Here is a 226,908-nt window from a genome sequence, read left to right as displayed (position 1 = left end):
GCCGACGCCGTCGGCACCCCTCAGCTGGCCCGCCTGCTCCCCCCTGGCCCGTACACCGCGTGGGCACGATCCGTGCTGAGCCCGTTGACCCCGGACCAACGCCACCTGCTCCTGGTCCGGCTCCGCACCGGCAGCGCCCCCCGCGCCGCCACCGCGCTCGGGCTCTCGCCCGGCACCGTCCGCACCCGGCTCCGCGGCGTGGCCGCCCTGCTGGGCGCGGACCTCGACGACATCACCGTGCAGGCGCATCTGTTGCTGGCGCTCCGCGCGCCCACGCGGGGCGACGGCCAGGGGGAGGGCGAGGGCCGTCCGGAGAGCGACCGCCCGGCCCGGCCGGAGACGCTGCCCGGCGGGATCCTGGACACCGAAGCGGCCCGCACCTGGGCCGTCGGCCTGGTCGGGGGGCTCGAACCCCACCTGCGGATCGCGCTCGCCTGCTGGCTGCGCCACCACGCCAGAACCGCCCCCGCCGCGACCGAACTGCACGTCCACCGCACCACTTTGACGACCTGGCTCACCCGGTGCGCCGAGCGCCTCGGGCAGAACCTCACCGATGCCGCCGTCCGGGCCGAACTGCACCTGGCCCTGGAAGCCACCGCGAAGGACGGGGACGACCCGCGGGCTCTGCCCCGGCGGGGCGGCCGCACCTATCGCCGCCTGTGAGCACCGGCGCGGTGCGGGAGTGGCCGAAAACTCCACCTTGACCCGCTCATGACATAGCTCCATCCTGTGCCCGTCGCACAGCTCCACCCCCCACCCCGACGGACTCAGGAGACTGCCAGCATGCGACTCGCCAACACACGGAAATCCCGCTCGGCGAAGGCCAGAACGAAGACCGGCGCGACCAGGACGAAGGCCAGGCGGAACGCCACCCTCGCCGTCCTGCTCGCCCTCGGCCTCGCCGCCCCGGCGTCCGCCGTGGCCACCGCCGAGCCCGCCGCCCGGAAGACGGTCGTCGCGACGGCCGAGCGGCCGGTCCAGTACGAGATCACCGGGCGCACCACCCCGGCCGTCCGCACCGAGATCCTCCGCGCGGGCGTCACCATCGACGAGGTCCACGACCACGGCATCGTGATCAGCGCCAGCACCGCCCAGGCCAAGCAGCTCCGGGCCAAAGGCCACCTCCTGGAGGCGCTGCCCGCACCGGACGCCCATGCCCACGGCGAGGAAGGCGTCGGCGCGCTCGACTTCCCGCCGGCCGACTCCCGCTACCACAACTACGCCGAGATGACGGCGGCCATCGACGCCCGAATCGCCGCCAACCCCTCGATCATGAGCAAGCGCGTCATCGGCAAGACCTACCAGGGCCGCGACATCGTCGCGATCAAGATCAGCGACAACGTGGCCACCGACGAGGCCGAGCCCGAGGTCCTGTTCACCGCCCACCAGCACGCCCGCGAGCACCTGACCGTCGAGATGTCGCTCTACCTGCTCCGCGAGTTCGCGGCGGGGTACGGGAGCGACTCCCGGATCACCCAGGCGGTCAACGGCCGCGAGCTGTGGATCATCCCGGACATGAACCCGGACGGCGGCGAGTACGACATCGCCTCCGGCTCGTACCGCAGCTGGCGCAAGAACCGGCAGCCCAACTCCGGCTCCACCGCCGTGGGCACCGACCTCAACCGCAACTGGGCCTTCAAGTGGGGCTGCTGCGGCGGCTCCTCCTCCAGCCCGTCCTCGGACACCTACCGGGGCCGGGCCGCCGAGTCCGCGCCCGAGACGAAGGTCGTGGCGGACTTCGTACGCAGCCGGGTGCTCGGCGGGAAGCAGCAGATCACGGCGGCCATCGACTTCCACACGTACAGCGAGCTGGTGCTCTGGCCGTTCGGCTACACGTACAACGACACGGCCCCCGGCATGACGGCCGACGACCGCAACGCGTTCGCGGCGGTGGGCCAGAAGATGGCGGCGAGCAACGGGTACACGGCCGAGCAGTCCAGTGACCTCTACATCACGGACGGCTCGATCGACGACTGGCTGTGGGGCTCGCAGAAGATCTTCGGCTACACCTTCGAGATGTTCCCGCGCTCGGCCTCGGGCGGCGGCTTCTACCCGCCCGACGAGGTCATCGAGCGTGAGACCTCCCGCAACCGGGACGCGGTGCTCCAACTGATCGAGAACGCGGACTGCATGTACCGGTCGATCGGCAAGGAGGCGCAGTACTGCTAGTGACGAGGATGCTCGTCACGGCCTGAACCTGCTCCGGTGCGGAACCCCGCTCGGGCCCGCACCGGAGTTTCAGGCCACGTCGTGCACGCTGTGTTCGCCGAGATCCGGGGCGTGCCGGGCGACCGTACGGTAGTCGAGGTCGTCATGGAGAACCGTCAGGCCGTGATGGGCCGCCGTGGCGGCGATGACGAGATCCACGGCGGAAGCGCTCCGGTGCTGCCCGGCGCGTGCCATGCGGTGCTGGACCGAGGTGATCCAGCGCCCGGCGCTCTTCGGTACGGAGACGTCCGGGTAGAGGTCGGTGAACATCTCGACGATCTCGTCGTACTCGCGTGCGTCGCGGGCGCCGTACAGGAACTCCGCTCGCTGCGGATAGCAGGAGGCGACCGTTCCGGCCTCGATCGCATCGGACCACGCCGACTGCAGGGTGGTGTCGGAGAGCAGCCGTACGAGGCCCGAGGTGTCGAGCAGGTAGATCACTGACCGTCCTTCTCCGCCCGGTGCCGCCGCTCGGCGTCCTCGACCGCGCCCCAGTTGCGTGCACGCTCGAAGTGGCGGCTGATCCGCGCCCCGCGCTCCTGCTGCTCGGCGTAGAAGCGGAGGGCGAGGTTGACGGTCTCCCTCTTCGTCCGGGCCTTGGAGAGAGCCATCGCCCGCTCCAGAGCTTCATCGTCTATGTCGATCTGGGTCACCGACATGTCCGGCCGCCCTTCGTGTGGGTCATGTACAAAGAATTGTATGCCACCAACATTCCTCGCGCGAGCTGAACCAGCGCTCGGCGACGGCCTTGCCGACCGCCCCGGCCTCGGGGGAATCGTGTGTCGTCCGCGTTCCTGACCCGGGGCGGCTTCCGGCCTTAGGGTGCCGCTATGTGCGGAATCGTGGGTTATGTCGGTGGTCAGTCGGCGCAGGACGTCGTCGTCGCGGGACTCAAGCGCCTCGAATACCGGGGCTACGACTCGGCGGGTGTCGCCGTGCTCGCGGACGGCGGGCTCGCCGCCGCGAAGAAGGCGGGCAAGCTCGTCAATCTGGAGAAGGAGCTGGGGGCCCGGCCGCTGCCGGCCGGGCGGACCGGGATCGGGCATACGCGGTGGGCCACGCACGGGGCGCCCAACGACGTGAACGCCCACCCCCACCTGGACAACGCGGGCCGGGTCGCCGTCGTCCACAACGGGATCATCGAGAACTTCGCGGCCCTGCGGCGCGAGCTGACCGGGCGCGGGCACGCCCTGGGGTCGGAGACGGACACCGAGGTCGTCGCGCATCTGCTGGCCGAGGCGTTCTCGGCGGGCGGGGACCTTGCGGACGCCATGCGGCAGGTGTGCCGGCGGCTGGAGGGGGCCTTCACCCTGGTCGCCGTCCACGCGGACCAGCCGGAAGTGGTGGTCGGCGCCCGGCGCAACTCGCCGCTCGTGGTGGGGGTCGGGCAGGACGAGTGGTTCCTGGCCTCCGATGTCGCCGCCTTCATCGCGCACACCCGGTCCGCCATCGAGCTCGGCCAGGACCAGGTCGTCGAGCTGAGCCGCGAGGGCGTCACCGTCACCGGGTTCGACGGGGACCTCGCCGAGGTGCGCGAGTACCACGTCGACTGGGACGCCTCCGCCGCCGAGAAGGGCGGCTACGCCTCCTTCATGCTCAAGGAGATCGCCGACCAGCCCCAGGCCGTCGCCGACACCCTCCTCGGCCGGATCGACGGCGAGGGGTCACTGAGCCTCGACGAGGTGCGCATCCCCGACGCCGAACTCCGCGAGGTCGACAAGGTCGTCATCGTCGCCTGCGGGACCGCCTTCCACGCCGGGATGATCGCCAAGTACGCCATCGAGCACTGGACCCGGCTGCCCTGCGAGACCGAGCTGGCCAGCGAGTTCCGCTACCGCGACCCGATCCTCGACCAGCGCACCCTCGTCGTCGCCATCTCCCAGTCCGGCGAGACCATGGACACCCTGATGGCGCTCCGGCACGCCCGCGAGCAGGGCGCGAAGGTGCTCGCCATCTGCAACACCAACGGCTCGACGATTCCCCGTGAGTCCGACGCCGTCCTCTACACCCATGCCGGGCCCGAGGTCGCCGTCGCCTCCACCAAGGCCTTCCTCACCCAGCTCGTCGCCTGCTATCTCGTCGCCCTGTACCTGGGCCAGTTGCGGGGCACCAAGTGGGGCGACGAGATCCGTACGGTGGTGCGCCAGCTCTCCGCGATCTCCGGCGAGGTCGAACGCGTACTGGAGACCATGGAGCCCGTCCGCGCGCTGGCCCGCTCCCTCGCCCACCACGACACCGTCCTCTTCCTCGGGCGCCACGTCGGCTACCCGGTCGCCCTCGAAGGCGCGCTCAAGCTCAAGGAACTCGCCTACATGCACGCGGAGGGGTTCGCGGCCGGGGAGCTGAAGCACGGGCCCATCGCGCTCATCGAGGAGGGCCTTCCCGTCGTCGTCATCGTGCCCTCGCCGCGCGGGCGTTCCGTCCTCCACGACAAGATCGTCTCCAACATCCAGGAGATCCGGGCCCGGGGCGCGCGCACCATCGTCGTCGCCGAGGAGGGGGACGAGGCCGTCGTCCCGTACGCCGACCACCTCATCACCGTCCCCGCAACGCCTACGCTGCTTCAGCCGCTGGTCGCCACGGTGCCGCTCCAGGTCTTCGCCTGCGAGCTGGCGACGGCCCGTGGCAACGAAGTGGACCAGCCGCGCAATCTGGCGAAGTCCGTGACCGTGGAGTGAGCCGGGGCGCGCGCCCCGGGTGATGAACCGATGGGGATGGCGAGGGTGGGTTCGTGATCATTGGGGTCGGGATCGATGTGGCCGAGATCGAGCGGTTCGGCGCCGCGCTGGAGCGTACGCCCCAGTTGGCCGACCGGCTCTTCGTCGAGAGTGAGCTGACGCTGCCGAGCGGCGAGCGACGCGGCATCGCCTCGCTCGCCGCCCGGTTCGCCGCGAAGGAGGCCCTGGCCAAGGCCCTCGGCGCACCGGGCGGGCTGCTCTGGAGCGACGCGGAGGTCTGGGTCGAGGAGAGCGGGCAGCCCCGGCTGCGGGTGAGCGGCACGGTGGCCGCCCGCGCGGCCGAACTGGGCGTGCGCGGCTGGCACGTCTCGCTCAGCCATGACGCGGGGGTGGCGTCGGCGGTCGTGATCGCGGAGGGGTGAACCGCTTCCGGTCGTGAGTGATCGCGGAGGGGTGAGGGCCGCACAGCGCGTGGGCCTGCGGGGGTGGCGTCAGCCGTCGTGATCGCGGAGGGTGGGCCGTATGCGACGTGCCTACAGCGTGGAGACCGTACGGGCCGCCGAGGCCGCCCTCATGAAGCGGGTGCCCGAAGGCGCCCTGATGCAGCGCGCCGCCGCCGGCCTCGCCGCCGCCTGCGGGGATCTGCTGCGGCGCACCGGCCGGGTGTACGGGTCCCGGGTCCTGCTCCTGGTCGGCAGCGGCGACAACGGGGGCGACGCCCTGTACGCGGGCGCACGCCTCGCCCGGCGGGGCGCCGGAGTGCGCGCCCTCCTCGTCTCGCCCGACCGGGCGCACGCCGGCGGCCTCGCCGCGTTCCTGGCCGCCGGGGGGCAGGTCGCCGACGGGCCGGACGGGCTGGGGAGCCTCGACCTCGTCGTGGACGGCATCACCGGGATCGGCGGGATCGGCGGCCTGCGCGAGGACGCCGTAGCCCTGCTGCGGGCGGTGACCCGGAAGCACGGTCGTACCCCCGTCATCGCCGTTGACCTGCCCAGCGGGGTCGAGGCCGACAGTGGTGAGGTGCACGGGGAGGCCGTCCGCGCCGACGCGACCGTCACCTTCGGCACGTACAAGCCGGGCCACCTGATCGACCCGGCCGCCGAACACGCGGGCGCCCTGCGGCTGGTGGACATCGGGCTCGGTCCTGAGCTGCCGGAGCCGCCGGATCTGGAGGCGCTCCAGTACGCGGACGTGGCGGCGCTGCTGCCGGTCCCGGGGGCCGAGAGCGACAAGTACAGCCGGGGCGTCGTCGGCGTCGTCGCCGGGTCCGAGCGCTACCCGGGCGCGGCGGTCCTCGCGGTCTCGGGCGCCCTGCACGGCGGGGCCGGGGCCGTCCGGTACGTCGGGCCCGGCGCGGACGCGGTCATCGCCCGCTTCCCGGAGACGCTGGTGCACGCCGGGCCGCCGTCGAAGGCCGGACGCGTGCAGGCCTGGGTGATCGGGCCGGGGCTCGGGGACGGGCGGTGGGCGGAGGAGGCCGTCGCCGACGTGCTCGGCGCCGACGTCCCCGTACTGGTCGACGCGGACGGGCTGCGGCTGCTGGAACCCGAGACCGTACGCACCCGGACCGCCGCCACCGTCCTGACCCCGCACGCCGGGGAGGCCGCCGCCCTGCTCGGCGTGGCGCGCGAGGAGGTGGAGGCCGGGCGGCTCGCCGCCGTACGGGAGCTGGCCGCCCGCTACCGCGCCACCGTCCTCCTCAAGGGCTCCACGACCCTGGTCGCGGAGGCCCGCGACACCCCCGTACGGGTCAACCCGACCGGGACCGGCTGGCTCGCCACGGCGGGCAGCGGCGATGTGCTCTCCGGGCTGACCGGGTCGCTGCTCGCGGCCGGACTCGCCCCGCGCGACGCCGCGTCCGTCGGCGCCTACCTGCACGGACTCGCCGCCCGGCACGGCTCCGACGGCGCCCCGGTCTCCGCCCAGGACGTCGCGCACGGCATCCCGGCGGCCTGGCGCGACGTGCGGGCGGGGTGAGGCGCGGCGAAGGTGGAAGCCCCGAAGGCCCCCGAGGCCCCGGCGAAAGGGCGGTTCAGGCCATGGACGACCTCGTACGCGTACGCAGGGTCTACGACCCGCCCGAGGACGGCGACGGCACCCGCGTCCTCGTCGACCGGCTCTGGCCGCGCGGCGTCTCCAAGGAGCGCGCCGCGATCGACGTGTGGCTGAAGGACATCACCCCGTCGGACGAGCTGCGCTCCTGGTACCACCAGGACCGCTCCGGCGCCCGCCACGACACCTTCGTCGACCGCTACCGCACCGAACTGGACGACCCGGCCCACACCGAGGCCGTCGACCGGCTGGCGGGAATCGTGCGCGCGGGCGGTCCCGTCACGCTGATCACCGCCGTGAAGGACGTCGCCGACAGCCATGTGCCCGTCCTGGTCGACCACCTCCAGCATGTGATGAAACGTACATAGGTGTGGATACCGGCGTGCACTGCCGGGGAGGTGGCGGGCGCCTCTGAGAGACTGGGCGCGATGAACGAGACAGCGTCCCTGAGAGCCCGTGCCGAGATCGACCTCGCCGCGCTGCGCGCCAATGTGCGCGCCCTGCGCGAGCGGGCGTCCGGTGCACAGCTCATGGCCGTGGTGAAGTCCGACGGGTACGGGCACGGCGCCGTGCCCTGCGCCCGGGCCGCCCGCGAGGCCGGGGCCACCTGGCTCGGCACCGCGACCCCGCACGAGGCGCTCGCCCTGCGGGCCGCCGGGCTCGACGGCCGGATCATGTGCTGGCTCTGGACGCCGGGCGGGCCCTGGCGCGAGGCCATCGAGGCCGACATCGACGTGTCGGTCAGCGCGCTGTGGGCGCTGCGAGAGGTCGTCGCGGCCGCCACCTCCGCCGACCGCCCGGCCCGCGTCCAGCTCAAGGCCGACACCGGCCTCGGCCGTAACGGCTGCCAGCCCGCCGACTGGCCCGAACTCGTCGCCGAGGCCCGCGCCGCCGAGCGGACCGGCACCATCCGGATCACCGGCCTCTGGTCCCACTTCGCCTGCGCCGACGAGCCCGGCCACCCGGCCAACGCCGCCCAGCTCGCCGCCTTCCGGGACATGGTCGCGTACGCCGAGAAGGAGGGCGTCGACCCCGAGGTGCGCCATCTGGCCAACTCCCCGGCCACGCTGACCCTCCCCGAGGCCCACTTCGACCTCGTACGGACCGGCATCGCGATGTACGGCGTCTCGCCCGCCCCCGAGCTGGGCACCCCCGCCGAGCTGGGGCTCCGCCCGGTGATGACGCTCGCCGCCGCCGTCGCCCTGGTCAAGGACGTCCCGGCCGGGCACGGCGTCAGCTACGGCCACCACTACGCCACCCCCGCCGAGACCACGCTCGGCCTCATCCCCGTCGGGTACGCGGACGGCATCCCGCGCCACGCGTCGGGGCGCGGACCCGTCCTGGTCGGCGGCACGGTCCGTACGGCGGCGGGCCGCGTCGCCATGGACCAGTTCGTCGTCGACCTCGGCGGCGACCGGCCCGAAGCGGGCGCGGAGGCCGTGCTGTTCGGACCGGGCGACCGGGGCGAGCCGAGCGTCGAGGACTGGGCGTTGGCCGCCGACACGATCGGGTACGAGATCGTCACCCGGATCGGCAGCCGGGTACCGAGGGTGTACGTGAACGGGACGGCAGAACCGAGCGGGGGCACGGGACCGTGAGCGAGAGCAGCGTGGGGGCGGCGGCGGGAGAGGTCATGGCGGTGGCCGCCGCGACGGCACCCGGATGGCGCCGGGCGGGCGTCGCCGGGGCCGCGATAGGAGTGCTCGCCGCCGGTGCGGCGGCCGGGGTCGCCGTGGAGCGGCTCACCGTCGGGCGCGGGATGCGCAAGAAGGCCCGCCTCGCGCTGGACGCGACCGGGCCCTACGGCTCGCTGCGCGGGACGCCGGGCCGGGCCGTCGCCGACGACGGGACCGAGCTGTACTACGAGGTCGACGAGGTCGAGCCCGCGCAGCCGGAAGACGGGACCGGCTCCGAAGGCAACCGCCGCCGCCGGCTCTTCGGGCGCAAGGCACCCGCCCCCGTCACCGTCGTCTTCAGCCACGGCTACTGCCTCGGCCAGGACTCCTGGCACTTCCAGCGCGCCGCCCTGCGCGGCCTCGTCCGCGCCGTCTACTGGGACCAGCGCAGCCACGGCCGCTCCGAGCGCGGGCGCGCCCAGGCGGACGGCGTGGCCGTCGGCATCGACCAGCTGGGCCGCGACCTCAAGGCCGTCATCGACGCGGCGGCCCCCGAGGGTCGGATCGTGCTCGTCGGCCACTCCATGGGCGGCATGACGATGATGGCGCTGGCCGACCAGTACCCGGCCCTGATCCGCGACCGGGTCGCCGCCGTGGCGTTCGTCGGCACCTCCAGCGGCAAGCTCGGCGAGGTCAACTTCGGGCTGCCGGTGGCGGGCGTACGCGCGGTGCGCCGGGTGCTGCCGGGGGTGCTGCGGGCGCTGGGGACGCAGGCGGAGCTGGTGGAGAAGGGGCGGCGGGCCACCGCCGACCTCTTCGCCGGGCTGATCAAGCGGTACTCGTTCAGCTCGCGGGACGTGGACCCGGCGGTCGCCCGGTTCGCGGAGCGGCTGATCGAGTCGACCCCGATCGACGTGGTCGCCGAGTTCTACCCGGCCTTCACCGAGCACGACAAGAGCGGCGCGCTGCCCGCCTTCCGGGACGTGCCCGTGCTGATCCTGGCCGGCGAGAAGGACCTGGTCACCCCCAGCTCGCACAGCGAGGCCATCGCGGACGTCCTGCCGGAGGCCGAGCTGATCCTGGTGCCGGACGCCGGGCACCTGGTGATGCTGGAGCACCCCGAGACGGTCACCGACCGGCTGGCCGACCTGCTGGTACGCGGCGGGGCGGTGGCTGCCGCTAACGTTGGCGAGCATGGAAGCACCGCACAGCAGCCCGGCCGCTGAGACCGTTCCGGGCGCCCCCACGGACCTCCCCGAGGCCGTCACCGTGACCGTCACCGTCGAGTCGCCCGAGCAGATGCAGGACCTCGGCCGCCGCCTCGCCCGCGTCCTGGCCCCCGGCGACCTGGTCATGCTCACGGGCGAGCTGGGCGCCGGGAAGACGACGCTCACCCGGGGACTCGGCGAGGGCCTCGGCGTGCGCGGCGCGGTCACCTCGCCCACCTTCGTCATCGCCCGCGTCCACCCCTCCCTGGTGGAAGGGCCGGCCCTGGTCCACGTCGACGCGTACCGCCTGGGCGGCGGGCTCGACGAGATGGAGGACCTGGACCTCGATGTGTCGCTGCCGGAGTCGGTGGTGGTCGTGGAGTGGGGCGACGGCAAGGTGGAGGAGCTCTCCGAGGACCGGCTGCGCGTGCTCATCGACCGCGCGACCGGCGACACGGACGACGAGCGGCGCGAGGTGACCCTGGTGGGCATCGGGGACCGCTGGAAGGGGCTGCGCGAGGACCTGGTGCAGCCGGGGAGTGACGCGGAGGTCGCCTTCCCGACGGGCTGTCGGTAAATTGTTGCGCACGGGACCGTGGTCGTGGTCACATGGGTACGAGACCGGGTTAGGTCTACCTAACCACGACCTCCACCGGAGCCCCCAGGAGGCATCCATGCCGACGCCCGAGCGTGCGGAGCAGCCGCGGCAGCAGCCGACGCCGTCCGCCCTGTCCATGAAGGACCTGCTGGCCGCGAGCGCGGCGGCCACCGCGGTCTCCACCCCACCGAGCGATCCGGACGCGGCCGACGGGGGCGAGGACGGGGACGGGGAGAGCACGCCGGACCGGGCTGTCCGCCGCCGGGCCGCATAGGAACGCGCCGCGCCCCACGGGCTACGGGACGACGACCACCTTGGCGCCGACCGTCGCGAAGGTCCACATCGCGTTGCCGTCCGCCCGCTTCATCCGTACGCCGCCGGTCTTCGACTGCGGGTCCGGGGCCTGCATCGACCCGTCCTGCGCCGCGCTGAAGCCCACCGCGACCTCGCCGACGTTGGCGAAGCGCACCACGTGCTCGATCGGGATGCCGTCCGAGCCCTGGACCGTGCCCGAGCGCGAGGTGACCTGGTAGACGCCCGGCGGCGGGCTCACGGGGCTCGGCATCACCGTGAACGTACGGAGCGCCTTCCCGTTGCCGTCGACCAGCCACACCCGCCGGTCCTTCAGCGCGTAGACGACGCGCTCACCGGTGTCCGAGTCGGCCGGGACCGCGAGGGCGTCCTTCGTGGGCTTCGGCTTCGCGGTGGGCTGAGCGGGGGCGGAGGCCGAGGCCTTCGGGGTGGCCGAGGAGGAGGACGCCACCGAATCGGGAGCGTTCGCCGATGCCTGGTAGGCGAGGACGGCGACCGCGACGACCGCCGCCGCAGTGAGCCCGGCCACCATTCCCGAGCTTCCCCTTGACACCGTGAACTCCCCTTTCGGCGGCCGTCCGCCGCATGTCGTACAAACGTTGCCGTACAAGCGTTGTCGTACAAGCGTTTACGTCGTACCCGTGGATACCCGGTGACGGTAGCAGCAGCGGACGGGCAGGCCGGGACGCCGTACGGACGCCGTACCGCCGTCGGCGGAGCCGTAGGCTGTTTGCGTGCTCTTGCTCGCCATGGATACCGCCACGCCCGCCGTCACCGTCGCCCTGCACGACGGTGCGTCCGTCATCGCCTCCTCCGGCCAGGTCGACGCCCGCAGGCACGGTGAACTGCTGCTGCCCGCCGTCGACCGGGTCCTCGCCGAGGCCGGGGTGAAACTCGACGCCGTGACGGGCGTGGTCGTGGGCGTCGGCCCCGGCCCCTACACCGGGCTGCGGGTCGGCCTGGTCACCGCCGCCACCTTCGGCTCCGCTCTCGCCGTCCCGGTACACGGGATCTGCACGCTGGACGGACTGGCGTACGCCGCCGGGCAGGAAGGCGGCCTGGAAGGGCCCTTCGCCGTGGCGACGGACGCGCGCCGCAAGGAGGTGTACTGGGCGCGGTACGAGGACGCCCGCACCCGTACGGGTGACCCCGCCGTCGACCGGCCCGCCGACATCGCCGAGGCACTCGCCGGGCTCCCCGTGGTCGGCCAGGGCGCGGTGCTCTACCCGGAGGCCTTCCCGGACGCGCGCGGTCCCGAGCACGTGGCCGCCGGGGCGCTCGCCGGGCTCGCCGCCGAACGGCTCGCCGCCGGGCAGGAGCTGCTGGAGCCCCAGCCGCTCTATCTGCGCCGGCCCGACGCGCAGGTCCCGAAGAACTACAAGGTGGTCACCCCGAAGTGAGCGCCGCCACCGCCGCCGTACTGCGCGAGATGCGCTGGTGGGACATTGCCCCGGTGCTGGAGCTCGAACACGCGCTGTTCCCGGACGACGCCTGGTCGCCCGGCATGTTCTGGTCCGAGCTGGCGCACGCCCGCGGCCCCGGCGCCACCCGCCACTACGTCGTCGCCGAGGACCCGGCCACCGGCAGGATCACCGGCTACGCCGGGCTCGCCGCCCTCGGCGACCTCTCCGACGTCCAGACCATCGCGGTCAGCCGCGAGGCCTGGGGCACCGGCCTCGGCTCCGAACTCCTCGCCGACCTGCTGAAGGCCGCGACCGCCTTCGAGTGCGCCACCGTGCTCCTCGAAGTCCGGGTCGACAACCTGCGGGCGCAGAAGCTGTACGAGCGCTTCGGCTTCGAGCCGATCGGCTTCCGGCGCGGCTACTACCAGCCGGGGAACATCGACGCGCTCGTCATGCGCCTCACCATGCACGAACACGTAGCGGAAAACGCACAAGAGACCGGGACTGAATGATGGCTGCCGACGAACCCCTCGTACTCGGCATCGAGACCTCCTGCGACGAGACCGGCGTCGGCATCGTGCGCGGGACGACCCTGCTCGCGGACGCCGTCGCCTCCAGTGTCGACACCCACGCCCGCTTCGGCGGCGTCGTCCCGGAGATCGCCTCCCGCGCCCACCTGGAGGCGATGGTCCCCACCATCGAGCGCGCCCTCAAGGAGGCCGGGGTCAGCGCCCGCGACCTCGACGGGATCGCCGTCACCTCCGGCCCCGGGCTCGCGGGTGCGCTGCTGGTCGGCGTCTCGGCCGCGAAGGCGTACGCGTACGCCCTGGACAAGCCGCTCTACGGGGTCAACCACCTCGCCTCGCACATCTGCGTGGACCAGCTGGAGCACGGCCCGCTGCCCGAGCCGACCATGGCGCTCCTGGTCAGCGGCGGCCACTCCTCGCTCCTGCTGGCCCCCGACATCACCAGCGACGTCCGCCCCCTCGGTGCGACCATCGACGACGCGGCGGGCGAGGCGTTCGACAAGATCGCCCGGGTGCTGAACCTCGGCTTCCCCGGCGGCCCGGTCATCGACCGCTTCGCGAAGGAGGGCGACCCGAAGTCCATCGCCTTCCCGCGCGGTCTGACGGGCCCGCGCGACGCCCCGTACGACTTCTCCTTCTCCGGCCTGAAGACCTCGGTCGCCCGCTGGATCGAGGCGAAGCGCGCGGCGGGCGAGGAGGTGCCGGTACGGGATGTGGCGGCGTCCTTCCAGGAGGCCGTGGTGGACGTGCTCACGCGAAAGGCGGTGCGCGCCTGCAAGGACGAGGGCGTCGACCACCTGATGATCGGCGGCGGGGTGGCGGCCAACTCCCGGCTCCGCGCGCTGGCGCAGGAGCGGTGCGAGCGGGCCGGAATCCGGCTGCGGGTGCCGCGCCCGAAGCTCTGCACGGACAACGGCGCGATGGTCGCGGCGCTCGGCGCGGAGATGGTCGCCCGCAACCGGCGCCCCTCCGACCTGGAGCTGTCGGCGGACTCGTCGCTGCCGGTGACGGAGCCGCACGTACCGGGGAAGCACCAGCACGCGCACGATCACGACCACGTGCACGAGATCAGCAAGGACAACCTGTACTCATGAGCGCCGCGACCATCGTCCTGATGTGGGAGGCGCGCGCCGTGGAGGGCCGCGGCGGCGAGCTCCTGGAGTGGGCCCGCGCCCGGGCCGCCGAGCTGTCGCGCGAGCCGGCCCGCCGCGAACTGCTGCACGCCCCGCAGGACCGGGTGCTGGTCATGACGTGGTGGGAGGAGGCGTCGTACGCCGACGACCTCCCCGAACTCCCCGAGCCCGACGCCGCCCTGATCACCCGGCCGGTGCACCGGTGGCGGTTCGAGGCGGTGGGGTGAGCAGCCAGGTCATGGGGTTCCCCGGCTGATCAGCCCCTCCACGATCGCGTCCAGCTCGGCGGCGGTCTCGTAGTCGGCGGCGTACTCCCGCCAGTGCTCCTTCACCTCGGTGAGCCGGGGCAGCTCCAGCGCGTCCTTCTCCGTGATCATCTCCGGGAAGAACTCCCGGCGGGATGGCTGCTCCGCCCGGCGGGCCGCCGCCCTGCGGAAGACCAGGTCGCCGTAGACGTAACTCCAGATCGTCCGGTACGCCCGCACCGAGCGGGCGGGGGAGAGGCCGCAGGCCAGGGCGCAGTCGATGATCTCCTCGACCATCCACAGCGCGTTGCGGTCGGTCAGCTCGCCCAGCGCCAGGATGTCCAGCACCCAGGGGATGCGGCCGATGATGTCGTGCATGTGCACGGCCACCGCCACCAGCCGCTCGCGCGGGTCCTCCGGCAGCTCGGGGCGCGGGAAGGCGGCCGCGGTGCCGGAGAGGGTGAGCATCAGCAGCTCGTCCTTGTCCTGCACGTAGTGGTAGAGCGCCATCGGCGTGGAGCCCAGCTCCTTCGCCACCCGTCGCATGGACAGCGCGTCCACGCCCTCCTCCTCGACGATGCGGCGCGCGGTGGAGACCATCACGTCGGGGTCCAGCCTGCGGGGGCGGCCCACGGGTTTCTTCTTCTGCTCGGTCTTCCGGCTCTGCTTCTCGGTCTTCTCGCTGCCTGGCACCCGGGCATTCTCCCCTTTCGGGTCCTCCTGCGTACCGGCGGGTTTATTTTCTATACGTGTATGGTAATTCTCCGGTCGAGGGTGGCGAAGGGGAGGGCGCGGCATGGACGGCACGGTGGCAAGCGGGTCGGAGGCGGCGAGGGACGCCGGGGCGCGGCACGCGCGGTGGCTGCTGGTGGTGGCGCTCACCGTGCAGTTCCTCGTGTCGCTGGACATGTCCGTGGTGAACGTCGCCCTGCCCGACATCCGCAGCGACCTCGGCTTCGGCCGGGACGGGCTCCTCTGGGTCGTCAACGCGTACGCCCTCGCCTTCGGCGGGCTCCTCCTGCTCGGCGGCCGGCTCGCCGACCTGGCCGGGCCCCGCCGCGTCCTCACGGCGGGCCTGGTCCTCTTCGGCCTCGCCAGCCTGGCCGGCGGCCTCGCCTGGTCGCCCGGGTCGCTGGTCGCGGCGCGGGCCGTCCAGGGCGTCGGCGCCGCCGCCCTCGCCCCGGTGGCGTTCGCCCTGATCACCCTCGCCTTCCCGGCCGGGCCCGCCCGCTCCCGTGCCCTCGGGCTCTGGGGCATGGCGGGTGCGGCGGGCGGCGCGGTCGGGGTGCTGGCGGGCGGCGTGCTCACCGACGCGGCGGGCTGGCGGGCCGTGATGCTCGTCAACGTGCCGATCGTCGCCTTCGCCCTGGCCGCCGCCGCGCGCACCGGACCGGTCGGCGGGCAGCGGCGGACCGGCGCCCGGCTGGACCTCGCCGGGGCGCTCCTGGCCACGGCCGGGACGACGCTGCTGGTCCTCGGGCTCGTGCGGGCCTCGGACGACGGCTGGTCCTCGGCCGTCACACTGTCCACCCTCGGCGCGGCGGTGCTCCTGCTGACCGCCTTCGTCGCCGTCGAACTCCGTACGGCGTCGCCCCTGCTCCGCCCCGGACTGCTGCGCGGGCGGCCGGTGCTCACGGCCAACCTGTTCTGCCTGCTGCTGGCTTCCGCCCAGTTCGGCGCGTTCTACTTCGTCTCGCTCTACATGCAGCTGGTCCTCGGGTACGGGCCGACCGCCGCCGGATTCGCGTTCCTGCCGTTCTGCGTGGGCGTCGTCGCGGGCGCGATCCTGGCCACCCGCGCGGTCGCGGTGCTCGGCATCCGGCGGCTGATGACCGTGGGCGGCGCGCTGGCGGCGCTCGGGATGGGCTGGTTCGCGGCCACCGCCACGGTCGACGGCTCCTTCCTCGCCTCGATCCTCGGCCCGTCGCTGCTCTGCTCCCTCGGCATCGGCCTCTGCTTCGTCCCGCTCGGCACGGCCGCCACCACCGACGTGGTGCCCGGTGAGACGGGCATGGCCTCCGGGCTGCTCAACAGCTCCCGCCAGGTCGGCGGTTCGCTCGGCCTCGCGGTCCTGGTCACCGTCGCCGCCCGGGTCACGGGCGGCGGCACCGGGGCGAGGGACCTCTCCGCCGGGTACGCGGCCGCCTTCTGGGTCGCGGCCGGGCTCCTGGCGGCCGCGGCTCTGGCGGCGTACGTCCTGCTGCCGGGGGAGGGCCGGGCGGCGGGCGGTCCGGTGGCCGGCGGGCCGGTCGCGGCGGAGCATGAGGAGGACGCCGCCGGCCGATGAGTCCGGGCGCCCGGGGCGGTCTACCTTCCACGAGGCCCGCCCCGAACACGGGGCGGCCGGACGAGGAGACGACCATCATGCAGAAGATCACCCCCTGTCTCTGGTACGACGGCCAGGCGAAGGAGGCGGCCGAGCACTACATCGCGGTCTTCGGCGGCGACTCCCGCATCCTGGACATCAGCTACTACGGCGAAGAGGCCCCCGGCGAGACGGGCTCCGTCCTCACGGTCAGCTTCCGGCTCGCGGGCCAGGAGTACATGGGCCTCAACGGCGGACCGCAGTTCCCCTTCACCGAGGCGATCTCGCTCTCCGTGGACTGCGCCGACCAGGCCGAGGTCGACCGGCTCTGGACCGCGCTCTCCGAGGGCGGCGAGGAGGGGCAGTGCGGCTGGCTCAAGGACCGGTACGGCGTCTCCTGGCAGATCGTCCCGAACGAGCTGCCGAAGCTGCTGGCCGTCCCGGACCCGGCGAAGGCGGAGCGCACGATGAAGGCGATGCTCGGGATGCGGAAGCTGGACATCCGGGCGCTGCGGGACGCCTGAGCTGCCGGGCGCGCTCGTGGCCGCCTCGGCGGTCGGTAGTGTCTGGTCCATGTCATCCCGCCCCACCCTGCCCCCGCCCCCGCCGCCCGCGGAGATCCGGACCTGGCCGGACCGCGAGGCGATGCTCGCCGACCGGGCGTTCATCCTGGACGCGCTGGTCCGGATGCACCTGGGGCCGGCGCGGCTCGGCGTGCTGGTGATGTGGGCCGGGCTCGCCGCCTTCGGCTGGCTGCTGGTGGGGTCCGGACTCGTCATGTTCGAGCAGGCGTCGGCGGACTTCTTCAGCGGGATCGCCGGAATCGTGTCCCTCCTCCTCGGCGCGGGCGCGCTGATACCGGCGGTCGTCCTCGTCTCCTTCCACCTCGCCCGGGACCGGGAGGTCCGCGCGCTGCTCGTGGAGTGGGGTGCGCTGGACCGGGACCCGGAGCGCGACCGGGAGCTGCGGCTGCCCGGGATGAGCCTCGTCTGGCTGCTGCTGTCGTTCGTCCTGGCGGCGGGCGGGCTCGCGCTGTGTGTGATCGGCCCGGCGAGCGCCCGGCCCGGGGATGACACGTACGGCATGGTCGCCCTGATCATGGGCCTCGGCATGGTCGCCTGGCTCACCGGACTCATCGGCGCCGTCAAGGCGTTGGCGCACCGCCGCTGGGTGCTGCGCGTCCTGGCGGCGCCCGCCCCGCTCGACGTTCCTGCCCACCGCTGACACCGTACGTTCCGACCCAGGCCCAGGCCCGCCGCTGACACCGTACGTCCCGCCCCGCCGCTGACGCCGTGCGTTCCGGCCCGCCGGCTCACCCCAGCGGGTGGCCGATCAGCATCGTCGGGGCCCCGGCCACCCGGGTCAGGAACACCGTCGCCGAGTTCGGACCGCTCAGCTTCATCCGGCGGCGCAGCTCCTCCGGTTCGACCGCCGAGCCGCGCTTCTTGACGGTCAGGACGCCCACCTGACGCTCCCGCAGCAGCGCCTTCAGCTTCTTCATGTTGAACGGCAGCTGATCGGTGATCTCGTACCCGGAGACGTACGGCGAGGAGTACGGCACATCGCTCGTGACGTACGCGATCGTCTCGTCCACCAGCCGCCCGCCGCACCGCTCCACGATGTCGGCGACCAGGTGCGCCCGGATCACCGCGCCGTCCGGCTCGTACAGATAGCGCCCGACCGGGCCCACCGGCGGGGCGGGCAACGGGGCCGGGGCGGTGAGGGTGGCCCCGGACGGCAGCAGGGTGGCCCGGAACGCGCCGGGCGCGAAGCCTTCCCCGAACCAGAGCACCGCCTCCTTCACATCGCCGCCGTCCGAGATCCACTCGGCCTCCGCCTCCGGGCCGATCGCCTCGTGCGGGACGCCGGGCGCGATCTTCAGCGCCGCGCGGGGGGCCGTCAGCGCGGCGGCCGTCGCCCAGGACAGCGGCGGTGAGTACGCCTCCGGGTCGAAGATCCTGCCCCGGCCGCCGCGCCGGGCGGGGTCCACGAAGACGGCGTCGTACGGAGAGGTGTCGATCTCCGTGACGTCGGTGCACCGCACCTCGATCAGGTCCGCGAGCCCCAGGGCTTCCGCGTTGGCGCGGGCCACCTCGGCGGTGAGCGGGTCGCGGTCCACGGCGAGTACGGCGATCCCGGCGCGGGCGAGCGCGATGGCGTCGCCGCCGATGCCGCAGCACAGGTCCGCCACGCTGCGCACGCCGAGCGCGGCGAACCGGGCGGCGCGGTGGGTGGCGACCGAGGTGCGGGTGGCCTGCTCGACCCCGTTGGGCGTGAAGTACATCCGGTAGGCGTCCCCGGCCCCGAACTTCGCCACCGCCCGCTGCCGCAGCCGGGCCTGGCCGAGCGCCGCCGACACCAGCTCCGCCGGGTGCGCGCGGCGCAGCCGGGTCGCCGTCGCCAACTCCTGGGCGGGGTCGTGGTCGCGCAGCTCGGCCAGCAGGTGCTCGCCCTCGGGGGTGCGCAGGGCGGCGAAGGCGGCGCGGGCGGGGTCGTCGGCCGGGGAGGCCGAGGGGGTCGATGCGTTCACCCGGTCCATTGTGGCCGGTCGGGGCCGCCCCCTGTCCGCCGGTCGGGCGACGGGCCGGGGGCCCTCGCGGTGTCGGGGCGGGCGGCGGCCGGGTGGCTGGCAGGATGCGGCGCCATGCAGCTAGTACGACAAAAAGGAAAATCACCCATGAAGCGGCACCGGCCGGTCTCCGTCGTGCTGGCGGCCCTCCTGGCCGCCACGGTCACCTCCGCCTGCGCGTCGGAGACGGCCGGCGGTGGCACGGGGGCCCCGGGCGGCCCGGCGAAGCCCGCCGCCGGGCAGCCGAACGAGGCCGCCCCGCAGGCCGGGCCCGCCCGCGCCCTGGACACGTACGCCGAGGCGCTCAAGCGGAAACAGGCCGCACGGGCCGTCGCCGCGAAGAAGTGGGGGCTGGCCAGGACCCCGCTCGCCGCCCCCGAACCGCCGAAGGTGAAGCCGCGCATCACCACCCGTAAGGGGTTCGAGGTCCGGGACGACGAGGGGCTGCCGCCCGTCTTCACCACCGTCCCCACCAAGGAGAAGATCGTCTTCCTCACCATGGACGACGGGGCGGAGAAGGACCCCGCGCTGCTGCGGATGATGACCGAACTGGACATCCCCTACAGCGCCTTCCTGAGCGACTACGTCATCAACGACGACTACGGCTACTTCAGGAAGATGCAGCAGCGCGGGGTGGTCATCAGCAACCACACGCTCAACCACCGCTATCTGCCCGGCCTCTCCTACGCCGAGCAGAAGCGGGAGATCTGCGGCCAGCAGGAGAAGATCCTCAAGCACTACGGGAAGCGGCCCACCCTCTTCCGCCCGCCCTACGGCAACTACAACCGCGACACCCTCGTCGTCGCCAAGACCTGCGGCATCACCGCCGTACCGCTGTGGTCCGCCGAGGCCTTCGCCGACCACATGGAGTGGCGCGAGTGGGACCGGGACCTGCACCCCGGCGACATCGTCCTCACCCACTTCCGGGGCAAGGGCGACTGGAAGGGCACGATGCCCGACATGATCCGCACGGTCATGAAGACCATCACGGACAAGGGGTACGCGGTGGCGAAGCTGGAGGACTACGTCTGACCCCTCCTGTCTGCCCCCGGTACGGCCCCGAATGCGCGCTCAGCCCCCGCTGCGCGCGCATTCGTCGCTGTCGCCCCCGCTGCGGCAGGGCGGGGAGTTCCAGGTGGGGGCGGGGGCCGGGGGTGCGTCGACGTCGGCCCGGGACACGGACGTCAGGGCCGACGTGCACAGGGCCACCGCCACGAGCACCTGGATACCGCCCGCCCAGTACCACCGGCCACGCAGCAGCACGGTGGCGAGGACGACGACCACGAGGGCCAGGGCGCCGAACGCGATGGTGGAGGCCCAGTCGGTCTCCGCTCCGGAGCCGGAGGCCGAGGGCACGCCGCTGTCGACGGGTGCGTGGGACCGTTCCAGGCCGCGCAGCGCCAGCCACAGCACCAGCATGGCGAGGACGGCCGCCTCGGAGATCGTGAGCAGCAGGCCCATGGCGAAATCGGCGCAGCCGCCGGGCCGCTCGTCCAAGGCCCGCTCCGCCGGTCCTCCGGGCAGGTCGCTCTCGGGATGCGTCATCTCCGTACCGTCGTACGGAACGCGAAGCTCCACCCCGGCGTTGTCCGGACGGTGATCCGATGGAGCCCCGACCGAGACGGCGCGCGGGTGGTGAATTGGCACTCCGCTTGACCGAGTGCTAATCGCGGTCATAGTCTCAGGTCTGGCACTCCCCCCTGGAGAGTGCCAGCACCACACTGTGCGACAGGGCAGGTCCGGCACCCGCGACGACGGATCGGTCTGGTCGCCGCCCACTGACTGCTAAACCCCGTGAGATCTCCGAAGGGGGAGACCGGATCGTGTCGACCACCAGCTCCAAGGTTGCGATCAAGCCGCTTGAGGACCGCATTGTGGTCCAGCCGCTCGACGCCGAGCAGACCACGGCTTCCGGCCTGGTCATTCCGGACACCGCGAAGGAGAAGCCCCAGGAGGGCGTCGTCCTCGCCGTGGGCCCGGGCCGCTTCGAGAACGGCGAGCGTCTTCCGCTCGACGTCAAGACCGGCGACGTCGTCCTGTACAGCAAGTACGGCGGCACCGAGGTGAAGTACAACGGCGAGGAGTACCTCGTCCTCTCGGCCCGCGACGTCCTCGCGATCGTCGAGAAGTAATTCACCCACGTTTGCCTGTGTTCTGCGCCCCTGGCCCCCTGCGAAATAACTAGCCGGGCGGCGAGGGGCGCAGTTCATTTTGAGAGGGAAGTACAGCCCATGGCGAAGATTCTGAAGTTCGACGAGGACGCCCGTCGCGCCCTTGAGCGCGGCGTCAACAAGCTTGCCGACACGGTCAAGGTGACGATCGGCCCCAAGGGCCGCAACGTCGTCATCGACAAGAAGTTCGGCGCACCCACCATCACCAACGACGGCGTCACCATCGCGCGCGAGGTCGAGCTCGACGACCCGTACGAGAACCTCGGTGCCCAGCTCGTCAAGGAGGTGGCGACCAAGACCAACGACGTAGCGGGTGACGGCACCACCACCGCGACCGTCCTGGCCCAGGCGCTCGTCCGCGAGGGTCTGCGCAACGTCGCCGCGGGCGCCTCCCCGGCCGCCCTGAAGAAGGGCATCGACGCCGCCGTCAAGGCCGTGTCCGAGGAGCTCCTCGCGACCGCGCGCCCGATCGACGACAAGTCCGACATCGCCGCCGTGGCCGCGCTCTCCGCGCAGGACACCCAGGTCGGCGAGCTCATCGCGGACGCGATGGACAAGGTCGGCAAGGACGGTGTCATCACCGTCGAGGAGTCCAACACCTTCGGTCTGGACCTGGAGTTCACCGAGGGCATGGCCTTCGACAAGGGCTACCTGTCCCCGTACATGGTGACCGACCAGGAGCGTATGGAGGCCGTCCTCGACGACCCGTACATCCTGATCCACCAGGGCAAGATCGGCTCCATCCAGGAGCTGCTCCCGCTGCTGGAGAAGGTCATCCAGTCCGGTGGCTCCAAGCCGCTCCTGATCATCGCCGAGGACGTCGAGGGCGAGGCGCTCTCCACCCTCGTCGTCAACAAGATCCGCGGCACCTTCAACGCCGTCGCGGTGAAGGCCCCGGGCTTCGGCGACCGCCGCAAGGCCATGCTCGGCGACATCGCCACCCTCACCGGTGCGACCGTCATCGCCGAGGAGGTCGGCCTCAAGCTCGACCAGGCCGGTCTGGACGTGCTGGGTACCGCCCGCCGCGTCACCGTCTCCAAGGACGACACGACCATCGTCGACGGCGGGGGCAACTCCGACGACGTCAAGGGCCGCGTCAACCAGATCAAGGCCGAGATCGAGTCCACGGACTCCGACTGGGACCGCGAGAAGCTCCAGGAGCGCCTCGCGAAGCTGGCCGGCGGCGTGTGCGTCATCCGCGTCGGTGCCGCCACCGAGGTGGAGCTCAAGGAGAAGAAGCACCGCCTCGAGGACGCCATCTCCGCCACCCGCGCCGCGGTCGAGGAGGGCATCGTCTCCGGCGGTGGCTCCGCTCTCGTCCACGCCGTGAAGGTCCTGGAGGGCAACCTCGGCAAGACCGGCGACGAGGCCACCGGTGTCGCGGTCGTCCGCCGCGCCGCCGTCGAGCCGCTGCGCTGGATCGCCGAGAACGCCGGCCTGGAGGGTTACGTCATCACCTCCAAGGTCTCCGAGCTCGACAAGGGCCAGGGCTTCAACGCCGCCACCGGCGAGTACGGCGACCTGGTCAAGGCCGGCGTCATCGACCCGGTCAAGGTCACCCGCTCCGCCCTGGAGAACGCCGCGTCCATCGCGTCGCTGCTGCTCACGACCGAGACCCTGGTCGTCGAGAAGCCGGCCGAGGAAGAGGCCGACGCCGGTCACGGCGGCCACGGCCACTCGCACTAGTACCTGCTTCTCTCGGTACGCCTTTCGGTACGCCTGAGGCCCGGTACCCCCGTCGCGGGGGCACCGGGCCTCGGTGCGTCCGCGGGCTACTGGGGCCCGTACTTGCGTCCCGTACGCGAGGTGACCCCGCCGAGCAGACCGCGCGGGGTCACCTTCACCAGCCCCATCAGCGCCTTGTAGCGCGGGTCCGGGATCGACACCGACTTCCCCCGGGCCAGGTCCGCCAGGGCCGAGGCCACCAGCTTGTCCGCGTCCAGCCACATCCAGCCGGGGATGTTGCCGGTGCCCATCCCGGCCCGCTCGTGGAACTCCGTACGGACGAAGCCCGGGCACAGCGCCATCAGCCGCACCCCCGACCCGGCCAGGTCCTTCGCCGCGCCCTGGGTGAACTGCACGACCCACGCCTTGGACGCCCCGTACGTACCGCGCGGTACGAACGCCGCGACCGACGCCACGTTGATCACCCCGCCCCGGCCGCGCTCCTTCATGCCCGCGGTGGCGGCCGAGGTCAGCCGCAGCACCGCCTCGCAGTGCACCTTCAGCATCGTCAGCTCGTCGGCCATGGGCACTTCCAGGTAGCGCCCCTTGTTGCCGAACCCGGCGTTGTTGACCAGCAGATCGACCGGGTGCGTGCGGTCCGCGAGCCGCTTCCCGACCGCCTCGATCCCGGCGTCCGTGGACAGGTCCGCCCGCAGCACCTCGGCCTCGATGCCGTGCCGGTCGTGCAGTTCGGTGGCCTGCTCGTGCAGCCGGGCGGTGTCCCGGGCCACCAGCACCAGGTTGTGCCCCTGGCCCGCGAGCCGCCGCGCGAAGGCCGCCCCGATACCTGCCGTCGCGCCCGTAATCAGTGCAGTCGTCATAGGCGGCACGTTAGTGCCCCGCGGGCCCGGGGAGTTCACCGCCCGCCGCCCCGTCACCGCCGCTCCGACGAGGCGGCGGGCGGTCAGGGCTTGGCGGCAGGGGCGAAGGACAGCATGCGGGCCTGGCGGTCGGTGTCGAGGCCGCTCACCCCCGACGACGTGACGACGACCCGGCCGTCCACATAGGCCAGCCGCCCGCCGCCCATCCTGGTCTCGGCCGCCGCGGCCGCCGCCGGGTGCTTCAGCAGCACCTTCTCCGTGCCCGCACCGCCCGGGCCCATGACGAAGGTCCGGCCGGGCCCGTCCGGCGACGCCGACTCGTAGACCAGCGCGGCCTTGCCCTTCTCCGCGCGCAGGGGATGCAGCGTACGGAGCGGGTCGTCGGACTTGATGCCCCAGACGAACTTCCCGGTGGCCAGGTCGTACACGCCGACCCTGTCGGTACCGCCCAGGACGACGTGGTCCGGGCCGGCCGCCGTGCCCCGGCAGGGCTGGATCTCACCGCCGGACCCGCTTCCGGCGCAGTGCTCGAACCCCTTCTCCCGCGGGTCGATGGTGGTGCGGAGCTTCCCCTTCGGGCCGAGGGCGACGACCCGCCAGTCGGACGTGGTGTCCTCGGCGTTCACGGTGGTGAAGACGACCGGGTCGACCGAGATCAGGCTGCCGAACTGCCGGCCGCGGGAGGTCCGGTGGCGCCACAGGACCTTGCCGGTGCGCGGGTCGATCTCGCGGAGCTGGCTGTAGTTCTTGCTCCGGTCCATGGAGATCGCGCAGTCGGAGCTCACCAGCAGCCGGGACCCGCCCGCCACGTCGTCCGGGTAGCACTTCCCCGGGTTCTCCCACGGGATGTCGTAGAGCTCGGTCCCGTCGGCGACCCGGTAGGCGGTGGCCTTCATGCTCCGGGCGATCGCGAACGTACCGCCGCTGATCGCGCTGTACACGATGAACGAGTTGTCCCCGGAGCCGGTCTCGGGGAGCTGCTTGTGCCAGCCCTGCTTGCCGGTCCTCAGGTCGATCATCTGCAACTGGTTGCACCGGTTCCCCCGCTCGTCGTCCGGCCGCTCCTGGCGGACGATCACGACCTTGCCGTCGGGGGCGGGGTTGGCCGGGGTCTCGCAGACGGCGGTGGGCAGCGGCACGCTCCAGAGTTCGGCACCGTCGGAGAGCCGATAGGCCGCGACCTTACGGTGCAGCGCCTGGACGACGGCGCCGTCGACGGTCCACAGGTCGTGGGCCCGGTGGTTCCCCTGGGGCAGATCCGTCCTGTCGTCGACGATCCACGCCGTCGCGTCCCCCGGCTTCCGCGCGGCGTCGATCTCCGCCGTCGTCGGGATCTTCTGCGGCTGCGGAGTGCGGGCCGCGGGGGCACCGGGCGGGGGCGCCGACGAGGCAGGGGCGGAAGAGGCCGGGCCGGGCGACTCCTTCGCCACCGGCCCGGCGGACCGGCCCCACGTCCCGTCGGTGACGGCGTACACCCCGCCCGCCGCGGCGACGAGCAGGAGCACGACGGCGACGGCGAGGACCGGCGCCCCGCCGAACCGCCGACGGCGCGGCGGCGGTGGCGGTCCGGGCGGCGGCGGCCCGGAGCCTTCCTGCGCGTACGGGTTGCCGGGCACGGGCTGCTGCGGCGGGCCCGGTGTGTACCAGGGCTGGGGCCGGTCGGTCACGAATCTTCCCCCTGAGACGTGCTGTGCTTGAGACGTGCTGCGACTGAGACGTGCCGCGTCCGGGACGTGCTGTGCCTGAGACGTGCCGCGTCCGACATGTGCCGCATCGCTCCGCCGACGGCCCGGCCGAGCGCGGTCACCAGTGGGGGACGCGCCCCACCTCGGCGCAGTTCCCCTCAACGGGGCGCCGCCGTACGGCCGATGGCCCCCGCCACGCGGCCCGGGCGGCGACCTCAGCCCTGGGCCGCCACGTACTCCCGCGCCTTGCGCAGCGCCTCGGGGTGCAGGGCCGACGCGGCGGCCAGCAGGGACGGCAGCAGGGTTCGCTCGGTCGTGACGGCCCGGAACTGCAGTGCCGCGGTGATCTCGTGGTCCGGGCGGTGCACGATCTCGACGGGGTCCCCGGCCCGGATCGTGCCCGGCTCGATCACCCGCAGATACGCGCCGGTCACCGCCTCCTGGGTGAACCGCCGCACCCACTTCTCCTCCTTGACGTGGTCGGCGAACGTCCGGCACGGGATACGTCCGGAGGTCACCTCCAGCAGCAATTCGGCCCCCACCCGCCAGCGCTCACCGATCAGCGCGCCGCTCACATCGACCCCGACGGTGGTCAGGTTCTCGCCGAACGAGCCGTTCGCCAGCTCCCGGCCGCCCAGCTGCCGCTCCCAGGCGTCCAGCTCCTCCCGCGCGAAGGCGTACACGGCCTGGTCGCTGCCGCCGTGGTGGCGCAGATCGCAGACCGCGTCCCCGACGAGCCCGCTGCCGCCCGTCCCCTTGGGCCCGGGGTCCGAGACCCGCACGCTCCCCTCGAACGGCCGCTTGTCGATCCCGCTGAGACCGCCGGGGCCACCGGCGGAGGGGAGAGGGGTGGGGCGGCCGACATTCACGCTCAGCAATCTCATACGGTCACGCTAATGGCTCAACCCTCAAAGGGTCACGCCATTAATTCGCCTCTCACCCAAGAAGCTCTTATGGTGGGGGGCGTGATCGAAGCACGCCACCTCCGCGTCCTCCGCGCCGTCGCCACCACCGGCTCGTTCTCCGCCGCCGCCCGCGAACTCGGCTGCACCCAGCCCGCGGTGAGCCAGCAGATGAAGGCCCTGGAGTCCTCCGCAGGCACCACCCTGCTGATCCGCACCGGCCGCGAGATGCGCCTCACCCAGGCGGGCGAGGCGCTGGTACGGCACGCCTCCGGCATCCTCGCGGGGCTGACCGCGGCGGAGGAGGAGGTCGCCGCCATCGCCGGACTGCGGGCCGGCCGGGTCCGGCTCGTCTCCTTCCCCAGCGGCAGCTCCACCCTGGTCCCCGGCGCGCTGGCGGCCCTGCGGGCCGAGCATCCGGGGACCAGGGTCTCGCTGGTCGAGGCCGAACCGCCGCGCTCGGTCGACCTGTTGCGCGACGGCGACTGCGACATCGCGCTGGCCTTCCGGTACGGCACGACCGGCGGCGAATGGGACGACCTGGTGGTCCGGCCGCTGCTCACCGACCGGCTGATCGGCCTGGTCCCGGACGGGCACCGGCTGGCGGACGCGGAGAGCGTCTCCATCGGTGAGCTGGCGGACGAGTCGTGGATCGCGGGCTGCCCGCGCTGCCGCCGCCAGTTGGTGGAGGTCTGCGAGGCGTCCGGCTTCACGCCCCGGATCGACTTCGCCACCGACGACTACCCGGCGGTGATGGGCCTGGTGGGGGCCGGGCTCGGGGTGGCGGTGCTGCCCGAGCTGGCGGTGGAGTCGGTACGCCCCAAGGGGGCCCGGACCGTGGCGGTGGAGCCCGCGATCGAGCGGGAGATCGTGGCGCTCACGCTGCCGGACCTGGCCCGGGTCCCGGCGGTCGCGGCCACCCTGGACCAGCTGTCCCTGGCGGCCGCGCGCTGAGGGGCGTGCTGTCGGGGGACCTGCTGAGGGGTGGAACTGAGGAAACGTTTCTGCGTTCGACTGGAGCGGTCGGGTGTCAGGTCGGGCGGGAGCCCGTCGTGGCCGTGGTGACGCCTGAGGGCGCCGCGGTGATCAGTCTGGTTCTGGCCCGGCCCATGAGCTCTTCGCGCTCGTCCTCGGTCAGGCCGCCCCACACTCCGTAGGGCTCCCGTACGGCCAGGGCGTGGGCCGCGCACTCGGCGCGTACCGGGCACCGCATGCACACCTCCTTCGCGGAGGTCTCACGAGCGCTGCGGGCGGCGCCGCGCTCACCTTCGGGATGGAAGAACAGGGAACTGTCGACGCCTCGGCAGGCGGCGAGCAGCTGCCAGTCCCACAGGTCTGCGTTGGGTCCGGGAAGGCGGGAGAAATCTGCCATTGCTTGTCCCCTCGAAGCCGTGCTGCGTCGGAAGCGGCATCCTGGACCGCCGGTGAACCGGCGATCCGTGATCGGCGATCGTCTCTTCGGTGACCTGAGTCTCGACCGTACATCTGCGGTGCTAGTAGATGTAAATATGACTGTTTGCGAATCTAGCCACAGACACCCTTAAAAGGGAAGAAATCTCGCCAAATAGGGCAAGCCGGAGAGTGAAGATTCGGTTGACGGGTGAATCACCCGCGTCGCTCTCCTCCGTACACGGGCCCTCACGTAGAGTGCCGAACCCGAAGGTCCGACCCGTAACTCTTTCGAGTGACCATCGTTAAGAGGGCGGATGCGGTTGACGGAGAACGAGCTCGGGCACATGTCCGAAGGGGTCAACCGCACAGGTGACGACTTGTATCAGCCTGGAGGCTCAAGGTGACGCGCATCAGCTGCGGAGGACGGTCATGACATCCGTGCTCGTCTGCGACGATTCCCCGCTTGCCCGAGAAGCGCTCCGTCGCGCGGTGGCCACCGTGCCCGGTGTCGAGCGCGTGACCACGGCGGCCAACGGCGAGGAAGTCCTCCGCCGCTGGGGGGCCGACCGTTCGGATCTGATTCTGATGGACGTACGCATGCCCGGTCTGGGGGGTGTGGAGACGGTCCGGCGGCTGCTCTCCGCCGACCCCGGCGCCCGGATCATCATGCTGACCGTCGCCGAGGACCTGGACGGGGTCGCGCTCGCGGTCGCCGCCGGTGCCCGCGGCTATCTGCACAAGGACGCATCGCGCGCCGAGCTGCGGGCCACCGTCACCCAGGCGCTGGCCGACCCGACGTGGCGGCTGGCCCCGCGCCGGCTGCGGTCCGCCGAGATGGGGGCGGCCCCCACGCTCACCGCGCGCGAGATCCAGGTGCTCGAAGGCATGAGCCACGGCCGTTCCAACGCGGAGATCGGCCGTGAGCTGTTCCTCTCCGAGGACACGGTCAAGACCCACGCCAGGCGGCTGTTCAAGAAGCTCGGGGCCTCGGACCGTGCCCATGCGGTCGCCCTGGGATTCCGCTGGGGGCTGGTCCGCTGACGCCCGGCCCGGACCGCCCCCGTCCGCAGTCCGGCGGACGGGGTGACGGGACGGGTCACCAGCGGTACGACCCCGGATCCGGGCGCCCGCCGGCGGCGCCGTGTGACGCTTCCCGGCCGATGACGCATCCTTGAGTCGTGGAGTTCCTCAGGAACAGTAGGAACGATTCGGTCGAGCGGAAGGGGAGGGCGCAGGACATGACATCCGGCGCACCCGCTCATAACGCTTCGGTGCACAACTCGGGACGCGATGGAGCGGACCGTACGGCATCAGGGCACCATGGTCCGATGCGCGACGACGAGACCACGGCGATCGGTGCCCTCGTGCACCGGGCCGTCGACGGCGACGCGCAGGCCACCCACGATCTGCTGGCCCACGTCCACCCCCTCGCCCTGCGCTACTGCCGCTCCCGGCTGAACCGGCTGCCCGGTGACGCTCGCCACTTCGTGGAGGACCTCGCGCAGGAGGTCTGCGTCGCCGTCCTGATGGCGCTGCCGCGCTACAAGGACACCGGCAGGCCCTTCGAGGCCTTCGTCTTCGCCATCGCCGGCCACAAGGTCGCCGACCTCCAGCGCGCCGCGATGCGCCACCCCGGGTCGACCGCCGTGCCCTCCGACGAGATGCCCGAGCGGCCCGACGACTCCCTCGGCCCGGAGGAGCGCGCCCTGCTCAGCAGCGACGCCGCCTGGGCCAAGAAGCTCCTCGCCAACCTCCCGGAGAGCCAGCGCGAGCTGCTGGTCCTGCGGGTCGCGGTCGGGCTGACCGCCGAGGAGACCGGGCGGATGCTCGGGATGTCCCCGGGCGCGGTCCGGGTCGCCCAGCACCGCGCGCTCAGCCGGCTGCGGGCGCTGGCGGAGCAGTAGGTCACCTCCCGCACGGCGGCCCGTAGGAAGCTACAGAACGCCCAACTGATCTTGATCGTGGAATGAGACACCCGTAGAGCCCGTTAGCATGGACATCCGCACCGATCAAGACCATTTGGGGAAGGTGTCATGACTGCAAACGTCGACGGAGTGCCTGAGAAGTTCGCGACGCTCGGGCTGACATACGACGACGTGCTGCTGCTGCCGGGCGCGTCAGAGGTCCTGCCCAACGCGGTCGACACCTCGTCCCTCATCTCGCGGAACGTACGGGTGAACATCCCCCTGCTGTCGGCCGCCATGGACAAGGTGACCGAGTCCCGGATGGCCATCGCGATGGCCCGTCAGGGCGGCGTCGGCGTGCTGCACCGCAACCTCTCGATCGAGGACCAGGTCAACCAGGTCGACCTGGTCAAGCGGTCCGAGTCCGGGATGGTCACTGACCCGATCACCGTGCACCCCGACGCCACCCTCGGCGAGGCGGACGCGCTCTGTGCCAAGTTCCGCATCAGCGGCGTGCCGGTCACCGACGCCGCGGGCAAGCTGCTCGGCATCGTGACCAACCGCGACATGGCCTTCGAGTCGGACCGCTCGCGCCAGGTGCGCGAGGTCATGACGCCGATGCCGCTCGTCACCGGCAAGGTCGGCATCTCCGGCGTGGAGGCCATGGAGCTGCTGCGCCGCCACAAGATCGAGAAGCTGCCGCTGGTCGACGACGCAGGGATCCTCAAGGGCCTCATCACGGTCAAGGACTTCAAGAAGGCCGAGCAGTACCCGAACGCCGCCAAGGACGCCGAAGGCCGTCTGCTGGTCGGCGCGGCCGTCGGTGCCAGCCCCGAGGCGCTGGACCGCGCCCAGGCGCTCGCCTCCGCCGGGGTCGACTTCCTGATCGTCGACACCTCGCACGGCCACAACAGCAACGCCCTCGACTGGATGGCGAAGATCAAGTCGAGCGTCGGTATCGACGTCATCGGCGGTAACGTCGCCACCCGCGACGGCGCCCAGGCGCTCATCGACGCCGGTGTCGACGGCGTGAAGGTCGGCGTCGGACCCGGCTCCATCTGTACGACCCGCGTGGTCGCCGGTATCGGCGTCCCGCAGGTCACCGCGATCTACGAGGCCGCGCTCGCCGCCCGCGCCGCGGGCGTCCCGGTCATCGGCGACGGCGGCCTCCAGTACAGCGGCGACATCGGTAAGGCGCTCGCCGCCGGCGCCGACAGCGTGATGCTGGGCAGCCTGCTCGCCGGGTGCGAGGAGTCCCCGGGTGAGCTGATGTTCATCAACGGCAAGCAGTTCAAGTCGTACCGCGGCATGGGCTCGCTGGGCGCCATGCAGTCCCGCGGCCAGGGCCGGTCCTACTCCAAGGACCGCTACTTCCAGGCCGAGGTCTCCTCGGACGACAAGCTCGTCCCCGAGGGCATCGAGGGCCAGGTGCCCTACCGGGGCCCGCTGGCCAACGTCCTCCACCAGCTCGTCGGGGGCCTGCGCCAGACCATGGGCTACGTCGGCGCGGAGTCCGTCGACCAGATGGAGAGCAAGGGCCGCTTCGTCCGGATCACCTCGGCGGGCCTCAAGGAGAGCCACCCGCACGACATCCAGATGACGGTGGAAGCACCGAACTACAGCCGGAAGTAACACAGCGGCGCGTGGCTGAGGGGCGGACCGGAGTTCCCGGTACCGCCCCTCAGACACGTGTCGGGGATACTGGTCAGCGCAGACGTAGAGGGAAAGGCCACACATCGTGACTGAGATCGAGATCGGGCGCGGCAAGCGCGGCCGCCGGGCTTACGCATTCGACGACATCGCTGTCGTACCGAGCCGCCGCACCCGGGACCCGAAGGAGGTCTCGATCGCCTGGCAGATCGACGCCTACCGCTTCGAGCTGCCGTTCCTGGCGGCCCCCATGGACTCCGTGGTCTCCCCGCAGCACGCCATCCGCATCGGTGAGCTCGGCGGGCTGGGCGTCCTCAACCTGGAAGGGCTGTGGACCCGGCACGCCGACCCGCAGCCGCTGCTGGACGAGATCGCCGAGATGCCGGTCGAGACCGCGACCCGCCGGCTCCAGGAGATCTACTCCGCCCCCATCCAGGAAGAGCTGATCGGGCAGCGCATCAAGGAGGTGCGCGACTCCGGTGTCGTCACCGCCGCCGCGCTCTCCCCGCAGCGCACCGCCCAGTTCTCCAAGGCCGTCGTCGACGCCGGGGTGGACATCTTCGTCATCCGCGGTACGACGGTCTCCGCCGAGCACGTCTCGGGCGCGGCCGAGCCGCTCAACCTGAAGCAGTTCATCTACGAGCTGGACGTCCCGGTCATCGTCGGCGGCTGCGCCACGTACACCGCCGCCCTGCACCTGATGCGCACCGGCGCGGCCGGTGTCCTCGTCGGCTTCGGCGGCGGCGCCGCGCACACCACGCGCAACGTCTTCGGCATCCAGGTCCCGATGGCCACCGCCGTCGCGGACGTGGCCGGGGCCCGCCGCGACTACATGGACGAGTCCGGCGGCCGGTACGTGCACGTCATCGCGGACGGCGGCGTCGGCTGGTCGGGCGACCTGCCGAAGGCCATCGCCTGCGGTGCGGACGCCGTGATGATGGGCTCCCCGCTGGCCCGCGCGACGGACGCGCCGGGCCGTGGCCGCCACTGGGGCATGGAGGCCGTCCACGAGGACGTGCCGCGCGGCAAGCTGGTCGACCTCGGCCCGGTCGGGACGACCGAGGAGGTCCTCACCGGCCCCTCGCACACCCCGGACGGCTCGATGAACATCTTCGGCGCCCTGCGCCGCGCGATGGCCACCACCGGCTACAGCGACCTCAAGGAGTTCCAGCGCGTCGAGGTGACGGTGGCGGACTCGCAGCACCGCCGCTGACCCGCCCGCCCGTACGTGCGACGGGGAAGGGCCCGGACCGTTTCGACGGTCCGGGCCCTTCCCGTGTTCGTACGAGGTGTCGGTCGAGGTGTCAGTTCGCCTTCTTGGCGCCGCCGATCGCGGCGATCGCGCCGAGGGCGATGAAGAGGTAGCGCATGAAGTCGGCGTCTTCCTTCCAGACCCGGGTCACGGTGTCGAAGTGGTCGAGGAACACCTCGGAGAACGAGACCTGGGCGGCGTCCGCCATCACCATCGCGTAGCCGATGAGCTGGCCGAAGTAGACGGCGCCGACCGAGAAGACGGCCGCCGCGGCGATGGTCACCGGGTTGGCGCCGCCGAGCTTGGCCGCCGCGAAGCCGACCAGGAAGCCGACGCCGACCGCCGCGTAACCGAACTCGCGCTCGATCGACCCCAGGAGTACGCCGTACAGGACGGACGCGACGACCGCCGCGCCGAAGGCGACCAGCACACCGATGGCGAGGCCGTTGCGCACCGGGGAAGCCGGGGGAGCCGGGGCGAAGGGGGCGCCGCCGCCGAACGGGGCGGGCTGACCCTGCGGGTTCCCGAAGGGGTTCCCGGTGGAGGCGGGGGGCTGGTCGCCGTAGGGGTTGCCGGTGGGTGCCGGGGGCTGGTCGCCGTACGGGTTGCCTGTCGGGGCGGCGGGGGCGGAGGCGCCCGGTCCGGCCGCGTACGGATTGCCGTCTGCGGGCTGGCCGCCGTACGGCTGCTGGGGCTGGTTCGGCGGCTGCACGGGCTGGCTCACGGTGGCTCTCCCCTGGGGCGAAATGCGCAGCTGCGGTTCTTGACGCGAACACGTGTGCGCTCTGTGACGCCGCACGGTAGCAGTACGCACCCAAATTGGTCACTAGCTATCCGGTGGCCGATATGCACCCGTGTTGATGGCCGGTTACGCGCCGTCAGAGCCGGTGCGCCGCCCCCGCCGGAGTCGCGCCCCGGGTGTCCAGGAGGAGCTGGGCCTTCACTGCGAGCCCCTGGAGGTCGTACGTGCGGTGCTGCTGGAGCAGTACGGTCAGGTCGGCCGCCGCTGCCGCCTCGTACAGCGAGTCGGCGCGCGGGACGGGGAGTTCGCGCACCCGCCAGTCCAGGACGTGCGGGTCGTGGTAGCCGATCTGGGCGCCCATGTCCATCAGCCGGGTGGCGATCTCGCGGGCGGGCGCGGCCTCCTGGTCGGCGCTGTCCGGCTTGTAGGTGACGCCGAGCAGCAGGACGCGGGCGCCCCGGACGGACTTGCCGTGCTCGTTCAGCAGGGTGGCGCAGCGCTGGATGACGTAGCTGGGCATCCGGTCGTTGATCTCCTGCGCCAGCGAGACCATCCGCAGCGGGTGGCCGGGCGTGCGGCTGCTGTACGGGAGGCAGCCCGGGTCCACCGGGACGCCGTGGCCGCCGACGCCGGGGCCGGGGCGGAAGGGCTGGAAGCCGAAGGGCTTGGTCTCGGCGCACCGGATGACGTCCCACAGGTCCACGCCCAGGTCGTGGCAGGCCACCGCCATCTCGTTGACCAGCGCGATGTTGACGTGCCGGAAGTTGGTCTCCAGCACCTTCGTCATCTCGGCCTCGCGCGGCCCCCGGGCCCGTACGACCTTGTCGGTGAGGCGTCCGTAGAAGGCGGCGGCCGACTCGGTGCAGGCGGAGGTGAGGCCGCCGATGACCTTGGGGGTGGAGGCGTAGGTGTGGGTGCGGTTGCCGGGGTCGAGGCGGCTGGGGGAGCAGGCGAGGTGGAAGTCGCGTCCGGCGGTGAGCCCGGAGCCCTCTTCGAGCAGGGGGCGCAGGAAGTTCTCGGTGGTGCCGGGCGGGACGGCGGACTCCAGCACCACGGTGGTGTGCGGGCGCAGCCGGGCGGCCAGGGCGCGGGCGGCGTCGCCGAGGGCGGTGAGGTCGACCGTGCGGTCGGGGCCGAGGGGGGTGGGGGAGCAGATCACGGCGGTACGGACCCGGCCCAGTTCGGCGGCGCTGGTGGTGGGGCGGAAGCCGCCGGAGAGCATGCGGCGGATCTCGGACGCGGTGAGGGAGCCCTCGACGGGGGTGCGGCCCGCGCGCAGCTCGGCGCAGGGGCGTGGGTCGGTGTCGTAGCCGACGGTGTCGATCCCGGCGGCCACAGCGGCCTGCACGAGGGGGAGGCCGAGGTGGCCGAGTCCGATGACGGCGAGGTCTGCGGGCATGTCGAAGGCCGCCTTCCCTAAGGCCGGAGAGCTGAAAGCGCAACTGCTGTGGACAGTGCAATGTCAGACTAGGCGTAAATATGACCTATATGTCGCATTGCGTGACGCCTGTCGTCCGGGTGTTGTCCACAGGCGGTGGCTGAAGTCGGGGAGCGCGGACAGAATCGAGGGGTGGACACGGGCGGCCGGCCCCTCGGCCGGGTGGCACTCCCGTGTCCGACCACCCCGATCCACCGGGAGGCAGCAGTGAGGACAGCGACACTGGGACCCGCCGAGCGCACCGCCGCGCTCGCCGCCATGGCCGAGCGCGAACTGGACGTGCTGGTCGTGGGGGCGGGCGTCGTCGGCGCGGGCACGGCGCTGGACGCCGCCACCAGAGGACTCTCGACCGGCCTGGTCGAGGCGCGCGACTGGGCGTCCGGCACATCCAGCAGGTCGAGCAAGCTGATCCACGGCGGGCTGCGCTATCTGGAGATGCTGGACTTCGCCCTGGTGCGCGAGGCGCTGAAGGAGCGCGGGCTGCTGCTGGAGCGGCTCGCACCGCACCTGGTGAAGCCGGTGCCCTTCCTCTACCCGTTGCAGCACAAGGGGTGGGAGCGGTTCTACGCGGGCTCCGGCGTCGCGCTCTACGACGCGATGTCGGTCTCCTCGGGACACGGCCGGGGCCTCCCCGTCCACCGCCACCTCACCCGCAAGCACGCCCTGCGCGTCGCCCCCGCGCTGAAGAAGGACGCCCTGGTCGGCGCGTTGCAGTATTACGACGCCCAGATGGACGACGCCCGCTTCGTCACCGAGCTCGTCCGCACCGCCGCCTCCTACGGCGCCCAGGTCGCCAACCGCGCCCGGGTCATCGGCTTCCTCCGCGAGGGCGAGCGGGTGGTCGGCGCGCTCGTGCAGGACGTCGAGGGTGGCAAGGAGTACGAGGTCCGGGCCAAGCAGGTCGTCAACGCGACCGGCGTGTGGACCGACGACACCCAGGGGCTCATCAACGAGCGCGGACAGTTCCACGTCCGGGCCTCCAAGGGCATCCACCTCGTCGTCCCCAAGGACCGCATCCACTCCTCCACCGGCCTCATCCTCCGTACCGAGAAGTCCGTCCTCTTCGTGATCCCCTGGGGCCGGCACTGGATCATCGGCACCACGGACACCGACTGGGACCTGGACAAGGCCCACCCGGCCGCCTCCAGCGCCGATATCGACTACCTGCTCGAACACGTGAACTCCGTCCTCAACACCCCGCTGACCAGGGACGACGTCCAAGGTGTCTACGCCGGGCTGCGCCCGCTGCTGGCCGGTGAGTCGGACGCCACCAGCAAGCTGTCGCGCGAGCACACCGTCGCCCACCCCGCCCCCGGCCTCGTCGTCGTGGCGGGCGGCAAGTACACGACGTACCGGGTCATGGCCAAGGACGCGGTGGACGAGGCGGTGCACGGACTCGACCAGCGGGTCGCCGCCTGCGTCACCGAGGACACCCCGCTGCTCGGCGCCGAGGGATACAAGGCCCTGTGGAACGCGCGGGCCCGGATCGCCGACCGGACCGGCCTCCATGTCGTCCGGGTGGAGCATCTGCTCAACCGGTACGGCTCAATGACGGAAGAAATTCTGGAACTGATCCTGGCCGACCCCACCCTGGGTGAACCGCTGCCCGCCGCCGACGACTATCTCCGCGCCGAGATCGTCTACGCGGCCTCCCACGAGGGCGCCCGGCACCTGGACGACGTCCTGACCCGGCGCACCCGGATCTCCATCGAGACCTTCGACCGGGGCACCCTCAGCGCCCGCCTCTGCGCGGAGCTGATGGCTCCGGTGCTGGGCTGGGACGAAGGCCAGATCGACCGGGAGGTCGAGCACTACGAGAAGCGGGTGGAGGCCGAGCGCGAGTCGCAGCGGCAGCCCGACGACCTCACCGCGGACGCGGCCCGGCTCGGCGCGCCGGACATCGTGCCGATCTAGGGGTGCTCGGCCGATCAGGCCGGATCAGGGAGCGCGTCCAGGCCGCGTTCACCCGGGCGGCCACCGCCCTTCACGTCCGGGCCAGTTGAGGGGGAGGAGCCCGGTCCCGCGGCGGTGGCCGCCCGGTCGGCGCTGGACGGGGAGGCCCGGTTGGTAGGAGGCTGTGGGATATTCCCTCTCCGGCTCGTATCGCGGCGGACCCCGGACCCGGCACCAGGACCGGTCCCGGGGTGAGGGACAATGAACGCTCTGCCAGGGCGGGTTGATCGCAGAGGGGACGCATGTCGGAGGCGGAGCAGGCGCGGGAGCCCCAAGGGGACAAGAACGGTCGTCTCCTCGCGGGGCGCTACCGGCTCGGGGGAGTGCTCGGCCGGGGCGGCATGGGTACGGTCTGGCGCGCCGACGACGAGACCCTCGGCCGCACGGTGGCGGTGAAGGAACTGCGGTTCCCGGGCGCCATCGACGAGGACGAGAAGCGCCGGCTGATCACGCGCACGCTGCGTGAGGCCAAGGCGATCGCACGGATCCGCAACAACGGCGCGGTGACCGTCTACGACGTGGTCGACGAGGACGACCGCCCGTGGATCGTGATGGAGTTGATCGAGGGCAAGTCGCTCGCCGAAGCGATCCGCGAGGACGGCACCCTGACGCCGAGGCGGGCCGCCGAGGTCGGGCTTGCCATCCTCGACGTGCTGCGCTCGGCGCACCGCGAGGGCATCCTGCACCGCGACGTGAAGCCGTCCAACGTGCTGATCGCCGAGGACGGCCGGGTCGTGCTCACCGACTTCGGCATCGCCCAGGTGGAGGGCGACCCCTCGGTCACCTCCACCGGCATGCTCGTCGGCGCCCCCTCGTACATCTCGCCGGAGCGCGCCCGCGGCCACAAGCCCGGACCGCCCGCCGACCTGTGGTCGCTCGGCGGACTGCTGTACGCGAGCGTCGAGGGCTGCCCGCCGTACGACAAGGGCTCCGCCATCGCCACCCTGACGGCCGTGATGACCGAGCCGCTCGACCCGCCGAAGAACGCGGGCCCGCTGACCGAGGTCATCTACGGGCTCCTCGCCCGCGACCCCGACCAGCGGCTCGACGACCGCGGGGCCCGGGCGCTGCTCAACAAGGTGATCAACGCTCCTGAGGTTCCGCCCGCCGACTCCACGCAGGTCATGGCCTTGCCGGTGGTCCCGGCCGACGCCGAACCGGGCGCGGGCCGGCTCACGAAGGCGGCGAAGACCGCCAAGCCGCCGAAGCAGCCCACCGGTGGGTCGAGCGAGTCCGGCTCCGGTGAGGGCGCGCGCGACCGGCTGCGCGGAGCGCTGCGTTCCGTACGCGGCGCGAAGGCGGCGTCCGGTATCGCGGCGGGCGCGGTCGGTGCGGCGGCGGCCTCGGCGTCCCCGGCCTCCGCCGCTCAAGCCCCTGCTTCCCAGGCCTCTCAGGCCTCCGCATCTCAGGCCGCCACCGGCTCGCCGGTCGCTCCGCCCAAGCCCGCCACGCCTCCCGGCACCCCGGGCGGCAAGGCCGCGAAGGCCTCCGGCCCGGCGGTCACCACCGCTCTGGCCACCAGCTCCGGGTCGTCGGCGACGCCGGCGGGTTCCGGGGCCGCGTCCGGCGCGGCCGTACCCCCGCAGCGCCCCCCGACCTCACCGGCCACCACCGCCCGCGCCTCGATCACCGACGTCGTGCCGCGCCGCACGCTCGCGATCATCGCGGGCGTCGTGGTGCTGGCGATCCTCGGCACCGTCCTCGCGCTCACCCTGGGCGACGGCGACGACAAGGCCAACGCCGGTAACGGCAAGGGCGACACCACCGCCTCCGCCGGAGCCGCGGCGGGCGGGTCCGACGGCGAGGGCGACAGCAAGGGCGGGGATTCCGAGGGCGGCCAGAAGGAGGGGCAGGGCACCGAGGACGGCAAGGTGCCCGACGACCCGTCCGGCGATCCGGCGGGGGACGACCCGAAGACGGACGACCCCGGTGCGGACGACCCGGAGACCGGCGACCCGGCCGACGGAGGCCTGCCCGCCGGGTACAAGAAGGTCGCCGACGACCGCTTCCACTTCACCATGGGGATGCCGGACACCTTCCGGCGGACGGCCATAGCGGGCTCCAACTCCGGCGGCATCTACAACGCCGAGCGCGGCGCCTTCCCCCGGGTCCAGGTCGACTTCAACGGCTCGCCCAAGGACGACGCGGCCGCCGCCTGGAGCGGGGCCGTCGCCGGCACCAGGCTCCTCAGCGACAACTACAAGCACATCAGCATAAAAAAGGTCGAGTACAACGGGTATCCGACCGTCGCCGACTGGACGTTCGAGCGCAGCCACAACGGCGTCCGGGTCCGGGTGCTCAACCGCGGCTTCAAGGTCGACGCCCGGCGCGGCTACTCGATCATGATCAGCTGCAAGGTCGACGAGTGGGACGGCGACGCGTGCCGCACGCTGCGCGAGACGGCGTACGCCACCTTCACGCCCACGAAGTGAGCGTCGGCGAGCCGCGCGGGACGTATTGGGCGGGCCGGGTTGGTGCGACCCGGCCCGTCGGCGCGCGTTGCCACGTATCGTAAGACGACGGAGACCGTACGCAGCCGGAACAGTGGGTCAATTGCCCGCCGAATGACCATAATTGACTGAACTGACTGATTCGTACGGAACAGATGGCCGGGGGAACAGCGCGCTCTGGGGAGGCGTCGTGGACGACTACGCGGGTCGGGTGCTTGCCGACCGCTACCGCCTTCCGCTGCCCCCGTCCGACGGGTACGAACTGGTCGAGACCCGGGCGTTCGACACATACAGCGGTCAGGAAGTCCTGGTCCGCCAGGTGCCGTTGCCGGAGATCGTGGACGCCGAGGTGCTCGACGCCGACGGCCGGGCGCCGGTCGGCGGGCGCACCACCGGGCGGGCGGTGCGCCGCAGTACGGACCCCGCGGTCCGGCGGGCGATCGAGGCCGCGCAGGCCGCCGCCCAGGTGCCCGACCACCCCCGGCTCGACCAGGTCTTCGACGTGTTCGCCGAGGCCGGTTCGCTCTGGATAGTCAGCGAGCTCGTCGCGGCCCGCCCGCTCGCCGCCCTCCTCGCCGAACGCCCGCTGAACCCCTACCGGGCCGCCGAGATCGGCTCCGACGTCCTCACCGCCCTGCGGGTGCTCCACGCGCACGGCTGGACCCATCGCAACATCACCGCCCGCACGGTGCTGGTCTGTGACGACGGCCGTGTGATGCTCACCGGCCTCGCGGCGGGCGCCGCCGAGGAGGCGCTCTGCGGGTACGCCCCCGAGCCGCTGCCCGACGACGAGCCGGCGTACGAGGCGTCCGGGGCCCATCAAGCTGCCGGGTCCTACGAGGCGCCCGGATCCTACGAGGCGCCCGGGATCGGCGGGGCCGACGACACGCTCGGGATACCGGTCGTCGAGGCGGTCGACGCCGACGAGCCCGGTGAGCTGCCGGGCACGCGGCCTGGTGCGCGGCCCGGCACGCCGGAGGGCCGTGGCGCCTACTCGCTGCCGCCGGCCGAGGCGTACGACAGCCAGGAGCTCCCGCTCGTACCGCCGTATGTGCGGGCCCAGCCGCCGCAGGACGACGCCTACCGCCCGGACCGGGGCGACGGGCAGGCCCCCAAGGCGCCCGAGGCCCCCGGGACTCCGGAGGCGTACGGCACCCCCGGTGGCCAGGAGCTCGTGCCGCGTCCCGCCACGCCCGCCGTGCCCTACACCCCCGCCCCCCGGCCCCCCGCCGAGCCCGGGGCCGCGAGCGCCGCCCAGCTGCGGGCCGCCCGCGCCGGGGCGATCGCCGCCTACCGGGCCGGTGCGCGCGCCGCCGCCCGGGTCACCGAGGACCGTCAGCAGGCGGCCGGGAGCGCCCCGGCGAACCTCTCCAAGGAGGCGCCCGGCACGGACGAGGACGCCACCGGCATCCTCCCCCCGCCGCGCCCCGAGCCCGACGCCTTCGAACCGGACACCTTCGAGCCGGGCCCCGACGCCCACGGCCCCGACGCCACCGAGCCCGGCCCCGCCTCCGCCGGACTCCCCGGCCCCCGCCTCACCGGCCCCTGGGGCAGCCCGCCCGAGGACCCCTACGACGACGATGACGACGAGGACGATGAGGAGGGCCCCCGCCCGCCCCGCCGCGTCCACCTCGCCGGCACCTGGGACGACGGCCCCGGCGCCGGGCGCTCCGTCCCCGCGGGCGGCTCCGGCGCGGACGCGCTGCGCGCCGACTCCCGCCGCCCCGGCCAGGCGGCCATCGCCCCCGCCACCCGCCTCCCCGCCGAGCGGACCCCCTCCACCACCTGGGAGGAGGCCGTCGCGGGCAGCCGTAGGACCGCCGTCTACCGGGGCCCCGCCACCCCGCTCGCCGCCGAGCGCGCCCGGCAGGCCCGCATCGCGGTCGTCGGACCCGTCACCGAGCGGTGGGCGCCGGAGCAGGCCGGTCCCGTCCACGACAACTGGCAGCTCGCCCCGCCCATCGGCCCCTCCACCGACCTGTGGGCGCTCGGCGCCCTGCTCTACCGCGCGGTCCAGGGCCACGCCCCCTACCCCGAGGAGAGCGCGGCCGAGCTGGTGCAGATGGTCTGCGCCGAGCCGCCCGCCTTCGCCGAGGAGTGCGGCGCGCTGCGGCCCGTCGTCGAGTCGCTGCTGCGCCAGGACCCCACCGAGCGGCCGGACTTCGAGGAGCTGCGCGGCTGGCTGCGCTCGCTCGTGCGGTCCGCCCCCGAGCCCGAGGCGGGCGCCGACGTCGTCCCGCTGCCCGCGCCCGACGCCACCCGGCTCCCCGTCGTACGCCGCCGGGGCGAGCTGGTCCGCAGGCGCCGGGGCCGGTTCGGCGGAGGTTCCGCGCACGGCCGCCACCGGCAGGGCAGGCGGCAGCGGCAGCAGTTGGAGAAGCAGCGTCCCGCCGAACGCCACGACCTGCGGCAGCCACCGCCGCGCCACGAGTCCCTGCTGCCCCCCGAGCCCGCCGGCCACCACCCCGTCGACGCCTGGGAGCCCCGCCCGTCCCGCGCCCCGCGCGAGCCCAAGGGCCCCCGGGTGCTGCGCGAGCCCGCCCGACCGCGCGACGGGCGCTCCCCGCGCCACCTCGGCCGGCTGCTGCTGATCCTGATCCTGCTGCTGATGGCCGCGGCCATCACGTACGCCTTCATGTTCATGCCGAAGCAGGAGCAGGGGACCCAGCAGGGCGCGCCCGGGCGGTCCACGGGCTCCGCCGCACCACCGCCCCCCGCCGCCTCCGGCTCGCCCGCGCCCTCCGAGGGGGCGAGCACCGACCCCGGCTCCCAGCAGCCGCAGACCAGCCGTTCCGCCGTCGCGCTCCCCTCCGGTTACGTGCTCCGCAAGGACGCGGAGGGCTTCGAGGTCGGCGTACCGAAGGACTGGCAGCGCAGCCCCGCCAACACGGACCGTCAGATCCGGTACAGCAGCGACGGGTTCACGCTCCTCGTCGTGCCCGGCCGGGACACCGTGAAGGCGGCGGGCGGCGACCCGCTGGACTACCAGCGCGTCAAGCAGCTCGAACTCCAGCCGTTCCGGGAGTCCAGCTGGGCCACCTCCTCCGGGCTGCGCCGGGTCGACGTGGGCCGTCAGGCCATGGCCGAGGGGCAGTTCACCTGGCAGGAGAGCGGCGGCCGCGAGGTCTACGTCCGCAATCTCGCCATGATCGTCGACGGCCGCTATCACATCGTCCAGGTCATCGGCCCGGAGGACGAGCGCGACAAGGTCACCGAGATCTACCAGCAGGCCATCGCCTCCTACCGGGTGAACGCCTGACCACCTGACCGACCGATCGCCTGACCGCACGTCACCGGGGGCCGGACGGCACGGCCGTTGTCCGGTGCCGACAACCATCACAGTGCGGTCTCGTGGGCGATCCCCCGTTCCGCCCCGCCGCCCGTGCTCCGTAATCTGGCAAGCTGAGGAACGGGGGCGGGTACACACGTGGATCGATCACAGGGCACGGCTGCGGGACTGGTGCTGGCGGGGCGTTACCGGCTGGGCGAGGTGCTGGGCCGCGGCGGCATGGGCAAGGTCTGGCGCGCCCATGACGAGGTGCTGCACCGCACGGTTGCCGTCAAGGAGCTGACCGCCGGGCTGTACGTCGCCGAGGCCGACCGGCTCGTGCTGCACGCCCGCACCCAGAAGGAGGCGCGCGCCGCTGCCCGCATCACCCACCCCGGCGTCGTCACCGTCCACGATGTGATCGAGTACGACAAGCGCCCCTGGATCGTCATGCAGTACGTCGACGGGCCCTCGCTCGCCGACGAGGCCAAGGAGAAGGGCGACATCGCGCCGCGCGAGGCGGCCAGGATCGGCCTCCACGTCCTGAGCGCGCTGCGCGCCGCCCACAGTGCCGGGGTGCTGCACCGCGACGTCAAGCCCGGCAACGTCCTGCTGGCCCGGAGCGGACAGGTGCTCCTCACCGACTTCGGGATCGCCGCGATCGAGGGCGACTCCACGATCACGCGGACCGGTGAACTGGTCGGTTCCATCGACTATCTGGCGCCCGAACGGGTACGCGGCGGCGACCCCGGCCCCGCCTCCGACCTCTGGTCCCTGGGCGCGACCCTGTACACCGCGGTGGAGGGCCGCTCGCCGTTCCGCCGTACGTCCCCGATCTCCACCATGCAGGCCGTCGTCACCGAGGAACCGCCGCCGCCCGTCAACGCCGGTCCCCTCGGCCCCGTCATCACCGCGCTGCTCCGCAAGGACCCGGCCGACCGGCCCACGGCCGCCGAGACCGAGCAGATGCTGCTGGATGCCATGGAGGGCCGGGAGCCGCGTTCGGCGCAGGCGCATGTGCCGACCCAACGGGTGCCGGAGGAGGACCGGTTCGCGTACGCCGGCCCGGACGGCTCCACGGCCCGGCTGCCCGGACCGGTCCCCTCCACGCCGACCCCGACCGCCCCCGTCGCGGGCCACCCCTCCGCTCCCGTCACCCGGCGCGCCGGCTCCCGGCGGTGGCGCACGGTGCTCGTCGTGGTCGTCGCGGCGGCGGTTCTCGGCGGCGCGGGCGGGCTGGCCGCGATGAAGTACGGGCAGGGCGCGTCGGCCGACGGCCGTACGACCACGGCCCCCACCGCGCCCCGGACCACCCCGCCGCCCACCGCCACCGACCCGGGCCCCGCGCCGGAGATACCCGACGGCTGGCGCCGGGTCGACGACCCGGCGGGCTTCAGCCTCGTCGTACCGAAGGACTGGACGCGCGAGGTGAACGAGGGGCAGATCGACTACACCCCGGACGGCGGGGCCCACCGCATCCGGATCAGCGTCGACCCGGACCCGGACTTCGACCATCCGTATCTGCACATGCAGAACATGGAGGAGCAGCTGGCGGACCGGCTGCCCGGCTACCAGCGGATCAGGCTGGAGAAGAACATCTTCCGCGACCGGCCCAGCTCCCTCTGGGAGTTCACCTGGCACGAGACCCAGGACCACGCGGGACCCCGGCACGGGATCGACCAGATGTACTACGGCGGGTCCGGCGGCCCGGAGTACGCCCTGTATCTGACCGCCCCGCAGGAGAGCTGGGAGACCAGCCGCGAGAAGTTCGACATCATGCTGCGCAGCTGGCGGGCGCCGGGCGCGCAGAGCTGAGCGACGCGGCGCGACGGAACTCCCGTACGCGCGGGGCTGAGAATTCATGATCCCGGAGCGCGGCGGGCGGACCGCGGGTGCCCGGTCCGCCGGAACGCCCCTGATCAGCGGTTATGACGCCAGCGATCACTGGCTTGGTCGTGCCGGCGGTCCCGAGCGGGTGGCGGGTCCTGTGAAAAACTGTTACCGACGGGTACCCAAAGGGTGCGGCTGGACATACTCTCGGCCTCATGACGGACTCGCAGGCCCCTGACGCCCCTCTCGGTACGAACCCCGTCGCGGTCGCCCCCGCCGGCGTGCGCACGGCCGCCGATGTGGTCACCCCCGAGGTGATCGCCCAGCTGACCCGCGGCGTCGTCGGATCGGGCCGCACGGCCAACCACACGCCGTTCACCGGGGAGAAGCTGGCCGACCTGCCCGAGTCCACCCCCGAGGACGTCGCCACCGCCTTCGACCGGGCCCGCGCCGCCCAGCCCGCCTGGGCCGCCACCCCCGTACGGCAGCGGGCCGCGATCCTGCTGCGCTTCCACGACCTGGTCCTCAGCCGCCAGTCCGAGGTCCTCGACCTCATCCAGCTGGAGACCGGCAAGGCCCGCCTGCACGCCCACGAGGAGGTGCAGGCCGTCGCCGTCGCCGCCCGCCACTACGGGCGCAAGGCCGTCGCCTACCTCAAGCCGCGCCGCCACACCGGGGTCGTCCCGACCCTCACCAAGGTCACCGAACTGCGCCAGCCGCGCGGGGTCATCGGCCAGATCGCCCCGTGGAACTACCCCTTCGAGCTGTCCGTGGGCGACGCGCTGCCCGCGTTCGTCTCCGGCAACGCCGTCGTGATGAAGCCCGACACGGAGACCGCGCTCACCGCCCTGTGGGCCCGTGACCTGCTCATCGAGGCCGGACTGCCCGCCGAGGTCTTCCAGATCGTGCTGGGCGAGGGACCCGTCGTCGGCCCCGAGGTCGTCAGCCGCGCCGACTACGTCTCCTTCACCGGCTCCACCCGCACCGGCCGCGAGGTCGCGATCGGCGCCGCCTCCCGGCTGGTCGGCGTATCGCTGGAGCTCGGCGGCAAGAACGCCATGCTCGTCCTGAAGGACGCCGACGTGGAGAAGGCCGCCGCGGGCGCCGTCCGCGCCTGCTTCTCCTCCGCCGGACAGCTCTGCATCTCCATCGAGCGGCTGTACGTCCACGAGTCCATCGCCGACGACTTCGTGGAGCGGTTCGCCACCCGGACCAAGGCCATGCGGCTCGGCACCTCCCTCGCGTACGGCGCCGACATGGGCTCCCTCGTCGGGGAACGCCAGCTGGAGACGGTCACCCGGCATGTCGCCGAGGCCGTCGAGAAGGGCGCCACGCTCGTCGCGGGCGGGGTCGCGCGCCCCGACATCGGCCCGCTCTTCTACGAGCCGACCATCCTGGACGGCGTCGAGGCGCCGATGGCCGTCTGCACCGAGGAGACCTTCGGCCCGGTCGTCGCCGTCTACCGGTTCAGCGACGAGGACGAGGTCATCGCGGAGGCCAACGCCACCCCGTACGGCCTCAACTCCAGCGTCTGGACCACCGACTCCAAGCGCGGCCACGAGGTCGCCGCCCGGCTGCGGACCGGCACCGTCAACATCAACGAGGGGTACGCCCCCGCCTACGGCAGTGTCCAGTCCCCGATGGGCGGCATGAAGGATTCCGGCCTCGGCCGGCGGCACGGCTCCGAGGGCATCCTCAAGTACACCGAGGCCCAGACCGTCGCCCAGCAGCGGCTGATCCCGCTCGCGCCCGCCTTCGGCATGGACGACGAGAAGTACGCCGCGTTCATGACCCGCAGCCTCAAGGCGATGAAGGCGTTCCGGCTGCGCTGAGCGCCCGCTGAGACGTCGTAACCCTGCCCTTTTCGTACCGAGGAGCGCCATGTCCCAGGACAGCCCTGCCCAGAAACAGCCCGTGAGCCATGTCCCGGCCGAGGACGACGCCGCGTACGACTACGACGTCCTGATCGTCGGCTCGGGCTTCGGGGGCGCGGTCTCGGCGCTCCGGCTGACGGAGAAGGGCTACCGCGTCGGCGTCCTGGAGGCGGGCCGCCGCTTCACCCCCGGCACGCTCCCCAAGACCTCCTGGGACCTCAAGAACTACCTCTGGGCCCCGGCGCTCGGCCTCTTCGGCATCCAGCGCGTCCACCTGCTCGGCAACGTCATGGTGCTCGCGGGCGCCGGGGTCGGCGGCGGCTCGCTCAACTACGCCAACACGCTGTACGTGCCGCCCGCCCCGTTCTTCCAGGACCGCCAGTGGGCATCGATCACCGACTGGCAGGACGAGCTCAAGCCGTACTACGACCAGGCCCGCCGGATGCTCGGGGTCCGCCTCAACCCGACCATGACCCCCTCCGACATCCACCTCAAGGCCGCCGCCGAGGCGATGGGCGTCGGCGACACCTTCCACCTGGCCCCGGTCGGCGTCTTCTTCGGCGACGGCAAGGACGCCGACGGCACGGCCAAGGCCAAGCCCGGCGACACCGTCCCCGACCCGTACTTCGGCGGCGCCGGACCCGCCCGCAAGGCCTGCACCGAGTGCGGCGAGTGCATGACGGGGTGCCGCCACGGCGCGAAGAACACCCTCAACGAGAACTACCTCCACCTCGCCGAGAAGGCGGGAGCGGTCATCCACCCGATGACCTCCGTCGTCGCCGTCACCGACGACCCCGAGGGCGGCTACCGGGTCCTCACCGTCCCCACCGACCGCCGCCGCAAGGCGAAGCCCACCAGGCTGCGGGCCCGCAAGGTGGTCGTCGCGGCGGGCACGTACGGCACCCAGACCCTGCTCCACACCATGAAGGACAAGGGCCTGCTGCCCCGGCTCTCCGCCAAGCTCGGCGAGCTGACCCGGACCAACTCCGAGGCGCTGGTGGGCTCCCAGACCAGCGACCGCCGTTACCGCAAGAAGCACGGCATCGCGAAGGCCGACTTCTCCCAGGGCGTCGCGATCACCTCCTCGATCCACCCGGACGGCAACACCCACATCGAGCCGGTGCGGTACGGCAAGGGCTCCAACGCCATGGGCGCGATGTCGATCCTCCAGGTCCCCTACGGCGGCCGCCGGGTGCGGGGCTGGCTCGCCAACATGGTCAAGCACCCCACCCTCGCCGTCCGTTCGCTCTCCAACCACCACTGGTCCGAGCGCACGATCATCGGGCTCGTCATGCAGTCGCTGGACAACTCCCTGACGACGTACCGGAAACCGGGCGGCATCGGCAAAGGCCTGCTCACCGCCCGCCAGGGCCACGGCGCGCCCAACCCGACCCAGATCCCGGAGGCCACCCGCAGCGCCACGCTCCTCGCCGAGGAGATCAACGGCTTCGCCGGGTCCAACGTCGGCGAGCTGATGGGCACCCCGCTCACCGCCCACTTCCTCGGCGGCTGCCCGATCGGCGCGAGCGCGGAGGAGGGCGTCATCGACCCGTACCACCGCCTGTACGGCCACCCCGGCATCAGCGTCGTCGACGGCTCGGCGGTCTCCGCCAACCTGGGCGTCAACCCCTCGCTGACCATCACCGCCCAGGCGGAGCGCGCGATGTCCTTCTGGCCCAACAAGGGCGAGGCGGACCCGCGCCCGGAGCAGGACGCGGCCTACGAGCGGCTCACCCCGGTCGAACCGCTCGCGCCCGCCGTGCCGAAGGAGGCGTTCGGCGCGCTGAAGCTGCCGTTCCTGGGGATTCCGGTGGTGCCGCCGAAGGGGACGGCTGAGGCCGGGGCGGGCATCGAGGGCGTGGGGAACACACCCGTACCCAATCCGTGATCTTTCTCCGGGCAACTCTTCGGGGAGCTGCGCGGTCGAACCCGTACTGCCTCACAGCAGTCACACAGCGCCCCCCACGTACCAGAGGTCCCCGATGACACGCTTCTCCCCGAGAGCCGCGCTGTGCCGCGCCGCGGGCTCTCTCGCCGCCGCAGGTCTGCTGGCCGCGGCCTCGCTCGCGGGCGCGGCCGCCCCGGCGCAGGCCGCGGGCCTCCCGGTGCTCGCCATCGGCGGCCCCGCCGAGACCGCGCTGCACCCGTACCCGGAGAGCGGCGAGCCGCTCCACGCCACGCTCGGGATCACCCTCGACAACCCGGGCGCGGACGAGGGGGACGACGACTACGAGACGGAGTTCACCGTCACCTTCGACCTCAGCGGCATCGCGGATGTCGCCCATGTGGCGGTGGAGGACACCTCGGACTGCGAGGTCACCGGTACGAAGGCGGTCTGCACGGACCAGGGCATCTGGCCCGGCCTCCGCGGCATCGACGACCTCCTGCTCACCGCCGCCGAGGGCAGCGAGGAAGGCGACAGCGGCACGATCAGGGTGACCGGACAGTCGAAGGGCGCGACCTTCACCCCGTTCACCACCCGGGTCACCGTCGGCGGCGCCGACCTGGTCATGGAAGAGCTCCCCTTCAAGGAGCGGACGAACCCGGGCGACCGGCAGAAGGCCCCGATCACCTTCGCCAACCGGGGCACCCGCGCCGCCGACGGCGTCCTCCTCGGCCTGGTGTACTCCCGCGGCCTCGACATCCCCGAGCGCTACTCCAACTGCGAGTACACCGAGGGCGGCCCGGGCTCCCGGGGCCCCGGCTGGACCACCGCCCTCTGCTCGGTCGAGGGCTCCTTCGAGGCGGGCGCGACGTACACCCTGGCGACCCCGCTGACCATCGAGGTCACCGACCGCGCCTACTACGACATGTTCGTCTACAGCATCCGCGAGAACAGCGCCGCCCAGCGCACCGCACAGCGCGCGGGCGCCCCCTTCGAGCGCGGCACCGGCGCCGTCCTGAAGGCGGTCCCGGTGAAGGACCCCGCGAAGGGCGCGACCGCCCGGGGCGGGGACCTCAACCCCTGGGACAACTTCCACGAGGCGGACTTCCGTACGGAGAACACGGCCGACTTCGTCGCGTACGGCGACAAGGTGGCCGGGGCCGAGGGCACCACCGTGACGGCGGACATCGGCTTCCGCAACGAGGGCCCGGCCTGGGTCGGCTACGTCCGCTCCGGTGAGCCCGTCGCCACCCTGGACTTCACCGTCCCGCCGGGCACGACCGTCACGGCGAAGCCGGACCGCTGCCGCGCGGTGACCGCGGGCGGCGGATACCGCGAGGACCAGAAGAGCCCCGCACCGCGCTACGTCTGCGACACGTCCATGAGCGTGCTGGACGGCGGCGGCCTGGACCTGCCGTTCGAGTTGCGGATCGACAGGAGCTCGGTCGGCGCGGAGGGCGCGGTCACCGTCCGCGGCCCCTGGCTCCAGAACCCGAAGCTGCCGTTCGACCCGGAGCCGGCCAACAACACCGCGTACCTGATCGTGAACGGTGAGGGCGAGGGCGCCGACTCCGGCGGCACGACGGGCGGCACCGACGGCGGCTCCGGCGAACCGTCCACCCCGCCGACCTCGGCCCCGGCCCCGGACTCGTCGGAGAGCCCGTCCGGCACCACCGGACCCTCGGAGTCCGCCTCGTCCGCCACGTCGGACGGAGGCTCGGCGGGCACGACGGGCGGCGGGGGCGGCCTCGCCGCGACGGGATCGGCCGTCCTGATCGCCTCGGGCACGGCGGCCGCAGCGCTGGCGGCGGGCCTGCTGCTGTTCATGGCCGCCCGGCGACGGGCTGCGGCGCGGCACGCCTGACGGAGGGCGGAGGGGGACCTGACCTGGGCGGCCGGAGGGAGATCCGGCCGGGGGCGGAGGAGGGGAACAGGGCCTCCGCCCGGTACGTTCCGATGCGGCCGATCCGGGCGTCCCCGGGATCGGCCGCACATGGGGTGACCGGGCTGCTGTCCCCTGCGGACCGGTCACTGGCGCCGGGATGTGGTCCCACGACGTACCTGCGGTACGTCACACGTCCCGGCGGAGCCACGCGTGGTTTTCTACCGATGCCGCCCCTGGTTGGCACGGACACCGGGACCAACGAAGGCACGCCGGTCCCGGTCACGCGCCGTACGGGTGAGACGGGCACCGAACGCAGATACGGTCCTGCGGCCGCCGTCCCGTGGGTCACACCCGGCCGCGGCACAGCTCCAGCAGGGTCATCGCCAGAGCGGTACCCGGCTTGCCCAGCGCGTCCCTGTAGTGGCCGAGCACGGCCGTCTCGCGGGAGAGGTTGACCCGCCGGCCGCCGGAGGTGATCCGGGCCTCCTGGATGACCGCCGAGACGGCCATCCGTTCCTGGACGAGGCCGATGATCCGGTCGTCGAGGGTGTCGATGCGCTCCCGGGCGCCGCCGATCAGGGCGGCGGCCTCGTCGGTGCGGGCCCCGGTCTGCTCGGCGGGGGTGGTGGCGGTGCTTCCGGCGGGGCTGGTGGTGGTGCTGCTCATGGTGGTGACTCCTGGTGGGGTGGCGGCCACCCCGGGGCAACGGGCCCGGATACGCAGAACGCCCCGGGCCTGATGGCCCGGGGCGCCTGGAACGTTGCTTGTCAGTAGCTCAAGCAGCACGACCATGGCAGCCGGCGGGCCGGATGCCATAGGTAAAGACGAAGGTCGTGTGCTGACGCATGGGGCACAGTATGGCCCCGGCCCGGCGGGCCCGGCAAAACGGGGCCCGGATCGTGAGACGTGGGCCCGCGTGACCGACCCGGCGGAGGGTTCACGTACGGCCGGTAGAATCGGAAGAACCGACCCCCTTCACCACCGCCGGAAGGCCGCCCCGTGCCAGCAGCACCCCCCGCCGCCCCCGACACCACGGCCGACGTGGTCCTCGTTGTCGACTTCGGCGCGCAGTACGCCCAGCTCATCGCCCGCCGCGTCCGTGAGGCCCGGGTCTACAGCGAGATCGTCCCGTCCACCATGCCGGTGGCGGAGATGCTGGCGAAGAACCCCCGCGCGATCATCCTCTCCGGCGGCCCGTCGTCGGTCTACGCGGAGGGCGCCCCCTCCCTGGACCGCTCGCTGTTCGAGGCCGGGGTCCCCGTCTTCGGCATGTGCTACGGCTTCCAGCTGATGGCGACGACGCTCGGCGGCACGGTCGACGACAACGGGGCGCGTGAGTACGGCCGCACCCCGCTGCACGTCACCAAGGCGGGCTCGACGCTCTTCGAGGGCACGCCCACCGAGCAGCCGGTGTGGATGTCGCACGGCGACGCCTGCTCGGCCGCGCCCGAGGGCTTCACCGTCACCGCCTCCACCGACGTGGTCCCGGTCGCCGCCTTCGAGAACGACGAGAAGAAGCTCTACGGGGTGCAGTACCACCCGGAGGTCATGCACTCCACCCACGGCCAGCAGGTCCTGGAGCACTTCCTCTACCGCGGCGCGGGCATCGAGCCGAACTGGACCACCACCAACGTGGTCGAGGAGCAGATCGCCGCGATCCGCGAGCAGGTCGGCGACAAGCGCGCCATCTGCGGCCTCTCCGGCGGCGTGGACTCCGCGGTCGCGGCCGCGCTCGTCCAGAAGGCCATCGGCTCCCAGCTCACCTGCGTGTACGTCGACCACGGCCTGATGCGCAAGGGCGAGACCGAGCAGGTCGAGAAGGACTTCGTCGCCGCGACCGGCGCGAAGCTGAAGGTGGTCGACGCGGAGAAGCGCTTCCTCGACGCCCTGGCCGGGGTCTCCGACCCGGAGCAGAAGCGGAAGATCATCGGCCGCGAGTTCATCCGCGTCTTCGAGCAGGCCCAGCTGGAGATCCTCCAGGAGGAGGGCCCCGAAGTCGCCTTCCTGGTCCAGGGCACGCTCTACCCGGACGTGGTGGAGTCCGGAGGCGGCACCGGCACCGCCAACATCAAGTCCCACCACAACGTGGGCGGCCTCCCCGACGACATCGAGTTCCAGCTCGTCGAGCCGCTGCGCCAGCTGTTCAAGGACGAGGTCCGGATGGTCGGCCACGAGCTCGGCCTCCCCGAGGAGATCGTCCAGCGCCAGCCGTTCCCCGGCCCCGGCCTCGGCATCCGCATCGTCGGCGAGGTCACCAAGGACCGCCTGGACCTGCTCCGAGAGGCCGACGCCATCGCCCGCGAGGAGCTGACGGCGGCCGGCCTGGACCGCGACATCTGGCAGTGCCCGGTGGTCCTCCTCGCCGACGTCCGCTCGGTCGGCGTCCAGGGTGACGGCCGCACCTACGGCCACCCGATCGTGCTGCGCCCGGTCTCCTCCGAGGACGCCATGACGGCGGACTGGTCGCGCCTGCCGTACGAGACGCTGGCGAAGATCTCCACCCGCATCACCAACGAGGTCGCCGACGTCAACCGCGTCGTCCTCGACGTGACGAGCAAGCCGCCGGGGACGATCGAGTGGGAGTGACCTTCCCGCTCCTGGCCAGCCTGTAGGACATCTCCTGGTCAACGCCGATGCCGTCGCTCATTCGTCTGGGCGGCGGCATTGTCGTTCCCGGCGGCGCCAGCCCGCAGAGGCCGATCATGTCCCCATGGCGACCTCGTACGAGTCGGCCGAGCCCGGCAGCTACCCGGTTCCCCCACCTGACGGGTGGGTCGCCGAGGACCTCGACCGGCTGCGCGGACTTCCTCGGCACACCGAGCTAATCGACGGCGTGCTGGTCTTCCGTAGCCCGCAGCGGAGGTTCCACGCGCGCACCCTGTGGCTGCTGGAGAACTCACTCCTGAAGCAGGCACCGGACGATCTCGACGTGTTCCGTGAGTTCAGCGTCATCCTGGACCGCCGCAACCGGCCCGAGCCGGATGTCGTGGTCGTCCCGCTCGCAGCAGATCCCGGGCTCGACGGGACTTTCCTGAGGGCCGAGGACGTCGTCCTCGCCGTAGAGGTCGTCTCCCCCGACTCCGAGACCAGGGACCGCGAGACCAGGCCCCGTAAGTACGCCGCCGCCAGCATCGTGCACTTCTGGCGCGTAGAGCAGGGCCCCGACGGCCTCCCCGTCGTGTATGTCTACGAGCTGGACCCCGCACTGAAGGCGTACACGCCCACCGGTATCCACCACAACGCCCTGAAACTCGACGTCCCGTTCCCGCTCACGATCGACCTCACCGCGATCAACCAGCGCCGCCCGTAGTCCGTCCCACCCCTTCCCCCTCACCCCCACCCGCCGGTAACTTCCGATCCCGTACGCCCCCGGGAAAGTGAGGAGCCGCCATGTCCGAGCCGCCCGCCGTGCCCGCCCCCGCGCCCATCCCCGTCGAGCAGCTGCACTTCGCGATGCCGCCCGTGCACGCGTCGCCGGACGAGGAGCGGACGTACCGCAGGCAGCGGCTCGCCGGAGCGCTGCGGCTGTTCGGGGAGCACGGGTACGAGGACGGGGTCTCCGGGCACATCACCGTGCGCGATCCGGAGCTGGCCGACTGCTACTGGGTCAACCCGTTCGGGGCGCCCTTCGCCGGTATCGCCCCGCAGGACCTCATCCTCGTCAACGGGGACGGGCAGGTGGTCCAGGGGCGCTTCCACGTCAACCAGGCCGCCTTCGCCGTGCACGCGGCCGTGCACCGGGCCCGGCCGGGGGCCGTCGCCGTCGCGCACACCCACTCCGTGCACGGGCGGGCGCTGGCCGCGCTGGGGGAGCTGATCGAGCCGATCACCCAGGAGGCCTGTGCTTTCTATGAAGACCATGCGTTGTACGACGCGTACACCGGGGTCGTCGTGGACGAGGAGGAGGGGCGGCGGATCGCCGAGGCCCTCGGGCCCCGCAAGGCCGTCATCCTGCGCAACCACGGGCTGCTGACCGTGGGGGACTCGGTCGACGCGGCCGCCTGGTGGTTCCTGACCATGGAGCGCGCTTGCCAGGTGCAGCTGCTCGCACGCGCCGCCGGGAAGCCCGTGCTGATCGACCACCGGGACGCCGTCACCACCCGTGAGCAGCTCGGCAGCGACCTGGTGGCGTGGATCAACTACCAGCCCCTGTGGCAGCGGATCGCTCGAACGTTCTGACGGTATGCGTTCGTGTCCGACCCGATGCGGGGGGCGCCCGTCCCGTACGGCACAATTCGCTGGTATCGCAGGTGAGTTGGCTGTACCGGGGTGGGAAAGGGTGTAAATCTCCGTGGCGTTGGACGAGGCAAGGGTGAGCGGCACGCACGGCGGAGGCTGTACGTGCGGCGACTGCCCGCACGGAGCACGCGAGGGGCACCGGCGCGCGGTCGCCGCATTCCTCGCCAAGCGGGACGAACTGGCCGCAGGAAACGGCCTGCCCGCCGGGGTCGCCCAGTCGCCCTCTGCGTCCCGGCAGTGGGTCTCCGACGAGCTGACCGAGTCCGCCCGCACCGTCGCCGAACGGGGCCGGGCCGCCGGGGACGTCTGGCTGCACCATGTGTGGCGGGGCACCCTGTTCGTCGTGTGGGGCGCGGTCGTCGCCCTGCTCGTCGGCGCGAGCCTCACCGCGATCGGGCCGGGCTGGACCACCGCCCGCACCGCCGCTCTGGTCGCCGCGGTCGTCACCGCCGCCCTGCTGACCGTCGCCGCCCGCTTCCACCGCGCCCGGGGCGGCCTCCTCGCCCCGCTGATCGGCGAGGACAACCGGCTCTCCACCTCCAGGGCCGTCGCCGCCGCGTGGGTGCTGCTCGCCGTCTTCGCCGTTCTCGTCCTCGCCCTCCAGCTGGCGGGCGCCTCGGACCCGGACGACCGGGATGCGCTGATCGAGGGGCTCGACCTGGTGCGGTCCGCCGGGGTGGTGGCCGTGCTCGCGCTGGTGTGCGCGGTCGCCGTCGTCGTACGCCGGGTCGTGACCGTACGGGTGCTGGGGCAGCGGCTCCAGAAGCTGCGCGCCGACCGGCCGCGCGCCGCCGATCTGCTCACCGACGACTCCGGGCGCGGCTCGTTCACCGATGTGCAGTACGTGCTGGTCAGCGCCGTCGCCGTACTGTTCGCCGGGGTCCGGCTGGCCCGCCGCCCCGAGCAGCTGCCCGACCTGCCGTGGGGGCTCGCCCTGCTGGTGGCCGTCTCGGCGGCGACGTACTTCGCCGGGAAGTACGCGGAGGGCGGCCGTCCGGTCGTGCTGTCCGTGGTACGGGCCCGGGAGGCCGGGGACCTGGACGCCCCGATCCGGACCGGCGACGACATCGAGATCCGGGGCGCGGGCTTCGTACCGCCCGGCGCCGGCAGCCCCGACCGGCTGGCCCGGCTCGTCGTACGGATCGGCACGGTCCACGTCCACGTACCGCTGATCCCGGTCGCCGGAGGCTTCGCCAACCCGACCGACACCGTGCTCACCGTGCCCGTCCCGGTCGAGGTCGAGCCCGGCACGGTGGACGTCCAGGTCGTCACCGCCGCCGGGGTGGAGACCAACCGCTGCTCGATCGACGTCACGGACTGACGGTCGTTCTCTTCGGTCGATTGCCCCGCAGCCCTGGTGAGCGGCGCCGTACAGGCGTACGTATGGTCAGGTGACAGGTCTTCGGGAAGCGGGGCAGTGGTGATGAACGGTTACGGCGGCGGTTCGTACGGGCTGAGCGAGCCGAAAGGGCTGCGTGAGCGGGCGGGGCAGTACGCCCTGCTGCCGCTGCGGCTCTTCCTCGGGGTCACCTTCGTCTACGCCGGGCTGGACAAGCTGACGGACAGCGCGTTCCTCTCCGCCACCGGCCCCGGCTCCATCGGCGAGTTGATGAACACGGTCCGCGACTCCTCCGCGGTCCCCGCCCTCGTCGACCTGGCGCTCAAGAGCCCCGAAGGATTCGGTTACGCCATCGCGATCGGCGAACTCCTCGTCGGCCTCGGCACCCTGGTCGGCCTCTGGGCCCGGTTCGCCGCGCTCGGCGGCGCGCTGATCTCGCTGAGCCTGTGGCTGACGGTGAGCTGGCAGTCGACCCCGTACTACTACGGCAACGACCTGCCCTACTTGATGGCGTGGCTGCCCTTGGTGCTCGCGGGCGCCTCCATGTTCTCCGTCGACGCCTTCCTCGCGTCCCGGCGGCGCCGCAGCATGTAAGCGGCCCAGGTGGCCGTGGCGGCCAGCCACAGGCCGCCGAGGAAGACCCCGAGGAAGAAGGTCCACGGCGCCTCCCAGTCTCCGGCCGCGTCACCCGCGTACCCCCCGGCGAGGACCAGCATCGTCAGGCCCGCCACCGCCCGTCCGGGCCGGAACTCATGACGCAGCACGGCTGACCTCCACCTGTCCGACTCCGACTTCCACTTCGAGCTCGATCGTCCCGGCCGGCTTGCTGCCCTGGGGCGGCGGAAGCGTACGCTGCGACGTCTGGTCGCTGTTGATGCGGACCTGGACCCGCTGCCCCTCCTCCAGCCGGATCTCCCCGAGACCGGCCTCGGCCCGGACCTTCACCGTCACGCCCGCCGGGACGACGACGGCCGCCCGGCCCGCCCCGACCTCCAGCCGGGTCCGCACGGTCTCGCCCGGCGGGACCACCACCCCGGACAGGTCCAGCCGGGCGTCCCCGCTGCCCAGCTCGTAACCCTGCTGTACGGCGGCGACCTCGGCCGGGCGCCACTCCTGGCGGGCCCAGTCCGTGCTGATCTCCTTCGGCAGCATCGTCGCGCCCGCCAGCAGCACGGCCGTGACCGTCGCCATCAGCACCGTGCCGAACCCGGTCCGCCCCAGCGCGGAGGAGACCAGCAGGCCGAGCCCGAAGACCGCGAGCGCGGCGACCAGGCCGATCTGCAACGCCGTACCCAGCGGCTGCTGCTCCCAGCTCAGCCCGGTCCCCAGACCGCCCGCCACCAGCGCGGTCAGGAAGACCAGGCCGCCGATCGAGCGCGGGCCCGGCGCGGCGGGCGCCGGGGCAGGCGGCCGGAACGGGGCGTCCGCGCTGGGACGCCCGGCCCGCACCGTCTCCGCCGCCGCGTCCGGGTCGGTGTCCGAGGGGCCCCAGAGATAGCCCGAGCCGACCGGACCCGTCGTCCCGTCCTTCACGATCGGGTCGCGCCACCACGACGGACCGCCCGGCGTCGGCGGCGCCTTCACCTCCGGCGGGGGCGCGCCGAGGCCGCCGGTGTGCGGGTGGGCGGGGGCGGCCGGGGTGCCCGGCGGGGCCGCCGGGTCCTCCGGGGCCGACGTCCTGCGGGACTGCGTCCACACCGAGCAGCCGACCACGGCCACCGTGAGCAGCGCCGCGAACGCCAGCATCCCCCGGTTGCCCAGCATCGACAGGAAGAGCCCGCAGCCGATCAGCGCCAGCAGCAGCGCCACCAGCGACGCCCCGTCGACCCGGCCCGACAGCAGCCGGCGCGCCTCGTTCTCCTCCTCGCCCTCCAGGGGCAGCAGGAGCCAGGCGAAGCCGTAGAAGATCAGGCCGATCCCGCCGGTCGCCGAGAGGACACCGAGCACGATCCGGAAGATCACCGGGTCCACGTCGCAGTACCGGCCGAGTCCGCCGCAGACCCCGGCCACCACCTTCTGCCGCGGGCTGCGCCGCAGCTGCGGTCTGGGCGCGTCGGGGGGCGCGACGCCGGGGGCGGCGTCCGAGGGAGCGGTCATACCTCCATGGTGACGGTCCGGACCGGCCGGCGGGAGCCGCACCGACCCTGGCCGGTCCCTGATTTTGCGCCGGGCCGTCCCGCAGGGGGCGGCAGGGGTTGCGGGGGTAGGGCTGGCCTCAGGGTCGATCAGGGGGACTACCCTGATGCCTCCCGCACCCGCCGCGTGTGACGATCGGGGTATGCCAGCCGCCACCGCCCGAGCCGCGCACAGCTCACTCGCCTCCGACCCGGAGGAGCCGCCGCTGCGCAAGCTGTACCGCAGCGCCGACGGGCGGATGCTGGGCGGCGTCGCGCGCGGGCTCGCCGGACACCTCGGGCTGCCGGTCGCCTGGGTCCGGTTCGTCTTCCTCGGGCTCTTCCTCAGCGACGGCCTGGGCGCCCTGCTGTACGCGGTGTTCTGGATCGTCGTCCCCCTCGGCGTCGGCGGAGTCGGCGGCGTCCACGCCCCGCGCTCGGTCTTCGAGACCGCGGCTGACGGCCGGCGCAAGCTCCGCAAACCGGACCCGGGCCAGGTCTTCGCGCTGGTCGCCCTGCTCATCGGGGCCGTCGTCTTCGTCGCCAACGTCGACATGGGCAGCGAGGCCGACCGCTACATCTGGCCGACGCTCCTCATCGGCGCGGGCTCCGTCCTCGTCTGGCGCCAGGCGGACAACGCGCGGCGCGCCCGCTGGATGGAGGTCGGCCGCCGCCGCCGGCTGCTGCAACTGGCCCGCGCGCTGGCCGGGGTGGCGCTGGTGGGCCTCGGGCTCGCCGTCTTCATGGTGGTGCGCGGCTCGGCCGCCCAGCTGGGCAACGTGCTGACCGCCGCCATCGCCGTCCTCACCGGCATCGCCCTGCTCGCGGGCCCCTACCTGGTCCGGATGGTCCAGGACCTCTCCGAGGAGCGCCTGATGCGCATCCGCGCCCAGGAGCGCGCCGAGGTCGCCGCCCACGTCCACGACTCCGTCCTGCACACCCTCACCCTGATCCAGCGGAACGCGGACGACGGCGGCGAGGTCAGACGCCTGGCCCGCGCCCAGGAGCGCGAGCTGCGGAACTGGCTCTACAACCCCGAGGGCACCGGCAAGGACGAGGACGACGAGCCGGAGACCCTCGCCGAGGCCGTGAAGCGGGCCGCCGCCGAGGTGGAGGACAAGCACGGCGTCCCCCTGGAGGTCGTGGTCGTCGGCGACTGCCCCCTCGACGACAAGCTGGGCGCCCAGATGCAGGCCGCGCGCGAGGCGATGGTCAACGCCGCCAAGTACGGTGGCGAGGGCGGTGCCGTGCAGGTCTTCGCCGAGGTCGAGGGCGCCACGGTCTTCGTCTCCGTGAAGGACCGGGGCCCGGGCTTCGACCTGGACGAGGTTCCCGCCGACCGCATGGGCGTACGAGAATCAATCATCGGCCGGATGCAGCGCAACGGCGGCACGGCCCGGCTGCGTTCGGTGCCCGGCGGGGGCACCGAGGTCGAGCTGGAGATGGAAAGGGCGAGCGAATGACCGAGAACACCGAAGCCACCGGGGGCCCGGAGCGACGGGTACGGGTCGTGCTCGTCGACGACCACCGGATGTTCCGCACCGGGGTGCAGGCCGAGATCGGCCGCACCGAGGAGACCGGCGTCGAAGTGGTCGGCGAGGCCGCCGACGTCGACCAGGCGGTCACCGTCATCACGGCGACCCGCCCCGAGGTCGTCCTCCTCGACGTCCATCTCCCGGGTGGCGGCGGCGTCGAGGTGCTGCGCCGCTGCGCCCCGCTGATGGGCACGGCCGACAACCCGGTCCGCTTCCTCGCGCTCTCCGTCTCGGACGCCGCCGAGGACGTCATCGGCGTGATCCGGGGCGGCGCCCGGGGCTATGTCACCAAGACGATCACCGGCACCGACCTGGTCGACTCCATCTTCCGGGTCCAGGAGGGCGACGCGGTCTTCTCCCCGCGCCTGGCCGGCTTCGTCCTCGACGCCTTCGCCTCCACGGACGCCCCGCCGGTCGACGAGGACATGGACCGCCTCACCCAGCGCGAGCGCGAGGTGCTGCGGCTGATCGCCCGGGGATACGCGTACAAGGAGATCGCGAAGCAGCTGTTCATCTCGGTGAAGACGGTCGAGTCCCATGTCTCGGCGGTGCTGCGCAAGCTCCAGCTCTCCAACCGGCACGAGCTGACGCGGTGGGCGACGGCGCGACGGCTGGTCTGAGCCGAGCCGGGCGGCCCTGTCTTCAGAGAGGTGCCCTGTCCTCAGAGAGGTGCCCTGTCCTCAGAGAGACAGCGAGATGTTGACCTTCTCGCCGATCCGGCGGTAGCCGATGGACGCGTAGATCCGTTCCACGTCGGCGTCGCCCGGCTCCAGCCAGACGGCCCGGCACCCCTGGTCCAGGGCCCGTTCGGTCAGCCAGGCGGAGAGCGCGGCGCCGACGCCCCGGCGGCGGAAGGGGGCGGCGACGGCGAGGCCGACCAGTTCGCTGAGGCCGTCGACCGGGACGGAGCAGCCGCCCGCCCCGGCCGGTGCGCCGTCCAGGACCGCCAGGGCGGCGACCCCGTCACCGGCCGCCGCCGAGCGCAGCCAGGTGGTCGTCCCCGGCTCGGGTTCGCCCGCGCCGCCGAAGCCGTGGTGCTGGATGCGGGCGGCGTCGATGAATTCCGCGTCGGTGGCGGGCACGGCGATGCGGAGGCCGTCGACCGGCTTCGGCGTACGGAGGCCCTCGCGGGCGCAGACGAGCAGCGGTGCCCGGTTCTCCACGGTGAACCCGGCGGCCAGCAGGGCCGGTTCGACGGCCGGGGCCCAGGCGGGCAGGAACTCCAGGCGCGGCAGCCGCTCCCGCTCCCGGAAGGCGTCGATGAGGGCCGCCACGTCGTGCACCGTGGGTTCCGCATCCCGGTCCGGGATCGCGTAGTTGGCGTATTTCAGCTCCCAGCCCGGGTTGTGCCGGACGGTGAACGGGCCCACCCGGTAGTGGGTGGACGAGCGCAGCGTGAGCGTACGGGCGTACTCCTGGACGGCGTTCGCCATCGACATACGGGACGTTCCTTCGGCGGGGGAGAGGTCGGCGCCGGGGACTATGCCACCCGGGTCGCTCCGGCGAAAGGCATCTGGCTGATGGGCGCGATCCGGACCGGGGCTCCGGGTCGCGGGGCGTGGATCATCTGGCCGCCGCCGATGTAGAGGCCGACGTGGCTGACGCCGGAGTAGAAGAAGACCAGGTCGCCGGGGGCCAGTTCGGAGCGGGAGACCCGCTGTCCGGCGTTGATCTGGGTGTAGGTGGTGCGCGGCAGGCTGACGCCCGCCGCCTTCCATGCCGCCTGGGTCAGCCCGGAGCAGTCGAAGGCGTTGGGGCCGGTCGCGCCCCAGACGTACGGCTTGCCGATGGCCCCGTGCGCGAAGGAGACGGCCCGGGCCGCCCGGGAGTTGGGGGCGGCGACCGAGGCGCGGGGGGCCGAGCGGTCGGCGTGGGCGCCCGTGACGGCCCGGTCGGGGCGGGCGGTGGAGCCGTCGGCCGAGGCCGCCGGTCCGCCGCCGTGGGCCGCGTCGGCGGCGCGCTCGTACGCGGCGCGCTCGGCGGCGGTGAGGGTGGCCAGGAGCGTCCGGGCGTCGGCCAGCTTCGTCCGGATCGCGGTGCGGTGCTTGTCCAGCTCGGCGCGGCGGGCGGCGAGCGCCTCGGTCTCCTGGTCGGCGCGGGCCTTGACCCGGGCGATGCCGGAGAGCTGGCGCCGGATGTTGCTGAGCAGGCTCGCCTGCCGGTCGCCCGCCCGGTCCAGGTGGGCGGCGCGCTCCAGGTAGCTGTCGGGGTCAGAGGAGAGCGCCAGCTGTAGGGCGGGGTCGAGGGTGCCGGTGCGGTATTGGGCGGTGGCCATCGAACCGAGCGTGTGGCGGGCGGTGTTGAGGCGGTCGGTACGGCGGGCCGCCTCGTCGGCCAGGGCGTCGACGGCCTTGGTGGCGGCCGCTTCCTTCTCCTTCGCCCCGTTGTACTTCTCGGTGGCGACCTCGGCGTCGTGGTAGAGCCGGTCGACCTTCGCCCGGACCTGGGCGGCGGTGGGAGCGGGCTCGGCGGGTGCGGCGCCGGCCCCGGTGGCCGAGGTGGCGGTGGCGGCCCCGGCGAGCGCCAGGGTGGCGGCGGTGCGGGCAGCAGGGCCGGTGAACGGGCGCTGCTTGGGTTTCCGGTGAGCGGATTTCCGGTGCGCGGCCACGGGGGCGGCATCCTTCCTGTCGGCTGCCCGCCGGGGGATACCGGCAGGTCCGGCAAGGACGCTATGCCGGGCGCACGGAAAAGGTTCGCCATGACAGCTATTGCCCGGATGTGACGTTTCAGCGCTGCCGAATGACCGGGAGGCGTCAAGTCGGAACTGATCATTCCGGCAGGTTCGGGCACGGGGCGCCCAGTTCCGGCGAAGGCGTCGAGGAAGGCTTGCCTCACTGCTGGGTAAAGTTTTGGCCATGGCTAGGCTCCGGAGCCATGGACGTACTCATCAATGTCTTCGTCGCCCTGCACATCATCGGCATCGCCTCCCTGCTGGGCGGCTTCCTGACCCAGATGAAGGCCATGGGCGCGGGCACCGCCCGCTTCGTTCCCGCCATGCTGCACGGCGCGCTGACCATGCTGGTCACGGGCGTCGCCCTGGTCGGGCTCAACCAGGCCGACGACCAGACCGTGAACAACATCAAGATCGGCGTGAAGCTGGCGCTCCTCGTCGTCATCCTCGCGCTCGTCTACGTCAAGCGGGACGAGGAGAGGGTCGAGAAGGGCGCGTTCGCGGCGGTCGGCGGCCTGACGGTCGCCAACATCTTCATCGCCACGCTCTGGACCTGAGACTCTCCCGCTCCGGACCTGAGACTCTCCCGGGGGCGGCCGCCGCTCAGGCGGCCACCCCCGCCCCCGGCACTACGCCGGACGCACGCTGCCGTAGATCGGCATGTAGTAGATCGACTCCTCGCGGACGTTCGCCCCCGGCTTCGGGGCGTGGATCATCATCCCGTCGCCCTTGTAGATGCCGACGTGGCTGATGTCGTCGTAGAAGAAGACCAGGTCCCCGGGCTGGAGGTCGGACGTGGCGACCCGCGTGCCCACCTTCACCTGGTCCCAGGTGGTCCGGGGCAGCGTCACCCCCGCCTCCCGCCAGGCCGCCTGCGTCAGCCCCGAGCAGTCGTACGAGGCCGGGCCCGAGGCCCCCCACACGTACGGCTTCCCGATCTGGGCGCGGGCGAAAGCCAGCACCTTCTCGGCCTTCGCGGCGTAGCTGCCGTCCGTCCCGGTCCCCGTACCCGTGCCCGTACCGGACCCCGGGCTCGTCCCCGTACCCGTACCGCTGCCGGAACCGGAGCCGCTGTCCCCGCCGGACTCCTTCGCGGCCTCCTCGCGGGCCTTCTTCTCCGCCTCCTCGCGCTCCTCGCGCTCCTTGGCCTCGGCGGCCTGGCGGCGGGCCAGCTTCTCCGCCTTCTCCTTGGCCTCGGCCTCCTTCTCGCGCTCCAGCTCCGCCAGCCGCGCCTTCTCCTCGGCGGTCAGCTTCGCGAGCAGGGACCGGGCCTCGGTGAGCTTGTTCTGCACCTTCTGCTTGCTGGAGCGCAGCGTGGTCTGCGTCTCGGTGAGCGACTCCAGGCTCTGCACGGCCTCCGCGCGCTTCTTCGACGCCGCCGCCTGCTGCGTACGGAAGTCGTCGACGGCCTTCTGCTGCCGCTCCGTGGACCGGCTCATCAGCCGGCTCTGGTCGAAGTACGCCTGCGGGTCGTCCGCCAGGAAGAAGGTGGCGGTCGGCGCGATGCCGCCGGTGCGGTACTGCTCGGCGGCGAAGGCGCCCAGCTCCCGGCGGGCCTCGTTGATCTTCTCGGTCCGCTTCGCCACGTCGGAGAGCAGCGTGTCGACCTTGGCGCGCTGGGCGGTGGAGGCGGCCTTCGCCCGGTTGTACTGCTGGGTCGCGCTGCCCGCCTGCCGGTACAGCTCGTCGACCTTCTTCTGGACGTCCTCGATGGCCGGCTTCGGCTCGACGGGGGCGGCGGTCGCGCTCTGCGTGGAGAGCAGCGTCACAGAAGCCAGCGCGGCCGTCGTGAACCCGACGGCGGGGGTGGTCGTGCGCACCTTCGTGCGCGGCTTGCGATGCGATGCCAAGACCGGCATCTCCTTCCGTGGACCGCCTACCGGGTTAGCTGTCGGGTTCGGACGGAACGGAAGGCTGTCCTACGGTCCGTTGTGCGAGGGTACGGACCGATTCACCCCGGTTGTGCGTGTGGGTCCCCGGTTCCGAACTGCCGGGAGGGCAGCACGGATTCGGCAGAGGTGACCGTGAGACGCGGTTCGTCTCAGGGAGATTACGGATCACCTGACCGAGCACGCTAGCCAACCGGTGGCACCGCTGGGAAGGAGGATGAGCGATATGCCCGATACATTTTCGTGACCTTTTCGGATCCCGGGCCCCGCCCCCCTTCCGACCGGGCGTTCCTTCACGGAACGTGGACGTCCGCTCTCCGTGCGTGCGGCTGGGAACGGTCCCTTCCGGGTCGCTTCCGGCCTTCGGCCGAACGTTGTCAGTGCGGCCGCCTAGACTCGGGAGGCGATGAGCAGCCTCTTTGACGACAGTTTCCTGACCGGCCTCCAGTCCACGGAGGACGGCCCGCCGCCGCCCCCCGAGGACCACGCACCCGAAGCGGTGCCGGAGGGGCTCTTCGAGGGCGTCTACGACGCGCCCCCGCCGCCCCGGGACGGGTATTACCGCGACGGTCACCCGCGCCCGGTGATCGACTCCGCCGCGCTGCTCGACGGGCTGAACACCGAGCAGCGCGCCGCCGTCGTGCACGCCGGGTCCCCGCTGCTCATCGTCGCCGGGGCCGGCTCGGGCAAGACCCGGGTGCTCACCCACCGCATCGCCCACCTGCTGGCCGAGCGCGGGGTGCACCCGGGACAGATCCTCGCGATCACCTTCACCAACAAGGCCGCGGGCGAGATGAAGGAGCGCGTCGAGCAGCTCGTCGGCCCGCGCGCCAACGCCATGTGGGTCATGACCTTCCACAGCGCGTGCGTCCGCATCCTGCGCCGCGAGTCGAAGAAGCTCGGCTTCACCTCGTCGTTCTCGATCTACGACGCCGCCGACTCCAAGCGCCTGATGGCCCTGGTCTGCCGCGATCTGGACCTGGACCCCAAGCGCTACCCGCCGAAGTCCTTCACCGCCAAGGTCTCCAACCTCAAGAACGAGCTCATCGACGAGGAGACCTTCGCCGGACAGGCCGCCGACGGGTTCGAGAAGACGCTGGCCCAGGCGTACGCGCTCTACCAGGCCCGTCTGCGCGAGGCCAACGCGCTGGACTTCGACGACATCATCATGACGACGGTCCACCTCCTCCAGGCCTTCCCGGACGTCGCCGAGCACTACCGCCGCCGCTTCCGCCACGTCCTCGTCGACGAGTACCAGGACACCAACCACGCCCAGTACACGCTGGTACGGGAGCTGGTCGGCCCGGCCGGGGAGAGTGACGCCCCCGCCGAGCTGTGCGTCGTCGGTGACGCGGACCAGTCGATCTACGCCTTCCGGGGCGCGACCATCCGCAACATCCTCCAGTTCGAGGAGGACTACCCGAGCGCGAAGACGATCCTTTTGGAGCAGAACTACCGCTCCACGCAGACGATCCTCTCCGCCGCCAACGCGGTCATCGAGCGCAACGAGAGCCGCCGCCCCAAGAACCTGTGGACCAACGCCGGCAGCGGCGCCCGTATCACCGGCTATGTGGCCGACACCGAGCACGACGAGGCGCAGTTCGTCGCCGACGAGATCGACCGGCTCACCGACAAGGGCGACGCGAAGGCGGGCGACGTCGCCGTCTTCTACCGGACCAACGCCCAGTCCCGTGTCTTCGAAGAGATCTTCATCCGCGTCGGCCTGCCCTACAAGGTCGTCGGCGGCGTGCGCTTCTACGAGCGCAAGGAGGTCCGGGACGTCCTGGCCTACCTCCGCGTCCTCGCCAACCCCGAGGACACCGTCCCGCTGCGCCGCATCCTCAACGTGCCCAAGCGCGGCATCGGCGACCGCGCCGAGGCCATGATCGACGCGCTGTCGATGCGCGAGAAGATCTCCTTCCCGCAGGCGCTGCGCCGCGTCGACGAGGCGTACGGCATGGCGGCCCGCTCCTCCAACGCCGTCAAGCGCTTCAACACGCTGATGGAGGAGCTCCGTACGATCGTCGAGTCCGGCGCCGGGCCCGCCGTCGTGCTGGAAGCGGTGCTGGAGCGTACGGGCTATCTCGCCGAGCTCCAGGCCTCCACGGACCCGCAGGACGAGACCCGTATCGAGAACCTCCAGGAACTCGCCGCCGTGGCCCTGGAGTTCGAGCAGGAGCGCGGGGAGGAGGAGGGCGCCGGCACGCTCGCGGAGTTCCTGGAGAAGGTCGCGCTCGTCGCCGACTCGGACCAGATCCCCGACGAGGACGAGGACGGCTCCGGCGTCATCACGCTGATGACCCTGCACACGGCGAAGGGCCTGGAGTTCCCGGTCGTCTTCCTCACCGGCATGGAGGACGGCGTCTTCCCGCACATGCGGGCCCTCGGCCAGACCAAGGAGCTGGAGGAGGAGCGCCGGCTGGCGTACGTCGGCATCACCCGTGCCCGCGAGCGGCTCTACCTGACCCGGGCGGCCATGCGCAGCGCCTGGGGCCAGCCCTCGTACAACCCGCCCTCGCGGTTCCTGGAGGAGATCCCGGAAGCGCACCTGGAGTGGAAGCGCAAGGGCCCGATGGCCGCCCCGGCCGGACCCACCTCGGGCATCACCTCCTCGCTCTCCTCCTCGCGCGCCCGCTCCGGCCCCTCGGGCTTCGCGACCCGGCGCACCACGGAGAAGCCCACGGTCACGCTGGTGGTCGGGGACCGGGTCACGCACGACCAGTTCGGGCTCGGCACGGTGACGGCCGTCGAGGGGTTCGGCGACCAGGCCAAGGCGACGGTGGACTTCGGCGACGAGCGCCCGAAGAAGCTGCTCCTGCGGTACGCGCCGGTCGAGAAGCTGTAGGGCGTACAGGGTTACGGGAGAGGGGCGGGACGGCTTCTGTTGCAGCCGTCCCGCCCCTCTCCCGTACGTTCTCCGTCAGGCGTTCTCCGTCAGGTCGGGTTGACGCCGTGGCTCCGCAGCCACACCAGCGGGTCGATCGACGCGCCGCCGCCGGGCCGGACCTCGAAGTGCAGGTGCGGGCCGGTGGAGTTGCCGGAGCTGCCCGCGTACGCGATGACGTCACCGGCCTTCACCGGGCCGGAGCGGATCTTGGTGCTGCTGAGGTGGCAGTACCAGGTCTCCGTACCGTCGGCCATGGTCACGATCGCCATGTTGCCGTAGGCGCTGTTGTACTGGGTCCGCACGGTGCCGTCGGTCGCGGCCATCACCGGGGAGCCGTATCCGACGGGGAAGTCGATGCCCGTGTGCACGGACATCCAGTTGACGCCCGCCTGGCCGTAGTAGGCGCTCAGCCCGTGCTGCTTGACCGGCATGACGAACTTGGGGCGCAGCGCCTCGCGGCGGGCGGCCTCCTCCTCGCGCTTCTTCTTCTCCTCGACCTGCCGCTGCTTGAGGTCGATGCGCTCCTGGGTGCGGCTCGCGCGCTGGCGGAAGTCGTCGCTGCCCTCGGAGAGCTGCTCCAGCTGGCTGTCGAGCTTGTTGTTCGCGGCGACCGGCTTGACCGTGCTCGGATCGGCGACGGCCAGCGAGGTGGTCTTCTCCGGCTTGTCCTCGTCGCTGATCCCGCTGACGGAGGCGGCCGCGATGCCCGCGACGCTCATCACGCAGGCGGAGGGGACGGCGACGGTGAGGAGAGCGGACCGCTTGGCGGGGCTGCGGCGGCGCGCCCGGCTGCGGGGGGCGGGGGGCCGGACCACGGCGAGCGGCAGAGCTTCGGCGGTGTCGCCGTCGCCGTCGCCGTCGCCGTCGCCGTCGTCGGGGGCGGCTTCGGGGGTGGCGGATTCCGGGGCGAGGCCGGTCGCGTGATCGGTTTCTTCGAGGACGGCGAACTCGGTGGTGCCGGACTCTTCTTCGGGCGTCCGCTGTTCGTACAGCTGATGCGAAGTCTGTTCGGGTTCGTACGCGGCGTCCTCGGGCGTGGCGCCGGAGTTCCAGGCGGTCGCGTCGTAGGCGCCGGTGTCGTACGAACCCGTGTCGTACGCGCTCATGTCGTACGTGCCGGTCGCGCCGGTGTCGTACGCCCCGGTGGTGAAGGCGGTGGTGTCGTACGTGCCGGTCCCGTCGGCGCCGACCGTCCCGTACGCGCCGGTGTCGTAGGTGGTGGTGTCGTACGTACCCGTGGCGTGCGTGCCGGTGGCGTGCGTTCCGGTCTCGTACGCGTCCGTGCCGTACGAGCCGTCGGTGACGTACGCGGTGCCCGTGCCGTACGTGGCGGTGGCGTAGGCGCCGGTGTCGTAGCCGTCCGTCTCGTAGCCGCCGGTGCCGTACGAGGTCGTGCCGTACGCCGCCGTGGTGAACCCGTCCTGGTCGGAGGGCTGCTGCTGCCAGACGGGCGTCGCGCCGGTGTCCCACTGCTGGTGGTCGGCGGTGTGGGCCGGGGCGGCGTACGCGTCGTACGTGACGGTCTGCTGCGCGCCCGTGTCCCAGGCGGAGGAGTCGTACTGGCCGCTGTGGGCACCATAAGAGGTGTCGTAACCGGAAGCCGCGTAATCCGTGGTCTCGGTACCGCCGGGAAGGGAACCGAAGAGCGGGTCGGTGTCGAAGCTGCCGGTCGATCGGGTGTCGTACCCGACGGGCCCGGCGTGGGGGTGCTGGTCGTTCACCAACTTCTCTCTCGCCTCGGCAGCAGGACTGTTCTGGATCCCGGTGAGGGGGGTCCCAGGGGGAAGCAGTGGCCGCGACTGTACCCGGCAGTATGTGAGGACGACAATCTTCGGCAGGTTTTGCGTCCTCAGGAAACGGGCAATCGGCCGTCTTTCGGTGGACGGCAGACAGATGCTTGGCTCTATGTTCGAGAGATGTTCTATTTTAAGCGACAGAAGACGTTCCGGTTGAGGGCGCTGTGCCCTCCCGGGCCTCCTGTGACTCCAGAGCCTCACGGACCGCGGCGGCGACCGCCGGGTGCACCGGCAGCGCGAGATGCCCGATTCCGGTGACGCGTACGTTGACGGCGTCGAGGTCGGGGTGGTCCACGCAGGCCGTCCCGACCGGGACCATCACCTGGTCCAGCTCGCTCCAGAAGCTGACGAACCGGGTCCGGCACCCGGGGGCGGGGAGGCGCAGCTCCTCGATCAGCGGGGAGCCGCCGCGCATCTGCCGCACGATGGGGTGAAGGCCGGCCCCGGGCGCGACGGCGGTGCCGCCGTGCGGGGTGCCGAGCGTGACGAGGGTGCGCACCCGGTGGTCGCCGCCCAGGCGTTGTACGTAATAGCGCGCGATCAGGCCGCCGAGGCTGTGGCCCACGATGTCGACCTCCCGCTGCCCGGTGCGGGCGCAGATCTCCTCCACGTGGCGTCCGAGCAGCTCGGCGGCGGTGCGCAGGTCGCGGGTGAGCGGCGAGTAGTTGAGGGACGCCAGGTGGCGGCGGCCGTGCCGGGCGAGCGCGCGGCGCAGCAGGACGAAGACGGAGCGGTTGTCGATGAACCCGTGCAGCAGGACGACGGGCCGTTCGGCGACGGGGGAGCCGGGCAGGGTGGGCGGGCCCGTCGGCAGGCCCGGGACGGGGCGTTCCGGGGTGCGGCGCTCCTGGGGGGCGCGCTCCTGGGTGAGGCCGAAGGGATAGGCGGCCAGATGGCCGGTGAGGACCACGAGCTCCAGCACGGTGGCGCCGAGCAGCGCGGTGGAGAGCCGGGGGCCCGGCAGCCGGGGGAGGCGGGGCAGTAGGGAGAGAATGGGGAGGACCTTCACGCCGACCTCCTGCACTGGCGCACCGGGAGGCGGCGACGGGCCGTACCACCGTGCCGTGCGGCTGGCGGCACGGTGGTACGGCGACCTCGATAGCGGCTCTCCCCGCGCCGGTCCCCGCGGCGGCCGGATTGCCGCGTTCTACGGGGGACGGCGCCTGGCGAACATGTCCCACGTGTGATTTCCCCCTCCCCGCCTGCCGCGAAACGGCGGCTTGCGGGATGCTGTGGATAACGTTCGTTCACATCCCCGGCCCTTCAGGCACGGGAGACCATGTGGAGGCAGTGATGGGTGTGACCGGTCCGATCCGTGTGGTGGTGGCCAAGCCGGGACTCGACGGCCATGACCGCGGGGCCAAGGTGATCGCGCGGGCGCTGCGGGACGCCGGTATGGAGGTCATCTATACGGGGCTCCACCAGACACCCGAACAGATCGTCGACACGGCGATCCAGGAGGACGCCGACGCCATCGGCCTCTCGATCCTCTCCGGGGCGCACAACACGCTGTTCGCGAAGGTGATCGAGCTGCTGAAGGAGCGGGAGGCGGAGGACATCAAGGTGTTCGGCGGCGGGATCATCCCGGAGGACGACATCGCCCCGCTGAAGCAGCTGGGCGTGGCGGAGCTCTTCACCCCGGGTGCGACGACGACCGAGATCGTCAGCTGGGTGAACGCGAACGTCCGCCAGCCCGCGCAGGCCTGACGCCCCCGGGCCCGGGGGTGCGGGTCGCGGCCGGGGGCGGGCGTCAGGTGCGGTCAGGTGAGCTCCGCCTCCATCGCGGCGCGCAGGCGCAGCGTGGAGACCAGGCGCTGGAACGCCTCCGACCAGTACCCCCCGGCCCCCGGCGACGCCCCCTCCTGCTCGTCCGGGGTGGCCGTGAGGACCTCCAGGCGGTCGGCCTCGGCCGGGTCGAGGCAGCGCTCGGCCAGGCCCATCACCCCGCTGAAGCTCCACGGGTAACTCCCGCCGTCCCGCGCGATGTCGAGTGCGTCGACCACGGCGCGCCCGAGCGGGCCCGACCACGGCACCGTGCAGACCCCGAGCAGCTGGAACGCCTCCGACAGCCCGTGCGCGGCGATGAACGCGGCCACCCAGTCGGCCCGTTCGGCCTCGGACAGCACCGCGAGGAGCTTGGACCGCTCGGCGATCGACGTGGGCCCGGGCGCGCCGGCCGGGGGCGCCGACGGCTCACCCAGCAGGGCCCGCGCCCACTCCGGGTGGCGCTGGCGCACCGCGGCCCGGCACCAGGCGGCGTGCAGCTCGCCCGCCCAGTCGTCGGCGACCGGCAGCGCCACGATCTCCGCCGCCGGGCGCCCGCCGAACCGCTCCTGCCAGACCCCGAGCGGCGTCGCCTCCACCAACTGCCCGAGCCACCAGGACCGCTCGCCCCGGCCCGTCGGCGGATCGGCCACCACCCCGTCGCGCCGCATCCCGGCGTCGCACTCGTGCGGTGCCTCCACGGCGATGGACGCGCCCGCCCCCGTACGGTCGGGGTTGACGCACGACGTCGCACGGGCCGCCATCCGCCCGGCGAACGCCGAGGCGGGCAGGGCGGAGAGCAGCTCGGCCGCCGTGGCGCGCACGTTGCGGCTGCGGTCGGCGAGCGCCTGCTCCAGGAACTCCTCGTCCTCCGCCCCGAGCCCGTTCCGCAGGGAGTCCAGGAACATCAGCCGGTCCTCGGCCCGCTCGGTGGACCAGGTGGTGGTGAGCAGGGCGAGCGCCGCGGCCGGATCCCGCGTCCGTACGGCATCGAGCAGCGCGACCCGCTCCGCGAACAGCCCCTCCTCCCACAGCCGGCCCACCGCCTCCGGATCGCCGGTGTCGGGGACGAGCGAGCCGCCCGCTCCACCGCGCAGGGCGAACTTCCACTCGGGGTTCAGCGCGGCCAGCCACAGGCCGAGCGGCCCGGCGAACGCGAGCGCCTGCGGGCGCAGGTCGGTGCGGGCCCGCGCGGCGTCCAGCAGCGGCGGCACCAGGTCGGCCGGGGCCCGGAACCCGCGCCGGTTGGCGGTGGCCAGCCACTGCGGGATGAGCTCGGTGAGGTCGGGCGCGGCTCCGCGCCGCCCGGAGGCGGCCGGCGCGGCCCGGTCGGCGAGCAGCTGGGCCAGCCGGTGCCGGGCCGCCTCGGGGAGCTGCGGGCGCGGGTCGTGCGGCGCGGGCGCGGGCCTGGCCCCCGGCACGGCGGGCAGCAGCCCGGCCCGCCGCCGCACGGTGTGCAGGGCGGCGGCGTCCAGCAGGGCGGCCGGGCCGTCGGCCGGCACCGGGCCCCCGGGAGCCGCCGGCGGGCGGCGGTCGGTGCCCAGCAGCGCCGAGGTGACCAGCTCCTCCCAGGGGAGGGCGGCGAGGGGGTGGACTGAGGCCGTGGTCGGGCCGGTGGTGGTGGGAGGCATCGGGTCCCCTTCGGTGGCGTTCAGGGCGTTCACGCGGTCGGCGGCGGAGATGGGTGATCGGTGAATGGGGGCGAGTGGGGGAGCGCGGTGGCCCGCACAGGTCAGATGAGCCGTACGGCCCCGTCGGCGACCTCCGCGGCCCCGGACCCGGAACCGTCCCCGAAACCGGAACTGTCCCCGCCCCCCGTACCTCCCGTGTCCCAGGCCGCGAACGGGTCGAAGCCGCGGTGGCCCAGCTCGCCGAAGACCGTGACCGGGCCGCCGCCGGAGAGCGCGACGAGCTTCCACAGCCCCGGACGGGACAGCGCCGCCGAGGAGAGGGGCAGCGCGGACGCGCCCTCCGCGTCGGCCAGTTGCCAGCCGCCCTCGGACGGCACGGGTATGACGTCCCGCAGGGTGACCGGCCAGGCGTCGAGCCAGGGATCGCCCCGCAGCGCCTCCCCGTACGCCGCGAGGGCGGCCGCGGTGGAGCCGCCCGGCGGCGGGGTGTCCGGCACCGGGGTGCCCGGCGCCGCGGCGGGCGGGGCGAACTGCCGCCCCAGATCGGCCCGGAGCCCGCCGCCCGGGTACGGCGTGAGCTCGGCGTCGATCGTGACGCCCACCGGCAGCGCGAGCTCCGGGGCGCGGCCCATCGCGCCGAAGGAGAGCAGCAGGGCCGTGCGGCCCGACTCCCTTCCGTACAGCCAGATCCGCCGGGTGGTGAGCCGGCCGTCCGGCGTGTCGTACTGCGCGAGGACCAGCCAGCGGTCGCGGACCGGCGGGCCCTCGGCGGACACGGGGAGCCCCACCCGCGTACGCACCGTGGCGGCCAGCGGGTCCGGCAGCCGCTCCCGGCCCAGCCAGGCCGTGTCCAGCAGATGGAGCAGGCCGCACTCCTCCAGCAGCCGCACCGGCCAGCCCGGCCCGGAACCGGGTATGGCCCCCAACTCCCGCACCCGGCCCGCCAGCCCGGGCGCCTGCGCGTCGACCATGCGGGCGGCGGTCTCCTCCCACAGGGCGTACCCCGCGCGATCGGCGGTGGCGAGCCCGCCCCGCAGCAGATCCGTCAGGCGCTGCTCCAGCTCCAGCGCCCCTGCGGTGACGCGCTCCGCCCGGCGCTCCGCCCGCTTCCTGGCGGCGGCGTCGCCGGCGGGTCCGGGGGCCGCCTCCCCGCTCGCGGCGGCCTCCTGCTTGGCCTGCTTGGCCTCCGCCCGCCCCCGGCGGGCCGTGAGCCACTGCGCGGCCCAGTCGGCCGGCTCACCCTGCGGGACCGACCCGTCGCCGGACGCCCGGAGCAGCAGCAGGCCCAGCGCGTGCTTGCAGGGGAACTTCCGGCTCGGACAACTGCACGTGTACGCGGGGCCCGTGGTGTCGACCACCGTCTGATACGGCTTGCTCCCGCTCCCCTTGCACAGCCCCCACACCGCCCCCGATCCGTCGAAGCCGGTGCCCGACCAGTGTCCGGCCGTGGCCAGCTTGTTCCCCGCCTTGCGTGATGCGTCGTCAGGAGCCAGGGACAACACCTGCTCCACCGTCCAGCGCGCCACCGATTCCGTGGCGGGCAAGGGTTCTCCCCCGTGAGATAGCAGCATGGGAACGACGGTAGGCGGCACCACTGACAATCCCCCTGACCTGCGATCAGAGCCCTGGTGGGAGCGGTCTGGAGGCCCGTTGTCAGTGGCATGGTGCACGGTGGGAACCACGTCAGGTCGACCGAATCTGTCGACGATCTGGAGGGGGATCCATGACCGTGCCCGAAACCACCGCCACGACTGCAACGACCATCGCCACGACCACCGCCGCCGTCGGCGAGGCGTCCGGTGCCGAGGCCCTGCGCCCGCACGCCGAGGACGCGTTCGCCGATGAGCTGAAGGCGCTCGCCGCCGCCGACGACCGCCCCAGGCCCGCCCGTTGGCGCCTGTCGCCCTGGGCCGTCGCGACCTATCTCCAGGGCGGGACACTGCCCGACGGCACGGTGATCACACCCAAGTACGTGGGCCCGCGCCGGCTGATCGAGGTGGCCGTGACCACCCTGGCCACCGACCGCGCGCTGCTCCTGCTCGGCGTCCCCGGGACCGCCAAGACCTGGGTGTCCGAGCATCTCGCCGCCGCCGTCAGCGGCGACTCCACCCTGCTCGTGCAGGGCACCGCGGGCACCCCGGAGGAAGCCGTCCGCTACGGGTGGAACTACGCCCAGCTGCTCGCCCACGGCCCCAGCCGCGACGCGCTGGTGCCCAGCCCGCTCATGCGGGCCATGTCGGACGGCATGACCGCCCGGGTCGAGGAGCTGACCCGCATCCCCGCCGATGTGCAGGACTCGCTCATCACGATCCTCTCCGAGAAGACCCTCCCCATCCCCGAGCTGGGACAGGAGGTCCAGGCCGTCCGCGGCTTCAACGTCATCGCCACGGCCAACGACCGCGACCGGGGTGTCAACGAGCTCTCCAGCGCGCTGCGCCGCCGGTTCAACACCGTCGTCCTGCCGCTGCCCGCGACGCCCGACGCCGAGGTCGACATCGTCTCCCGGCGCGTGGACCAGATCGGCCGCTCGCTGGACCTGCCCGCCGCCCCCGAGGGGCTCGCCGAGATCCGGCGCGTGGTGACGGTCTTCCGGGAGCTGCGCGACGGCGTCACCACCGACGGGCGCACCAAGCTCAAGTCGCCCTCGGGCACGCTCTCCACGGCCGAGGCGATCTCCGTCGTCACCAACGGCCTCGCTCTCGCCGCCCACTTCGGCGACGGCATCCTGCGCCCCGGCGATGTCGCCGCGGGCATCCTCGGCGCGGTCGTCCGGGACCCGGCCGCGGACCGCGTGGTCTGGCAGGAGTACCTGGAGACCGTGGTGCGCGAGCGGGACGGCTGGAAGGACTTCTACCGCGCCTGCCGTGAGGTCTCCGTATGAGCGGCCGGAACGCCACGGGGGCCGTCGCCGTCGCCGGGCCGCTGCTGCTGGGCGTGCGGCACCACGGCCCCGGTTCGGCCCGCGCGGTCCGCGCCGCGCTGGACGCCGCGCGGCCGGCCGCCGTGCTCATCGAGGGGCCGCCCGAGGGCGACGCACTGCTGCCGCTCGCCGCCGACCCGCAGATGCGCCCGCCCGTCGCGCTGCTCGCCCATGCCGTGGACGACCCGGGGCGGGCCGCGTTCTGGCCGCTGGCCGAGTTCTCGCCGGAGTGGGTGGCGATCCGCTGGGCGCTGGCCCACGACGTCCCGGTGCGTTTCATCGACCTCCCCGCCACCCACTCCCTCGCCCTGAAGGAGCCCCACGGAGACCGGCCGGGCGAGGAGACCGGACCCGCCGAGACTCCTGAGCTCCCTGAGCAGGAAGCCACCCCCCACGTCGACCCGATCCGCGTGCTCGCGGAGACCGCCGGATACGACGACCCCGAGCGCTGGTGGGAGGACGTCGTCGAGCACCGCTCACCAGCCGCCGACGCCACCGCCGACGCGCTCGCCCCGTTCACCGCGCTCGCGGAGGCCATGACGGCCCTGCGCGAGGCGTACGGGGACGGCGGCCACCCCCGGGACGCCGTGCGCGAGGCGTACATGCGGATCCAGCTGCGTACCGCCCGCAAGGAGTTCGGGGACGGCGTCGCCGTCGTCTGCGGCGCCTGGCACGTCCCCGCGCTCGCCGCCCGCACCACCCTCGCCGCCGACCGCGCCCTCCTCAAGGGGCTCCCCAAGGTCAAGGCCGAGATGACATGGGTGCCGTGGACCCACCGCAGGCTGGCCCGGCACAGCGGTTACGGTGCCGGGATCGACTCACCCGGCTGGTACGGGCACCTCTTCGGCGCCGCCGACCGGCCGATCGAGCGCTGGATGACGAAGGTCGCCGGGCTGCTCCGCGAGGAGGACCGGTTCGTCTCCACCGCCCATGTCATCGAGGCCGTCCGGCTCGCCGAGTCGCTCGCCGCGATGCGGGGCCGCCCGCTGGCGGGGCTGAGCGAGACCACCGACGCGGTACGGGCCGTGATGTGCGAGGGCTCCGACGTACCCCTCGCGCTCATCCAGGACCGCCTGGTGGTCGGCGAGACCCTCGGCGAGGTGCCCGACAGCGCCCCCGCCGTCCCGCTCCAACGCGACCTGACCCGCAGCCAGCGCACCCTGAGGCTCAAGCCGGAGGCGCTGGAGCGGGAGCTCGACCTCGACCTGCGCAAGGAGACCGACGCGGCCAGGAGCCGCCTCCTGCACCGGCTGCGCCTCCTCTCCATCGGCTGGGGCGAACCGGCCGAGGGCCGGGGCAGCACCGGCACCTTCCGGGAGAGCTGGCGGCTGCGCTGGGAGCCGGAGCTGCACGTCCGGGTCGCGGAGGCCGGGGTGTGGGGCACCACGGTCGCGACCGCCGCCACGGCGAAGGCCGAGTCCCAAGCCCTCGCGGCGACCGCGCTCTCCGAGGTCACCGCCCTCGCCGAGCACTGCCTGCTGGCCCGACTGCCCGAGGCGCTGCCCGTCGTCATGAAGGCGCTCGCCGACCGCGCCGCACTCGACGCGGACGTCGGCCACCTCGCCGACGCCCTCCCCGCCCTCGCCCGCTCACTCCGCTACGGGGACGTGCGCTCCACCGACACGGCCGCGCTCGCCGAGGTCGCCGCCGGGCTCGCCGAGCGGATCTGCGTCGGCCTGCCCCCGGCCTGCACCGGCCTCGACGCGGACGGGGCCGAGGCGCTGCGCCGCCAGGTCGACGGGGTGCACAGCGCGATCGGGCTCCTCGTCGCGGGCGCCACGCCCGCCGGAGCCGAAGCCACGCCCGCCGAAGGGCTCCGGGACCGCTGGGGCGCCGTCCTGCGCAAGCTGGCCGGCCGGGACACGGTCGCCGGGATCATCCGGGGCCGCGCCACCCGGCTCCTCCTCGACGAGGGGCGGCTGACCGAGGACGAGGCGGCCCTGCTGATGGGCCTGGCCCTCTCGCCCGGCACTCCGCCCACCGACGCGGCGGCCTGGATCGAGGGGTTCGTCGGCGGGGCGTCCGGCGGCGGCATGCTGCTGGTCCACGACGAGCGGCTGCTCTCCCTGGTCGACGCGTGGCTCACCGGCGTCCCCGCCGACACGTTCACCGACGTGCTGCCGCTCCTGCGCCGTACGTTCTCCGCCTACGAACCGGGCGTACGCCGCACCCTCGGCGAGCTGGTCCGGCGCGGCCCCGTCCCCGAGGGCGCCCGGAACGACGGCACGGACCACGCCTACCCGGGCTTCGGCCCCGGCCTCGACCAGGACCGGGCCGATGCGGTGGAGCCGGTACTGCACCTGCTCCTCGGCCGCACCCCCGTACTGGCGGAGGCGACCGCATGACCGCACACGCCACCCGGCACGCGGCACAGGACCACGCGACACAGGACCACGACCGAACGGGGAAGACGGTGGACACGGAGACAGAGCGCACGCACCCCTCGGCGCCTCCCGCCGACGGCGAGCGGATGCGGCGCTGGCGCATGGTGCTCGGCGCGGACAGCGCGGAGAGCACCGGCTGCACGCTCACCGGCCAGGACGCCGCGATGGACGGCGCACTGAACGCGCTGTACGGCGGGGGCGGCGGGAAGAAGCCCGGCGGCCGGGGTGGCGGCGGACGTTCGGCCGGGCTCGGCGCGTCCGCCCCTTCCGTGGCCCGCTGGCTCGGCGACATCCGTACGTACTTCCCCAGCTCCGTCGTCCAGGTCATGCAGCGCGACGCGATCGACCGGCTCGGCCTCTCCGCGCTGCTCCTGGAGCCCGAGATGCTGGAGGCCGTCGAGGCGGACGTCCATCTCGTCGGCACCCTGCTCTCCCTCAACAAGGCCATGCCCGAGACGACCAAGGAGACCGCGCGGGCCGTCGTCCGCAAGGTCGTCGACGACCTGGAGAAGCGGCTGGAGAGCCGCACCCGGGCCACCCTCACCGGGGCCCTGGACCGCTCGGCGCGGATCAGCCGGCCGCGCCACCGGGACATCGACTGGGACCGCACCATCCGGGCCAACCTGAAGAACTACCTGACCATCCCCGGTACGGACGGCGGCCCGGACACCGGCACGGTCGTCCCCGAGCGCCTCATCGGCTACGGCCGCGCCTCACAGTCGGTGAAGAAGGACGTCATCCTCTGCATCGACCAGTCCGGCTCGATGGCCGCCTCCGTCGTCTACGCCTCGGTCTTCGGCGCGGTCCTCGCCTCCATGCGCACCCTCGACACCCGTCTCGTCGTCTTCGACACGGCGGTCGTCGACCTCACCGACCAGCTCGACGACCCGGTCGACGTCCTCTTCGGCACCCAGCTCGGCGGCGGCACCGACATCAACCGGGCGCTCGCCTACTGCCAGTCGAAGATCATCCGCCCCGCGGACACCGTCGTCGTCCTCATCAGCGACCTCTACGAGGGCGGCATCCGCGACGAGATGCTCAAGCGGGTGGCGGCGATGAAGGCGTCCGGGGTGCAGTTCGTGACCCTGCTCGCCCTCTCCGACGAGGGCGCCCCCGCCTACGACCACGAGCACGCGGCAGCACTCGGCGCGCTGGGCGCCCCCGCGTTCGCCTGTACGCCGGACCTCTTCCCGGACATCATGGCCGCCGCGATCGAGAAGCGGCCCCTGCCCATACCGGACAAGGAGACCGGGTCGTAGACGCGGGAAGAGCCGGCCGTGTGACGCACCACGGGACACCCGCGGACACCCCGCAGGACACGCCCGTCCGGCACCCTCTGTGACCGTTATCACCGCTCAGGTGTGATCTGCGATTTAGGGTCACACGGAGTGCGGGGATAACCTGCCGGATGGACATGCCGCGTACTCGGACACCGTGTGCGCCTCCGTAGTGACAGAGCAGTCACGTTGCCCTTCGCGGCACTGCCCACGCAGAAGAACGAACCGCGATACCACTTAAAAGGGACGGACGCGCGTGGACCTGTTCGAGTACCAGGCGAGGGACCTCTTCGCCAAGCACGGTGTACCGGTGCTGGCCGGTGAAGTCATCGACACGCCTGAGGCAGCCCGCGAGGCGACCGAGAAGCTGGGCGGCAAGTCTGTCGTCAAGGCGCAGGTGAAGGTCGGCGGCCGCGGCAAGGCCGGTGGCGTCAAGCTCGCCGCCGACGCCGACGAGGCGGTCGCCCGGGCGACCGACATCCTCGGCATGGACATCAAGGGCCACACGGTCCACAAGGTGATGATCGCCGAGCTGTCGCCGGAGATCGAGGCGGAGTACTACGTCTCGTACCTCCTGGACCGCACCAACCGCACCTTCCTGGCCATGGCCTCGGTGCAGGGCGGCATGGACATCGAGGAGGTCGCGGAGAAGACCCCCGAGGCCCTCGCGAAGGTCCCGGTCGACTCCAACTCCGGTGTGGACATCGTCAAGGCCCGCGAGATCGTGGCCCAGGCGAAGTTCCCGGCCGAGGTGGCCGAGAAGGTCGCCGAGGTCCTGGTCACGCTGTGGGACACCTTCGTCGCCGAGGACGCGCTCCTCGTCGAGGTGAACCCGCTGGTGAAGACCAAGGACGGCCGCATCCTGGCGCTGGACGGCAAGGTCTCGCTCGACGAGAACGCCGACTTCCGCCAGCCGGGCCACGAGGCGCTGGAGGACAAGGCCGCAGCCAACCCGCTCGAGGCTGCCGCCAAGGCCAAGAACCTCAACTACGTCAAGCTCGACGGCGAGGTCGGCATCATCGGTAACGGTGCCGGTCTGGTCATGTCGACCCTGGACGTCGTCGCGTACGCCGGTGAGAACCACGGCAGCGTGAAGCCCGCCAACTTCCTCGACATCGGTGGCGGCGCCTCCGCAGAGGTCATGGCGAACGGCCTGGAGATCATCCTCGGCGACCCGGACGTCAAGTCCGTCTTCGTCAACGTCTTCGGTGGCATCACCGCGTGCGACGAGGTCGCCAACGGCATCGTGCAGGCGCTCGCGCTGCTCGAGTCCAAGGGCGAGAAGGTCGAGAAGCCGCTGGTCGTGCGTCTCGACGGCAACAACGCGGAGCTCGGTCGCAAGATCCTCTCCGACGCCAACCACCCGCTCGTGCAGCGTGTGGACACCATGGACGGCGCGGCCGACAAGGCCGCCGAGCTCGCCGCGGCTGCGAAGTAAGGACGAGGGACTCCACACCATGGCTATCTTCCTCACCAAGGACAGCAAGGTCATCGTCCAGGGGATGACCGGCGCCACGGGCATGAAGCACACCAAGCTCATGCTGGCCGACGGCACCAACATCGTCGGTGGCGTGAACCCGCGCAAGGCGGGCACGTCCGTCGACTTCGACGGCACCGAGGTACCGGTCTTCGGCTCCGTCGCCGAGGCGATCGAGAAGACGGGCGCCAACGTCTCCGTCCTCTTCGTCCCGCCGGCCTTCTCCAAGGCCGCCGTCGTCGAGGCGATCGACGCCGAGATCCCGCTCGCGGTCGTCATCACCGAGGGCATCGCCGTTCACGACTCCGCCGCCTTCTGGGCGTACGCGAACGAGAAGGGCAACAAGACCCGGATCATCGGCCCGAACTGCCCGGGTCTCATCACCCCCGGCCAGTCCAACGCCGGCATCATCCCGGGCGACATCACCAAGCCCGGCCGCATCGGTCTCGTGTCCAAGTCCGGCACGCTGACCTACCAGATGATGTACGAGCTCCGTGACATCGGCTTCTCCTCCGCCGTCGGCATCGGTGGCGACCCGGTCATCGGTACGACGCACATCGACGCCCTCGCGGCGTTCGAGGCGGACCCGGAGACCGACCTCATCGTGATGATCGGCGAGATCGGCGGCGACGCCGAGGAGCGTGCCGCCGACTTCATCGCGAAGAACGTCACGAAGCCGGTCGTCGGTTACGTCGCGGGCTTCACCGCCCCCGAGGGCAAGACCATGGGCCACGCGGGCGCCATCGTCTCCGGCTCCTCCGGCACCGCCCAGGCGAAGAAGGAGGCCCTCGAGGCCGCCGGCGTGAAGGTCGGCAAGACCCCGACCGAGACCGCCAAGCTGGCGCGCGAGATCCTCGGCGCCTGAGCCAGGCAGCCGCACCACGCGTGAACGGCGCGGGCCTGCACCCCCTTCTCGATCAGGGGTGCGGGCCCGCGCCGTTCGGCGTTTCCGCAGGTCGATCCGTAGGTCAAGGAATGCGTGGCACCAGCCGTTCCGGGCCGTGCGCCAGCTGCTCCTTCAGCGACTTCTGCAGCTTCAGGTCCTGCGGGGTCAGCTTCTGCGGACCACCGCGCGGCGGTACGCCCCCGACCCGTTCGGGGGGCGAGAGGGGCTGCTCGTAGTGCGTGGGCGCGGTGTGCAGGGTCAGGGCGGTCGCGCCGATGAGCAGGGCGGCGAAGGCGATGGCGGCCCTGGTCCAGAGCCGCGCCTTGTTCTCGCTGCCGGTGCGCACGTCGCGGGCGGGCGGCGGGGCCGGGACGTGTTCGGCGCGGGCGAGTCCGCCGAGCCGGTCGTGGAGCAGCTCGGACTGTTCGGCGGGCGAGGCGGCGGCCGCCAGTTCGGGCAGCCGCTCGGCGACGGCGGCCCGGGCCACCTCCAGCCGCCCCGCCGCCGCCGGAGTGGACGCCTCCGTCTCGGCGGCGGTCTCCGGCAGGTCCAGGCCGACCCCGTCGTAGAGGAGCAGGGTCCGCCGGTAGGCCGGGGGGAGTTCGAGCAGCGCCTCGAACAGGGCCCGCCGGGCCGGTTCGGAGGGCGGGGCGTCGGGGTGCCGGTGGACGCGGCGCAGCCGGTGCCAGGGGGACATCGCGTACTCGTACGCCGCCGCGCGCACCCAGCCGACCGGATCCCGGTCCACGGCCACCTCGGGCCAGCGGTGCCAGGCCAGTTGGAAGGCCCGCTCGACGGACTCCCGGGCCAGGCTGCGGCGGCCGGTCAGGAGGTAGGTCTGCCGTACGAGGCCGGGGGCGGCGTGGGCGTACAGCGCGTCGAACGCCTCGTCGGGGGAGAGCCGGGGGGTGGCGGGGTCGGGCTCCGGGGGAGGAGGAGGGCTCGTGGGGGCCGGTGGGGCCGGTGGGGGCGCGAGGGCCGCCTCGGGCGCTGGTGCCGCCTCAGGTTCATGCGTCGGCCCAGGCTCAGGTGCGGGGGCCATCTCGGGTGCGGGGGTCGCCTCGGCCTCGTGCACCACCTCAAGCACAGGTGCCACCTCGGGCCCTTTCACGGGAAGGGGCGCGGCAGGCGACTTCGGCTTCCGCTTCGGCCTCGGATCGGGCGCGATGAGCTTCGCGTACAGCGCCCGCTTGCGGCCGCGCGGGGTCGTGCGCCCCGTCTCCCAGGAGCGCACGGTGGCACGTGTCACGCCCACGGCCGCCGCCACCTGCTCCTCGCTCAGCGACTTCGCCTCGCGCAGTCTGCGGCGCTCCTTGGGGGAGGAGGGCAGCGGCGGTGCAGCGGCCTCGTCGGTGGTGCTCCGGGTCATGGACGACCCCCGGCAGCGCTGCACTGGGTGAAAAAGTACATAAACGTATATTGAGCGACACGGCGGCTCTTCGCGCGTTACGCGGGATAAGCGCGTGTCGTTGGGAGCATGGGCGGCGTGACCCAAATGACCGAACGCAGCCCGATGTTGCCGCCCGAACGGACCAGGACCCTCGCCCTGGCCTCCGCCTTTCTGCGAGGCGTGGCCGCCGCCGGGCTGGGTCTCGGTTCGCTGGCCGTGCTGGTGACGGTGCTCTGGATCAGCTCCCCGTACCCGGACAGCGGACCCGGCGGCGCACTGCGCGCGGCGGCCGCGGTCTGGCTCCTCGCGCACGGCGCCGAACTCGTCCGCCCCGACACCCTCAGCGGCATCCCGGCGCCGGTCGGCGTGGTCCCGCTGCTCCTGGTGGCGGGCCCCGTCTGGCTGGCGCACCGGGCGGCGCGCGATGCGGCGGAGCCGGAGGAGGGGCGGCGAAGGCCCTCGCAGGCCGGCGCGTTCTGTGCGGTGACCGCCGGATACCTGCTGGTCGCGGCGGGCGCGGCGGCCTATGCGCGGGACGGGTCGCTGCGCGTCGTGCCGGACACGCTGGCGTTCCCGGTGGCGCTGGTGGTGGCCGGTGCGGCGGCGGCCGGGGTGTGGACGGCGGCGGGGCGCCCGTTCGGGCCGCTGCCGTCCTGGTCGCCCCTGGTGCTCCAGGAGGCCGTCGCCCGGACCCTCTTCCGCGACCGGGCCGAGGCCGCGTGCCGGGCGGCGGCGGTGGGCGCGGCGGTGCTGATCGGCGGGGGTGCGCTGCTGGTGGCGGTGGCCCTGGGGCGGGACATGGCGGCGGCGCAGGAATCCTTCCTGGCACTTGCCGGGGACTGGTCGGGGCGCGTGGCGGTACTGCTGCTCGCCGTTTCGCTGGTGCCGAACGCCGCGCTGTGGGGCGCCGCGTACGGGCTCGGCCCCGGCTTCGCGCTCGGTACCGGCGCCACGGCCACCCCGCTGGGCCTCACCGGGACCCCGGCCGTGCCTCACTTCCCGCTGCTGGCGGCGGCCCCGGACCAGGGCCCGGCCACCCCGCTGAACTGGGCGGCCCTCGCCGTCCCGGCCGTCGCCGCGCTGGCGCTCGCCTGGTGCGTCGTACGCCGGGCGGCCCCCGCCGACGCCCCCCGGGCGCAGGCCTGGAGCCCGCGCGAGACGGTGCTGGTGACCGGGCTGGCCGCGCTGGGGTGCGGAGCGGGTACGGCGCTGCTCACGGCGGTGGCGGGCGGCCCGCTGGGGTCCGGGGCGCTCGCCGCGTTCGGGCCCGTGTGGTGGCTGGCGGGCCCGGCGGCGCTGGGGTGGATGGCGGGCATCGGTGTACCGGCGGCCCTGCTCCTGCGGCTGTGGCGGCTGCGCGAGCGGGGGTGGGCCTGGCGCAGGGACGCGGACGCGCCGGAGGGGACGGAGGACACCGGGGGAGCCGAGGACGCCGAGGACGTACGAGGAGGGACGGCCGGGAACGACGTGGACGCGGTGCCGGAGGCGCCGGAGGAAACCGGGAAGCCCCGCCGCTGGTGGGCGCCCTGGCGCACGGGCGAGCCCAGCGACAGCACCGTCCAGGAGAGCCCGGCCGGGGCGGCGGCCGGGGGCCCGGCCCCGCCAGGCGGTGCGCCCGAGGACGATCCGGGCTTCGAACCGTACGACTTCCTGCCGACGGACCCCTGGCACGAGAAAGAGACGAGGGAGGCCCGGTGGGCCTCCCTCAAGCGGGGCTCCGGCGGACTGATGGCCGACTTCCCCGCACGCATCCCGGCCGCCCTGCGCTCCGAGGAGACATCGGAGCAACCGGCGGACGCCAAGCCCGCCGAAGCCAAGCCCGCCGACGCCGACGGCCGGGGCGCTACTCCTTGACGCCGAAGAGCGGTTCCAGCGGCTTCGGCAGCTGGTCGTTGCAGGCCACCGCGCCGGTCTTGGTCAGGGCGTCGTTCACGCAGGTGTAGTAGTCGCGGTAGACGAGCTGCACCGTGTACGTCGTGATCACGATGATCAGGGCCAGCAGGGCGGTCACCAGACCGCTGATCGCCGCCGTGGTCTGCGGGCGCCCACCGCCCTGGGACGTGGTGGGCGCCGGAGAGGCACCCCCGTCACCGGCGGCCGGAGTCGCGGCCCCCGTGACAGCGCCGACCGTCGTCCGCTCCGTCGCGGCCGGGCTCTTGGGCTGGGCGCGCAGCGCGCTGACGGCCCAGTACACCGAGAGCGCGCCCAGCAGCAGGGCGATCTCCGTGAGGTCGAAGAGGGCGAAGAAGACGGACCAGATACCGCCGAGCAGCGCGTAGCGGGCGCGCCGCTGGATGGGGTCGGTCGGGTCCCAGCGCATTCCGCCGGGGCTGCCGTCGGGCCCGCCCTTACCGCCCGGGCCGTTGGAACCGGAGCGGCCGCCGAAGCCGCCGCCGCCCCGTCCGGGCTGCTTGTTGCTCCACTGGCTGCCCCACGACGAACGGCCGCCGGAGCCCTCGTCGTCGCCGCCGTTCGCCGGGCTGGAGCCCGAGGGGTGGCGCGGCTGCCACGGCTGGTCGGGGCGGCCGGCCGGCGGCGGGGCGAACGGATTGTCTTCGGCGGGCTTCGCCGGTGCGTCCGGCGAAGGGGAATCGGGGGAACCGGAGGCGGGCGAGGAGTCCGGCGACTCCGGGGCGGAGTCCGGCGAAGAGGACTGGCGCTCCCGCATCAGCAGAGCGGCCCGTGCGGGCGACGGGAGGCGGAAGGCGGTGCGACGGCGTCGGTCCGGCATGTGGTGAACGTCTTCCCCATCTCGTCATGTCCGTCCGAAGGACGGTTCGACCGCCCGGTGGACGGCTCGCTGTCCCCTGACGCTACCTCTCGGCCCGGCCCCCGTCCCGTGGGGGCCGCCCGGTGTGCCGGTATCGTTGCTGACGGTCGGCCCGTTCGTAGGGTTCCCCGTATCGGGCGAAGCGATTCTTTCGTACGACCCTACAAAGAGTTCGCCGCACCTGCGTCACCGCGCGGTCATCACGTGAGAAAGGGCCCCGACGTGGCCTCCCCGCCTCCCTCCGCCTCTCCCGCCCGGCTGGTCGTGCTGGTCTCCGGATCCGGCACCAACCTCCAGGCCCTGCTCGACGCCATCGGCGACGACCCGGCGGCTTACGGGGCGCAGGTCGTCGCGGTCGGCGCCGACCGTGACGGGACCGGCGGGGCGGAGCGGGCCGGGCGGGCCGGAATCCCCACGTTCGTGTGCAAGCTCAAGGACCACGCGACGCGTGCGGAGTGGGACGAGGCGCTCACCGCGGCCGTCGCCGAGCACCGCCCGGACCTCGTCGTCTCCGCCGGTTTCATGAAGATCGTGGGCCCCGCGTTCCTCGCCGCCTTCGGCGGCCGGACCGTCAACACCCATCCCGCCCTGCTGCCCAGCTTCCCCGGCGCCCACGGAGTGCGTGACGCACTCGCGTACGGCGTCAAGGTCACGGGCTGCACCGTCCACTTCGTCGACGACGGTGTCGACACCGGTCCGATCATCGCGCAGGGCGTGGTCGAGGTGACCGAGGAGGACACCCCGGAGGGCGAAGCCGCCCTCCATGAACGCATCAAGGAAGTCGAGCGCTCGCTGCTCGTCGAGGCCGTGGGGCGGATCGCCCGTGACGGCCATCGCATTGAGGGACGAAAGGTTCATCTCGGTCATGTCGGTGAATAAGCCCATCCGCCGCGCCCTGGTCAGTGTCTACGACAAGACGGGGCTCGAAGACCTCGCCCGCGGTCTGCACGAGGCGGGCGTCGAACTCGTCTCCACCGGCTCCACCGCCGGGAAGATCGCCGCCGCCGGAGTACCGGTCACCAAGGTCGAGGAGCTCACCGGCTTCCCCGAGTGCCTGGACGGCCGCGTCAAGACGCTCCACCCCCGCGTCCACGCCGGCATCCTCGCCGACCTCCGCCTGGACGCCCACCGCGAGCAGCTCGACGAGCTCGGCTTCGAGCCCTTCGACCTGGTGGTCGTGAACCTCTACCCGTTCAAGGAGACCGTCGCCTCGGGGGCCTCCGACGACGAGTGCGTGGAGCAGATCGACATCGGCGGCCCCTCCATGGTCCGCGCCGCCGCCAAGAACCACCCCTCCGTCGCCGTGGTCACCAGCCCGGAGCGGTACGCGGACGTCCTCGCGGCCGTCAAGGCGGGCGGCTTCGACCTCACCGCCCGCAAGCGGCTCGCCGCCGAGGCGTTCCAGCACACCGCCGCCTACGACGTGGCCGTGGCCTCCTGGTTCGTGGACGGCTACGCGCCCGCCGACGACTCGGGCCTCCCGGAGTTCCTGGGCGACGCCCTCACCCGTAAGAGCGTCCTGCGCTACGGCGAGAACCCGCACCAGCCCGCCGCCCTCTACACCTCGGGCACCGGCGGTCTGGCGGAGGCGGAGCAGCTGCACGGCAAGGAGATGTCGTACAACAACTACACGGACACCGACGCCGCGCGCCGGGCCGCGTACGACCACGACGAGCCGTGCGTCGCGATCATCAAGCACGCCAACCCGTGCGGCATCGCCATCGGTGACGACGTCGCCGAGGCGCACCGCAAGGCGCACGCCTGCGACCCGCTCTCGGCGTTCGGCGGCGTCATCGCCGTCAACCGCCCGGTGACGGTCGAGCTGGCCGAGCAGGTCGCGGAGATCTTCACCGAGGTCATCGTCGCCCCGGCCTACGAGGACGGCGCCGTCGAGGTGCTGGCCCGCAAGAAGAACATCCGCGTGCTGCGCGCCCCCGGGGCCCCGGCCACCACGGTCGAGGTCAAGAACATCGACGGCGGGGCGCTCCTCCAGGTCACCGACCGCCTCCAGGCCGAGGGCGACGACCCGGCCAACTGGACCCTCGCCACCGGCGACGCGCTCTCCGAGGCCGAGCTGAAGGAGCTGGCCTTCGCCTGGAAGGCGTCCCGGGCCGTCAAGTCCAACGCGATCCTGCTCGCCAAGGACGGCGCTTCGGTCGGCGTCGGCATGGGCCAGGTCAACCGCGTCGACTCCGCGAAGCTCGCCGTCGAGCGGGCGGGCGCCGAGCGGGCGGCCGGTGCGTACGCCGCGTCCGACGCCTTCTTCCCGTTCCCGGACGGGCTGGAGATCCTCACCGCCGCCGGCATCAAGGCGGTCGCCCAGCCCGGCGGCTCCGTCCGCGACGAGCTGGTGATCGAGGCCGCGAAGAAGGCGGGCGTCACGATGTACTTCACCGGGACGCGCCACTTCTTCCACTGACCGGCACGCGCACGCCCCGAGGCCGCACCCCCGCGCGGGGTGCGGCCTCGGGGCGTGTCCCGTATCCGGTATCCCGTATCCCCTGTCCCGTGTCCGTCGTACGGAATCGTTTCACCGCTCTGTTCTAATGAACGGCCGTATCCGATGAGCGGCCGTGTCCGAAGAACAGCAGGAAATCCCAGCGGGGGCAGTCACCGTGCTTGAGCTGAACAAGAGTGGAACGGACCTGGTGGAGGAGGCGGGACGGCTGCTGCCCACGCAGCGCACCGGTCCGGACCCCGCCACCGCCGAACGCGTACCCCTGCGGCCGTACCTGATCACCGGCGCCGTCCTGTGCGGGCTCTACTTCCTCTACTCCTACCTCCAGTACAGCCGGTTCGGCTCGCCCTCCTGGGACCTCGGGATCTTCGAGCAGGAGGTCCGGGCGTACGCGGACATCCGTGCCCCGATCGTCGACATCAAGGGCCCCGGCTATCTGATCCTCGGCGACCACTTCTCCCCGATCGTCGCGCTGCTGGCCCCCCTGTACTGGCTCTGGCCCTCCGCCGAGTCCCTGCTCTTCGCGCAGGCCGCGTTCTTCGCGCTGGGCGCGGTCATCGTCGGCCGCACCACGCAGCAGCTCCTCGGCGGCCGCTCGGGGCTCTGCGTCACCGTCGCGTACGGACTGTCCTGGGGCATCCAGGAGGCGGTGAAGTCCGACTTCCACGAGATCGCCTTCGCCGTCCCGCTGCTGGCCCTCGTCTGCCGCGCGCTGCTCCTGCGACGGTGGACGGCCGCGCTCCTCTGGTCGCTGCCGCTGGTCCTGGTCAAGGAGGACCTCGGCGCGACCGTCGCCGTCGTCGGCATCCTGCTCTTCGTGTACGGGCGCCGCCTCCAGGGCGCGCTGCTCGCCGCGTTCGGGGTGGCCGCCTTCGTGGTCACCCTCATGGTCCTCATCCCGGCGGCCAGCAGCGCGGGGACGTACGACTACTGGCAGAAGATCGACAAGAACGGCGAGCAGGACGTCTCGATGCTGGACTCGGTCCTCGGCGTCCTGAACTCCTCCACCAAGATCGAGATGCTGGTCTTCCTGGTCGGCATCACCGCGTTCATGGCGCTGCGCTCGCCGCTGACGCTGCTGATCGTCCCCACGCTCGGCTGGCGGCTGCTCTCCCAGGACAGCAACCACTGGGGCATGGTCTGGCACTACAGCGCCATCCTGATGCCGGTGCTCTTCCTGGCCATGGCCGACGGCGTCCGCCGCAGCCGCGCATCGGACCGCCCCTGGCTCGCCTCGTACGCGAAGACCGTCGTCCCCCTCTCCGTCGCGATCGCCGTGGCCCTGACCCAGCACCTGCCGCTGCGCGACCTGCTGCGCCCGGACTCCTACAGCACCGACGCCCGTACGGAAGCGGCCCGGGCGGCGCTGAAGGCCATCCCGGCCGGGACGCGGGTCGAGACCGACATCACGCTCATGGCCCACCTCACCTCCGACCGGACCGTCTACTGGATCGGCGGAGCCCCCGGCACCGCGCCGGACATCGTCGCCATCAACCTGGACTTCGGCTGGTCACGCCCGATCCAGGACCCGGTGGCGTACGCCGAGCAGCTCCACCCCGAGGCGCGCTACCGGCTCAAGCACCGGGGCGGCAGCTTCGTGGTGATGGAGCGTACGACGCCGGAGCCGGCGGAGATCCCGGGCGTACGGGAGGGCTGAGCCCGGTGCCGTACGCGCGAAGGCCGCACCCGGTGGACGGGTGCGGCCTTCGAAGCGAGCGCGGAGCGGCTCGGGTCACTTGGAGCGGATGACCACCGACGAGCAGACCTTGTCCGCGAACGTCTGCTTCTTCTCGTCCCACAGCGGCCACAGCCAGCCGATGTAGCAGGCGATGCTGTCCAGGAAGTGGGCCAGGCGGCGCACGAAGGCCATACCGAAGCCCAGCGGGCGGCCGTCGGCCTCGCGCAGCACGCGGATGCCCACGGCCTTCTTGCCGATCGTCTGGCCGGTGGTGCCCTCCTGGTACAGCTGCCAGAGGGTGAGGCCGATCATCACGAGGAAGCCGAGCAGGGCGAGTATGCCGCCCGCCGCGTCACCCATGGCGCCGCCGATGCCGACGAGGAGGAGGTACGGCGCGCCGATGATCAGGCCGTCGATGATCAGCCCGCCCGCCCGGAGGCCCCAGTGCGCCAGCTCCGGCATACCGCCGCCGTAGGGCTGGCCGGGCTGCTGCGGGTACCCCGTCTGCGGCGGGTACCCCGGCTGCTGCTGCGGATAGCCGTAGCCCTGCTGCGGGACGCCCTGCGGAGCCTGCTGCGGGTAGCCGTAGCCCGGCTGCCCCTGCGGCGGTCCCTGGGGAGGCTGGCCGGGCTGCTGCCCGTACGGGTTGTTGGGGTCGCCGAAGCTCATATTGGGGTGTTCCTTCAACAGACGTGTGGGGACGGATGGCCACACGGAGGAAGGACGACGTTCAGCGGCCCGCCCCCCGTACAACCGCGGCCTTCATCGTTATAAGCACGACCCGCGTTTGTCCAGCCCGGGGCCCCGGACGTTGTGCAAGTGCAATCTCGGTCAGAGGCGGGGCACAGGCAATTGGTATGCGGGCGGGGTCATCCGCGAGGATGGGTCCATGACTGCCCAGATTCTCGATGGCAAGGCCACCGCTGCCGCGATCAAATCCGATCTGACCGTCCGTGTGGCGGCCCTCAAGGCGCAGGGGATCACCCCCGGCCTCGGAACCCTGCTCGTCGGGGACGACCCGGGCAGCCGCTGGTACGTGAACGGCAAGCACCGCGACTGTGCCGAGGTCGGCATCGGCTCCATCCAGCGCGAACTCCCCGACACCGCCACCCAGGAGGAGATCGAGGACGTCGTACGGGAGCTCAACGCCGACCCGGAGTGCACGGGTTACATCGTCCAGCTGCCGCTGCCCAAGGGCATCGACACCAACCGGGTCCTGGAGCTGATGGACCCGGAGAAGGACGCCGACGGGCTGCACCCGATGAGCCTCGGCCGCCTCGTCCTCAACGAGACCGGCCCGCTGCCGTGCACCCCGCAGGGCGTCGTCCAGCTGCTCCGCGCGCACGGCGTGGAGATCAACGGGGCGCACGTGGTGGTCGTCGGACGCGGTGTCACCATCGGCCGGTCGATCCCGCTGCTGCTGACCCGTAAGTCGGAGAACGCCACGGTGACCCAGTGCCACACCGGCACCCGGGACCTCTCCTCGCACCTGCGCCAGGCCGACATCATCGTCGCCGCCGCCGGGGTGCAGCACCTGATCAAGCCCGAGGACGTCAAGCCGGGCGCGGCCGTGCTCGACGTCGGCGTCAGCCGGGACGAGAACGGCAAGATCGTCGGCGATGTGCACCCGGGGGTCCGCGAGGTGGCGGCCTGGGTCGCCCCGAACCCCGGCGGTGTGGGCCCGATGACCCGCGCCCAGCTGCTGGTCAACGTGGTCGAGGCGGCCGAGCGGACCGCGGCCGAGGCCGCCGACGCGGCTGCCGCGGGCTGACGGCCGGATCCGGAGGGAACCCCATGGGTGCTGGTACGAGTCCGGCCGACCCGGCCCCCGCGGGCCCGGCGGCCGAGGGGGCGCCCGCCGCGGCCGCGGCGGGCGGCACCGCGGAGCCCGCACGCGCGGAGCCGGACGGCGGCACCGCAGAGCCGGACAGTGGCACCGCGGAGCCGGACGGCGGCACCTCGGAACCCGCGCGCGCCGAAGCGGGCAGCGGCTCCACTGCGTCCGGCACCGCCGAGCCGGACAGCGCCTCCGCCGAGCCCGGGAGCCCGGAGCCGGACGGCAAGGCGTCGGCCCCCCGCAAGACCCGGCGGTTCCCGCTCTTCACGCGGGACACCGCCCGCCCCGAGGGCGGCGGCCGCGCCGCCTCGGGCGACGCGCCAGCCCCGGCCCGGCAGTGGCCGCTGCTCACCGTGCTCGGCACGGCGGGCGCCGGTCTGCTGATCGTCGCCCTGGACCCGTTCGCCGAGGCGTTCCGTATCGGCGCCATCCTGATCGGCGCGGCGCTGATCGCCGGAGCGGTGCTGCGCTGGGTGGTGCCGGCGGTCGGCATGCTCGCGGTGCGCTCCCGCTTCACCGACCTGGTGACGTACGGGCTGATGGGCACCCTGATCGTGCTGCTCGCGCTGGTCGCGCAGCCGAATCCGTGGCTGGACGTGCCGATCCTGGAGAACGCGGTCCGCTTCACGATCCGCTAGCGCGGCAGGACCCGGGCCGTCCGTCCCCACCCCCGAGGAGGGACGGACGGCACGGTCCCGTGCTCAAGCGTCATGGACACGGAAGGCCGCTACAAGGCTCGCCTGGGGCCTGTGGCACGGAAGTGACCATTCCGGCACGGTGTGATCGCCGCGCAACGATGGCAGACTGTCACGGCGCTACGGGCTGTCACGGCGCTACGGGCGAAGAGACGAAGACCGGACCGGTCCGGGGGACGCACCGGGGAGAACAGAAAAAGGGGGGCGCGATGCCTCATTGGAAGGCACTACCCGAGGAACTCGACCCGCACATAAGGGAGTTCGCGAGCCAGCTGAGCCTGATCGTGGAACGCAGCGGGCTGAACACCACCGCGCTGGCCGACCGCACCGGGTTCGACGAGACGTCCTGGGAGCGGTACTTGAGCGGCCGGAACCTCCCCCCGCGCCGCGCCGTCGTGGCCCTCGCCGATGCGACGGGCACCCCGCAGCACCACCTCACGGCCATGTGGGAGCTGGCCGAGCGTGTCCACAGCTTCGACGCGTACGGCTCCGACCCGTACCGCCCCGATCCGTACGGCTCCGGCCTCCACCGCCCCGACCCCCACGACTCCGATCCCCACCGCACCGACGGGCGCGCCCCCTTCGTCCCCTCCCGGCGCGGAACCGTCCCCCCGGTCCCGCAGCAGCGCCAGGGCGGACCGCAGGCGGACGCCCGGCGTGGCGGCGGTGTGTCCGGCCGGGCGGCCGGCGGCCGCAGCAATGCGATCACGCTCGCCGTCGGCGCGGCCGGAGCGGTCATCGTCATCGTCGGAGCGCTGATGCTCGCGCCCAGCGGCGACGAGCCCGCCAAGGCCGCCCCGCCGGCCCCGACGGCCGCCCCCACGAGCGAGGCCCCCACCGAGGAGCCCGCCCCCGAACCGCCCGCAGGCGTCGAGTGCCAGGGCGCCGACTGCGCCGGGCAGAACCCCGACGAGATGGGGTGCGGCGGCGACCACGCCCGTACGGTGTCCACCGCCCAGGTCGGCACCGCCCGCGTCGAGGTCCGGTACAGCGAGGTCTGCTCCGCCGCCTGGGCCCGCCTCACCGAGGCGGGGACCGGCGACACCGTGACGATCACCGGGGGCGCGGCGGCGGACGCGCAGAACGGCGCGGTCACGGTCACGGAGGCGTACACGCCGATGGTCGCGGTGCGGAAGGCGGCCGACGCGAAGGCCTGCGCGACGCTCACCGCGGGCACGAAGGGCTGCACCACGTAGCGGGCCTCCCGCATGCGGGGCGTGACCGGTTGTGCGCGGCGCCACAGGGGGCCGGGCGGTCCGCCCCGTCCGGGTCCGATAGCCTGGCCGCCGGATATCTCTTCACGTCAAGATTCGTCGGAAGATTTCGTCGGACGATTCATCGGGGCGCGAAGGGGTCTCCCGCACCAGGGTCCGGCACCAGGGGCCGGGACCCCCACCGCCAGCTGTCTAACGGAGACCGCCATGACCCGCACTCCCGTGAATGTCACCGTGACCGGCGCTGCCGGCCAGATCGGCTACGCGCTGCTCTTCCGCATCGCCTCCGGCCACCTGCTCGGCCCGGACGTGCCGGTCAACCTGCGCCTCCTGGAGATCCCGCAGGGCCTCAAGGCCGCCGAGGGCACCGCGATGGAGCTCGACGACTGCGCCTTCCCGCTGCTGCGCGGCATCGAGATCACCGACGACCCGAACGTCGGCTTCGCCGGTGCGAACGTGGCCCTGCTCGTCGGCGCCCGCCCGCGTACCAAGGGCATGGAGCGCGGCGACCTGCTCGCCGCCAACGGCGGCATCTTCAAGCCGCAGGGCAAGGCCATCAACGACAACGCCGCGGACGACATCAAGGTCCTCGTCGTCGGCAACCCGGCCAACACCAACGCGCTCATCGCGCAGGCCGCCGCCCCGGACGTACCGGCCGAGCGCTTCACCGCGATGACCCGCCTCGACCACAACCGCGCGATCTCGCAGCTGGCCGCCAAGACCGGCGCCGCCGTCTCCGACATCAAGAAGCTGACGATCTGGGGCAACCACTCGGCCACCCAGTACCCGGACATCTTCCACGCGGAGATCGCCGGCAAGAACGCCGCCGTGACCGTCAACGACGAGGTGTGGCTCGCCGACACCTTCATCCCGACCGTCGCCAAGCGCGGCGCCGCGATCATCGAGGCCCGTGGCGCGTCCTCCGCCGCCTCGGCCGCCAACGCCGCCATCGACCACGTGCACACCTGGGTCAACGGCACCGCCGACGGCGACTGGACCTCGATGGGCATCCCGTCGGACGGCTCCTACGGCGTCCCCGAGGGCATCATCTCCTCCTTCCCGGTCACCACGAAGGACGGCAAGTACGAGATCGTCCAGGGCCTGGACATCAACGAGTTCTCCCGCAAGCGCATCGACGCCTCCGTCCAGGAGCTCACCGAGGAGCGCGACGCGGTCCGCGAGCTCGGCCTCATCTGAGCCGCACCCGCACCCGCGGTACGTCGAGCGCCCCCGGCAGCATCCGCTGCCGGGGGCGCTCGCGCGTGGTCAGCTCTTGAAGTCGCCCGGCGTGTAGTGCCCGGGGGTCAGCCGGCCGGTGACGCCGAAGCGGTTCCAGGCGTTGATCACCGTGATGGCGGCGATCAGCTGGGCCAGCTCGTTCTCCTCGAAGTGCCCGGCCGCCTCCGCGTACACCTCGTCCGGGACGAACCCGTCGGTGAGCACCGTGACGGCCTCGGTCAGGGCGAGCGCCGCCAGCTCCTTCTCCGTGTAGAAGTGCCGCGACTCCCGCCAGGCGCTGAGCTGGACGATCCGCTCGACGGACTCGCCCGCCGCGAGCGCGTCCTTGCTGTGCATGTCCAGGCAGAACGCGCACTGGTTGAGCTGCGAGGCCCGGATCTTCACCAGCTCGACCAGGACGGGGTCCAGGCCCTTCCGGGCGGCGATGTCGAGCCGGATCATCGCCTTGTAGACGTCCGGGAGGAGCTGGGAGACGGAGATCCGGGGCGGCTCCTCGGGGGACAGGCCGGCCGGTGCGTGGTGGTGTTCGTGCGTCGAGGTCATGAGGACGACGCTACGGCCCCGATGGCACCCCGGTATGGTCCATTCCCATGACGGATTCCTGGGCCACTTTCGGCGCCGACCTGCACCTGGAACCGGTCGGCGGTACGGGGCTCCGGAGCGGGCTGATGGAGGCCCTGCGGGAGGCGGTGCGCAGCGGGCGGCTGGCCCCCGGCACCCGGCTGCCGTCCTCCCGGGCGCTCGCCGCCGACCTGGGCATCGCCCGCAACACGGTCGCCGACGCCTACGCCGAACTCGTCGCCGAGGGCTGGCTCACCGCCCGCCAGGGCTCGGGGACCCGGGTCGCGCAGCGGTCCGCGCCCCGCCGGGCGGACCCGGTGGCGGCCCGCACCCGGCCGGCCCGCCCGCGTACCGGCCACAGCCTGAAGGCGGGCTCCCCGGACGTGTCGTCCTTCCCGCGCACCGCCTGGCTCCGCGCCGCCCGCAAGGCGCTCACCGCCGCGCCCGACGAGGTGTTCGACTACGGCGACCCGCGCGGGCGCGTCGAACTGCGCACGGTGCTGGCCGAGTACCTGGCCCGCTCGCGCGGGGTCTACGCCGACCCGGAACGCATCGTGATCTGCTCCGGCTTCGTCCACGGGCTGATGCTGCTGGGCACGGTCCTGCGCGGCCGCCGGGTGCGGGAGCTCGCCGTCGAGTCGTACGGGCTCGACCTGCACCGCGACCTCATCACCTCCACCGGTCTCGCCACTCCCTGCCTGGAGCTGGACCACCTCGGCTCGCGGACCGGGGAGCTGGCCGCGATGCGCGGTACGGGGGCGGTCCTGCTCACCCCGGCGCACCAGTTCCCCACCGGCGTGCCCCTCCACCCGGACCGGCGCGCCGCCGCCGTCGACTGGGCCCGCTCCACCGGCGGGCTGGTCCTGGAGGACGACTACGACGGGGAGTTCCGGTACGACAGGCAACCTGTGGGCGCCCTCCAGGGCCTCGACCCCGAGCGGGTCGTCTATTTCGGCACCGCCTCCAAGTCGCTCGCCCCCGCCCTGCGCCTGGGCTGGATGGTGCTGCCCCGGGGCCTGGTGGCGGAGGTCCTGGCGGCGAAGGGCCCGTCGGACTGGATGTCCGGCACCCTCGACCAGCTGACGCTCGCGGAGTTCATCGCCTCGGGGGCGTACGACCGGCATGTGCGCTCCATGCGGCTGCGCTACCGGCGCCGCCGCGACCAGCTCGTCGCGGCGCTCGCCGAACGCGCGCCGGGCATCGAGGTCAGCGGCATCGCGGCCGGGCTGCACGCGGTCCTCGAACTCCCCCCGGGCACCGAGCGTTCGGTGGTCCAGGCGGCGGCCTTCCAGGGCCTGCGCCTTGAGGGCCTCGCCACCTACCGGCACCCCGACGCCCCGGCCGGCCGCGACGCGCTGGTGATCGGCTACGGCTCACCGTCGGAGAGCGCCTGGGCGGGCGCGCTGGACGCGCTGTGCCGGGTGCTGCCGTAACAGGTCCTACAGCTACAGCTACAGCTACAGCTACGGCGACAGCTGCTCCGGCTCGGGCTCCGGCGCCTCACCGAACCGGGCCAGCGCCAGCGACCCCGCCACCGCCACCACGAAGCCGGTGACGGCCAGCCACCCCAGCCCCGCCCGGGTCCCGTCGCCCAGCCAGACCACCCCCACCAGCGCCGGGCCCACCGTCTCCCCGAGCACCATCCCCGCCGTCGCCGTGGTCACCGACCCCTTCTGCAGCGCCGACGTCAGCAGCAGGAACGCCGCCGCCCCGCCCAGCAGCAGCCCGTACGCCGCCGGGTTCCGCACCAGCGCCCCCGGCGACACGTCGTCGACCAGCCGCACCGCCACCTCCACCACCCCGAAGCCGAACCCGGCCCCCAGGCCCAGCGCCAGCGACCGCGCCCGCGTCGGCAGCCGCCCGCCCACCGCGCCCAGCACCAGCACCCCCAGCGCGGCGGCGGGAACCGCCCACGGCAGCAACGAAGGGCCCGGCAGGTCGCCCTCCTGGCCCGAGGCCAGCCCCAGCATCCCGAGCCCGGCGCAGACCACCGCCACCGCCGCCCACTCCGTCGGGCTCAGCCGGACCGCCAGCAGCCGGGCCGCGACCACCGCCGTGACCGCGAGCGACGCGGCGAGCGCCGCCCCCACGGCGTAGATCGGCAGCGCGCGCAGGGCGACGATCTGGAGCACGAAGCCCAGGCCGTCCAGGGCGAGTCCGGCGACGTAACGCCACTGCCGCACCGCCCGCAGCAGCAGCGCGGGGTCCACGCCCGCACCGGAGCCGGGCCGGGTGGCGGCCCGTGCGGCGATCGCCTGGAGGACGGAGGCCGTCCCGTAGCAGAGGGCGGCACCGAGCGCGCAGATCATCCCCAGGAGCACAAAGGGAATGTACCGGGCGGCGGGCGACGGCCCCTCGCCTTCGGCTTCCGAACCGGCGCACCGTACAACTATTCTGACAAGCAGTACGGCGCACGACCAGCACGGCGCACGGGGGAGAACCGAACATGGCCAAGCGAAGGCTGAGGTCGAGCACGGTCGTGCTCGGCGGCATGGGGCTGCTCGCCCTGACGATCACATCCTGCGGATCGGAACCGGACCGGCGCTGCGCCGACCGGTCGACCCGCGAAACCCTGCCCAGTTACGAGTGCCGGGGCTCCAGCGGCGGCTCCGGCGGAAGCGGCGGCCGGGGCTCGTACTACTACGGCGGCTCCACCAGCAGTTACGACGGCAAGGTCCAGGGCGGCAGCTTCGACAAGTCGGCGGTCGACCGGGGCGGCTTCGGCTGCACCAGGTCGGGCGGGGGCTGAGCGCGGTGGAGCGCCGCACCATCGAGCCGCGCCCCGGCTGGCAGGAGACCGTCGAGTCCCAGGGGCTCGTCTATCCGCTCACCCGCTACCCCGACGGTTCGCTGCGCCCCTACTGGGACGAGAGCGCCTACTACGTCTTCTCGCTGCCCGAGGTGGAGGCGCTGGAGGAGACCGTGGAGGAGCTGCACACGATGTGCCTGGCCGCCGCCGCGCACATCGTGGAGCAGGATCGTTTCGCCGAGCTCGGCATCACCGATCCGCGCCTGGCCTCCCTGGTCGCCGAGTCCTGGCGCCGCCGGGACGAACTGCCCTCCCTGTACGGGCGGTTCGACCTGCGCTACGACGGCAGCGGTCCGGCGAAGATGCTGGAGTACAACGCCGACACCCCGACCTCCCTGGTGGAGGCGGCGAGCCCGCAGTGGTTCTGGATGGAGGAGCGGTTCCCCGGCGCCGACCAGTGGAACTCGCTGCACGAGCGGCTGGTCGACGCGTGGAAGCGGCAGGCGCGTCTGCTGCCGCCGGGCCCGCTGCACTTCGCGCACTCGGAGGGCGACGAGGCCGGCGAGGACCTGATGACGGTGGCGTACCTGCGCGAGACCGCTCAGCAGGCCGGGCTCGACACGGAGGCCCTGTCGGTGGAGGACATCGGCTGGGACCGGCTGAGCGGGCGGTTCGTCGACGACCGGCTCCGGTTCCTGCGCAGCTGCTTCAAGCTCTACCCCTGGGAGTGGCTGACCACGGACCGCTTCGGGCCGCAGGTGCTGGACACCCTCGACAACGGCGGCGGCTCCGGCACCACCTGCTGGATCGAGCCCGCCTGGAAGATGCTGCTCTCCAACAAGGCGCTGCTCGCGATCCTGTGGGAGCTGTACCCGGACCACCCGAACCTGCTCCCCGCCTATCTCGACGGCCCCCGCGAGCTGGCCGGGCCCGGCGGGGCGGGGTACGTCTCCAAGCCGCTGCTGGGCCGCGAGGGCGCCGGGGTCGACCTGCACGGGCCCGGCTCCCCGCCCGTCCTCCGCGAGGAGCCGTGCTGCTACCAGGAGCTGGCGCCGCTGCCCGACATCGACGGCAACCGGGTGGTGCTCGGGGCGTGGGTGGTTCAGGACGAGGCGGCGGGGCTCGGCATCCGGGAATCGGCGGGGCCGGTCACGGACGAGTACGCCCGCTTCCTGCCCCACGTCATCCTCTGAGACCTGTACGGGATGAGACCTGTACGGGATGAGACCTGTACGGGAGCGGCTCAGGCGCTGAGCACCGTCCGCAGCCGGTCCAGCCCCCAGTCCAGGTCCTCCTTGGAGATCACCAGCGGCGGCGCGATCCGGATCGTCGAGCCGTGGGTGTCCTTCACCAGCACCCGCTCCTCCATCAGCCGCTCCGAGATCTCCCGGCCGGTGCCGAGGGCGGGCGCGATGTCGACGCCCGCCCACAGCCCCCGGCCGCGTACGGTCTCCACCGCGCCGCCCCCGGCCAGCAGCCCCAGCTCCCGGTGCAGATGGTCGCCCAGCTCGGCGGCCCGCTCCTGGTACTCGCCGGTCCGCAGCATCGCGATCACCTCCAGCGCCACCGCGCACGCCAGCGGGTTCCCGCCGAAGGTGGAGCCGTGCTCGCCCGGCTTGAACACCCCGAGGATGCCCGCCGAGGAGACGACGGCCGACACCGGCACCACCCCGCCGCCGAGCGCCTTGCCCAGCACGTACATGTCCGGGACCACGCCCTCGTGCTCCAGCGCGAACGTCTTCCCGGTACGCCCCAGCCCCGACTGGATCTCGTCCGCGATGAAGAGCACGTTCCGCTCCCGCGTCAGCTCCCGCACCCCGGGCAGATAGCCGGCCCGCGGCACCAGCACGCCAGCCTCACCCTGGATCGGCTCGATCAGCACCGCCACGGTGTTCTCCGTCATCGCCTCCCGGAGCGCGGTGAGATCCCCGTACGGCACGATCTCGAACCCCGGGGTGTACGGGCCGTAGTCGGCCCTCGCCTCCGGGTCCGTGGAGAAGCTGATGATCGTCGTCGTGCGGCCGTGGAAGTTGTCCGAGGCCACGATGATCTTCGCCATCCCGTCCGGGACGCCCTTGACCCGGTAGCCCCACTTCCGGGCGGTCTTCACCGCCGTCTCCACCGCCTCCGCCCCGGTGTTCATCGGGAGCACCATCTCCATGCCGCACAGCGCGGCCAGCTCCGTACAGAAGTCGGCGAACCGGTCGTGGTGGAAGGCCCGGGAGGTCAGCGTCACCCGCTCCAGCTGGGCCCTGGCCGCGTCGATCAGCCGGCGGTTGCCGTGACCGAAGTTGAGCGCCGAGTACCCGGCGAGCAGATCGAGGTAGCGGCGCCCCTCGACATCGGTCATCCAGGCACCCTCCGCCGAGGCCACGACGACCGGCAACGGGTGGTAGTTGTGCGCGCTGTGCGCCTCGGCGGAGGCGATGGCGGTTTCCGTGGCAGACACGGGATCTCCGTTCGTCGTACGGCGTGGGCGGGGGTGGTGCCCACTTTGTATCGTCGGTCGCATCCGGCGCAGGGAAACCTGCACTCTCCGGCGCGCCCGCCCGCGCGCTTCTCCCGTGCCCACCCTCGCGCCCGCCCGCGTACGTCTCCCGTGCCCACCCTCGCGCCCGCCCGCGCGCGCTCCGGCGGCCGGAATGTGCGCTTCGTCTCAGGTCCGCGCTCCCGGGGCGTGAGCGGACCGGCACCCGAGCGGGTGCGCCCCCGCTGCGCCCCGCACCGGCTGCCGGGGATCGCCCCCGCACCTGAGACAATGGGCCCATGGCCTCTGATCGTTCCGCGCTCTCCACCGACCAGCCGCAGACGGGCCGCACCGGCGCGCCCGCCCGGCCCCGTGTGCTCTCCGGGATCCAGCCCACCGCCGGCTCGTTCCACCTCGGCAACTACCTGGGCGCGGTGCGCCAGTGGGTGGCGCTCCAGGAGACGCACGACGCCTTCTACATGGTCGTGGACCTGCACGCGATCACGGTGCCGCAGGACCCCGCCGAGCTGCGGGCCAACACCCGGCTCGCCGTGGCGCAGCTCCTCGCGGCCGGTCTGGACCCCGAGCGGTGCACGCTCTTCGTCCAGAGCCATGTGCCCGAGCACGCGCAGCTCGGCTGGGTGATGAACTGCCTCACCGGCTTCGGCGAGGCCTCCCGGATGACGCAGTTCAAGGACAAGTCCGCCAAGCAGGGCGCCGACCGCGCCACCGTCGGTCTCTTCACCTACCCCGTGCTCCAGGTCGCCGACATCCTCCTCTACCAGGCCAACCAGGTCCCGGTGGGCGAGGACCAGCGCCAGCACATCGAGCTGACCCGCGATCTCGCGGAGCGGTTCAACGGCCGGTTCGGACAGACGTTCACCATCCCCGCGCCGTACATCCTCAAGGAGACGGCGAAGATCTACGACCTCCAGGACCCGGCGGTCAAGATGAGCAAGTCGGCCTCCACGCCGAAGGGGCTCATCAACCTCCTCGACGACCCGAAGGCCACGGCCAAGAAGGTCAAGAGCGCGGTCACCGACACCGACACGGTGATCCGCTTCGACGAGGAGAAGAAGCCGGGCGTCAGCAACCTGCTCACGATCCTCTCCACCCTCTCCGGCAGCACGATCGAGGATCTGGAGGGGAAGTACGCGGGCAAGGGGTACGGGGCACTGAAGACCGACCTGGCCGAGGCCATGGTGGAATTCGTCACCCCCTTCCAGCTCCGCACCCAGGAATATCTGGACGACCCGGAGACGCTGGACTCCATCCTGGCCAAGGGAGCGGAGAAGGCCAGGGCCGTCGCCGCCGAGACCCTGGCGCAGACGTACGACCGGATGGGCTTCCTGCCCGCGAAGCACTGAGTCCAAGGACTCTGGCGAGATCACGGCCCCAGGGGCCACACTTGCGGCGGCAGGTCGCGGCGCAAGGCCGGAAACCGACCATCGACGATTGAGGAGAACGACGTGGGGACCGTAACGCTCGGCGTTTCGATCGCGGTCCCGGAGCCCTACGGCAGCCTGCTCCAGGAGCGGCGCGCCGGCTTCGGGGACCCTGCCGCGTACGGCATTCCCACCCATGTCACCCTCATGCCGCCGACCGAGGCGGAGGCGGCCGACCTGCCGGCGATCGAGGCGCACCTCGACAAGATCGCCACGGCCGGCCGCCCCTTCCCGATGCGGCTCTCCGGCACCGGCACATTCCGGCCGCTCTCGCCGGTGGTCTTCGTCCAGGTCGTGGAGGGCGCCTCGGCCTGCTCCTGGCTCCAGAAGCGGGTCCGGGACGCCTCGGGGCCGCTGGTGCGGGAGCTCCAGTTCCCGTACCACCCGCACGTCACCGTGGCGCACGGCATCTCCGAAGAGGCGATGGACCGGGCGTACGCGGAGCTCGCCGACTACGAGGCGGCCTGGACCTGCGGTTCCTTCGCCCTGTACGAACAGGGCGCGGACGCCGTCTGGCGCAAGCTCCGGGACTTCCCGTTCGGCTCCGGCGGAGGCACCCCCGCCGTCCCGGCCCAGGGCGGCTACTCGGTCGACGCGCCGTCCCTTCGCCCTTGACCCCTGCTGCCGGTCCGACCCCGTCTGCCGGTGATCACAGCGGCAGACGGCGGAACAGCGGGCGTGGCGCGTGCCGCAGCGCCGACATCACCACCCGCAGCGAACCGGGCACCCACACCGTCTCCGAGCGTCGCCGCAGCCCCGTCACGATCGCCCCGGCGACCGCCTCCGGGGTGGTGGAGAGCGGTTGCTCCGGCCGCCCGGCCAGGGCCCGGGTCCGTACGGGGCCGGGGCGCACGACCATCACCTGTACGCCGGTGCCCTGGAGCGCGTCCCCGAGCCCCTGGGCGAAGGTGTCGAGCCCTGCCTTGCTGGAGCCGTAGATGAAGTCGGCCCGCCGGGCGCGCTCCCCGGCGACCGAGGACAGCACCACCAGCGAACCGTGCCCCTGCGCCTGGAGTGCGCCCGCGCACACCAGCCCGGCGGAGACCGCCCCGGTGTAGTTGGTCTGGGCGACCCGGACGGCGGCCAGCGGTTCCTCCTCGTCGCGCGCCTGGTCCCCGGCGATCCCGAACGCCATCAGCACCACATCGATGTCGCCCTCCGCGAAGACCTTGCCCAGCACCTCCTCGTGCGCGCCGGGGTCCAGCGCGTCGAAGGCGACCGTACGGACGTCGGCGCCCCGGTCGCGCAGTTCGACGGCGGCCGCGTCCAGGGCGGGGGAGGGGCGGCCCGCCAGCCAGACCCGGCGGGTGCGCAGGGCGATCAGGCGGCGCGCGGTGGCGAGGGCGATCTCGGAGGTGCCGCCGAGGACGAGCAGGGACTGCGGGGCACCGAAGGCGTCCTTCACGGAACACTCCTGTTCAAGGGGTGGAGGCGAGGTGGGTACGTCACAGGGCGAGCCGGCGGGCCAGGTCCGAGCGGAACGCCCCCGTCGGGTCCAGCTCCGCCCGCAGCTCCCGGAACGCGCCGAGCCCCGGGTACATCGCGGCCGCCGTCTCCGGCCGCATCCGCGCGTCCTGCGCCAGGCAGACCCGGCCGCCGGCGGCCGCCACCTCGTCGTCGAGGCCGTCCAGGAAGCGGGCGAGGCCGGGCAGGGCGGCGGGCAGGTCGACGGCGAGCGTCCAGCCGGGCGCCGGGAACGACAGCAGGCCCGCGCCCGCGGCGCCGAACCGCTGGAGTTCGGCCCGGAACGCGGGGCAGCGCCGCGCCGAGATCCGCCGCACGACGCGGTGCAGCGTCTCCTCCTGCCCGTACCCGACGGTGAACCGGTAGCGCACGAGCCCGGCGCGGCCGTACAGCCGGTTCGCGTCGGGGAGCGCATCCGAGGCGTGGAAGAAGGCGGCGGTGGTGCGTAGCTCGCCGGTCCGGGCGCGGGGCGCACTCCGGTAGCGGACCTCGTTGAGGAGGGCGGTGGCGGTCCGGCCCAGCAGCCCTCCGGGGAGGAGCGGCCCGGTGGGGCGGCGGTCCGGCTCGACCGTGCGCGGGGCGCGCATCGTGCGCCGGGCGTGCGCCGGTAGTACGGAAGAGGGCGCGTGCTCCCCTCGGGTGAGGACCCCGCGTCCGGTCGCCCGGCCCCGGGCGAGCAGGTCGATCCAGGCGGAGGCGTACGGCGACCGATCACTCCCGGCCGCCGTGAAGCGGGCCAGCAGGTCGTCCAGGTCCGTGGCCCGCTCGGTGGAGACGGAGACCAGCGGGGTGGTCACGCGCTTCAGCCGGAGGGCGGCGGAGAGGATCACCCCGGTCAGCCCCAGGCCGCCGGTGGTCGCGTCGAAGAGGGCGGTGCCCGGCGTCACCGTACGCACCTCGCCGTCGGCGGTGAGGAGCTCGAGTGCGTCCACGTGCCGGGCGAGCGAACCGGCCCCCGGGTGGTCCTGGCCGTGCACGTCGGAGCCGATCGCGCCGCCCACCGTGATCCTGCCGGTCCCGGGCACGACCGGCAGGAACAGGCCGCGCGACAGCAGGATCCGCAGCAGCCGGTCCAGGGTCACCCCCGCGTCGCAGCGGACCGTCGCCGCCTCCTCGTCCAGGGCGCGGACCCGGTCCAGGCCGGTCATGTCGAGCACCGAGCCGCCCGCGTTCTGCGCCGCGTCACCGGGCGCCCGCCCGAGCCCCCGGGCCAGGGCGCCCCGGGGCCCGCGGCCGCGGACCACGGCAGCCGCCTCCTCGTACGTACGGGGGCGAAACCGTACGGCGGTGGTCGGGGCGGTGCGGCCCCAGCCGGTCAAGGACACCGTGTCGACGGACATGCCCGTGACCGTAGCCCCGGGCGTATCGTCCGGGAAAACCCATTCGTCACCTTTGTTACAGCACTCACCGGAATGGGTGATGGATCGCGTGTCACCAGGACGAGGGGTAGGCCTTCCGGACGCGTCCGGAAGAGTCCTCGGTGCGACCCGCAGGTTTTCCGGGCGCGGAAGGGTACGCGTACGTTCATGGACTGGCTCAAGAAACTCCCCGTCGTCGGGCCGCTCGTCTCCCGGCTGATGGAGACGCACGCCTGGCGCTCCTACGAGCGGCTGGAGAAGGTCCACTGGGCCAGGCTCGCCGCCGCGATCACCTTCATCAGCTTCCTGGCGCTCTTCCCGCTGATCGCGGTCGGCGCGGCGATCGCGGCCGCGCTGCTGAGCGACAAGCAGCTGGACACCATCAAGGACAAGCTCGCCGAGCAGGTGCCGGGCATCTCCGACCAGCTCGGCATCGACACCCTGGTCGCCAACGCGGGCACGGTCGGTCTGGTGGCCGGTGCGCTGCTGCTGTTCACGGGTGTCGGCTGGATCGGCTCGATGCGGGAGTGCCTGCGCGCGGTCTGGGAGCTGGACGACGTCCAGGAGGCCAACCCGGTCGTCGCCAAGCTCAAGGACGCCGTGCTGCTGGTCGGCCTCGGGGGCGCGGCGCTCGCCACCCTCGCGGTCTCCACCGTAGGGACGACGGCCGTCGGCTGGAGCGCCGACCGGCTCGGCATCTCCCACGGCGGCGTGGGCGGCATCCTGCTCCAGATCGCCGCCCTGGCGGTGGCGGTCCTCGCCGACTTCCTGCTGATCCTCTATCTGCTGTCGCTGCTGCCCGGGGTGGAGCCGCCCCGGCGCCGGCTCGTGGTCGCGGCCCTGATCGGCGCGGTCGGCTTCGAGCTGCTCAAGCTGCTGCTCGGCAGCTATATGAAGGGGGTCGCGGGCAAGAGCATGTACGGCGCGTTCGGCGTGCCGATCGCGCTGCTCCTGTGGATCAACTTCTCCGCCAAGCTGCTGCTGTTCTGCGCCTCGTGGACCGCGACCGGGTCCAAGGAGGAGGAGCTGGGCGAGGGCCGGGCGGAGGACGCGCCGGAGGCCGGGTCGGGGGAGGCCGCCGGCGCAGCGGCGCCGGGCGGCTCCACCCGCGCCTAGGACTTCTTCTCGGCCGGGCCGGTCGCTTCGGTCGCCTGGACCGAAGCCTTCGGCCCGGTGGGCTCAGCGGCTTCGGCGGGCTGGGCGGAGTCGGCGGCCTCGGCGGGCTTGCGGGGCCCTGCCGGCTCAGCGGGCTCCGTGGCCTCGGCCGGCGTGCCGGACTCGGTCGCATCGGCCGAGCCCGGTGCACGGCGGCTCAGCCCCGGCACCGGCCACCGCCGGTTCACCAGGAACACCGCGCACGCCAGGACCACCAGCACGCCGCCGATGACCGCCAGCGCGATCCCGGCCCCGCCGGAGCCCCGTGAGGCCGTTGCCGCGTGCGCGGCCTTCGCCTGGCCGCCCGAGCCCTGGTCCGCCCCGGCGGCCGGCTGGGCGCCCTTGCCACCGTTCGCGTTCCCGGTGTCCACCGACTTCGGCGGCACCAGTTGTCCGACCGGGGTCACCTTCCCGCTCGCGGCGAAGCCCCAGTCCAGGAGGTGGGCGGCCTCCTTGTAGACGGCGTGGCTCTCCTCCGCCGACGGGTTCATGACCGTGACCAGCAGCACCCGGCCGTTGCGCTCGGCGACACCGGTGAAGGTGTTGCCCGCGTGGGTCGTGTAGCCGTTCTTGACGCCCGCGATGCCCTTGTACGGGTCCACCCCGATGTCCCCGGTGATCAGCCGGTTGGTGTTCTGGATCTCGAAGCTCTCGCGCTTCCTCCCTTTCTTCTCACCGGGGAAGTCGGCGGACGCGGTCGCCGCGTACTCGCGGAAGTCCTTCTTCTGCATCCCGCTGCGGGCGATCAGCGTCAGGTCGTAGGCGCTGGAGACCTGGCCCGGCGCGTCGTACCCGTCCGGCGAGACGACCGTGGTGTCCAGCGCCTGGAGCTCCTCGGCGTGCTTCTGCATCGCCGTGACGGTCGCGGGGACCCCCCCGTACATCTCCGACAGCACGTGCACCGCGTCGTTGCCCGACCGCAGGAAGACGCCGAGCCACAGGTCGTGGACCGTGTACGTGTGGTCCTCCTTGATGCCCACCAGGCTGCTGCCCTCGCCGACCCCCGCCAGCTCGCTCTCCTTCACCCTGTGGGTCAGGGAGGTGGGCTGGAGCGCGGGCAGGACCGTGTCCGCGAACAGCATCTTCAGGGTGGAGGCGGGAGGCAGCCGCCAGTGCGCGTTGTGCGCGGCCAGGATGTCGCCGCTCTCCGCGTCCGCGACGACCCAGGAGCGGCCGGACAGCTTCTTCGGCAGCACCGGTGCGCCGGGACCCAGGTTGACCTGGGCACCCGTCTTGGCGAGCTGCTCCCCGCCCAGGCTCGACATCGTGCTCGGCGGCTTGGGCTGCTTGTCGTCCTTCTTGTCCTTGTCGGCCGCGAACGCGGGGGTGAGCGCAAGACCGGACAGCAGGGCGGCGGAGATGACCGTCAAAGCGATCTTTTTCAGAGCTGGCACGGTCGAAAACGTACAGGGCGAAGATGTGGATGAGGACCCGGACCGGCTGACCCGCCGGAGGGATGGCCGGGACTGCCCCTTTCGGACGCCACCCCGGACGAGGGGCCCGGAGGGCGGCGGCGATACTGGACCCATGAAGCTCAGCCGCCCCGTCTCCTGGTTCCTGCTCGTCTTCGGGGTGTGGAGCTGGTTCATCTGGATCTCTTTCGTCAAGAACCTGTGGCAGGACGGCAGTGGGCTCGCGTTCGACGACGCGGGTGAGCCGACCGGCTACTTCTGGGTGCACCTGCTGCTCGCCATCACGTCCTTGTCTCTGGGGACGGTGGTCGGCGCGATCGGGTTGCGTGGTGTCCGGGCTTTGCGCGACGAGCGCGCATGAGAACAGGAACGTAGGGAAGCGCGGATGGCAGCAGTGGTCTTCGTCCTGGTGGCGCTCGTGGTGCTGGCGCTGCTCGCGAGCGTGCACCGCTATGTGTGGCGCCGGTTCGTCGGTGACACGACGGCACCCGGCAGCACGTTGCGCACGGTGGGCACCGTCGCCGCCTTCGTGCTGCCCCTGCTGAGCCTCGGCGCCATGACCTCCGGCCGGATCGGCGCGCCCTTCTGGCTCCAGCAGGTGCTCGCCTGGCCGGGGTTCCTGTGGCTGGCCTGCCTGATGTACCTGACGCTGGCCCTGCTCGTGGGCGAGGTCGTCCGCCCGCTGCTGACCCGGGTGCTCGCCCGGCGCGACGCGGCCGCCGCGGCCCGTGCCACAGCCGGAACCGGAACCTCCGGAACGGCGGTGGACGGAACCCTCCCCGCGACCACGAGCGGAACCCGTCCCCGTACGGAGGAACTCGTCCCGGCGGGCCGGAGCTGCCCCTCCACCTCGGCCGACCCGGCCCCGGCGACCGCACCGGCCGCCGAACCGGAAGCGGAAGCGGTACGCGATACGGAACAGGCAGCACCAGCCGCACCGGCCGAAACGGAACCGGCGGAAGCAGACCCGGCCGCCCCCGCCTCCGCCACCGGCCTCGCCCACCCCTCCCGCCGCCTCTTCGTCTCCCGGGTCGTCGGCGGCGCCGCTGCCGCCGCCGGGCTCGCCACCGTCGGATACGGGACCGCCAACGTGCTGCGCGGGCCGAGCGTCAAGCGCATCACCGTGCCGCTCGCCAAGCTGCCCCGCGCCGCCCACGGCTTCCGGATCGCCGTCGTCAGCGACATCCACATCGGCCCGATCCTCGGCCGCGCCCACACCCGGCGCATCGTCGACACCATCAACTCCACCTCGCCCGACCTCGTCGCCGTCGTCGGTGACCTGGTCGACGGCTCCGTGGCCGACCTCGGCTCCGCCGCCGAACCGCTGGCCGGTCTGCGGGCCCGGCACGGCAGCTTCTTCGTCACCGGCAACCACGAGTACTTCTCCGGTGCGGAGGAGTGGGTGAACCACGTCCGCGAACTGGGGCTGATCCCGCTGGAGAACGCCCGGGTGGAGATGGGCGGGTTCGACCTCGCCGGGGTCAACGACATCGCGGGGGAGACCGAGGGCCAGGGCCCCGACTTCGTCCGCGCGCTCGGCGACCGGGACCGCGGCCGCGCCGCCGTCCTCCTCGCCCACCAGCCCGTCGTCATCCACGACGCCGTCGAGCACGGTGTCGACCTCCAGCTCTCCGGCCACACCCACGGCGGACAGCTCTGGCCGGGGAACTACCTCGCCGAGCTGGCCAACCCGACCGTCGCCGGGCTCGAACAGTACGGCGACACGCAGTTGTTCGTCTCGCGCGGTGCGGGCGCCTGGGGCCCGCCGGTCCGGGTCGGCGCCCCCGCCGACATCACCGTCGTCGAACTCGCCTCGCGCCAGGCCTGAAACGCACTCGGAAACCTGGCCCGAGGCCCGCCTCCCGCCTCTGCGGACGTTGCGGTTGCGATCATGCGATCTTCAACAAAACCGCACCGTAACGTCACCCTCAGCTACGGAAACCCGCAGGTCGGAGGCGGGAAACGGCCTTTTCGGACACGCTGCGTGGAACGTGTCCAACAAAAGGCTGTGAGCGCCCCATTTACTCTTCCAGATGTGAAAATCGTGTGATTGGGTAAGCGCGAACGTGCGGCAGTGTGCGTGTCTGAGCGCAACTGCCGTGGTGGGGCTGGTAAGGGAGAGCACGGCAATGCGGTCGGTCCGGGTACGGATTCTCGCGATTTTCGCGGTTTTGGTCATCGCAGGCGTCGGCGCCTGGCAACTGCTCCCGTCGGGGGAGGCGAAGGCCGACGCGATCACCGTCGGGACATCGGACGTCGTCTCCTCCCTGGACCCGGCCGGTGCGTACGACGCGGGCTCCTGGGCGATCTACAGCAACATCTACCAGTCGCTGATGACCTTCAAGCCCGGGGCCATCGTGCCGGAGCCGGACGCCGCGGAGAGCTGCGCGTTCGTCGGGCAGAAGCTCCAGACGTACCAGTGCAAGCTCCGGGACGACCTGGTCTTCTCCAACGGCCGGAAGATCACCGCCGAGGACGTCAAGTACTCCTTCGACCGGATCTTCACGATCAAGTCGGACGTCGGCCCCGCGGGTCTCTTCCCCACGCTCGACTCGGTGTCGACCGAGGGCCGCACGATCACGTTCAACCTCTCCGGCAAGGACGCGACCTTCCCGCAGAAGCTCGCCACCGGCGCCGCGGCGATCGTCGACCCGACCAAGTACCCCAAGGACGAACTCCGCAAGGGCAACCAGGTCGACGGCTCCGGACCGTACGTCCTCAAGTCGTACGAGCCGGACAACCGCGCCGAGCTGGTGCCGAACCTGAAGTACAAGGGTGCGCTCAAGAAGATCGGCGAAGCGGTCAACATCCGCTACTTCAAGGCGTCCGAGGACCTGGCGACCGCCTGGAACAACGGTGACGTGGACATCGCCCACCGCCAGCTGCCCGCCTCCAAGCTCGCCGAGCTGGACGAGGGCGACCCGGAGCTGCGGGTGACCGAGGCGGCCAGTGCCGAGATCCGCAACATCATCTTCAACACCCGGGAGAGCTCGCCGTTCGGCGAGAAGAAGGTCCGCCAGGCCGTCGCCGCGCTCCTGGACCGGGGCCCGCTGGTCAGCAAGGTCTACCAGGGCACGGTCGAGCCGCTGTACTCGCTGATCCCCACCGGCTACATCGGGCACAGCACCCCCTTCTTCGACGCCTACCCCACCTCCGACCCGGAGCGGGCCAAGAAGCTGCTGGCGGAGGCCGGCGTCGAGACCCCGGTCCCGGTCAACTTCGCCTACCGCGAGGGCGACATGTACACCAAGGAGACCGCCGAGCTCCGGCGCCAGCTCCAGAAGGACGGGCTGTTCAAGGTCTCGGTCAAGGCCGTGGAGTGGACGAAGTACCAGAAGGGCTACGCGGCCGGGGAGTACGACATGTACACCGTCGGCTGGTTCCCGGACTTCCCGGACCCCGACACCTTCAGCCAGCCGCTCGTCGGCACCGGCAACGTCCTGCACAGCGGCTACTCCAGCAAGAAGATGGACCGGCTGATCGCCGCCACGCAGCAGTTCAGCGACCGCGGCCGCACCTCCAACGACTTCAAGGAGATGCAGAAGCTGGTCGGCGAGGACGTGCCGCTGCTGCCGCTCTGGCAGAAGAAGGACTACGTCGTCGCCAAGACGGACGTCGCCGGCTCCCAGTACCTCTCCGACGGCACCGGCTTCTGGCGCCTGTGGGAACTCAGCTGGATCTGACGGGCGTCGTCCCGGCCTCCCCGGCCGGGACGTCGTCGGTCAGCCCGTCGGCCGGCCGGCCGGAGCCGCGGCCGGCCGGGGCTCGGTCCCGGCCGACGCACCCGGCATGAACTCCACCAGCAGCGCGTGAACCTGCCGTACGAGCGGTCGCAGCACGCGGAAGCGGGAGAGCCCGATCGCCCGTGCGGCGATCGGCGCGGTGCGCTCGACGAGCCGCCGGCTGCGCTCCGCGCCCGGGGAACGGTCGTACACCCAGAACAGCACCAGGCCCATCTGCATCAGCCAGAGCAACTCGGGCAGCAGCGGCGCCAGTTCGGGATCGCTCTTGGTGCTCGAACCGGCGAGGGTCTCCCGGTGGATGGAGATCGCCGCCGCCCGGGCCGCCACCGACTCGTCGGAGAACGGGGAGAGCGGGCTCTCCGGGTCGGCGGCGTTCTTGAAGAACTGGGCGGCGAACCGGTGGTACGGCTCCGCCACGTCCAGCCAGGTCAGCAGCACCCCCCGGATCCGGTCGGCCAGCTCCGCCTCGTCGGTGAGGACGGGCCGCACCGCCGCCGCGTGCTCACCGGCGATGCGGTCGTAGAAGCCCTGGACCAGGTGCTCCTTGGAGGAGAAGTAGTAGTAGGCGTTCCCGGTGGAGACGCCCGCCTCCTGCGCGATCGCCCGCATCGTCGTCTTGTCGTAGCCCCGCTCGGCGAAGAGCCGGAGCGCCGTCTCGAGAATCAGCGTGCGGGTCTGCTCGCTCTTCGCGGCCTTGCCGGACGATGCGGCCTTGGCTGCCTTGGCGGGCTTCGCGGCCCCGTTCTCCTGCACGTTCTTCTCTTCCTTCACCACGGCCCCCACACTATCGGGGAGCCCACTGACCACCCGGCGGTACGGGGCACGCCTGCTGCGGCCCGCACCGCGGAGCCGTGACCGACCGGTACTTCGCCGCGGCGAGCACGGTCCCCCGGGCGAAGGGCGCTCCGGCCGGGGTGGTCAGCCAGTGGGCCTTCGAGCGGTACTTCGCCAGCGCCCACAGGCAGACGATCCAGGCCGACGTCCCCTGGTAGACCTGCCCCAGGTCGCCCACCACGGTGATCTCCGCGTAGGTGGCGGCGGGGTCCAGCTCCGGGAACCGCCGCCGCGCCTCGGCCGATCCGGCCGGTACGAGGTCCAGCGGGACCAGCTGGCGCTGGCGGCCGAGCCAGTGCCGCAGGTGGGTGCAGAGCGGGCACTGCGCGTCGTAGAGCACGGTGAGCCGGCGGACGGGAGCGGCGGCGGTCACCGGGCTCACTGCCCCGGCGTCGGGGCGGGCGCGGCCCACGGGCCCGTGGGCCCCGGCTTGGTCCAGCCCTGCGGGGCGACGGGCGGGGTCTGCTCGCGCTCCAGCGCGCTGCGGCGGCGGATGCGGCTGAGCACGTACACATTGCCCAGGTGCATGACGCCGAGGACCAGCAGGACCACGCCGACCTTCACCGAGAGCGCCTCGAACAGCTCGCGGGCGTTCGCCACCCCGTCGGCGTTCTTCAGGTAGAGCGTGACGAACCCGAGGTTGACCAGGTAGAAGCCCACCACCAGCAGGTGGTTGACGGCTTCGGCGAGCTTCTCGTTCCCGTGCAGTACGTCGGCGAGGAAGACCCGCCCGTTACGGCTGAGGGTGCGGGCGACCCAGACGGTGAGCGCCACGCTGATCAGCAGGTAGAGGACGTACGCGACAACAGTGAGGTCCATGCCCCACCCTCCTTTGAACGCGTTCAAAACTGCTCTTGGGCATGACTGTAGACCCCTTCTTGAACATGTTCAAGAAGGGGTTCGCGAGTCAGGGATCGATCAGGGAGTGGTCAGCGCGTCCGCGATCTCCGCGCGCAGCGCCTCACCGTGCAGCGACGGCAGCTCCGCCAGCAGCTCGGCCCACTCCTCGGCAGCGCCGTCCACGCCCTCCCGGAAGCCCCGCTCGACCGGCCTCCGGGCGAGGAGCAGCCCCACCGCCGCGACCGGCCGCAGCAGCCACCGCCCGCGCACGCTCAGCACGACGGAGACCCGCCAGGTGCCGTCCTCGGCCGGGCGCGGGGTCACTGTCAGCCGGGCCTTGCCCAGCCGGTGCTTCGCCGTGCCGACGACCGGGGCGCGGGCGGCCGGCGGCGCCGAGGAGGGCCGGTCCAGCGCCGCCCACCAGGCGTGCAGGTCGGCCCTGGCGCGGCCCGAGAAGCGGTACAGCGAACCGCCCTGCGGGTTGTGCCCGTCGAGGGACACCTCCAGCGCCTTGGGCGTACGGGGCTCGCGCAGCCGCACCCCGACCCGCAGGGACATGCCCTCCTCCGCCACGCGGCTCTCCACCTCGACGGTGCGGGAGGGCCGCCACTCACGCAGGACGGCGGCTTCCGGGGCGGCTTCCGGGGCGTCCTCCCCGGCCTTTCCCTCGGGATCTTCCCCGTACCACGCCCCCGACTGCAGATGACGCCCCTTCAGCAGCCGGAGGCCGTGTATCGGGCGCCCGTCGGGCAGCAGGATCGCGCCGTCCTGCTCCCGGGAGGCGTCGAAGAGGTCCACCGCATGCCCGGCGGCCTCCTCGAACCAGTGGCGGTCCAGGGCGGCGACGGTGACCGTGTGCTCGAAACGTGCCATGACGCCGGCCCGGTGCTCAGGCGCTCATCGAGCGGGCCTGGTTGACCTGGCCCATCACGGCGGGGAAGGTGTGCGGGCCCGTCGCGGGGATCATCGTGCCGTGGTGGCGGCCGCCGCTGGTGACCGTGACCTGGATGAACCCGACGGTCCGCTTCTCCTTCATCAGCAGGAACAGCAGGCCGATCAGGCAGAACAGGGCGAAGACGATCGCCAGCACGATCGCGTGCGCCGGGATCTTCTCCTCGGTACGCGACATGTCGGTCGCCGTCCAGACCGCGCCCTTGAGCGGCATCGTCCCCGAAGGGGTGACGATCGCATCGCTCATGACCGTGATGTCACCGATCGACAGCACCGGGACCCCGCCCTGACCGGGCGCGGGCACGCCCTGCGGTACGGGGAGGTACTGGCCGGGCATCGTCGGCTGCCCCGGGTGCGGATACCCGTACCCGGGCCCTGGCTGGGTCGCCGACTCGGGCAGCGGCTGCGGGTAGCCGTACGCGGGCGCACCGCCCGGCGGCGGATATCCGTACGCCTGGCCCTCGGCGATCGTCGGCGGGTGGCCGGGGTGCTGCGGGTGGCCGGGCTGCTGCTGGGGAGGACCCCACTTGTAGGCGTCGCCAGGTGAAGGAGTCGGCTCGCTCATGGGGATCCCCGTTCTCTGCGTGTGTTCAGCTCCGCACGACCGTACCGCCCGTATCGCCCGGACGCAGCAACGGGCCCCGGCCGCCTCGGTCGTCACGACCGAGGCGGCCGGGGCCCGTGCAGGCCCTCGCTGGGATCAGAAGCGACGCGTGATGAGCGCGCGCTTCACCTCCTGGATCGCCTTGGTGACCTCGATGCCACGGGGGCAGGCGTCCGTGCAGTTGAACGTGGTGCGGCAGCGCCACACGCCGTCACGGTCGTTGAGGATCTCCAGCCGCTGCTCGCCGGCCTCGTCGCGCGAGTCGAAGATGAAGCGGTGCGCGTTGACGATCGCCGCGGGGCCGAAGTACTGGCCGTCGTTCCAGAACACCGGGCACGAGGACGTGCACGCGGCGCACAGGATGCACTTGGTGGTGTCGTCGAACCGCTCGCGGTCCTCGGGGGACTGCAGGCGCTCGCGGGTCGGCTCGTTCCCCTTGGTGATGAGGAAGGGCATGACGTCGTGGTACGCCTGGAAGAACGGGTCCATGTCGACCACGAGGTCCTTGAGGACCGTGAGGCCCTTGATGGCCTCCACCATGATCGGCTTCTCCGGGTTGATGTCCTTGATCAGCGTCTTGCAGGCGAGCCTGTTCTTGCCGTTGATCCGCATCGCGTCGGAACCGCAGATGCCGTGCGCGCAGGAACGGCGGAACGTCAGGGTTCCGTCGAGCTCCCACTTGATCTTGTGAAGGGCGTCGAGGACACGCTCCTTCGGGTCGATCTCGATCTGGAAGTCCTGCCACTGGACCTCGTCCGACACCTCGGGGTTGAAGCGGCGGATGCGGAACGTGGCCGTGATGAACGGGGAGTCGGCGAAGCCGGCTTCGGGCTTCGCGGTCCCGTCGGTCTTGTCCAGGGTGGGGGTAGCCATCAGTACTTACGCTCCATCGGCTGGTAGCGGGTCGTCACGACCGGCTTGTAGTCGAGCCGGATCGACTCGGCGCCGTCGGCGGCCACCTCGCGGTACGCCATGGTGTGGCGCATGAAGTTGACGTCGTCGCGGTTGGGGTAGTCCTCGCGGTAGTGACCGCCGCGGGACTCCTTGCGGGCGAGCGCGGAGACCGCCATGACCTCGGCCAGGTCGAGCAGGTTGCCCAGCTCGATGGCCTCCAGCAGGTCGGTGTTGAACCGCTTGCCCTTGTCCTGGATGGACACGTTCAGGTAGCGCTCGCGCAGCTCGGCGATCTTGGCGACCGCCGTCTTGATGGTCTGCTCGGTGCGGAACACCATCACGTTGGCGTCCATGCACTCCTGCAGCTCCGTGCGCAGTTCCGCGACCCGCTCGGTGCCGGTGGAGTTGCGCAGCCGCTCCACCTGGTCGGCGACGAGCTGGGCCGGGTTCTCGGGAAGCTCGACGAAGTCGTTCTTCACCGCGTACTCGGCGGCGGCGATGCCGGAGCGCTTGCCGAAGACGTTGATGTCGAGCAGCGAGTTGGTGCCGAGGCGGTTGGCGCCGTGCACCGAGACACAGGCGACCTCGCCGGCGGCGTACAGGCCCGGGACGACGGTGGTGTTGTCGGCCAGCACCTCGCCCTCGACGTTGGTCGGGATGCCGCCCATGGCGTAGTGCGCGGTCGGCTGGATCGGGATCGGGTCCGTGTAGGGCTCGATGCCGAGGTACGTCCGCGCGAACTCGGTGATGTCCGGGAGCTTGGCGTCCAGCTGCTCCGGCGGCAAGTGGGTGAGGTCCAGGTAGACGTGGTCGCCGGCGGGACCGCAGCCGCGGCCCTCACGGATCTCCGTGTAGATGGAGCGGGACACGACGTCACGGGACGCGAGGTCCTTCATGACGGGCGCGTACTTCTCCATGAAGCGCTCGCCGTCCTTGTTGCGGAGGATGCCGCCCTCACCACGGGCGCCCTCCGTCAGCAGGATGCCCATGCGCCAGATGCCCGTCGGGTGGAACTGGAAGAACTCCATGTCCTCCAGCGGCAGACCGCGCCGGTAGCAGGCGGCCTGGCCGTCACCGGTCAGGGTGTGCGCGTTCGACGTCACCTTGAAGAACTTGCCGGTGCCGCCGGAGGCGTAGATGACCGACTTCGCCTGGAAGACGTGGATCTCGCCGGTGGCCAGCTCGAACGCGACGACGCCGGCGGACTTCTTTACCCCGTCGACCTCGGTGATCAGCTGGTCCAGGACGTAGAACTCGTTGAAGAACTCCACGCCCTCCTTGACGCAGTTCTGGTACAGCGTCTGGAGGATCATGTGGCCGGTGCGGTCGCCGGAGTAGCAGGCGCGACGGACCGGGGCCTCACCATGGCTACGGGTGTGACCACCGAAGCGCCGCTGGTCGATCCTGCCCTCGGGCGTGCGGCCGAACGGCAGGCCCATCTTCTCCAGGTCGAGGACGGCGTCGATGGCCTCCTTCGCGAGGATCTCGGCGGCGTCCTGGTCGACCAGGTAGTCGCCGCCCTTGATCGTGTCGAAGGTGTGCCACTCCCAGTTGTCCTCCTCCACGTTGGCGAGCGCGGCGGCCATGCCGCCCTGCGCGGCGCCCGTGTGGGAGCGGGTGGGGTAGAGCTTCGTCAGCACGGCGGTACGGCTGCGCTTGGTCGACTCGATGGCCGCGCGCATGCCGGCGCCGCCGGCGCCGACGATGACGGTGTCGTACTTGTGGATCTGCATGGTTTTCCTCTGGTCCCTCTGTCCCGGCGCCTAGCGGATGTTCGGGTCGAAGGTGAAGATCACCAGCGTGCCCAGCAGGACGGTGAACACCGTGGCGGTGTACAGGAGCATCTTCAGCCAGAAGCGGGTGTTGTCCCGTTCGGCGTAGTCGTTGATGACCGTACGGAGGCCGTTGCCGCCGTGGAGCATGGCGAGCCACAGCATGATGAGGTCCCAGGCCTGCCAGAACGGCGAGGCCCAGCGGCCCGCCACGAAGGCGAAGCCGATCTTGGAGACGCCGCCGTCGAGCACCAGCTGGATCAGCAGGTGGCCGATGACGAGGACGACCAGGACGACACCCGAGAGGCGCATGAAGAGCCACGCGTACATCTCGAAGTTGCCGCGCGAAGCCTTGGACGTCTTGCTGGTGCGCTTGCGCGGGGGCTCGATCACCGGGGCCGGGTGGTCGACGTCGTACAGGCTCACGCCTTCGACGTCGCCGATCGCGGCTGCGGAAGAGGTCTCGCTGGACATGGGCCTCAGCTCCCGAACATTTCGCGTACGGCGTGGCCGAGGACGGGGTACAGGGCCCCGACCATCAGCACGATCCAGATGCCCACCACGGTCCAGAGCATCTGCTTCTGCAAGCGTGGGCCCTTGGCCCAGAAGTCCACGGCGATGATCCGGAGACCGTTGAGCGCGTGGAAGAGAATGGCGGCCACGAGGCCGTATTCGAGGAACGCGACAGGCCACGTCTTGTAGGTGGCCACGACTTCGTCGTAGGCCTCCGGAGAGACGCGGACGAGTGCGGTGTCCAGGACATGTACGAACAGGAAGAAGAAAATGAGGACACCGGTGACTCGATGAGCCACCCACGACCACATGCCTTCCCGGCCGCGGTACAGCGTTCCAGCCGGCACGGAAGAACCCTCCGGGAGCGGGGATTGGGGTCGGCCGGCTTGACTGTCGGTCTGACCCGGCCGGGTACGGTCCACCGGCCCCGGCCATCGTAGCGACGCTTTGTCGGTTCGTTCGCGCCGGGGCCTCTGGTGTGATCAAAGTGGCAATCAAACAGGCACGTACGGGCTAGAGCGGCCCTTCCCGGGCACGGTCGGCGGGCGCCCCCCCGGCGGGGCGCCGCCCCGGGTCACCAGCCCTCGGCCACCAGCTCGACCAGCCGGCTCCGGGCGAGTCGCCGCAGCTCGTCGGCGGTCACGGCCCGCTCCTCGTCCACCTCGTGCTCCATCCGGACCCGGATCCCGGCCAGGACCTGGTCCACGTGCTGCGAGGGCGGGAGGGCGTCCAGGCAGATCACGAAGGAATGGCCGAATCTGCTCTCGTACGCCGCGTGGGCGGCCCGCAGCGCCAGGTGCGCTGCGCGCGGCGCGGCGTGGTGCAGGCAGGGGGCGGGCTCGGCGGCGAGGGCCTCCGCGATGTCGCGGGGCGCCAGGTCGTACCCCGCCTCGTCGGAGGCGGCCAGCAGGGACGCCAGGTCGGGGAAGGGGCGGTGGGCGGCCATCCGGTGGGCCCAGCGGCGGCTGCCGCAGCACTCCAGGAGCGCGGCCTCGGCGGTGGTGAAGGGGGCCTCGTTGAACCGGGCGAGCCCGGCCGCCAGGTCGGCGGGGGGTACGCCGAAGCCACCGCCGACCTGCGGCGGGCGGCGGTGCTGCCCGGGTATGACGGAGGGCCCGGCCGGGGGCGTGGACTGCTTGGGCAGGCCGGCGGGGGACTCGCTGGACCTGGACAGCGTGGACTCCTCGAATCAACGACACCTGTGACCCTTGAAGAGGGGCAGAAGGGCAAGAAGGTTGCCCGGTGGGGGCGCAGGCGGGGTGAAGGTGGGGCGCGAGCGGGACGTTCGCGGGGTGGAAGTGAAGGGAGAGACGAATGTGCCGCAACGCTAGCGAGATCGGTCGGCGGCCGCCCGGGGGATCGGCCAAAAATCACCCGAACGGGAGAGTTTCGGAACGTTTGACAGCCGCCTGACCTGCGAGGCCCGGGGTTCTGTACGCTCCGCGATCATTCTCGATGGGCGGATCGTCAGCAAAAATGTCAACCTTTCAGCCTATTCACTCACCCCTGCCCCCTACCTGTCCCCTGGCCCCTATTCCGGAGGAATCTGACCGATGTCGCCCACGCGTGGTGCCCTCGTCACCGGCGCGGCTGTCACGGCCGCGGCCGCCGTCGTCCTCACCGTCGTCGTCTGGCCGGAGGGCTCCGGCAGCCATCCCTCCCGCGACGCGGCGTCCCCGTCCGGGACCTCCGCCACGGCGGCTGCCCCGTCGCCCTCCCGCAGCTACCCGCTCTCCAGCACGCCGAGCACGATCCCGGCGGTCCGCGAGCACACCGCCGAGCGCGGGCCCGGCTGGCAGCCGGGGAAGGGCAGCTCGATCGTCATAGCCAAGGGCAGCCAGGTGCTCGCCGACGAGGCCCAGCTGCTCGCCAAGGAGCTGAAGCTCCCGTACCGGGGAGCCGAGGCGCCCCGCGAGGGGGACGTCGAACTGGCGCTCGGAGCGAAGAGCCAGGGGCCGGCCGAGTCGTACACCCTCACCGTCCGCGACCGGAAGGTGAAGATCACCGGTCCCGACGAGTCGGGCGTGTTCTACGGCACCCGCACCCTCAAGCAGTCCCTCAAGGCCGACAAGACCTTCCCCGAGGGCGTCGTCAACGACCGGCCCGACCGCCCGCAGCGCGGACTCAACCTCGACATCGCGCGCAAGCACTACAGCGCGGAGTGGATCGAGGACCGCATACGCGAGATGGGCGACCTCAAGCTCAACCAGCTCGGCCTGCACTTCTCCGACGACCAGGCCTTCCGGATCGAGTCCGAGAGCCACCCCGAGGTCGTCTCGGACGAGGCCCTCACCCAGGACGAGGTCCGCCGCATCGTCGGCCTCGCCAACAGCCTGCACATCGAGGTCGTCCCCGAGATCGACTCGCCCGGACACCTCGGCGCGGTGCTGCGCGCCCACCCCGACCTCCAGCTCCGCAACACCCAGGGCCGGGAGTCGCGGGGGTCCATCGACATCTCCGAGCCGGGCGCGGCGAAGCTCATCGACGAGCTGCTGGACGAGTACACCGACCTGTTCCCCGGGAAGTACTGGCACCTGGGCGCCGACGAGTACCAGGCGCTGATGGTCAGCGATCCGGCCGCCTCCTACCCGCAGCTCCAGCGGGCCGCCGAGCAGAAGCACGGCTCGGGCGCCACCATCGAGGACCTCGCCACGGGCTGGCTGAACGACCGGGCGGCCGTGGTCGAGCCCAAGGGCCGCACCGCCAAGGCGTGGAACGACGGCCTCTTCCGCGACTCGAAGGTCAAGGCCGACAAGAACATCGAGATCGAGTACTGGACCGGCAAGGAGATCGGCGCCCGGCCCCCGCAGGAGTACCTCGCCGAGGGCTACAAGATGCTCAACCTCAACGACGAGTTCCTGTACTACGTGCTCGGCGAGCCGAACGAGTTCGTCTACCCGACCGGCAAGCGGATCTACGAGCAGTGGACCCCGATGGTCCTGCGCGGCACCGAGCCGGTGGCGCAGCGCTACTCGCCGCAGATCCTCGGCGGCCGGTTCGCCGTCTGGGGCGACCTGCCGAACGCGCAGACCACGCAGCAGGTCGCGGACGGCATCAGGATGCCGCTCGTCGCGACCTCGCAGAAGCTGTGGGACCCGCGGAAGCCCGAGCTGACCTGGGCACAGTTCCAGGAGCTGGCGACCCGGACGGGCAGCGCGGGCTGACGGCGTCCGGAGGCGGCCGGCGGACCGTAAGCCTTGGACGGCCTTTGGACAGCGGCACCGTCCACGGGCTACGGTCCGCCGACCGCGCGCTCCTGGGGAGGGACGTGAGAGGTCACCGACCACGACCACGCCCCGGGGGGAACGCCGCATGCTCTGCACCCGCTGCCGTATCAGAACGGCCGTCACCGACGACGGCCTCTGCACCTTCTGCTCGGGCACCCGGCCCCCGCTGCCCGAGGACATGAAGCCCCGGGCCACCGGCCCCGGCGGCTGGGGCGTCGGCGACTGGCCGCGCTCACCGGTCGGCCTGTCCTGGGCGGTGACCGCCCTGCTCGGTACGGTCATCGCCACCGACCTGGTCGCCATCGTCAGCGGACTCCACCTGCGCGGCGTGTGGAAGGACCTCGCCGCCGGCTTCACGGCAGGCCAGGGCGGCCGGGTCCGGTCGGCCGACCACCTCCACGACACCCTCACGGACGTCCAGTCGACCGTCTTCCTGGTCACCGGCATCCTCTTCATCCTCTGGTTCCACCGGACCCGCCGGAACGCCGAGGTCTTCGACCCGAGCGTGCAGAAGATGGGGCCCGGCTGGGCCGTGGGCGGCTGGTTCGTCCCCGTGGCCAACCTCTGGTTCCCCTACCGGGTGGCCGACGGGATCTGGACGGGCAGCGCCCCGATCGGCCCGGAAGGCGGCCGGACGGCCGTCCCGCGGGCCCTGCTCAACTTCTGGTGGGCCCTGTGGATCGCGACGCTTCTCTCCGACCAGATCACCGCACGCGCGCAGGACACCTCCATGGAGCCGGGGCAGCAGGCGCACGCCCTCGCGCTGGTGGCCGCCGCCGACGCGCTGGAGATCGCGGCCGCGGTTCTGGCCATCCTCTTCGTCCGCGCCCTGACCCGGATGCAGGTGGAACGCGCGACGCAGCCCTTGGTTCCCGCGCCGCCGGTCCCGGGTGCGCACCGCTGACAGCTGCTCAGAAGTGACGCTTTTCGGCCATTCGGCGCAGTACGCGGTAGACCGAGGGAGACGTCGATGAGTCTGCTGGAACTGATCGAACGCGCCGACGAGCGAGCGCTCGCCGCCAGTGCTGTGGCCTGCCTGGACCGCTGCCTGCCACTGCTGGCGGGACCGGACGGGCCCGAACCGCTGCGCCCGCTCTGGGCGAGCTGTGAGGACGGGCGGGAATGGGCCATCCGCCTCGCGGCCGTCCGTACGGCGATGGACGACGAGGCCGTCAGCGACGGACCGGCCGCACGGGTGCGCGCGATGCTGGGGGCCGCCCCCTCCGACTTCGACCCCGCACCCCTGCGGGAGTGGGCCGACGCCTGCTCGCTGGTCGCGCTGGAGATCCACGGCCGGTTCGACGCCCCGGACGGGGAGGCCCCGCAGGACGCGGCCGCCCTGCTGAGGGCGGCGCGCGGTGGCGAGGCGGACGGCGTGGGGCCGCTGGTGGCGGGGGAGCTGGAGCGGCAGGTCCGGATCCTGGAGATCCTCGCGGAGACCGCCGGCACGGCGGGCAGCGGGGCCGGGGTGCGCAAGGCCCTGGACCTGTCCGTCGAGGGGCGCCGGGTGCTGCGTGCGGTCATGTCACGCCGGGCCCGTATCCGGGGGTGACCAGGGCCCTCGCGCGGAGGTGTCCCCCGGAAATAGCGGGCGAACGGCGATAAAATCGGCTATAAGCCGCGAGGTGTGGGTGTCCGGCTTCCGGCCGTCACACCCATGCCCCACTCGACGAGGAGCCGCGCAGATGTCCACCACCACGGAGCACCGCCCCCACTCCGACCACTCCCACCGGCACGCTCCGGGGTGCGGGCATGTCGCCATCCCGCACGAGGACCACGTCGACTACGTCCACGACGACCACCTGCACCGCGTGCACGGCGACCACGTGGACGAATGCGCGAAGTCCGGGCACGCGGTGCACGAGGGCCACGACCACCAGCACGGCCAGGACTGCGGCCATGTCGCGGTCCCGCACGGCGACCACGTGGACTACGTCCACGACGGCCACCGGCACTCGCAGCACGACGGCCACTGGGACGACCACTGAGCCACCGGGCTGTGGCGGACGACCACTGACGGTGGCCGCCGACGGCTGCTGATCTACCGGGTGGCTGCGGACAGGATCACGTCCACGAGCCTCTCCGCAGCGTCCGGGCGGCCGTGCGCCCTGGCCGCCGCGGCCATCGCCTCCCGGCGCGCCGGATCGTCGAGCAGCGGCCCGACCGCCCCGCGCAGGCGCCCACCGCCGACGTCCCCGAGAAGCGCGACCGCCGCCCCGGACTCCTCCAGGTGACGGGCGTTGTGCGCCTGCTCGTTCCCGGCCGCCGAGGCGAGCGGGACGAACACGGCGGGCTTGCCCAGGGCGGTCAGCTCGGCCAGGGTGCCCGCACCGCTGCGGGAGACCACCACATCGGCCAGCGCCAGCACGTCCGGCAGCTCCGGCCCGACGAACGGGGTGAGGTGGTACCGGGCGGCGAGGGCGGCGGGCAGCCCCGCGGCGCGGGCGGACAGTGCCGCGACATGGGCCGGGCCGCACTGGTGCACCACGTTGGCGCGCTCCAGCAGCCACGGCAGTTCGCCGCCGACCACGTCGTTGATCTGCTGCGCCCCCTGCGCCCCGCCGGTGACGTACACCGTCGGAAGGCGCCGGTCGAAGGCGTGGAGGCCGAGCGCCGTCACGGCCTTGTCCGGGTGCCCGGTCAGTACCTCCGGACGTACGGGGTTGCCGGTGACCACCGCCGCCGGCCGCACGCTCTCCGGCAGGAGCGGCAGGGTCGACTCCGAGGACACGGCGATCCGCGCGGCGGAACCGGCCAGCTTCCGGTTGGCGAGGCCGAGGCGGACGGTCTGCTCGTGCAGGACGAGCGGCACCCGGGCCATCCTGGCGGCGAGCCCGGCCGGCACGGCGACGTAACCGCCCGTGGCGAGCACGACGTCCGGCCGGAAGCCGGCGACCGCCTTGCGCGCCTGGACGACCCCGAGCGGCACCCGCGCCATGTCCCGGACATTGGCGGGCGACAGCATCTTCAGCGGGTTCGCGTGGCGCCGGATCTTGCCCGTGGCGACGGTGGTGAAGGGGACACCCTCTAGTGATCGCGCAGGGGTGTGCCTGGTCACAGCACAGGCGGAGGAGGAGCGACGACCGGGGCCGCCACCCCCCACAGGAGAGGCCCCGGCCGTCTTCCACGGGGTCGCAGCACGACCCCGTACTCATCTCAGCGCCGCGCCTGCGTTTTCTGTCACACCGCACCGAGGGCCGCGAATTGTTGCGAGTTGTACAAGTCATGGACGTGACCCCTGCCGACCACGTAGCGTGCTGAGTCGCGCAGAGTGGCGCAGCAGTGGTGACCAGCTGCGATTGAGGACAGCGGGGCGGGTTGAGGGAGTGCTGGGGGACGACGCGGAGCTGACCGCCGCGGTGCTCGCGGCACAGGACGGGGACGAGGACGCCTTCCGTGCTGTGTACCGCGCTGTGCAGCCACGGCTGTTGGGCTACATACGGACGCTGGTGGGCGAGCCGGACGCCGAGGATGTCGCGTCGGAGGCCTGGCTGCAGATAGCGCGCGACCTCGACCGGTTCAGCGGGGATGCCGACCGCTTCCGGGGCTGGGCGGCCCGGATCGCCCGTAACCGCTCGCTCGACCATCTGCGGATGCGCAGCCGCCGCCCCGCGATCGGCGGCGACGAGACCGAGCTGACCGGCCGGCCCGCCGAGTCCGACACGGCCGGTGACGCCATGGAGGCGCTCGACACCGACCGCACGATGTCCCTCATCGCCCAGCTCCCGCAGGACCAGGCCGAGGCCGTCGTGCTGCGCGTGGTCGTCGGGCTCGACGCGAAGAGCGCCGCCCAGACCCTCGGCAAGCGCCCCGGCGCCGTACGGACCGCCGCCCACCGCGGCCTCAAGCGGCTCGCCGAACTCCTCGGTGCCGACCACCCGGACGCGCCCCTCCCCGCCGGTGCGCCCGCTCCCGGCGGCGGCCCCGAAGGGCCGGACCGGTCCTCGGCCCAGGGATCCGGGAGCGACGCAGGTCAGGGCCAGGGCGGCGGTTCGGGGCTCGGTGCCGTACCCTCTCAGCGCCCCGGTAGGGGCGGTCCGGCGGCGCCGGCCGGGGTCACTCCCGGTGTGACGCATTCGCGACCGTGGACGCAGAGGGACATGTGATGGCCGACGAGCAGTACGAGTGGCTCGACAAGGACGCGGCGGAGAAACTGCTCCGCGGCGAGCCGGTCGTACCCCTCGGCGACCAGGCCCGCGACGACGCCTTCCGGCTCGCCGAAGCACTCGGTGCGGCCCGCGCCGTCCGCCGTACCCCGGTCGGTGAACTCCCCGGCGAGGACGCCGTGCTCACCGCGTTCCGGCAGGCCACCCGGGCCGGCGGCGACCGGCTCGCCGGGCGGAGCGCGGGCGCCGCACTCCCCGGGCAGCCCGGAACGCTGCACTCCGTCCACATCGGCGCCGCCCCCGCCGCACCCCTGCGCCGCCCGCGCTGGAGCCGCCCGGTCCGCTTCGGCCTGGCCGTCTCGCTCGCGGGCTGCGCGCTCGGCGGGGTGGCGGTCGCCGCAGGTACGGGGATGCTCCCGGGCCCCTTCGACGGTCAGGGCTCACCCGCGCCCGCCTCCTCCGTATCGGCGGCGACCCCGGAACCCCTGGTGTCCCGGCTGCCCGCCGACGACCGCTCCGCCGAGGCCCTGCCCTCCCCGCCCGACGACCCCGCACCGGTCTCCTCGCCCGAGAGCCGGCGGCCCGGCGCGTCCGAGGAGTCCACGGGATCCGGGACCGGCACAACCGCACCCGTGCCGGACGGCGACGCCACGGGCGGCCGGAACCGCCCGGGCGGACCGGACGGTTCCGGCGGAGCGGGCGGTTCGGGCGGTTCCGGAGGGTCGGGCGGCGGATCCGGGCGCGAGGACGCCTCCAAGGACCCGGCGGGCCGCGACGAGCGCCCCGGCGGCTCCGGCGGCCAGGGCGACCAGGACGGCAACTGGTACGAGAAGTCGGTCAAGGCCTGCAAGGCCTTCCGCGACGGCACCCTCGACGAGCGGAGCCGGCGCCATCTGAGCCAGCTGGCCAAGGGCGAGGAGAACCTGGAGCGCTTCTGCGACCGGCTCCTCGGCGGAGGCGGCTCCGGCGGGTCCGACGGCGGGGGCTCCTCCGGTGGCGGGGACGGCGACGGACCGGGTGGCGGCGGCTCACTGCCGCCCGTCTCCTTCGAGCCCGCCCCGCCCGCCGACGGTGAGCGCCGGGCCGATGTCGGCGTACGGGCGGAGGCCGCGGTTCCGTTGCGGCCGGCGACTCCCGCTCCGAGTGCCCCGGCCGCCGTACTCACCCGCTGACCTGCGCCTTTTCCCTCCGCGCGAAGGTCCGCCGCCCACAAGTGTGACGTTTTTCGGGCGCCGGGCGCAGTACAGAGTGAGCCGACTGGTCATCGGCAGCGCGACGAGCCGGGGTTCCCCCCGTACCTTCGGCTCAGCGCATCGGCGCGGGCGGGACACGTTCCCCCGGTCCCGCCCGCGCCCTCTCCCACCGCCTGGTCACTCACCAGTAGATGACGACCTTGTCGCCGTTCTTCACCTGGTCGAACAGGGCCGCGACCTTCGCCTTGTCCCGGACGTTCACACAGCCGTGCGAGGCGCCGCCGTAGCGGTTGGCCGCGAAGTCGGCCGAGTAGTGGACGGCCTGGCCCCCGCTGAAGAACAGGGCGTACGGCATCGGGGTGTCGTACAGCGTCGACACATGGTCCCGGGACTTCCAGAACACCGGGAACTCGCCCTCGCGGGTGGGCGTGTACTCCGAGCCGAAGCGCACGTCCATCGCGGAGACGACCCGGCCGTCGATCATCCACGCCAGGGTCCGGCTCTTCTTGCTGATGCAGAGCACCCGGCCGGTCAGGCACCGCCGGTCCGGCTCGGCCACCGGCCGCTCGGTCGGCGGGTCCAGCTCGTCGGCCGTCGGCGTACGGGTCATGGCCAGCAGCTTCCGCCAGGTGACCGCGTCGGTGGCGCCGGTCGCCTCCGTACCCCGCTTGGCCTGGAAGGACCGGACGGCCTCGGCGGTGACCGTGCCGTAGTAGCCGGTGGGGTTGCGCCCGAAGTGCCCGATCTGCCGCAGCCTGGCCTGGAGTTCGCGTACCTGAGCCCCCTCGGAGCCGGTCCGCAGGAGGACCCGCGGTGGCGGTGGTGCGGTGCTCGGCCGGGCGGTCGGCGGTGGTGCGGTGACCGGTCCGGCGGGTGGTGCCGAGGGGCTCGCGGGCGGCAGTACCGAAGGGCTCGCGGGCGGGGTGACGTCCCCGGTCGCGCCCTTGCCGTCGTCGGTGGGCGAGGGCGCGGGCGCGGGCGGTGCGGTGGTCGCCCGGGCCGTCGGCTGTCGCAGCGCGTCCGCCCCGGGGTCCTGCGGGCCGCACCCCACCGCCAGGGTGGCCGTCGCGAGCACCCCGGCGGCGGCCACGGTGACCGCCCGCGCGGAGCGCCGGCCGCCACCCCCGCTCCCGTACGCGCCGCGCGCCGTACCCACGTCGCTGTCCGCCATCCCCGCCATCCCCCCAGGGCCGTATCCGGCCCGCCGTCCGATCGATCCGGTGCTTCACCGGTGGTTCACCGGTGCTCCCTGACGGGATGCCCGTCCTGCCCCATGGTCGAATCCCGCACACGACGCTAGTGCCCTCAGGTCACGGCAGGACGGCCGAAAGGTCACGGCGAGACGGCTGGACGAGGCGGCGGACAGATGTGCGAAACTCCGTCCATGCTGGGTGTCACCGACCTTCCGACCTACCTCGCGGGCCTGCTGCTGATCGTTCTTCTGCCGGGCCCGAACTCGCTGTACGTACTCTCCGTCGCCGCCCGGCGCGGGGTACGCACCGGCTACAAAGCCGCCGCCGGAGTGTGGACCGGGGACGCCGTCCTGATGACGCTCTCCGCGCTGGGCGCCGCGTCCCTCCTCCAGACCACGCCCCTGCTGTTCGCCATCGTCAAGTACGCGGGCGCCGGCTATCTGACCTGGCTGGCGATCGGCATGCTGCGGGCGGCGGTGTCCCTGTGGCGCGAACGCCACCAGCGCACCGCCGAACTGGCGGAAACGGCCGAGGCGCCCGCCGCCGGGGCGGAGAATCCGTACCGCCGGGCGCTGGTGGTCAGCCTGATCAACCCGAAGGCGATCCTGTTCCTGATCTCGTTCTTCGTGCAGTTCGTCGACCCCGGCTACGCCTACCCGGCCCTGTCGTTCCTGCTGCTGGGCACGCTGCTCCAGCTCGCCAGCTTCCTGTACCTCTCGACGCTGATCTTCGGCGGCACCCGCCTGGCCGCCGCCTTCCGCCGCCGCAAGCGGCTCTCGGCGGGGGCGACCTCGGCGGCGGGCGTGCTGTTCCTCGGGTTCGCGGCGAAGCTCTCGCTCAGCAGCGTGTAGGCGTACGGAGGCCTCGGCCGGCTCCCTCACTCGTGCCAGGCCCTCCCCCCGACGTTCCGGATCATCCGCTGGAGCACCTTCAGCGCGGCGACGAACTCCTCGTCGGGGATGCCCTCGTGGATCTCCGCGCGGGCCCGCGCGACCCGGGTGAACGCCCGGTCGCGCAGGGCCCGCCCCTCAGGGGTGAGCCGCAGCCGCGCACCGTCGTCCTGGGTGATCAGCTCGCGGTCCAGCAGCTTGTCGACGGCCGCCTCGATGCCGTCCGTCCCGGTGTCGAGGTAGCCGCCGAGGAAGGCGGCCAGCTCGGCGCGGTCGCGGCCGTCCTCCGCCGCGCCGATGAGCTGGTTGATCACCCACCAGGGCGGCTGGGTCAGCCCGTGTTCGGCCAGCGCCGCGCGGATGTGGGTCACCGTCGCCTCGTGCGCGGCCCAGCTCCAGTAACCGATGGGCTGGCGGGCGAGGCCCGCGTCGTCGTGTGAGTAGTCCATGACCGCGACGGTAGGACCTCAAGTCCGCTTGAGATCAAGGGGCACCGGCTCACCCCTGGGAACGCACCCGACGGCTCTGCTCCGTCATCGTCCGCTTCAGCCGCGGCCCGATCGGCTTCTCGACGAACCGGTGCAGCAGATGCGCCAGCACCAGGATCGCGACCACCGTGGCGACGAGGGTCAGCTGCGGCGGCAGGTGCAGGCCGCGGCTCATGACGCGGATCGCGAACCAGCCCAGGTGCTCGTGCAGCAGGTAGAAGGGGTACGTCAGCGCCCCTGCGAACGTCAGCCAGCGCCAGTTCGCCCACCGCAGCCACCCCAGCGCCACGGCGGCCACCGCCACGAAGGCGAGCGTCACGATCAGCTGGATCACATACGGGGAACGGCCGAACTCGCCGCCACCGCCCGGGTGCCACAGGGCGGTCACCGAGTACCGCTGCCCGAGCAGCCAGCTGACCAGGACGATCCCCCAGAGCAGCAGATCGCTCCCGTGCCGGTGGATCAGGTACAGCGCGAGGCCGGCGATGAAGTACGGGGCGTGGTCCCGCATCACCAGGGCGTCGGTCAGCGGGTGGTCGGCGATCCGGGCGAAGGCGCCCGCCAGCGTCCAGCCGCAGCAGAAGACGACCACCCGGCGGTACGTCACCCCGCGCCAGACGACGAACACGGCGAACAGCACGTAGAAGCGGAGCTCCACCCAGAGCGTCCAGCACACCCCCAGCACCCGGTCCACGCCCATCGGCTGCTGGAGCATCGTCAAGTTGACCAGCAGTTCGTCCAGGCGCAGCGGCTCCACCACCACGGGCAGCACGACCGCCGCCGCAGTGACGACGACGATCGCCGCCCAGTACGCCGGGTAGAGCCGGGCCACCCGGGAGCGGAAGAAGTCACCGACGGAACGGCCCCAGCTGCTCATGCAGATGACGAAGCCGCTGATGATGAAGAAGAGCTGCACCCCCAGGCTGCCGTAGGTCGCGAACGACGACAGTGTCGGGAAGAGGTGCGCGGGCGACTGGCCCCAGGACTCGGCGACCGTCCCTTCCTTGCCGGCGTAGTGGTAGAGACAGACCATCAGGGCGGCCACGATGCGCAGCCCGTCCAGGGCCCGCATCCGGTCCCGTTTCCCGGGCCCCGCGACGGCCGGACGCACCGGTTCCGCAGCTCGGACCTCCTGCACCGGCAGCGTCGGCGCACCCGTCCGCGTACTCGTCACGTCCATCCCCCCGCTCATCTCCCTGCTCGTCCCCCGCTCATCCCCGCGCCCTCAGCCGCGCGCGCTGCGGACACCGGGGAGCCGCCGGCCCGCGCCCCGCTTCCAGGCGACGGCCTGCCGGGCGATCCTGCGGACCGTCGCATTGCGCGGGATGAAGTCGAACTGCCCCGGCAGTGCCCCCGGCAGCGCCAGCGAGGTGAGGCGGCGGCGCCGGAAGTACGGGGACGAGGCCGGGGCCGGATGTGCGGCGAGGTACTCCTCGGCGGCGGCGCGCAGCCCCGGGTAGATCTGCGGCTGCATGGCGAAGCCGACGGCCGTGACCAGACCCGACAGCTCCGCGCGCACCCGCTCCTCGCCCGGCAGCCGCCACGAGGTGACCGCCTCCCGGTCCTCCAGGGCGGGCAGCAGGGCGTCGACGATGGTGACCGGGACGCGGTTGCTGTTCTGGTACGGGGTCAGCGCGGCGAGCAGTTCCTCGGTGCCGACCCTCGCGACGGGGATGCCGTAGAACGTGGCGGCGGTGAGCAGCGCGGTGGAGAACGCGCCCACGACGAGCGCGGGGCGGGTCCGCTCGTACACCACCTCGGCGATCACCGGGGAGTCCAGGACGGTGAGTTCGGCGCCGAGCAGCTCGGCCTCCTGCTCCAGGGCGCGCGACCAGCTCACCGGGGCGGCGGGGTGCGGTTTGAAGACGACGCGGGTGTGGCCGAGCGCCACCGTGCCGCGCAGCATCCGCAGATGGAGCTCCTGCTCCTCGTCGGCGGTGAGGACGTCGATGGCGGAGAGGTACTGGCCGAGCAGCAGCGCCGGGGAGTCGGCCGGTGCGGTGAACTCCTCTGCGGAGGCGGCCAGTTCGCCCAGCACCTTCAGGAACTCGATCGTCGGCACGACCTCCGGCTCGACGTCGAACTCGGTCATCAGCAGCGGCCGCAGCCCCGGCACCAGGTCCAGGTGGAGCAGGCGCCGCACCCGGGTGCCGATCAGCGGATCGATCTTGCTGCGGGTGGGCCCGTAACTCATCAGCCCGTCGGCGTAGAGATGGATGGGGCTCTCGCCGAAAATCTTGGCCACCGCGCTGGACGGGTTGGCCTGGATGGACTCGCAGGCGATCTCCACCGGCCCGTCGCCCAGCTCCCAGGCCAGCCGCAGGTACCGCTCCCAGAGCAGCGTGTCCTGCTCGCGCGGGAACCAGCCGGCCGGGTGGAAGGGCCTGATGAACGCGTTCCACGAGTGGACCTCGTCGAACTCCGGCCGGAGCGAGGCGAATCCGGCCATCCGGTCGAGCGGGGTGCCGACCTCGGGGGCGGGCGAGGTGTCGCTGACGACCAGCAGCCGGCGGTGTTCGGCGCGCGGGCCGAACTGCCCTGCCCGGATCGCCGCGGTCACCGTGGCGGCGGCGTACTGGGAGGCCGCGAAGAAGAGCTGGGTGGAACGGATGGCAGGCATCAGGCACGGGCTCCGGTGGCGACGGCAGGTGAGGCGGCGGGCGTGGGTTCGGCGTCGGCGGCGCGGCGCCGCACCCGGCGCAGCAGAGCCGCGCGCCGGTCGCCCAGCGAGAGCAGGGTCTCGTCGAGGAGGTCGCCGGGAAGCCGGTGCAGGGCGGCGGCGCTCATGGAGCGCAGCGTCCGGGCCACGGGCGGTTCGAACCGTTCTATGGAGCCGAGGTGATGGGCCATGACCGCGCAATACGTACGAATGGCCTTCGGCAGCAGAATATCCGCGTCGCGGTCCTGTGATGTCTCCGCGATGACCTGGTCGAATGCCCGGATGAAATCGAGTTGCCGGACATCTCCGATCTGCGTGAGCGAGGAAGCGACTCCCCGCCGGTAGAAGACGCCCAGCAGTCCGACCGCCGCGAAGCTCTCCGCCTCCCGGTGCAGCCGCCAGATCCAGGGCCGGTCCTCGGCGGTGCGCAGACCGTCGGTGAAATGCAGAAGTCCCCGGTCGAGAAGGCGGCGGTGGTAAATACCGGCCCAGGCGTACGGATAGTCCACCGAGGTCGTGCGGTCGGCCGGAAGGATCACCGAGCGGGGGCTGAGCACCACGTTCCGCAGGCCGTGCGGCACTCGGTGCACCGTCCGCGTGCGGCCGGTGACCTGCACATGGTCGGCGCGTACGAAGTCGGACTCCAGCCGCTCGGCCGCGGCGACCAGCTCAGTGAAGTAGCCGGGGGCCAACCAGTCGTCGCCGTCCAGGAAGGTCAGATACTCCCCGCTCGCCGCGTCGAGGCCGGTGTTCCTGGCCGTGGCCAGACCGCCGTTACGCTCATGGACGATCACCTTCGCGCCGGGAATGTCCTTCCTCGCGCGCTGGAGCACGTCAGCCGTCCCGTCGGTCGAACAGTCGTCGACGAGGATGAACTCGAAGTCCTCCCGGGCGTTGGCCCGAAGGCTTCTGAGGGTGTCGGGCGCGTATGTCTGCACGTTGAAGAACGGCACGATGACGGAGAGCTTAACCACCCGCATCACGCTAGTTGGATACCCGGCACTTTCCTTGTCCCGGAAAAGTACTGCGGGTGAACGGTGAATGTCCGAACGGTGAAGCGGACCGAATGGGCCGCCAGTTGACCCTTCCGGTCTGCGTAATCCCCAAGCGTCGGCCGCCTGTTAACCATTTGTTGCCGTCGCGTTGGGCCGCGCATCGAAATGGCTTCCTAACTTCTAGGACGTGCCCCCACGTACCAGCAATACGGCCGATCCGGCCAGAACCCCCGCCGAGCCCCGCCCGGCGCTGCGGGTCGCCGTCCTCGCCGACTCCGACACCCGGTGGAAATGGGGCGCGCTCACCGCGCGCCGCCTGACCGCCGAGGCCGCCGGGGACGGGCGGGACGCGCGCCCCGTCGAGGTGAGCGGGCTGCTGCTGCGCGGCCGGGCCACCCCGACGCCCCGCCAGCTCGCGGAGGTCGGCGAGGTCGGCATCGAGGCGGAGAAGGTCCGCGAGGTCACCGCGGTCGAGTTCCTGCACACCGTGCGCGACGAGCGTTACGACGTCGTCGTCCTCGCCCTCGTCGGCGGCGGCGTCCAGGCCATGCTGCACGGACTGGCCGCACTGGACCTCACCCGCCGGCCCGTCGTCGTCACCGGATACGTCGGCGTCGTCTACGAGAAGCTCGCCGACGGCCTCCTCCTGCGCCACGGAGCCGACGTCGTCCTCGCCAACTCGGCCCACGACGCGGAACGTTTCCGCGCGGTGTACGAGGGAGTGGGCGCCGACGCCTCCGCCGTCACCGAGGCCGCGCTCCCCTTCCTCGGCGGAGCCCCGTACCGCGCCGAAGAGGGCCGCGACACCGTGGTGTTCGCCGCCCAGCCCTCCGTACCGGCCTCCCGCGCCGACCGTACGTACCTGCTCCGCCGGCTCGTCGAGCACGCCCGGCTGCACCCGCGCCGCGAGGTGCTGCTCAAGCTGCGCTCCAAGCCCGGCGAGCACACCACGCACATCGAGGAACTCCCGTACCAGAAGCTCGCGCAGAAGGTGCCCGGCGGGCTGCCGCCCAACTTCCGCCTGGTGTACGGGCACATGGGCGAGGTCCTGGACCGCACCGACCTCCTGGTCACCGTCTCCTCCACCGCCGCCCTGGAGTCCCTGCACCGCCGCATCCCGACCGCGGTCCTCACCGACCTCGGCGTACGCGAGCCCCTCGGCAACCACCACTTCGTCGGCTCCGGGCTCCTCACCTCCTGGGACCGGCTCGACGGCGGGTACCGGCCGCGCCCCGACCGGGAGTGGCTGGCCGGCCAGGGCGTCGCCGCCGACGGCTCGTACTCCACCGCCTACGACACCGCCCGCGCCAAGGTGGCCGAACTGCTGGACGGAAGCCGACTCCCGCCCCTGGCGCCCTACTACACGCCCGCCACCGCCCCCGGCTACCTCCCCGGCATCCTCGCCCGCCACCACCTGGCCCCCGACGGCACGCCCCTGCCCGGCGCCGCCGCGCCGCAGGAGACCGGCCGGGTGCGGGGCGCGGTTCGGGAGACCGTCCGCAACGCGGCGCGCGGCGCCTACCGGCACGGCGTCCAGCGCGTCGCCCCGGTGATCCGCCGGATGGGGGAGCTGTGACCACTACTTCAGGAGCTTCGATGACCCCGACCGTGACTTCAGGGGCCTCGACGACCCCGACCGTCCTCGCCGTGATCCCCGCCCGCGGCGGATCCAAGGGCGTGCCCGCCAAGAACCTCGCCGAGGTCGGCGGCGTCCCGCTGGTCGCCCGCGCCGTCCGCGCCGCGCTCGCGGCCCCCGAGGTCACCGACGTCGTCGTCACCACCGACGACGCGGCCATCGCGGAGGCCGCCCGCACCGCCGCCGCCCACCTCGGCGCCGCCGGCCGGCTGCACTGTGTGGAGCGCCCCGCCGCCATCGCGGGCGACACCGCCACCAGCGAGGCGGCCGTGCTCCACGCGCTGGACACGTACGAGGCCGAGCGCGCCCGCACCGTCGACGTGGTCCTCCTCGTCCAGTGCACCAGCCCGTTCGTCTCCCGCGAGGACATCGACGGCGTGGCCCGGGCGGTCGCCCACGAGGGTGCCGACACGGCCGTCACCGTCGCCCCGTTCCACGGGTTCGTCTGGCGCGACGGGGCCGCGGTCGAGGAGGGCACGTACGGCGTCAACCACGACAAGTCCGTACGCCCCCGCCGCCAGGACCGCCCCCAGGACTACCTGGAGACCGGCGCCGCCTACGCGATGGACGCGGCGGGCTTCCGTACCCACCGCCACCGCTTCTTCGGCCACACCGCGCTCGTCCCCACCGACCCGGCCCGGGTGCTGGAGATCGACGACCCGCACGACCTGGCCCGCGCCCGCGCCCTCGCCCCGCTCCTGGACCCCGCGCCGCTGCCCTCCCTCGCGGACGTGGACGCGGTCGTCCTGGACTTCGACGGCACCCAGACCGACGACCGGGTCATGGTCGACTCCGACGGCCGCGAGACCGTCGCCGTCCACCGGGGCGACGGGCTCGGCATCGCCGCCCTCCGCAAGGCCGGCGTGCCCCTCCTGATCCTCTCCACCGAACAGAACCCGGTCGTCGCCGCCCGCGCCCGCAAGCTGCAGGTGCCCGTCCTGCACGGCATCGACCGCAAGGACGAGGCGCTCAAGCAGTGGTGCGACGAGCAGGACATCGCCCCCGACCGGGTGCTCTACGTCGGCAACGACGTCAACGACCTGGGCTGCTTCGCCCTCGCGGGCTGGCCCGTGGCGGTCGGCAGCGCCCACGACTCGGTACGCGCCGCGGCGCGCGCCGTCACGACCACCCCCGGCGGCTACGGCGCCATCCGCGAGATCGCGGCCTGGCTGCTGGGCCCCACCCTCACGACCACTCCCTCTGTCCCCACCGTCCCCACCAAGTAAGGAAGCACCACCATGAGCAGCACCTCCCGCCTGCGCACGTTCGGCACCCGTACCGCCGGACCCGGCAACCCCGTCTACATCACCGGCGAGATCGGCATCAACCACAACGGTGACCTCGGTAACGCCCTCGCCCTGATCGACGCGGCCGCCGAAGCCGGCTGCGACGCGGTCAAGTTCCAGAAGCGCACCCCGGAGATCTGCACCCCGCGCGACCAGTGGGACATCGAGCGCGACACCCCCTGGGGCCGGATGACGTACATCGACTACCGCCACCGCGTCGAGTTCGGCGAGGAGGAGTACCGCGCCATCTCCGAGCACTGCGCCGAGCGCGGCATCGACTGGTTCGCCTCCCCGTGGGACACCGAGGCCGTCGCCTTCCTGGAGAAGTTCGACGTCCCCGCCCACAAGGTGGCCTCCGCATCGCTCACCGACGACGAGCTGCTCCGCGCCCTGCGCGCCACCGGCCGTACGGTGATCCTCTCCACCGGCATGTCGACCCCGAAGCAGATCCGCCACGCGGTCGAGGTCCTGGGCAGCGACAACATCCTGCTCTGCCACGCCACCTCGACGTACCCGGCCAAGGCCGAGGAGCTCAATCTGCGGGTCATCAACACCCTCCAGCAGGAGTACCCCAACGTCCCGATCGGCTACAGCGGCCACGAGACCGGCCTCCAGACCACCCTGGCCGCCGTCGCCCTCGGCGCCACCTTCGTCGAGCGCCACATCACCCTGGACCGCGCCATGTGGGGCTCCGACCAGGCCGCCTCCGTCGAGCCGCAGGGCCTGACCCGGCTGGTCCGCGACATCCGCACCATCGAGGCCTCCCTCGGCGACGGCGTCAAGAAGGTGTACGAGTCCGAGCTCGGCCCGATGAAGAAGCTCCGCCGGGTCGCGGGCGTCGTCGCCGAGACCGAGAACGCGCCGGCCCCCGAGCCGGCCGCGGTCTGAGCGCCGACCGGTGAACCTCGCCTTCGTCGAGAGCCCGGTCCAGCTCCTGAACGTCCTGGAGTGGACCCACGCCATGGGGGGAGACGATCCGGCCGCCACCACGGTCGTCGTCCTCCCCCCGGTCGACCCGATGTCGCGCGGCCAGCTGCGCAGGATGGCGGAGCTGGCCCGCGACGAGGGCATCACCGTCCGCTGGCAGGAGGCGCGCGGGGACTCCGGCGCGCCCCTCAAGGCCCTGCGCGCCCTGGCCGGGCTGGTCAGGCGGGCGGACCACATCGTGATCGGGGACCCCTTCTCCCGCTATGTGCAGCTCCTGCTGACCCTGGTCCGCGCCGAGCGCCTCACGGTGGTCGACGACGGCACGGCGACCATGGAGTTCGTCACCCAGCTGGCCCGGGGCGAGCGGCTGACCCGCTGGCACCGCAAGGGGCGCGGCGGCCCCCGCGAGCTGCTCCTGGCCCCGGTCACGGCCACCGCGCGGCGCCGCTTCACCCCGACGGTCCGGCACGCGGTGGAGGTCTTCACCGCGATGCCGGTCGAGCCCCCGAAGGGCGTCACCGTCACCGCCAACACCTTCGCCTGGACCCGCGCCCGCTTCGGCCCGCCGAGCGTCGGCCGGGGCGCGGACCTGGTGGGGACGTCCCTGGTGGAGACGGGAGTGGTCGACCCGGTTCCGTACCAGGAGGCGGTCGCGGCCCTGGCCCGCACCCACGGCGCCACCCGCTACTTCGCCCACCGCCGCGAGTCCGCCGAGAAGCTCCACGCCCTGGAAGCCGCCACCGGCCTGGAGATCGTCCGCCCGGACCTCCCCCTGGAACTCATCGCCCGCCGCGGCCCCATCGGCCACACGGTGGTGAGCTTCCCCTCGACGGTGGTCCACACCCTCCCGCTGGCCCTGGCCGGCACGGGCGTCAACGTCGCGGTCTGCGACATCGCCCCGGAGTGGCTGCGTACGACGGCCTCGCCGCGCGCGCAGGGGTTCCTGAGCGGGGTCACGGAGACGGCCCGGGGGGTGCAGCGGCTGACGTCGACGGCGCACGCGTAGCGGGTCCGCTCCGGCACCGAAACCCCGCGTTATACCCACTGTCACGAGCCGTCACACACCTCCACCCCGCCTTTTGTTCGCCTGTGCGGCTGAAGTTTTGTTGATCTGTGGCCAGTTGAGGGGCGAAGGGGCCTACGCTTGACCAGGTGAACCAGTTGAAGTCCCGTGCCTCCCGCCCCGAAGACCTGGTCGACCAGCCGGGAGGAGGTGGGCTGCCCGGCAGGCTCGGTGACGAGCTCCGGGCCGAGCTGATCGCCTTCCGCCGGGATCTCCACATGCACCCCGAGCTGGGCAACCAGGAGTTCCGCACCACGGCCGCCATCAAGGACCGGCTGGAGAAGGCCGGGCTGAAGCCGCGGGTGCTGGACGTGGGGACCGGGCTCGTCTGTGACGTGGGGGAGTGGGACGGCGTCACGCCCATGCTGGCGCTGCGGGCCGACATCGACGCGCTGCCGATCCCGGACACCAAGGTGGACGTCCCCTACCGGTCCACCGTGCCCGACCGGGCCCACGCCTGCGGCCACGACGTCCACACCACCACCGTGCTCGGCGCCGGCCTCGTCCTCGCCGCGCTCGACCGGCAGGGGCTCCTGCCGAACGCGGTGCGCCTGGTCTTCCAGCCCGCCGAGGAGGTCATGCCGGGCGGCGCGCTCAGCGCGATCGAGTCCGGGGTGCTGGAGGGCGTCGGGCGGATCATCGCCGTCCACTGCGACCCCAAGGTGGACGTCGGGACGATCGGGCTGCGCATCGGCCCCATCACCTCCGCCTGCGACCGCCTGGAGATCTCGCTCGACGGCCCCGGCGGCCACACCGCCCGCCCACACCTCACCACCGACCTGGTCACCGCCGCCGCCCGGGTCGCCGTGGACGTCCCCGCGCTGCTCTCCCGCCGCGTCGACGCCCGCTCCGGCCTCGTCCTCACCTGGGGCCGCCTCCACACCGGCCACGCCCCCAACGTCGTCCCGCAGCACGCCGAGCTCTCCGGCACGGTCCGCTGCCTCGACCTGAACGCCTGGCGGGACGCGGCCGACCTGGTGCACGCCGCCGTGGACGAGGTGGCCGGAATGCATCGGGCCAAGAGCGTGATCAATTACGTACGGGGCGTGCCGCCCGTGGTGAACGACGCCGAGTCCGTCGGGCTGCTGGACGCGGCGATGACCGAGCGCCGCGGTTCGTATGCGATCGAGGACACCGAGCAGAGCCTCGGCGGCGAGGACTTCTCCTGGTACCTGGAGCAGGTCCCGGGAGCCATGGCCCGCCTGGGGGTCCGGCCGCCCGGCGACACGCGCGGTCTGGACCTGCACCGCGGCAACTTCGACGTGGACGAGGAAGCCATCACCGTGGGCGTCGAGCTGTTCACGGCCGCCGCGCTGCTGGCCGGACGGTCTTAGAGCCACCTTCACGAACTGTTCGCGGTCCATCCATGGACGTGCGCGACGCCTTCTGTTCGCGACGATCCGATAACGGCTTCCGTACGTGCTCTTATCTGACATCTACGCGCGTTACGATCGCCGCGAAACCAGCGCCGGAAGAGGCGCTTCGGTCAGGTTTGAAGGAGCCTTCCCTTGCGCCGGATCACCAGGATTGCCACCGTGGGTGTCGCGTCAGCGGCCCTCGCGCTCTCCGTCACCGCGTGTGGCGGAAAAACGTCGTCGGACGCAGCGTCCGACGGTGACAAGGCCGCCATCGCGTACGACATCGGTGGCCGCGGCGACCAGTCGTTCAACGACGCCGCCTACGCCGGACTCGCCAAGGCGGAGAAGGACCTCGACATCAACGGCAGCGAGGCCGAGCCCTCCGACGGTGAGAGCGACGCCGACAAGGTGCAGCGCCTCACCGAGCTCGCCCGCGCCGGCAACAACCCGGTGATCGGCGTCGGCTTCGCCTACGCGCCCGCCATCAAGAAGGTCGCGCCGAAGTTCCCGAAGACCACCTTCGGGATCATCGACGACGCCTCGGTGACCGGCAAGAACATCGCCAACATCGTCTTCAACGAGGAGCAGGGCTCCTACCTGGCCGGCGTCGCCGCCGCCAAGGTCACCAAGACGAAGACGGTCGGCTTCATCGGTGGCGTCGAGACCCCGCTGATCAAGAAGTTCGAGGCCGGCTACGCCCAGGGCGTCAAGGACACCGACCCGTCGGTGAAGGTGCTCCCGCAGTACCTGACCCAGCCGCCGAACTTCGACGGCTTCTCCAAGCCCGACCTCGGCAAGGCCGCCGCCCAGGGCCAGCTCGACAAGAACGCCGACGTGATCTACTCGGCCGCCGGTCTGGCCGGCTCCGGTGCCATCGAGGCCGCCTCCAAGGCCAAGAAGTGGAACATCGGCGTCGACTCCGACCAGTACAACCAGGCGGGCCTCGCCAACTACAAGGAGTCCATCCTGACCTCGGTCACGAAGGACATCGAGGACGCGGTCTTCAACCTGATCAAGTCGGTCAAGGACGGCAAGCCGCAGTCCGGTGAGATCCGCTACGGCCTGGACAAGAACGGCGTCGCCCTGTCGATGTCCAACCCGGCCTTCGCCGACATGAAGGACGTCATCGCCGCGGTCGACAAGGCCAAGCAGGACATCATCGACGGCAAGATCACCGTCAAGACCGCCCCGTAACCAGGACGGTTTCCCGGCCCTGTCCGCCCGCCCCGCCGCACACCGGCGGGGCGGGCGGACAGGGCCCGCCGGGCCCTCGCCCCGGCAGTCAGAACAGCTCCACCGCGCAAGATCCGCAGAAGATTCGAAGAAGATCCGCCTCTCGCAGTGCTCTCCCACCGGTCCCGGACCCCGCGTCCGGACTGTGACGTGCGTCTGTGTTTCACGATTCGGCAGCTCTACGCGTGTAGACGGCCCTCCGGCGCGATAACTTCACCCCGCTCACCAGAGCCCCCTCAGCCCCTCCGCCCCCGCTCCTGTCCGGCCAAGGAGAGTGCGTCATCAACGCGTCCAGCAGCCCCCCCGCCGTGGAACTGCACGGCATCACCAAGCGCTTCCCCGGCGTCGTCGCCAACCACGACATCGACATCACGATCGGCAAGGGCACGGTTCACGCCCTCGTCGGCGAGAACGGTGCCGGCAAGTCCACCCTGATGAAGATCCTCTACGGCATGCAGAAGCCGGACGAGGGCACCATCGCCATCAACGGTGAGCAGGTCTCCTTCTCCAACCCGGGCGACGCCATCGAGCGCGGCATCGGCATGGTGCACCAGCACTTCATGCTCGCCGACAACTTCACCGTCCTGGAGAACGTGGTCCTCGGCGGCGAGAAGCTGTACGGCATCGGTGCCGGTGCCCGCAGGAAGATCAAGGAGATCTCCGACGCGTACGGTCTCGGCATCCGCCCCGACGCGCTCGTCGAGGACCTCGGGGTCGCCGACCGGCAGCGCGTGGAGATCCTCAAGGTCCTCTACCGGGGCGCCCGCATCCTGATCCTGGACGAGCCGACCGCGGTCCTCGTGCCGCAGGAGGTCGACGCCCTCTTCGCCAACCTGCGCGAGCTCAAGGCCGAGGGCCTGACCGTCATCTTCATCTCGCACAAGCTGGGCGAGGTGCTCTCGGTAGCCGACGACATCACGGTGATCCGCCGCGGTACGACGGTGGGCACCGCCGACCCGGCCACCACCACGACCAAGCAGCTCGCCGAGCTGATGGTCGGCAGCGAGCTGCCCTCGCCGGAGACCCGCGAGTCCACCGTCACCGACGTGCCCATGCTGCGCGTGCGGGACCTCGCGCTCACGGTCACCGACCCCGACGGCACCGTCCGCGACGTCCTCGCGGGCGTCGGCTTCACCATCCACAAGGGCGAGGTCCTCGGGATCGCGGGCGTCGAGGGCAACGGGCAGACCGAGCTGATCGAGACCCTGATCGGGATGCGCGACCCGGACGGCGGGGTGATCACCCTCGACACCGACGACATCTCGCACGCCCCCACCCGCAAGCGGCGCGAGGCCGGCATCGGCTACATCCCCGAGGACCGGCACCGCCACGGCGTCCTGCTGGACGCCCCGCTCTGGGAGAACCGCATCCTCGGCCACGTCACCGAGAAGCCCAACAGCCGCGGCTGGCTGCTGGACAACAAGGCGGCCCGCACCGACACCGAGCGGATCGTGCGCGAGTACGACGTGCGCACCCCTGGCATCGAGGTCACCGCGGCCTCCCTCTCCGGCGGCAACCAGCAGAAGCTGATCGTCGGCCGCGAGATGAGCCACGCCCCCAAGCTCCTGATCGCCGCCCACCCCACCCGTGGCGTGGACGTCGGCGCGCAGGCGCAGATCTGGGACCAGATCCGTGAGGCCCGCCGCGAAGGACTGGCCGTCCTGCTGATCTCGGCGGACCTGGACGAGCTGATCGGGCTCTCCGACACCCTGCGCGTCATGTACCGCGGCCGGCTGGTCGCCGACGCCGACCCGGCCACCATCACCCCGGAGGAACTGGGCTCGGCCATGACCGGCGCCGCCACCGGTCACCTCGAAGGCTCGGAGGACGAGGCCCGATGAAGAAATTCGACAAGGACCGGCTGATCCTGGGCCTCGCCGGCCCGGTGCTCGCCCTGGTCGTGGCCCTCGCGCTGACGACCGTGGTGCTGCTGGCCTCCGGCCGTAACCCGTTCGAGCCGTACCGGATCATGTTCGACTCGGCGAGCTACGTCGACGTCCAGGTCCTGATCATCAACCAGGCGGGTACGTACTACCTCGCCGCCCTCGCGGTCGCCGTCGGCTTCCGCATGAACCTCTTCAACATCGGCGTCGACGGGCAGTACCGCCTCGCCGCCATGATGGCCGCGCTGGTCGGCGCCAGCGTCACCCTGCCGGGCCCGCTGCACATCGCGCTGATCGTGATCGTCGCGATGCTCGTCGGTGCCTTCTGGGCCGGTATCGCGGGCTTCCTCAAGACCACCCGCGGGGTGAGCGAGGTCGTCTCCACGATCATGCTCAACTCGATCGCCACCGCGCTGGTCGCCTGGCTGATCCTGCCGAAGAACTTCGGTGAGCAGCCGGCCGGCTCCAACAACCTCACCACCGGTGAGATCGCGGAGTCCGGCTGGTTCCCGGGTCTGCCGATGGGCGACGGCGGGGAGATCTACGGCTTCACCTTCGTCGCCGCGGGCTGCGGCCTGCTCTACTGGTTCGGCCTCAACCGCACCCGGTTCGGCTTCGACCTGCGCGCCACGGGCGCCAGCGAGAGCGCCGCCCAGGCCTCCGGCGTGGACGCCAAGAAGATGATCCTCACCTCGATGCTGATCTCCGGTGCGGTGGCGGGCCTCGCGGGCCTGCCGACGCTGCTCGGCGACACCCACACGTACAGCCTCGACTTCCCCACCGGGATCGGCTTCACCGGTATCACCATCGCGCTGCTGGGCCGCAACAACCCGCTCGGCATCGCCTTCAGCGCCCTGCTGATCGCCTTCCTCGACAAGTCGTCGGCCTCGCTCGACCAGTTCGGGTACGAGAAGGAGATCGCCACGATCATGCAGGGCCTGATCGTGATCTCGGTCGTCGTCTCCTACGAACTCGTCCGCCGCTACGGCGTCCGCCGCCAGCAGCAGAAGGTGGGCGAGGAGCTCGCCGCCGGCCACGCCATCAAGACCGAGAAGGAGGCGGCCCTGTGAGCACCAGCAAAGCCATCGCCGCACGCCACGCCCCCAAGAAGGGCGGCCGCCGCAAGCTCACCCTGCCCGTCGTCCTGCTCATCATCGCGGGCGGCCTCGCCCTCGTCTCGCTCGTCCGCCTGATCAGCGGCGCCGACGACATCACCTCGGTCGGCCAGGTCGCCGGCGCGCTCGAACTCGCCGTCCCGATCGGCCTCGCCGGACTCGGCGGCCTGTGGGCCGAGCGCGCGGGCGTCGTCAACATCGGCCTCGAAGGCATGATGATCCTCGGCACCTGGTTCGGTGCCTGGGCCGGATTCCAGTGGGGCCCGTGGATGGGCGTCCTCTTCGGCATCCTCGGCGGCTGCCTCGGCGGCCTCCTCCACGCGATCATCACCGTCACCTTCGGCGTGAACCACATCGTCTCCGGTGTGGCGATCAACATCCTCGCCGTCGGCGTCACCCGCTACCTCTCCAACTTCGCCTTCGACGGCGTGCAGGGCGGCTCCTCCAAGCAGTCCCCGCGCATCGACCCGATCGACAAGATCACCATTCCGGGGCTCTCGGACTGGATGCAGGACCTCCAGCAGCACCACTGGTTCCTGGTCTCCGACATCGCGGGCATCATCGGCGGCCTGGTCACCGGCCTCTCCCTGCTGACCCTGCTCGCGCTGCTGCTGATCCCGGCGACCTGGTGGATCCTGTGGCGCACCTCGTTCGGGCTCCGGCTGCGCTCCTGCGGCGAGTCCCCGGTGGCCGCCGAGACGCTCGGCGTCAACGTGTACAAGTACAAGTACATCGCCGTCACCATCTCCGGCGGTCTGGCAGGCCTCGGCGGCGCGTTCCTCGCGATCGTCGCCACCGGCATCTACCAGGAGGGCCAGACCGGCGGCCGTGGCTACATCGGCCTCGCCGCCATGATCTTCGGCAACTGGATGCCGGGCGGCATGGCGCTGGGCGCCGGGCTCTTCGGCTTCACCGACAGCCTCAAGCTGCGCGGCGGCGCCGAGAACGTCCACGCGATGCTGCTCCTGCTGGCGATCCTGCTGGTCATCGCGGTGTTCTGGCAGCTCTACAAGAAGAAGTACGTCGCCGCGGTGATCTCGGCGGCCGTCTCGGCGCTGCTGTTCACCTGGTACCTGCTGACCGACCAGGTGCCGAGCCAGTTCGTCGACGCGGCTCCGTACGTCACGACGCTGCTGGTCCTCTCGCTCTCCGCGCAGCGCCTACGGATGCCGAAGGCGGACGGCGTGCCCTACCGGAAGGGCGAGGGCAAGTGACCTCGCCCGCCTCCGAAAGCCCCGCCGCTCCCTTCGGCGAGGCCGACTGGGAGGCCCTGCGGGAGGCGGCCCGGGACGCGATGTCCCGGGCGTACGCCCCCTACTCGGGCTTCCCGGTCGGTGTCGCCGCCCGGGTGGACGACGGCCGCACGATCACCGGCTGCAACGTCGAGAACGCCTCCTACGGCCTCTCGCTCTGCGCCGAGTGCGGGCTGGTCTCCACCCTCCAGGCGACCGGCGGCGGCCGGCTGACCCACTTCACCTGCGTGGACGGCACCGGGTCGGTCCTGGTGCCGTGCGGCCGGTGCCGGCAGCTCCTGTACGAGTTCGGCGGCCCCGGACTCCTCCTGGAGACGCCCGACGGGCTGCGCACGCTGGACGCGATGCTGCCGCAGTCGTTCGGCCCGCAGCACCTCGGCTGATCTGAAACCCTGGTGGCCCTTCCCCTCCCGGAAGGGCCACCGCCATTCCCCCTCCCCATCTCTCTATGCGCGTAGAGTCGCCATCGAACTCCTGCGTACGCACCGGCCGGAAGGACTCCCATGGACGCCATCTCCGTCATCCGCACCAAGCGGGACCGAGGCGAGCTGACCCCCGAGCAGATCGACTGGGTCATCGACGCGTACACCCGCGGCGAGGTCGCGGACGAGCAGATGTCCGCCCTCGCCATGGCGATCCTGCTCAACGGCATGAACCGCACCGAGATCGCCCGCTGGACCGCCGCGATGATCGCCTCCGGCGAGCGGATGGACTTCGCCGCGCTCTCCCGCCCCACCACCGACAAGCACTCCACCGGCGGCGTCGGCGACAAGATCACCCTGCCGCTCGCCCCGCTGGTCGCCGCGTGCGGTGCCGCCGTGCCGCAGCTCAGCGGCCGGGGCCTCGGCCACACCGGCGGCACCCTGGACAAGCTGGAGTCCATCCCCGGCTGGCGGGCCCACATCTCCAACGAGGAGATGCTGAACGTTCTGGACACCACCGGCGCGGTCATCTGCGCCGCCGGTGACGGCCTCGCCCCCGCCGACAAGAAGCTGTACGCGCTGCGCGATGTCACCGGCACCGTCGAGGCGATCCCGCTCATCGCCAGCTCGATCATGTCCAAGAAGATCGCCGAGGGCACCGGGGCGCTCGTCCTGGACGTCAAGGTCGGCTCCGGCGCCTTCATGAAGACCATCGAGGACGCCCGCGAGCTGGCCTCCACCATGGTCGCGCTCGGCACCGACAGCGGCGTCCGCACGGTCGCCCTGCTCACCGACATGTCGACTCCGCTCGGCCTCACCGCGGGCAACGCCCTGGAGGTACGGGAGTCCGTCGAGGTCCTCGCAGGCGGCGGCCCGCAGGACGTCATCGACCTCACCCTCGCCCTCGCCCGCGAGATGCTGGACGCGGCCGGCCTCAAGGACGCCGACCCCGAGAAGGCGCTCGCCGACGGCTCCGCGATGGACGTCTGGCGCCGCATGATCTCCGCCCAGGGCGGCGACCCGGACGCTACGCTCCCGACCGCCCGCGAACAGCACGTCGTCACCGCCCGCTCCTCCGGCGTCCTGACCCGCCTGGACGCGTACGACGTCGGCGTGGCCGCCTGGCGCCTGGGCGCCGGCCGTGCCCGCAAGGAGGACCCGGTGCAGGCGGGCGCGGGCGTCGAGCTCCACGCCAAGCCCGGCGACACCGTCACCGAGGGCCAGCCCCTGATGACGCTGCACACGGACACCCCGGAGAAGTTCGACTACGCGCTCAAGGCCCTGCCCGACGCGTACGACATCGCCCCGGCCGGCACGTCCTTCGCGCCGCTCCCGGTGGTGCGGGAACGTATCGCCTGACCTGCGGTTTCCTCGTACGGGTGAACGGGACCGGTGGACTGCCGCCGGTCCCGTTCGGCATGCTGGAGTCGGTGGCGTGCCACCTACAGAGGAGAACGTCATGGGCGTACGCGCCGTCGTCCCCGTGTCGGGCCCTGACCAGGACTGGGAGGATCTGGTCCGGATCTGGGAGGAGACGGACGCGCCCGAGGGCTGCAAGGTGGAGATCATCGAGGAGATCGTCACCGTGGCACCGCCGCCGTCCAACGACCACAGCGCCACCGCTTCCCTGCTTCAGCGCCCGCTCTACACCGTGATCCCGGAGGACTGGGGGATCTACCAGACCCTCGGTGTCCAGCTGCCGGACCGGGGCGGAATCTACATCCCCGACCTCGTGGTCGTGGAGCGAGAGGTGCTCTTAGGGCCGGGCAACCGCGTACCCGCCGCCGAGGCCCGCCTCGTCGTCGAGATCACCTCCCGCGCCAACGCCGACCACGACCGCGTCAGCAAGGTCAACGGCTACGCCGAGGCCGGGGTGGAGCTGTTCCTGCTCCTCGACCCCTGGCACTCCGGCCGCCCGACCGCGACGCTCTACGGGGAGCCGGACAGCGGCACGTACCGGGTGCTGGAGACGGTCGAGTACGGCGGGAAGATCAGCCTTCCCGAACCCTTCGGACTCGACCTGGACACCGGCGTCTTCCCGGTGAGCTGAGGCACAGCACCCCCCCCGGGACACGCGAGCGGCCCGCCGCACGGAGGAGTTCCGTGCGGCGGGCCGCCGTGGTGCGAGGGTGAACTACCCCTCGTGGCAGGTCACTTGCCCAGGTACGCGTTGTAGATCCGCACCGTGGACTTGTTGCCCTTCTTGTCGGTGATGTTGGCGGCGAAGGAGATGGCCTTGTTCTTCGCCGGGTTCTTCACCGTGATCTTGCCCTTCTTCACGGTGACCTTCTTCCAGGTCTTGCCGCCGTTGTAACTGACGTACGTCGCCAGCGACTTGAGGTTCTTCCCGGCGGCAGAACCCTGCACCTTCACCGGCACGGAGACGGTCTTGCCCGCCTTGGCGCGGCCGTCGGTGCTCAGGGCGGGGGTGAAGCGGACCGTGGAGACCGGGAGCTTCGCAGCCCCCTTCTTGGAGCGGAAGGTGAAGCTGACGTCCACCCGGGTGGAGAGGGCGCCGATCTTCGCCGTGTGCTTCACCGACGAGCTGAGCTTGTAGTCGGCGCTGCCCGCCGGGACCGTGAAGTAGTCCCAGCCCTGGAGCGGGTCCTTGGTCTGGGCGTACTTCTTGCCGTTGCGGTGGAGCACCGTGGTGACCGAGGAGAACACCGGCGCGCCGTCGTTGCCCTTGCCGTCCGCCAGCAGCGGGACGAAGCCGGCGATCTCGTTGCCGTCGCGGTAGACGCCGTCGTACCCGGTCAGACGCGGGCCGAAGACTCCGGTGTTCACGGTCTTCGTGTAGGACTTGCCGCCCTTGTAGGCGGCGGGCTCCCCGAGGACGTAGCCCGCCTCGTAGATCAGGCGGCCCTTCTTGTCCTTGCCGCCGATCTGGGCGAACATCAGGCCCCAGCGGGCCTTGTCGCTGGTGGCGACGCGGACCGTGCGGACGCCGGGCAGCGCCTGGTAGGCGGGCGCGCCGTACATCCCGTACCCGCCCGGCAGCTCGGCGACGGGGGCGACCTCGCCGGTCTTCTTCTTGACCGCGCCGACGCCCATGGTGAGCTTCACCGTGGCGAACTGGCTGGCCTTGTACTTACGGCTGACGCCCGTGGCGAACTGCGTGACCTTGCCGCCGAACGCGATGTTGTAGTCGCCCGCCGCGCCCTTGTTCCAGCTGCCGGCCCACCGCTGGGTGAGCGAACCGTCGGTGATCTTCGGGCCGACGTGGGCGGTGCGGAGGGTCCCCTTGCCGCTGACCGCCCAGCCGTAGCCGAGCTCCGTCTGCTTGCTCGCGACCGTGTACTCGGTCTGGATGCCGCGGAGCTTGGTCCCCTTCACCGGCAGGGTGATGCTGGCCGGCTTGGTCTTCCGGGCGTCCAGGGTGATCGTCGTGTTCTTCGTGACGCTCAGCTTCGGCTGGACGAGCCAGTCGACGTCCCACTTCTTCTTCGGGTCCGTGACGAGGCTGCTGTTCAGCACGTAGGTGCCCTTGGGCACCCGCACCTTGGCCACGCCGTTCTTGAAGACCGAGCCGAACGACACGAACCCGGCGCTGCCCAGGTCATCCAGCAGGACGTCTCCGGATGCCGGGACCTTGCCCGTACGGCTGATGCCCTTCAGCGTGACGTCGTACGACTCGCGCTCGCGGTCGACCGCGGCCGCGGTGCGGACGCTCTGGCCGTCGCCGGTGGCCACGACGTACGCGGAGTACGCGCCGACCTCCGCGCCGCCGAGCCGGGTGTCGGCCGTCAGCGCCACCGCGGCGGTGCCGCCCGCGGGCACGGTGACCTGCGGGGCGCCGAGGGTGAAGAAGCCGGCCGGAGCGGGCTTGCCCTTCGGGCCGGTGCCGGCGACCGTCAGGTCCAGCGTGACGTCCGTGGTGCCGAAGTTGCGGTAGGTCACCTGCTGGGAGACCGGGACGTCGTCGGTGTGCGGCCACTGCTGCACACCGAGGTTGACCGAGACCTGCTCGCTCACCACGGTCTGGGTGAGCGCCCGGTCCACCGCGATCCGGCCCGTGCCCTGCTGGAACGGCGTGTACGCGCCCGGCTTGGTGGAGGACGCCAGCACGCTCTTCAGCTGCTTGTACGTCCACTCCGGGTGCTGCTGCTTGAGCAGGGCCGCGGCGCCCGCGACGTGCGGGGTGGCCATCGACGTACCGTCGATCGTGAGGTAGCCGGGCGGGTTCTCGCCGACCTCCAGGGCGATCTCCGAGCCCGCGGCGGAGGCCGCCGTGATGGCGACGCCGGGGGCCGTGACATCGGGCTTGATGCCGCTGTCGCCCACGCGCGGGCCACGGCTGGAGAAGCCCGCCAGCTTGTCGTTCACGTCGACGGCGCCGACGGTCAGCGCCGCCTCCGCGCTGCCCGGGGAGCCGACCGTGCCAGCGCCGCTGCCCTCGTTGCCCGCCGCGATGGCGAACAGGACGCCCTTGGTGGCCGAGAGCTTGTTGACCGCGGCTTCCAGCGCGTCCACCTCGGGGGTGTCCATGCCGCCGAGGCTCAGGTTGACGACGTCGGCGCCCTGGGCGACCGCCCACTCCATCCCGGCCAGGATGCCGGAGTCGTCGCCGAACCCGTCGTCGCCGAGGACCTTGCCCGCCAGGAGCTTGGCGTCGGGGGCCACGCCCTTGAACTTGCCCCCGGACCTGGCGCCGGAGCCCGCGGCCGTCGAGGCGACGTGGGTGCCGTGACCGATGCGGTCCTTGAGGTCGGGCGACGTGGTGAAGTTCTTCGCCGCGACGATCTTGCCCTTGAGGTCGACGTGGGTCCCGTCCACGCCGGTGTCCAGGACCGCGATCTTGACGCCCTTGCCGGTGTAGCCGGCCTTCCAGGCGGTCGGCGCCCCGATCTGGGCGACGCTGCGGTCCAGGGCCACCTTGCGCCTGCCGTCCAGCCAGACCCGGTCGATACCGGCCGCGGTGGTGCGCTGGGCGCCGTCCGCCTGCTCGCTGGTGAGCGCCTGCCACAGGTCCGGGGCGTCCGCCTTCGGCGTCGCGACCGACTGCGCGTTCAGCGACGTCAGGCTTCGGCCGATCCGGGTCGAGCCCGCGTCCCGGACCTCCGCCTTCGCCTGGGCGCTCTGCGCGCCCCGGTAGCTGACGATGAGCCGCAGGTCCTTCTTCTGGGCCCGGCGGTTCTCCGGCCGGTTCAGCTCGGTGATGTCGAACAGCCGCCGGTCGAGCTTGCCCGAGGCGATGAGCCGCTGGGCGTCGCCGGGTATGACGAGCGTGCGCCCGTCACGTATCTGCTGGTGCACCGGGATGCCGGCGCGTCCCTCGGCGGGCTGGAAGCCCACGACCCGGCCCTTGGCGTCCACCGACACCCGGTCGCCGGTGATCAGCGTCAGCTGGTGCGAGACCTTGCCCGTGGAGTCGGCGGCCGCCTTGGCCACGGCTCCGGGCGCGAACGGCTGGGCGGCGGCGGGCGTGGTCGTGCCTGCGGCGAGTGCGACGGCGGCGGCCGCGGCGACCGCCGGGACCCCCGCCCTCTTCACGTGTCTGTGCAACTCTCCCCCTGGAGAATGAGGCGGTTCCTCTGAACCGTTCACTCAACTTAGAGGGAGAAAAACGTGAAGAGGTTCGCAAGAGATGTGTACGAGTTGTGAGTTGGGTCTCTCCGGTCGGAATTCTGCTCCCGGCCCGATGAGTTTCGGTCACCGGACCGGTCCTCCCGTTGTGGCAGCCATGAATCCGATCGTCCTCACCGTCACCGGACACGTCACCCGTGACGCCGTACCGGCCCTCTGCGCGGAGCTGGAGACCCTGCTGAACGCCCCCCGCGGCGCCGGGCCGGTGGAGTGCGACGTGGGCGGCGTGGAGCGGCCGGACCTGGCCCTGGTGGAGGCGGTGGCCCGGCTGGCCCTGGTCGCCCGCCGGGCCGGACGGCAGCTACGGCTGCGCCGGGTCGGGCCCGAACTCCAGGAGCTGCTGGACCTGGTGGGGCTGGCGGATGTGGTGGCGCTGGAGGGGCCGGAGGAGCGGGTGCCGGGGCCGTGACCGACCGGGCCCGGTCAGCCCTCGGGAGTCACCGCCGGGAGCCGCTCGGGCAGGCCGAACAGCGGGAACCAGCGCTCCACGTCCAGGAAGCAGTGCATCCCCGAGACCGCCCCGTCCCGGACGTCGATGACCTGCACCGCCCACGGCACGAAGCCGCCGCCCTCCGGATCGGGCTTGTAGTGCGCGAAGCCCGGCGAGCCGTTGGCGGAGACCGGCACCAACCGGGAGCCCGCGCACGCCGCGCCGATGGTCGTCATGAAGCCCGTGATGTCCGAGGTGCCCTGGAGCCACAGGTCGAACGGCGGCATCGTCATCACCGCGTCCTCGTGGAGCAGCGCGGTCAGGGCGGCCATGTCGTACCCCTCGAACGCCTTCACATAGCGCTCCAGAAGCTTCTGCTGCTCCTCGTCGAGCGGGTCCGCCGCATCCGGGACCCGGCCCTCGTGCTCGGTCAGGGTGGCGCGGGCCCGCTGGAGGGCGCTGTTGACCGAGGCGACGGAGGTCTCCAGCAGCTCGGCGACCTCGGCGGCCTTCCAGGCGAGCACCTCGCGCAGGATCAGCACGGCCCGCTGCTTGGGCGGCAGGTGCTGGAGGGCGGCGACGAACGCCAGGCGCACCGACTCCCGCGCCACGGCGGCCTCCGCCGGATCCTCGACGGTGGGCAGGATGCGGCCGTCCGGCATCGGCTCCAGCCAGACGTTCTCCGGCCGGGGGCTGAGCGCGGCCTGGGCGAGCGGGGTCGGGCCCGTCAGATCGACCGGACGGGCCCGCTTGTTGCCCGCGCTCAGCATGTCCAGGCAGACGTTGGTGGCGATCCGGTAGAGCCAGGAGCGCAGAGAGGAGCGGCCCTCGAACTTGTCGAAGTTGCGCCAGGCCCGCACCAGGGTGTCCTGCACCGCGTCCTCGGCCTCGAACGCCGAGCCGAGCATCCGGTAGCAGTACCCGGTGAGCTCGGTCCGGTGGCCTTCGAGGCGGGCGTCGACACTGCCGTCACCGGCTCCTCCGGCCCCCGCCCCCGCGGCCGTCCTCGTGGTCAGATCGCTCATCGCTCCACCCCTGTCGCGCGGCCGCGCCGCGGCCTCCGTCACCCGGTACGTCGGAAGCTACCGCAGGGCACTGACAACAGGGGTGGAAAGAGGCCTACGGCCCGCGTCGATCAGGTCCCGGGCTTGCGCCCGTAGACGTACACGTCGTCGCCGTTCTTCAGCAGTTTCCAGTATGCCTTCGCGTCGGCGGGGCGCATGTTGACGCAGCCCCCGGAGCCCGGCGGGTTGTACATGGACTTGGTGACCGAGTGGAACGCCTGGCCGCCGTCGAAGAACTGCGCGTGCGGCATCCACACCTTGTAGATCGTCGACCAGTGCTTGATGTTGCGCCAGTAGATCTTCTTCGCGCCGGTCCGGGTCTCGGCGCCGTCCCGCCCGGTCCGCACCGGCACCGGGCCGTACTTCAGCTTCTTGCCGTCCTGGATCCAGCTCAGCTGCCGGGTCAGGTCGACGCAGGCGATGCGCCCCTTGTTCGTAGGACACTTCCCGGCCTTGTTCGGGTTCTTCCCGGCCGCCTTCTGGGCGTTCATCGTGTTCATCGTGCGCCAGGTCAGCGGCCCGGCGTACCCGATGGTCGGGGTGATCCCGTGGGCCTTCTGGAACTTCTGGATCGCCTTGCAGTCGGCCGCCGACTGCTTGCCGTCCACGGGCCGCTTCAGGAACTTCTCGACCTGCTTCTGGTACGGCCCGGTGGAGGTGGAGCAGGAGGCCGCCTGGGCCGCGGTGCCGGTACCCAGGACCAGGGCGGGTGCTGCCACCAGACCGGCCACGGAGAGCGCGACCCCGCGTCGCAGTCGCCCTCCGGATACGTATCCCATCACTCCCATGTGCCCCAACTCCCCTTCGCCCACAGTGGTTTTGTGGTTACGCCTGGTAGACGCGCGAAGGGGAGGGGTGGTTGCACGGGGCAGGTCTCGGTTGCGTCGCGTTCCGGCATAGCCGGAATTACGGCCTCCGGAATGGGCCCCGGAGGGTCACCGCGTCGCCGGCACCAGCGCCCGCCGCTCGGCCCGCGCCACCCGGGTCCCGTACAGGGTGATGGAGACGACGCCGAGGACCGCGAGCAGCCCCAGCGCCACCGTCGCCGCCCAGCCGCCCGCGTGGAAGGCGACCGCGCCCAGCGTGCCGCCCGCGCTGGAGCCCAGGTAGTACGCCGACTGGTACAGCGCCGACGCCTGCGCCCGGCCCGTCGTGGCGGTCCGGCTCACCGAGGACGAGGCGACCGCGTGCCCGGCGAAGAACCCGGCCGTGATCAGCACCAGCCCCAGCAGCACGGCGGCCAGCGACTCCGACAGCGAGAGCAGCAGCCCGGCGGCGGTCGTGGAGACCGCCAGATAGAGCGCGCCCCGGCGGCCGAGCCGGGCCACCAGACGCCCGGCAGCGGCCGAGGAGACCGTACCGACCAGGTAGACCAGGAAGATCGACCCGACGATGCCCTGCGGCAGCGAGAACGGCTCCTCGACCAGCCGGTAGCCGATCACCGTGTAGACCGCGCCGAACACGGTCATGAACAGCGCGCCGATCGCGTACAGCCGCACCAGCAGCGGGTTGCCCAGGTGCGTGGCGACGGTCTTCGCCAGCGCCTTCGGGTTGAGCGTGCCGGGGGTGAAGTTACGGGCCTTGGGGATCAGGAAGTGGAAGGCGACGGCGCACGCCACCGCCAGCAGCCCGACCGCCGCGAGCGCCGCGCGCCAGCCCCAGGCCTGCGCGACCCAGCCGGTGAGGATGCGGCCGCTCATACCGCCGATGCTGTTGCCCGCGACGAACAGCCCGATCGCGGCGATCAGCGCCTTGGGCCGCACCTCTTCGGCGAGATACGCCATCGCGGAGGCCGGAAGTCCGGCGAGCGCCGCGCCCTGGATGGCCCGCAGCGCGATCAGCCAGCCGATCGAGGGGGCGAACGGCACCAGCATCCCGACCAGGACCGCGACCGTCAGCGAGGCCGTCATCATCTGCCGCCGCCCGAACCGCTCCGACAGCGCGCTCAGCGGCAGCACACACAGCGCCAGCGCGCCGGTCGCCGCGGAGACCGTCCAGCTCGCCTGGCCGGCGCTCACACCGTACGAGGCGGAGATCGCGGGCAGCAGGGCCTGGGTGGAGTAGAGGAGGGCGAAGGCCGCGACACCCGCGGCGAAGAGCGCGAAGCTCATCTTCCGGTAGCCCGGGCGGCCGGGCTCCAGGCGCTCGACAGAGGTCGGCGCGGCGGTGCGGGAGGTGATGACGGGGGACGACGGGGCAGAGGCATCCACGACGACGGTGGATGCCCCGGTATCGGCGGGAGGCATACGACGAACGTAGAGCGCCATGTTTCATGCGTCCAATGCACGAAACCGCCATAATCGATCCCATGGCGCATCAACGCAGCTCACAGCCTCGGCTGTCACCGAGCAGTTACGAAGAAGACATCCGGGCCGTCCTCGCGCCCCGTCTCGCGTACTTCGAGGCGGTCGCCCGCCACGAGCATGTGACCCGCGCCGCACACGAGCTCGGCGTCCCTCAGTCCACGCTCTCGCGGGCCATGGTCCGGCTCGAAGCGGACCTGGGCGTCGCCCTGTTCGCCCGCAAGGGCCGTACGGTCTCGCTCACCCCGGCGGGCCGCACCTTCCTCGGCTCGGCCGAACGGGCCCTGGCCGAGGTGGAGAAGGCCGCCGACTCGGTCCGGGCGGACGCCGACCCCACGGCGGGCCGGGTCTCCTTCGGCTTCCTGCACACCATGGGCTCCGAGACCGTGCCCGCCCTGATCCGGGGCTTCCGGGCCGACCACCCGAAGGTCCGCTTCCAGCTCGTCCAGAACTACGGCGAGGCCATGATCGAACGCCTCCGCGCCGGCGGCCTCGACCTCTGCCTCACCTCACCCGTGCCCGACGCCCCCGACCTGGTCACCCGCCGCCTGGACGAACAACGCCTGCGCCTGGTGGTCCCGGACGATCACCGCCTGGCCGTCCGCCGCCGCATCCGCCTCGCGGAGGCCGCCGACGAGACGTTCGTGACCCTCGAACCCGGTTACGGGCTCCGCCGCATCACCGACGACCTCTGCACGGAGGCCGGTTTCACCCCGCGCGTCGCCTTCGAGGGCGAGGAGGCCGAGACCCTGCGCGGCCTGGTCGCCGCCGGGCTGGGAGTGGCCCTGCTGCCACCGCCCGCGGTGGCCCGCCCCGGCGTCGTCGAGCTGACGGTCACCGCCCCGCGCGCGGTCCGCGAGATCGGGGTCGCCTGGCTGGACGGGCACCCGGACACCCCGCCGGTCGCGGCGTTCAAGCGGTTCCTGCTCTCGCGGCGGGGGAACCTGCTGCCGGACTGAGGTACGTACGGAGGCCTGGGAGGAGGGGAGAGGTGACCGGCACGCGAGAATGGCCCGGTGAACCGTTCCTCCTCCTCGCCCTTCTCCTCGCCGTCCGGACGTCCGAGCCTGATGGGTGTCACCTGCGCCGCCATCGTCGGGTCGGTGCTGGTGCTGGTCGCGGCCGTCCTGTTCGCGCTGCTGCCGGGCTCGCTCTCCGAGGCGCGGGACTTCCGGGCCGCGCGGCCGTGCGCGGAGATCGGCGGCTCGGCGGTGGAGAACGGCGACTGCCTCTCCGCGTGGCCCGCCACCGTCGTCTCCACCGAGACCGGCCGGAAGAAGAAGGCCGTCACCTACTGGATCACGCTCGACCCCGGCACCGAGGAACAGCCGTTCCGCATACGGATGCGGGGCGACGGACCCGTGTGGAAGAAGCTCGCGCCCGGTAACCAGGTCACGGTCTCTTCCTGGCGCGATGTGGTGTGGGCCGTGGGCCTCGGTGAGCTGCGCCAGGACACGACCACCAAGCCCGGCTACGCCCCCACCGTCCAACTGGCCGTGGGACTCGCCTTGCTGATCGTCGGAGCCGTCTTCCTGCGAGGATCCGGGTGGCTGCACCGCCGCCGCGCCATCGGCGCCCCGCCCGCCCGCACCTCGCAGATCCTCGTGCCGATGGCGGCGACCTTCGTCGCGGTGGCCGTCGCCGTCACCGCCGCCGTCGCCACGGACCGCCTCTGGCTCGTCCTGCTGCTGACCGCCGCCGGATGTGTGATGGCGTGGACGGCCTCGGTACTGCTGGTGCGGCGACTGGCCGGCGTACGTACGGCCTGACGGCTGAGGCGTGCGGCGTTCAGTGCCGCAGCGACCGCCCGAACCCGGCCGCCAGCGGCATCCGCAGCCCCAGCGGCGGCGGTGCGGCCAGCGCGTCCTTGACCGGGCGGGCGTAGGACCGGGCGAAGAGTGAACCCCGTACGAAGTCGGCGGCCAGCGCCACCACTTCGGAGCGGTGCTGGCGCAGCGCGTGCCCGTCCGAGTGGACCTCGAAGCGGCAGGTGTCCCGGTTGGACTTCTTCGCCCGCTCGGCCAGCCGGTACGACAGCTCCGGGTCCGTACGCTCGTCGTTGGTGCCGTGCACGATCAGCACCCGCCGCCCCACCAGCTGCTTCACCGGCTCCGGTTCGGCGGCGGGGTGCTCCGGCAGCCAGGGGGCCATCGCCAGGACCGAGGTGACCGCCCCGTGCCCGGCGGCCCGCAGCGCCGCCCGCCCGCCCATCCCGTGGCCGACCAGGCACACGGGCACGTCCCCGTACCGCCGCTGGACCTCGTCGGCCGCCCAGGCCGCGTCCTCGGCCGGATGCGCGTCCGTGTCGTTCCAGCCGCGGCAGCGGTAGCGCAGGACGTGCACCGCCAGCCCGTCGCCCTCTCCGGCGCGCGCCAGCGCACGGGCGAACGGCAGCTGTATGGCGTACGAAAGGGAGGAGGGGCGGCGCCGTGAGTCGGGCTCGCCGTCCGGGAGCAGCAGGACCACGCCGCTGACCTCGTAGGGTGCTCCGGCCGTCGTGACGGCCCGTCCCAGCCTGGCGGCAGACAGGGGGAGTGCGCGCTGTGCCATGACAGAACAGTCTCAGAAGAGCAGGTGTACTCCACCCGACTTTCCGGTCACTGTTACGCATCGACGGAAGGCGCCGCCCAGCGCTCTACGCGCGTAGGCGCTAGAGTGCCCAGATGACGAGCCAGACCCCGAATGTCCCTGATTCCGACCAGATCCGGCGCGCCCCCAAGGTGCTGCTCCACGACCACCTCGACGGCGGCCTGCGCCCGGGCACGATCATCGAGCTGGCCCGCGCGCAGGGTTACGACTCCCTCCCCGAGACCGAGGCCGACAAGCTCGGCGTCTGGTTCCGCGAGGCCGCCGACTCCGGTTCGCTTCCCCGGTATCTGGAGACCTTCGCCCACACCTGCGCCGTCATGCAGACCCGTGACGCGCTCTTCCGGGTGGCCGCGGAGTGCGCCGAGGACCTCGCCGAGGACGGCGTCGTCTACGCGGAGATCCGGTACGCCCCCGAGCAGCACCTGGAAGGCGGCCTGACCCTCGAAGAGGTCGTCGAGGCGGTCAACGCGGGCTTCCGCGAGGGCGAGCGCATCGCCCGCGCCAACGGCCACCGCATCCGCGTCGGCGCCCTGCTCACCGCGATGCGGCACGCGGCCCGCGCGCTGGAGATCGCCGAGCTCGCCAACAGCTACCGCGACCAGGGCGTCGTCGGCTTCGACATCGCGGGCGCCGAGGCCGGCTTCCCTCCCACCCGCCACCTCGACGCGTTCGAGTACCTCAAGCGGGAGAACAATCACTTCACGATCCACGCGGGCGAGGCCTTCGGCCTGCCGTCGATCTGGCAGGCCCTCCAGTGGTGCGGCGCCGACCGGCTCGGCCACGGGGTGCGGATCATCGACGACATCGAGGTCGCGGAGGACGGCTCGGTCGCTCTCGGCCGCCTCGCCTCCTACGTACGCGACAAGCGCATCCCGCTGGAGATGTGCCCGACGTCCAACCTCCAGACCGGCGCCGCCACCTCGTACGCCGAGCACCCGATCGGGCTGCTGCGGAAGCTGCATTTCCGCGTCACCGTGAACACGGACAACCGCCTCATGAGCGGGACGAGCATGAGCCGGGAATTCGAGCTGCTGACCGAGGCATTCGGATACACGCTCGACGACATGCAGTGGTTCACCGTCAATGCGATGAAATCAGCTTTCATTCCTTTCGACGAACGTCTGGCGATGATCAACGAGGTCGTCAAGCCCGGTTATGCCGAGCTGAAGTCCGAGTGGCTTTTCCGTCAGACCGCTGTGACCAGCGGTTCTGCCGCTGCCGCGAGCTGACGTTCGGGATGGGGAAGACGGCCGGGAAGCGAATTCCCGGCCGTTTTTCGCGTGTCGGGGTGTTTGCGGACGGGGTGGCGGGATGACTACCGTGCAGAGCCGCTCACATCCCCTTCCCCAAGGATGAATTCTTCATGAAGAAGACCGCTGCCAAGACTCTCGGTGTCGCCGCTCTCGGCGCCGCTTTCGCCGCTGCCGCCGCCGGGAGCGCCTCCGCCGCCCCCTCGCTGCCGCTCGACACCGTGGCCGGTGCGCTCCCCGTCTCCACCATGGCGCTGGAGAGCGTCGCCACGGCGGCCCAGAACGCGCCGGTCCAGGAGACCGTCGGCAAGGTCCTCGGCGGCGACGCCACCGACGCCGCCGCCCCGGTCACCGGCCTGCTCGGCGGACTGCCCACCCAGGGCCTCACCGCCAACGGCATCCCGCTCGGCGGCTGACCCGCACCCGGACACAGCAGTGGGGCGCACACCCTGACCAGGGTGTGCGCCCCACCTGCGTGTACGCGGCCGCCTCGGCCGGCCCCGTCACCAGGCCGTCGCGGACGAGGAGGACTTCTCCGAGGGCAGCAGCGCCCACAGGGCCAGATAGATCAGGAACTGCGGGCCGGGCAGCAGACACGAGACGACGAAGATGACGCGCATCGTGGAGGCCGAGGTGCCGAAGCGCCGTGCCAGCCCCGCGCACACACCGCCGATCATGCGGCCTTCAGTGGGGCGGACCAGTGCGGCCATGGTGGGCTCCTTCGCGAACGTAGCGGCGGGAGCGGACCGGTCGTGGCCTGCTCCACCGGGAAGCCGGGAGCCGGTCTGTGCTGCTCCCGATGTATCCATGGTGCGCCCGCGAAGGGGGACAAAGCATCGCTCTACGGGGCGATGCCGACCCTGGTAATCGTCGGGGTCGAACCCCCAGGGGCCTCGTCCCTGAGACGGGTCTCCTGCCGGTACCGGGGCAGGTCCCGTACGCCCGGCACTCCCCGGCGGCGCAGCCGCGCCCGGCACACCGGGACGACCAGCAGATGGGCCAGGACCACGCCGGCGGTGTTCAGCAGCACCGAGTCGATGTCGACCACCTGGCCCGGCACCCCGGTCTGGCCCAGCTCGATGGCGAGCGAGATCAGCGCCCCGGCCGCCACCGTCCGCAGCAGCGACACCCAGGGCGAGACGAAGATCCGGCCCCCGGCCATCGGCAGCAGCACCCCGAGCGGCGCCAGCAGGAGCAGCGCCCCGCCGATCCGGCGGGCGGCCTCGACCGGGCCGAGCGCGAGGTCGGCCCTGATCGAGGCGAGCGGCTCGAAGTTGGCGGCCGTGATCCAGGGCACGTCCAGCGGGCGCAGCGTCAGCCACCCGACGAGCAGCAGATGCGCGAGGAGGAGAGTGACCCCCGCCGCGCGGAAGTGGATGACGGTCTGACCGTCCGAACCTTGACGCACGTCCACCAAGACGCCACGACCGGCCAGATCGGTTCCGTGACTTCGCCGGGGGCCTGCTGCGGCCCCTCAGCTCCGTGCGGGTCCTCAGTCCGGATCGAGGACGTCCGGCGTGGTCCCGTCCTGCGGCCGCGCCTTCGTCTGCGAGGTGCACAGATAGCCGCGCGGCGGGTACTCCCCGGGGCCGCCCAGGACCACCGAGCCCTTCGTCACCAGCGCCTCGTTCTCCGCGTACGTGCACACCAGCTGGGCCAGCGCCTCCTCCGACAGGTCCTCGGGCTGGCTGCTCAGCCGCAGGGTGCCCGCCGGGTCGCCGGCGCGGGAGGGCTCCACCCGCAGCTCCGCCGGGACCGCCGTGGAGAACCCGGCCCGGCGCTCGCTCTCGGGCGGCGCCTGCCGCACCTGGTCCAGCAGGGCACGGGCGGCCCCCAGCGCACCGGACCCGGACGCGTCCGCCGGCACCGGCCGGTCCACGGTCACCAGCTGCGAGGCGCACACCAGGTACACCGGTGCCGCCACGCTGTCCGGGGACCGGGTCGTGACATCCGCCGATGGCAGCTTGCACGGCACCCGGGACGGCGCGGCCCCGGCGTCCACGGGCACGGACGTCGTCCGGATCCCGCACCCCGAGGCCAGCGTGACGGCCGCCAGGGCGGCGGCCAGCACGGCGACGGCGGCGCGCCGCCGCGGGGCACGCCGGGCACGTGCGGCACGTGAGGCACGCGGCTCAGGCCGGAACGCACCGGTCATGACGCCCCACCGTCCTCACTGTCGTCGTCGTCGTCGCCCCGCCCGCCGGCGCCGTCCGCCCCGCCGCCGGTCAGCTCCGAGGCGTCACGCGGCAGCCGCAGGACGAAGACCGCCCCGCCGTCGGGAGAGTTGGCGGCCGTGATGTCACCGCCGTGGATGTGCGCGTTCTCCATGGCGATGGAGAGCCCGAGCCCGCTGCCCTCCGAACGCGGCCGGGAGGCGCTGGCCTTGTAGAACCGGTCGAAGACGTGCGGCAGCACCTCCTCGGGGATGCCCGGACCGTGGTCCCGTACCTCGATGACCAGCTCCTCGCCCTCGGTCCGCACCCGGACCCCCACCGGCGACCCCCCGTGCTTGAGGGCGTTGCCGATCAGGTTGGCCAGGATCACGTCCAGGCGGCGCGGGTCGAGGCGGACCATCATGCCGCGCTCCGCGTCCAGGTCCACCGCGTCCAGCCAGGCCCGCGCGTCGATGCACGCGGTGACCTGGTCGGCCACGTCCACGTCGTCCAGGACCAGGCGCGCGGTGCCCGCGTCGAAGCGGGTCACCTCCATCAGGTTCTCCACCAGGTCGTTCAGCCGCCGGGTCTCGCTCACCACGAGGTGCACGGCGGGCGCGATCATCGGGTCGAGGCTGTCCGCCTCGTCCTCCAGCACCTCGGCCACCGCCGTGATCGCGGTCAGCGGGGTGCGGAGCTCGTGCGACATGTCGGCGACGAACCGCCGGCTGGACTCCTCCCGCGCGCTCATGTCCGCGACCTTCTTCTCCAGCGAGCTCGCGGTCCGGTTGAACGTACGGGAGAGGTCGGCGAGTTCGTCCGTACCGGAGACCGTGAGCCGGGTGTCGAGCTTGCCCTCGCCCAGCTTGCGGGCCGCGTCACCGAGCCGCTGCACGGGCCGCAGCACCGTCGTCGCGGCCGCCTGCGCCAGCAGCGCCGAACCGATCAGCGCCAGCGTGGTGGCGATCCCCAGCGACCAGGCCAGCGAGTTGAGGTCCTGCCGCTCCTGGTCCAGGGACTTGAGCATGTACCCGGTCGGCCCGCCGCCGATGATCCGCGTACCGGCGACCAGGTACGGGGTGCCCGCGATGCTCGTACGCTGCCAGAACAGGTGGTACTCGTGCTCGTTGTCCGAGTTCAGCGGCTGCTTGCGGGCCACCTGCTTCTGCAACGAGTCCGGCACGTAGTCCAGGGTGAAGTCGTCCAGGTCGGAGAAGCCGGTGATCGGCTTGCCGCGCTCGCGCTCGTCCACCAGCAGCACGTTGTAGCCGGGACCGCCGGAGGCCATCTGCTCGGCGGCCCGCTGGAGGTCGTTGTAGGTGGGCCGCACCGGCAGCGCCGCCGCCGTCTCCTGCATCTGCCGCCGGAAGTCGTCGAGCGCGCTGTCCTGCGTACGGGTCAGCACGGCCTCGCGGTTGAGCCAGTACGCGATCCCCGAGGCGGAGACCGCGGCCGTCAGCGCCACCAGCGCGAACACCACGACGAGCCGCAGCCGCAGACTGGTCCAGCGCAGCCCCGCCCGCAGGGACCGCTTGGCTCTCTCCGTCACTGAGGCGAGTCCAGCCGGTAGCCCACGCCCCGCACCGTACGGATCAGGGTCGGCGAGGACGGTACGTCCTCCACCTTGGCGCGCAGCCGCTGGACACAGGCGTCCACCAGGCGTGAGTCGCCCAGGTAGTCGTGCTCCCACACCAGGCGCAGCAGCTGCTGGCGGGAGAGGGCCTGGCCGGGCCGGCGGCTCAGCTCCAGCAGGAGCCGCAGCTCGGTCGGCGTGAGCTGCAGATCCTCACCGCCCTTGGTGACGGTCATGGCGGAGCGGTCGATGACCACGTTGCCGAAGGTCGCCGAGTCGGTCGACTCGCGCTCACCGCGGCGCAGCACCGCTCGGATCCGGGCGTCCAGCACCCGGCCCTGGACGGGTTTGACCACATAGTCGTCCGCGCCGGACTCCAGTCCCACCACGACGTCGATGTCGTCGCTGCGCGCGGTCAGCAGAATGATCGGCAGCTGGTCGGTGCGCCGGATGCGCCGGCACACCTCGAAACCGTCGATACCGGGCAGCATCACATCCAGCACGACCAGGTCGGGGCGCTGCTCACGCAGCAGCTCCAGGCCGTCCTCTCCCGTCGCCGCGGTGGCCACACGGTGGCCCTGGCGTGACAACGAGAGTTCGAGGGCCGTGCGGATGGCGTCGTCGTCCTCGATCAGCAGCAGGAAAGGCACGAGCGTCATTCTGGCCCATGGTGGCGCTTCAGTTCGACCTGTGGCCCGGTCCGATGTCCGGGCACGGCCGCAACTGCCCCTGTGACAGGCCTGTGACAGTCGGGGGACAGCGCCATGAAACTGCCCCGGCAAGCTCTTGGTCAGCAGGAAAACGCAGGGAACGAACGGACTTCACCGATCTCCACCGATCTCCACCGATTAAGGGGGCGCAAGATGAACGCACTGCACAGCACCAGCTCAAGCGCAGTGGTGACGCGTCTCCACGACGTCGGCCGGTCCGCGGAGAAGTCCGGCGCCACGACGAGCATGCGGGGGTGTGTCCGGGGCGCAGGGCGTCAGCACCTGCCGTCGCCGTCGGCTGCGGAGCAGGCGCGCAAGCCGTACATGACGGTGGTCGACGCCCCCACGGGGGAGAGCACGGGGGAAAACGGGGGAAGCGCGTACGGGGAGGTCACGGGGGACCGCACCCGGACGGAGACCGAGGCCGCCGAAGCGGCGTTCACGGCCTACGTCCAGGAGCGGCGGGCCTCCCTGTACGCAACCGCCTACCACCTGACCGGCGACCGGTTCGAGGCCGAGGACCTGCTGCAGAGCGCCCTCTTCTCGACGTACCGGGCGTGGGACAGGATCAGCGACAAGGCGGCGGTCGGCGGCTATCTGCGCCGCACCATGACCAACCTGCACATCAGCGCCTGGCGCCGGCGCAAGCTGAACGAATACCCGACCGAGGAGCTCCCGGAGACGGTGGGCGACACGGACGCGATGCGCGGCACGGAGCTGCGGGCGGTGCTCTGGCAGGCGCTCGCCCGGCTGCCCGAACTCCAGCGCACGATGCTGGTCCTGCGGTACTACGAGGGCCGCACCGACCCGGAGATCGCGTCGATCCTCGACATCAGTGTCGGCACGGTGAAGTCGAGCATCTGGCGGTCCCTCCGCCGGCTGCGCGAGGACGAGGTCCTCAGCTTCGGACGTGACGAGCAGGAGTCCTTCGGCGAGCTGGTGGCCTGAGGCAGCGGGGGAAACGGGGGAACGGCCACTGCTTCGGGGGAGGCAGGGGCTACGGGGGAGCAGTGAAAACGGGGCCGAGGGGGGCCCGAGGGGAACACGGGGGAAACGGTCCGTCGCTTCGGGGGAGGCGCCGGCCACGGGGGAAACGCAGCGGGGTCGTACGGGCCGGGGGGTCCTGTACGGCCCCGTTCGCCGTGCCGGCAACGGCCGGCCGGCCCTGAGGGCCCGGCTCGTTCCCGTACGGGCATGGCGGAAAAGTGCTTGTTAGTCTGAGCGGATCACGTCAAGTGTGGGCGTTCGAGGAAACTCATGGGGGCCAAGTGAGCAGTCAGGCAGGCGAACGGACAGCGGCGGGCGCGGAGGACGGCGGGTCGGCCTCCATGCAGCTCAACGAGGCCCCCGCGGATCCTTCCCCGCCTCCCGTGTACGGCCCCTTCGCGCCGGGGCAGGGCCCCGACGCCTCGACCCAGGTCCCTTACGCCCCCGGATACGCGCCGCCGTTCGCGCCCTCGCTGGCCACCGACCCGGCGCGCAAGAAGGCAGCGGCCGAGGCCATCCGTACGCACATCAAGCCCCAGACCAAGAGCGCCGGCGAGCACACGGACGAGGAGACCTCGGCCGCCGTCAAGGCGCTCGGCGCCAAGGACGGCGACGGGTGGGTCACCTCCCGTGCGCTGAAGGACGCGCACCAGACGTGGGGCGGGCAGGTGCGGTCCATGCTGGGCCGGCTCGACGCGGACATCAACAGCCTGAACGGCGCCCGCCGGAACCTCTTCGGGGCCGACGTGCAGAGCGGGCTGGGGTTCGGCCGGACCTCGCCGTTCGAGAACTACTGACGGTCACGGAGCGGAAAAGCCGACTCGGCGCGTTCATCAGGCATTCCGGACGACAGCGACACCGGACGACGGGGACAAGGGCATGCCCACCTATCACGAGATCATGACGACGGACCTCTCCGTTCTCACCACGGCCGCGGACAAGTGGACCGGCATGGCAGGCGAGTTCGGCAAGCAGGAGAAGGCGTACGAGAAGGAGGTCCAGGGCATCACGCTGGAGCGGACCTGGATCGGCCAGAGCGCGGACGCCGCCAACGCGCAGTTCCGCGTCATGCTCAACGAGTACCGGGCGGCCCAGACCCAGGCCAAGGCGATCGCCTCGCTGCTGCGGGACGCGCACACCCAGTTCACCGAGTTCAAGAGCAAGCTCCAGACGGTGAAGGCCGACGCTCTCAAGGCCGACATGCTGATCTCCGACGCCGGCAGGGTCACCTTCGACATGTCGAGCCTGAGCGAAAGTTCCCGGACCGTCTACCGCCACGACCCGGACTACCAGAAGTCCGTACGCGACGCGGTCGGCTCGTGGCAGCGGGCGATCGACCGGCTGGTCGCGCAGACGTCGGACGCCGACGCCGGTGTCCAGATCGCGCTGAAGGCGGTGGTGAAGGACACCGACGCCACGGACGGCACCAGGGACGGCTTCAACGGCCAGGCCCTCGGGGACGTCGAGGCGTACGAGCTGCGCAACTCCGAGGAGATAGCCGAGCGCCTGCGCGACGGCAAGAAGGTCTCCGACGCCGACCTCGCCGAGCTGGACCGGGCGATGCGGGACCAGGCCGGCGACAAGGTCTTCGCCCAGGGCCTGCTGAACAAGCTCGGCCCTGAGGGCCTGGTCAAGCTGAGCGATGTCATGTCCGACCGGGAGCGGGACGGCGGCTCCTCCGCAGGCCAGTACACCAAGCTCCTGGGCGGACTGGCGAACACGGTCGCGACGGCCACCCAGGTCCCGGGTTCGATGGCGGACGCGGGGCCCGGCTCGGCGAAGTACGAGTCCTGGCTGAACAGCGCTGACGGCGCGTTCTACAAGAAGTTCACCGAAGGCCTCAAGGAGGCCGGGGCCAAGAACTTCGACTCGAAGACCAACCCGATGTACGGCTACCGCCCGTTCGTCGAGATGATGACCCGCGCCGACCAGCCGTTCGACGACCAGTTCCTCAACCAGCTCGGCCACGACATGATCGCCGCCGAGAAGGACAACCGGGCCATCTTCGAGCAGTGGGGCGGTAACCACCGCGAGGGCCGGGCCGACGCGCTCGACAGCCTGCTCGGCGTGATGAGCAAGAACCCCGACGCCGCCACTGCCTTCTTCGACCCGGAGCTGGACAACGGCCAGGCGCACCTGGACTACCTGGTGGGCAACGGGGACGACGCGCGGGAGTGGCCGCAGCAGCACATCGTGGCCGGATCCACGCTCATCACCAACGACGACCCGCTCAGCCGCCACGGCCTGGGGCTCGCGCTGGAGGCCGGGGCGACGGGGGAGGAGCCGGGCACTCCGCTGGGCAAGCCCGGACCCCACAGCGAGGGGCAGGCCCGGGTCATGCAGGGGATCATCGCCGCGCTGGATCAGGGCACCAAGGGCGACACCGTTCCCGAGGCCCTCAAGCTGCCGCTGGGCCGGGTGCTGAACGACTACACGGCGGACACGCACGCCATCCTCGGCGGGTACGCGCCGGGCAGCCCGAGCGGCCTGGACGACGTCGAAGGATCGGGCGACAGTGCCTCCATCACCAACAGCAAGGCCAGCCTGCTGCGGGTGATGCGTGGCGTGTCGGACGGTGTGGCCGGTGAGGACGCGGACGGGAACCCCATCCGGGTCTTCGATGCGCTATACGAGGCGCAGCGCCAGTACGCGGTGGAGTACCTGGACACGGGCGACCGCGTTCCCCAGAGCAGCTTGACCCAGAATGTGACCGGCTGGGATGTCAGGTCACGTGATGTGGGACAGGCCTTCGGCGGCATGAACGCCATTGCCACGGACATGATCCTCGACGTTCGTGACGCCGAGATCGGGAAGATCAACGACCAGGCGCGTTATGGCTACCACGGTCTCGGAGCGGTGGCCAACATGATTCCTCAGGCCGGCGACATCGCGCAGCGGGCCGTGGACGCCGCCACCTACGAGTGGTCCAAGGGCGCTGCGGATGAGGCGGAGCTGGTGGCGAAGGGCCAGGTCAGCGAGAAAACGGCGTGGGGCATCACCAGCACGAACGGCCTCATTCAGGACTGGGCTGACACCCGTGGGGCCGACAAGGAGAGCAACGCCGTCCGGAACGCCGTCCAGGAGGCGGGACAGAGCTACATCACCGGCCGCGAAGAGGCCTATTCGGCCCTGCGAACCAGGAAGTGAGCACGTGAGCACAGCAGCAGGAGCGGCAGGCCGTTCGCGTCCGGCGTGGAAGGTCTGGGCGGTCGTGGCCGCCGTCGTCGTGGTGATCGCGGGGCTGTTGCACGCCTGGCGCAACACGAATGTGCTGACGGCGGACCGGCTCTGTGGGGACCTGGTCTCGGCGGAGCAGGTGGACGCGGTGCTTCCGGGGTCCGGGCGTCTGGACGCCGAAGGGGACGGTCTGGACGGCGACGACCTGACGGATACGACGTGCAGGGTCGAGAAGTCGTCCGTCGTCCTCGGTTCCGGCGAGAGCGGGCTCAGCGTCCGGCTCTGGGGGGTACGGGGCTACGACCCGCTGACGTTCGACGGGGAGCCCTACCCGCCGGGCGCCTCGTACTTCACCGGTGAGGTGACCGGCGGGGTCGATGCGTACAAGGCGTGGGTCATGCTGCCCGAGAAGTGCTGGACCGACCGGCCGGTGGTCGCAGAGTTCAGCATCAACGAACCGGCTGCGGATCGCACCGCCTTCGCCGCCCTGGCCACCGACACCGCACGGACCATCGCGGCCCGGACCGAATGCGGTGACCTCCCTGAGAAGCCCGGAACGCTCGTGCCTCCCCGCTCCGATGCCGCGCGCCCGGTCTCCGAAGGACAGGTGTGCGGCCTGGACGGTCTGACCGTGGCGGGCCAGGTTCCGGCCGGGACGAAGGTGCTCGAAGAGGGCCAGAAGGCCCCCAGCGACCTGTGGTTCTGCAAGCTGACCCTGGACGGTGAGACGAGTGGCTTCGTCCGTGATGACGGCTTCATGAAGTACACCGCCACCCGGGACCCGCTGCTCATCGCCGCCCTGCGGAAGTTCCCGGGCACGGCCGAGGGCACGGCGCCGGACGGCCGGGAAGCCGAAATCGTCGACAAGGGCGCCGGATTCATCCTGCCCTGCGCCGACGGCGGCCCTCTCTACCTGGCGGCGGAGTCGGGGCAGCAGTACCTGGAGGCGAGCAAGCGCCACGCGGACCTGCCGAAGCGGGACGCGTACTTCGTCCCCTTCACCAAGGCCGCCGCCAAGACCTTCGGCTGCGCCGCCCCCGCCGCCACCGGCTGACGAAGGGCCCTACTCCGGCGCCCCCACCGTCGCCCGGCGGCACCGCCCCGCCGCGGCGGCGGCGAACCGCCCCAGCGCCTCCTCCTTGCCGCACGGGTAGGCCCCCAGCGCCGTCTGGCGGGCCACGATGCGCCGCTCGGCCCGCATCAGGCGCCAGCCGCGCCGCAGCAGGAACGGCACCGACTTGCGGCCCTCGCGCAGGTCCCGGACCAGGCGGCGGCGGAACGTGGTGGACGGGCGGCCGCGCAGGCACAGCGCGTCCGCCAGCAGGCCCAGCTCCTGGCAGCGGCCCACGATGTCCGCCGCGAAGATGCCCTCGGCCACGAAGAGCGGCGAGCGCTCGATGTGGAAGGTCTCGTGGTCCGTACGGGAGCTGGTGGCGATGTCGTACACCGGAACGTCCGTACGGCCCGACCGGCACAGCTCGGCGATGGCCGCCACCGCCGCGTCCGCGTCCCAGGACGCGGCGGAGTCCCAGTCGATGTCCGTGGAGCCGGGGACCCGGGGCAGCGTCGGGTCGTCGTGCTCCTTGTAGAAGTCGTCCAGGCGCAGCACCGGGAGGCCGGTGCGGGCGGCCAGGACGGACTTGCCGGAGCCGGAGGGGCCCGCGAGCAGCACGACGCGGGTCGGGATCGGTTGGGAACGGGAACTCACAGAACAGAAGTGTGAGGCATTGACCCGCGCAGGGGACCACCCGGGCCTCCTGTTGGTATCCAGCATCACACCTCAACTACTCTGCGCGTACGGACGATTACCCGACCAGGTCGATCAGGTGGAAACATGGCACTTCACGCACGCAAGCCCGAACGCCGCGCCCTGCTGCGCGCCGGTCTGACCGTGACCGCGCTGGGAGCGGCCCTGGGGGCCGGTGCGGGCGCCGCCCAGGCGGCCCCCACGCTGCCCCCGGTCGCGGAGATCCCCGAACAGGGCACCGCGGCCGTCCAGGCCGTCACGGAGAGCGCCGGGCCCGCGGTGACCAGCGCGCTCGGGACCTCGCTGACCAACAGCATCCGCCCCATCACCAACCTCCAGCTGCACCCGCTGGCCAAGACCGGGGTGGACCCGCTGGACAACGCGGTGGGCACCCAGGTCGCCGACTTCCAGCCGGTGTCGACGGCGATCCTCACCGACCCCCTCACCAGCGGCGGCGCGATCGCCGACCTGCCGGTGGTGGGGCAGGTGACCCAGCTGATCACCGGTTGACGCTTCCCGCACGCCGGAAGGGGCCGCCCCGGTCGTGGGGCGGCCCCTTCCGCGTACGACGGGAAGAGCGTCAGTACGACGAGCCCGAGGCCCCCAGCGCACCCGTCGGGTGCCAGACCGTCTTGGTCTCCAGGAAGGCCGTCAGCCGGTGCGTGCCGGGCGCGGCCAGCCAGTCGGTGGACGGGTCCGGGCCGTCCGCCTCGGCGGGGAGCGGGCGCAGGACCCGCTTCAGGTTGTCAGCCGCCGCGATCTCCAGCTCCTTGGCCAGTTCCGCGCCGGCGCCGGTGAGGTCGATCGCGTTGACGTCCTGGTGGGCGGCGAGCGGGGCCGCCAGCTCCGCCGTGGCGCCGGACAGGATGTTGACCACGCCGCCGGGGACGTCGGAGGTGGCCAGCACCTCGCCCAGCGAGAGCGCGGGCAGCGGGGCGTCGGCCGAGGCGATGACGACCGCCGTGTTGCCGGTGGCGATGACCGGGGCGATCACCGAGACCAGGCCGAGGAGTGACGACTTCTGCGGCGCGAGGACCGCGACCACACCGGTCGGCTCCGGGGTGGAGAGGTTGAAGAACGGGCCCGCGACCGGGTTCGCCCCGCCGGAGATCTGCCCGATCTTGTCGGTCCAGCCCGCGTACCAGACCCAGCGGTCGATCGCCGCGTCGACGACGGCCGCCGCCTTGGACTTCGACAGCCCCTCGGAGGCCGCCACCTCGCGGGCGAACTGCTCCTTGCGGCCCTCCAGCATCTCCGCGACGCGGTAGAGGACCTGGCCGCGGTTGTACGCGGTCGCGCCCGACCAGCCGCCGAACGCCTTCCGCGCGGCCACGACCGCGTCGCGCGCGTCCTTACGGGAGGATTGCGGCACGTTGGCGAGCCACGCACCCTTGGAGTCGGTCACCTCGTACACCCGGCCGCTCTCGGAGCGGGGGAACTTGCCCCCGACGTACAGCTTGTAGGTCTTGAAGACGCCAAGTCGGTTCTGCTCAGACATCGAGGTACGCCTCCAGGCCGTGGCGGCCGCCCTCGCGGCCGTAGCCCGACTCCTTGTAGCCGCCGAACGGCGACGTCGGGTCGAACTTGTTGAACGTGTTGGCCCAGACGACGCCCGCGCGGAGCTTGTTGGCCACCGCGAGGATGCGGGAGCCCTTCTCCGTCCAGATGCCGGCTGAGAGGCCGTACTGGCTGTTGTTGGCCTTGGCGACCGCCTCGTCCGGGGTGCGGAACGAGAGCACGGAGAGGACCGGGCCGAAGATCTCGTCACGGGCGACCGTGTGGGCCTGGGTGACGTTGGTGAAGAGGGTCGGCGCGAACCAGTACCCCGACGACGGCAGTTCGCAGGGGGCACTCCAGCGCTCCGCGCCCTCCGCCTCGCCGGTCTCCACCAGGGTGGTGATCCGGGCGAGCTGTTCGGCGGAGTTGATCGCGCCGATGTCGGTGTTCTTGTCCAGCGGGTCGCCGAGGCGCAGCGTCGAGAGCCGGCGCTTGAGCGCGTCCAGCACCTCGTCCTGGACCGACTCCTGGACGAGCAGGCGGGAGCCCGCGCAGCAGACCTGGCCCTGGTTGAAGAAGATGCCGGTCACGATGCCCTCGACGGCCTGGTCGATCGGGGCGTCGTCGAAGACGATGTTGGCGCCCTTGCCGCCCAGCTCCAGCGTGACCTTCTTGTCCGTGCCCGCGACCGAGCGCGCGATGGCCTTGCCGACGGCGGTCGAGCCGGTGAAGGCGACCTTGTTGACGTCGGAGTGCGTGACGAGGGCCTCGCCCGCGTCCCCGTAACCGGTCAGGATGTTCACGACACCCTTGGGCAGCCCGGCCTGGCGGCAGATGTCCGCGAAGAACAGCGCGGAGAGCGGAGTCGTCTCGGCGGGCTTCAGCACCACCGTGTTGCCCGTGGCGAGCGCCGGGGCGATCTTCCACGCGAGCATCAGCAGCGGGAAGTTCCACGGAATGACCTGGCCCGCCACACCCAGCGGCCGGGGGTTCGCCCCGTACCCCGCGTGGTCCAGCTTGTCGGCCCAGCCCGCGTAGTAGAAGAAGTGCGCGGCGACCAGCGGGAGGTCCGCGTCGCGGGTCTCCTTGATCGGCTTGCCGTTGTCGAGCGTCTCCAGGACGGCCAGCTCACGGCTGCGCTCCTGGATGATCCGCGCGATCCGGAACAGGTACTTCGCGCGCTCGGAGCCGGGCAGCGCCGACCACTTCTCGAACGCCTTCCGTGCCGCCTTCACGGCCCGGTCCACGTCCGCCGCGCCCGCCTGCGCGACCTCGGAGAGCACCTCCTCGGTGCTCGGCGAGACGGTCTTGAAGACCTTGCCGTCGGCGGCTTCGGTGAACTCACCGTCGATGAACAGCCCGTACGAAGGGGCGATGTCGACGACGGAACGGGACTCCGGCGCCGGTGCGTACTCGAATGCGGATGCCATGGCTTATCAGTCCACCGTCACGTAATCGGGGCCGGAGTAACGGCCGGTGCTGAGCTTCTGGCGCTGCATCAGCAGGTCGTTGAGGAGGCTGGAGGCGCCGAACCGGAACCAGTGGTTGTCCAGCCAGTCCTCACCCGCCGTCTCGTTCACCAGCACCAGGAACTTGACCGCGTCCTTGGTCGTGCGGATCCCGCCGGCCGGCTTCACACCGATCTGTACGCCGGTCTGCGCCCGGAAGTCGCGGACGGCCTCCAGCATCAGCAGCGTGTTGGCGGGGGTGGCGTTGGTGGCCACCTTGCCGGTCGAGGTCTTGATGAAGTCCGCGCCCGCCAGCATCCCGAGCCAGGAGGCCCGGCGGATGTTGTCGTACGTGGCGAGCTCACCGGTCTCGAAGATCACCTTGAGGCGGGCGGTGCCGCACTCGGCCTTCACGGCCAGGATCTCCTCGTAGACCTTCATGAACCGGCCGGAGAGGAAGGCCCCCCGGTCGATCACCATGTCGATCTCGTCGGCCCCGGCCGCCACGGCGTCACGGACATCCGCGAGCTTGACGTCCAGCGCGGCACGGCCGGCCGGGAAGGCGGTCGCCACGGACGCCACCTTCACACCGGAACCGGCGAGCGCGGCGGTGGCGGTCGCCACCATGTCGGGATAGACGCAGACGGCGGCGGTGCGCGGGGTCGTGCGGTCGGTCGGGTCGGGGTGGACGGCCTTGGCGGCGAGAGCCCGGACCTTGCCCGGGGTGTCCGCGCCTTCCAGCGTCGTCAGGTCGATCATCGAGATGGCGAGATCGATGGCGTACGCCTTGGCCGTCGTCTTGATCGAACGGGTTCCGAGGGAGGCGGCGCGCGCTTCGAGGCCGACGGCGTCGACGCCGGGCAGCCCGAAGAGGAAGCGGCGCAGCGCACTGTCGGACGCCGTCGCGTCGGAGAATGCGGGAGCAGTGGTGGGCATGGTCACCAGGGGAGCATATCTACGCGCGTAGCGACCTGTACAGGGGGACGGCCCAACCGTGCGCACCGCCACACATGCGCGTGGGGCAGATGCCCCTCCCCCCGGGGCCGTCAGGCACAATCGGCCCCATGACGAGCCCCACGCCCCCTGATGAGCCGCAGTTCGCCGACCGGATCTACCGCTCCGCGGCCGGGCTGGTCTGCGGGTCGCTGCTCCTTGTGCTGACCGTCCTGCTGGCCGGCGACGCCGTGATCCGGGGCTCGGGGCGGACGCCGTGGCTGGCCCTGGCCGGGCTGCTCACCGCGGTGCCGCTGATCGTGGCGTTCAGTCTGCGGCCCGCCGTGTTCGTGAACGACGACCGCGTCCGGATCCGCAACCCGTTCCGGACGATCCAGCTGCCCTGGGCCGAGGTCGCCAGTGTCCGAGCCGCCTACACCTCCGAGCTGATCTCCGGCGACGGCACGAAGTACCAGCTGTGGGCGGTGCCCGTCTCGCTGCGCGACCGCAAGAAGGCCGCGCGGGCGGCGTCCCGGCCGCCGCGCAAGGGGAGGGGCGCCGGGTTGTCCCTGGGCCCCGGGTTCGGCGCCGACGCCCCGCAGCCCACCGATCCGACCGTCGCCACCGGCGACCAGACGATCAAGGAGCTGCGGGAGCTGGCCGAGCGCGCGGGCGACCCCCAGAGCGACGGCCCCGGCACGGTCACCGTGCGGTGGGCGTACGAGGTGATGGCCCCGGCCGTCGTCGGGGCGGTCCTGCTCGCGGTGCTGTGGGCGACCGGCTGAGGCGTACCGGCGGTGGACCAGGTCGCACAGCGGCCGCCTGAGCCGGACCGCGAGAGCCTGAGCTGGACCGCGACCGCCTGATCTGGACCGCGGCCGCCTGAGCCGGACCGGCGGCGGACCAGGCCGCGTCCGGCGGCCCGGTGAGCCGCCTTCCCGGCCTCCGCGTCAGATCCCGGCGGCCGCCGCCAGGTCCCGCTTGATCCCGGCGAGCAGCTCCGCGCCCCGCGCCCGTGCGGCGGGCAGCCCGGCGGCATCCGCGACCGGGACCACGACCTCCAGGTAGCACTTCAGCTTCGGCTCGGTGCCGCTCGGGCGGACGATCACCCGGGCCCCCTCCAGCTGGTAGCGCAGCCCGTCGGTGGGCGGCAGCGCCTCCGTGCCCTGCGACAGGTCCTCGGCCGAGGTGACCGCGAGGCCCGCGAGGGCGGTAGGCGGCTGCTCGCGGAGGCGGGCCATGGCGTCCGCGATGACCGTCAGGTCCTCCACCCGCACCGAGAGCTGGTCGGTGGCGTGCAGGCCGTGGGCGAGCGCCAGGTCGTCCAGCAGGTCGAGCAGCGTACGGCCCTGCTCCCTGAGTACGGAGGCGAGCTCGGCGACGAGCAGGGCGGCGGTGATGCCGTCCTTGTCGCGGACGCCCTCGGGGTCGACGCAGTAGCCGAGCGCCTCCTCGTACCCGTACCGCAGGCCGTCCACCCGGGCGATCCACTTGAAGCCGGTCAGGGTCTCCTCGTAGCCGAGGCCCGCCTTCTCGGCGATCCGGCCGAGCAGCGACGACGACACGATGGACTCCGCGAACACGCCGGAGACGCCCCGCTCGACCAGGTGCGCGGCGAGCAGCGCGCCCACCTCGTCGCCGCGCAGCATCCGCCAGCCGCCCTCGGTGGCGGTGTCGGGCACGGCGACGGCGCAGCGGTCCGCGTCCGGGTCGTTGGCGATGATCAGGTCCGGCGCCGCCCGGCGTGCGGTGGCGAAGGCGAGATCCATCGCGCCGGGCTCCTCCGGGTTGGGGAAGGCCACGGTGGGGAACGCGGGGTCGGGCTCGGCCTGCTCGGCGACGAGCACAGGCGCGGGGAACCCGGCGCGCTCGAAGGCGGCGGTCAGCACGGAGGTGCCGACGCCGTGCATGGCGGTGTAGACGGTGCGGGCGGTACGGGGGCTGCCGGGGGCCAGGACGGCGTCCGTACGGGCGAGATAGGCGGCCAGGACCTCTTCGCCGAGGGTCTCCCAGCCGTCCTCGGGGCGTACGACGTCCGCCAGCTGGCCGACCGCGGCGATGGCGGCGGCGATCTCGCCGTCGGCCGGGGGCACGATCTGCGAGCCGTCGCCGAGGTAGACCTTGTAGCCGTTGTCGCGGGGCGGGTTGTGGCTGGCGGTGACCTCGACGCCGGCGACGGCGCCAAGGTGCCTTATGGCGTACGCGAGTACGGGGGTGGGGAGCGGGCGGGGGAGGACGGCGGCGCGGAGGCCGGCGCCGGTCATCACGGCCGCGGTGTCGCGGGCGAAGTCCTCCGACTTGTAGCGGGCGTCGTAGCCGATGACGACGAGGCCGCCGGCCTGGCCCTGGGCCTTCAGGTACGCGGCGAGGCCCGCCGCCGCCCGGATCACCACGGACCGGTTCATCCGCATGGGGCCCGCGCCCAGCTCGCCGCGCAGTCCGGCGGTGCCGAACTGGAGCGTGCCCGCGAAACGGTCGGCGAGCTCGGCGGTGTCGCCCGCCTCGATGAGGGCACCCAGCTCGTCGCGCGTCTCGGGGTCGGGGTCCTCGGCCAGCCAGGTCCTGGCCTGCGCGATGAGGTCGTGCTGCACGGGGTCCGCCTTTCGGGGTGTGCGGGTGGGGTGGTGCGGGGTGTCCGGTGGGGCCGGGTGGGGCGGTGCGGCGGGCGGGGGTGGGCGCTGCGCGGGCTGTTCCCCTCCCCGCCCCTTCCCGAAACTGGGGCGCCGCCCCGGACCCCGGTCCTCAAACGCCGGACGGGCTGAAAAGGAAGCCGGACCGGCGCGGCCGGCAGGCCTAGATGCGGTCCAGCACCCGGGCCAGCAGCGCGCCCATCCGGGTCGCCGAGTCGCGGCCCGCCTGGAGGACCTCCTCGTGGTTCAGGGGCTCGCCGGAGAGGCCCGCCGCCAGGTTGGTGACCAGGGAGAGGCCGAGCACCTCGGCGCCCGCCTCGCGGGCCGCGATGGCCTCCAGGACGGTGGACATGCCGACCAGGTCGCCGCCCATGACCCGGACCATGTTGATCTCGGCCGGGGTCTCGTAGTGCGGGCCGGGGAACTGGACGTACACGCCCTCTTCGAGGGTGTCGTCGATCTCCTTGCACAGCGCGCGCAGGCGCGGCGAGTACAGGTCGGTCAGGTCGACGAAGTTGGCGCCGACGATCGGCGAGGTCGCCGTGAGGTTGATGTGGTCGCTGATCAGCACCGGCTGTCCGGGGCGCATGCCCTCGCGCAGGCCGCCGCAGCCGTTGGTCAGGACGACCGTCTTGCAGCCCGCGGCCACCGCCGTACGGACTCCGTGGGCGACGGCGGCGACGCCGCGGCCCTCGTAGTAGTGCGTGCGGCCGAGGAAGACCAGCGCGCGCTTCTCGCCGATCTTGTACGAGCGGATGGTGCCGCCGTGGCCCTCGACCGCGGGCGCCGGGAAGCCGGGGAGCGCGGTGACGGGGAACTCGGCTTCCGGCTCGCCGAGTGCTTCGCCCGCGGGCGCCCAGCCGGAGCCCATGACCAGGGCGACGTCGTGGGTCTCGGCGCCGGTCAGCTCGCGCAGGCGGGCGGCGGCCCCGGCAGCGGCTGCGTACGGGTCGCCCTGGATGTTGTCCGGAATAACTGATGCGTTCACGCGGAAGAGCGTAACCGCTGAATGCCTACGCGCGTAGATGTACCGGTGCAAAGACTCGCCGGTTGGCTTTGTGGCTTCGCACGAAGAGTGGCGGCCGCACCCCGCTCAGCAGGGCCGTTTGCGCAGGCCCATCACGTAGTCGTGCGGGGCGCCGGCGGATTCGGCGGCGTCCGCGATCTCGCCGAGGTAGCGCGCCGAGGGCAGGCCGCCCTCGTACCCGTTCAGCACGTACATCCAGGCCGGCTCCTCGCCGTCCAGAGTGTGCACACGGACGCGCATGCGCCGGTAGATGTCGAGCCCGACGCCCTCCCAGCGGTCCATGGAGTCCTCGTCCATCGGCGCCAGGTCGTACAGCGCGACGAAGACCTGGGAGCGCGGCGCCTCCACCACGGTGGCCAGCGACCCCTCCCAGCCCATCTGCTCCCCGCCGAAGGTCAGCCGCCAGCCGTTGAGCCAGCCGGTGCTGCGCATCGGGGAATGCGGGGCGCGGCGGGTCATGAGCCGCGCGTCGAGGTTGCCGGCGTACGCGGCGTAGAGCGACATGGGTCCGAGGGTACGGGAGGGGGGCGCGGGAGTGCCGGTTCCTGTGACGAAGGCCCCGGTCGGGGGAGTGCCGGGCGGGGGTTCGAAGAGGTGTGCGGGTGGGGCGATTCCGGTACGGCGGCGGCCTCCGCGCCGGTACGCCCGGAGCCCTGGCTCCCGTGCGTCCGGAGCCCCGGCTCCCGTATGGAGGGCCCCGGGGCGAATCCGCTTGGCGCGTGCGGGACAATGGAGTACGTACTGCATTCCCCCGGGGCGATCCCCCGGACCCCCGGCCGGGGCGGCAGACGGCCGTGGGGATGACACCCACGCGAGGCGGACTTTTCGTGACCCGGATCGTGATCATCGGCGGCGGCCCCGGCGGCTACGAGGCGGCTCTGGTGGGCGCCCAGCTCGGCGCGGAGGTGACCGTCGTCGACTGCGACGGCCTCGGCGGAGCCTCGGTACTCACCGACTGCGTGCCATCGAAGACCCTGATCGCGACGGCCGAGGTGATGACGACCTTCGACTCCTCGTACGAGGAGCTGGGGATCATCGTCGCCGACGACACGCCGCACAAGGAGCACGCGGCGAGGGTGGTCGGGGTCGACCTGGGCAAGGTCAACCGCCGCGTCAAGCGCCTGGCGCTCGCCCAGTCCCACGACATCACCGCCTCCGTCACCCGGGCCGGCGCCCGCGTGATGCGCGGCCGCGGCCGGCTCGACGGGCTCCAGGCGGCCGACGGCTCCCGCCAGGTCGTCGTCACCGCCGCCGACGGCACCGAGGAGCGGCTCAGCGCCGACGCCGTGCTGATAGCGACCGGCGGCCACCCCCGCGAGATCCCGGACGCGCAGCCGGACGGCGAGCGCATCCTGAACTGGACCCAGGTCTACGACCTCGACGAACTCCCCGAGGAGCTCATCGTGGTCGGCTCCGGTGTCACCGGCGCCGAGTTCGCCGGGGCGTACCAGGCGCTCGGCTCCCGCGTCACCCTCGTCTCCTCCCGCGACCGGGTGCTGCCGGGTGAGGACCCGGACGCCGCCGCCGTGCTGGAGGACGTCTTCCGGCGCCGCGGCATGAACGTGATGTCCCGCTCCCGCGCCCAGTCGGCCAAGCGGGTCGGCGACCGGGTCGAGGTGACGCTGGCCGACGGCCGGGTCATCACCGGCTCGCACTGCCTGATGGCGGTCGGCGCGATCCCCAACACCGCGGGCATGGGCCTGGAGGAGGCCGGCGTACGGCTGAAGGACTCCGGCCACATCCTGACCGACCGGGTCTCGCGCACCAGCGCCCCCGGCGTCTACGCGGCCGGAGACGTCACCGGGATCTTCGCGCTGGCCTCGGTGGCGGCGATGCAGGGCCGGATCGCGATGTACCACTTCCTCGGCGACGCGGTCGCCCCGCTGAACCTCAAGACGGTCTCCGCCAACGTCTTCACCGACCCGGAGATCGCCACCGTCGGCTACAGCCAGGCGGACGTGGACGCGGGCAAGATCGACGCCCGGGTGGTGAAGCTGCCGCTGCTGCGCAACCCGCGCGCCAAGATGCAGGGCATCCGCGACGGCTTCGTCAAGATCTTCTGCCGTCCCGGTACGGGGATCGTGGTCGGCGGCTGCGTCGTCGCGCCGCGCGCCAGCGAACTGATCCACCCGATCTCGCTCGCGGTCGACAACAACCTGACCGTGGAACAGATCGCAAAGGCGTTCACCGTGTACCCGTCGCTGTCCGGATCGATCGCAGAGGTGGCCCGGCAGCTGCACACCCGCAAGCTGACGGACGAGGGCTGACACCAAGTCAAGACCCGCTGTAGGCCTTGTGGTTGCCGGGGAATTCCGACATTCCCCGGCAACCCCTGTCAGTCCGGGCGAGGGTGCTGACCGCTCGGCGATCACACCCGGACAACAACGAAAGCCCCTATACCACTTCGGTGACCGCCGGATGTACAACTTCCGTTATTCGGCGCAAACTGCTGAAAACTCACCGGCGGCCAGGTTACTGTCAGTTTCGTGTTCGCTGCAGAACGTCGTCAGTTGATCCTCGAAATGGTGCGTGCCAACGGGGCGGTATCGCTCCGTGAGCTCGCCCGCGTCGTCCAGACCTCCGAAGTGACCGTACGGCGGGACGTGCGGGCACTGGAGGCAGAAGGACTCCTCGACCGCCGGCACGGCGGTGCGGTCTTGCCGGGCGGTTTTACGCGGGAGTCCGGCTTTCCGCAGAAATCCCATCTCTCCACCGCGGAGAAGACGGCCATCGCCGACCTGGCGGCCTCGCTGGTCGGTGAGGGCGAGGCCATCGTGGTCGGCGCCGGTACGACCACGCAGGAGCTGGCCCGCCGGCTCGCGCGGGTCCCCGGCCTGACCGTCGTCACCAACTCGCTGCTGGTCGCCCAGGCGTTGGCCCATGCCAACCGGGTGGAGGTCGTCATGACCGGCGGCACCCTGCGCGGCAGCAACTACGCGCTGGTGGGCAGCGGGGCCGAGCAGTCCCTCCAAGGGCTGCGGGTCTCCCGGGCCTTCCTCTCCGGGAGCGGCCTCACGGCGGAGCGTGGCCTGTCCACCTCCAACATGCTCTCGGCCAGCGTGGACCGGGCCCTCGTGCAGGCCGCCGCGGAGGTGGTCGTCCTGGCGGACCACACGAAGCTGGGCGCCGACACGATGTTCCAGACGGTGCCCACGGAACTGATCACCCGCCTGGTGACGGACGAGCCCCCGCTCCACGACGAGCGCGCGGCCGCGGAGCTCCAAGCGCTGGCGGACCAGGGCGTGGAGGTCACGGTGGCGGGCCCGGACGCGGAGACGGGCGAGGCACCCCCCGGGGACCGCCGCCCCCGCCGCGACATGCCGCTCCCGGGCCAGCGCCGGACGACGACGGGCCGGGCCGGAGGCCTGGGACCGCAACTGCGCAGCGCGTCGTCCCTGTCCGACCAGGCATCGTCGTCGGGCGAGCGGGCCCGGGTGGCGGACCTGCGGCGGCGGTAGGCCCGGGCCCCTGTCGGGGGCGCTGCCCCCGAACCCCCGCTCCGCGCCTGTCAGCCCCTCCGGCGTTTGAGGAGCGGGGTCCGGGGCGGAGCCCCGAAACCTCAGCCCGTCCGGCGCTTGAGGACGAAAGGGGTCCGGGGCGGAGCCCCGGTTTCGGGAAGGGGCGGGGCGGGGGGAGGCCCCGCGCAGCGGCCCACCTACCCGCGGCCGCCCACCGACCGCACCCCCTACTTCAACCCCCGCAACGTCAGCCGCAGCAACCGCCCCGCCAGCTCCGGATCATCCGCCGACTGCTCCGCCGCCAGCGCGATCGCGTTCGTCAGCTGCAGCAGATCGTCGATCGAGACATCCGCCCGCACCGACCCGCTCTCTTGCGCCCGCCGCAACAGCCCCGCCCCCGCCTCCCGCAACGGCAGATGGCACTGGGCGAGCGCCGAAGTCTCGTCCTGCGAGGCCGACATGAGCGCGCGGGCCAGCCCGCGGTACTCACCCGCGTGAGCGACGATCGCCCCCAGCCAGTCCACCAGCGCCCGGCACGGAGCCTCGGCGCCCGCCAGCTCGCGGGAGCGGTCCAGGAGGGAGCGCAGGGCGTCCTGGAAGACCGCGTTCATCAGGGCGTGCCGGTGGGGGAAGTGGCGGTACAGAGTGCCGATGCCCACGCCCGCCTGCCGCGCGATGTCCTCCAGCGAGGCATCCGTGCCGTGTTCGGCGAAGGCCGTACGGGCCACGCCGACCAGCCGTTCGTGGTTGCGGCGGGCGTCCGCGCGCATCGGCCGCTCCGGCGGCCGTGCCGTGCCCGGCTCCATCGAGATCGGCCCTGCCATGGCTCCCGCCCTCCCTCGGTCTATAGGGCTGTCGGGATCCAGGATGCCACTGCACGCGAAGGGGCCCGGCCGCGTCTTTGACGACGCCGGCCGGGCCCCTCCGTACGAATCCGTACGGACCCCGAGCCGTCAGTCCTTGATCTCGCAGATCAGGGCGCCGGAGGAGACGGAACCGCCGACCTCCGCCGTGAGCCCCTTGACCGTGCCGGAGCGGTGGGCGTTGAGAGGCTGCTCCATCTTCATGGCCTCCAGGACGACGACGAGGTCGCCTTCCTTGACCTCCTGGCCCTCCTCGACCGCGACCTTGACGATCGTGCCCTGCATCGGGGAGGCGAGGGAGTCGCCGGAGGCCGCGGAGCCGGCCTTCTTCGCCGCGCGGCGCTTCGGCTTGGCGCCGGCCGCGAGGCCCGTACGGGCCAGGCTCATGCCCAGCGAGGAGGGCAGCGAGACCTCCAGGCGCTTGCCGCCGACCTCGACGACCACGGTCTCGCGACCGGCCTCGTCCTCCGCGTGCGACTCCGCCGGGGCGGCGAACGGCTTGATCTCGTTGACGAACTCCGTCTCGATCCAGCGGGTGTGGATGGTGAACGGGTCCGCGGTGAAGGCGGGGTCGGCGACGACGGCGCGGTGGAAGGGGATGGCGGTGGCCATGCCCTCGACCTGGAACTCGGCCAGCGCACGCGCGGCGCGCTGGAGGGCCTGCTCGCGGGTGGCGCCGGTGACGATCAGCTTGGCCAGGAGGGAGTCCCAGGCCGGGCCGATCACGGAGCCGGACTCGACGCCCGCGTCCAGGCGGACACCGGGGCCGGTCGGCGGCGCGAACGTCGTCACCGTGCCGGGGGCGGGGAGGAAGCCGCGGCCGGGGTCCTCGCCGTTGATGCGGAACTCGAAGGAGTGCCCGCGCACGGCCGGGTCGCCGTAACCGAGCTCCTCGCCGTCGGCGATGCGGAACATCTCGCGTACGAGGTCGATGCCGGTGACCTCTTCGGTGACGGGGTGCTCGACCTGGAGGCGGGTGTTGACCTCCAGGAACGAGATCGTCCCGTCGGCCCCGACGAGGAACTCGACCGTGCCCGCGCCGACGTATCCGGCTTCCTTCAGGATCGCCTTGGACGCCGCGTACAGCTCCGCGTTCTGCGCCTCGGAGAGGAAGGGGGCCGGGGCCTCCTCCACCAGCTTCTGGTGGCGGCGCTGGAGCGAGCAGTCACGGGTGGAGACGACGACCACGTTGCCGTGCTGGTCGGCCAGGCACTGGGTCTCCACGTGGCGCGGCTTGTCCAGGTAGCGCTCGACGAAGCACTCGCCCCGCCCGAACGCGGCGACGGCCTCGCGGACGGCGGAGTCGTACAGCTCCGGGATCTCCTCCAGCGTGCGGGCCACCTTCAGCCCGCGCCCGCCACCACCGAAGGCGGCCTTGATCGCGATGGGGAGCCCGTTGGCCTCGGCGAACGCGACGACCTCCGCCGAACCGGCGACCGGGTCGGGGGTGCCGGCCACCAGCGGGGCGCCGGCGCGCTGTGCGATGTGGCGGGCGGCGACCTTGTCACCCAGGTCGCGGATGGCCTGCGGCGGCGGGCCGATCCAGGTGAGTCCGGCGTCCAGGACGGCCTGGGCGAACTCGGCGTTCTCCGACAGGAACCCGTAGCCGGGGTGGATGGCGTCCGCGCCGGAGTCCGCGGCGGCCTGGAGCACCTTGGCCATGTCCAGATAGCTGGCTGCCGGGGTGTCACCGCCCAACGCGAACGCCTCGTCGGCGGCCCGGACGTGCAACGCGTCCCGGTCCGGATCGGCGTAGACCGCGACACTCGCGATCCCCGCGTCCCGGCACGCCCGAGCAACGCGGACAGCGATTTCGCCACGGTTGGCGATGAGCACCTTGCGCACGATGACTCCCTCCTGGAAACAAGCTGAGTTTAGGGACTACCGACACGGCGCTACGACCCGTCCCCAATGGTGAGCTTGCCCACACGGAGTGTGATTCGAGGCTTGCCTCAGTAGGGAAATCCCTTGTGGCACCACGGTACGCCGGGTTCTACAACCGCACAGTAACTACCCGGTGTGGTGCAGGTCTCTGTCCTGAAGGTCAACGCCTCACGGCGTTTCTTTGTGGACTCCCTACGAACGGCCGGGGGATTCTTTGCGTGGCGTACGGACCCCGTGGCCCGAGGAGTCACTCCGGCAGCGGACCCAGCCGGCCGCTCAGCCGCGGATCGTCCGCCTCCGCCGGCTCCGTCAGCCGGATGCCGAAAGCGTTCTCGACGAGCGACAGGACTCCGTGGAGGGGGGCCCGTGCGCCGGGGACGAGCCCCAGCGGACGCATGTGATCGTCCAGACGTGTCGGGTCCTGCCCGGTCGGCTCGATCGCCTGGAGCGTGTGGAAGTCCACGACGACCTCGCCGTCGACCGCGTACGTGAACCAGTACATCGGCTTCTCGTTGTGGTGCAGGACGACGGCCTCGGTCCCGAGGGACACGGCGCTCAGGATGCGCTCGTCGAGCCCGTGCACACCGCCCTGCTCCCACGCCCAGGTCCAGGAGCCGTCGACGCCGGTGGTGACCACCGGCTCCTCGTCGTCGTAGAGGTCGTCGCCGAAGTCGTCCGCGAGGTCCATGCCGTCGCGCAGGGCGAGCCTTTCCGGGTCGGCGCCCGTACGGGAGAGCAGTTCGGCGGGGCTCGTGCCCCGTACGAAGGTCAGTGTGTAGAGGGGGAAGTCGCCCACCCGGAACATCTCCAGGCCGCGGTCCGCATGTGTACCCGTCATGCGGCGGATGCTGTCACGCCCCTCTGGCAGACGGACCGACTCACCGAGCGGCGGCAGCGCACCCCTTGTCCGGAGGAATACCGGTGAGTAAGGTCCGCGACACGCACGTACCGCAAGTAACAGGGGGTGGTGCTTTGCTGCGCAGACCGGTGGCGATCGTGACCGCGCTCGTGCTGTTCGGCGAGGCGGTGGGCATCTTCGCCGTCAACGCCGTCCTCGCCACGGTCACCGAGAACCAGAACATGTCACTGGCCGGGATGGACCCGAAGGCCATGACCGCCGGGACCTGGGTGATGGGCGGGGTCTCCGCCGCGCTGCTGATCGGATGCGGGCTGATCGCGCTGCTGGCCGGGGTCCGGGACCGCGCGCCGGGGCGGTTCGGGCGGATCGCGCTGATCGGCTGCGCGGTGGTGCACGGGGTGCTCGGGGCGGTGACCGTGGGGCTGGTGGGCTGGGCCGCCTTCGCCTTCATGATGGTGGTGCTGGCCCTGCTGGTGTTCACCCTGCTCTCGTACGGGCCCGAGGGCCGTGGCGAGGACCGGGTGAGTGACGAGGTGGCCCCGGCGGCCGTCTGAGCCGCCGCCGGGAACGCCCGGAAGCCGTTTTCAGACCCACAACTCCGTGACCGAGATGTCCAGTTCGGCCAGCAGGCGCCGCAGCAGCGGCAGCGAGAGGCCGATCACGTTGCCGTGGTCGCCCTCGATGGAGTCGACGAACGGTGCCGACCGGCCGTCCAGCGTGAAGGCCCCGGCCACGTGCAGCGGCTCGCCCGACGCCACGTACGCGGCGACCTCGGCGTCGCTCGGCTCGCCGAACCGTACGACGGTGGACGCCGTCGCCGAGGCGTGGCGGCCCGAGGCGGTGTCGATCACGCTATGGCCGGTCTGCAGGATGCCGGAGCGGCCGCGCATCGCCTTCCAGCGGGCGGTGGCCTCCTCGGCGTCGGCCGGCTTGCCGAGCGCCTCGCCGTCCAGTTCGAGGACCGAGTCGCAGCCGATGACCAGGGCCCCGGCCGCCTCGGGGCGCTCCGCGACCGCCGCCGCCTTGGCCCGGGCCAGCAGCAGGGCCAGCTCGGCGGGGGTGGGGGCGCTCAGGGCGTCCTCGTCCACCCCGCTGACGATCACCTCGGGGGCGAAACCCGCCTGGCGCAGCAGGCCGAGGCGGGCGGGGGAGGCGGAGGCGAGGACGAGGCGGCGCTGATCAGTCATACCGGCCATCGTAGAAGGGGCCCGCGCCCTCGATGGACCCTGTTGACCTTGTAAGGGTTCAGCGGGTGCCGAGCACGAACATCGCGACCAGCATCGCCAGTGCGAGCAGGACGCCCGCTCTGCGCATCATGTCCTGGGCGTCGCGCAGTTCCTTCGGCGGCTTGTTCTCGGGGTCGGACCACAGCATGCTTCCGATCCTGCCCGCGCCGGGCGCCGATGCGCCTGAGTACGGGTACTCAAGAGGCAGCGGCGCCCGGTCCCGGCTCAGGCCGGCCAGTACGTCCTGGCCCAGGCCCGGGGGCCCGGCCGCAGGCGGCCCGTACGGGCGATGCGGCCCGGGTCGGACCACTGCTCGGGCGGAACGGGCGCGCCGGACGACACGGCGGCGCTCGCCGCGGCGCGGGCCTGGACCACTGCCAGGGCGGCGGCCAGCTCCTCAGGGGTCGGGTTGCCCCGTACGACTCTGATCATGGGCAGACCTCTCTGTGCGTCTGTGCGTCTGTGCGAGGGCGGGCGGCTACAGCGGGATGTTGCCGTGCTTCTTCGGGGGGAGTGATTCCCGCTTCGTCCGCAGCTGACGCAGCCCCTTCACGATGTGGGCCCGGGTGTCGGACGGCATGATCACCGCGTCGACGTAGCCGCGCTCGGCAGCCACGTACGGGTTGAGCAGCGCGTCCTCGTACGCCGTCATCAGCTCGGCGCGCGTGGCGTCCGGGTCCTCGGCGGCGGCGATGGTGCGGCGGTGCAGGATGTTCACCGCGCCCTGGGCGCCCATGACGGCGATCTGGGCGGTCGGCCAGGCCACGTTCAGGTCGGCACCCAGGTGCTTGGAGCCCATCACGTCGTACGCCCCGCCGAACGCCTTGCGGGTGATGACGGTGATCAGCGGGACCGTCGCCTCCGCGTACGCGTAGATCAGCTTGGCGCCGCGCCGGATGATGCCGCCGTACTCCTGGTCCACACCCGGCAGGAAGCCCGGCACGTCGACGAAGGTGATGACCGGCACGTTGAACGCGTCGCAGGTCCGGACGAAGCGCGCCGCCTTCTCGCTCGCGTCGATGTCCAGGCAGCCGGCGAACTGCATCGGCTGGTTGGCGACGATCCCGACCGGGTGGCCCTCCACCCGCCCGAAGCCGGTGATGATGTTCGGCGCGAACAGGGCCTGGGTCTCCAGGAATTCGGCGTCGTCCAGCACGTGCTCGATCGCGGTGTGCATGTCGTACGGCTGGTTCGCCGAGTCCGGGATGAGGGTGTCCAGCTCCCGGTCCTCGTCGGTGACCGCGAGGTCCGCCTCCTCCGGGAAGGCCGGGGCCTCGGAGAGGTTGTTCGAAGGGAGGTAGGAGAGCAGGGACTTGACGTACTCGATGGCGTCCTTCTCGTCGCCCGCCATGTGGTGCGCCACCCCGGAGGTGGTGTTGTGCGTACGGGCTCCGCCCAGCTCCTCGAAGCCGACGTCCTCGCCGGTGACCGTCTTGATGACGTCGGGGCCGGTGATGAACATGTGCGAGGTCTGGTCGACCATCACCGTGAAGTCGGTGATCGCGGGGGAGTAGACCGCCCCGCCCGCGCACGGGCCGACGATCAGCGAGATCTGCGGGATCACCCCGGAGGCGTGCACATTGCGGCGGAAGATCTCGGCGAAGAGGCCGAGCGCGGCCACACCCTCCTGGATGCGCGCGCCGCCGCCGTCGTTGATGCCGATGACCGGACAGCCGGTCTTCAGCGCGAAGTCCATGACCTTGACGATCTTCTCGCCGTAGACCTCGCCGAGCGAGCCGCCGAAGATGGTGAAGTCCTGCGAGTACACGCAGACCGGGCGGCCGTCGACCGTGCCGTACCCGGTGACGACACCGTCGCCGTACGGGCGGTTCTTCTCGATGCCGAAGTTGGTGGAGCGGTGCCGGGCGAACTCGTCGAGCTCCACGAAGGAGCCCTCGTCCAGCAGGAGATCGACCCGCTCACGGGCCGTCAGCTTGCCCTTGGCGTGCTGCTTCTCGACGGCGCGGGCCGAACCCGCGTGCGTCGCCTCCTCGATACGGCGGCTCAGGTCCGCGAGCTTGCCCGCGGTGGTGTGGATGTCGCTCTGCGGCTCGGACATCGGGGGGCGGCTCCCTGCCTGGTCACGGGGACGACGAACGGTGACGGTCACGGGGGGACGACCGGTCGTCTGTCCGACTCTGCGGCTACTGGCTCGTAACTTCTGATTACGCAAAGCTCGTACGTGGCGTTCGTACGTCACGCTCGTACGCAACTCTCCGGCTACTGACTCGTAGGGTATCGGCGCGCCTCCGGAAAGGCAGTGCGTCCTTTGCCACACCTAGGGTGGCTTGCATGACACCACCGGATGCGCCACAGAACCGCTGGTCGGACCTGGACCGGCCGCCCCTGAACGTGACCGCGCTGCGCCGCGGGCTGCTGCGGCCCGAGTCGCTCTGGAGCGAGCTGGAGGTCGTGGAGACCACCGGATCGACCAACTCCGACCTCGCGGAGCGGGCCCGCTCCGGTGGCCTGGCCGAGGGCACGGTCCTGGTCGCCGAGGAGCAGACCGCCGGGCGCGGCCGGCTGGAGCGGAGCTGGACCGCGCCGCCCCGCTCCGGGCTGTTCTTCTCGGTCTACCTGGAGCCCGGCGACGACGTGCCCGTGGAGCGGTGGGGGTGGGTGCCGCTGCTCGCCGGGGTGGCCGCCGCGACCGGCCTCGCCAAGGCGGCGGGCGTCGACACGGCACTCAAATGGCCCAACGACCTGCTGGTCACTGTGGAGGGTGAGGAGCGCAAGGCCGCCGGCATCCTCGGGGAGTTCGCCGGGGACGGCATCGTGGTCGGCCTCGGCATCAACGTCTCGCTGCGCGCCGACGAGCTGCCCGCCCCCACCGCCGGGTCCCTGGCGCTCGCCGGAGCCGTCTCCACCGACCGGGAGACCCTGCTCCGGGCCGTCCTGCGTTCGCTGGAGCACTGGTACGGGGAGTGGCGGGCCGCGGGCGGGGACGCGGCCGCGAGCGGGCTCCAGGCGGCGTACGCGGCCGGGTGCGCGACCCTGGACCGGACCGTACGGGCCGAGCTGCCGGGCGGGAACTCCCTGGTCGGGCAGGCCGTCGCGATCGACGGCGACGGGCGTCTGGTGCTTTCCACCGAGGACGGGCTCCAGCAGCCGGTCTCGGCCGGGGACATCGTGCACCTGCGGGGCGCGGCGGGCGGGCTGACCTGAGGAGGGCCTGATGAGGAGGGCTTGATGGGGAGGGCCTGAGACGGTGTGGATACGCGTCATCAGTAACGGTGTGGATACCGCGTAATCAGTAGATGTCACGCGCGACGCACCCGTATCGGGCAACCAAGGACGTGAGCTAGGGCACACCTGCCGTATTGTTGAGGCGATCCAGCGACAGATCACTGTTGGGGCGATCAGCGACAGATCGGCAGGCAGTGCGCAGGGAACGGGCAGGAGGCGGCTGGTGACCGTCGGCGACACGACGTCCGGCGCGGGCGAGGAGCCCCCGTCGGACTCCTCGGTCCATGCCACCCCGCATCACGAGGTCGACCACACGGCCGAACCGACCGACGACCCCCTCGCGATCCGCCTCGAAGCGCTGATCCTCGGGGCCGACCGCCGCTACACCCCCTTCCAGGCCGCCCGCACCGCCGGTGTCTCCATGGACCTGGCCTCCCGCTTCTGGCGGGCCATGGGCTTCGCCGACATCGGCCAGGCCAAGGCGCTCACCGAGGCTGACGTGCTGGCGCTGCGGCGGCTCGCCGGTCTGGTGGAGGCGGGGCTGCTCAGCGAGCCGATGGCGATCCAGGTGGCCCGCTCCACCGGGCAGACCACCGCACGGCTGGCGGAGTGGCAGATCGACTCGTTCCTGGAGGGGCTCACCGAGCCGCCCGAGCCGGGGATGACCCGTACGGAAGTCACGTATCCGCTGGTCGAGCTGTTGCTGCCGGAGCTCCAGGAGTTCCTCGTCTACGTGTGGCGGCGCCAGCTGGCCGCCGCGACCGGGCGGGTCGTGCAGGCGGCGGACGACGACGAGATGGTCGACCGGCGCCTGGCCGTCGGCTTCGCGGACCTCGTCGGCTTCACCCGGCTGACCCGGCGGCTTGAGGAGGAGGAGCTCGGCGAGCTGGTCGAGTCCTTCGAGACGACCGCCGCCGACCTGGTCGCCGCGCACGGCGGACGGCTCATCAAGACCCTCGGCGACGAAGTCCTCTTCGCCGCCGACGACGCGGGCACGGCGTCCGAGATAGCGCTCCGGCTGATCGAGGCCATGTCCCAGGACGAGGCGATGCCCGCCCTGCGCGTCGGGATCGCCTTCGGCACGGTCACCACGCGCATGGGCGATGTCTTCGGCACCACGGTGAACCTCGCCAGCCGGCTCACCTCGATAGCTCCGAAGGACGCCGTCCTCGTGGACGGGGCGTTCGCCAAGGAGCTGGTCCGGCACGGGGACGCCCCGGAGTCGGAGGCCCAGGCCGCCGAGGAGGTCGCGGCCGCCGCCGAGCGGGCCCGGCTGGCCGAGAAGGAGGGCCGCGAGGTGGTCGAGGAGCCGCCCCTGCCCACGTACCGCTTCGGGCTCCAGCCGATGTGGCAGCGGCCCGTGCGCGGGCTGGGTGTCGTGGAGCCGTGGCTGCTGGCGCGGCGGGGGAAGACGGGGTCCTGAGCCGTACCGCTCCACGGGCTCGCCCTGTCGGTTTCCGGTGCGCCCTGTCTAGGATCCCTGTCGACAACGCCGGTTAACCGGCGTTCACCGGCAGTCGACCGACAGGGGTGCAGGCATGACCGTCACGTCCGAGCAGCGGTTCGGGGAGTTCGTCGCCGTACGGCGCCACGCGGGCCAGGAGCATGTGGCCGAGCTGGTCCTCGACCGGCCGAAGGCCATGAACGCCGTCTCCACCGACATGGCCCGCTCCATCGCCGCCGCCTGCGAGGCCCTCGGTGCCGACCGGGACGTCCGCGTCACCGTCCTCACCTCCAGTCATGAGCGGGCCTTCTGTGTGGGCGCCGACCTCAAGGAGCGGAACTCCTTCACGGACGCCGAACTGGTACGCCAGCGGCCCACCGCCCGCGCCGCCTACACCGGCGTCCTGGAGCTGCCGATGCCGACGATCGCCGCCGTGCACGGCTTCGCCCTCGGCGGCGGCTTCGAGCTGGCCCTCGCCTGCGATGTGATCGTGGCCGACGCCACCGCCGTGGTCGGCCTGCCCGAGGTGTCCGTGGGCGTCATCCCGGGCGGCGGCGGTACGCAGCTGCTGCCGCGCCGGGTGGGGGCGGCCCGCGCCGCCGAGCTGGTCTTCACCGCGCGCCGGGTGGAGGCGGCCGAGGCGCGGGAGCTGGGTCTGGTGGACGAGCTGGTGGAGGCGGGGCGGGACCGGGAGGGGGCCCTCGCGCTGGGTGCCCGGATGGCCGCCAACTCGCCGGTCGGGCTGCGGGCGGCCAAGAAGGCGCTCCGGCTGGGGCACGGGCTCGACCTGCGGGCGGGCCTGGAGGTGGAGGACGCCGCCTGGCGGTCGGTGGCCTTCTCCGGGGACCGGGCGGAGGGCGTGGCCGCCTTCAACGAGAAGCGGAGCCCGCAGTGGCCGGGGGAGTGATCACGCCCGCATGCCGTGAGGCGCCCGCCGCGTGACGCCGAAAATTAGTTGCGCATCAAACTGATCAAAAGGGAACAAATCTACATAAGCTGGATAAATGGGTGAAGACGATGCTCGGCTGCGGGCCGTGGTTTCGCTGGCGCAGACGATGGCCGCGGCCTACACGCCGCGCGATTCGTGGCGGGCGGCCGCGCTGGGGGCCTGCGAGGCGCTGGGCGGCAGCTTCGCCGCACTCTCGGTGTGGGAGCGGGACCGGGGCAGGCTGCGGGTCCTGGTCAACGCGGGGCAGCGGGCCGAGGGGGAGGAGGAGTTCCCCGAGGAGGAGGCCTACCCGGTCCACGAGTTCCCGGAGATCACCGAGTTCCTGCACGAACGCTGGGCCGGCGGCGGTGAGCCCGACGCCTGGGTGGAGACCGCCGACGGCCTGCCCGGCGCGGGCGGCCCGGCGCGCGGCGCCCGCCCGTACTGCCACCAGCGGGTGGCGGCGCTGCGGCGGCGCGGCCGGGGCTGCTGTGTGGTCGCGCCGATCGTGCTGCACGGGCGGGCCTGGGGCGAGCTGTACGTGGCGCGGCCGGCCGGGAAGCCGGTGTTCGACCGGGACGACGCCAACTTCGCCACCGTGCTCGCCGCCGTCGTGGCCTCCGGGATCGCCCAGACCGAACGGCTGGAGGAGGTCCGCAAGCTGGCCTTCACCGACCCGCTGACCGGCCTCGCCAACCGCCGGGCCGTCGACATCCGCCTGGACGAGGCGGTTGAGGCGCACCGCACGGCCGGGGTCGTCGTCAGCCTCGTCGTCTGCGACCTCAACGGCCTGAAAGCGGTGAACGACACGCACGGACACGCCGTCGGCGACCGTCTGCTGGAACGTTTCGGCTCGGTGCTCTCCCTCTGCGGGGCGATGCTCCCGGACGCGCTCGCCGCCCGGCTCGGCGGCGACGAATTCTGCCTGGTGGCGGACGGACCCGAGGCGGACGACGTGGTCGGGGTGGCCACCGAGCTCTGCGACCGGGCGGCGGTGATCGAGCTGGGCAACGGGGTGGCCTGCGGGGTCGCGTCGACGGGCGACCCGATCGGCCCGGTGCGCTCGGCCCGCCGGCTGTTCCGGCTGGCGGACGCCGCCCAGTACCGGGCCAAGGCCGCCCGTTCGCTGCGGCCGGTGGTGGCCGGGCGGGACGGCGAGGTCATCCGGCTCGCGGACTCCCCGCCGAAGTCGGCGCACGACCGCCGCAGGCTGCGCGGCAACCGGCCGTGATCACCGGCGGCAGAGCGGTAAGGGTCCCTCTGCTCAACCACTAGTGACATAGCGGGTTTCAATCCGTACGCTGCTGAATATGGATATGCACACTGTCGTGGTGGGGACGTCCGGAACCACCGCCGAGGACGTCGTCGCCGTGGCCCGCCACGGCGCCCAGGTGGAGCTCTCCGCCGCCGCCGTGGACGCGCTGGCCGCCTCCCGCCTCATCGTGGACGCGCTCGCCGCCAAGCCCGAGCCGGTCTACGGCGTCTCCACCGGCTTCGGCGCCCTGGCCAGCCGCCACATCAGTACGGAGCTGCGCGCCCAGCTCCAGCGCAACATCGTCCGCTCGCACGCGGCGGGCATGGGCCCCCGCGTGGAGCGCGAGGTCGTGCGCGCGCTGATGTTCCTCCGGCTCAAGACGGTCGCCTCCGGCCACACCGGCGTACGCCCCGAGGTCGCGCAGACCATGGCGGACGTGCTCAACGCGGGGATCACCCCCGTCGTCCACGAGTACGGCTCGCTCGGCTGCTCCGGCGACCTCGCCCCGCTCTCCCACTGCGCGCTCACCCTGATGGGCGAGGGCGACGCGGAGGGCCCCGACGGCACGGTCCGCCCGGCGGGCGAGCTGCTCGCCGCGCACGGGATCACCCCGGTGGAGCTGCGCGAGAAGGAGGGCCTGGCCCTCCTCAACGGCACGGACGGGATGCTCGGCATGCTCGTCATGGCCCTCGCCGACCTGCGTAACCTCTACACCTCCGCCGACATCACCGCCGCCCTCTCGCTGGAGGCGCTGCTCGGCACGGACAAGGTCCTCGCCCCCGAGCTGCACGCCATCCGCCCGCACCCCGGCCAGGGCGTCAGCGCGGACAACATGCTGCGGGTGCTGGCCGGTTCGGGCCTGACGGGCCATCACCAGGACGACGCGCCCCGCGTGCAGGACGCCTACTCCGTACGCTGCGCCCCCCAGGTCAACGGCGCGGGCCGCGACACCCTGGACTACGCGGCGGTGGTCGCGGGCCGCGAACTGGCCTCGTCCGTGGACAACCCGGTGGTCCTGCCCGACGGCCGCGTCGAGTCCAACGGCAACTTCCACGGCGCGCCCGTCGCGTACGTCCTGGACTTCCTCGCCATCGTCGCCGCCGACCTCGGCTCGATCTGCGAGCGCCGCACCGACCGGCTGCTCGACAAGAACCGCTCGCACGGGCTGCCGCCGTTCCTCGCGGACGACGCAGGGGTGGACTCGGGCCTGATGATCGCCCAGTACACCCAGGCCGCCCTGGTCAGCGAGATGAAGCGGCTCGCGGTCCCCGCCTCCGCCGACTCCATCCCGTCCTCCGCGATGCAGGAGGACCACGTCTCCATGGGCTGGTCGGCCGCGCGGAAGCTCCGTACCGCCGTGGACAACCTCGCCAGGATCGTCGCCGTCGAGCTGTACGCGGCGGCCCGCGCCGTGGAGATCCGGGCCGCCGAGGGCCTGGCCCCGGCCCCCGCCTCGCAGGCCGCCGTGGCCGCGCTGCGGGCCGCCGGCGCCGAGGGCCCGGGCCCGGACCGCTTCCTGGCGCCGGACCTGGCCGCCGCGGACACGTTCGTACGGGAGGGGCGTCTGATCGCGGCCGTGGAGCCGGTCACGGGGCCGCTGGCCTGAGGGGCCGGTCCCGTACGCGTACGAAGGGCTGCCGCACCGGGGGGTGCGGCAGCCCTTTTACGTATGCGGGTACGGGGTCAGAGCGCCGGGCGGGCTCCGCCTCCGCCTCCGGAACGGCGTACGGAGTAGGTCACGAAGCCGGCGCCGAGGCCCAGCAGCGCTGTGCCGCCGATCAGATACGGGGTGGTGTCCACCCCGGGCCCGGTCTCGGCCAGTTGGGGCGCGGGGTCGGCCTCTTCGGCGGCCGGTGCCGCACCCTGGCCGGACGCGGTGGTTATGCCGCCCCGCGAGGCGGTTTCGACGGTCGCGTTGGCCGACGGGACGAACCAGAGAGCGGCCAGCAGCGTTCCCGCGGCGGTGGCGGTCAGGAGTGTGCGACGAGTGACGGACACAGTTTCGATCCCCTTGCGACAACCATGAGTTAGCCCCGTGGGCCGATGCTAAGCAAAGCAGCGGGTCGGAGGAAAGTCGTGGCCGGGATGGGCCATACGCTCCGGAGTATGAGCACAGAAGAGACATCCAGGTTCGTTCGCGTTCGGGTGGAAATGGTGCTGGAGGTCACCGACCTCGACGCCCTCACCGGCACCGCCCTCGAATCCATCGCTGCCGAATACGGGGAACCGGTATCGGGTATCACCGAGAGCGACACCGCCGAGGAGCGGATGCATGCCGAGGCCACCGTCCGGGCAGACGGAGCAGAGGCCCTCGCCTCGCTGATCGACCCGTTCGACCTGGTCAGCGAGGTGCCCGGGGTCGAGCTCGCGCAGGCCTCCTGGAGCAGCGAGAGCGTCGAGTACGACCCCGATGCGGAGGGCTGGGACGACGACGAGGACGACGAGGACGGCCCGTTCGTGGCCGAGATCGAGGACGACGAGGAGGGGTACGGCGACGCGGTCGCGCACAATGGGAGGAATGACGGCGAGGACGGTGACCTCGCGCAGCGGGTCTGACGTGTGAGAACACCGGCCCCGGCCCCGCTTCACCGCGGACCGGGGCCATGCTGTGCGGCGGTTCCGTATCCGGGCCCGACAGCGGGAACCACCGCAGGCGCAGCCGCGTCGATGAGTGGTGTTCCCCACATCCCTGGCGGATGTGGAACGGAGCACCCGTTCCGGGTGTTCTTGGAACATTGACGGGGAATCGCCGTCTGGCAGCCCCGTTCGGGGATTTTGGGGAATCGGCAACGATGGAGAAGCGTGTGATGACGGACAGCAAGCGGCGCAGGGGCCTCGCGGCCGTGTCCGCACTGCTCGGCGGCGTGCTGGTGCTTTCGGCCTGTACCGACGACGGCGGCGAGAAGAAGGCGGGCGCCGGCAGCTCGGAGTCGTCGCAGGCGCAGGAGGTGGACAAGGCCGCGGCCGAGGACGCGTCCGAGGCGCAGATAGCGATCAAGCCCGAGAACGGTGCCACCAACGCGAGCATCAACAACGCCGCCCAGGTCTCCGTCACCAAGGGCAAGCTGACCGAGGTCGTCATGACCACGGCGGACGGCAAGACGGTCGAGGGCACGCTGGCGGCCGACGGCTCCAGCTGGAAGCCCGCCGGACAGCTCGAACGCTCCACCACGTACAAGATCGACGCCACGGCGGAGGACGCGAAGGGCCGCAAGGCCCACGAGAACAGCTCCTTCACCACCGTCTCGCCCGACAACAGCTTCATCGGGAACTTCACCCCCGAGGACGGCTCCACCGTCGGCGTCGGGATGCCCGTCTCGATCAACTTCAACAAGCCGATCACGGACAAGAAGGCCGTCCAGGACGGCATCACCGTGTCCTCCAGCAGCGGCCAGGAGGTCGTGGGCCACTGGTTCAACGGCCAGCGCCTGGACTTCCGCCCGGAGGACTACTGGCAGGGCGGCTCCACCGTCACCCTGAAGCTCGCGCTGGACGGCGTCGAGGGCGCCGATGGCGTCTTCGGTGTGCAGCAGAAGACCGTGACGTTCAAGGTCGGCCGCAACCAGGTCTCGACCGTCGACGCGAAGACCAAGATGATGACGGTCACCCGCGACGGCAAGACGATCAAGACCATCCCGATCTCCGCGGGCGCGCCCGAGAACCCCACGTACAACGGTGAGATGGTGATCTCCGAGAAGCACAAGGAGACCCGGATGAACGGCGCCACCGTCGGCTTCACCGATGACGACGGCAAGGGCGAGTACGACATCAAGGACGTGCCGCACGCGATGCGCCTGTCCACCTCGGGCACCTTCATCCACGGCAACTACTGGGGCAAGGGCATCTTCGGCAAGGCCAACACCAGCCACGGCTGCGTGGGCCTGGCCGACGTGAAGGGCGCCAACGACCCCAACGCCCCCGGCGCCTGGTTCTACGACAACTCCATGGTCGGCGACGTGGTCATCGTCAAGAACTCCCCGGACAAGACGATCACCCCGGACAACGGCCTCAACGGCTGGAACATGGACTGGGCCCAGTGGAAGGCCGGCTCCGCCGCCTGACCCTGCCCCTGACCCCCGCTTCACCCCCGTCCCCATCCTGAAGGCGGCGGCCCCCCCGGAACGCTCGGGGGGCCGCCGCCTTCGGCGTGCGCGGGGCCTCTACAGCGCCGCATCCAGCCCCACCAGCATTGCTCGGCTCAAAGCACGCGCTGGTAGCGGAGCTCAGTGAGCGTGATCCCGTCGTAGACGTCGTCCTGAGCCGCGCCGTCAGCCTGGTAGCCGGCCCGCTCGTAGAAGCGCTGGGCTCGTTGGTTGTCACAGAGAACCCACAAGGCTGACGCCTCGAAACCCTGGCCCTTCATTTGGGAATGAGCCTCACCCAGGAGGATCCGGCCGATGCCCTGGCCGATCAGATCCGGTGAGACGTAGAGGGCGTAGACCTCACCGACCCGTCCCGGACCGGGTATCTCACTTCGGCACGGCCCGAAGCAGATCCACCCCACCAGGCCACGGTCACCGAGCGCCACAAGATCTCGTGACTTTCGTCCGGGCCGAGAGAACCACTGCCGCCGTTGGCCGGCATCACCTTCCACTGTCATGGCGTCCAAATACGTCTGGGGAACGATGCCGGCGTACGCCGCCTGCCATCCTCGGACTCGGATCGTCGAAACGGCCTCGATGTCGTCCGCATTCATCTCCCGCACGTGCACCATCGCGCCACCGTGCCAGTTGTCGCGGCCGGGCGTTTCACCGTACGGCCCGCCGTCATGACCTCCGGGGTAATCGACGCCCTCCGCCCCGCCCGGCAGCATCGGAGGCGTACCGAAGGACCATGCCACGCCGCACCCCGGAGGACCGGACCATGACCGCGTACGCCCTTGCCCACCTGCGTCCCGCCGACGGCCCCGTCCCGGACGAGGTGCTGAGCTACATCGAGCGCATCCAGGCCACCATGGAGCCCTACGGAGGCCGCTTCCTGGTGCATGGGGCCGAGGTGGAGGTGGTGGAGGGGGAGTGGCCCGGGGCGCTGGTCGTCATCGTTTTCCCCGGCACCGAGGAGATCCGCGCCTGGTACGCGTCCCCCGCCTACCAGGAGATCCTGCCCCTGCGCACCCGGCACATCGACGGTGACGTGGTGATCGTCCCGGGCGTCGGGCCGGAGTACGACGCGTCGGCCACGGCTGCGGCGATGCGGGTGGCGGGGGAGCGGGCGGCGGGATGACTCCCGTGGGCGTGGGCCGTTTCACCCCGCCCGCCCCTCCACCGCCTTCCGGTAGTACCGCAGGTCGCTGCGGTGGACCTGGCGGACCCCCGCCAGGTCCGTGTGCGGGGCGGCCGGGGGGCCGCCGCCCAGGCGTTCGCGGGGCGGTGGCTCGGCGGTGGCTCCCCGGCGGAGGTGGTGCCAGGGCTGGAGGGGGAGCCAGAACAGGCCGTACAGCCAGCGCAGGACCAGGCGGCGGAACTCCGGGCGGCCCGCGTCGGGCAGACGGATCACCCGTACGCCCATGATCAGCTTTCCGGCGCTCGCCCGTACCGCCATCGTGAGCAGTACCTGGTTGGCGAAGGACAGCACGGTGAGGTGGCCTATCAGGACTGCGGCCGTCGTGCCTGCCCCCGCGCCCGCCGGGCCCAGGCAGGAGTGCACCAGCAGGCCGACCACCAGCAGGCACAGATAGCAGTCGAGCCCGACCGCCAGGTAGCGGCGCGTCTCCCCGGTGCCCTTGGGGAGACGGGGCGGCCGCCCGGATGCTCCGTACGGCGGTGGCTGCGGCCGCGCAGGAGCGGCGGCGGTCCGGCCGGATCCGTACAACAACCTTGGCTGATAAGGAGATTGCGCTCTCCGACGCCCCCGCGGCTTCGTCATGGGGAGCATCATGACTGATCGTCAGGCGAGGTGTCGTGGTTCCTGACGGGTAACCCCCTTGCCCCGGCCGGCCTTCACCAATCCCTTACCGTGACGGGAACAGACGCACGAGTACGCACGGGGGCGGCGATGGGATGCGACGGCACCATATGGAGGCTGCGGCGCGGCACGGAACTCGTCGGGGAGATCGTCGTCGACGACCTCGATTTCCCCTGGCTGCACGGCCGGTTCATCCCCGGTCCGGCCTTCGATGCCGGGACCCGCGAGCTCTTCGACCGTGAGCTGGCCCTCATGGAGCGGCTGGACGAGGACGAGAGCGACGAGAGCGCGGAGGCGTGGGAGGGGGTCTGCTGCGAGGTGAACTCCACGCTCGTCCTGACCGGTCCGGAGGGGAAGGCCGTCGCCGAGTTCCTGCTGCACATCCAGGGCGACCGGGCCTGGTTCCGGTGGAGCGACACCCCGTTCTCCGAGGAGGGGCTCTAGGGAGGGCTCCAGGAGGGGCTCCAGGGGACCTCCAGGGGCCCGGGCGGCCAGCATGTGGATGGGTGTCGAAGATCATCGGGCGACGCGGGACAATCAGGGCGTCGGTGCCCTCCGGGACGGGGGCGCCGGCGCGCACGAGCCGACCCACGGAAGGGCTTGATCAGATGCCGCTCACCCCCGACTCCGCCCGCGACTCCGTTCACGCGCACGATGCGGCGAACCGGGTCATCGAGCCGCTCTACGCCGAGATCCTGCGGCGCAACCAGGGCGAGAAGGAGTTCCACCAGGCGGTCCGCGAGGTCCTGGAGACGCTCGGTCCCGTGCTGACGCAGCGCCCCGAGTTCGTGGACGCCCGCATCATCGAGCGCATATGCGAGCCGGAGCGCCAGCTGATCTTCCGGGTGCCGTGGGCGGACGACTCCGGCGACATCCACGTCAACCGGGGCTTCCGGGTCGAGTTCTCCAGCTCGCTCGGCCCCTACAAGGGCGGCCTGCGCTTCCACCCCTCCGTCAACCTCGGCATCGTGAAGTTCCTCGGCTTCGAGCAGATCTTCAAGAACGCCCTCACCGGCATGCCCATCGGCGGCGGCAAGGGCGGCGCGGACTTCGACCCCAAGGGCCGCTCCGACGCCGAGATCATGCGGTTCTGCCAGTCCTTCATGACCGAGCTCCACCGCCACCTGGGCGAGTACACCGACGTCCCCGCCGGCGACATCGGCGTCGGCGGCCGCGAGATCGGCTACCTCTTCGGCCAGTACAAGCGGATCACCAACCGGTACGAGTCCGGCGTCCTCACCGGCAAGGGCCTCGGCTGGGGCGGCGCCCAGGCCCGTACGGAGGCCACCGGCTACGGCACGGTCCTGTTCACCGCCGAGATGCTGCGCAGCCGGGGCGAGTCGCTGGAGGGCCAGACCATCGCGGTCTCCGGCTCCGGCAACGTGGCCGTCTACGCCATCGAGAAGTCCCAGCAGCTCGGCGCGACCGTCATCACCTGCTCGGACTCCGGCGGCTACGTCGTCGACGAGAAGGGCATCGACCTCGCCCTCCTCAAGGAGATCAAGGAGGCGGGCCGCGGCCGGGTCTCCGAGTACGCCGAGCGGCGCGGCGCGCACGCCCGGTTCGTGGCCGGTACGGGGGTGTGGTCGGTCCCCGTGGACGTCGCCCTGCCCTGCGCCACCCAGAACGAGCTCCACGAAGCCGACGCGCTCGAACTCGTACGCAACGGGGTCAAGGCGGTCGCCGAAGGTGCCAACATGCCCACCACTCCGGAAGCGGTCCAGGTCTTCCAGAGTGCGGGCGTCGCCTTCGCGCCCGGCAAGGCCGCCAACGCGGGCGGGGTCGCGACGAGCGCCCTGGAGATGCAGCAGAACGCCTCCCGGGACTCCTGGACCTTCTCGCACACCGAGGAGCGCCTCGGCGAGATCATGCGCCACATCCACGACTCCTGCTACACGACCGCCGAGCGGTACGGCAGCCCGGGCAACTACGTGGTGGGCGCGAACATCGCGGGCTTCGAGCTGGTGGCGGACGCGATGCTGGCGCAGGGGCTGATCTGACGACTGACGGTCGTACGGTCGTGGGCGTCACCGGTCCGGTCGGGGGTTTCCCGCCGGACCGGTGACGCCCCCGTCTGTCACGTACCTTCGCCCTCAGCAGATCCGCCCGGAGCGCAACGCCCGGGCCGTGCCTGCCGGGCACCCTGCTCCTAGGCTGGAGCGGTGACCCTCCGAGCGACGAACCAAGCCCGCATCGTCCCGCTGCACCCGTTCCCGCCCGGGCCCGCCCCGGCCCGGGAGCCGCTCTGGCGCGACCTCGTCGGGGACGTACTGCGGTCTGAACGGCTGGCCCAGGGCCGTACGTTGAAAGACGTGTCCGACGCCGCGCGGATCTCCATGGCCTACCTCTCCGAGGTGGAGCGCGGTCGCAAGGAGGCCTCGTCAGAGGTGCTGGCGGCTGCCGCGCGGGCGCTCGGGCTGAGCCTGGCCGATGTCCTCGCGCTGGCTCAGGGCGAGTTGCTCCGGCTCTCCGGGGCACGGCCCCGGGCCACCGGTCAGCCCAGCCGCCCGGCGGGCCCGATGGGCACCGTACGGCTGGCCGCCTGACCCCGATCGCGGCCGGTGACCGCTTCACTTCGCGGTCCGGGGGTACGGTCCTGGACATGGACTCTCGCACCACAGTTGAGCGCGCTCAGCGCCTCAAGCAACTGCACGCCGACCACCAGCCGCTCGTGCTGCCGACCGTCTGGGACGCCTGGTCGGCCCGGACGGCGGCCGCCGCCGGGTTCCCCGCGCTGACCGTCGGCAGTCACCCGCTCGCCGACTCCCGGGGGGCCGAGGACCAGGAGGGGCAGACCTTCGAGGAGGTGCTGGCCGCCGTCAGGCCGATCATCGCGTCGGTCGACGTCCCCGTCTCCGTGGACCTGGAGGCCGGGTACGGGCAGAAGCCCGCGGACCTCATCGCCGGGCTCATCAAGGTCGGCGGCGTCGGTCTCAACATCGAGGACACCGTCCACTCCGAGGGCGGACGGGTGCGCACCACCCAGGAGCACGCGAACTACATCGCGGGCCTGCGCGCGGCGGCCGACGACGCGGGCGTCCCGGTATGGATCAACGGACGGACGGATCTCTTCCTGCACGCGGAGGATGCCGCCTCCGTCCTCGACGAGGCGATCGAGCGGCTGCGAGCCCTGGAGCAGGCCGGGGCGGACAGCGTCTACCCGGTGAAGATCCAGGACAACGACGAGCTGCTCGCGGCGGTGACGGCCGCCGTCTCCGTACCCGTCAACTCCACGGCCCACCCGGTCAAGCACGACCTTGAGCGCTTCCGCCGCCTCGGTGTCGGCCGGATCACCTACGGCCCGCTGCTCCAGATGGCGTTGACGGACGCGATGAAGGGCATGCTCGGCCCCTGGGCGGAGTAGGGCGACACCAGCCGTCGGCGCAGGGCCCGGAAAGGCCCTGCGCCGACGGCACGCGCATCAGTCGAGGCAGAACTCGTTGCCCTCGATGTCCTGCATCACGATGCAGGACTCGTTCTCCTCGTCGGCGACCATCACTCGCTCGCACACCGCACCGAGCGCCACCAGCCGGTCGCGCTCGGCCTCCAGCGTGGCGAGCCGCTCCGCACCTACGAGCCCGGTGCCGGTCCGTACACAGAGATGGACCCGGTTCTTGACGACCTTGCCCTCCGGAACGCGCTGGAAGTACAGGCGCGGGCCGACCCCCGACGGATCGGCGCAGGCGAACGACCTGTCCTGATCCTCCGGAGGCAGCGAGCGGTTGTAGTCCTCCCAGGTCGCGAACCCTTCGGGCGCCGCAGGGACTTCGTAACCCAGCACCTCGCACCAGAAGCGGGCGAGGCGCTGGGGCTGCGCGCAGTCGAAGGTGACCTGGACCTTTCTGAATGTTGCCATCCGGGCACCGTAGTGGCGCGTGCCACCCCTCGGCATCCGCTTTTCCCGCCCGACGGTCGCGGCGGCCACGCTTGCCCGGCCCGTGACTACCCGCACCTCTACGGGCGTCCGCCCACCCTCGCCCGGTCCGCGAGCGCCCGCACCTCCGCCGCGACCGCCGCGTGGCGCTCGCGCGGGATGTCGTGGCCGACGCCGGGCTGGAGTACGAGCCCGGCGTCGCGGATCGCCGCGGCGGTGGCCCGTCCCGCGGAGGGCTTGAGCAGCGGGTCGTCCGTACCGTGCAACACCAGGGTGGGGACGCGCAGTTCGGACAAGGGCGGGCCGCTCCAGCGGGCGCCGATCTGACGGGACTGCGCGTCCGGGTCGGCGATGCCGGTGTCCACGTCGGCGGTGATCCGGTCCAGAGCCTCCGCCTCGTCGAACGGGTAGCCCGGCGACGCGCAGAGCCGCGCCACCGCGAGCCCCGCCGCGATCCGGCCCTCCCGGTCCCCGGCGGGCTTGACGCGGGCGAACTTCGCGAGGGTGAGCAGGCGCAGATGGCGCAACGTGCCGAGCCCGCCGACGTCGCTCGGCAGCGCGGCGGACGACGTGAGCGTGCGCACCCGGTCCGGATGGCGCAGCGCGACCCGCTGGGCGACGACCCCGCCGAGCGAGTGCCCGAAGAGGTGCGCCGACTCCCAGCCGAGCGCGTCCAGGACGGCGACGGCGTCGTCGGCCATGTCCTCTGCGGTGTAGGCGGCACCACGGCCGGCGGCCAGGGCGGCGAAGGGGTTGCCCCGGGCGGCGGGCTTCGGCAGCCGGGTGGACTCGCCCGCGTCGCGCTGGTCGTAGCGGGCGACGGCGAACCCGGCGTCGGCGAAGGCCGCGCACAGCTCCCCGGGCCACCAGTGCCGGGAGACGGCCAGCCCCATCACCAGGAGCAGCGGCTCGCCGTCCGTGCCCTCCTGAAGCCGGTCGTGGGCGAGCTCGACCGCACCGTTGCGGGCGAAGCTGCGTTCGGTCCAGGTCATGGCGGGCTCCTTTGGCGGCCTAATACTGCGATCGATGTTCGCAGTATTAGACTACAGCCGTCCGAAGAGCTGACGAGCTGAGGTGCGAGGGAAGGTGGTGGGGCGTGGCCGACCGTGAGACCCGGCCGACAACCGTGTGGTCACGCCCCGAGCGGGGCGCGCGTGGACCCGCGCCCGAGCGGAGCCGGTACGAGATCACCGCCGCCGCTCTCGCCCTGGCGGACGCCGAAGGGCTGGCGGCCGTGTCGATGCGCGCGGTCGCGCAGCGGCTCGGCACCGGGCCCGCCTCGCTCTACCGGTATGTGGGGAGCCGCGAGGAGCTGCTGGACCTCATGGCCGACGCGGTCGCGGGCGAGCTGGACCTCTCCGCCGCTCCCAGCGGCGACTGGCTCGGCGACCTCGTCGGCCTGGCCCTCCAGTCCAAGGCCGCCCACACCCGCCACCCCTGGCTCCCGGAGCTGAACGACCGCCGGGGCGAGGTGCTCGGCCCGCACGCGATCGACTACCTGGACCACGCCCTGGCGGTGCTGGCCCCCGCACCCGGTACGAGCCGGCAGAAGCTGGAGGCGATCGGCCTCCTGGGCGGCCTGGCCACGCTGTTCGCCCGCCGCGAGGCCATGGCAGCCGCAGGCGAGGACTCCGGCGCCGGCGACCCGCCCGCCCAGGCGGCCCACCTGGCCGCCGTCGCAGCCGAGGGCCGCCATCCGCACCTGCTGGCCGCCCTCACGGCGGCGGGGCCGCCACCTGTGGCGGGCCCGGCCGAGCGGGACGCCCTGTTCGAGCGCTTGCTGCGCCGGCTGCTGCCCTCGATGCTCGGCTGAGGTCCGCGCGTCAGCCGGCCGCCACCCCGAGGGGCACAGTCGGCCGCCGCCCCGACGGGTACGGTCGGCCGTCGCCCCGACGGGAAAGGGCCGCTCAGCCCTCGACCGGAGCCACCCCGATCGGGCAGGACACCCCCGTACCGCCGATCCCGCAGTAGCCGCCCGGGTTCTTGTCCAGGTACTGCTGGTGGTACGCCTCCGCAGGCCAGAACGGGCGGCCCTCGGCCGGGAGGATCTCCGTGGTGATCTCCTTGTGGCCCGAGGCCGTCAGGACCTTCTGGTACGCCTCGCGGGAGGCGTCCGCCGCCGCTGCCTGGGCGGGGGAGTGGGTGTAGACCGCCGAGCGGTACTGGGTGCCCACGTCGTTGCCCTGGCGGAAGCCCTGGGTCGGGTTGTGGGACTCCCAGAACAGCTTCAGCAGCTCCTCGTACGACACCACAGCCGGGTCGAAGACGACGCGGACGGCCTCCGTGTGGCCGGTCAGGCCCGAGCAGGCCTCCTCGTACGTCGGGTTCTCCGTGTAGCCGCCCTGGTAGCCGACCAGCGTCGTCCAGACGCCCTCGGTCTGCCAGAACTTGCGCTCCGCGCCCCAGAAGCAGCCGAGCGCGAAGTCCGCCACCTCCAGACCCTCCGGGTACGGGCCCACCAGCGGGTTGCCCAGGACCGTGTGGCGGGAGGGGACGGTGAATTCGGGGGCGGGGCGGCCGCGCAGGGCCTGCTCCGGGGTGGGGAGCTCGGGGGTGCGGCGGTTCAGGAACATGCGGGGGCTCCTCCGGGTCGGTCGGGGTTCGGTACGTACAACAAGACAACGGCCGCCCGGATTCCGCGGTGCCGGCGTCGGCGGGCCGCTCACCCCGCGTCGGCGACGGCCGCGAGGGCCTGGGAGAAGGCGCGGGTCCGGGCGGTCTCGTGGTGGCGGTGCCATACGAGGGCGAGCGAGGAGTCCGGGAGGCCGGTGACGGGGACGAAGGTGACCGCGCGGCGGCCGTAGTAGTCGGCGGTGGGGTGGCAGAGCAGCATCGCGCCACGGTCCGCCTGGACCAGTGCCAGGCCCTCCTGGAGGGTGCTCACCGAGGGGCCGGTGGAGATGGGGGCGCCCCCGGGGGTGGCGGCGGGAGCCTGGGCGCGGCGCCAGTACTCCGGGGCCGCGCCGTGGACGCCGATGAGCGAGCAGGCCGCCAGGTCCTCGGCGTCCAGGGCATCGCGCCTCGCGAAGGGGTGCCGGGCGGACACGGCGAGCGACTGCGGCTGGCGGGAGAAGACCTGGCCCACCACCAGCTCGCTCTCCTGGACCGGCATCAGCACCACCGCCGTGTCGACCTCCCGCCGCCGCACCGGGCCGAAGGGGTCGGAGAAGGGGATCTCCACGATCTCCGTGGCGCAGTCCGGATACCGGCTCTGGAAGAGCGCGACGGCGTTCAGGATCTGGTCGTCGGCCGTGCCCTGGAAGCCGATCCGGAGCAGCCCCCCGACACCCCGCGCCACCTCCCGTACCTCGTCGAGCGTCTCCACGATGGCGTCGAAGGCCGGGCGCAGCCCGGCGAGGAGCTGCTCGCCGAGCGGCGTGAGCCGGACCCGGCGGCTGGTGCGGTCGACGAGCCGGGCGCCGACCTTGCTCTCCAGGGACCGCAGCAGTTGGCTGACGCGGCTCTGCGAGACGTACAGGCGTTCCCCCGCCCGCCCGAAGTGGAGTACGTCGGCCAGCGCGAGGAAGGCCTCCAGCTCGCGGGCGTCCAGACTGCTCATGTGTCCCCCTCAAAAAAAGGTTGCGGCAGCACCGGTGTTCGCGGGTGGCCGGTCCATCGATGAGCTCCGCTCATAGAAGGATGAGAGGTCGGCCGTTGTTCCCCCGCCCTGTGGCCCGTTGGCTGGAGGCATGACACAGGTCGAGGAATCCACCGCCACACCGTCCGCCTGCCAGAGGTCACCGCGCGGCGGCTGGGCGGGCGTGGCGGCCCTGGCGCTGGGCACGTTCACGGTGGTCACGTCCGAAATGCTGCCCGTCGGGCTGCTGACCCCGATGGGAGCGTCGCTCGGGGTCTCCGAGGGGGTGGCCGGCCTCACGCTGACGATCACCGGGCTGGTCGCGGCCGTCTCGGCCCCGGTGCTCGTCCCGATGCTGGGCAGGGCCGACCGCCGGACGGCGCTCTGTGTGCTGGTCGCCGTGCTGGTGATCGGCAACCTGGGCGCGGCCTGGGCTCCGGACTTCGGGTTCATGGTCGCGGCCCGCGTCCTGGTCGGCATCGGCATGGGCGGCGTCTGGGCCGTCGCGGCCGGCCTCGCCGTGCGGCTGGTGCCGGCGAAGTCGGCCGGCCCCGCCACCTCGCTGGTCTTCAGCGGCATCGCCGTGGCGTCCGTACTGGGCGTTCCGGCCGGGACGTACCTGGGAGCGGCGGCCGACTGGCGGTCCGCGTTCCTCGCGGCCGCCGGGCTCGGACTGGTGGTGCTGGTCGCGGCGGCGGTCCTGCTGCCCCGGCTGCCGGCGGAGCGCGCGATTCCGCTCGGCGGGGTGATGGGGCTGTCCGGCGATGTCCGGGTGCGTACGGGGCTCGTCGTCGTCGGCTTCGTGGTGACCGGTCACTTCGCCGCGTACACCTACATCAGGCCGGTGCTGGAGGACGTCTCCGGCGTGGGCGCGGGAACGGTCGGCACGCTGCTCCTGGTGTACGGGGCCGCCGGTGTGGCCGGGAACTTCCTGGCCGGGGCCGGGGCGGCCCGCTCGCCGCGCAGGACGCTGCTGGTGATCACCGCGGTCCTGGCGGCCACCGTGACCGTCCTGCCGTGGCTGGGCGGGTCGGTGGCCCTCGCCGCCGTGCTGATGGCGGTCTGGGGCCTGAGCTACGGAGGTGTCTCGGTCAGCACCCAGACCTGGATCCTGCTCGCCTCCCCGGACGCCCGCGAGGCGGCCTCCTCGCTGTTCGTCGGGGTGTTCAACGGAGCCATCGCCCTGGGCGCGCTGGTCGGCGGGCTCGCGGCGGACGGCATCGGCACCACGGCGGTGATGTGGGTGGGCGGAGCACTCGCGGTGGGCGCGTGGGTGACCACGGCCGTCGGCCGGTCGCCTGCGGCGGCCGTCGAGGCCTGACCGGCCGGGCGTACGGGGAGCCACCGGGCCCCCGTACATGAAGGGCCCGGTGGCGGGCACGGTCCCCGGTCCGCGTTACAGCCCGCCGGCCGGGCCCCCGGCGACGGGCAGGGCGGTGAGGAACTTCGTCATCGCGTCGGCCCACGCCTCCGGGCGCTCCGCGGCGATGGCGTGGCCGCAGTCCAGCGTGACCAGCTCGGCGTGCGGGATGCCGTCGGCGAGCTCCCGTGAGTGACGGGGGGTGGCGATCAGGTCCGCCGAGGGGGAGACCACGAGGGTGGGAACGGTGATCGAGCGGAGATTTTCCCGCACGTCGATGTGGTCGAACAGCGCCAGCTGTGCGTCGGCCCCGGCCGGCATCCCGGTGGCGAACTGGGCCAGCTGGTCCTCGATCTCTTCCGGGGTGCGCTCGTCGAGCCACTGCGGGCCGCCCACGACGAGGGAGAGATAGGACGCGAGGGTCCTGGAATTCCCGGTGTCCCGGAGGAGCGCGCGCCAGGTGTCGATGACGAGGCGGAGCCGGGAATCAGGACGGGCGAACCCCGCTGACAGGATGAGTCCGGTGACCCGTTCGGGATGGCGGGTGGCGGCTCGCACGGCCACGGCCGTCCCCAGGGAGAATCCGGATATCGCGAAGGATTCGACGCCTGCGCGCACCGCGCTCGCCACCAGGTGATCCGCTGTTCCGTCGAGTGTGAGCGGGCCCTGCGGTAAGGGGCAGTTCCCGGACCCGGGGAGATCGGGGCCGACCACGGTGCTGACCGCGGCGAGCCGCTCGATCACCGGCCCGTAACTGTCCTGGATGTCGCTCCCCGCACCATGTGCGAGGAGGAGACCTGGTCCTTGGCCGAGTTTCAGTGGAGCGGGAATCGCGTCTGCGTGAAAGTCCATGCCGAGATCCTAGGAAGCCCCAGGGAACGGGAGTGAAGCGCCGGCGAGAACTCCTGCGGAAGCACCCCTCACCGCGGCAGCGTCGCCGGGGAGCCGCCGTTCGCCTCGTAGCCGGCGACCGCCAGCGCCCGGTAGACCGTGTACTGCGCGGCCGGGTCCGGGTCCGCCGTCCACGGCAGCGCGCCCACGTGGCCGTCGATGAGGACCAGCTGGTGCATCGCCTCCGACCAGCGCTCCATGTGGACCAGGAACAGCACCAGCAGGTGGCGTACGTGGGCGAGCATCGGGTCGTCCGGGCGGGCCGCGTGGACCGCGAACATCGCGCCCTCGACCGCCCTGGTCACCACCTGGCTGCGGTAGAAGCCCTGCACCAGGTTGACCTCCGGCAGGTGCTCGTACACCGCGAACAGCGGCAGCGCGGCCAGCAGCGAGCCCTGCGGGGCGCGGGCGGCGGCGGCCGTGGCGAAGGCGTCGGCGTCCTTGCGGGAGCCGTGCCACTTCTCGCAGTGGAAGTGCAGCGCCGCGATGTGCGCGCCCATGTGCGCCGGGGCCCGGTCGATGATCTTCGCCCAGAGCTGGTCGAACTGCTCGGGGGTGTAGTTCAGGCCGCGGGCCACCGCCAGCTCCACGATGTACGGCACCGGGTCGCCGGGAGCGAGCAGCGCCGCCTCGCCGCAGACCGTACGGGCCTCCTCCAGGATGATCCGGAAGTCGTCGGTCCCCGCCGACGAGGAGCGCCAGGCCTGCTGCACCAGGAACTCCGCGTGCACCGCCGCCCCGCCCGCGTCCTTCGGGGCCTCCGCCCGCCAGGCGCGCAGCCATGAGCCGCCCTTGCCCGGCTGCCGGGCCAGCTCCAGCGAGGCCGCGCCCGCGAAGGCCTGCACCCGCTGCCAGCGGACCTCGCCCTCCTTCGGCGTACCGGAAAGCAGCTGGGATGCGGCCCGCCAGTCCTGGGTGGCCTGGACGACGTCGAGGACGTCCAGGAGGTCCTGGTCCGGGCCCGGCATCCGGACGTCCAGCTCCTCCTGGCGGGCGAAGCCGTACGTGTCGGGGTCGGCCGCGTCCGGCGAGCCCGGGGCGACCTGGCGGATACCGCCCCGCCGCCGCATCACCCACGGGCCGATGATCGCGGCGAGCATGCACATCGCGAGCAGGAACAACAGAATCTCCATGGACCCATTGTCCCCGGAGCGGCGAGTGGCCGGTAAGGCCCCTCGCGACGAACTACGCTCGGGACCATGAGCGACCAGCACAGCTTCGAGACCCTCGCGATCCACGCGGGGAACACCGCCGACCCCCTCACCGGCGCGGTGGTTCCGCCCATCTACCAGGTGTCCACGTACAAGCAGGACGGCGTGGGCGGACTGCGCGGCGGTTACGAGTACAGCCGCAGCGCCAACCCGACCCGTACCGCCCTGGAGGAGAACCTCGCGGCCCTCGAAGGCGGCCGACGCGGTCTCGCCTTCGCCTCCGGCCTCGCCGCCGAGGACTGCCTCCTGCGTACGCTGCTGACCCCCGGTGACCACGTGGTCATCCCGAACGACGCCTACGGCGGCACCTTCCGGCTGTTCGCGAAGGTCGCCGCGCGCTGGGGCGTGGAGTTCTCGGTCGCCGACACCTCGGACGTGGCGGCGGTGCGGGCGGCGATCACCCCGCGCACCAAGGCGGTCTGGGTGGAGACCCCTTCCAACCCGCTGCTCAACATCACCGACATCGCCGCCGTCGCCCAGGTCGCGCACCAGGCCGGGGCGCGCCTCGTCGTCGACAACACCTTCGCCTCGCCCTACCTCCAGCAGCCGCTCGCGCTCGGCGCGGACGTCATCGTGCACTCCACCACCAAGTACATGGGCGGCCACTCCGACGTCGTCGGCGGCGCGCTCGTCGTCAGCGACCCGGAGCTGGCCGAGGAGCTGGCGTTCCACCAGAACGCCATGGGCGCGGTCTCCGGCCCCTTCGACGCCTGGCTCGTGCTGCGCGGCATCAAGACCCTCGCCGTCCGCATGGACCGCCACACCGAGAACGCCACCAAGGTCGCCGACCTGCTGACCCGGCACCCCAAGGTCTCCCAGGTCCTCTACCCGGGGCTCCCCGAGCACCCCGGCCACGAGGTCGCCGCCAAGCAGATGAAGTCCTTCGGCGGCATGGTCTCCTTCCGCGTCGCGGGCGGCGAGGAGGCGGCGGTCGAGGTCTGCAACCGGGCCAAGCTCTTCACGCTGGGTGAGTCCCTCGGCGGTGTCGAGTCGCTGATCGAGCACCCCGGCCGGATGACGCACGCCTCCGTCGCGGGCTCCCTGCTGGAGGTCCCGGCCGACCTGGTCCGCCTCTCCGTCGGCATCGAGAACGGCGACGACCTGCTCGCCGACCTCACCCAGGCCCTGGGCTGACCGGGGAACAGAACCCCGGGGGCCCGCTCGGCGCAGGGCGGGCCCCCGGCACCTTTCACCGCTCCTCCAGCTGGAGGGCGAGCAGCGCGATGTCGTCCTCCTTGTCCTCGCCGAACGAGCCGAGGAGCGCGTCGCAGAGCGCCTCCAGTTCCCGGGGGCCCTCCAGCGTCGCGGAGCGGAACGCCTCCAGGCTGTCGTCGAGGTTCTGGGTGCGCAACTCCACCAGGCCGTCGGTGATCAGCAGGACGCGGGTGTCCGGGACGACCGGGTGGACGCGCGCGGGCGGGTGCGGGAGGCGGAGGCCCAGCAGCGGGCCGTGCTCGTGCAGGTAGCGGCCGCCGCCCTCGGGGTCGAGGAGCAGGGGCGGGATGTGGCCCGCGTTGGCGACGTGGATCCGGCTGCCGTCCGGGTCGACCAGGACGAGGCAGAGCGTCACGGTGAGGCCGGGCCGGGTGTGGGCGAGGAGGGCGTCGAGCCGCTCCAGCACGTGGTGCGGCGGGTGGCCCTCCAGCGCGTAGGCGCGCAGCGCGTGCCGGATCTCGCCCATGACCGTCGCGGCCACCAGCGAGTGCCCGGCCACGTCCCCGATGGCCAGGAGCAGCCCGTCCGGGGTCTCCAGGGCCTCGTAGAAGTCGCCGCCGATCTCCGCGTGGTCGGAGGCCGGGAGGTAGCGCACGGCGAGGGAGACGCCCGGCACGGACGGCAGCCGGTCCGGCAGGAAGGTGCGCTGGAGTGCGAGCGCGAGGGCGTGCTCCTCGTTGAAGGTGCGCAGCGCCTCCAGGGCCAGCGCGCAGGCGTTGACGAGCTGCTGGAGGAGCTCGCGCTCGTCGGTGCCGATGGCCGCGCCGGCGGGTACGGCGACGCAGACGGGCGGCCGGTTGCGCTTGGTCCGGGCCACCACCAGGACGACGTCCCCCTCGATCGGGTCGAGGGGCAGCAGCGCCTTCCACTGGCTGTGCGGCATCACCCGCACCTCGGCCCCGGTGTCGCCGCCGAGGGTGTACGAGGCCAGCCGGTCCAGCAGTTCGGAGCGGGCGGGCAAGGAGCGCGGGGGTGTGTCCGGTCCGGTGGCGTGGCTGTGGACCGGCTGCCTCTGGGGGCTCAGGAAGATCGCGGTGGCGGGGGAGGACATGAGGGCGGCCGCGCCCCCGGTCGCGGCGGCGGCGAAGGAGTGGAAGCCGACGGCCCGGTAGACGTCCAGGGTTGCCCGGTTGAGGGCGGCCAGCCGCAGGGTGAGGCGTTCCGCCCGGCGCCGGGCCCGGACGTACCGCAGGGCGGCTGTGACGGTGGCGAGGAACTCCTCCGGGTCGACGGGCTGGTCGAGATAGGCGTCCGCGCCCCGGCTCAGCCCCTCGGTGTGGTCCTCCGCGCTCATGGCGACGGCGGAGACATGGATGACCGGCAGCGAGGCGGTGCTCGGGTCGGCCTTGATCCGTTCGCACACCTCGAACCCGGTCATGTCGGGGAGCTGGACGTCGATGACCGCGGCCTCGGGCAGGGGGGTGTCGTGCGCGCGGATCAGGGCCAGGCCCTGGGCTCCGTCGGCGGCGTCGATCACCGTGTGCCCGGCCCGCCGGAGCCAGCTGGTCAGGACGTAGCGGTTGGTCTCGTCGTCGTCGATCACCAGGATCGTTCCCGGCGCGCTGTCGCGACGTGCTGTCTCGGTCACGCGTCGGCCTCCGGGGCGGGGGGTGCGGGAAGGTGCGGCAGCCGGACCTCGACGCGGGTGCCGACACCGGGGGTGCTGGACAACCGCAGGGTGCCGCCCAGGAGTTCGGCGAGGGTACGGGCGTAGGGGAGCCCGAGGCCGGTGCCGCGGTGGGTGCGCTGGAGCGGTCCGCGTACCTGGTAGAACTCCTCGAAGACCCGGGGCAGTTCGGACTCGGGGATGCCCACCCCGGTGTCCGTCACGGTGAAGGTCATCCACTGCCCGGCGGCGTCCGGGTCCACCGCGAACCCCAGCCGGACCTCGCCCTTCTCCGTGAACTTCAGGGCGTTCGACAGCAGGTTGCGCAGGATGCGGGTCAGCAGCGCCTCGTCGGTCACCGTGACCGGGAGCGTGCCGGGGTCGGGTGTCAGCAGGACGACGTCGCCCGGCACCCCGGTGGAGCGCATCACCGCTCCGAGCTGGCCCACCAGCGCCCGCAGGTCGACCGGCGCGGAGACGATCTCCAGCTGGCCCGCCTCCGCCTTCGCCATGTCCAGCAGATCGTTGACCAGGGAGAACAGGGTCTGCCCCGAGGCGTCGACGAGGGAGATCTGACGGCGCTGCTCCTCGGTGAGCGGATCGGAGCCCGCCGCCAGCAGCAGCCGGGAGAGCGCGACCACCGCGTTCACCGGGGTGCGCAGCTCATGGCTGATGTTGGTCCAGAAGCGCGTCTTGGCCTCGCTGGTCTCGCGCAGCCGGTTCGACTTCTCCTCCAGCTCGGCGTGGAGGGCGACGACCCCGCTGTTGGTCTCCTCCAGCTCCTGGGACAGCTCGGTGTAGAGCGCCAGGACGCCCCGGTTGGTCTCCTCCAGCTCGTCGTTGAGCCGGCGCAGTTCCTCGCGCTGGGCCCGGGTCTCCTCCAGGGTGGCGATCAGGTCGCGGGTCTGGGCCCGCAGGTCGTCGGCGAGCGTCAGGGGCGCGTGGCGGCGCAGGGCCTCCCGCACTTCCAGCCGGGCGGCCGGGGTGTCGGGCCAGGCGGCGGGCAGCGGGTGTTCGGCGACGATCCGCTCCCGGGCGCCGTCGTTCTCGTGGCGGACCCGGTTCAGGAGGCGGGAGGCCGGTTCGAGATCGGGGTCCGCCTTCGTACCGCCGTCCCACTCGAAGACGACGGCGAGGACGCGTTCCCGGCCGGCGGGCAGGCTGAAGGCCACCGTCAGCCCGTCGCAGCCGAGCCGGTCGCGGCCGAGTTCGCTGAGCGCGGTGGCGATGCGCACCTGGTCCTGGCGGTCCATGCCCAGGGCCTCGGCCGCGCTCTGGCCGATCCGGCGCAGGGCGAAGACGTCCTGCGCCGTGGCCAGGTCGAACGCGGAGAGGGAGGCTGATCGCGCGGCCGGCACCGTCACCAGGCCCCCTTGACGACCACGATCCCGGCGTCGTCGCGGCGGACCCCGGCCTCGCGCAGCAGCTGGCCCGCCATCACGGCCGGGGTGTGCCGGAGCAGCCCGGGCACATCGTCCGCCTTCCAGCGCTCCGTCAGCCCGTCGGAGTGCATGACCAGCGCCCCGCCCGGCTTCAGCGGCAGCTCGAACGTCCGCAGACTCCGCATCTGCTGCCCGACGATGCCCGGCGCCGAGAGCAGACCGTTACGCGAGTCGGGGCCCAGCAGGACGCCGCTCACGTTGCCGATCCCGCAGTAGAGGAGGCGCTGCGTGCCGGGTTCGATGCGGGCCACCGCGACCGCGCCGCCCCGGGTGCCGCGCAGCGCCGTGTGGATGTCGCGCAGCAGGCCCTCCGGGTGGCGGGCGGTGCTCCCCCGGAACGCCTTGACCGCGGCCTCACCGGCGAGTGCGGCCATCGGCCCGTGGCCCAGCCCGTCGCAGAGCATGACGAGGATCGCCGGCTCCGGCGAGGAGCCGGACGGGGTGGCGCCGGAGCGCGGATCGTGGTCGGTGCCGGGGTCCACGCGTACGGCCCAGGCGTCACCGCACGTCGTCTCGCCGCTGATCGGCCGGGTCAGGCCCGAGGCCACGGAGGGCTCCGGACCGGCCGGACCGGCCGTCTCCGCCACGGCCCCACGGGCCCAGAACTGCGCGGCGATGACCGTGCCCCGGCCCGGCACCGAGTGGATGTCGAAGACATCGGCGAGCCGGGCGACCGCCCCGAGCCCGATGCCGAGCGTCCCCGCGGTGGACGTGCCGTCCGCGAGGGCGGCCTCCACATCGGCGATACCGGGGCCGGTGTCCACGGTGACGAACTCGACGCCGGCCCGGTCCGGGGTGCGCAGGACCCGCAGCAGCAGCGCCCCGTCGGTGGCGTGCCGCTGGAGGTTGGTCGCGGCCTCGGTGACGGCCAGCGCCACCTCCGAGGCCCGGTGGCCCTCCAGGCCGATGCGGCGCGCCAGTGTCGCCGCCGCGCCCCGGGCCGCCGAGGGCATCTCGGGATCGGCCCGGAACCAGGCGATGTCCTCGCAGTCGAGGACCCTGAGGGAGGTCATCGCGCCCACTTCACGATCGACACCGTGGTGCCCCGGCCCGCCTCGGTGTCGAGGTCGAACTCGTCCACCAGCCGGCGCGCCCCGCTGAGCCCGAGGCCGAGCCCGCCACCCGAGGTCCAGCCGTCGGTCAGGGCGAGTTCGACGTCGGGGATCCCGGGACCGGAGTCCTCGAAGACCGCCGCGACACCGCGCCGCCCGTCCCGCTCCACCAGGCCCGCCCGCATCTGCCCGCCGCCGCCGTACACCAGGGTGTTGCGGGCGAGTTCGCTGGCGGCGGTGATGAACTTCGTCTGGTCGACCAGGGACAGCCGGCACTGCTGCGCGTACGTGCGGACCTGCTGGCGGGCCCGTACGACGTCGTCGTTCTGGGCGATGCCCTGCTCCCGGGGCTCCTGTCCCGCAGCCCAGGGAACGTTCATCGCCGGTCCGTGTCGGCGGCGGACCGGCGCAGCAGCGCGAGCCCCTTCTCCAGGTCGAGTGCGGTACGGACCCCGCCCAGCGAAAGCCCCAGCTCGACGAGGGTGATGGCGACGGCGGGCCGCATGCCCACCACCACGGTCTCGGCGTCGAGCAGCCGGGATATGGACGCGATCGTGGCCAGCATGCGGCCGACGAACGAGTCGACGATCTCGACCGCGGTGATGTCGATGACCACGCCGCGGGCCGCGCGCGAGACGATCTGCTCCGCCAGGTCCTCCTGGAGGTTCAGCACCGTCTGGTCCTCCAGGTCCACCTGGATGGAGACGAGGAGGACGTCACCGATCCGCAGGACCGGAACCCGCTCGGTCATCGCCCGCCGCCCTGGTGCGCGACGAGGTCGATACCGGACTTCTTCAGCGCGAGCTGGAGGGCGTCGGCGAGCGTCGCCTTGGTGACGATGTCACCGAACTCGATGCCCAGGGCCACGATGGTCTGCGCGATCTGCGGGCGGATGCCGGAGACCGTGCACTCCGCGCCCATCAGCCGGGCCGCCACGATCGTCTTGAGCAGGTGCTGGGCGACCTGGGTGTCGACGGCGGGCACGCCCGTGATGTCGATGATGGCCTGCTCGGAGCCGGTGTCCACCAGCGCCTGGAGGAGCTTCTCCATCACCACCTGGGTGCGGGCCGAGTCCAGGGTGCCCACGAGGGGCACGGCGATGACGCCGTCCCAGAGCTTGACCACGGGGGTCGACAGCTCCATGAGCTGGGCGGCCTGCGAGCTGATGATCTCCTCGCGGGTGCGGGTGTACGTCTCGATGGTGAAAAGGGCCAGGTCGTCGAGGATCCGGCTCAGCCGCAGGTACCGGTCGGTGTCCTCGGCCGTTCCGTCCCGCAGCGCCGGTTCGAACGCCTTCTTGAGCGCGAGCACGCTGATCGCCGTCTCGCCGGGCGTGAAGCCCTGCCGGGCCCGGTTGCGCGACAGCTCGGTCAGCAGCGCCCGGGTCTCGGAGAGGTTGTCACCGCGGGCGTCCTCCCCGCCTGCGGCGAGGGCCTCCACGAGCGCGGCGTACAGCTCGCGCAGCTCCCGGTCTACCTCGGCCTTGCTGATGCGGCCCTTGAGCGATCCGACGACGCTGTCGATCCACTGGTCCACGACTCTCTCGCGGTCGGCGGACAACAGTCCCGCCAGATCGTTCTTGCTGTCCTGCTTCGCCATCGGTCGGTGCCCCTTAGAGGTAAAAAGTATCCATCTGGAAACTCTTTGCGAAGCGTACGGCAAGGCCCCTGCCGCCCGGCGGGGACAGGGGCCTAAGGGTGCGTGCGGAGTGGGTCAGTCGCTCTGCGGCGGCTGGTACGCGGCCTGCCGGGCGGCCAGCGAACCGTTGAACCGGGTGAGCAGCGCACAGAAGGTGTCCCGCTCCTCCTGCGTCCAGCCGTCCGTCACCTGCGACATCAGCTCGCGCCGTGAGGCGCGGACCTCCTCCAGGCGGGCCTGGCCGCGCGGGGAGAGCTGGAGCACGACGGCCCGGCCGTCCTCCGGGTGCGAGGTCCGCTTGACCAGCCCGGTGTCCACGAGCGGGGCCACCTGCCGGGTCACGGTCGAGGAGTCGATCCCCATCCCGGCCGCCAGCGCCTTGACGCCCATCGGGCCTTCCTTGTCCAGCCGGTTCAGCAGCAGGTACGCCGCCCGGTCCATCGAGTTGCGGACCTGGCCGACACCGCCGAGGCGGGTCTGCTCGGCACGGCGGGCGAAGACCGCCACCTGGTGCTGGAGGGAGTCCAGCAGTCGGTCGGGACCCGGGTGTTCGGGGGCGGCGCCCCCGGAAGGAGACGCAGCAGTCGTCATGTCCTGAGGGGGCATGGCCGGGGGCTCTCTTCGTGCGGTGTCGGATGGGTGGGGGACAGAGTACGCGGCCCCGGGGCAACGCGTACCAGGGCCGCACAAACCTGCGGACACCACCGCAGGCCGCCATGAGACAAGTCTGCCGCGACCGCTCCGAGCTGCAAGACTTGCGGGCATGATGTTCCGCGCGACCGCCCGACACCCGGCCCTGATCCTCGACGATGTCCGGGGCGCGCAGAAAATGCTGTCCGGGGTGGCCAGAGTGACCGCCCTGGAGGGCAGCCGGCACCTGAGCGAGCTGGTCGGCGCCCCCGTCCACCTCAAGTGCGAGAACCTCCAGCGCACCGGCTCCTTCAAACTGCGCGGAGCGTACGTCCGTATCTCCGGCCTCTCCCCGGTGGAGCGGGCGGCCGGGGTGGTCGCCGCCAGCGCCGGGAACCACGCCCAGGGCGTCGCCCTCGCCTCCTCCCTTCTCGGCGTACGCTCCACCGTCTTCATGCCCGTCGGCGCTCCGCTCCCCAAGGTCGCCGCGACCCAGGAGTACGGGGCCGAGGTGCGGCTGCACGGACAGGTCGTCGACGAGACACTGGCCGCCGCCCAGGAGTACGCGGAGCGGACCGGCGCGGTCTTCATCCACCCCTTCGACCACCCCGACATCATCGCGGGCCAGGGCACGGTGGGCCTGGAGATCCTGGAGCAGTGCCCGGAGGTCCGCACCATCGTCGTCGGCCTCGGCGGCGGAGGCCTCGCGGCCGGGATCGCCGTCGCGGTGAAGGCGCTGCGCCCCGACATCCGGATCGTCGGCGTCCAGGCCGAGGGCGCCGCCGCCTACCCGCCCTCGCTCGCCGCCGGCCACCCGGTCTCCCTGGACAACCCGGTCACCATGGCCGACGGCATCAAGGTGGGGCGCCCCGGCGACGTCCCGTTCGCGGTGATCGAGGAGCTGGTCGACGAGGTCCGCACGGTCACCGAGAACGAGCTCTCCAGCGCCCTGCTGCTCTGCCTGGAGCGGGCCAAGCTCGTGGTGGAACCGGCCGGGGCGAGCCCGGTGGCCGCACTGCTCAGCGCCCCGGAGGCGTTCCGGGGGCCGGTGGTGGCGGTGCTGTCGGGCGGCAACGTGGACCCGCTGCTCATGCAGCGCGTCCTGCGCCACGGCATGTCCGCCGCCGGCCGCTACCTCAGCCTGCGGCTGCGGCTCACCGACCGGCCGGGGGCGCTCGCCACCCTGCTGGCGGCACTGACCGTCGCCGACGCCAATGTGCTGGATATCGGCCATGTGCGCACCGACCCGCGCCTCGGCCTGACCGAGGTGGAGGTCGACCTCCACCTGGAGACCAAGGGCCCCCGCCACTGCGAAGAGGTCGAGGCGGCGCTGCGCGCGGAGGGGTACCGGGTCATCGGCTGACCGTCCGGTTCCCGACGCGTGGCCGGATCTCGATATTCACCGCGCGGTGAGGCCCCGCCGATCCTAGGATCGCTCCCGAAACCACGTACCGAGCACGTACCGCGAGCGAGCGACGGGGGAGTCCCTCTATGCCAGGTGCCATCCATGCCGAAGGTCTGGTGAAGACCTTCGGTGACGTACGAGCCCTGGACGGAGTCGACCTCGATGTCCCCGAGGGCACCGTCCTCGGGCTGCTGGGACCCAACGGCGCGGGCAAGACGACCGCCGTACGGGTCCTCACCACCCTCCTGCGCCCCGACAGCGGCAGCGCCTTCGTGGCCGGGATCGACGTCCTGAAGAAGCCCAACGAAGTACGCCGCTCCATCGGGCTCTCCGGACAGTTCGCCGCCGTCGACGAGTATCTGACCGGCCGCGAGAACCTCCAGATGGTGGGGCAGCTCTACCAGATGAGCGCCCGCGACGCGAAGGCCAGGGCGGGCGTCCTGCTGGAGCGGTTCAACCTCGCCGACGCCGCCGACCGTACGGCCAAGACGTACTCCGGCGGCATGCGCCGCCGCCTCGACCTCGCGGCCGCCCTGGTCGTCTCGCCGCCCGTGATGTTCATGGACGAGCCGACGACCGGCCTCGACCCGCGCAACCGGCAGCAGCTCTGGGACGTCATCGAGGACCTGGTGGCCGGCGGTACGACCCTGCTGCTGACCACGCAGTACCTGGAGGAGGCCGACCGCCTCGCCAACGACATCTGCGTCATCGACCACGGCAAGGTCATCGCCCGCGGCACCTCCGACGAGCTCAAGGCCCGCACCGGCGGCGAGCGCGTCGAGGTCGTCGTGCACCGCCCGGACGAGATCGAGCGCGCCCGGTCCGTGCTGACCACCCTCGGCAAGGGTGAGGTCACCGTCGTACGGCTCTCCCGCAAGCTGACCGTCCCGGTGAGCGGCGGGGCCAAGCTGCTCGCCGAGATCATCCGCGAGCTGGACGGCAGCGGCGTGGAGATCGACGACATCGCTTTGCGCCGCCCGACCCTGGACGACGTCTTCCTCTCGCTCACCGGCCACGCGGCCGAGGCGGACGAGCAGGACAAGGAGGAGACCCCGTGAGCGCCACCACCAAGGACGCCCCCGTCCTGGCCCCCCGCCCCTCCGGCGGCGTGGTCCAGTCGGTCAAGGACTCGCTCGTCGTCGCCAAGCGGAACCTGATCCGGATGGCCCGGATCCCCGAGATGGTGATCTTCGGGCTGATCCAGCCGATCATGTTCGTGGTGCTGTTCACCTACGTCTTCGGCGGCTCGATCAGCATCGGCGGCTCCACCGACCCGCAGCTGTACAAGGAGTTCCTGATGGCGGGCATCTTCGCCCAGACCGTCACCTTCGCCACCGCGGGCGCCGGCGCGGGCATCGCCGACGACATGCACAAGGGGCTCATCGACCGTTTCCGGTCGCTGCCGATGGCCCGGGGCGCCGTCCTCACCGGACGGACGCTCGCCGACCTCGTCCAGACCACGCTCACGCTCGTCGTCCTCGCGGGTGTCGCGCTGCTCGTCGGCTGGCGGACCCACGAGAACCTCGGCAAGGTGATCGGCGGCTTCCTGCTGCTGCTCCTGCTCGGCTACGCGTTCTCCTGGATCGGCGCGCTGATCGGCCTCTCCGTACGGACCCCGGAGGCGGCCACCTCCGGCGGGCTGATCTGGCTCTTCCCGCTGACGTTCATCTCGAACGCCTTCGTGCCGGTCAACAACATGCCGACGTTCCTCCAGCACGTCGCCGAGTGGAACCCCTTCAGCGCCACGGTGGCGGGCGCCCGTGAGCTCTTCGGGAACACCATGCCCGGCGTGCCGAAGTCGGTCACCGGCGCGTGGCCGATGGAGCACCCGGTCCTCGCCTCGGTCCTCTGGTCGATCCTGATCATCGTGGTCTTCCGGACGCTGGCGGTCCGCAAGTACCGCTCGGCGACCGCCTGAGGCGCCGAGGACCGAGCACCGACGGAGCGACACACGGGAGCCCCGGCCTTCTCGATGAAGGCCGGGGCTCCCGTGTGTCGCTCCGTCGTGGTGGGCCGGACGTCAGCCCGTGTACGGCTTCGCCGCCAGGATCTTCACCGTGGCCGTCTTGCCGTTCGGCAGCTCGTACTCCGCGTTGTCGCCGGTCCGCTTGCCGTTCACGCCGATACCGAGCGGGGACTGCGGGGAGTACGTCTCGATGTCCCCGCTGGCGTACTCGCGGGAGGCGAGCAGGAACGTCGTCGTGTCGTCCTCGTCGCCGTCGAAGGCGATCGTCACGACCATGCCGGGCTCGACCACGCCGTCGTCGGCCGGCGCCTCGCCGACCTTCGCGTGCTCCAGGAGCTGGGTGAGCTGGCGTACGCGCAGCTCCATCTTGCCCTGCTCCTCCTTGGCCGCGTGGTACCCGCCGTTCTCCCGGAGGTCACCCTCCTCACGGGCCGCCGCGATCTTGACGGCGATCTCCGTGCGCGCGGGACCAGACAGGTACTCCAGCTCGGCCTTGAGCTGGTTGTACGCCTCCTGCGTGAGCCAGGTGACGTTTTCGCTGGTCTGGGTCACAGGTGCTCCTCGTCGGTGCTGGGAATACAAAGCATCGCCCTACCCGGAAGCATGTGCTTCCTCGGGTGGGCGAAACCACGAGCCTAACAATTCCCCAGGAAAAGGGGGAGAAGGTAAACCGTCACACGTCCGGGTGGGCCGCATCGGCGCCGTAGGAGCGCAGGTCGGAGCGGGTGCGGAGGGGAGAGACGCGGAAAGAAGTCAGCCGGCGGGAGAGTCGCCGGCCGTGCAGCCGGTGAGCTCGACGGCGGTGGCCCGGTCCCGGGTCCGCATCACCACCAGCTCGTCGATCCGGCTCGCGCCCGGGGCGAAGCGGGTCTCCTTGCGGCCGACCTCGCTGCCGTCCTTGCTCAGCGCCCGTACGGTGCAGTAGCCGTCGGTCTCGCTGCCCTTGCGTACTTCGAGGTGGGCCTCGGTCCGCGTGTCGGAGACGATGTCGAACTTGATCAGCTCGGCGCTGATGCCCTGGCCGGTGACGTATCCGTAGCCGATCCAGCCGACCACACCGAGCAGCGCGACGCCCAGCACCGAACCGACGATCTTCAGCTTGCGGTCCGCCCGCTGATCATCGCTCCTGCCGTACCGCCCCTCGGGCGTGGCTTCGCGAACCGCCGTCATGATCTTTCCCTCCGGTCCGGGCAACGAGGAATTTTCCACCTTCCCGTTCGGTCACTATAGAAGTCGCCCGTGCGTCATCCGACCGCGCCCCACATCGCGACCACATCACTGAGGATCGAGCTTTGACTGAGCAGCTGCGACTGATGGCCGTTCACGCCCACCCCGACGACGAGTCGAGCAAGGGCGCGGCCACCATGGCCAAGTACGTGTCCGAGGGGGTGGACGTGCTGGTCGTGACCTGCACGGGAGGCGAGCGCGGCTCCATCCTCAACCCGAAGCTCCAGGGCGACGCGTACATCGAGAAGAACATCCACGAGGTGCGCAAGAAGGAGATGGACGAGGCCCGGGAGATCCTGGGCGTCCAGCAGGAGTGGCTCGGCTTCGTCGACTCCGGGCTCCCGGAGGGCGACCCGCTGCCGCCGCTGCCCGAGGGCTGCTTCGCCCTGGAGGACCCGCAGGTCGGGGCGGGCCGGCTGGTGGCGAAGATCCGCGCGTTCCGGCCGCAGGTCATCACCACGTACGACGAGAACGGCGGCTACCCGCACCCCGACCACATCATGACGCACACGATCTCGATGATCGCCTTCGACGGTGCGGCCGACGCGGAGGCCTTCCCGGAGGACGAGTTCGGCCCGGTCTGGACGCCGCAGAAGCTCTACTACAACCAGGGCTTCAACCGGCCGCGCACCGTCGCGCTGCACGAGGCGCTGCTCGCGCGGGGGCTGGAGTCGCCGTACGGGGAGTGGCTGGAGCGGTGGAAGGAGTTCGAGCGGGTCGAGCGCACGCTGACCACGCACGTTCCCTGCGACGAGTTCTTCGAGATCCGTGACAAGGCGCTGATCGCGCACGCCACGCAGATCGATCCGGAGGGCGGCTGGTTCCGCGTTCCGATGGAGGTCCAGCGGGAGGTCTGGCCGACCGAGGAGTACGAGCTGGCGAAGTCTCTGGTCGATACCTCCCTCCCCGAGAGCGACCTCTTCGCGGGCATCCGCGACAATGCCTGATATGTACGCGACCCAGGCACTGACGCACGTCGTCCCGCTCGCCGCCGAGCTCGACAAGAACAAGGTCACCCCCGGTGTTCTCGGCTTCCTCGTCTTCGCGGCCCTCGCCGTCGGCGTGTGGCAGCTGATGAAGTCGATGAACCGGCACATGGGGCGGGTGAACTTCGAGGAGGCGCCTGAGCCGGGGGCGGCCTCGGCCGCCGAAGGCACCCCGGGGGCTTCGGCCAAGAAGTAGCCCGGGGCCCCCGTGCGCGGGCTTCCGTCCTCAAACGCCGGACGGGCTGGAATGGTCCCCGGACCGGCTGGGGTGGCCGATCACCTCGCGGGAGTGGCGGGTGGGGGTCAGGCCCAGGCGCCAGGCCTGCCAGCCGTCCTCCAGGTCCACGCCCCGGCCCAGGACCACCGCGAACGCCTCCGCGCACCGCTCAAGACCGGGGTCCCGGGACGGGTGGTGGGCGGCGGCGAGCTCCGTCAGTTCCTGCTGCGCCACCACCGTGCCCACCTCGCTGCCGCCCGGTGAGGCGTACGGCAGCAGCGTGCACCGCAGGAACCGGGCCCAGTCGCGCCCGCGCTCGTCCCCGTACGAGGCGAACAGCTCCGCCGCCTCGCCGCACAGCGCGAGCGCCTGGGCCGCCCGGCCGTTGCCCGCGTCGATCAGCGCCAGCTCCAGGCAGGCCCACGCCTCCCCGTGCGCCACCCCGATCCGCCGGAAGTCCGCCCGCGCGTCCATCAGGAGCTGCCGGGCGAAGCCGGAGTTCCGCAGGTTCCCCGTCTGCGCGGCCCGCTGGTCGCGGGTGACCCGGCCCGAGTGGTGGCGGGCGCAGGCCAGCCCGTACACGTCCCGCATCCGGGAGAACATCGTCCGGGCCCGCTCCAGCTCCCGTACCGCCTCCACCGCGTCGCCGTACTCCTCCAGCGCCTGGCCCAGGTAGTACAGCGTCCACGCCTCACCGCGCGCGTCCTCGTTGTCCCGGTGCCGGGCCAGCGCGTCGCGGAGCTGCTCCAGGGCGGCCCCCGGGTCGCCGTCCAGCAGCCGGGCGCGGGCGAGCTGGGTGATGGCCCACGCCTCGCCGCGGCCGTCGCGGGTGCGGCCGTACAGCTCCAGGGCGGTGGAGAGGGCCTCCTCGGCCGCCGCCACCTCTCCCGTACGCAGGCGGACCTGGCCGAGCTGGAAGCGCGTCCACGCCTCGCCGTGCAGCGACTCGCCCTCCCGGTGCAGGGTGAGCGCGGTGTCCAGCAGGGTGAGGGCGCGGGCCAGGTTGCCCCGGTCGCGTTCGACGGCCGCCAGGGCGTGCAGGGTCCAGGCCCGGTCCTCGGCCTGCGCGTCGGAGGCCTGGAGCTCCAGCGCCTCGCCGAGCCGGGCGGCGGCCTCGGTGAGGTTGCCCTGGTGGTGCAGGGTGATGCCGAGCGAGCAGAGGGCGAGCGCCGCGCCCGCGTCGTTGTGCGCCTCCTGGTAGAGGCCGACCACCGAGGAGAGCGTGGTGCGGGCCTTGTCCAGCTCACCGAGCTGCCGGGCCGCGATCCCCGTACGCCACTGCACCGACCGCTCAAGCAGCCCTTGGTCGACGGAGCGGGTCAGCTCGCTGATCTCGCCCAGGCGGTAGAGGTCGCCGCGCAGCAGGCAGTAGTCGCACAGGGCGCCCAGGAGGTTCAGTACGGTGGACTGGTCGACGCCCTCGCTGTGGCGCAGCGCGGAGGTGATGAAGCTGGACTCGTCGTCCAGCCAGCGCAGCGCCGAGTCCAGCGAACCGAATCCGTGCGCGCCGAACTGGCCGGCCCGGGTCGACATCTTCCCGTCGACCATGCGGATCACGGCGTTCGCCAGCTCGGCGTAGTTGGTCAGCAGCCGCTCATGGGCGGCGGCCCGCTCGGCGGGCTCCTCCTCGTCGAGCAGCCGGGCCAGGGCGAAGCCGCGGACGAGGTCGTGGAGCCGGTAGCGCGAGCCCCGTACGTGGGTGAGCAGCCCGGCCCGGGTCAGCTCCTCCAGCCGCCGCCCGGCCTCCTGCTCGTCGGCCGCCAGCAGGGCGGCGGCGGCCGCGGCGCCGAGGCTGGCCCGGCCCGCCAGCGCGAGCCGCCGCAGCAGCCGGCGGGCCGCCTCGTGCTGGTCGGTGTAGCGCAGCCACAGGGCCCGGTCCACCGGGGAGACCGGACCGTAGGCGCGCAGATCCTCCGCCAGCGTGCTGCGCGTACGCTCCCCGAGCGAGGACGCCGCCACCCGCAGCGCCAGCGGCAGCCCGCCGCACAGCTCCACGACGGCGTCGGTGGCCGGGTAGTCGTACGGCCCCGCCTCCTCGCCCCCGGCCACCTCGCGCAGCAGCTCCTCGGCGCCCGCCGCGTCCAGCGGGCCGACCGGCAGATGGTGGACCCAGGCCGGGACGTCCTCCGGCAGCTCCAGCGGCTCCCGGGCGGTGACGATGACGAGGCTGTCGGAACGCTCCGGGATCAGGGTGCGGACCTGCTCGGCGTCGGTCGCGTCGTCGAGGACGATCGTGACGGGGGTCCCGGTGAGGTGCTGGTGGTACAGCTCGCCGAGGCGCCGCACATGCTGCTCGGCCGCGGACTTCCCGTACGGCTGCGTACCGCCGGCGGCTCCCGGGGTGGTCCCGTCCCGGAAGAGCAGCTGCTCGCGGGGGGCGCCCAGGCGGTTGAGGAGGTGCAGCAGGGCGTCCCGGGTCGGCAGCGGGCTCTCCCCGCCGACCTGGCCCCGCAGGTCCACCACGCAGGCGCCCCGGAACTGGTCCTTGAGCGCGTGCGCCGCCCGCACCGCGAGCGTGGTGCGCCCGGACCCCGGCTCGCCGTGCAGTACGACGACGACCGGCCGGGTCTGCGTGGCGGCGCGGGCGGCGTGCACCCACTGGGCGACCTTGGCGAGTTCGGCCCGGCGCCCGGTGAACGGCCCTTCCGCGCTGGGTAGTTGACCGAAGGACTGTTCCAGCACCACCCGGGTCCGGGCCGCCGCACTGCGGTCACCGCCGCGCAACTGCCTTACCACCGGGGCTGCTTGCTTCTTCGGGGTGCGGGCGGCGGGGGTCAGCATCCGCTGCTGGTCGAGGTACGGGCGGATGCCCCGTACCTCCAGCGCGGTCAGCCACTGGAGGCGCAACTGCTCGGCGCCGCCCGGCTGTCCGGCCGCCGCGGCGCGGCGGTGGGCGGCGGGCCAGTGCGAGGCGGTCACCTTCGCCACGGTCGTCGCTGCGCCGGCCACCGCGACGACCGCGCCCGCGCCGAGGGCGGGACCGGTGGCCGTCCCGAACGCCAGGTCCGCCCCGAACGCGGCGACGGCGGCAACTACCGTCACCAGCAGGGGCGTCGACAGGTTCTCCCGGCTGAGCCGCTCCGCCAGGGGCCGGTCACCGGCCGCCGCCGCGTCGAGCGCCTGCGTGTACGCGGCGTACTCCTCGCCCGCGCCCGCCGCGATGGTGTCGAACGCCGCCCGCGCCCGCGCCAGCAGCACACCGGAGTCCGTCCGGCCACCCGTGCGCCGCGCCTCCTCCTCCACGGCCCGCACCAACAGCCTTTCGGCGTCCGCCCGATGGCTGTCCCGCATATGTGTCCCCCTCCGAGAGCTGCGCCTGAAGTCGTCCGGCGCCGGAGGTCGGTGACCCCGGCGGCAGGACCAAGTGTCCTGCGTACGACGCTTCGGCGCGAGAGCCACCGTGCAAGGGGACGGTCAAGGAAGGAGGCGCGGGCTCGGTCCGCGTCCCGGCTCTCGGTCCGCGTCCCGGCTCTCAGTCCGTGTCCCGGCTTCCCGAGCGGGGCGGCAGCACGGCGGTGTCGAGGAAGAAGGCGTCGATCTCCTGGACGGACTTGATGAAGGCGTCCAGGTTGACCGGCTTGGTGACGTACGCGTTGGCGTGCCGGCGGTAGGCGTCCTCGATGTCGTCGGGGGCGGAGGACGTGGTGAGCACCACGACGGGGATGTTGCTCAGGGCGTCGTCATCCTTGAGCACGGCCAGCAGTTCGCGGCCGTTCATGCGCGGCATGTTCAGGTCCAGGACGATGAGGTCGGGCCGCTCCCTGCCGGGGTCGCGGAGGTACTGGAGGGCGGCCACACCATCGGTGACCTGGTCGATGGTGCGGGCCATGCCGCGATCCACCAGAGCCTCCTCGATGAGCAGGGCGTCCGCCGGATCGTCCTCGACGAGGAGGACGTTGTAGGGGCGGTTCGTGGTGAAGGCGTTCACGTCATGGCTCCGGTGATGGCGGGTGGGAAGAGGACGGCTGGGAGGCTCCGCGGTGAAGACCAGACCCGGCCAGCGCCTGCGGGCGCCCTGCCGGCTGATCCCCCACGCCGCCCCCAGCTGGGGGTAGTTCGCGCCCGCTCTGGCCGCCGCCTCGGCCTCGGCCTGGGCCTGTCGGCTGACCGCTCTGCCGAGGTGGGCCAGGACACGGAGGCGGGCCAGCGGGTCGACGCGCCCGTGGCCGGCGCCCGGCTCGGCGGCCTGCTCCGCTCCGGGGTGCGCCGGGCCGTCGTGCAACGCCTGCTCGGCCAGCCGCTGGGCCAGCTCCCGCAGCGCGTTGTCGGCGAGTACATCCAGCATCTCGGCATGGTCGAAGGTGCTGAGGTCGTGGCCCATGGGCGTCAGCGTAGGTGCTCGGACGGAGCCGTGACAACAAACGTTGTCGGCGGCGGTATTCTGTCCCGGCTCGGAGCGCTCCGGGCCTCTCACCGAGGAGAACACGCCGTGGGCCAGGGCAATGCCGTGCCGACCGGGAAGCCGGAGAGACCCGTGACCGCCGGGTGGACGACGAAACGCTGGCTGGCGGTCACGGCCGCCGCCGCGTTGTCCCTGCTGCTCGCGCTCATGCTGTTCGGGGGCTGGATCCTCGCCCGGTCCACCGCCATCAACACGCGTCTCATCGACCACTCCACACCCGCGCTCATCGCGGCGGTCCGGCTGGAGAGCGCCCTGGTCGACCAGGAGACCGGAATCCGCGGTTACGGCGTGACCGGGCAGGACAGCTTCCTCGCCCCCTACCGCGAGGGCCTGCGGCAGCAGGAGAAGGCCATGACCGACCTGCGTACGGCGACCGGCGGCGACCGAGCGGCCGAGCGGGACCTGGCCGAGGTGGTCAGGAGAGCCGGGCAGTGGCAGACCCGTATCGCCCGGCCCGTGGCCGCGGCCGCCGACCCGAAGGCCGCCGCCGCCGAGGGGGCCGTCGAGGGGAAGGCCCTCTTCGACTCCGTACGCTCGGCCGCCTCCGCCCAGCAGGAGCGGCTGGCGGCGGACCGGGCCGGGGCCCGCGCCGACCTCCGGGAGGCGCGCACCCTGCGCAACTGGTCCTTCAGTGCCATCGCGCTGGCCATCCTCGCCCTCACCGCGTCGGTGTTCGTCGGCCTCCGCCGTGGCGTGACCGATCACCTGGACCGCCTTTCCGGCCATGTGCGTACGGTCGCGGCCGGCGAATTCGGCCATCCGGTCGCCGGCACCGGCCCCGCCGACCTGCGGCTCCTCGCGGCGGACGTCGAGAGCATGCGCGCCCGCCTGGCCGACGAGCTCGCCCACCGCGACGTGGCGCGGGCGAACCTGGCCGCCCAGGCCGAGGAGCTGCGCCGCTCCAACGCCGAACTGGAACAGTTCGCGTACGTCGCCTCCCACGACCTCCAGGAACCCCTCCGCAAGGTCGCCAGCTTCTGCCAGCTGCTGGAGCGGCGCTACGCCGAGAACCTCGACGAGCGGGCCCGGCAGTACATCGCCTTCGCCGTCGACGGGGCGACCCGGATGCAGAGCCTCATCAACGACCTGCTGGACTTCTCCCGCGTCGGCCGGCTGGCGACCGAGCACCAGAGCGTCGATCTCGACGAGAAGTTCGAGCGGACCCTCACCTCGCTCAGCCTGGCGGTCGAGGAGTCGGACGCGGTCGTCACCCATGACCCGCTGCCCGTGCTGGAGGGGGAGCCCGGCCAGTTGGGCATGCTGTTCCAGAACCTCCTCACCAACGCGATCAAGTTCCGCTCCCCGGACCGCGCACCCGTCGTCCATCTCGGCTGCCGGCCCGTGGACGACGGCTGGGAGTTCGCCGTCACCGACAACGGCATCGGTATCGAGGCGGAGTTCGCCGACCGGGTCTTCGTCGTCTTCCAGCGGTTGCACACCCGCGAGCAGTACGCGGGCAACGGCATCGGCCTCGCCCTCTGCAAGAAGATCGTGGAGTACCACGGGGGGACCATCGCCGTCGATCCCGCCCACTCGCCCGGCACCCGGATCGTGTTCACGCTGCGGAAGGCGCCTCCGCGCGTACCGCTGCCGCGGCCGCTCGACGGCGAGCGCGGCCCGGCCGGCGCGCTCACCGGGTGAGGGGCGCTCACCGGGTGAGGGGCGCGGGCCGGGTGAGGGGTGCGGACCCGGTGAGGGGCGCGGGCCGGGCGGTCAGGGCGGCCGGGGCACGTCGTCCGCGCGGAACGCGATGACGGCGATGTCGTCCGTGGCCTCACCGGGCGGCGGCAGCAGCGCCGCGACGAGTTCGGAGAGAGGGCGGCCAGGGCCGCGCAGCCCGGCGGCGCGCTCGGCGAGCTGCCGCACACCGTCGGAGATATCGGCGCCGGGCCGCTCCACGAGGCCGTCCGTGTAGAACAACAGGGTGTCACCGGGGGCGAGTTCGTGGTGCCAGTCGTGGCGCTCCACCCCGGCCGCCACACACAGGGGCGGGTCGGGGGCCTCAGGGCCGTACAGGCAGCGGGGCCGCCCCGAGGCGGGGATCAGCAGCGGCGGCGGGTGCCCCGCGTTGGACAGGGTGACGTCCCAGCGGTGGCCCCCGGCCGGCCTGAGCACGGCGTGCAGCGCCGTGACGAGAGCGACATCGCTGACGCCCTGGGTCACCTCGTCCAGCCGGCTCAGCGTGTGCGCGGGGCCGGACGGGCCGCCGGCGTAGGCGAACGCGCGCAGCATGCTGCTGACCTTGGTCATCTCCGTCGCCGCCCGGAGGTCGTGGCCGACGACATCGCCGATGGAGAGCGCGACGGCTCCGTCGGGCAGGACGATCGCGTCGTACCAGTCGCCGCCGATCTCCGCCGTCGTGCTGGCCGGGTGGTAGACGGCGGCCAGCTCCGCGCCCTCCACCCGCGGCGGTGTGATCAGGAAGGACCGCTGGAGGACCAGAGCGGTGTCGCGGACGCTCTGGAGCTCCAGGGTGCGCCGCAACGGGTCCCGGACGCTGACGAGGACCTCCTCCAGCAGGCCGAGCTCGGCGTCGCCGGGCGGCGGGTTGCCGAGGCAGCTCGACACGGAGGCCAGGGCCACGGTCCGGTCGTCGATGACGACGGGCACGATCGCCAGGCTGGTGGCCCGGGCCCGG

At 72.3% G+C, this 226,908-nt stretch carries 210 protein-coding genes and 1 riboswitch (2 of these 211 only partly in view); of the genes, 118 read left to right on the top strand and 92 right to left on the bottom strand.

The genetic code is table 11. The features are described 5' to 3' along the window. On the top strand, positions 1–663 hold the final stretch of the coding sequence (locus IF17_RS0102940; protein WP_030561846.1) for a helix-turn-helix domain-containing protein. 804 nt of this gene lie to the left of the window's left edge; 663 of the gene's 1,467 nt are visible here — the last part of the coding sequence; its start codon lies beyond the left edge, outside the window; the stop codon is at positions 661–663. Positions 664–783: 120 nt separating this feature from the next. Continuing rightward, positions 784–2,169, top strand: coding sequence for a M14 family metallopeptidase (locus IF17_RS0102935; RefSeq protein WP_030561844.1), 1,386 nt, complete (start codon positions 784–786; stop codon positions 2,167–2,169). Between the two features lie 69 nt (positions 2,170–2,238). Here IF17_RS0102935 and IF17_RS0102930 read toward each other — a convergent pair whose 3' ends face one another. Together IF17_RS0102930 and IF17_RS0102925 are read right to left on the bottom strand one after the other, a co-directional pair. Then, the gene (locus IF17_RS0102930) at positions 2,239–2,649 is read right to left on the bottom strand and encodes a PIN domain-containing protein (protein WP_030561842.1); all 411 of its coding nucleotides are present in this window, start codon (positions 2,647–2,649) and stop codon (positions 2,239–2,241) included. Next, positions 2,646–2,867 carry a type II toxin-antitoxin system VapB family antitoxin gene (locus tag IF17_RS0102925; protein WP_030561840.1) on the bottom strand — a complete coding sequence of 74 codons (222 nt, stop codon included), beginning with the start codon at positions 2,865–2,867 and terminating at the stop codon, positions 2,646–2,648. The genes IF17_RS0102930 and IF17_RS0102925 overlap by 4 nt, the downstream gene beginning before the upstream one ends. A 171-nt stretch (positions 2,868–3,038) precedes the next feature. On the opposite strand from IF17_RS0102925, the gene glmS reads away from it, so the two are divergent. From glmS to IF17_RS0102885, 8 genes are all read left to right on the top strand, one after another. Then, entirely contained in the window at positions 3,039–4,886 is a 1,848-nt protein-coding gene (gene glmS / locus IF17_RS0102920) for a glutamine--fructose-6-phosphate transaminase (isomerizing) (protein ID WP_030561838.1), read from the top strand. 53 nt (positions 4,887–4,939) lie between these two features. Next, positions 4,940–5,308 (top strand): holo-ACP synthase, encoded by a 369-nt coding sequence (locus IF17_RS0102915; protein ID WP_030561836.1) that lies wholly within the window; start codon positions 4,940–4,942, stop codon positions 5,306–5,308. A gap of 100 nt (positions 5,309–5,408) precedes the next feature. After that, positions 5,409–6,863 (top strand): NAD(P)H-hydrate dehydratase, encoded by a 1,455-nt coding sequence (locus IF17_RS0102910; protein ID WP_030561834.1) that lies wholly within the window; start codon positions 5,409–5,411, stop codon positions 6,861–6,863. A 62-nt stretch (positions 6,864–6,925) separates the two neighbouring features. After that, positions 6,926–7,306, top strand: coding sequence for a DUF488 domain-containing protein (locus tag IF17_RS0102905; RefSeq protein WP_030561832.1), 381 nt, complete (start codon positions 6,926–6,928; stop codon positions 7,304–7,306). A 60-nt stretch (positions 7,307–7,366) separates the two neighbouring features. Next, positions 7,367–8,536: an alanine racemase gene (gene alr / locus IF17_RS0102900; RefSeq protein ID WP_030561830.1), complete on the top strand. Its 1,170-nt coding sequence runs from the start codon at positions 7,367–7,369 to the stop codon at positions 8,534–8,536. Positions 8,537–8,571: 35 nt separating this feature from the next. Continuing rightward, positions 8,572–9,780, top strand: a complete 1,209-nt coding sequence (locus IF17_RS0102895) for an alpha/beta fold hydrolase (protein ID WP_051883854.1) — start codon at positions 8,572–8,574, stop codon at positions 9,778–9,780. Beyond that, positions 9,749–10,339 carry a tRNA (adenosine(37)-N6)-threonylcarbamoyltransferase complex ATPase subunit type 1 TsaE gene (gene tsaE / locus IF17_RS0102890; protein WP_051883853.1) on the top strand — a complete coding sequence of 197 codons (591 nt, stop codon included), beginning with the start codon at positions 9,749–9,751 and terminating at the stop codon, positions 10,337–10,339. Before IF17_RS0102895 ends, tsaE begins: the two co-directional genes overlap by 32 nt. Before the next feature lie 97 nt (positions 10,340–10,436). After that, positions 10,437–10,634 carry a hypothetical protein gene (locus IF17_RS0102885; protein WP_030561824.1) on the top strand — a complete coding sequence of 66 codons (198 nt, stop codon included), beginning with the start codon at positions 10,437–10,439 and terminating at the stop codon, positions 10,632–10,634. Positions 10,635–10,655: 21 nt separating this feature from the next. Here IF17_RS0102885 and IF17_RS0102880 read toward each other — a convergent pair whose 3' ends face one another. After that, positions 10,656–11,204 carry a hypothetical protein gene (locus IF17_RS0102880; RefSeq protein WP_030561822.1) on the bottom strand — a complete coding sequence of 183 codons (549 nt, stop codon included), beginning with the start codon at positions 11,202–11,204 and terminating at the stop codon, positions 10,656–10,658. 217 nt (positions 11,205–11,421) lie between these two features. Between IF17_RS0102880 and tsaB the strand changes: the two genes are divergently transcribed. From tsaB to IF17_RS0102860, 4 genes are read left to right on the top strand one after another with little or no spacing between them, the layout of a single operon-like run. Continuing rightward, positions 11,422–12,072 (top strand): tRNA (adenosine(37)-N6)-threonylcarbamoyltransferase complex dimerization subunit type 1 TsaB, encoded by a 651-nt coding sequence (gene tsaB / locus IF17_RS0102875; RefSeq protein ID WP_030561820.1) that lies wholly within the window; start codon positions 11,422–11,424, stop codon positions 12,070–12,072. After that, the gene (gene rimI, locus IF17_RS0102870; RefSeq protein ID WP_030561818.1) at positions 12,069–12,587 is read left to right on the top strand and encodes a ribosomal protein S18-alanine N-acetyltransferase; all 519 of its coding nucleotides are present in this window, start codon (positions 12,069–12,071) and stop codon (positions 12,585–12,587) included. The genes tsaB and rimI overlap by 4 nt, the downstream gene beginning before the upstream one ends. Continuing rightward, entirely contained in the window at positions 12,587–13,696 is a 1,110-nt protein-coding gene (gene tsaD / locus IF17_RS0102865; protein WP_030561816.1) for a tRNA (adenosine(37)-N6)-threonylcarbamoyltransferase complex transferase subunit TsaD, read from the top strand. Before rimI ends, tsaD begins: the two co-directional genes overlap by 1 nt. Continuing rightward, positions 13,693–13,962, top strand: coding sequence for a hypothetical protein (locus tag IF17_RS0102860; RefSeq protein WP_030561814.1), 270 nt, complete (start codon positions 13,693–13,695; stop codon positions 13,960–13,962). The genes tsaD and IF17_RS0102860 overlap by 4 nt, the downstream gene beginning before the upstream one ends. 9 nt (positions 13,963–13,971) lie before the next feature. Here the strand turns inward: IF17_RS0102860 and IF17_RS0102855 are convergent, their stop codons facing one another. Further along, positions 13,972–14,673: a TetR/AcrR family transcriptional regulator gene (locus IF17_RS0102855; RefSeq protein WP_030561812.1), complete on the bottom strand. Its 702-nt coding sequence runs from the start codon at positions 14,671–14,673 to the stop codon at positions 13,972–13,974. 103 nt (positions 14,674–14,776) lie between these two features. Here IF17_RS0102855 and IF17_RS0102850 point away from each other — a divergent pair, with 103 nt between their 5' ends. The 3 genes from IF17_RS0102850 (at position 14,777) to IF17_RS0102840 (ending at position 17,509) form a co-directional block, all read left to right on the top strand. Further along, positions 14,777–16,267, top strand: coding sequence for an MFS transporter (locus tag IF17_RS0102850; RefSeq protein WP_032771643.1), 1,491 nt, complete (start codon positions 14,777–14,779; stop codon positions 16,265–16,267). 77 nt (positions 16,268–16,344) lie between these two features. Further along, positions 16,345–16,809, top strand: a complete 465-nt coding sequence (locus IF17_RS0102845) for a VOC family protein (protein ID WP_030561809.1) — start codon at positions 16,345–16,347, stop codon at positions 16,807–16,809. Positions 16,810–16,858: 49 nt separating this feature from the next. Then, positions 16,859–17,509: a hypothetical protein gene (locus tag IF17_RS0102840; protein ID WP_030561807.1), complete on the top strand. Its 651-nt coding sequence runs from the start codon at positions 16,859–16,861 to the stop codon at positions 17,507–17,509. Positions 17,510–17,597: 88 nt separating this feature from the next. Here the strand turns inward: IF17_RS0102840 and IF17_RS0102835 are convergent, their stop codons facing one another. Beyond that, complete coding sequence (locus IF17_RS0102835; RefSeq protein WP_030561800.1) at positions 17,598–18,824, bottom strand: THUMP-like domain-containing protein; 1,227 nt, start codon at positions 18,822–18,824, stop codon at positions 17,598–17,600. A gap of 138 nt (positions 18,825–18,962) precedes the next feature. Here IF17_RS0102835 and IF17_RS0102830 point away from each other — a divergent pair, with 138 nt between their 5' ends. Beyond that, positions 18,963–19,886 (top strand): polysaccharide deacetylase family protein, encoded by a 924-nt coding sequence (locus IF17_RS0102830; RefSeq protein WP_030561798.1) that lies wholly within the window; start codon positions 18,963–18,965, stop codon positions 19,884–19,886. A gap of 39 nt (positions 19,887–19,925) precedes the next feature. On the opposite strand, the gene IF17_RS0102825 is transcribed toward IF17_RS0102830, so the two are convergent. After that, entirely contained in the window at positions 19,926–20,399 is a 474-nt protein-coding gene (locus IF17_RS0102825) for a DUF6234 family protein (RefSeq protein ID WP_030561796.1), read from the bottom strand. A gap of 278 nt (positions 20,400–20,677) precedes the next feature. On the opposite strand from IF17_RS0102825, the gene groES reads away from it, so the two are divergent. Further along, positions 20,678–20,986: a co-chaperone GroES gene (gene groES / locus IF17_RS0102820; protein WP_003966899.1), complete on the top strand. Its 309-nt coding sequence runs from the start codon at positions 20,678–20,680 to the stop codon at positions 20,984–20,986. Between the two features lie 99 nt (positions 20,987–21,085). Further along, complete coding sequence (groL, locus tag IF17_RS0102815; RefSeq protein WP_030561794.1) at positions 21,086–22,711, top strand: chaperonin GroEL; 1,626 nt, start codon at positions 21,086–21,088, stop codon at positions 22,709–22,711. A gap of 86 nt (positions 22,712–22,797) precedes the next feature. Here groL and IF17_RS0102810 read toward each other — a convergent pair whose 3' ends face one another. The 3 genes from IF17_RS0102810 to IF17_RS0102800 form a co-directional block, all read right to left on the bottom strand. Next, on the bottom strand, positions 22,798–23,571 hold the full coding sequence (locus IF17_RS0102810) for an SDR family NAD(P)-dependent oxidoreductase (protein WP_030561792.1): 774 nt from the start codon (positions 23,569–23,571) through the stop codon (positions 22,798–22,800). A gap of 83 nt (positions 23,572–23,654) precedes the next feature. Continuing rightward, the gene (locus IF17_RS0102805; protein ID WP_030561789.1) at positions 23,655–25,238 is read right to left on the bottom strand and encodes an outer membrane protein assembly factor BamB family protein; all 1,584 of its coding nucleotides are present in this window, start codon (positions 25,236–25,238) and stop codon (positions 23,655–23,657) included. A gap of 233 nt (positions 25,239–25,471) precedes the next feature. Continuing rightward, a complete protein-coding gene (locus IF17_RS0102800) occupies positions 25,472–26,140 on the bottom strand; it encodes an MOSC domain-containing protein (RefSeq protein ID WP_030561787.1) in 669 nt (222 codons plus the stop codon). An 81-nt stretch (positions 26,141–26,221) separates the two neighbouring features. On the opposite strand from IF17_RS0102800, the gene IF17_RS0102795 reads away from it, so the two are divergent. Continuing rightward, positions 26,222–27,112: a LysR family transcriptional regulator gene (locus IF17_RS0102795; protein WP_030561785.1), complete on the top strand. Its 891-nt coding sequence runs from the start codon at positions 26,222–26,224 to the stop codon at positions 27,110–27,112. Between the two features lie 76 nt (positions 27,113–27,188). Here IF17_RS0102795 and IF17_RS0102790 read toward each other — a convergent pair whose 3' ends face one another. Continuing rightward, positions 27,189–27,530 (bottom strand): WhiB family transcriptional regulator, encoded by a 342-nt coding sequence (locus IF17_RS0102790; RefSeq protein ID WP_015610796.1) that lies wholly within the window; start codon positions 27,528–27,530, stop codon positions 27,189–27,191. A gap of 449 nt (positions 27,531–27,979) precedes the next feature. Here IF17_RS0102790 and IF17_RS0102785 point away from each other — a divergent pair, with 449 nt between their 5' ends. The 4 genes from IF17_RS0102785 to IF17_RS0102770 all read left to right on the top strand — a co-directional run bounded on the left by IF17_RS0102785 (position 27,980) and on the right by IF17_RS0102770 (position 32,317). Continuing rightward, positions 27,980–28,591 carry a response regulator transcription factor gene (locus IF17_RS0102785; RefSeq protein WP_003948568.1) on the top strand — a complete coding sequence of 204 codons (612 nt, stop codon included), beginning with the start codon at positions 27,980–27,982 and terminating at the stop codon, positions 28,589–28,591. A 287-nt stretch (positions 28,592–28,878) separates the two neighbouring features. Continuing rightward, positions 28,879–29,454, top strand: a complete 576-nt coding sequence (locus IF17_RS0102780) for a sigma-70 family RNA polymerase sigma factor (protein ID WP_030561783.1) — start codon at positions 28,879–28,881, stop codon at positions 29,452–29,454. Between the two features lie 129 nt (positions 29,455–29,583). After that, complete coding sequence (guaB, locus tag IF17_RS0102775; protein WP_030561780.1) at positions 29,584–31,086, top strand: IMP dehydrogenase; 1,503 nt, start codon at positions 29,584–29,586, stop codon at positions 31,084–31,086. A 106-nt stretch (positions 31,087–31,192) separates the two neighbouring features. Then, entirely contained in the window at positions 31,193–32,317 is a 1,125-nt protein-coding gene (locus IF17_RS0102770; protein WP_019763850.1) for a GuaB3 family IMP dehydrogenase-related protein, read from the top strand. 91 nt (positions 32,318–32,408) lie between these two features. Here IF17_RS0102770 and IF17_RS0102765 read toward each other — a convergent pair whose 3' ends face one another. Continuing rightward, a complete protein-coding gene (locus tag IF17_RS0102765) occupies positions 32,409–33,080 on the bottom strand; it encodes a hypothetical protein (protein ID WP_237667171.1) in 672 nt (223 codons plus the stop codon). A 154-nt stretch (positions 33,081–33,234) separates the two neighbouring features. Then, positions 33,235–34,497, bottom strand: coding sequence for a nucleotide sugar dehydrogenase (locus tag IF17_RS0102760; RefSeq protein ID WP_030561775.1), 1,263 nt, complete (start codon positions 34,495–34,497; stop codon positions 33,235–33,237). 246 nt (positions 34,498–34,743) lie between these two features. Between IF17_RS0102760 and IF17_RS0102755 the strand changes: the two genes are divergently transcribed. The 7 genes from IF17_RS0102755 to IF17_RS0102725 all read left to right on the top strand — a co-directional run bounded on the left by IF17_RS0102755 (position 34,744) and on the right by IF17_RS0102725 (position 49,660). Next, complete coding sequence (locus IF17_RS0102755; protein ID WP_030561773.1) at positions 34,744–36,450, top strand: glycerol-3-phosphate dehydrogenase/oxidase; 1,707 nt, start codon at positions 34,744–34,746, stop codon at positions 36,448–36,450. A gap of 281 nt (positions 36,451–36,731) precedes the next feature. After that, positions 36,732–38,921 (top strand): serine/threonine-protein kinase, encoded by a 2,190-nt coding sequence (locus IF17_RS0102750; RefSeq protein WP_030561771.1) that lies wholly within the window; start codon positions 36,732–36,734, stop codon positions 38,919–38,921. A gap of 208 nt (positions 38,922–39,129) precedes the next feature. Then, positions 39,130–42,198, top strand: coding sequence for a protein kinase (locus tag IF17_RS0102745; protein ID WP_030561769.1), 3,069 nt, complete (start codon positions 39,130–39,132; stop codon positions 42,196–42,198). A gap of 168 nt (positions 42,199–42,366) precedes the next feature. Beyond that, entirely contained in the window at positions 42,367–44,022 is a 1,656-nt protein-coding gene (locus IF17_RS0102740; RefSeq protein WP_030561767.1) for a serine/threonine-protein kinase, read from the top strand. 230 nt (positions 44,023–44,252) lie between these two features. Then, positions 44,253–45,869 carry a succinic semialdehyde dehydrogenase gene (locus IF17_RS0102735; protein ID WP_030561765.1) on the top strand — a complete coding sequence of 539 codons (1,617 nt, stop codon included), beginning with the start codon at positions 44,253–44,255 and terminating at the stop codon, positions 45,867–45,869. 49 nt (positions 45,870–45,918) lie between these two features. Beyond that, positions 45,919–47,799 (top strand): GMC family oxidoreductase N-terminal domain-containing protein, encoded by a 1,881-nt coding sequence (locus IF17_RS0102730; protein WP_030561763.1) that lies wholly within the window; start codon positions 45,919–45,921, stop codon positions 47,797–47,799. Positions 47,800–47,893: 94 nt separating this feature from the next. Further along, positions 47,894–49,660, top strand: coding sequence for a hypothetical protein (locus tag IF17_RS0102725; protein ID WP_030561761.1), 1,767 nt, complete (start codon positions 47,894–47,896; stop codon positions 49,658–49,660). A gap of 366 nt (positions 49,661–50,026) precedes the next feature. Here the strand turns inward: IF17_RS0102725 and IF17_RS0102720 are convergent, their stop codons facing one another. After that, positions 50,027–50,347, bottom strand: coding sequence for a chorismate mutase (locus IF17_RS0102720; RefSeq protein ID WP_030561759.1), 321 nt, complete (start codon positions 50,345–50,347; stop codon positions 50,027–50,029). 333 nt (positions 50,348–50,680) lie between these two features. On the opposite strand from IF17_RS0102720, the gene guaA reads away from it, so the two are divergent. From guaA to IF17_RS0102695, 5 genes are all read left to right on the top strand, one after another. Further along, the gene (gene guaA / locus IF17_RS0102715; RefSeq protein ID WP_030561757.1) at positions 50,681–52,267 is read left to right on the top strand and encodes a glutamine-hydrolyzing GMP synthase; all 1,587 of its coding nucleotides are present in this window, start codon (positions 50,681–50,683) and stop codon (positions 52,265–52,267) included. A 124-nt stretch (positions 52,268–52,391) separates the two neighbouring features. Continuing rightward, positions 52,392–52,991 carry a Uma2 family endonuclease gene (locus IF17_RS0102710; RefSeq protein ID WP_030561755.1) on the top strand — a complete coding sequence of 200 codons (600 nt, stop codon included), beginning with the start codon at positions 52,392–52,394 and terminating at the stop codon, positions 52,989–52,991. Between the two features lie 80 nt (positions 52,992–53,071). After that, complete coding sequence (locus tag IF17_RS0102705) at positions 53,072–53,860, top strand: class II aldolase/adducin family protein (RefSeq protein WP_030561753.1); 789 nt, start codon at positions 53,072–53,074, stop codon at positions 53,858–53,860. A 112-nt stretch (positions 53,861–53,972) separates the two neighbouring features. Further along, positions 53,973–55,241, top strand: a complete 1,269-nt coding sequence (locus IF17_RS0102700; protein WP_030561752.1) for a hypothetical protein — start codon at positions 53,973–53,975, stop codon at positions 55,239–55,241. A 102-nt stretch (positions 55,242–55,343) separates the two neighbouring features. Beyond that, positions 55,344–55,853 carry a DoxX family protein gene (locus IF17_RS0102695; protein ID WP_030561750.1) on the top strand — a complete coding sequence of 170 codons (510 nt, stop codon included), beginning with the start codon at positions 55,344–55,346 and terminating at the stop codon, positions 55,851–55,853. Here IF17_RS0102695 and IF17_RS0102690 read toward each other — a convergent pair. After that, positions 55,760–56,023 (bottom strand): hypothetical protein, encoded by a 264-nt coding sequence (locus IF17_RS0102690; protein WP_030561747.1) that lies wholly within the window; start codon positions 56,021–56,023, stop codon positions 55,760–55,762. The genes IF17_RS0102695 and IF17_RS0102690 overlap by 94 nt on opposite strands. Next, complete coding sequence (locus IF17_RS0102685) at positions 56,010–57,356, bottom strand: PspC domain-containing protein (protein ID WP_030561745.1); 1,347 nt, start codon at positions 57,354–57,356, stop codon at positions 56,010–56,012. The genes IF17_RS0102690 and IF17_RS0102685 overlap by 14 nt, the downstream gene beginning before the upstream one ends. A 181-nt stretch (positions 57,357–57,537) precedes the next feature. Between IF17_RS0102685 and IF17_RS0102680 the strand changes: the two genes are divergently transcribed. Both IF17_RS0102680 and IF17_RS0102675 read left to right on the top strand, forming a co-directional pair. Further along, positions 57,538–58,836, top strand: a complete 1,299-nt coding sequence (locus tag IF17_RS0102680) for an ATP-binding protein (protein ID WP_030561743.1) — start codon at positions 57,538–57,540, stop codon at positions 58,834–58,836. Then, complete coding sequence (locus tag IF17_RS0102675) at positions 58,833–59,528, top strand: LuxR C-terminal-related transcriptional regulator (protein ID WP_030561741.1); 696 nt, start codon at positions 58,833–58,835, stop codon at positions 59,526–59,528. Before IF17_RS0102680 ends, IF17_RS0102675 begins: the two co-directional genes overlap by 4 nt. Before the next feature lie 60 nt (positions 59,529–59,588). Here the strand turns inward: IF17_RS0102675 and IF17_RS0102670 are convergent, their stop codons facing one another. Continuing rightward, complete coding sequence (locus tag IF17_RS0102670) at positions 59,589–60,347, bottom strand: GNAT family N-acetyltransferase (protein WP_030561739.1); 759 nt, start codon at positions 60,345–60,347, stop codon at positions 59,589–59,591. A 41-nt stretch (positions 60,348–60,388) separates the two neighbouring features. After that, the gene (locus IF17_RS0102665; protein WP_030561737.1) at positions 60,389–61,516 is read right to left on the bottom strand and encodes a C40 family peptidase; all 1,128 of its coding nucleotides are present in this window, start codon (positions 61,514–61,516) and stop codon (positions 60,389–60,391) included. A gap of 266 nt (positions 61,517–61,782) precedes the next feature. Here IF17_RS0102665 and IF17_RS0102660 point away from each other — a divergent pair, with 266 nt between their 5' ends. Beyond that, on the top strand, positions 61,783–62,136 hold the full coding sequence (locus tag IF17_RS0102660; RefSeq protein ID WP_030561735.1) for a hypothetical protein: 354 nt from the start codon (positions 61,783–61,785) through the stop codon (positions 62,134–62,136). Positions 62,137–62,208: 72 nt separating this feature from the next. On the opposite strand, the gene IF17_RS0102655 is transcribed toward IF17_RS0102660, so the two are convergent. Beyond that, entirely contained in the window at positions 62,209–63,438 is a 1,230-nt protein-coding gene (locus tag IF17_RS0102655) for a C40 family peptidase (protein WP_030561733.1), read from the bottom strand. After that, positions 63,437–63,604: riboswitch (cyclic di-AMP (ydaO/yuaA leader) on the bottom strand. (Overlaps the previous gene by 2 nt.) Before the next feature lie 270 nt (positions 63,605–63,874). Here IF17_RS0102655 and pcrA point away from each other — a divergent pair. Continuing rightward, positions 63,875–66,313: a DNA helicase PcrA gene (gene pcrA, locus IF17_RS0102650; protein WP_030561731.1), complete on the top strand. Its 2,439-nt coding sequence runs from the start codon at positions 63,875–63,877 to the stop codon at positions 66,311–66,313. Between the two features lie 89 nt (positions 66,314–66,402). Here the strand turns inward: pcrA and IF17_RS0102645 are convergent, their stop codons facing one another. Then, a complete protein-coding gene (locus IF17_RS0102645; protein ID WP_030561729.1) occupies positions 66,403–68,076 on the bottom strand; it encodes a M23 family metallopeptidase in 1,674 nt (557 codons plus the stop codon). A gap of 205 nt (positions 68,077–68,281) precedes the next feature. Continuing rightward, positions 68,282–69,160, bottom strand: a complete 879-nt coding sequence (locus tag IF17_RS0102640; RefSeq protein WP_032771636.1) for a lipase family alpha/beta hydrolase — start codon at positions 69,158–69,160, stop codon at positions 68,282–68,284. A gap of 284 nt (positions 69,161–69,444) precedes the next feature. On the opposite strand from IF17_RS0102640, the gene icmB reads away from it, so the two are divergent. Next, positions 69,445–69,858, top strand: coding sequence for a coenzyme B12-dependent isobutyryl CoA mutase small subunit (gene icmB / locus IF17_RS0102635; RefSeq protein WP_030561724.1), 414 nt, complete (start codon positions 69,445–69,447; stop codon positions 69,856–69,858). Between the two features lie 53 nt (positions 69,859–69,911). On the opposite strand, the gene IF17_RS0102630 is transcribed toward icmB, so the two are convergent. After that, positions 69,912–71,546, bottom strand: coding sequence for a DUF5691 domain-containing protein (locus IF17_RS0102630; RefSeq protein WP_030561722.1), 1,635 nt, complete (start codon positions 71,544–71,546; stop codon positions 69,912–69,914). Positions 71,547–71,647: 101 nt separating this feature from the next. After that, positions 71,648–73,117 carry an SWIM zinc finger family protein gene (locus IF17_RS0102625; RefSeq protein WP_244890406.1) on the bottom strand — a complete coding sequence of 490 codons (1,470 nt, stop codon included), beginning with the start codon at positions 73,115–73,117 and terminating at the stop codon, positions 71,648–71,650. Positions 73,118–73,269: 152 nt separating this feature from the next. Between IF17_RS0102625 and IF17_RS0102620 the strand changes: the two genes are divergently transcribed. From IF17_RS0102620 to sucD, 5 genes are all read left to right on the top strand, one after another. Continuing rightward, positions 73,270–74,427 carry an ATP-binding protein gene (locus IF17_RS0102620; protein WP_051883852.1) on the top strand — a complete coding sequence of 386 codons (1,158 nt, stop codon included), beginning with the start codon at positions 73,270–73,272 and terminating at the stop codon, positions 74,425–74,427. Continuing rightward, positions 74,424–76,811 (top strand): DUF5682 family protein, encoded by a 2,388-nt coding sequence (locus tag IF17_RS0102615; protein ID WP_030561716.1) that lies wholly within the window; start codon positions 74,424–74,426, stop codon positions 76,809–76,811. The genes IF17_RS0102620 and IF17_RS0102615 overlap by 4 nt, the downstream gene beginning before the upstream one ends. Beyond that, positions 76,808–78,109 (top strand): VWA domain-containing protein, encoded by a 1,302-nt coding sequence (locus tag IF17_RS0102610; protein ID WP_030561714.1) that lies wholly within the window; start codon positions 76,808–76,810, stop codon positions 78,107–78,109. The genes IF17_RS0102615 and IF17_RS0102610 overlap by 4 nt, the downstream gene beginning before the upstream one ends. A 274-nt stretch (positions 78,110–78,383) precedes the next feature. Then, positions 78,384–79,565: an ADP-forming succinate--CoA ligase subunit beta gene (sucC, locus tag IF17_RS0102605; protein WP_030561712.1), complete on the top strand. Its 1,182-nt coding sequence runs from the start codon at positions 78,384–78,386 to the stop codon at positions 79,563–79,565. A gap of 19 nt (positions 79,566–79,584) precedes the next feature. Next, positions 79,585–80,469: a succinate--CoA ligase subunit alpha gene (gene sucD, locus IF17_RS0102600; protein ID WP_030561710.1), complete on the top strand. Its 885-nt coding sequence runs from the start codon at positions 79,585–79,587 to the stop codon at positions 80,467–80,469. Positions 80,470–80,572: 103 nt separating this feature from the next. Here sucD and IF17_RS0102595 read toward each other — a convergent pair whose 3' ends face one another. Next, a complete protein-coding gene (locus IF17_RS0102595; RefSeq protein ID WP_030561708.1) occupies positions 80,573–81,859 on the bottom strand; it encodes a helix-turn-helix domain-containing protein in 1,287 nt (428 codons plus the stop codon). 126 nt (positions 81,860–81,985) lie between these two features. Here IF17_RS0102595 and IF17_RS0102590 point away from each other — a divergent pair, with 126 nt between their 5' ends. Beyond that, on the top strand, positions 81,986–83,734 hold the full coding sequence (locus tag IF17_RS0102590; protein WP_030561706.1) for a cell division protein PerM: 1,749 nt from the start codon (positions 81,986–81,988) through the stop codon (positions 83,732–83,734). On the opposite strand, the gene IF17_RS0102585 is transcribed toward IF17_RS0102590, so the two are convergent. Beyond that, on the bottom strand, positions 83,724–84,611 hold the full coding sequence (locus IF17_RS0102585; RefSeq protein WP_030561704.1) for a hypothetical protein: 888 nt from the start codon (positions 84,609–84,611) through the stop codon (positions 83,724–83,726). The genes IF17_RS0102590 and IF17_RS0102585 overlap by 11 nt on opposite strands. 261 nt (positions 84,612–84,872) lie before the next feature. Between IF17_RS0102585 and purN the strand changes: the two genes are divergently transcribed. The 3 genes from purN to IF17_RS0102570 all read left to right on the top strand — a co-directional run bounded on the left by purN (position 84,873) and on the right by IF17_RS0102570 (position 88,765). Then, the gene (gene purN, locus IF17_RS0102580) at positions 84,873–85,529 is read left to right on the top strand and encodes a phosphoribosylglycinamide formyltransferase (RefSeq protein WP_030561702.1); all 657 of its coding nucleotides are present in this window, start codon (positions 84,873–84,875) and stop codon (positions 85,527–85,529) included. Continuing rightward, positions 85,516–87,069, top strand: coding sequence for a bifunctional phosphoribosylaminoimidazolecarboxamide formyltransferase/IMP cyclohydrolase (purH, locus tag IF17_RS0102575; RefSeq protein ID WP_030561700.1), 1,554 nt, complete (start codon positions 85,516–85,518; stop codon positions 87,067–87,069). The genes purN and purH overlap by 14 nt, the downstream gene beginning before the upstream one ends. 196 nt (positions 87,070–87,265) lie before the next feature. Beyond that, positions 87,266–88,765 carry a DUF2079 domain-containing protein gene (locus IF17_RS0102570; protein WP_030561698.1) on the top strand — a complete coding sequence of 500 codons (1,500 nt, stop codon included), beginning with the start codon at positions 87,266–87,268 and terminating at the stop codon, positions 88,763–88,765. 75 nt (positions 88,766–88,840) lie between these two features. Here IF17_RS0102570 and IF17_RS0102565 read toward each other — a convergent pair whose 3' ends face one another. Beyond that, positions 88,841–89,455: an RDD family protein gene (locus IF17_RS0102565; protein ID WP_030561696.1), complete on the bottom strand. Its 615-nt coding sequence runs from the start codon at positions 89,453–89,455 to the stop codon at positions 88,841–88,843. A 220-nt stretch (positions 89,456–89,675) separates the two neighbouring features. On the opposite strand from IF17_RS0102565, the gene IF17_RS0102560 reads away from it, so the two are divergent. The 4 genes from IF17_RS0102560 (at position 89,676) to IF17_RS0102545 (ending at position 93,729) form a co-directional block, all read left to right on the top strand. Next, a complete protein-coding gene (locus IF17_RS0102560) occupies positions 89,676–90,557 on the top strand; it encodes a bifunctional methylenetetrahydrofolate dehydrogenase/methenyltetrahydrofolate cyclohydrolase (protein WP_030561694.1) in 882 nt (293 codons plus the stop codon). Positions 90,558–90,580: 23 nt separating this feature from the next. Then, positions 90,581–91,261: a DUF3017 domain-containing protein gene (locus IF17_RS0102555; protein ID WP_030561692.1), complete on the top strand. Its 681-nt coding sequence runs from the start codon at positions 90,581–90,583 to the stop codon at positions 91,259–91,261. Positions 91,262–91,527: 266 nt separating this feature from the next. Beyond that, the gene (locus tag IF17_RS0102550; protein ID WP_030561690.1) at positions 91,528–92,514 is read left to right on the top strand and encodes a helix-turn-helix domain-containing protein; all 987 of its coding nucleotides are present in this window, start codon (positions 91,528–91,530) and stop codon (positions 92,512–92,514) included. A gap of 225 nt (positions 92,515–92,739) precedes the next feature. Beyond that, positions 92,740–93,729 (top strand): malate dehydrogenase, encoded by a 990-nt coding sequence (locus tag IF17_RS0102545; RefSeq protein ID WP_030561688.1) that lies wholly within the window; start codon positions 92,740–92,742, stop codon positions 93,727–93,729. 69 nt (positions 93,730–93,798) lie between these two features. Here the strand turns inward: IF17_RS0102545 and IF17_RS0102540 are convergent, their stop codons facing one another. Then, positions 93,799–94,314, bottom strand: coding sequence for a carboxymuconolactone decarboxylase family protein (locus IF17_RS0102540; protein WP_030561686.1), 516 nt, complete (start codon positions 94,312–94,314; stop codon positions 93,799–93,801). A gap of 47 nt (positions 94,315–94,361) precedes the next feature. Here IF17_RS0102540 and pdxR point away from each other — a divergent pair, with 47 nt between their 5' ends. Further along, complete coding sequence (pdxR, locus tag IF17_RS0102535; protein ID WP_030561684.1) at positions 94,362–95,765, top strand: MocR-like pyridoxine biosynthesis transcription factor PdxR; 1,404 nt, start codon at positions 94,362–94,364, stop codon at positions 95,763–95,765. 30 nt (positions 95,766–95,795) lie between these two features. On the opposite strand, the gene IF17_RS0102530 is transcribed toward pdxR, so the two are convergent. Further along, positions 95,796–96,641: a DMT family protein gene (locus tag IF17_RS0102530; protein ID WP_030561682.1), complete on the bottom strand. Its 846-nt coding sequence runs from the start codon at positions 96,639–96,641 to the stop codon at positions 95,796–95,798. Between the two features lie 137 nt (positions 96,642–96,778). On the opposite strand from IF17_RS0102530, the gene IF17_RS0102525 reads away from it, so the two are divergent. Both IF17_RS0102525 and IF17_RS0102520 read left to right on the top strand, forming a co-directional pair. Beyond that, positions 96,779–97,081: a hypothetical protein gene (locus IF17_RS0102525; RefSeq protein ID WP_030561680.1), complete on the top strand. Its 303-nt coding sequence runs from the start codon at positions 96,779–96,781 to the stop codon at positions 97,079–97,081. Between the two features lie 5 nt (positions 97,082–97,086). Further along, a complete protein-coding gene (locus IF17_RS0102520; protein ID WP_030561678.1) occupies positions 97,087–98,274 on the top strand; it encodes a glutathionylspermidine synthase family protein in 1,188 nt (395 codons plus the stop codon). 50 nt (positions 98,275–98,324) lie between these two features. Here IF17_RS0102520 and rocD read toward each other — a convergent pair whose 3' ends face one another. Continuing rightward, complete coding sequence (rocD, locus tag IF17_RS0102515; RefSeq protein ID WP_030561677.1) at positions 98,325–99,530, bottom strand: ornithine--oxo-acid transaminase; 1,206 nt, start codon at positions 99,528–99,530, stop codon at positions 98,325–98,327. Positions 99,531–99,922: 392 nt separating this feature from the next. Here rocD and trpS point away from each other — a divergent pair, with 392 nt between their 5' ends. Both trpS and IF17_RS0102505 read left to right on the top strand, forming a co-directional pair. Next, positions 99,923–100,915, top strand: a complete 993-nt coding sequence (trpS, locus tag IF17_RS0102510) for a tryptophan--tRNA ligase (RefSeq protein WP_030561676.1) — start codon at positions 99,923–99,925, stop codon at positions 100,913–100,915. Between the two features lie 102 nt (positions 100,916–101,017). Beyond that, on the top strand, positions 101,018–101,608 hold the full coding sequence (locus IF17_RS0102505) for a 2'-5' RNA ligase family protein (RefSeq protein ID WP_030561675.1): 591 nt from the start codon (positions 101,018–101,020) through the stop codon (positions 101,606–101,608). A 34-nt stretch (positions 101,609–101,642) separates the two neighbouring features. Here the strand turns inward: IF17_RS0102505 and dprE2 are convergent, their stop codons facing one another. Then, entirely contained in the window at positions 101,643–102,398 is a 756-nt protein-coding gene (gene dprE2 / locus IF17_RS0102500) for a decaprenylphospho-beta-D-erythro-pentofuranosid-2-ulose 2-reductase (protein ID WP_030561674.1), read from the bottom strand. Positions 102,399–102,438: 40 nt separating this feature from the next. Next, entirely contained in the window at positions 102,439–103,797 is a 1,359-nt protein-coding gene (gene dprE1 / locus IF17_RS0102495) for an FAD-binding oxidoreductase (protein ID WP_030561673.1), read from the bottom strand. A 186-nt stretch (positions 103,798–103,983) separates the two neighbouring features. On the opposite strand from dprE1, the gene IF17_RS0102490 reads away from it, so the two are divergent. After that, on the top strand, positions 103,984–104,931 hold the full coding sequence (locus tag IF17_RS0102490; RefSeq protein WP_030561672.1) for a YihY/virulence factor BrkB family protein: 948 nt from the start codon (positions 103,984–103,986) through the stop codon (positions 104,929–104,931). Here IF17_RS0102490 and IF17_RS0102485 read toward each other — a convergent pair. Next, positions 104,928–106,364 carry a D-alanyl-D-alanine carboxypeptidase family protein gene (locus IF17_RS0102485; protein WP_030561671.1) on the bottom strand — a complete coding sequence of 479 codons (1,437 nt, stop codon included), beginning with the start codon at positions 106,362–106,364 and terminating at the stop codon, positions 104,928–104,930. The genes IF17_RS0102490 and IF17_RS0102485 overlap by 4 nt on opposite strands. Positions 106,365–106,497: 133 nt before the next feature. On the opposite strand from IF17_RS0102485, the gene IF17_RS1000000139585 reads away from it, so the two are divergent. The 3 genes from IF17_RS1000000139585 (at position 106,498) to IF17_RS0102470 (ending at position 110,065) form a co-directional block, all read left to right on the top strand. Beyond that, positions 106,498–106,743 (top strand): SCO4848 family membrane protein, encoded by a 246-nt coding sequence (locus IF17_RS1000000139585; RefSeq protein ID WP_030561670.1) that lies wholly within the window; start codon positions 106,498–106,500, stop codon positions 106,741–106,743. 33 nt (positions 106,744–106,776) lie between these two features. Beyond that, a complete protein-coding gene (locus IF17_RS0102475; protein WP_030561669.1) occupies positions 106,777–108,210 on the top strand; it encodes a metallophosphoesterase in 1,434 nt (477 codons plus the stop codon). 301 nt (positions 108,211–108,511) lie between these two features. Beyond that, positions 108,512–110,065, top strand: a complete 1,554-nt coding sequence (locus IF17_RS0102470) for an ABC transporter substrate-binding protein (RefSeq protein WP_030561668.1) — start codon at positions 108,512–108,514, stop codon at positions 110,063–110,065. Between the two features lie 39 nt (positions 110,066–110,104). Here IF17_RS0102470 and IF17_RS0102465 read toward each other — a convergent pair whose 3' ends face one another. The 10 genes from IF17_RS0102465 to IF17_RS0102420 form a co-directional block, all read right to left on the bottom strand. Beyond that, on the bottom strand, positions 110,105–110,899 hold the full coding sequence (locus IF17_RS0102465) for a TetR/AcrR family transcriptional regulator (RefSeq protein ID WP_030561667.1): 795 nt from the start codon (positions 110,897–110,899) through the stop codon (positions 110,105–110,107). Positions 110,900–110,909: 10 nt separating this feature from the next. Then, on the bottom strand, positions 110,910–111,341 hold the full coding sequence (locus IF17_RS0102460) for a thiol-disulfide oxidoreductase DCC family protein (RefSeq protein ID WP_078615778.1): 432 nt from the start codon (positions 111,339–111,341) through the stop codon (positions 110,910–110,912). Beyond that, positions 111,338–111,778 carry a hypothetical protein gene (locus tag IF17_RS0102455; protein WP_018510468.1) on the bottom strand — a complete coding sequence of 147 codons (441 nt, stop codon included), beginning with the start codon at positions 111,776–111,778 and terminating at the stop codon, positions 111,338–111,340. Before IF17_RS0102455 ends, IF17_RS0102460 begins: the two co-directional genes overlap by 4 nt. 99 nt (positions 111,779–111,877) lie before the next feature. Then, positions 111,878–112,672, bottom strand: coding sequence for a hypothetical protein (locus IF17_RS0102450; RefSeq protein ID WP_030561665.1), 795 nt, complete (start codon positions 112,670–112,672; stop codon positions 111,878–111,880). A gap of 16 nt (positions 112,673–112,688) precedes the next feature. Further along, on the bottom strand, positions 112,689–113,315 hold the full coding sequence (locus tag IF17_RS0102445) for a hypothetical protein (protein ID WP_030561664.1): 627 nt from the start codon (positions 113,313–113,315) through the stop codon (positions 112,689–112,691). A gap of 135 nt (positions 113,316–113,450) precedes the next feature. Beyond that, positions 113,451–114,227, bottom strand: coding sequence for a succinate dehydrogenase iron-sulfur subunit (locus IF17_RS0102440; RefSeq protein ID WP_030561663.1), 777 nt, complete (start codon positions 114,225–114,227; stop codon positions 113,451–113,453). Beyond that, positions 114,227–115,981, bottom strand: a complete 1,755-nt coding sequence (sdhA, locus tag IF17_RS0102435) for a succinate dehydrogenase flavoprotein subunit (RefSeq protein WP_030561661.1) — start codon at positions 115,979–115,981, stop codon at positions 114,227–114,229. Before sdhA ends, IF17_RS0102440 begins: the two co-directional genes overlap by 1 nt. Positions 115,982–116,011: 30 nt before the next feature. Beyond that, positions 116,012–116,494 (bottom strand): succinate dehydrogenase hydrophobic membrane anchor subunit, encoded by a 483-nt coding sequence (locus IF17_RS0102430; protein WP_030561659.1) that lies wholly within the window; start codon positions 116,492–116,494, stop codon positions 116,012–116,014. A gap of 5 nt (positions 116,495–116,499) precedes the next feature. Beyond that, positions 116,500–116,880: a succinate dehydrogenase, cytochrome b556 subunit gene (gene sdhC, locus IF17_RS0102425; RefSeq protein ID WP_026241188.1), complete on the bottom strand. Its 381-nt coding sequence runs from the start codon at positions 116,878–116,880 to the stop codon at positions 116,500–116,502. A 227-nt stretch (positions 116,881–117,107) separates the two neighbouring features. Continuing rightward, complete coding sequence (locus tag IF17_RS0102420; RefSeq protein ID WP_051883851.1) at positions 117,108–117,575, bottom strand: 2-oxo-4-hydroxy-4-carboxy-5-ureidoimidazoline decarboxylase; 468 nt, start codon at positions 117,573–117,575, stop codon at positions 117,108–117,110. A gap of 511 nt (positions 117,576–118,086) precedes the next feature. Between IF17_RS0102420 and IF17_RS0102415 the strand changes: the two genes are divergently transcribed. The 4 genes from IF17_RS0102415 (at position 118,087) to IF17_RS0102400 (ending at position 121,748) form a co-directional block, all read left to right on the top strand. Next, the gene (locus IF17_RS0102415) at positions 118,087–119,697 is read left to right on the top strand and encodes a family 20 glycosylhydrolase (protein ID WP_030561654.1); all 1,611 of its coding nucleotides are present in this window, start codon (positions 118,087–118,089) and stop codon (positions 119,695–119,697) included. Positions 119,698–119,845: 148 nt separating this feature from the next. After that, positions 119,846–120,664: a DUF4328 domain-containing protein gene (locus IF17_RS0102410; RefSeq protein ID WP_030561652.1), complete on the top strand. Its 819-nt coding sequence runs from the start codon at positions 119,846–119,848 to the stop codon at positions 120,662–120,664. 66 nt (positions 120,665–120,730) lie between these two features. Further along, positions 120,731–121,312, top strand: a complete 582-nt coding sequence (locus IF17_RS0102405) for a hypothetical protein (RefSeq protein WP_030561650.1) — start codon at positions 120,731–120,733, stop codon at positions 121,310–121,312. A 133-nt stretch (positions 121,313–121,445) separates the two neighbouring features. Beyond that, a complete protein-coding gene (locus tag IF17_RS0102400; RefSeq protein WP_030561648.1) occupies positions 121,446–121,748 on the top strand; it encodes a hypothetical protein in 303 nt (100 codons plus the stop codon). A gap of 53 nt (positions 121,749–121,801) precedes the next feature. Here the strand turns inward: IF17_RS0102400 and IF17_RS0102395 are convergent, their stop codons facing one another. Next, a complete protein-coding gene (locus tag IF17_RS0102395; RefSeq protein ID WP_244890404.1) occupies positions 121,802–122,818 on the bottom strand; it encodes a UDP-N-acetylglucosamine--N-acetylmuramyl-(pentapeptide) pyrophosphoryl-undecaprenol N-acetylglucosamine transferase in 1,017 nt (338 codons plus the stop codon). A 268-nt stretch (positions 122,819–123,086) separates the two neighbouring features. Between IF17_RS0102395 and IF17_RS0102390 the strand changes: the two genes are divergently transcribed. Further along, positions 123,087–123,866 carry an RNA polymerase sigma factor gene (locus IF17_RS0102390; RefSeq protein ID WP_030561644.1) on the top strand — a complete coding sequence of 260 codons (780 nt, stop codon included), beginning with the start codon at positions 123,087–123,089 and terminating at the stop codon, positions 123,864–123,866. Then, positions 123,866–125,038: a hypothetical protein gene (locus IF17_RS0102385; protein WP_030561643.1), complete on the top strand. Its 1,173-nt coding sequence runs from the start codon at positions 123,866–123,868 to the stop codon at positions 125,036–125,038. Before IF17_RS0102390 ends, IF17_RS0102385 begins: the two co-directional genes overlap by 1 nt. A 202-nt stretch (positions 125,039–125,240) precedes the next feature. Here the strand turns inward: IF17_RS0102385 and IF17_RS0102380 are convergent, their stop codons facing one another. Continuing rightward, complete coding sequence (locus IF17_RS0102380; RefSeq protein WP_051883850.1) at positions 125,241–126,230, bottom strand: L,D-transpeptidase family protein; 990 nt, start codon at positions 126,228–126,230, stop codon at positions 125,241–125,243. A gap of 213 nt (positions 126,231–126,443) precedes the next feature. On the opposite strand from IF17_RS0102380, the gene leuE reads away from it, so the two are divergent. Then, positions 126,444–127,103 (top strand): leucine efflux protein LeuE, encoded by a 660-nt coding sequence (gene leuE / locus IF17_RS0102375; protein WP_030561639.1) that lies wholly within the window; start codon positions 126,444–126,446, stop codon positions 127,101–127,103. 26 nt (positions 127,104–127,129) lie between these two features. On the opposite strand, the gene IF17_RS0102370 is transcribed toward leuE, so the two are convergent. From IF17_RS0102370 to IF17_RS0102355, 4 genes are read right to left on the bottom strand one after another with little or no spacing between them, the layout of a single operon-like run. After that, the gene (locus IF17_RS0102370; RefSeq protein WP_030561637.1) at positions 127,130–127,591 is read right to left on the bottom strand and encodes a MarR family winged helix-turn-helix transcriptional regulator; all 462 of its coding nucleotides are present in this window, start codon (positions 127,589–127,591) and stop codon (positions 127,130–127,132) included. Between the two features lie 49 nt (positions 127,592–127,640). Then, positions 127,641–128,810 carry an acyltransferase family protein gene (locus IF17_RS0102365; RefSeq protein WP_244890403.1) on the bottom strand — a complete coding sequence of 390 codons (1,170 nt, stop codon included), beginning with the start codon at positions 128,808–128,810 and terminating at the stop codon, positions 127,641–127,643. A 45-nt stretch (positions 128,811–128,855) separates the two neighbouring features. After that, the gene (locus IF17_RS0102360; protein ID WP_030561633.1) at positions 128,856–130,250 is read right to left on the bottom strand and encodes a polysialyltransferase family glycosyltransferase; all 1,395 of its coding nucleotides are present in this window, start codon (positions 130,248–130,250) and stop codon (positions 128,856–128,858) included. Then, the gene (locus IF17_RS0102355; protein WP_032771718.1) at positions 130,250–131,263 is read right to left on the bottom strand and encodes a glycosyltransferase family 2 protein; all 1,014 of its coding nucleotides are present in this window, start codon (positions 131,261–131,263) and stop codon (positions 130,250–130,252) included. Before IF17_RS0102355 ends, IF17_RS0102360 begins: the two co-directional genes overlap by 1 nt. A 208-nt stretch (positions 131,264–131,471) precedes the next feature. On the opposite strand from IF17_RS0102355, the gene IF17_RS0102350 reads away from it, so the two are divergent. The 12 genes from IF17_RS0102350 to IF17_RS0102295 all read left to right on the top strand — a co-directional run bounded on the left by IF17_RS0102350 (position 131,472) and on the right by IF17_RS0102295 (position 145,510). Next, positions 131,472–132,860, top strand: a complete 1,389-nt coding sequence (locus IF17_RS0102350) for a DUF6716 putative glycosyltransferase (RefSeq protein WP_030561629.1) — start codon at positions 131,472–131,474, stop codon at positions 132,858–132,860. Between the two features lie 20 nt (positions 132,861–132,880). Beyond that, complete coding sequence (locus IF17_RS0102345; protein WP_030561627.1) at positions 132,881–134,146, top strand: acylneuraminate cytidylyltransferase; 1,266 nt, start codon at positions 132,881–132,883, stop codon at positions 134,144–134,146. 12 nt (positions 134,147–134,158) lie between these two features. After that, positions 134,159–135,094: an N-acetylneuraminate synthase family protein gene (locus IF17_RS0102340; protein WP_030561625.1), complete on the top strand. Its 936-nt coding sequence runs from the start codon at positions 134,159–134,161 to the stop codon at positions 135,092–135,094. A 10-nt stretch (positions 135,095–135,104) separates the two neighbouring features. Beyond that, positions 135,105–136,139, top strand: coding sequence for a hypothetical protein (locus tag IF17_RS0102335; protein ID WP_030561623.1), 1,035 nt, complete (start codon positions 135,105–135,107; stop codon positions 136,137–136,139). A 155-nt stretch (positions 136,140–136,294) separates the two neighbouring features. Beyond that, a complete protein-coding gene (locus IF17_RS0102330) occupies positions 136,295–137,530 on the top strand; it encodes an amidohydrolase (protein WP_032771625.1) in 1,236 nt (411 codons plus the stop codon). Positions 137,531–137,704: 174 nt separating this feature from the next. Further along, positions 137,705–138,748, top strand: a complete 1,044-nt coding sequence (locus IF17_RS0102325; RefSeq protein ID WP_030561619.1) for a BMP family lipoprotein — start codon at positions 137,705–137,707, stop codon at positions 138,746–138,748. Between the two features lie 296 nt (positions 138,749–139,044). Beyond that, positions 139,045–140,628, top strand: coding sequence for an ABC transporter ATP-binding protein (locus tag IF17_RS0102320; protein ID WP_078615764.1), 1,584 nt, complete (start codon positions 139,045–139,047; stop codon positions 140,626–140,628). Further along, positions 140,625–141,740 (top strand): ABC transporter permease, encoded by a 1,116-nt coding sequence (locus IF17_RS0102315; protein WP_030561614.1) that lies wholly within the window; start codon positions 140,625–140,627, stop codon positions 141,738–141,740. Before IF17_RS0102320 ends, IF17_RS0102315 begins: the two co-directional genes overlap by 4 nt. Further along, entirely contained in the window at positions 141,737–142,999 is a 1,263-nt protein-coding gene (locus IF17_RS0102310) for an ABC transporter permease (RefSeq protein WP_030561612.1), read from the top strand. Before IF17_RS0102315 ends, IF17_RS0102310 begins: the two co-directional genes overlap by 4 nt. After that, complete coding sequence (locus IF17_RS0102305; RefSeq protein WP_030561610.1) at positions 142,996–143,421, top strand: cytidine deaminase; 426 nt, start codon at positions 142,996–142,998, stop codon at positions 143,419–143,421. Before IF17_RS0102310 ends, IF17_RS0102305 begins: the two co-directional genes overlap by 4 nt. Before the next feature lie 120 nt (positions 143,422–143,541). Next, the gene (locus tag IF17_RS0102300; protein ID WP_030561608.1) at positions 143,542–144,819 is read left to right on the top strand and encodes a thymidine phosphorylase; all 1,278 of its coding nucleotides are present in this window, start codon (positions 143,542–143,544) and stop codon (positions 144,817–144,819) included. Positions 144,820–144,919: 100 nt separating this feature from the next. Then, positions 144,920–145,510, top strand: coding sequence for a Uma2 family endonuclease (locus IF17_RS0102295; protein ID WP_030561606.1), 591 nt, complete (start codon positions 144,920–144,922; stop codon positions 145,508–145,510). Positions 145,511–145,611: 101 nt separating this feature from the next. On the opposite strand, the gene IF17_RS0102290 is transcribed toward IF17_RS0102295, so the two are convergent. Then, positions 145,612–148,953, bottom strand: coding sequence for a S8 family peptidase (locus tag IF17_RS0102290; protein ID WP_030561604.1), 3,342 nt, complete (start codon positions 148,951–148,953; stop codon positions 145,612–145,614). A 148-nt stretch (positions 148,954–149,101) separates the two neighbouring features. Between IF17_RS0102290 and IF17_RS0102285 the strand changes: the two genes are divergently transcribed. Then, positions 149,102–149,455: an STAS domain-containing protein gene (locus IF17_RS0102285; RefSeq protein WP_030561602.1), complete on the top strand. Its 354-nt coding sequence runs from the start codon at positions 149,102–149,104 to the stop codon at positions 149,453–149,455. 14 nt (positions 149,456–149,469) lie between these two features. Here the strand turns inward: IF17_RS0102285 and IF17_RS0102280 are convergent, their stop codons facing one another. From IF17_RS0102280 to IF17_RS0102270, 3 genes are all read right to left on the bottom strand, one after another. Then, positions 149,470–150,501, bottom strand: a complete 1,032-nt coding sequence (locus IF17_RS0102280) for a sigma-70 family RNA polymerase sigma factor (protein WP_030561600.1) — start codon at positions 150,499–150,501, stop codon at positions 149,470–149,472. A 110-nt stretch (positions 150,502–150,611) separates the two neighbouring features. Then, positions 150,612–151,328, bottom strand: a complete 717-nt coding sequence (locus tag IF17_RS0102275; protein WP_030561598.1) for a L,D-transpeptidase family protein — start codon at positions 151,326–151,328, stop codon at positions 150,612–150,614. A gap of 147 nt (positions 151,329–151,475) precedes the next feature. Further along, positions 151,476–152,786, bottom strand: coding sequence for an MFS transporter (locus tag IF17_RS0102270; RefSeq protein ID WP_030561596.1), 1,311 nt, complete (start codon positions 152,784–152,786; stop codon positions 151,476–151,478). A 62-nt stretch (positions 152,787–152,848) separates the two neighbouring features. On the opposite strand from IF17_RS0102270, the gene IF17_RS0102265 reads away from it, so the two are divergent. Next, positions 152,849–153,802 carry a LysR family transcriptional regulator gene (locus IF17_RS0102265; protein ID WP_030561594.1) on the top strand — a complete coding sequence of 318 codons (954 nt, stop codon included), beginning with the start codon at positions 152,849–152,851 and terminating at the stop codon, positions 153,800–153,802. A 57-nt stretch (positions 153,803–153,859) separates the two neighbouring features. Further along, positions 153,860–154,612 (top strand): hypothetical protein, encoded by a 753-nt coding sequence (locus IF17_RS0102260; protein WP_030561592.1) that lies wholly within the window; start codon positions 153,860–153,862, stop codon positions 154,610–154,612. A 19-nt stretch (positions 154,613–154,631) separates the two neighbouring features. On the opposite strand, the gene IF17_RS0102255 is transcribed toward IF17_RS0102260, so the two are convergent. After that, complete coding sequence (locus IF17_RS0102255) at positions 154,632–155,309, bottom strand: dienelactone hydrolase family protein (protein ID WP_030561590.1); 678 nt, start codon at positions 155,307–155,309, stop codon at positions 154,632–154,634. Positions 155,310–155,506: 197 nt separating this feature from the next. Here IF17_RS0102255 and IF17_RS0102250 point away from each other — a divergent pair, with 197 nt between their 5' ends. Both IF17_RS0102250 and IF17_RS0102245 read left to right on the top strand, forming a co-directional pair. Then, complete coding sequence (locus IF17_RS0102250) at positions 155,507–156,661, top strand: adenosine deaminase (protein WP_030561588.1); 1,155 nt, start codon at positions 155,507–155,509, stop codon at positions 156,659–156,661. Positions 156,662–156,795: 134 nt separating this feature from the next. Beyond that, a complete protein-coding gene (locus IF17_RS0102245) occupies positions 156,796–157,098 on the top strand; it encodes a hypothetical protein (protein ID WP_030561586.1) in 303 nt (100 codons plus the stop codon). A gap of 87 nt (positions 157,099–157,185) precedes the next feature. On the opposite strand, the gene IF17_RS0102240 is transcribed toward IF17_RS0102245, so the two are convergent. The 5 genes from IF17_RS0102240 to afsQ1 all read right to left on the bottom strand — a co-directional run bounded on the left by IF17_RS0102240 (position 157,186) and on the right by afsQ1 (position 161,058). Beyond that, a complete protein-coding gene (locus IF17_RS0102240) occupies positions 157,186–157,392 on the bottom strand; it encodes a PspC domain-containing protein (protein ID WP_018510427.1) in 207 nt (68 codons plus the stop codon). A 131-nt stretch (positions 157,393–157,523) separates the two neighbouring features. Continuing rightward, positions 157,524–158,096: a VanZ family protein gene (locus IF17_RS0102235; protein WP_030561584.1), complete on the bottom strand. Its 573-nt coding sequence runs from the start codon at positions 158,094–158,096 to the stop codon at positions 157,524–157,526. A gap of 78 nt (positions 158,097–158,174) precedes the next feature. After that, complete coding sequence (locus IF17_RS0102230; RefSeq protein ID WP_030561581.1) at positions 158,175–158,837, bottom strand: hypothetical protein; 663 nt, start codon at positions 158,835–158,837, stop codon at positions 158,175–158,177. Continuing rightward, the gene (locus tag IF17_RS0102225) at positions 158,834–160,384 is read right to left on the bottom strand and encodes a sensor histidine kinase (RefSeq protein WP_030561579.1); all 1,551 of its coding nucleotides are present in this window, start codon (positions 160,382–160,384) and stop codon (positions 158,834–158,836) included. Before IF17_RS0102225 ends, IF17_RS0102230 begins: the two co-directional genes overlap by 4 nt. Continuing rightward, positions 160,381–161,058: a two-component system response regulator AfsQ1 gene (gene afsQ1 / locus IF17_RS0102220; protein WP_078533099.1), complete on the bottom strand. Its 678-nt coding sequence runs from the start codon at positions 161,056–161,058 to the stop codon at positions 160,381–160,383. Before afsQ1 ends, IF17_RS0102225 begins: the two co-directional genes overlap by 4 nt. Before the next feature lie 213 nt (positions 161,059–161,271). On the opposite strand from afsQ1, the gene IF17_RS01000000136095 reads away from it, so the two are divergent. From IF17_RS01000000136095 to IF17_RS0102200, 4 genes are all read left to right on the top strand, one after another. After that, complete coding sequence (locus IF17_RS01000000136095; protein WP_030561577.1) at positions 161,272–162,066, top strand: SigE family RNA polymerase sigma factor; 795 nt, start codon at positions 161,272–161,274, stop codon at positions 162,064–162,066. Positions 162,067–162,386: 320 nt separating this feature from the next. Beyond that, a complete protein-coding gene (locus tag IF17_RS0102210) occupies positions 162,387–162,902 on the top strand; it encodes a hypothetical protein (protein ID WP_373036583.1) in 516 nt (171 codons plus the stop codon). 82 nt (positions 162,903–162,984) lie between these two features. Next, positions 162,985–165,252: a hypothetical protein gene (locus tag IF17_RS0102205; RefSeq protein WP_030561573.1), complete on the top strand. Its 2,268-nt coding sequence runs from the start codon at positions 162,985–162,987 to the stop codon at positions 165,250–165,252. A gap of 64 nt (positions 165,253–165,316) precedes the next feature. Beyond that, positions 165,317–166,336, top strand: coding sequence for a hypothetical protein (locus IF17_RS0102200; protein WP_030561571.1), 1,020 nt, complete (start codon positions 165,317–165,319; stop codon positions 166,334–166,336). Positions 166,337–166,345: 9 nt separating this feature from the next. Here IF17_RS0102200 and IF17_RS0102195 read toward each other — a convergent pair whose 3' ends face one another. Next, complete coding sequence (locus IF17_RS0102195) at positions 166,346–167,056, bottom strand: nucleoside/nucleotide kinase family protein (protein ID WP_026241177.1); 711 nt, start codon at positions 167,054–167,056, stop codon at positions 166,346–166,348. Between the two features lie 60 nt (positions 167,057–167,116). Here IF17_RS0102195 and IF17_RS0102190 point away from each other — a divergent pair, with 60 nt between their 5' ends. Then, positions 167,117–167,539: a hypothetical protein gene (locus tag IF17_RS0102190; RefSeq protein WP_030561569.1), complete on the top strand. Its 423-nt coding sequence runs from the start codon at positions 167,117–167,119 to the stop codon at positions 167,537–167,539. A gap of 70 nt (positions 167,540–167,609) precedes the next feature. Here IF17_RS0102190 and IF17_RS0102185 read toward each other — a convergent pair whose 3' ends face one another. From IF17_RS0102185 to deoC, 3 genes are read right to left on the bottom strand one after another with little or no spacing between them, the layout of a single operon-like run. After that, positions 167,610–168,527 (bottom strand): aldehyde dehydrogenase family protein, encoded by a 918-nt coding sequence (locus IF17_RS0102185; protein WP_030561567.1) that lies wholly within the window; start codon positions 168,525–168,527, stop codon positions 167,610–167,612. Beyond that, positions 168,520–169,956: an aldehyde dehydrogenase family protein gene (locus IF17_RS0102180; protein WP_030561565.1), complete on the bottom strand. Its 1,437-nt coding sequence runs from the start codon at positions 169,954–169,956 to the stop codon at positions 168,520–168,522. The genes IF17_RS0102185 and IF17_RS0102180 overlap by 8 nt, the downstream gene beginning before the upstream one ends. Before the next feature lie 6 nt (positions 169,957–169,962). Continuing rightward, positions 169,963–170,910: a deoxyribose-phosphate aldolase gene (gene deoC / locus IF17_RS0102175; RefSeq protein WP_030561564.1), complete on the bottom strand. Its 948-nt coding sequence runs from the start codon at positions 170,908–170,910 to the stop codon at positions 169,963–169,965. A gap of 128 nt (positions 170,911–171,038) precedes the next feature. On the opposite strand from deoC, the gene IF17_RS0102170 reads away from it, so the two are divergent. Next, entirely contained in the window at positions 171,039–171,692 is a 654-nt protein-coding gene (locus IF17_RS0102170; protein WP_030561563.1) for a PH domain-containing protein, read from the top strand. A gap of 165 nt (positions 171,693–171,857) precedes the next feature. Here the strand turns inward: IF17_RS0102170 and IF17_RS0102165 are convergent, their stop codons facing one another. The 3 genes from IF17_RS0102165 to IF17_RS0102155 form a co-directional block, all read right to left on the bottom strand. After that, a complete protein-coding gene (locus IF17_RS0102165; RefSeq protein ID WP_030561562.1) occupies positions 171,858–173,498 on the bottom strand; it encodes a phospho-sugar mutase in 1,641 nt (546 codons plus the stop codon). Positions 173,499–173,700: 202 nt separating this feature from the next. Further along, entirely contained in the window at positions 173,701–174,525 is an 825-nt protein-coding gene (locus tag IF17_RS0102160) for a purine-nucleoside phosphorylase (protein ID WP_030561561.1), read from the bottom strand. Between the two features lie 105 nt (positions 174,526–174,630). Next, on the bottom strand, positions 174,631–175,068 hold the full coding sequence (locus IF17_RS0102155) for a gamma-glutamylcyclotransferase family protein (RefSeq protein WP_030561558.1): 438 nt from the start codon (positions 175,066–175,068) through the stop codon (positions 174,631–174,633). 323 nt (positions 175,069–175,391) lie between these two features. Here IF17_RS0102155 and IF17_RS0102150 point away from each other — a divergent pair, with 323 nt between their 5' ends. Both IF17_RS0102150 and IF17_RS0102145 read left to right on the top strand, forming a co-directional pair. Beyond that, entirely contained in the window at positions 175,392–176,831 is a 1,440-nt protein-coding gene (locus IF17_RS0102150) for an NAD(P)H-quinone dehydrogenase (RefSeq protein WP_030561556.1), read from the top strand. Positions 176,832–177,050: 219 nt separating this feature from the next. Beyond that, positions 177,051–178,022 (top strand): DeoR/GlpR family DNA-binding transcription regulator, encoded by a 972-nt coding sequence (locus IF17_RS0102145; protein ID WP_076965721.1) that lies wholly within the window; start codon positions 177,051–177,053, stop codon positions 178,020–178,022. A 227-nt stretch (positions 178,023–178,249) separates the two neighbouring features. Here IF17_RS0102145 and IF17_RS0102140 read toward each other — a convergent pair whose 3' ends face one another. The 3 genes from IF17_RS0102140 to IF17_RS01000000136090 form a co-directional block, all read right to left on the bottom strand. Then, positions 178,250–178,792: a TetR/AcrR family transcriptional regulator gene (locus tag IF17_RS0102140; RefSeq protein WP_443045842.1), complete on the bottom strand. Its 543-nt coding sequence runs from the start codon at positions 178,790–178,792 to the stop codon at positions 178,250–178,252. 183 nt (positions 178,793–178,975) lie between these two features. Continuing rightward, positions 178,976–180,730 carry an acetyl/propionyl/methylcrotonyl-CoA carboxylase subunit alpha gene (locus IF17_RS0102135; protein ID WP_030561547.1) on the bottom strand — a complete coding sequence of 585 codons (1,755 nt, stop codon included), beginning with the start codon at positions 180,728–180,730 and terminating at the stop codon, positions 178,976–178,978. 286 nt (positions 180,731–181,016) lie between these two features. Then, positions 181,017–181,607 carry a DUF6461 domain-containing protein gene (locus IF17_RS01000000136090; RefSeq protein WP_030561544.1) on the bottom strand — a complete coding sequence of 197 codons (591 nt, stop codon included), beginning with the start codon at positions 181,605–181,607 and terminating at the stop codon, positions 181,017–181,019. A 134-nt stretch (positions 181,608–181,741) separates the two neighbouring features. On the opposite strand from IF17_RS01000000136090, the gene IF17_RS0102125 reads away from it, so the two are divergent. Next, positions 181,742–182,182, top strand: a complete 441-nt coding sequence (locus tag IF17_RS0102125) for a hypothetical protein (protein ID WP_373036591.1) — start codon at positions 181,742–181,744, stop codon at positions 182,180–182,182. 30 nt (positions 182,183–182,212) lie between these two features. Here IF17_RS0102125 and IF17_RS0102120 read toward each other — a convergent pair whose 3' ends face one another. The 4 genes from IF17_RS0102120 to IF17_RS0102105 form a co-directional block, all read right to left on the bottom strand. Continuing rightward, on the bottom strand, positions 182,213–182,824 hold the full coding sequence (locus tag IF17_RS0102120; protein ID WP_030561540.1) for a nucleoside triphosphate pyrophosphatase: 612 nt from the start codon (positions 182,822–182,824) through the stop codon (positions 182,213–182,215). A gap of 49 nt (positions 182,825–182,873) precedes the next feature. After that, positions 182,874–183,002, bottom strand: coding sequence for a morphogenic membrane protein MmpB (mmpB, locus tag IF17_RS1000000140095; RefSeq protein ID WP_018510404.1), 129 nt, complete (start codon positions 183,000–183,002; stop codon positions 182,874–182,876). 77 nt (positions 183,003–183,079) lie between these two features. Then, positions 183,080–183,286 (bottom strand): acyl-CoA carboxylase epsilon subunit, encoded by a 207-nt coding sequence (locus tag IF17_RS0102110; RefSeq protein WP_018510403.1) that lies wholly within the window; start codon positions 183,284–183,286, stop codon positions 183,080–183,082. A 46-nt stretch (positions 183,287–183,332) separates the two neighbouring features. Then, complete coding sequence (locus tag IF17_RS0102105) at positions 183,333–184,913, bottom strand: acyl-CoA carboxylase subunit beta (protein WP_030561537.1); 1,581 nt, start codon at positions 184,911–184,913, stop codon at positions 183,333–183,335. 233 nt (positions 184,914–185,146) lie between these two features. On the opposite strand from IF17_RS0102105, the gene IF17_RS0102100 reads away from it, so the two are divergent. The 5 genes from IF17_RS0102100 to hutH all read left to right on the top strand — a co-directional run bounded on the left by IF17_RS0102100 (position 185,147) and on the right by hutH (position 191,273). Continuing rightward, positions 185,147–186,019, top strand: a complete 873-nt coding sequence (locus IF17_RS0102100; protein WP_030561535.1) for a biotin--[acetyl-CoA-carboxylase] ligase — start codon at positions 185,147–185,149, stop codon at positions 186,017–186,019. A 244-nt stretch (positions 186,020–186,263) separates the two neighbouring features. Then, positions 186,264–187,463 carry an adenylate/guanylate cyclase domain-containing protein gene (locus tag IF17_RS0102095; RefSeq protein WP_030561533.1) on the top strand — a complete coding sequence of 400 codons (1,200 nt, stop codon included), beginning with the start codon at positions 186,264–186,266 and terminating at the stop codon, positions 187,461–187,463. A gap of 115 nt (positions 187,464–187,578) precedes the next feature. Next, on the top strand, positions 187,579–188,391 hold the full coding sequence (locus tag IF17_RS0102090) for an enoyl-CoA hydratase/isomerase family protein (RefSeq protein WP_030561531.1): 813 nt from the start codon (positions 187,579–187,581) through the stop codon (positions 188,389–188,391). Positions 188,392–188,488: 97 nt separating this feature from the next. Then, on the top strand, positions 188,489–189,643 hold the full coding sequence (locus tag IF17_RS0102085) for a GGDEF domain-containing protein (RefSeq protein ID WP_030561529.1): 1,155 nt from the start codon (positions 188,489–188,491) through the stop codon (positions 189,641–189,643). A 79-nt stretch (positions 189,644–189,722) separates the two neighbouring features. Then, positions 189,723–191,273, top strand: coding sequence for a histidine ammonia-lyase (hutH, locus tag IF17_RS0102080; protein ID WP_030561527.1), 1,551 nt, complete (start codon positions 189,723–189,725; stop codon positions 191,271–191,273). A 77-nt stretch (positions 191,274–191,350) separates the two neighbouring features. Here the strand turns inward: hutH and IF17_RS0102075 are convergent, their stop codons facing one another. After that, on the bottom strand, positions 191,351–191,665 hold the full coding sequence (locus IF17_RS0102075) for a hypothetical protein (RefSeq protein WP_030561525.1): 315 nt from the start codon (positions 191,663–191,665) through the stop codon (positions 191,351–191,353). Between the two features lie 153 nt (positions 191,666–191,818). Here IF17_RS0102075 and IF17_RS0102070 point away from each other — a divergent pair, with 153 nt between their 5' ends. Next, a complete protein-coding gene (locus tag IF17_RS0102070; RefSeq protein ID WP_051883849.1) occupies positions 191,819–192,223 on the top strand; it encodes a hypothetical protein in 405 nt (134 codons plus the stop codon). Positions 192,224–192,459: 236 nt separating this feature from the next. Further along, positions 192,460–193,728, top strand: coding sequence for a L,D-transpeptidase (locus IF17_RS0102065; RefSeq protein ID WP_030561516.1), 1,269 nt, complete (start codon positions 192,460–192,462; stop codon positions 193,726–193,728). Positions 193,729–193,865: 137 nt separating this feature from the next. On the opposite strand, the gene IF17_RS0102060 is transcribed toward IF17_RS0102065, so the two are convergent. Further along, positions 193,866–194,507, bottom strand: coding sequence for a GNAT family N-acetyltransferase (locus IF17_RS0102060; protein WP_337249722.1), 642 nt, complete (start codon positions 194,505–194,507; stop codon positions 193,866–193,868). Between the two features lie 23 nt (positions 194,508–194,530). On the opposite strand from IF17_RS0102060, the gene IF17_RS0102055 reads away from it, so the two are divergent. Next, positions 194,531–194,890 carry a DUF1330 domain-containing protein gene (locus tag IF17_RS0102055; RefSeq protein ID WP_030561511.1) on the top strand — a complete coding sequence of 120 codons (360 nt, stop codon included), beginning with the start codon at positions 194,531–194,533 and terminating at the stop codon, positions 194,888–194,890. Positions 194,891–194,911: 21 nt separating this feature from the next. On the opposite strand, the gene IF17_RS0102050 is transcribed toward IF17_RS0102055, so the two are convergent. Next, the gene (locus IF17_RS0102050; protein ID WP_030561510.1) at positions 194,912–195,364 is read right to left on the bottom strand and encodes an RDD family protein; all 453 of its coding nucleotides are present in this window, start codon (positions 195,362–195,364) and stop codon (positions 194,912–194,914) included. 297 nt (positions 195,365–195,661) lie between these two features. Between IF17_RS0102050 and IF17_RS0102045 the strand changes: the two genes are divergently transcribed. From IF17_RS0102045 to IF17_RS0102030, 4 genes are all read left to right on the top strand, one after another. After that, entirely contained in the window at positions 195,662–196,015 is a 354-nt protein-coding gene (locus IF17_RS0102045) for a hypothetical protein (RefSeq protein WP_030561508.1), read from the top strand. A gap of 164 nt (positions 196,016–196,179) precedes the next feature. Next, positions 196,180–197,571: an NADP-specific glutamate dehydrogenase gene (gene gdhA / locus IF17_RS0102040; RefSeq protein WP_030561506.1), complete on the top strand. Its 1,392-nt coding sequence runs from the start codon at positions 196,180–196,182 to the stop codon at positions 197,569–197,571. Between the two features lie 162 nt (positions 197,572–197,733). Continuing rightward, positions 197,734–198,117: a helix-turn-helix domain-containing protein gene (locus tag IF17_RS0102035; RefSeq protein WP_030561504.1), complete on the top strand. Its 384-nt coding sequence runs from the start codon at positions 197,734–197,736 to the stop codon at positions 198,115–198,117. Between the two features lie 56 nt (positions 198,118–198,173). Then, positions 198,174–198,935 carry an isocitrate lyase/PEP mutase family protein gene (locus IF17_RS0102030; RefSeq protein ID WP_030561502.1) on the top strand — a complete coding sequence of 254 codons (762 nt, stop codon included), beginning with the start codon at positions 198,174–198,176 and terminating at the stop codon, positions 198,933–198,935. Between the two features lie 57 nt (positions 198,936–198,992). Here the strand turns inward: IF17_RS0102030 and IF17_RS0102025 are convergent, their stop codons facing one another. Then, on the bottom strand, positions 198,993–199,427 hold the full coding sequence (locus tag IF17_RS0102025; protein WP_030561500.1) for a VOC family protein: 435 nt from the start codon (positions 199,425–199,427) through the stop codon (positions 198,993–198,995). 98 nt (positions 199,428–199,525) lie between these two features. After that, the gene (locus IF17_RS0102020) at positions 199,526–200,437 is read right to left on the bottom strand and encodes an alpha/beta fold hydrolase (protein WP_030561498.1); all 912 of its coding nucleotides are present in this window, start codon (positions 200,435–200,437) and stop codon (positions 199,526–199,528) included. A gap of 104 nt (positions 200,438–200,541) precedes the next feature. Here IF17_RS0102020 and IF17_RS0102015 point away from each other — a divergent pair, with 104 nt between their 5' ends. Next, positions 200,542–201,258: a TetR/AcrR family transcriptional regulator gene (locus IF17_RS0102015; RefSeq protein ID WP_030561496.1), complete on the top strand. Its 717-nt coding sequence runs from the start codon at positions 200,542–200,544 to the stop codon at positions 201,256–201,258. A 94-nt stretch (positions 201,259–201,352) separates the two neighbouring features. On the opposite strand, the gene msrA is transcribed toward IF17_RS0102015, so the two are convergent. Together msrA and IF17_RS0102005 are read right to left on the bottom strand one after the other, a co-directional pair. Next, on the bottom strand, positions 201,353–202,018 hold the full coding sequence (gene msrA, locus IF17_RS0102010) for a peptide-methionine (S)-S-oxide reductase MsrA (RefSeq protein ID WP_030561494.1): 666 nt from the start codon (positions 202,016–202,018) through the stop codon (positions 201,353–201,355). 89 nt (positions 202,019–202,107) lie between these two features. Continuing rightward, positions 202,108–203,004, bottom strand: coding sequence for a LysR family transcriptional regulator (locus IF17_RS0102005; RefSeq protein WP_030561492.1), 897 nt, complete (start codon positions 203,002–203,004; stop codon positions 202,108–202,110). Positions 203,005–203,134: 130 nt separating this feature from the next. Between IF17_RS0102005 and IF17_RS0102000 the strand changes: the two genes are divergently transcribed. Further along, a complete protein-coding gene (locus IF17_RS0102000) occupies positions 203,135–204,343 on the top strand; it encodes an MFS transporter (protein ID WP_030561490.1) in 1,209 nt (402 codons plus the stop codon). A 75-nt stretch (positions 204,344–204,418) separates the two neighbouring features. Here IF17_RS0102000 and IF17_RS0101995 read toward each other — a convergent pair whose 3' ends face one another. Both IF17_RS0101995 and IF17_RS0101990 read right to left on the bottom strand, forming a co-directional pair. Then, a complete protein-coding gene (locus IF17_RS0101995) occupies positions 204,419–205,234 on the bottom strand; it encodes an alpha/beta fold hydrolase (protein ID WP_030561488.1) in 816 nt (271 codons plus the stop codon). 68 nt (positions 205,235–205,302) lie between these two features. Beyond that, complete coding sequence (locus IF17_RS0101990; protein ID WP_030561486.1) at positions 205,303–206,406, bottom strand: hypothetical protein; 1,104 nt, start codon at positions 206,404–206,406, stop codon at positions 205,303–205,305. A 66-nt stretch (positions 206,407–206,472) separates the two neighbouring features. Between IF17_RS0101990 and IF17_RS0101985 the strand changes: the two genes are divergently transcribed. Then, entirely contained in the window at positions 206,473–207,618 is a 1,146-nt protein-coding gene (locus tag IF17_RS0101985; RefSeq protein WP_030561484.1) for a cystathionine gamma-synthase, read from the top strand. Positions 207,619–207,673: 55 nt separating this feature from the next. Here IF17_RS0101985 and IF17_RS0101980 read toward each other — a convergent pair whose 3' ends face one another. From IF17_RS0101980 to IF17_RS0101950, 7 genes are all read right to left on the bottom strand, one after another. Continuing rightward, positions 207,674–209,287 (bottom strand): fused response regulator/phosphatase, encoded by a 1,614-nt coding sequence (locus IF17_RS0101980; protein ID WP_030561482.1) that lies wholly within the window; start codon positions 209,285–209,287, stop codon positions 207,674–207,676. Further along, on the bottom strand, positions 209,284–210,669 hold the full coding sequence (locus IF17_RS0101975) for a sensor histidine kinase (RefSeq protein ID WP_030561480.1): 1,386 nt from the start codon (positions 210,667–210,669) through the stop codon (positions 209,284–209,286). Before IF17_RS0101975 ends, IF17_RS0101980 begins: the two co-directional genes overlap by 4 nt. After that, positions 210,666–211,760: an ATP-binding SpoIIE family protein phosphatase gene (locus tag IF17_RS0101970; protein WP_425315155.1), complete on the bottom strand. Its 1,095-nt coding sequence runs from the start codon at positions 211,758–211,760 to the stop codon at positions 210,666–210,668. The genes IF17_RS0101975 and IF17_RS0101970 overlap by 4 nt, the downstream gene beginning before the upstream one ends. Then, the gene (locus IF17_RS0101965) at positions 211,757–212,179 is read right to left on the bottom strand and encodes an anti-sigma regulatory factor (protein WP_030561476.1); all 423 of its coding nucleotides are present in this window, start codon (positions 212,177–212,179) and stop codon (positions 211,757–211,759) included. The genes IF17_RS0101970 and IF17_RS0101965 overlap by 4 nt, the downstream gene beginning before the upstream one ends. Then, positions 212,176–212,550, bottom strand: a complete 375-nt coding sequence (locus IF17_RS0101960) for an STAS domain-containing protein (protein WP_030561474.1) — start codon at positions 212,548–212,550, stop codon at positions 212,176–212,178. Before IF17_RS0101960 ends, IF17_RS0101965 begins: the two co-directional genes overlap by 4 nt. Then, the gene (locus IF17_RS0101955) at positions 212,547–213,398 is read right to left on the bottom strand and encodes an STAS domain-containing protein (protein ID WP_030561473.1); all 852 of its coding nucleotides are present in this window, start codon (positions 213,396–213,398) and stop codon (positions 212,547–212,549) included. Before IF17_RS0101955 ends, IF17_RS0101960 begins: the two co-directional genes overlap by 4 nt. 114 nt (positions 213,399–213,512) lie before the next feature. Continuing rightward, entirely contained in the window at positions 213,513–214,043 is a 531-nt protein-coding gene (locus IF17_RS0101950; protein ID WP_030561471.1) for a MarR family winged helix-turn-helix transcriptional regulator, read from the bottom strand. A 157-nt stretch (positions 214,044–214,200) separates the two neighbouring features. On the opposite strand from IF17_RS0101950, the gene ilvA reads away from it, so the two are divergent. From ilvA to IF17_RS0101935, 3 genes are all read left to right on the top strand, one after another. Then, complete coding sequence (ilvA, locus tag IF17_RS0101945; protein WP_030561468.1) at positions 214,201–215,430, top strand: threonine ammonia-lyase; 1,230 nt, start codon at positions 214,201–214,203, stop codon at positions 215,428–215,430. Between the two features lie 128 nt (positions 215,431–215,558). Continuing rightward, positions 215,559–216,530, top strand: a complete 972-nt coding sequence (locus tag IF17_RS0101940) for a daunorubicin resistance protein DrrA family ABC transporter ATP-binding protein (RefSeq protein WP_030561466.1) — start codon at positions 215,559–215,561, stop codon at positions 216,528–216,530. Further along, on the top strand, positions 216,527–217,390 hold the full coding sequence (locus IF17_RS0101935; protein WP_030561464.1) for an ABC transporter permease: 864 nt from the start codon (positions 216,527–216,529) through the stop codon (positions 217,388–217,390). Before IF17_RS0101940 ends, IF17_RS0101935 begins: the two co-directional genes overlap by 4 nt. A 102-nt stretch (positions 217,391–217,492) precedes the next feature. Here IF17_RS0101935 and greA read toward each other — a convergent pair whose 3' ends face one another. Beyond that, on the bottom strand, positions 217,493–217,990 hold the full coding sequence (greA, locus tag IF17_RS0101930) for a transcription elongation factor GreA (protein ID WP_030561462.1): 498 nt from the start codon (positions 217,988–217,990) through the stop codon (positions 217,493–217,495). A gap of 201 nt (positions 217,991–218,191) precedes the next feature. After that, positions 218,192–218,608 (bottom strand): DUF4307 domain-containing protein, encoded by a 417-nt coding sequence (locus IF17_RS0101925; protein WP_030561460.1) that lies wholly within the window; start codon positions 218,606–218,608, stop codon positions 218,192–218,194. A gap of 122 nt (positions 218,609–218,730) precedes the next feature. Here IF17_RS0101925 and mca point away from each other — a divergent pair, with 122 nt between their 5' ends. Continuing rightward, complete coding sequence (gene mca / locus IF17_RS0101920) at positions 218,731–219,612, top strand: mycothiol conjugate amidase Mca (RefSeq protein WP_063830214.1); 882 nt, start codon at positions 218,731–218,733, stop codon at positions 219,610–219,612. Between the two features lies 1 nt (position 219,613). Then, a complete protein-coding gene (locus tag IF17_RS0101915; RefSeq protein WP_030561456.1) occupies positions 219,614–219,847 on the top strand; it encodes a hypothetical protein in 234 nt (77 codons plus the stop codon). A 30-nt stretch (positions 219,848–219,877) separates the two neighbouring features. On the opposite strand, the gene IF17_RS0101910 is transcribed toward IF17_RS0101915, so the two are convergent. Beyond that, positions 219,878–223,159: a tetratricopeptide repeat protein gene (locus IF17_RS0101910; protein WP_030561455.1), complete on the bottom strand. Its 3,282-nt coding sequence runs from the start codon at positions 223,157–223,159 to the stop codon at positions 219,878–219,880. Positions 223,160–223,340: 181 nt separating this feature from the next. Then, positions 223,341–224,189, bottom strand: a complete 849-nt coding sequence (locus tag IF17_RS01000000136085) for a response regulator (protein WP_237667177.1) — start codon at positions 224,187–224,189, stop codon at positions 223,341–223,343. 108 nt (positions 224,190–224,297) lie between these two features. Here IF17_RS01000000136085 and IF17_RS0101900 point away from each other — a divergent pair, with 108 nt between their 5' ends. Continuing rightward, positions 224,298–225,911 carry a sensor histidine kinase gene (locus IF17_RS0101900; RefSeq protein ID WP_051883848.1) on the top strand — a complete coding sequence of 538 codons (1,614 nt, stop codon included), beginning with the start codon at positions 224,298–224,300 and terminating at the stop codon, positions 225,909–225,911. Positions 225,912–225,983: 72 nt separating this feature from the next. Here the strand turns inward: IF17_RS0101900 and IF17_RS0101895 are convergent, their stop codons facing one another. Beyond that, positions 225,984–226,908: the end of a SpoIIE family protein phosphatase gene (locus tag IF17_RS0101895; protein ID WP_030561449.1), read on the bottom strand. 1,109 nt of this gene lie beyond the right edge of the window; 925 of the gene's 2,034 nt are visible here — the last part of the coding sequence; the start codon falls outside the window, past its right edge; its stop codon occupies positions 225,984–225,986.

The organism is Streptomyces cyaneofuscatus, from assembly GCF_000718135.1.
Taxonomy (GTDB): Bacteria; Actinomycetota; Actinomycetes; order Streptomycetales; family Streptomycetaceae; genus Streptomyces; species Streptomyces cyaneofuscatus.
Note: the sequence above shows the minus strand (reverse complement) of the source record. Positions and strands in the feature narration are given on the sequence as shown.

What these genes read in the sequence shown, in the direction of transcription:
- IF17_RS0101940 (WP_030561466.1), top strand. Translation starts at nt 215,559, where the DNA reads ATGCCAGGTGCCATCCATGCCGAAGGTCTGGTGAAGACCTTCGGTGAC.
- IF17_RS0102680 (WP_030561743.1), top strand. Translation starts at nt 57,538, where the DNA reads ATGCCAGCCGCCACCGCCCGAGCCGCGCACAGCTCACTCGCCTCCGAC.
- IF17_RS0102440 (WP_030561663.1), bottom strand. Translation starts at nt 114,227, where the DNA reads ATGGCTACCCCCACCCTGGACAAGACCGACGGGACCGCGAAGCCCGAA.
- IF17_RS0102120 (WP_030561540.1), bottom strand. Translation starts at nt 182,824, where the DNA reads ATGGCCGGTATGACTGATCAGCGCCGCCTCGTCCTCGCCTCCGCCTCC.
- IF17_RS0101990 (WP_030561486.1), bottom strand. Translation starts at nt 206,406, where the DNA reads ATGGAGATTCTGTTGTTCCTGCTCGCGATGTGCATGCTCGCCGCGATC.
- IF17_RS0102655 (WP_030561733.1), bottom strand. Translation starts at nt 63,438, where the DNA reads ATGCCGGTCTTGGCATCGCATCGCAAGCCGCGCACGAAGGTGCGCACG.
- ilvA (WP_030561468.1), top strand. Translation starts at nt 214,201, where the DNA reads ATGATGTTCCGCGCGACCGCCCGACACCCGGCCCTGATCCTCGACGAT.
- IF17_RS0102065 (WP_030561516.1), top strand. Translation starts at nt 192,460, where the DNA reads ATGGAGAAGCGTGTGATGACGGACAGCAAGCGGCGCAGGGGCCTCGCG.
- IF17_RS01000000136095 (WP_030561577.1), top strand. Translation starts at nt 161,272, where the DNA reads ATGAACGCACTGCACAGCACCAGCTCAAGCGCAGTGGTGACGCGTCTC.
- IF17_RS0101985 (WP_030561484.1), top strand. Translation starts at nt 206,473, where the DNA reads ATGAGCGACCAGCACAGCTTCGAGACCCTCGCGATCCACGCGGGGAAC.
- IF17_RS0102825 (WP_030561796.1), bottom strand. Translation starts at nt 20,399, where the DNA reads ATGACGCATCCCGAGAGCGACCTGCCCGGAGGACCGGCGGAGCGGGCC.
- IF17_RS0102905 (WP_030561832.1), top strand. Translation starts at nt 6,926, where the DNA reads ATGGACGACCTCGTACGCGTACGCAGGGTCTACGACCCGCCCGAGGAC.
- IF17_RS0102780 (WP_030561783.1), top strand. Translation starts at nt 28,879, where the DNA reads ATGCGCGACGACGAGACCACGGCGATCGGTGCCCTCGTGCACCGGGCC.
- IF17_RS0102685 (WP_030561745.1), bottom strand. Translation starts at nt 57,356, where the DNA reads ATGACCGCTCCCTCGGACGCCGCCCCCGGCGTCGCGCCCCCCGACGCG.
- IF17_RS0101950 (WP_030561471.1), bottom strand. Translation starts at nt 214,043, where the DNA reads ATGCCCCCTCAGGACATGACGACTGCTGCGTCTCCTTCCGGGGGCGCC.
- IF17_RS0102455 (WP_018510468.1), bottom strand. Translation starts at nt 111,778, where the DNA reads ATGGACCTCACTGTTGTCGCGTACGTCCTCTACCTGCTGATCAGCGTG.
- IF17_RS0102365 (WP_244890403.1), bottom strand. Translation starts at nt 128,810, where the DNA reads ATGGACGTGACGAGTACGCGGACGGGTGCGCCGACGCTGCCGGTGCAG.
- hutH (WP_030561527.1), top strand. Translation starts at nt 189,723, where the DNA reads ATGGATATGCACACTGTCGTGGTGGGGACGTCCGGAACCACCGCCGAG.
- IF17_RS0102180 (WP_030561565.1), bottom strand. Translation starts at nt 169,956, where the DNA reads ATGGCATCCGCATTCGAGTACGCACCGGCGCCGGAGTCCCGTTCCGTC.
- sucD (WP_030561710.1), top strand. Translation starts at nt 79,585, where the DNA reads ATGGCTATCTTCCTCACCAAGGACAGCAAGGTCATCGTCCAGGGGATG.
- IF17_RS0102105 (WP_030561537.1), bottom strand. Translation starts at nt 184,913, where the DNA reads ATGTCCGAGCCGCAGAGCGACATCCACACCACCGCGGGCAAGCTCGCG.
- IF17_RS0102545 (WP_030561688.1), top strand. Translation starts at nt 92,740, where the DNA reads ATGACCCGCACTCCCGTGAATGTCACCGTGACCGGCGCTGCCGGCCAG.
- IF17_RS0102710 (WP_030561755.1), top strand. Translation starts at nt 52,392, where the DNA reads ATGGCGACCTCGTACGAGTCGGCCGAGCCCGGCAGCTACCCGGTTCCC.
- IF17_RS0102850 (WP_032771643.1), top strand. Translation starts at nt 14,777, where the DNA reads ATGGACGGCACGGTGGCAAGCGGGTCGGAGGCGGCGAGGGACGCCGGG.
- IF17_RS0102415 (WP_030561654.1), top strand. Translation starts at nt 118,087, where the DNA reads ATGTCGCCCACGCGTGGTGCCCTCGTCACCGGCGCGGCTGTCACGGCC.
- dprE1 (WP_030561673.1), bottom strand. Translation starts at nt 103,797, where the DNA reads ATGTCCGTCGACACGGTGTCCTTGACCGGCTGGGGCCGCACCGCCCCG.
- IF17_RS0102400 (WP_030561648.1), top strand. Translation starts at nt 121,446, where the DNA reads ATGTCCACCACCACGGAGCACCGCCCCCACTCCGACCACTCCCACCGG.
- IF17_RS0102285 (WP_030561602.1), top strand. Translation starts at nt 149,102, where the DNA reads ATGAGTTTCGGTCACCGGACCGGTCCTCCCGTTGTGGCAGCCATGAAT.
- IF17_RS0102730 (WP_030561763.1), top strand. Translation starts at nt 45,919, where the DNA reads ATGTCCCAGGACAGCCCTGCCCAGAAACAGCCCGTGAGCCATGTCCCG.
- IF17_RS0102695 (WP_030561750.1), top strand. Translation starts at nt 55,344, where the DNA reads ATGAACGGTTACGGCGGCGGTTCGTACGGGCTGAGCGAGCCGAAAGGG.
- IF17_RS0102275 (WP_030561598.1), bottom strand. Translation starts at nt 151,328, where the DNA reads ATGGGAGTGATGGGATACGTATCCGGAGGGCGACTGCGACGCGGGGTC.
- IF17_RS0102140 (WP_443045842.1), bottom strand. Translation starts at nt 178,792, where the DNA reads ATGCGCGCGGACGCCCGCCGCAACCACGAACGGCTGGTCGGCGTGGCC.
- IF17_RS0102045 (WP_030561508.1), top strand. Translation starts at nt 195,662, where the DNA reads ATGGGATGCGACGGCACCATATGGAGGCTGCGGCGCGGCACGGAACTC.
- IF17_RS0102550 (WP_030561690.1), top strand. Translation starts at nt 91,528, where the DNA reads ATGCCTCATTGGAAGGCACTACCCGAGGAACTCGACCCGCACATAAGG.
- leuE (WP_030561639.1), top strand. Translation starts at nt 126,444, where the DNA reads ATGCTGGGTGTCACCGACCTTCCGACCTACCTCGCGGGCCTGCTGCTG.
- IF17_RS01000000136090 (WP_030561544.1), bottom strand. Translation starts at nt 181,607, where the DNA reads ATGACGGGTACACATGCGGACCGCGGCCTGGAGATGTTCCGGGTGGGC.
- IF17_RS0102295 (WP_030561606.1), top strand. Translation starts at nt 144,920, where the DNA reads ATGGGCGTACGCGCCGTCGTCCCCGTGTCGGGCCCTGACCAGGACTGG.
- IF17_RS0102055 (WP_030561511.1), top strand. Translation starts at nt 194,531, where the DNA reads ATGACCGCGTACGCCCTTGCCCACCTGCGTCCCGCCGACGGCCCCGTC.
- IF17_RS0102925 (WP_030561840.1), bottom strand. Translation starts at nt 2,867, where the DNA reads ATGTCGGTGACCCAGATCGACATAGACGATGAAGCTCTGGAGCGGGCG.
- IF17_RS0102085 (WP_030561529.1), top strand. Translation starts at nt 188,489, where the DNA reads ATGGGTGAAGACGATGCTCGGCTGCGGGCCGTGGTTTCGCTGGCGCAG.
- purH (WP_030561700.1), top strand. Translation starts at nt 85,516, where the DNA reads ATGTCGGTGAATAAGCCCATCCGCCGCGCCCTGGTCAGTGTCTACGAC.
- groL (WP_030561794.1), top strand. Translation starts at nt 21,086, where the DNA reads ATGGCGAAGATTCTGAAGTTCGACGAGGACGCCCGTCGCGCCCTTGAG.
- IF17_RS0102530 (WP_030561682.1), bottom strand. Translation starts at nt 96,641, where the DNA reads ATGATCTGCGCGCTCGGTGCCGCCCTCTGCTACGGGACGGCCTCCGTC.
- sdhA (WP_030561661.1), bottom strand. Translation starts at nt 115,981, where the DNA reads ATGCAGATCCACAAGTACGACACCGTCATCGTCGGCGCCGGCGGCGCC.
- IF17_RS0102810 (WP_030561792.1), bottom strand. Translation starts at nt 23,571, where the DNA reads ATGACGACTGCACTGATTACGGGCGCGACGGCAGGTATCGGGGCGGCC.
- IF17_RS01000000136085 (WP_237667177.1), bottom strand. Translation starts at nt 224,189, where the DNA reads ATGGGCCACGACCTCAGCACCTTCGACCATGCCGAGATGCTGGATGTA.
- IF17_RS0102760 (WP_030561775.1), bottom strand. Translation starts at nt 34,497, where the DNA reads ATGCCCGCAGACCTCGCCGTCATCGGACTCGGCCACCTCGGCCTCCCC.
- IF17_RS0101965 (WP_030561476.1), bottom strand. Translation starts at nt 212,179, where the DNA reads ATGAACGTTCCCTGGGCTGCGGGACAGGAGCCCCGGGAGCAGGGCATC.
- IF17_RS0102880 (WP_030561822.1), bottom strand. Translation starts at nt 11,204, where the DNA reads ATGGTGGCCGGGCTCACTGCGGCGGCGGTCGTCGCGGTCGCCGTCCTC.
- IF17_RS0102615 (WP_030561716.1), top strand. Translation starts at nt 74,424, where the DNA reads ATGAGCGGCCGGAACGCCACGGGGGCCGTCGCCGTCGCCGGGCCGCTG.
- IF17_RS0102410 (WP_030561652.1), top strand. Translation starts at nt 119,846, where the DNA reads ATGCTCTGCACCCGCTGCCGTATCAGAACGGCCGTCACCGACGACGGC.
- IF17_RS0102185 (WP_030561567.1), bottom strand. Translation starts at nt 168,527, where the DNA reads ATGTCTGAGCAGAACCGACTTGGCGTCTTCAAGACCTACAAGCTGTAC.
- IF17_RS0102070 (WP_051883849.1), top strand. Translation starts at nt 191,819, where the DNA reads ATGGTGCTGGAGGTCACCGACCTCGACGCCCTCACCGGCACCGCCCTC.
- pdxR (WP_030561684.1), top strand. Translation starts at nt 94,362, where the DNA reads ATGACGGATTCCTGGGCCACTTTCGGCGCCGACCTGCACCTGGAACCG.
- IF17_RS0101910 (WP_030561455.1), bottom strand. Translation starts at nt 223,159, where the DNA reads ATGCGGGACAGCCATCGGGCGGACGCCGAAAGGCTGTTGGTGCGGGCC.
- IF17_RS0102025 (WP_030561500.1), bottom strand. Translation starts at nt 199,427, where the DNA reads ATGGCAACATTCAGAAAGGTCCAGGTCACCTTCGACTGCGCGCAGCCC.
- IF17_RS0102785 (WP_003948568.1), top strand. Translation starts at nt 27,980, where the DNA reads ATGACATCCGTGCTCGTCTGCGACGATTCCCCGCTTGCCCGAGAAGCG.
- IF17_RS0102340 (WP_030561625.1), top strand. Translation starts at nt 134,159, where the DNA reads ATGAGCAGCACCTCCCGCCTGCGCACGTTCGGCACCCGTACCGCCGGA.
- IF17_RS0101960 (WP_030561474.1), bottom strand. Translation starts at nt 212,550, where the DNA reads ATGACCGAGCGGGTTCCGGTCCTGCGGATCGGTGACGTCCTCCTCGTC.
- IF17_RS0102735 (WP_030561765.1), top strand. Translation starts at nt 44,253, where the DNA reads ATGACGGACTCGCAGGCCCCTGACGCCCCTCTCGGTACGAACCCCGTC.
- IF17_RS0102360 (WP_030561633.1), bottom strand. Translation starts at nt 130,250, where the DNA reads ATGCCTGCCATCCGTTCCACCCAGCTCTTCTTCGCGGCCTCCCAGTAC.
- IF17_RS0102610 (WP_030561714.1), top strand. Translation starts at nt 76,808, where the DNA reads ATGACCGCACACGCCACCCGGCACGCGGCACAGGACCACGCGACACAG.
- IF17_RS0102190 (WP_030561569.1), top strand. Translation starts at nt 167,117, where the DNA reads ATGGCACTTCACGCACGCAAGCCCGAACGCCGCGCCCTGCTGCGCGCC.
- mmpB (WP_018510404.1), bottom strand. Translation starts at nt 183,002, where the DNA reads ATGCTGTGGTCCGACCCCGAGAACAAGCCGCCGAAGGAACTGCGCGAC.
- IF17_RS0102540 (WP_030561686.1), bottom strand. Translation starts at nt 94,314, where the DNA reads ATGACCTCGACGCACGAACACCACCACGCACCGGCCGGCCTGTCCCCC.
- glmS (WP_030561838.1), top strand. Translation starts at nt 3,039, where the DNA reads ATGTGCGGAATCGTGGGTTATGTCGGTGGTCAGTCGGCGCAGGACGTC.
- IF17_RS0102245 (WP_030561586.1), top strand. Translation starts at nt 156,796, where the DNA reads ATGAAGAAGACCGCTGCCAAGACTCTCGGTGTCGCCGCTCTCGGCGCC.
- IF17_RS0102110 (WP_018510403.1), bottom strand. Translation starts at nt 183,286, where the DNA reads ATGATCAGAGTCGTACGGGGCAACCCGACCCCTGAGGAGCTGGCCGCC.
- IF17_RS0102555 (WP_030561692.1), top strand. Translation starts at nt 90,581, where the DNA reads ATGGGTGCTGGTACGAGTCCGGCCGACCCGGCCCCCGCGGGCCCGGCG.
- deoC (WP_030561564.1), bottom strand. Translation starts at nt 170,910, where the DNA reads ATGCCCACCACTGCTCCCGCATTCTCCGACGCGACGGCGTCCGACAGT.
- IF17_RS0102720 (WP_030561759.1), bottom strand. Translation starts at nt 50,347, where the DNA reads ATGAGCAGCACCACCACCAGCCCCGCCGGAAGCACCGCCACCACCCCC.
- IF17_RS0102450 (WP_030561665.1), bottom strand. Translation starts at nt 112,672, where the DNA reads ATGGCACGTTTCGAGCACACGGTCACCGTCGCCGCCCTGGACCGCCAC.
- IF17_RS0102585 (WP_030561704.1), bottom strand. Translation starts at nt 84,611, where the DNA reads ATGCCGGACCGACGCCGTCGCACCGCCTTCCGCCTCCCGTCGCCCGCA.
- IF17_RS0102195 (WP_026241177.1), bottom strand. Translation starts at nt 167,056, where the DNA reads ATGCTGGATACCAACAGGAGGCCCGGGTGGTCCCCTGCGCGGGTCAAT.
- IF17_RS0102910 (WP_030561834.1), top strand. Translation starts at nt 5,409, where the DNA reads ATGCGACGTGCCTACAGCGTGGAGACCGTACGGGCCGCCGAGGCCGCC.
- IF17_RS0102675 (WP_030561741.1), top strand. Translation starts at nt 58,833, where the DNA reads ATGACCGAGAACACCGAAGCCACCGGGGGCCCGGAGCGACGGGTACGG.
- IF17_RS0102030 (WP_030561502.1), top strand. Translation starts at nt 198,174, where the DNA reads ATGGACTCTCGCACCACAGTTGAGCGCGCTCAGCGCCTCAAGCAACTG.
- IF17_RS0102590 (WP_030561706.1), top strand. Translation starts at nt 81,986, where the DNA reads ATGACCGAACGCAGCCCGATGTTGCCGCCCGAACGGACCAGGACCCTC.
- IF17_RS0101925 (WP_030561460.1), bottom strand. Translation starts at nt 218,608, where the DNA reads ATGACGGCGGTTCGCGAAGCCACGCCCGAGGGGCGGTACGGCAGGAGC.
- IF17_RS0102895 (WP_051883854.1), top strand. Translation starts at nt 8,572, where the DNA reads ATGGCGGTGGCCGCCGCGACGGCACCCGGATGGCGCCGGGCGGGCGTC.
- IF17_RS1000000139585 (WP_030561670.1), top strand. Translation starts at nt 106,498, where the DNA reads ATGAAGCTCAGCCGCCCCGTCTCCTGGTTCCTGCTCGTCTTCGGGGTG.
- IF17_RS0102430 (WP_030561659.1), bottom strand. Translation starts at nt 116,494, where the DNA reads ATGTCCAGCGAGACCTCTTCCGCAGCCGCGATCGGCGACGTCGAAGGC.
- IF17_RS0101915 (WP_030561456.1), top strand. Translation starts at nt 219,614, where the DNA reads ATGTACGCGACCCAGGCACTGACGCACGTCGTCCCGCTCGCCGCCGAG.
- IF17_RS0102490 (WP_030561672.1), top strand. Translation starts at nt 103,984, where the DNA reads ATGGACTGGCTCAAGAAACTCCCCGTCGTCGGGCCGCTCGTCTCCCGG.
- IF17_RS0102345 (WP_030561627.1), top strand. Translation starts at nt 132,881, where the DNA reads ATGACCCCGACCGTGACTTCAGGGGCCTCGACGACCCCGACCGTCCTC.
- IF17_RS0102020 (WP_030561498.1), bottom strand. Translation starts at nt 200,437, where the DNA reads ATGACCTGGACCGAACGCAGCTTCGCCCGCAACGGTGCGGTCGAGCTC.
- tsaE (WP_051883853.1), top strand. Translation starts at nt 9,749, where the DNA reads ATGGAAGCACCGCACAGCAGCCCGGCCGCTGAGACCGTTCCGGGCGCC.
- IF17_RS0102625 (WP_244890406.1), bottom strand. Translation starts at nt 73,117, where the DNA reads ATGCTGCTATCTCACGGGGGAGAACCCTTGCCCGCCACGGAATCGGTG.
- msrA (WP_030561494.1), bottom strand. Translation starts at nt 202,018, where the DNA reads ATGTTCCTGAACCGCCGCACCCCCGAGCTCCCCACCCCGGAGCAGGCC.
- IF17_RS0102725 (WP_030561761.1), top strand. Translation starts at nt 47,894, where the DNA reads ATGACACGCTTCTCCCCGAGAGCCGCGCTGTGCCGCGCCGCGGGCTCT.
- IF17_RS0102265 (WP_030561594.1), top strand. Translation starts at nt 152,849, where the DNA reads ATGGCGCATCAACGCAGCTCACAGCCTCGGCTGTCACCGAGCAGTTAC.
- IF17_RS0102205 (WP_030561573.1), top strand. Translation starts at nt 162,985, where the DNA reads ATGCCCACCTATCACGAGATCATGACGACGGACCTCTCCGTTCTCACC.
- IF17_RS0102560 (WP_030561694.1), top strand. Translation starts at nt 89,676, where the DNA reads ATGACTGCCCAGATTCTCGATGGCAAGGCCACCGCTGCCGCGATCAAA.
- tsaB (WP_030561820.1), top strand. Translation starts at nt 11,422, where the DNA reads ATGGATACCGCCACGCCCGCCGTCACCGTCGCCCTGCACGACGGTGCG.
- pcrA (WP_030561731.1), top strand. Translation starts at nt 63,875, where the DNA reads ATGAGCAGCCTCTTTGACGACAGTTTCCTGACCGGCCTCCAGTCCACG.
- IF17_RS0102470 (WP_030561668.1), top strand. Translation starts at nt 108,512, where the DNA reads ATGCGGTCGGTCCGGGTACGGATTCTCGCGATTTTCGCGGTTTTGGTC.
- IF17_RS0102315 (WP_030561614.1), top strand. Translation starts at nt 140,625, where the DNA reads ATGAAGAAATTCGACAAGGACCGGCTGATCCTGGGCCTCGCCGGCCCG.
- icmB (WP_030561724.1), top strand. Translation starts at nt 69,445, where the DNA reads ATGGGTGTGACCGGTCCGATCCGTGTGGTGGTGGCCAAGCCGGGACTC.
- IF17_RS0102935 (WP_030561844.1), top strand. Translation starts at nt 784, where the DNA reads ATGCGACTCGCCAACACACGGAAATCCCGCTCGGCGAAGGCCAGAACG.
- IF17_RS0102705 (WP_030561753.1), top strand. Translation starts at nt 53,072, where the DNA reads ATGTCCGAGCCGCCCGCCGTGCCCGCCCCCGCGCCCATCCCCGTCGAG.
- IF17_RS0102860 (WP_030561814.1), top strand. Translation starts at nt 13,693, where the DNA reads ATGAGCGCCGCGACCATCGTCCTGATGTGGGAGGCGCGCGCCGTGGAG.
- IF17_RS0102845 (WP_030561809.1), top strand. Translation starts at nt 16,345, where the DNA reads ATGCAGAAGATCACCCCCTGTCTCTGGTACGACGGCCAGGCGAAGGAG.
- IF17_RS0102840 (WP_030561807.1), top strand. Translation starts at nt 16,859, where the DNA reads ATGTCATCCCGCCCCACCCTGCCCCCGCCCCCGCCGCCCGCGGAGATC.
- IF17_RS0102230 (WP_030561581.1), bottom strand. Translation starts at nt 158,837, where the DNA reads ATGACCGGTGCGTTCCGGCCTGAGCCGCGTGCCTCACGTGCCGCACGT.
- IF17_RS0102445 (WP_030561664.1), bottom strand. Translation starts at nt 113,315, where the DNA reads ATGAGCGAGCCGACTCCTTCACCTGGCGACGCCTACAAGTGGGGTCCT.
- IF17_RS0102385 (WP_030561643.1), top strand. Translation starts at nt 123,866, where the DNA reads ATGGCCGACGAGCAGTACGAGTGGCTCGACAAGGACGCGGCGGAGAAA.
- IF17_RS0102370 (WP_030561637.1), bottom strand. Translation starts at nt 127,591, where the DNA reads ATGGACTACTCACACGACGACGCGGGCCTCGCCCGCCAGCCCATCGGT.
- IF17_RS0102525 (WP_030561680.1), top strand. Translation starts at nt 96,779, where the DNA reads ATGGCCAAGCGAAGGCTGAGGTCGAGCACGGTCGTGCTCGGCGGCATG.
- IF17_RS0102380 (WP_051883850.1), bottom strand. Translation starts at nt 126,230, where the DNA reads ATGGCGGACAGCGACGTGGGTACGGCGCGCGGCGCGTACGGGAGCGGG.
- IF17_RS0102090 (WP_030561531.1), top strand. Translation starts at nt 187,579, where the DNA reads ATGACCGTCACGTCCGAGCAGCGGTTCGGGGAGTTCGTCGCCGTACGG.
- guaB (WP_030561780.1), top strand. Translation starts at nt 29,584, where the DNA reads ATGACTGCAAACGTCGACGGAGTGCCTGAGAAGTTCGCGACGCTCGGG.
- IF17_RS0102800 (WP_030561787.1), bottom strand. Translation starts at nt 26,140, where the DNA reads ATGAGATTGCTGAGCGTGAATGTCGGCCGCCCCACCCCTCTCCCCTCC.
- IF17_RS0102830 (WP_030561798.1), top strand. Translation starts at nt 18,963, where the DNA reads ATGAAGCGGCACCGGCCGGTCTCCGTCGTGCTGGCGGCCCTCCTGGCC.
- IF17_RS0102835 (WP_030561800.1), bottom strand. Translation starts at nt 18,824, where the DNA reads ATGGACCGGGTGAACGCATCGACCCCCTCGGCCTCCCCGGCCGACGAC.
- alr (WP_030561830.1), top strand. Translation starts at nt 7,367, where the DNA reads ATGAACGAGACAGCGTCCCTGAGAGCCCGTGCCGAGATCGACCTCGCC.
- IF17_RS0102660 (WP_030561735.1), top strand. Translation starts at nt 61,783, where the DNA reads ATGGACGTACTCATCAATGTCTTCGTCGCCCTGCACATCATCGGCATC.
- IF17_RS0102280 (WP_030561600.1), bottom strand. Translation starts at nt 150,501, where the DNA reads ATGAGCGATCTGACCACGAGGACGGCCGCGGGGGCGGGGGCCGGAGGA.
- IF17_RS0102005 (WP_030561492.1), bottom strand. Translation starts at nt 203,004, where the DNA reads ATGAGCAGTCTGGACGCCCGCGAGCTGGAGGCCTTCCTCGCGCTGGCC.
- IF17_RS0102250 (WP_030561588.1), top strand. Translation starts at nt 155,507, where the DNA reads ATGACGAGCCAGACCCCGAATGTCCCTGATTCCGACCAGATCCGGCGC.
- IF17_RS0102595 (WP_030561708.1), bottom strand. Translation starts at nt 81,859, where the DNA reads ATGACCCGGAGCACCACCGACGAGGCCGCTGCACCGCCGCTGCCCTCC.
- IF17_RS0102240 (WP_018510427.1), bottom strand. Translation starts at nt 157,392, where the DNA reads ATGGCCGCACTGGTCCGCCCCACTGAAGGCCGCATGATCGGCGGTGTG.
- IF17_RS0102630 (WP_030561722.1), bottom strand. Translation starts at nt 71,546, where the DNA reads ATGCCTCCCACCACCACCGGCCCGACCACGGCCTCAGTCCACCCCCTC.
- IF17_RS0102270 (WP_030561596.1), bottom strand. Translation starts at nt 152,786, where the DNA reads ATGCCTCCCGCCGATACCGGGGCATCCACCGTCGTCGTGGATGCCTCT.
- IF17_RS0102750 (WP_030561771.1), top strand. Translation starts at nt 36,732, where the DNA reads ATGTCGGAGGCGGAGCAGGCGCGGGAGCCCCAAGGGGACAAGAACGGT.
- IF17_RS0102000 (WP_030561490.1), top strand. Translation starts at nt 203,135, where the DNA reads ATGACACAGGTCGAGGAATCCACCGCCACACCGTCCGCCTGCCAGAGG.
- IF17_RS0101995 (WP_030561488.1), bottom strand. Translation starts at nt 205,234, where the DNA reads ATGGACTTTCACGCAGACGCGATTCCCGCTCCACTGAAACTCGGCCAA.
- IF17_RS0102405 (WP_030561650.1), top strand. Translation starts at nt 120,731, where the DNA reads ATGAGTCTGCTGGAACTGATCGAACGCGCCGACGAGCGAGCGCTCGCC.
- IF17_RS0102300 (WP_030561608.1), top strand. Translation starts at nt 143,542, where the DNA reads ATGGACGCCATCTCCGTCATCCGCACCAAGCGGGACCGAGGCGAGCTG.
- IF17_RS0101970 (WP_425315155.1), bottom strand. Translation starts at nt 211,760, where the DNA reads ATGACCTCCCTCAGGGTCCTCGACTGCGAGGACATCGCCTGGTTCCGG.
- tsaD (WP_030561816.1), top strand. Translation starts at nt 12,587, where the DNA reads ATGGCTGCCGACGAACCCCTCGTACTCGGCATCGAGACCTCCTGCGAC.
- IF17_RS0102170 (WP_030561563.1), top strand. Translation starts at nt 171,039, where the DNA reads ATGACGAGCCCCACGCCCCCTGATGAGCCGCAGTTCGCCGACCGGATC.
- IF17_RS0102155 (WP_030561558.1), bottom strand. Translation starts at nt 175,068, where the DNA reads ATGTCGCTCTACGCCGCGTACGCCGGCAACCTCGACGCGCGGCTCATG.
- IF17_RS0102790 (WP_015610796.1), bottom strand. Translation starts at nt 27,530, where the DNA reads ATGGCAGATTTCTCCCGCCTTCCCGGACCCAACGCAGACCTGTGGGAC.
- IF17_RS0101955 (WP_030561473.1), bottom strand. Translation starts at nt 213,398, where the DNA reads ATGGCGAAGCAGGACAGCAAGAACGATCTGGCGGGACTGTTGTCCGCC.
- IF17_RS0102885 (WP_030561824.1), top strand. Translation starts at nt 10,437, where the DNA reads ATGCCGACGCCCGAGCGTGCGGAGCAGCCGCGGCAGCAGCCGACGCCG.
- IF17_RS0102565 (WP_030561696.1), bottom strand. Translation starts at nt 89,455, where the DNA reads ATGAGCTTCGGCGACCCCAACAACCCGTACGGGCAGCAGCCCGGCCAG.
- IF17_RS0102670 (WP_030561739.1), bottom strand. Translation starts at nt 60,347, where the DNA reads ATGTCGATGGCGAACGCCGTCCAGGAGTACGCCCGTACGCTCACGCTG.
- IF17_RS0102100 (WP_030561535.1), top strand. Translation starts at nt 185,147, where the DNA reads ATGACACCACCGGATGCGCCACAGAACCGCTGGTCGGACCTGGACCGG.
- gdhA (WP_030561506.1), top strand. Translation starts at nt 196,180, where the DNA reads ATGCCGCTCACCCCCGACTCCGCCCGCGACTCCGTTCACGCGCACGAT.
- IF17_RS0102620 (WP_051883852.1), top strand. Translation starts at nt 73,270, where the DNA reads ATGACCGTGCCCGAAACCACCGCCACGACTGCAACGACCATCGCCACG.